This is a genomic window from Pantoea sp. SORGH_AS_0659, assembly GCF_031453915.1.
GTDB lineage: Bacteria > Pseudomonadota > Gammaproteobacteria > Enterobacterales > Enterobacteriaceae > Pantoea > Pantoea leporis.
The window spans coordinates 400,629-631,314 of the sequence record NZ_JAVJAK010000003.1 but is presented as its reverse complement, the minus strand read 5'-3'; the positions used below and the strand labels follow the sequence as shown (position 1 = coordinate 631,314).

215 protein-coding genes and 4 pseudogenes (1 of these 219 running past the window's edge) are annotated in these 230,686 nt (G+C 54.6%); 97 read left to right on the top strand and 122 right to left on the bottom strand.

Annotation, left to right across the window (positions count from 1 at the left end):
* Positions 1–43: 43 nt before the first annotated feature.
* The gene (locus Q3H59_RS24105) at positions 44–1,192 is read right to left on the bottom strand and encodes an acyl-CoA dehydrogenase family protein (protein ID WP_280173057.1); all 1,149 of its coding nucleotides are present in this window, start codon (positions 1,190–1,192) and stop codon (positions 44–46) included.
* 200 nt (positions 1,193–1,392) lie between these two features.
* Here Q3H59_RS24105 and Q3H59_RS24100 point away from each other — a divergent pair, with 200 nt between their 5' ends.
* Entirely contained in the window at positions 1,393–2,451 is a 1,059-nt protein-coding gene (locus tag Q3H59_RS24100) for an ABC transporter substrate-binding protein (RefSeq protein WP_210080245.1), read from the top strand.
* A 66-nt stretch (positions 2,452–2,517) separates the two neighbouring features.
* Here the strand turns inward: Q3H59_RS24100 and Q3H59_RS24095 are convergent, their stop codons facing one another.
* The 3 genes from Q3H59_RS24095 to Q3H59_RS24085 form a co-directional block, all read right to left on the bottom strand.
* A complete protein-coding gene (locus tag Q3H59_RS24095) occupies positions 2,518–3,567 on the bottom strand; it encodes a PLP-dependent cysteine synthase family protein (RefSeq protein ID WP_192412839.1) in 1,050 nt (349 codons plus the stop codon).
* A 111-nt stretch (positions 3,568–3,678) separates the two neighbouring features.
* A complete protein-coding gene (locus tag Q3H59_RS24090) occupies positions 3,679–4,686 on the bottom strand; it encodes an ABC transporter permease (RefSeq protein WP_192412842.1) in 1,008 nt (335 codons plus the stop codon).
* 10 nt (positions 4,687–4,696) lie between these two features.
* Complete coding sequence (locus Q3H59_RS24085) at positions 4,697–5,770, bottom strand: ABC transporter substrate-binding protein (RefSeq protein WP_192412843.1); 1,074 nt, start codon at positions 5,768–5,770, stop codon at positions 4,697–4,699.
* 194 nt (positions 5,771–5,964) lie between these two features.
* Here Q3H59_RS24085 and Q3H59_RS24080 point away from each other — a divergent pair, with 194 nt between their 5' ends.
* On the top strand, positions 5,965–6,741 hold the full coding sequence (locus Q3H59_RS24080) for an ABC transporter ATP-binding protein (RefSeq protein ID WP_309837724.1): 777 nt from the start codon (positions 5,965–5,967) through the stop codon (positions 6,739–6,741).
* Positions 6,742–6,774: 33 nt separating this feature from the next.
* Here the strand turns inward: Q3H59_RS24080 and eptA are convergent, their stop codons facing one another.
* A complete protein-coding gene (gene eptA, locus Q3H59_RS24075; RefSeq protein WP_309837722.1) occupies positions 6,775–8,418 on the bottom strand; it encodes a phosphoethanolamine transferase EptA in 1,644 nt (547 codons plus the stop codon).
* Positions 8,419–8,733: 315 nt separating this feature from the next.
* Between eptA and Q3H59_RS24065 the strand changes: the two genes are divergently transcribed.
* The 5 genes from Q3H59_RS24065 to Q3H59_RS24045 all read left to right on the top strand — a co-directional run bounded on the left by Q3H59_RS24065 (position 8,734) and on the right by Q3H59_RS24045 (position 13,748).
* A complete protein-coding gene (locus tag Q3H59_RS24065; protein ID WP_405042465.1) occupies positions 8,734–8,967 on the top strand; it encodes a hypothetical protein in 234 nt (77 codons plus the stop codon).
* Between the two features lie 226 nt (positions 8,968–9,193).
* Positions 9,194–10,666, top strand: a complete 1,473-nt coding sequence (locus Q3H59_RS24060) for an OmpA family protein (RefSeq protein ID WP_309837721.1) — start codon at positions 9,194–9,196, stop codon at positions 10,664–10,666.
* Positions 10,667–10,681: 15 nt separating this feature from the next.
* On the top strand, positions 10,682–12,256 hold the full coding sequence (locus Q3H59_RS24055) for a hypothetical protein (RefSeq protein WP_309837720.1): 1,575 nt from the start codon (positions 10,682–10,684) through the stop codon (positions 12,254–12,256).
* A 4-nt stretch (positions 12,257–12,260) separates the two neighbouring features.
* On the top strand, positions 12,261–13,097 hold the full coding sequence (locus tag Q3H59_RS24050; RefSeq protein ID WP_309837718.1) for a hypothetical protein: 837 nt from the start codon (positions 12,261–12,263) through the stop codon (positions 13,095–13,097).
* Positions 13,098–13,373: 276 nt separating this feature from the next.
* Positions 13,374–13,748 (top strand): hypothetical protein, encoded by a 375-nt coding sequence (locus Q3H59_RS24045; protein WP_110867228.1) that lies wholly within the window; start codon positions 13,374–13,376, stop codon positions 13,746–13,748.
* 155 nt (positions 13,749–13,903) lie between these two features.
* Here the strand turns inward: Q3H59_RS24045 and Q3H59_RS24040 are convergent, their stop codons facing one another.
* Positions 13,904–14,380: an N-acetyltransferase gene (locus tag Q3H59_RS24040; RefSeq protein WP_271460330.1), complete on the bottom strand. Its 477-nt coding sequence runs from the start codon at positions 14,378–14,380 to the stop codon at positions 13,904–13,906.
* A 200-nt stretch (positions 14,381–14,580) separates the two neighbouring features.
* Between Q3H59_RS24040 and Q3H59_RS24035 the strand changes: the two genes are divergently transcribed.
* Positions 14,581–15,741 (top strand): IS30 family transposase, encoded by a 1,161-nt coding sequence (locus Q3H59_RS24035; RefSeq protein ID WP_280173063.1) that lies wholly within the window; start codon positions 14,581–14,583, stop codon positions 15,739–15,741.
* A 162-nt stretch (positions 15,742–15,903) separates the two neighbouring features.
* Positions 15,904–16,506 carry a LysE family translocator gene (locus Q3H59_RS24030; protein ID WP_309837714.1) on the top strand — a complete coding sequence of 201 codons (603 nt, stop codon included), beginning with the start codon at positions 15,904–15,906 and terminating at the stop codon, positions 16,504–16,506.
* Positions 16,507–16,626: 120 nt separating this feature from the next.
* On the opposite strand, the gene Q3H59_RS24025 is transcribed toward Q3H59_RS24030, so the two are convergent.
* Positions 16,627–16,782 (bottom strand): hypothetical protein, encoded by a 156-nt coding sequence (locus Q3H59_RS24025; RefSeq protein WP_309837712.1) that lies wholly within the window; start codon positions 16,780–16,782, stop codon positions 16,627–16,629.
* Positions 16,783–16,925: 143 nt separating this feature from the next.
* Between Q3H59_RS24025 and Q3H59_RS24020 the strand changes: the two genes are divergently transcribed.
* Together Q3H59_RS24020 and Q3H59_RS24015 are read left to right on the top strand one after the other, a co-directional pair.
* Positions 16,926–17,210 carry a hypothetical protein gene (locus Q3H59_RS24020; protein ID WP_309837710.1) on the top strand — a complete coding sequence of 95 codons (285 nt, stop codon included), beginning with the start codon at positions 16,926–16,928 and terminating at the stop codon, positions 17,208–17,210.
* Between the two features lie 595 nt (positions 17,211–17,805).
* The gene (locus Q3H59_RS24015; RefSeq protein ID WP_309837708.1) at positions 17,806–18,330 is read left to right on the top strand and encodes a phenolic acid decarboxylase; all 525 of its coding nucleotides are present in this window, start codon (positions 17,806–17,808) and stop codon (positions 18,328–18,330) included.
* Between the two features lie 186 nt (positions 18,331–18,516).
* Here Q3H59_RS24015 and Q3H59_RS24010 read toward each other — a convergent pair whose 3' ends face one another.
* Positions 18,517–19,719 carry an MFS transporter gene (locus Q3H59_RS24010; RefSeq protein WP_309837706.1) on the bottom strand — a complete coding sequence of 401 codons (1,203 nt, stop codon included), beginning with the start codon at positions 19,717–19,719 and terminating at the stop codon, positions 18,517–18,519.
* Positions 19,720–19,784: 65 nt separating this feature from the next.
* Here Q3H59_RS24010 and Q3H59_RS24005 point away from each other — a divergent pair, with 65 nt between their 5' ends.
* Both Q3H59_RS24005 and Q3H59_RS24000 read left to right on the top strand, forming a co-directional pair.
* Positions 19,785–20,807, top strand: coding sequence for an AraC family transcriptional regulator (locus Q3H59_RS24005; RefSeq protein ID WP_309837704.1), 1,023 nt, complete (start codon positions 19,785–19,787; stop codon positions 20,805–20,807).
* A gap of 478 nt (positions 20,808–21,285) precedes the next feature.
* Complete coding sequence (locus Q3H59_RS24000) at positions 21,286–21,771, top strand: hypothetical protein (protein ID WP_280173066.1); 486 nt, start codon at positions 21,286–21,288, stop codon at positions 21,769–21,771.
* A 224-nt stretch (positions 21,772–21,995) separates the two neighbouring features.
* On the opposite strand, the pseudogene Q3H59_RS23995 reads toward Q3H59_RS24000, so the two are convergent.
* From Q3H59_RS23995 to Q3H59_RS23935, 13 genes and pseudogenes are all read right to left on the bottom strand, one after another.
* A pseudogene (locus Q3H59_RS23995) lies at positions 21,996–22,305 on the bottom strand (IS30 family transposase); the annotation flags it as partial.
* 70 nt (positions 22,306–22,375) lie between these two features.
* The gene (locus Q3H59_RS23990; protein ID WP_277975300.1) at positions 22,376–22,915 is read right to left on the bottom strand and encodes a GNAT family N-acetyltransferase; all 540 of its coding nucleotides are present in this window, start codon (positions 22,913–22,915) and stop codon (positions 22,376–22,378) included.
* A gap of 152 nt (positions 22,916–23,067) precedes the next feature.
* Positions 23,068–23,916 carry a VOC family protein gene (locus tag Q3H59_RS23985; protein WP_277975301.1) on the bottom strand — a complete coding sequence of 283 codons (849 nt, stop codon included), beginning with the start codon at positions 23,914–23,916 and terminating at the stop codon, positions 23,068–23,070.
* 23 nt (positions 23,917–23,939) lie between these two features.
* On the bottom strand, positions 23,940–25,091 hold the full coding sequence (locus tag Q3H59_RS23980) for an amidohydrolase (RefSeq protein WP_309837701.1): 1,152 nt from the start codon (positions 25,089–25,091) through the stop codon (positions 23,940–23,942).
* Positions 25,092–25,093: 2 nt separating this feature from the next.
* The gene (locus Q3H59_RS23975; protein ID WP_277975303.1) at positions 25,094–26,191 is read right to left on the bottom strand and encodes an alkylhydroperoxidase domain protein; all 1,098 of its coding nucleotides are present in this window, start codon (positions 26,189–26,191) and stop codon (positions 25,094–25,096) included.
* 12 nt (positions 26,192–26,203) lie between these two features.
* Positions 26,204–27,205 carry a putative FMN-dependent luciferase-like monooxygenase gene (locus Q3H59_RS23970; RefSeq protein WP_309837699.1) on the bottom strand — a complete coding sequence of 334 codons (1,002 nt, stop codon included), beginning with the start codon at positions 27,203–27,205 and terminating at the stop codon, positions 26,204–26,206.
* Positions 27,202–28,812: an ABC transporter ATP-binding protein gene (locus Q3H59_RS23965; RefSeq protein ID WP_309837697.1), complete on the bottom strand. Its 1,611-nt coding sequence runs from the start codon at positions 28,810–28,812 to the stop codon at positions 27,202–27,204. The genes Q3H59_RS23970 and Q3H59_RS23965 overlap by 4 nt, the downstream gene beginning before the upstream one ends.
* On the bottom strand, positions 28,809–29,666 hold the full coding sequence (locus Q3H59_RS23960) for an ABC transporter permease (protein WP_110868458.1): 858 nt from the start codon (positions 29,664–29,666) through the stop codon (positions 28,809–28,811). The genes Q3H59_RS23965 and Q3H59_RS23960 overlap by 4 nt, the downstream gene beginning before the upstream one ends.
* A complete protein-coding gene (locus tag Q3H59_RS23955; RefSeq protein ID WP_309837918.1) occupies positions 29,663–30,607 on the bottom strand; it encodes an ABC transporter permease in 945 nt (314 codons plus the stop codon). The genes Q3H59_RS23960 and Q3H59_RS23955 overlap by 4 nt, the downstream gene beginning before the upstream one ends.
* Positions 30,608–30,619: 12 nt before the next feature.
* A complete protein-coding gene (locus tag Q3H59_RS23950) occupies positions 30,620–32,242 on the bottom strand; it encodes a TIGR04028 family ABC transporter substrate-binding protein (RefSeq protein ID WP_309837694.1) in 1,623 nt (540 codons plus the stop codon).
* A 221-nt stretch (positions 32,243–32,463) separates the two neighbouring features.
* Positions 32,464–33,750: a TRAP transporter large permease gene (locus Q3H59_RS23945; protein ID WP_277975306.1), complete on the bottom strand. Its 1,287-nt coding sequence runs from the start codon at positions 33,748–33,750 to the stop codon at positions 32,464–32,466.
* A 12-nt stretch (positions 33,751–33,762) separates the two neighbouring features.
* Positions 33,763–34,269: a TRAP transporter small permease gene (locus Q3H59_RS23940; RefSeq protein ID WP_137386973.1), complete on the bottom strand. Its 507-nt coding sequence runs from the start codon at positions 34,267–34,269 to the stop codon at positions 33,763–33,765.
* Between the two features lie 48 nt (positions 34,270–34,317).
* Positions 34,318–35,295 carry a TRAP transporter substrate-binding protein gene (locus Q3H59_RS23935; protein ID WP_137386972.1) on the bottom strand — a complete coding sequence of 326 codons (978 nt, stop codon included), beginning with the start codon at positions 35,293–35,295 and terminating at the stop codon, positions 34,318–34,320.
* A 368-nt stretch (positions 35,296–35,663) separates the two neighbouring features.
* Between Q3H59_RS23935 and Q3H59_RS23930 the strand changes: the two genes are divergently transcribed.
* From Q3H59_RS23930 to Q3H59_RS23895, 8 genes are all read left to right on the top strand, one after another.
* Positions 35,664–36,659, top strand: a complete 996-nt coding sequence (locus Q3H59_RS23930; RefSeq protein WP_137386971.1) for an MsnO8 family LLM class oxidoreductase — start codon at positions 35,664–35,666, stop codon at positions 36,657–36,659.
* Positions 36,660–36,681: 22 nt separating this feature from the next.
* Complete coding sequence (locus Q3H59_RS23925; protein ID WP_309837688.1) at positions 36,682–37,839, top strand: amidohydrolase; 1,158 nt, start codon at positions 36,682–36,684, stop codon at positions 37,837–37,839.
* 83 nt (positions 37,840–37,922) lie between these two features.
* On the top strand, positions 37,923–39,236 hold the full coding sequence (locus Q3H59_RS23920) for an LLM class flavin-dependent oxidoreductase (RefSeq protein WP_309837686.1): 1,314 nt from the start codon (positions 37,923–37,925) through the stop codon (positions 39,234–39,236).
* A gap of 18 nt (positions 39,237–39,254) precedes the next feature.
* Positions 39,255–40,187 carry an ABC transporter substrate-binding protein gene (locus tag Q3H59_RS23915; protein ID WP_309837684.1) on the top strand — a complete coding sequence of 311 codons (933 nt, stop codon included), beginning with the start codon at positions 39,255–39,257 and terminating at the stop codon, positions 40,185–40,187.
* 9 nt (positions 40,188–40,196) lie between these two features.
* Positions 40,197–40,709, top strand: coding sequence for a GNAT family N-acetyltransferase (locus Q3H59_RS23910; protein ID WP_101761402.1), 513 nt, complete (start codon positions 40,197–40,199; stop codon positions 40,707–40,709).
* Between the two features lie 9 nt (positions 40,710–40,718).
* Complete coding sequence (locus Q3H59_RS23905; protein ID WP_110868467.1) at positions 40,719–41,645, top strand: amino acid ABC transporter permease; 927 nt, start codon at positions 40,719–40,721, stop codon at positions 41,643–41,645.
* On the top strand, positions 41,629–42,423 hold the full coding sequence (locus tag Q3H59_RS23900) for an amino acid ABC transporter ATP-binding protein (RefSeq protein ID WP_110868468.1): 795 nt from the start codon (positions 41,629–41,631) through the stop codon (positions 42,421–42,423). The genes Q3H59_RS23905 and Q3H59_RS23900 overlap by 17 nt, the downstream gene beginning before the upstream one ends.
* Positions 42,423–43,328, top strand: coding sequence for an ABC transporter substrate-binding protein (locus Q3H59_RS23895; protein ID WP_309837681.1), 906 nt, complete (start codon positions 42,423–42,425; stop codon positions 43,326–43,328). The genes Q3H59_RS23900 and Q3H59_RS23895 overlap by 1 nt, the downstream gene beginning before the upstream one ends.
* Positions 43,329–43,857: 529 nt before the next feature.
* Here the strand turns inward: Q3H59_RS23895 and Q3H59_RS23890 are convergent.
* Complete coding sequence (locus Q3H59_RS23890) at positions 43,858–45,018, bottom strand: bifunctional diguanylate cyclase/phosphodiesterase (RefSeq protein WP_225614485.1); 1,161 nt, start codon at positions 45,016–45,018, stop codon at positions 43,858–43,860.
* 399 nt (positions 45,019–45,417) lie between these two features.
* Here Q3H59_RS23890 and Q3H59_RS23885 point away from each other — a divergent pair, with 399 nt between their 5' ends.
* From Q3H59_RS23885 to Q3H59_RS23875, 3 genes are all read left to right on the top strand, one after another.
* Entirely contained in the window at positions 45,418–45,978 is a 561-nt protein-coding gene (locus Q3H59_RS23885) for a non-canonical purine NTP pyrophosphatase (protein ID WP_309837680.1), read from the top strand.
* Positions 45,975–46,769 (top strand): SIR2 family protein, encoded by a 795-nt coding sequence (locus tag Q3H59_RS23880; RefSeq protein WP_008108794.1) that lies wholly within the window; start codon positions 45,975–45,977, stop codon positions 46,767–46,769. Before Q3H59_RS23885 ends, Q3H59_RS23880 begins: the two co-directional genes overlap by 4 nt.
* 73 nt (positions 46,770–46,842) lie before the next feature.
* Positions 46,843–47,190 carry a YebG family protein gene (locus Q3H59_RS23875; protein ID WP_222234002.1) on the top strand — a complete coding sequence of 116 codons (348 nt, stop codon included), beginning with the start codon at positions 46,843–46,845 and terminating at the stop codon, positions 47,188–47,190.
* A 42-nt stretch (positions 47,191–47,232) separates the two neighbouring features.
* Here Q3H59_RS23875 and Q3H59_RS23870 read toward each other — a convergent pair whose 3' ends face one another.
* Entirely contained in the window at positions 47,233–48,342 is a 1,110-nt protein-coding gene (locus Q3H59_RS23870; RefSeq protein ID WP_280173072.1) for a Fic family protein, read from the bottom strand.
* 270 nt (positions 48,343–48,612) lie between these two features.
* Between Q3H59_RS23870 and Q3H59_RS23865 the strand changes: the two genes are divergently transcribed.
* Positions 48,613–50,553 (top strand): methyl-accepting chemotaxis protein, encoded by a 1,941-nt coding sequence (locus Q3H59_RS23865; protein WP_309837676.1) that lies wholly within the window; start codon positions 48,613–48,615, stop codon positions 50,551–50,553.
* A gap of 11 nt (positions 50,554–50,564) precedes the next feature.
* Here Q3H59_RS23865 and Q3H59_RS23860 read toward each other — a convergent pair whose 3' ends face one another.
* Complete coding sequence (locus Q3H59_RS23860; protein ID WP_101761412.1) at positions 50,565–51,782, bottom strand: MFS transporter; 1,218 nt, start codon at positions 51,780–51,782, stop codon at positions 50,565–50,567.
* Between the two features lie 79 nt (positions 51,783–51,861).
* Positions 51,862–52,860: a GlxA family transcriptional regulator gene (locus Q3H59_RS23855; RefSeq protein ID WP_277975311.1), complete on the bottom strand. Its 999-nt coding sequence runs from the start codon at positions 52,858–52,860 to the stop codon at positions 51,862–51,864.
* A gap of 108 nt (positions 52,861–52,968) precedes the next feature.
* On the opposite strand from Q3H59_RS23855, the gene Q3H59_RS23850 reads away from it, so the two are divergent.
* Entirely contained in the window at positions 52,969–53,805 is an 837-nt protein-coding gene (locus Q3H59_RS23850) for an alpha/beta hydrolase (protein ID WP_309837673.1), read from the top strand.
* Positions 53,806–53,879: 74 nt separating this feature from the next.
* Here Q3H59_RS23850 and Q3H59_RS23845 read toward each other — a convergent pair whose 3' ends face one another.
* Positions 53,880–54,845: a GlxA family transcriptional regulator gene (locus tag Q3H59_RS23845; protein WP_101761415.1), complete on the bottom strand. Its 966-nt coding sequence runs from the start codon at positions 54,843–54,845 to the stop codon at positions 53,880–53,882.
* Between the two features lie 113 nt (positions 54,846–54,958).
* On the opposite strand from Q3H59_RS23845, the gene Q3H59_RS23840 reads away from it, so the two are divergent.
* The gene (locus Q3H59_RS23840; protein ID WP_277975312.1) at positions 54,959–55,600 is read left to right on the top strand and encodes an HD domain-containing protein; all 642 of its coding nucleotides are present in this window, start codon (positions 54,959–54,961) and stop codon (positions 55,598–55,600) included.
* Here the strand turns inward: Q3H59_RS23840 and Q3H59_RS23835 are convergent.
* Positions 55,572–56,795: an MFS transporter gene (locus Q3H59_RS23835; protein ID WP_280173077.1), complete on the bottom strand. Its 1,224-nt coding sequence runs from the start codon at positions 56,793–56,795 to the stop codon at positions 55,572–55,574. The two genes, Q3H59_RS23840 and Q3H59_RS23835, sit on opposite strands and share 29 nt — an antisense overlap.
* Positions 56,796–56,932: 137 nt before the next feature.
* Here Q3H59_RS23835 and Q3H59_RS23830 point away from each other — a divergent pair, with 137 nt between their 5' ends.
* The gene (locus Q3H59_RS23830) at positions 56,933–57,556 is read left to right on the top strand and encodes a TetR/AcrR family transcriptional regulator (protein WP_280173311.1); all 624 of its coding nucleotides are present in this window, start codon (positions 56,933–56,935) and stop codon (positions 57,554–57,556) included.
* A gap of 5 nt (positions 57,557–57,561) precedes the next feature.
* On the opposite strand, the gene Q3H59_RS23825 is transcribed toward Q3H59_RS23830, so the two are convergent.
* Entirely contained in the window at positions 57,562–58,677 is a 1,116-nt protein-coding gene (locus Q3H59_RS23825) for a metallophosphoesterase (RefSeq protein WP_280173312.1), read from the bottom strand.
* Positions 58,678–58,765: 88 nt separating this feature from the next.
* Entirely contained in the window at positions 58,766–59,122 is a 357-nt protein-coding gene (locus Q3H59_RS23820) for a MerR family transcriptional regulator (RefSeq protein WP_110866970.1), read from the bottom strand.
* 85 nt (positions 59,123–59,207) lie between these two features.
* On the opposite strand from Q3H59_RS23820, the gene Q3H59_RS23815 reads away from it, so the two are divergent.
* Together Q3H59_RS23815 and Q3H59_RS23810 are read left to right on the top strand one after the other, a co-directional pair.
* Positions 59,208–60,092 (top strand): alpha/beta hydrolase, encoded by an 885-nt coding sequence (locus tag Q3H59_RS23815; protein ID WP_309837669.1) that lies wholly within the window; start codon positions 59,208–59,210, stop codon positions 60,090–60,092.
* Positions 60,093–60,148: 56 nt separating this feature from the next.
* Positions 60,149–60,502 carry an MmcQ/YjbR family DNA-binding protein gene (locus tag Q3H59_RS23810; RefSeq protein ID WP_280173080.1) on the top strand — a complete coding sequence of 118 codons (354 nt, stop codon included), beginning with the start codon at positions 60,149–60,151 and terminating at the stop codon, positions 60,500–60,502.
* On the opposite strand, the gene cybB is transcribed toward Q3H59_RS23810, so the two are convergent.
* Together cybB and Q3H59_RS23800 are read right to left on the bottom strand one after the other, a co-directional pair.
* The gene (cybB, locus tag Q3H59_RS23805; RefSeq protein ID WP_280173081.1) at positions 60,486–61,040 is read right to left on the bottom strand and encodes a cytochrome b561; all 555 of its coding nucleotides are present in this window, start codon (positions 61,038–61,040) and stop codon (positions 60,486–60,488) included. The genes Q3H59_RS23810 and cybB overlap by 17 nt on opposite strands.
* 91 nt (positions 61,041–61,131) lie before the next feature.
* Positions 61,132–61,626: a MarR family winged helix-turn-helix transcriptional regulator gene (locus Q3H59_RS23800; RefSeq protein ID WP_217548100.1), complete on the bottom strand. Its 495-nt coding sequence runs from the start codon at positions 61,624–61,626 to the stop codon at positions 61,132–61,134.
* Positions 61,627–61,830: 204 nt separating this feature from the next.
* Here Q3H59_RS23800 and Q3H59_RS23795 point away from each other — a divergent pair, with 204 nt between their 5' ends.
* Positions 61,831–62,979 (top strand): MFS transporter, encoded by a 1,149-nt coding sequence (locus Q3H59_RS23795; protein ID WP_309837666.1) that lies wholly within the window; start codon positions 61,831–61,833, stop codon positions 62,977–62,979.
* Between the two features lie 87 nt (positions 62,980–63,066).
* Complete coding sequence (locus tag Q3H59_RS23790) at positions 63,067–63,489, top strand: NUDIX hydrolase (protein WP_277975318.1); 423 nt, start codon at positions 63,067–63,069, stop codon at positions 63,487–63,489.
* Here the strand turns inward: Q3H59_RS23790 and Q3H59_RS23785 are convergent.
* The gene (locus Q3H59_RS23785) at positions 63,486–63,947 is read right to left on the bottom strand and encodes a GNAT family N-acetyltransferase (protein WP_309837664.1); all 462 of its coding nucleotides are present in this window, start codon (positions 63,945–63,947) and stop codon (positions 63,486–63,488) included. The two genes, Q3H59_RS23790 and Q3H59_RS23785, sit on opposite strands and share 4 nt — an antisense overlap.
* A 43-nt stretch (positions 63,948–63,990) precedes the next feature.
* The gene (locus Q3H59_RS23780; protein WP_309837662.1) at positions 63,991–64,686 is read right to left on the bottom strand and encodes a B3/4 domain-containing protein; all 696 of its coding nucleotides are present in this window, start codon (positions 64,684–64,686) and stop codon (positions 63,991–63,993) included.
* 43 nt (positions 64,687–64,729) lie between these two features.
* Between Q3H59_RS23780 and Q3H59_RS23775 the strand changes: the two genes are divergently transcribed.
* Entirely contained in the window at positions 64,730–65,332 is a 603-nt protein-coding gene (locus Q3H59_RS23775; protein WP_277975321.1) for a helix-turn-helix domain-containing protein, read from the top strand.
* 33 nt (positions 65,333–65,365) lie between these two features.
* Here the strand turns inward: Q3H59_RS23775 and Q3H59_RS23770 are convergent, their stop codons facing one another.
* Positions 65,366–65,506: a hypothetical protein gene (locus Q3H59_RS23770; RefSeq protein ID WP_225608253.1), complete on the bottom strand. Its 141-nt coding sequence runs from the start codon at positions 65,504–65,506 to the stop codon at positions 65,366–65,368.
* Between Q3H59_RS23770 and Q3H59_RS23765 the strand changes: the two genes are divergently transcribed.
* A complete protein-coding gene (locus Q3H59_RS23765) occupies positions 65,505–65,675 on the top strand; it encodes a cupin domain-containing protein (RefSeq protein ID WP_225608252.1) in 171 nt (56 codons plus the stop codon). The two genes, Q3H59_RS23770 and Q3H59_RS23765, sit on opposite strands and share 2 nt — an antisense overlap.
* Entirely contained in the window at positions 65,651–65,998 is a 348-nt protein-coding gene (locus Q3H59_RS23760) for an AraC family transcriptional regulator (protein WP_309837658.1), read from the top strand. The genes Q3H59_RS23765 and Q3H59_RS23760 overlap by 25 nt, the downstream gene beginning before the upstream one ends.
* On the opposite strand, the gene Q3H59_RS23755 is transcribed toward Q3H59_RS23760, so the two are convergent.
* Positions 65,995–66,324, bottom strand: a complete 330-nt coding sequence (locus Q3H59_RS23755) for a DUF2000 domain-containing protein (RefSeq protein WP_277975322.1) — start codon at positions 66,322–66,324, stop codon at positions 65,995–65,997. The genes Q3H59_RS23760 and Q3H59_RS23755 overlap by 4 nt on opposite strands.
* A gap of 484 nt (positions 66,325–66,808) precedes the next feature.
* On the opposite strand from Q3H59_RS23755, the gene Q3H59_RS23750 reads away from it, so the two are divergent.
* Positions 66,809–72,784, top strand: a complete 5,976-nt coding sequence (locus Q3H59_RS23750) for an autotransporter outer membrane beta-barrel domain-containing protein (RefSeq protein ID WP_309837655.1) — start codon at positions 66,809–66,811, stop codon at positions 72,782–72,784.
* Positions 72,785–72,923: 139 nt separating this feature from the next.
* Here Q3H59_RS23750 and Q3H59_RS23745 read toward each other — a convergent pair whose 3' ends face one another.
* From Q3H59_RS23745 to Q3H59_RS23730, 4 genes are read right to left on the bottom strand one after another with little or no spacing between them, the layout of a single operon-like run.
* Positions 72,924–73,760, bottom strand: coding sequence for a metal ABC transporter permease (locus Q3H59_RS23745; RefSeq protein WP_277975324.1), 837 nt, complete (start codon positions 73,758–73,760; stop codon positions 72,924–72,926).
* On the bottom strand, positions 73,753–74,616 hold the full coding sequence (gene sitC, locus Q3H59_RS23740; RefSeq protein ID WP_101761431.1) for an iron/manganese ABC transporter permease subunit SitC: 864 nt from the start codon (positions 74,614–74,616) through the stop codon (positions 73,753–73,755). The genes Q3H59_RS23745 and sitC overlap by 8 nt, the downstream gene beginning before the upstream one ends.
* Entirely contained in the window at positions 74,600–75,406 is an 807-nt protein-coding gene (locus tag Q3H59_RS23735) for a manganese/iron ABC transporter ATP-binding protein (RefSeq protein ID WP_192234966.1), read from the bottom strand. The genes sitC and Q3H59_RS23735 overlap by 17 nt, the downstream gene beginning before the upstream one ends.
* Positions 75,403–76,305 (bottom strand): metal ABC transporter substrate-binding protein, encoded by a 903-nt coding sequence (locus tag Q3H59_RS23730; protein ID WP_101761433.1) that lies wholly within the window; start codon positions 76,303–76,305, stop codon positions 75,403–75,405. The genes Q3H59_RS23735 and Q3H59_RS23730 overlap by 4 nt, the downstream gene beginning before the upstream one ends.
* 197 nt (positions 76,306–76,502) lie before the next feature.
* Here Q3H59_RS23730 and Q3H59_RS23725 point away from each other — a divergent pair, with 197 nt between their 5' ends.
* Positions 76,503–77,831 carry an FAD-binding oxidoreductase gene (locus tag Q3H59_RS23725; RefSeq protein WP_309837651.1) on the top strand — a complete coding sequence of 443 codons (1,329 nt, stop codon included), beginning with the start codon at positions 76,503–76,505 and terminating at the stop codon, positions 77,829–77,831.
* 38 nt (positions 77,832–77,869) lie between these two features.
* Here Q3H59_RS23725 and Q3H59_RS23720 read toward each other — a convergent pair whose 3' ends face one another.
* Positions 77,870–79,156 (bottom strand): PAS domain-containing methyl-accepting chemotaxis protein, encoded by a 1,287-nt coding sequence (locus Q3H59_RS23720; RefSeq protein ID WP_101761435.1) that lies wholly within the window; start codon positions 79,154–79,156, stop codon positions 77,870–77,872.
* Positions 79,157–79,604: 448 nt separating this feature from the next.
* Here Q3H59_RS23720 and Q3H59_RS23715 point away from each other — a divergent pair, with 448 nt between their 5' ends.
* Both Q3H59_RS23715 and Q3H59_RS23710 read left to right on the top strand, forming a co-directional pair.
* Entirely contained in the window at positions 79,605–81,584 is a 1,980-nt protein-coding gene (locus tag Q3H59_RS23715) for an autotransporter domain-containing protein (RefSeq protein ID WP_309837914.1), read from the top strand.
* 320 nt (positions 81,585–81,904) lie between these two features.
* Positions 81,905–83,761, top strand: a complete 1,857-nt coding sequence (locus Q3H59_RS23710) for a hypothetical protein (protein ID WP_309837648.1) — start codon at positions 81,905–81,907, stop codon at positions 83,759–83,761.
* Positions 83,762–83,816: 55 nt separating this feature from the next.
* Here the strand turns inward: Q3H59_RS23710 and Q3H59_RS23705 are convergent, their stop codons facing one another.
* Genes Q3H59_RS23705 through Q3H59_RS23670 form a run of 8 tightly spaced genes read right to left on the bottom strand, consistent with a single transcriptional unit; the run spans position 83,817 to position 91,349 of the window.
* Positions 83,817–85,205 (bottom strand): FAD-binding oxidoreductase, encoded by a 1,389-nt coding sequence (locus Q3H59_RS23705; RefSeq protein ID WP_280173091.1) that lies wholly within the window; start codon positions 85,203–85,205, stop codon positions 83,817–83,819.
* 54 nt (positions 85,206–85,259) lie between these two features.
* On the bottom strand, positions 85,260–86,060 hold the full coding sequence (locus Q3H59_RS23700) for an ABC transporter permease (protein WP_101761439.1): 801 nt from the start codon (positions 86,058–86,060) through the stop codon (positions 85,260–85,262).
* The gene (locus Q3H59_RS23695; protein WP_280173092.1) at positions 86,057–86,890 is read right to left on the bottom strand and encodes an ABC transporter ATP-binding protein; all 834 of its coding nucleotides are present in this window, start codon (positions 86,888–86,890) and stop codon (positions 86,057–86,059) included. Before Q3H59_RS23695 ends, Q3H59_RS23700 begins: the two co-directional genes overlap by 4 nt.
* Positions 86,887–87,858 carry an ABC transporter substrate-binding protein gene (locus Q3H59_RS23690; RefSeq protein WP_280173093.1) on the bottom strand — a complete coding sequence of 324 codons (972 nt, stop codon included), beginning with the start codon at positions 87,856–87,858 and terminating at the stop codon, positions 86,887–86,889. Before Q3H59_RS23690 ends, Q3H59_RS23695 begins: the two co-directional genes overlap by 4 nt.
* 9 nt (positions 87,859–87,867) lie before the next feature.
* Positions 87,868–88,746, bottom strand: a complete 879-nt coding sequence (locus Q3H59_RS23685) for a creatininase family protein (RefSeq protein ID WP_222183195.1) — start codon at positions 88,744–88,746, stop codon at positions 87,868–87,870.
* Between the two features lie 14 nt (positions 88,747–88,760).
* Positions 88,761–89,216 carry a RidA family protein gene (locus Q3H59_RS23680; RefSeq protein ID WP_192235591.1) on the bottom strand — a complete coding sequence of 152 codons (456 nt, stop codon included), beginning with the start codon at positions 89,214–89,216 and terminating at the stop codon, positions 88,761–88,763.
* Positions 89,206–90,405 (bottom strand): amidohydrolase family protein, encoded by a 1,200-nt coding sequence (locus tag Q3H59_RS23675; protein ID WP_280173094.1) that lies wholly within the window; start codon positions 90,403–90,405, stop codon positions 89,206–89,208. The genes Q3H59_RS23680 and Q3H59_RS23675 overlap by 11 nt, the downstream gene beginning before the upstream one ends.
* Positions 90,402–91,349: a PDR/VanB family oxidoreductase gene (locus Q3H59_RS23670; RefSeq protein ID WP_309837642.1), complete on the bottom strand. Its 948-nt coding sequence runs from the start codon at positions 91,347–91,349 to the stop codon at positions 90,402–90,404. The genes Q3H59_RS23675 and Q3H59_RS23670 overlap by 4 nt, the downstream gene beginning before the upstream one ends.
* 143 nt (positions 91,350–91,492) lie before the next feature.
* On the opposite strand from Q3H59_RS23670, the gene Q3H59_RS23665 reads away from it, so the two are divergent.
* Positions 91,493–92,413, top strand: coding sequence for a LysR family transcriptional regulator (locus Q3H59_RS23665; protein WP_101761445.1), 921 nt, complete (start codon positions 91,493–91,495; stop codon positions 92,411–92,413).
* Between the two features lie 395 nt (positions 92,414–92,808).
* On the opposite strand, the gene Q3H59_RS23660 is transcribed toward Q3H59_RS23665, so the two are convergent.
* A complete protein-coding gene (locus Q3H59_RS23660; protein ID WP_405042518.1) occupies positions 92,809–94,146 on the bottom strand; it encodes a glycoside hydrolase family 10 protein in 1,338 nt (445 codons plus the stop codon).
* A 176-nt stretch (positions 94,147–94,322) separates the two neighbouring features.
* On the opposite strand from Q3H59_RS23660, the gene Q3H59_RS23655 reads away from it, so the two are divergent.
* Positions 94,323–94,649 (top strand): hypothetical protein, encoded by a 327-nt coding sequence (locus tag Q3H59_RS23655; protein ID WP_101761446.1) that lies wholly within the window; start codon positions 94,323–94,325, stop codon positions 94,647–94,649.
* Positions 94,650–94,681: 32 nt separating this feature from the next.
* Here Q3H59_RS23655 and gabP read toward each other — a convergent pair whose 3' ends face one another.
* Together gabP and gabT are read right to left on the bottom strand one after the other, a co-directional pair.
* Positions 94,682–96,076, bottom strand: a complete 1,395-nt coding sequence (gene gabP, locus Q3H59_RS23650) for a GABA permease (RefSeq protein WP_101761447.1) — start codon at positions 96,074–96,076, stop codon at positions 94,682–94,684.
* A gap of 94 nt (positions 96,077–96,170) precedes the next feature.
* Positions 96,171–97,433, bottom strand: coding sequence for a 4-aminobutyrate--2-oxoglutarate transaminase (gene gabT, locus Q3H59_RS23645; RefSeq protein WP_309837639.1), 1,263 nt, complete (start codon positions 97,431–97,433; stop codon positions 96,171–96,173).
* Positions 97,434–97,542: 109 nt separating this feature from the next.
* Between gabT and Q3H59_RS23640 the strand changes: the two genes are divergently transcribed.
* Positions 97,543–99,027, top strand: coding sequence for a PLP-dependent aminotransferase family protein (locus tag Q3H59_RS23640; RefSeq protein WP_309837636.1), 1,485 nt, complete (start codon positions 97,543–97,545; stop codon positions 99,025–99,027).
* Positions 99,028–99,114: 87 nt separating this feature from the next.
* On the opposite strand, the gene Q3H59_RS23635 is transcribed toward Q3H59_RS23640, so the two are convergent.
* Positions 99,115–99,978, bottom strand: coding sequence for an aldo/keto reductase family oxidoreductase (locus Q3H59_RS23635; RefSeq protein ID WP_192412930.1), 864 nt, complete (start codon positions 99,976–99,978; stop codon positions 99,115–99,117).
* Positions 99,979–100,075: 97 nt separating this feature from the next.
* On the opposite strand from Q3H59_RS23635, the gene Q3H59_RS23630 reads away from it, so the two are divergent.
* A complete protein-coding gene (locus Q3H59_RS23630; protein WP_277975333.1) occupies positions 100,076–101,002 on the top strand; it encodes a LysR family transcriptional regulator in 927 nt (308 codons plus the stop codon).
* Between the two features lie 37 nt (positions 101,003–101,039).
* Here Q3H59_RS23630 and Q3H59_RS23625 read toward each other — a convergent pair whose 3' ends face one another.
* The 4 genes from Q3H59_RS23625 to Q3H59_RS23610 all read right to left on the bottom strand — a co-directional run bounded on the left by Q3H59_RS23625 (position 101,040) and on the right by Q3H59_RS23610 (position 105,226).
* Positions 101,040–102,506, bottom strand: a complete 1,467-nt coding sequence (locus Q3H59_RS23625; RefSeq protein WP_277975334.1) for an aspartate aminotransferase family protein — start codon at positions 102,504–102,506, stop codon at positions 101,040–101,042.
* A 12-nt stretch (positions 102,507–102,518) separates the two neighbouring features.
* The gene (locus Q3H59_RS23620; protein WP_110866938.1) at positions 102,519–103,904 is read right to left on the bottom strand and encodes a diaminobutyrate--2-oxoglutarate transaminase; all 1,386 of its coding nucleotides are present in this window, start codon (positions 103,902–103,904) and stop codon (positions 102,519–102,521) included.
* Positions 103,905–104,110: 206 nt separating this feature from the next.
* The gene (locus Q3H59_RS23615; protein ID WP_192412936.1) at positions 104,111–104,878 is read right to left on the bottom strand and encodes an A24 family peptidase; all 768 of its coding nucleotides are present in this window, start codon (positions 104,876–104,878) and stop codon (positions 104,111–104,113) included.
* 138 nt (positions 104,879–105,016) lie between these two features.
* Complete coding sequence (locus Q3H59_RS23610; RefSeq protein ID WP_101761453.1) at positions 105,017–105,226, bottom strand: hypothetical protein; 210 nt, start codon at positions 105,224–105,226, stop codon at positions 105,017–105,019.
* A 243-nt stretch (positions 105,227–105,469) separates the two neighbouring features.
* On the opposite strand from Q3H59_RS23610, the gene arnB reads away from it, so the two are divergent.
* The 11 genes and pseudogenes from arnB to Q3H59_RS23555 all read left to right on the top strand — a co-directional run bounded on the left by arnB (position 105,470) and on the right by Q3H59_RS23555 (position 117,895).
* Positions 105,470–106,606 carry a UDP-4-amino-4-deoxy-L-arabinose aminotransferase gene (gene arnB / locus Q3H59_RS23605; RefSeq protein WP_309837631.1) on the top strand — a complete coding sequence of 379 codons (1,137 nt, stop codon included), beginning with the start codon at positions 105,470–105,472 and terminating at the stop codon, positions 106,604–106,606.
* 1 nt (position 106,607) lies between these two features.
* A complete protein-coding gene (gene arnC, locus Q3H59_RS23600; RefSeq protein ID WP_192412939.1) occupies positions 106,608–107,594 on the top strand; it encodes an undecaprenyl-phosphate 4-deoxy-4-formamido-L-arabinose transferase in 987 nt (328 codons plus the stop codon).
* Positions 107,591–109,570 carry a bifunctional UDP-4-amino-4-deoxy-L-arabinose formyltransferase/UDP-glucuronic acid oxidase ArnA gene (gene arnA / locus Q3H59_RS23595; protein ID WP_309837626.1) on the top strand — a complete coding sequence of 660 codons (1,980 nt, stop codon included), beginning with the start codon at positions 107,591–107,593 and terminating at the stop codon, positions 109,568–109,570. Before arnC ends, arnA begins: the two co-directional genes overlap by 4 nt.
* Positions 109,567–110,451 carry a 4-deoxy-4-formamido-L-arabinose-phosphoundecaprenol deformylase gene (gene arnD, locus Q3H59_RS23590; RefSeq protein WP_280173101.1) on the top strand — a complete coding sequence of 295 codons (885 nt, stop codon included), beginning with the start codon at positions 109,567–109,569 and terminating at the stop codon, positions 110,449–110,451. Before arnA ends, arnD begins: the two co-directional genes overlap by 4 nt.
* Positions 110,452–110,469: 18 nt before the next feature.
* Positions 110,470–112,131, top strand: coding sequence for a lipid IV(A) 4-amino-4-deoxy-L-arabinosyltransferase (arnT, locus tag Q3H59_RS23585; protein ID WP_280173102.1), 1,662 nt, complete (start codon positions 110,470–110,472; stop codon positions 112,129–112,131).
* Entirely contained in the window at positions 112,128–112,448 is a 321-nt protein-coding gene (gene arnE, locus Q3H59_RS23580) for a 4-amino-4-deoxy-L-arabinose-phosphoundecaprenol flippase subunit ArnE (RefSeq protein ID WP_280173103.1), read from the top strand. Before arnT ends, arnE begins: the two co-directional genes overlap by 4 nt.
* Complete coding sequence (gene arnF / locus Q3H59_RS23575) at positions 112,445–112,810, top strand: 4-amino-4-deoxy-L-arabinose-phosphoundecaprenol flippase subunit ArnF (protein ID WP_277974961.1); 366 nt, start codon at positions 112,445–112,447, stop codon at positions 112,808–112,810. The genes arnE and arnF overlap by 4 nt, the downstream gene beginning before the upstream one ends.
* 328 nt (positions 112,811–113,138) lie before the next feature.
* Positions 113,139–114,575 carry a sugar porter family MFS transporter gene (locus Q3H59_RS23570; protein WP_280173104.1) on the top strand — a complete coding sequence of 479 codons (1,437 nt, stop codon included), beginning with the start codon at positions 113,139–113,141 and terminating at the stop codon, positions 114,573–114,575.
* A 131-nt stretch (positions 114,576–114,706) separates the two neighbouring features.
* Positions 114,707–115,528: a TIM barrel protein gene (locus Q3H59_RS23565; RefSeq protein ID WP_280173105.1), complete on the top strand. Its 822-nt coding sequence runs from the start codon at positions 114,707–114,709 to the stop codon at positions 115,526–115,528.
* Positions 115,529–115,539: 11 nt separating this feature from the next.
* Positions 115,540–116,550 (top strand): annotated as a pseudogene (locus tag Q3H59_RS23560) (Gfo/Idh/MocA family protein).
* A 127-nt stretch (positions 116,551–116,677) separates the two neighbouring features.
* Positions 116,678–117,895 (top strand): aromatic amino acid transporter, encoded by a 1,218-nt coding sequence (locus tag Q3H59_RS23555; protein ID WP_309837621.1) that lies wholly within the window; start codon positions 116,678–116,680, stop codon positions 117,893–117,895.
* A gap of 54 nt (positions 117,896–117,949) precedes the next feature.
* Here the strand turns inward: Q3H59_RS23555 and Q3H59_RS23550 are convergent, their stop codons facing one another.
* The 10 genes from Q3H59_RS23550 to Q3H59_RS23505 all read right to left on the bottom strand — a co-directional run bounded on the left by Q3H59_RS23550 (position 117,950) and on the right by Q3H59_RS23505 (position 128,230).
* Entirely contained in the window at positions 117,950–119,053 is a 1,104-nt protein-coding gene (locus Q3H59_RS23550; protein WP_137387412.1) for an NADH:flavin oxidoreductase/NADH oxidase, read from the bottom strand.
* 97 nt (positions 119,054–119,150) lie between these two features.
* Positions 119,151–120,431: a HipA domain-containing protein gene (locus Q3H59_RS23545; RefSeq protein WP_309837618.1), complete on the bottom strand. Its 1,281-nt coding sequence runs from the start codon at positions 120,429–120,431 to the stop codon at positions 119,151–119,153.
* Between the two features lie 9 nt (positions 120,432–120,440).
* A complete protein-coding gene (locus Q3H59_RS23540) occupies positions 120,441–120,890 on the bottom strand; it encodes a helix-turn-helix domain-containing protein (RefSeq protein ID WP_110866917.1) in 450 nt (149 codons plus the stop codon).
* Between the two features lie 153 nt (positions 120,891–121,043).
* Positions 121,044–122,429 carry an amidohydrolase gene (locus Q3H59_RS23535; protein WP_280173109.1) on the bottom strand — a complete coding sequence of 462 codons (1,386 nt, stop codon included), beginning with the start codon at positions 122,427–122,429 and terminating at the stop codon, positions 121,044–121,046.
* Entirely contained in the window at positions 122,426–123,199 is a 774-nt protein-coding gene (locus Q3H59_RS23530; protein WP_192412961.1) for a cysteine hydrolase family protein, read from the bottom strand. The genes Q3H59_RS23535 and Q3H59_RS23530 overlap by 4 nt, the downstream gene beginning before the upstream one ends.
* Before the next feature lies 1 nt (position 123,200).
* Positions 123,201–123,623, bottom strand: coding sequence for a cupin domain-containing protein (locus tag Q3H59_RS23525; RefSeq protein ID WP_280173110.1), 423 nt, complete (start codon positions 123,621–123,623; stop codon positions 123,201–123,203).
* A gap of 3 nt (positions 123,624–123,626) precedes the next feature.
* The gene (locus tag Q3H59_RS23520) at positions 123,627–124,565 is read right to left on the bottom strand and encodes an ABC transporter permease (RefSeq protein ID WP_309837614.1); all 939 of its coding nucleotides are present in this window, start codon (positions 124,563–124,565) and stop codon (positions 123,627–123,629) included.
* The gene (locus Q3H59_RS23515; protein ID WP_192412967.1) at positions 124,562–125,677 is read right to left on the bottom strand and encodes an ABC transporter permease; all 1,116 of its coding nucleotides are present in this window, start codon (positions 125,675–125,677) and stop codon (positions 124,562–124,564) included. Before Q3H59_RS23515 ends, Q3H59_RS23520 begins: the two co-directional genes overlap by 4 nt.
* Positions 125,661–127,214 carry an ABC transporter ATP-binding protein gene (locus tag Q3H59_RS23510; RefSeq protein ID WP_137387405.1) on the bottom strand — a complete coding sequence of 518 codons (1,554 nt, stop codon included), beginning with the start codon at positions 127,212–127,214 and terminating at the stop codon, positions 125,661–125,663. Before Q3H59_RS23510 ends, Q3H59_RS23515 begins: the two co-directional genes overlap by 17 nt.
* Positions 127,215–127,219: 5 nt before the next feature.
* Positions 127,220–128,230, bottom strand: coding sequence for a BMP family protein (locus Q3H59_RS23505; protein ID WP_192412971.1), 1,011 nt, complete (start codon positions 128,228–128,230; stop codon positions 127,220–127,222).
* Between the two features lie 105 nt (positions 128,231–128,335).
* Here Q3H59_RS23505 and Q3H59_RS23500 point away from each other — a divergent pair, with 105 nt between their 5' ends.
* Positions 128,336–129,235, top strand: coding sequence for a LysR family transcriptional regulator (locus Q3H59_RS23500; RefSeq protein WP_101761485.1), 900 nt, complete (start codon positions 128,336–128,338; stop codon positions 129,233–129,235).
* 47 nt (positions 129,236–129,282) lie between these two features.
* Here the strand turns inward: Q3H59_RS23500 and Q3H59_RS23495 are convergent, their stop codons facing one another.
* Both Q3H59_RS23495 and Q3H59_RS23490 read right to left on the bottom strand, forming a co-directional pair.
* Complete coding sequence (locus Q3H59_RS23495) at positions 129,283–130,098, bottom strand: creatininase family protein (RefSeq protein WP_192412973.1); 816 nt, start codon at positions 130,096–130,098, stop codon at positions 129,283–129,285.
* Positions 130,099–130,236: 138 nt separating this feature from the next.
* Positions 130,237–131,160, bottom strand: coding sequence for a substrate-binding domain-containing protein (locus tag Q3H59_RS23490; RefSeq protein WP_309837610.1), 924 nt, complete (start codon positions 131,158–131,160; stop codon positions 130,237–130,239).
* Positions 131,161–131,470: 310 nt separating this feature from the next.
* Here Q3H59_RS23490 and Q3H59_RS23485 point away from each other — a divergent pair, with 310 nt between their 5' ends.
* Entirely contained in the window at positions 131,471–132,475 is a 1,005-nt protein-coding gene (locus Q3H59_RS23485; protein WP_110866908.1) for a LacI family DNA-binding transcriptional regulator, read from the top strand.
* 21 nt (positions 132,476–132,496) lie between these two features.
* Here the strand turns inward: Q3H59_RS23485 and Q3H59_RS23480 are convergent, their stop codons facing one another.
* A complete protein-coding gene (locus Q3H59_RS23480) occupies positions 132,497–133,489 on the bottom strand; it encodes a sugar phosphate isomerase/epimerase (protein ID WP_101761489.1) in 993 nt (330 codons plus the stop codon).
* A gap of 150 nt (positions 133,490–133,639) precedes the next feature.
* A complete protein-coding gene (locus Q3H59_RS23475) occupies positions 133,640–134,245 on the bottom strand; it encodes a response regulator transcription factor (RefSeq protein ID WP_192412977.1) in 606 nt (201 codons plus the stop codon).
* Between the two features lie 396 nt (positions 134,246–134,641).
* On the opposite strand from Q3H59_RS23475, the gene Q3H59_RS23470 reads away from it, so the two are divergent.
* Complete coding sequence (locus Q3H59_RS23470; protein ID WP_192412979.1) at positions 134,642–135,145, top strand: GNAT family N-acetyltransferase; 504 nt, start codon at positions 134,642–134,644, stop codon at positions 135,143–135,145.
* Between the two features lie 70 nt (positions 135,146–135,215).
* The gene (locus tag Q3H59_RS23465) at positions 135,216–135,659 is read left to right on the top strand and encodes a VOC family protein (RefSeq protein WP_101761492.1); all 444 of its coding nucleotides are present in this window, start codon (positions 135,216–135,218) and stop codon (positions 135,657–135,659) included.
* 101 nt (positions 135,660–135,760) lie between these two features.
* Here Q3H59_RS23465 and Q3H59_RS23460 read toward each other — a convergent pair whose 3' ends face one another.
* Complete coding sequence (locus Q3H59_RS23460; RefSeq protein ID WP_192412981.1) at positions 135,761–136,210, bottom strand: NUDIX hydrolase; 450 nt, start codon at positions 136,208–136,210, stop codon at positions 135,761–135,763.
* A gap of 82 nt (positions 136,211–136,292) precedes the next feature.
* Between Q3H59_RS23460 and Q3H59_RS23455 the strand changes: the two are divergent.
* A pseudogene (locus Q3H59_RS23455) lies at positions 136,293–136,625 on the top strand (LysR substrate-binding domain-containing protein); the annotation flags it as partial.
* Positions 136,626–136,651: 26 nt separating this feature from the next.
* On the opposite strand, the gene Q3H59_RS23450 reads toward Q3H59_RS23455, so the two are convergent.
* Positions 136,652–136,915, bottom strand: a complete 264-nt coding sequence (locus Q3H59_RS23450; RefSeq protein ID WP_210080329.1) for a DUF2798 domain-containing protein — start codon at positions 136,913–136,915, stop codon at positions 136,652–136,654.
* Positions 136,916–137,043: 128 nt separating this feature from the next.
* Between Q3H59_RS23450 and Q3H59_RS23445 the strand changes: the two genes are divergently transcribed.
* The 6 genes from Q3H59_RS23445 (at position 137,044) to Q3H59_RS23420 (ending at position 143,310) form a co-directional block, all read left to right on the top strand.
* Positions 137,044–137,961: a LysR family transcriptional regulator gene (locus Q3H59_RS23445; protein WP_309837603.1), complete on the top strand. Its 918-nt coding sequence runs from the start codon at positions 137,044–137,046 to the stop codon at positions 137,959–137,961.
* A gap of 51 nt (positions 137,962–138,012) precedes the next feature.
* A complete protein-coding gene (locus tag Q3H59_RS23440; RefSeq protein ID WP_309837908.1) occupies positions 138,013–138,273 on the top strand; it encodes a helix-turn-helix transcriptional regulator in 261 nt (86 codons plus the stop codon).
* Between the two features lie 398 nt (positions 138,274–138,671).
* A complete protein-coding gene (gene paoA / locus Q3H59_RS23435) occupies positions 138,672–139,220 on the top strand; it encodes an aldehyde dehydrogenase iron-sulfur subunit PaoA (RefSeq protein ID WP_110866898.1) in 549 nt (182 codons plus the stop codon).
* Positions 139,217–140,167, top strand: coding sequence for a xanthine dehydrogenase family protein subunit M (locus Q3H59_RS23430; protein ID WP_309837600.1), 951 nt, complete (start codon positions 139,217–139,219; stop codon positions 140,165–140,167). The genes paoA and Q3H59_RS23430 overlap by 4 nt, the downstream gene beginning before the upstream one ends.
* A 3-nt stretch (positions 140,168–140,170) precedes the next feature.
* Entirely contained in the window at positions 140,171–142,369 is a 2,199-nt protein-coding gene (gene paoC / locus Q3H59_RS23425; RefSeq protein ID WP_192412991.1) for an aldehyde oxidoreductase molybdenum-binding subunit PaoC, read from the top strand.
* A 17-nt stretch (positions 142,370–142,386) separates the two neighbouring features.
* Positions 142,387–143,310: an XdhC family protein gene (locus tag Q3H59_RS23420; protein ID WP_309837598.1), complete on the top strand. Its 924-nt coding sequence runs from the start codon at positions 142,387–142,389 to the stop codon at positions 143,308–143,310.
* On the opposite strand, the gene Q3H59_RS23415 is transcribed toward Q3H59_RS23420, so the two are convergent.
* Positions 143,297–143,872: an NTP transferase domain-containing protein gene (locus Q3H59_RS23415; RefSeq protein WP_192412996.1), complete on the bottom strand. Its 576-nt coding sequence runs from the start codon at positions 143,870–143,872 to the stop codon at positions 143,297–143,299. The two genes, Q3H59_RS23420 and Q3H59_RS23415, sit on opposite strands and share 14 nt — an antisense overlap.
* A 183-nt stretch (positions 143,873–144,055) precedes the next feature.
* On the opposite strand from Q3H59_RS23415, the gene Q3H59_RS23410 reads away from it, so the two are divergent.
* Together Q3H59_RS23410 and Q3H59_RS23405 are read left to right on the top strand one after the other, a co-directional pair.
* Positions 144,056–144,538: a MarR family winged helix-turn-helix transcriptional regulator gene (locus tag Q3H59_RS23410; RefSeq protein WP_101761502.1), complete on the top strand. Its 483-nt coding sequence runs from the start codon at positions 144,056–144,058 to the stop codon at positions 144,536–144,538.
* An 81-nt stretch (positions 144,539–144,619) separates the two neighbouring features.
* The gene (locus Q3H59_RS23405) at positions 144,620–144,826 is read left to right on the top strand and encodes a hypothetical protein (RefSeq protein ID WP_192234868.1); all 207 of its coding nucleotides are present in this window, start codon (positions 144,620–144,622) and stop codon (positions 144,824–144,826) included.
* Here Q3H59_RS23405 and Q3H59_RS23400 read toward each other — a convergent pair whose 3' ends face one another.
* Positions 144,827–145,099, bottom strand: coding sequence for a hypothetical protein (locus Q3H59_RS23400; protein ID WP_110866893.1), 273 nt, complete (start codon positions 145,097–145,099; stop codon positions 144,827–144,829).
* 362 nt (positions 145,100–145,461) lie between these two features.
* Between Q3H59_RS23400 and Q3H59_RS23395 the strand changes: the two genes are divergently transcribed.
* Positions 145,462–145,674, top strand: a complete 213-nt coding sequence (locus tag Q3H59_RS23395; RefSeq protein WP_101761505.1) for a hypothetical protein — start codon at positions 145,462–145,464, stop codon at positions 145,672–145,674.
* 255 nt (positions 145,675–145,929) lie between these two features.
* The gene (locus Q3H59_RS23390; RefSeq protein ID WP_101761506.1) at positions 145,930–146,151 is read left to right on the top strand and encodes a hypothetical protein; all 222 of its coding nucleotides are present in this window, start codon (positions 145,930–145,932) and stop codon (positions 146,149–146,151) included.
* Between the two features lie 41 nt (positions 146,152–146,192).
* Here Q3H59_RS23390 and Q3H59_RS23385 read toward each other — a convergent pair whose 3' ends face one another.
* From Q3H59_RS23385 to Q3H59_RS23325, 13 genes are all read right to left on the bottom strand, one after another.
* Entirely contained in the window at positions 146,193–147,260 is a 1,068-nt protein-coding gene (locus Q3H59_RS23385; RefSeq protein WP_110866891.1) for an ABC transporter ATP-binding protein, read from the bottom strand.
* A 3-nt stretch (positions 147,261–147,263) separates the two neighbouring features.
* Positions 147,264–148,088: a carbohydrate ABC transporter permease gene (locus Q3H59_RS23380; RefSeq protein ID WP_101761508.1), complete on the bottom strand. Its 825-nt coding sequence runs from the start codon at positions 148,086–148,088 to the stop codon at positions 147,264–147,266.
* A 9-nt stretch (positions 148,089–148,097) separates the two neighbouring features.
* On the bottom strand, positions 148,098–149,018 hold the full coding sequence (locus Q3H59_RS23375) for a carbohydrate ABC transporter permease (protein WP_192234862.1): 921 nt from the start codon (positions 149,016–149,018) through the stop codon (positions 148,098–148,100).
* Positions 149,019–149,042: 24 nt separating this feature from the next.
* Positions 149,043–150,314, bottom strand: coding sequence for a sugar ABC transporter substrate-binding protein (locus Q3H59_RS23370; protein ID WP_101761510.1), 1,272 nt, complete (start codon positions 150,312–150,314; stop codon positions 149,043–149,045).
* 20 nt (positions 150,315–150,334) lie between these two features.
* Positions 150,335–151,501: a PLP-dependent transferase gene (locus Q3H59_RS23365; RefSeq protein ID WP_309837592.1), complete on the bottom strand. Its 1,167-nt coding sequence runs from the start codon at positions 151,499–151,501 to the stop codon at positions 150,335–150,337.
* Positions 151,488–152,198: a FadR/GntR family transcriptional regulator gene (locus Q3H59_RS23360; protein ID WP_309837590.1), complete on the bottom strand. Its 711-nt coding sequence runs from the start codon at positions 152,196–152,198 to the stop codon at positions 151,488–151,490. The genes Q3H59_RS23365 and Q3H59_RS23360 overlap by 14 nt, the downstream gene beginning before the upstream one ends.
* Positions 152,199–152,412: 214 nt before the next feature.
* Complete coding sequence (locus Q3H59_RS23355) at positions 152,413–152,877, bottom strand: nucleoside deaminase (protein WP_192413003.1); 465 nt, start codon at positions 152,875–152,877, stop codon at positions 152,413–152,415.
* 209 nt (positions 152,878–153,086) lie between these two features.
* Positions 153,087–153,428, bottom strand: coding sequence for a hypothetical protein (locus Q3H59_RS23350; RefSeq protein WP_309837587.1), 342 nt, complete (start codon positions 153,426–153,428; stop codon positions 153,087–153,089).
* Between the two features lie 158 nt (positions 153,429–153,586).
* A complete protein-coding gene (locus Q3H59_RS23345; RefSeq protein ID WP_101761515.1) occupies positions 153,587–153,847 on the bottom strand; it encodes a biofilm/acid-resistance regulator YmgB/AriR in 261 nt (86 codons plus the stop codon).
* Between the two features lie 442 nt (positions 153,848–154,289).
* A complete protein-coding gene (celB, locus tag Q3H59_RS23340; RefSeq protein ID WP_309837584.1) occupies positions 154,290–155,642 on the bottom strand; it encodes a PTS cellobiose transporter subunit IIC in 1,353 nt (450 codons plus the stop codon).
* A gap of 31 nt (positions 155,643–155,673) precedes the next feature.
* Positions 155,674–156,987, bottom strand: coding sequence for a 6-phospho-beta-glucosidase (locus Q3H59_RS23335; protein WP_280173132.1), 1,314 nt, complete (start codon positions 156,985–156,987; stop codon positions 155,674–155,676).
* Positions 156,980–157,321, bottom strand: coding sequence for a PTS lactose/cellobiose transporter subunit IIA (locus Q3H59_RS23330; RefSeq protein WP_101761518.1), 342 nt, complete (start codon positions 157,319–157,321; stop codon positions 156,980–156,982). The genes Q3H59_RS23335 and Q3H59_RS23330 overlap by 8 nt, the downstream gene beginning before the upstream one ends.
* A gap of 59 nt (positions 157,322–157,380) precedes the next feature.
* Positions 157,381–157,689 (bottom strand): PTS sugar transporter subunit IIB, encoded by a 309-nt coding sequence (locus tag Q3H59_RS23325; protein ID WP_280173318.1) that lies wholly within the window; start codon positions 157,687–157,689, stop codon positions 157,381–157,383.
* A 288-nt stretch (positions 157,690–157,977) separates the two neighbouring features.
* Here Q3H59_RS23325 and Q3H59_RS23320 point away from each other — a divergent pair, with 288 nt between their 5' ends.
* Positions 157,978–158,916, top strand: coding sequence for a hypothetical protein (locus Q3H59_RS23320; protein ID WP_309837581.1), 939 nt, complete (start codon positions 157,978–157,980; stop codon positions 158,914–158,916).
* Between the two features lie 9 nt (positions 158,917–158,925).
* Here the strand turns inward: Q3H59_RS23320 and Q3H59_RS23315 are convergent, their stop codons facing one another.
* On the bottom strand, positions 158,926–159,621 hold the full coding sequence (locus Q3H59_RS23315; RefSeq protein WP_192413008.1) for a response regulator transcription factor: 696 nt from the start codon (positions 159,619–159,621) through the stop codon (positions 158,926–158,928).
* A 268-nt stretch (positions 159,622–159,889) separates the two neighbouring features.
* Here Q3H59_RS23315 and Q3H59_RS23310 point away from each other — a divergent pair, with 268 nt between their 5' ends.
* Positions 159,890–162,730 carry a response regulator gene (locus Q3H59_RS23310; protein WP_192413009.1) on the top strand — a complete coding sequence of 947 codons (2,841 nt, stop codon included), beginning with the start codon at positions 159,890–159,892 and terminating at the stop codon, positions 162,728–162,730.
* Between the two features lie 4 nt (positions 162,731–162,734).
* Here the strand turns inward: Q3H59_RS23310 and Q3H59_RS23305 are convergent, their stop codons facing one another.
* Entirely contained in the window at positions 162,735–166,238 is a 3,504-nt protein-coding gene (locus Q3H59_RS23305; RefSeq protein WP_309837578.1) for a transporter substrate-binding domain-containing protein, read from the bottom strand.
* Between the two features lie 122 nt (positions 166,239–166,360).
* Positions 166,361–166,990, bottom strand: a complete 630-nt coding sequence (locus tag Q3H59_RS23300) for a response regulator transcription factor (RefSeq protein WP_110866877.1) — start codon at positions 166,988–166,990, stop codon at positions 166,361–166,363.
* Positions 166,991–167,489: 499 nt separating this feature from the next.
* Between Q3H59_RS23300 and Q3H59_RS23295 the strand changes: the two genes are divergently transcribed.
* A complete protein-coding gene (locus Q3H59_RS23295) occupies positions 167,490–168,623 on the top strand; it encodes a fimbrial protein (RefSeq protein ID WP_192234840.1) in 1,134 nt (377 codons plus the stop codon).
* A 143-nt stretch (positions 168,624–168,766) separates the two neighbouring features.
* Here the strand turns inward: Q3H59_RS23295 and Q3H59_RS23290 are convergent, their stop codons facing one another.
* From Q3H59_RS23290 to Q3H59_RS23265, 6 genes are all read right to left on the bottom strand, one after another.
* Positions 168,767–169,060, bottom strand: a complete 294-nt coding sequence (locus tag Q3H59_RS23290) for a hypothetical protein (RefSeq protein WP_222183344.1) — start codon at positions 169,058–169,060, stop codon at positions 168,767–168,769.
* Between the two features lie 113 nt (positions 169,061–169,173).
* Positions 169,174–171,717 (bottom strand): fimbria/pilus outer membrane usher protein, encoded by a 2,544-nt coding sequence (locus Q3H59_RS23285; protein WP_309837571.1) that lies wholly within the window; start codon positions 171,715–171,717, stop codon positions 169,174–169,176.
* Between the two features lie 62 nt (positions 171,718–171,779).
* Positions 171,780–172,484, bottom strand: coding sequence for a molecular chaperone (locus Q3H59_RS23280; protein WP_405042417.1), 705 nt, complete (start codon positions 172,482–172,484; stop codon positions 171,780–171,782).
* A 48-nt stretch (positions 172,485–172,532) separates the two neighbouring features.
* Positions 172,533–173,090, bottom strand: coding sequence for a fimbrial protein (locus Q3H59_RS23275; protein ID WP_405042416.1), 558 nt, complete (start codon positions 173,088–173,090; stop codon positions 172,533–172,535).
* A 247-nt stretch (positions 173,091–173,337) separates the two neighbouring features.
* Positions 173,338–173,718 carry an Hpt domain-containing protein gene (locus tag Q3H59_RS23270; protein ID WP_309837569.1) on the bottom strand — a complete coding sequence of 127 codons (381 nt, stop codon included), beginning with the start codon at positions 173,716–173,718 and terminating at the stop codon, positions 173,338–173,340.
* A gap of 29 nt (positions 173,719–173,747) precedes the next feature.
* Complete coding sequence (locus Q3H59_RS23265) at positions 173,748–174,374, bottom strand: response regulator (RefSeq protein ID WP_110866872.1); 627 nt, start codon at positions 174,372–174,374, stop codon at positions 173,748–173,750.
* A 175-nt stretch (positions 174,375–174,549) separates the two neighbouring features.
* Here Q3H59_RS23265 and Q3H59_RS23260 point away from each other — a divergent pair, with 175 nt between their 5' ends.
* Positions 174,550–175,092: a TetR/AcrR family transcriptional regulator gene (locus Q3H59_RS23260; RefSeq protein WP_309837567.1), complete on the top strand. Its 543-nt coding sequence runs from the start codon at positions 174,550–174,552 to the stop codon at positions 175,090–175,092.
* Positions 175,089–176,201 (top strand): MFS transporter, encoded by a 1,113-nt coding sequence (locus Q3H59_RS23255; protein WP_309837565.1) that lies wholly within the window; start codon positions 175,089–175,091, stop codon positions 176,199–176,201. The genes Q3H59_RS23260 and Q3H59_RS23255 overlap by 4 nt, the downstream gene beginning before the upstream one ends.
* On the opposite strand, the gene Q3H59_RS23250 is transcribed toward Q3H59_RS23255, so the two are convergent.
* Together Q3H59_RS23250 and blaPSZ are read right to left on the bottom strand one after the other, a co-directional pair.
* Positions 176,188–176,328 (bottom strand): hypothetical protein, encoded by a 141-nt coding sequence (locus tag Q3H59_RS23250; protein ID WP_167391175.1) that lies wholly within the window; start codon positions 176,326–176,328, stop codon positions 176,188–176,190. The two genes, Q3H59_RS23255 and Q3H59_RS23250, sit on opposite strands and share 14 nt — an antisense overlap.
* Before the next feature lie 65 nt (positions 176,329–176,393).
* The gene (blaPSZ, locus tag Q3H59_RS23245) at positions 176,394–177,527 is read right to left on the bottom strand and encodes a PSZ family class C beta-lactamase (RefSeq protein WP_309837901.1); all 1,134 of its coding nucleotides are present in this window, start codon (positions 177,525–177,527) and stop codon (positions 176,394–176,396) included.
* 116 nt (positions 177,528–177,643) lie between these two features.
* Between blaPSZ and ampR the strand changes: the two genes are divergently transcribed.
* Positions 177,644–178,528 (top strand): LysR family transcriptional regulator AmpR, encoded by an 885-nt coding sequence (gene ampR, locus Q3H59_RS23240; RefSeq protein ID WP_309837562.1) that lies wholly within the window; start codon positions 177,644–177,646, stop codon positions 178,526–178,528.
* 108 nt (positions 178,529–178,636) lie between these two features.
* On the opposite strand, the gene clcA is transcribed toward ampR, so the two are convergent.
* Together clcA and Q3H59_RS23230 are read right to left on the bottom strand one after the other, a co-directional pair.
* A complete protein-coding gene (gene clcA / locus Q3H59_RS23235) occupies positions 178,637–180,019 on the bottom strand; it encodes a H(+)/Cl(-) exchange transporter ClcA (protein WP_309837560.1) in 1,383 nt (460 codons plus the stop codon).
* A 166-nt stretch (positions 180,020–180,185) separates the two neighbouring features.
* A complete protein-coding gene (locus Q3H59_RS23230) occupies positions 180,186–180,662 on the bottom strand; it encodes a ferritin-like domain-containing protein (RefSeq protein ID WP_101761525.1) in 477 nt (158 codons plus the stop codon).
* A 195-nt stretch (positions 180,663–180,857) separates the two neighbouring features.
* Between Q3H59_RS23230 and Q3H59_RS23225 the strand changes: the two genes are divergently transcribed.
* Positions 180,858–181,130 (top strand): hypothetical protein, encoded by a 273-nt coding sequence (locus Q3H59_RS23225; protein WP_192413032.1) that lies wholly within the window; start codon positions 180,858–180,860, stop codon positions 181,128–181,130.
* A 17-nt stretch (positions 181,131–181,147) separates the two neighbouring features.
* On the opposite strand, the gene Q3H59_RS23220 is transcribed toward Q3H59_RS23225, so the two are convergent.
* Both Q3H59_RS23220 and Q3H59_RS23215 read right to left on the bottom strand, forming a co-directional pair.
* Positions 181,148–181,393 carry a hypothetical protein gene (locus Q3H59_RS23220; protein ID WP_101761527.1) on the bottom strand — a complete coding sequence of 82 codons (246 nt, stop codon included), beginning with the start codon at positions 181,391–181,393 and terminating at the stop codon, positions 181,148–181,150.
* A 4-nt stretch (positions 181,394–181,397) separates the two neighbouring features.
* Positions 181,398–181,559, bottom strand: coding sequence for a YnfU family zinc-binding protein (locus tag Q3H59_RS23215; RefSeq protein ID WP_217548267.1), 162 nt, complete (start codon positions 181,557–181,559; stop codon positions 181,398–181,400).
* Positions 181,560–181,831: 272 nt separating this feature from the next.
* Between Q3H59_RS23215 and Q3H59_RS23210 the strand changes: the two genes are divergently transcribed.
* From Q3H59_RS23210 to Q3H59_RS23155, 12 genes are all read left to right on the top strand, one after another.
* Entirely contained in the window at positions 181,832–190,429 is an 8,598-nt protein-coding gene (locus tag Q3H59_RS23210) for a GH36-type glycosyl hydrolase domain-containing protein (RefSeq protein ID WP_405042412.1), read from the top strand.
* Between the two features lie 106 nt (positions 190,430–190,535).
* Positions 190,536–191,906: an amidohydrolase gene (locus Q3H59_RS23205; RefSeq protein WP_309837555.1), complete on the top strand. Its 1,371-nt coding sequence runs from the start codon at positions 190,536–190,538 to the stop codon at positions 191,904–191,906.
* Positions 191,907–192,111: 205 nt separating this feature from the next.
* Positions 192,112–193,026: a LysR family transcriptional regulator gene (locus Q3H59_RS23200; protein WP_309837553.1), complete on the top strand. Its 915-nt coding sequence runs from the start codon at positions 192,112–192,114 to the stop codon at positions 193,024–193,026.
* A 133-nt stretch (positions 193,027–193,159) separates the two neighbouring features.
* Positions 193,160–194,587, top strand: coding sequence for a M20 family metallopeptidase (locus Q3H59_RS23195; protein WP_309837899.1), 1,428 nt, complete (start codon positions 193,160–193,162; stop codon positions 194,585–194,587).
* A 17-nt stretch (positions 194,588–194,604) separates the two neighbouring features.
* Complete coding sequence (locus tag Q3H59_RS23190) at positions 194,605–196,197, top strand: ABC transporter substrate-binding protein (RefSeq protein ID WP_309837551.1); 1,593 nt, start codon at positions 194,605–194,607, stop codon at positions 196,195–196,197.
* Between the two features lie 12 nt (positions 196,198–196,209).
* Complete coding sequence (locus Q3H59_RS23185) at positions 196,210–197,280, top strand: ABC transporter permease (protein WP_309837550.1); 1,071 nt, start codon at positions 196,210–196,212, stop codon at positions 197,278–197,280.
* On the top strand, positions 197,277–198,212 hold the full coding sequence (locus Q3H59_RS23180; protein ID WP_192234811.1) for an ABC transporter permease: 936 nt from the start codon (positions 197,277–197,279) through the stop codon (positions 198,210–198,212). The genes Q3H59_RS23185 and Q3H59_RS23180 overlap by 4 nt, the downstream gene beginning before the upstream one ends.
* Positions 198,205–199,071 carry an ABC transporter ATP-binding protein gene (locus Q3H59_RS23175; RefSeq protein WP_192234809.1) on the top strand — a complete coding sequence of 289 codons (867 nt, stop codon included), beginning with the start codon at positions 198,205–198,207 and terminating at the stop codon, positions 199,069–199,071. Before Q3H59_RS23180 ends, Q3H59_RS23175 begins: the two co-directional genes overlap by 8 nt.
* Positions 199,068–199,832, top strand: a complete 765-nt coding sequence (locus tag Q3H59_RS23170) for an ABC transporter ATP-binding protein (protein WP_309837546.1) — start codon at positions 199,068–199,070, stop codon at positions 199,830–199,832. Before Q3H59_RS23175 ends, Q3H59_RS23170 begins: the two co-directional genes overlap by 4 nt.
* Positions 199,833–199,848: 16 nt before the next feature.
* A complete protein-coding gene (locus Q3H59_RS23165) occupies positions 199,849–201,135 on the top strand; it encodes an MmgE/PrpD family protein (protein ID WP_309837544.1) in 1,287 nt (428 codons plus the stop codon).
* Positions 201,136–201,274: 139 nt separating this feature from the next.
* Positions 201,275–201,985: an SDR family oxidoreductase gene (locus Q3H59_RS23160; protein ID WP_309837542.1), complete on the top strand. Its 711-nt coding sequence runs from the start codon at positions 201,275–201,277 to the stop codon at positions 201,983–201,985.
* A 139-nt stretch (positions 201,986–202,124) separates the two neighbouring features.
* Positions 202,125–202,568, top strand: coding sequence for a hypothetical protein (locus Q3H59_RS23155; RefSeq protein ID WP_309837541.1), 444 nt, complete (start codon positions 202,125–202,127; stop codon positions 202,566–202,568).
* 128 nt (positions 202,569–202,696) lie between these two features.
* On the opposite strand, the gene Q3H59_RS23150 is transcribed toward Q3H59_RS23155, so the two are convergent.
* On the bottom strand, positions 202,697–203,716 hold the full coding sequence (locus tag Q3H59_RS23150) for an MBL fold metallo-hydrolase (protein ID WP_192413045.1): 1,020 nt from the start codon (positions 203,714–203,716) through the stop codon (positions 202,697–202,699).
* Positions 203,717–203,850: 134 nt separating this feature from the next.
* Here Q3H59_RS23150 and Q3H59_RS23145 point away from each other — a divergent pair, with 134 nt between their 5' ends.
* From Q3H59_RS23145 to Q3H59_RS23135, 3 genes are all read left to right on the top strand, one after another.
* Entirely contained in the window at positions 203,851–204,180 is a 330-nt protein-coding gene (locus Q3H59_RS23145; protein WP_192413047.1) for a gamma-glutamylcyclotransferase family protein, read from the top strand.
* 141 nt (positions 204,181–204,321) lie between these two features.
* A complete protein-coding gene (locus tag Q3H59_RS23140; RefSeq protein ID WP_309837897.1) occupies positions 204,322–205,125 on the top strand; it encodes an MBL fold metallo-hydrolase in 804 nt (267 codons plus the stop codon).
* 91 nt (positions 205,126–205,216) lie between these two features.
* Positions 205,217–206,017, top strand: a complete 801-nt coding sequence (locus Q3H59_RS23135; RefSeq protein ID WP_101761535.1) for a MetQ/NlpA family ABC transporter substrate-binding protein — start codon at positions 205,217–205,219, stop codon at positions 206,015–206,017.
* A gap of 41 nt (positions 206,018–206,058) precedes the next feature.
* On the opposite strand, the gene Q3H59_RS23130 is transcribed toward Q3H59_RS23135, so the two are convergent.
* Positions 206,059–207,168 (bottom strand): SDR family oxidoreductase, encoded by a 1,110-nt coding sequence (locus tag Q3H59_RS23130; protein ID WP_192413049.1) that lies wholly within the window; start codon positions 207,166–207,168, stop codon positions 206,059–206,061.
* Positions 207,169–207,516: 348 nt separating this feature from the next.
* Between Q3H59_RS23130 and kup the strand changes: the two genes are divergently transcribed.
* Together kup and Q3H59_RS23120 are read left to right on the top strand one after the other, a co-directional pair.
* Positions 207,517–209,385 carry a low affinity potassium transporter Kup gene (gene kup, locus Q3H59_RS23125; protein WP_309837536.1) on the top strand — a complete coding sequence of 623 codons (1,869 nt, stop codon included), beginning with the start codon at positions 207,517–207,519 and terminating at the stop codon, positions 209,383–209,385.
* 350 nt (positions 209,386–209,735) lie between these two features.
* Positions 209,736–210,041 (top strand): DUF1471 domain-containing protein, encoded by a 306-nt coding sequence (locus tag Q3H59_RS23120; RefSeq protein ID WP_101761538.1) that lies wholly within the window; start codon positions 209,736–209,738, stop codon positions 210,039–210,041.
* Positions 210,042–210,170: 129 nt separating this feature from the next.
* Here Q3H59_RS23120 and Q3H59_RS23115 read toward each other — a convergent pair whose 3' ends face one another.
* The 4 genes from Q3H59_RS23115 to leuC are packed head-to-tail and all read right to left on the bottom strand — an operon-like array spanning position 210,171 to position 214,134.
* Positions 210,171–211,133, bottom strand: coding sequence for a LysR substrate-binding domain-containing protein (locus Q3H59_RS23115; RefSeq protein WP_309837533.1), 963 nt, complete (start codon positions 211,131–211,133; stop codon positions 210,171–210,173).
* Positions 211,134–211,164: 31 nt separating this feature from the next.
* Positions 211,165–212,079 (bottom strand): alpha/beta hydrolase, encoded by a 915-nt coding sequence (locus Q3H59_RS23110; protein ID WP_309837531.1) that lies wholly within the window; start codon positions 212,077–212,079, stop codon positions 211,165–211,167.
* Positions 212,076–212,711 (bottom strand): 3-isopropylmalate dehydratase small subunit, encoded by a 636-nt coding sequence (gene leuD, locus Q3H59_RS23105; protein WP_280173156.1) that lies wholly within the window; start codon positions 212,709–212,711, stop codon positions 212,076–212,078. The genes Q3H59_RS23110 and leuD overlap by 4 nt, the downstream gene beginning before the upstream one ends.
* A 1-nt stretch (position 212,712) precedes the next feature.
* Positions 212,713–214,134: a 3-isopropylmalate dehydratase large subunit gene (leuC, locus tag Q3H59_RS23100; RefSeq protein ID WP_309837529.1), complete on the bottom strand. Its 1,422-nt coding sequence runs from the start codon at positions 214,132–214,134 to the stop codon at positions 212,713–212,715.
* A gap of 456 nt (positions 214,135–214,590) precedes the next feature.
* Between leuC and mqo the strand changes: the two genes are divergently transcribed.
* Complete coding sequence (gene mqo / locus Q3H59_RS23095; RefSeq protein WP_110866851.1) at positions 214,591–216,237, top strand: malate dehydrogenase (quinone); 1,647 nt, start codon at positions 214,591–214,593, stop codon at positions 216,235–216,237.
* Positions 216,238–216,327: 90 nt separating this feature from the next.
* Here mqo and Q3H59_RS23090 read toward each other — a convergent pair whose 3' ends face one another.
* The 5 genes from Q3H59_RS23090 to Q3H59_RS23070 form a co-directional block, all read right to left on the bottom strand.
* Entirely contained in the window at positions 216,328–217,578 is a 1,251-nt protein-coding gene (locus Q3H59_RS23090) for an NAD(P)/FAD-dependent oxidoreductase (RefSeq protein WP_217548293.1), read from the bottom strand.
* 126 nt (positions 217,579–217,704) lie between these two features.
* Positions 217,705–218,523, bottom strand: coding sequence for an ABC transporter permease (locus tag Q3H59_RS23085; protein ID WP_192234783.1), 819 nt, complete (start codon positions 218,521–218,523; stop codon positions 217,705–217,707).
* A gap of 1 nt (position 218,524) precedes the next feature.
* Positions 218,525–219,379, bottom strand: a complete 855-nt coding sequence (locus tag Q3H59_RS23080; protein ID WP_101761544.1) for an ABC transporter permease — start codon at positions 219,377–219,379, stop codon at positions 218,525–218,527.
* Between the two features lie 63 nt (positions 219,380–219,442).
* Entirely contained in the window at positions 219,443–220,474 is a 1,032-nt protein-coding gene (locus Q3H59_RS23075; protein WP_309837523.1) for a polyamine ABC transporter substrate-binding protein, read from the bottom strand.
* Complete coding sequence (locus Q3H59_RS23070; protein WP_277975009.1) at positions 220,464–220,763, bottom strand: hypothetical protein; 300 nt, start codon at positions 220,761–220,763, stop codon at positions 220,464–220,466. Before Q3H59_RS23070 ends, Q3H59_RS23075 begins: the two co-directional genes overlap by 11 nt.
* Positions 220,764–220,842: 79 nt before the next feature.
* Between Q3H59_RS23070 and Q3H59_RS23065 the strand changes: the two genes are divergently transcribed.
* On the top strand, positions 220,843–221,805 hold the full coding sequence (locus Q3H59_RS23065) for a LysR substrate-binding domain-containing protein (RefSeq protein ID WP_101761546.1): 963 nt from the start codon (positions 220,843–220,845) through the stop codon (positions 221,803–221,805).
* A 32-nt stretch (positions 221,806–221,837) separates the two neighbouring features.
* On the opposite strand, the gene Q3H59_RS23060 is transcribed toward Q3H59_RS23065, so the two are convergent.
* The 8 genes from Q3H59_RS23060 to Q3H59_RS23025 form a co-directional block, all read right to left on the bottom strand.
* Positions 221,838–222,767, bottom strand: a complete 930-nt coding sequence (locus Q3H59_RS23060; RefSeq protein WP_280173161.1) for a glyoxylate/hydroxypyruvate reductase A — start codon at positions 222,765–222,767, stop codon at positions 221,838–221,840.
* Positions 222,764–223,213 (bottom strand): type II 3-dehydroquinate dehydratase, encoded by a 450-nt coding sequence (locus Q3H59_RS23055; protein WP_137387340.1) that lies wholly within the window; start codon positions 223,211–223,213, stop codon positions 222,764–222,766. Before Q3H59_RS23055 ends, Q3H59_RS23060 begins: the two co-directional genes overlap by 4 nt.
* Before the next feature lie 64 nt (positions 223,214–223,277).
* Entirely contained in the window at positions 223,278–223,889 is a 612-nt protein-coding gene (locus Q3H59_RS23050; RefSeq protein WP_309837516.1) for a glutathione S-transferase family protein, read from the bottom strand.
* Positions 223,886–224,884 carry an NAD(P)H-quinone oxidoreductase gene (locus Q3H59_RS23045; protein WP_309837514.1) on the bottom strand — a complete coding sequence of 333 codons (999 nt, stop codon included), beginning with the start codon at positions 224,882–224,884 and terminating at the stop codon, positions 223,886–223,888. Before Q3H59_RS23045 ends, Q3H59_RS23050 begins: the two co-directional genes overlap by 4 nt.
* Before the next feature lie 18 nt (positions 224,885–224,902).
* Positions 224,903–226,051 carry an ABC transporter ATP-binding protein gene (locus tag Q3H59_RS23040; protein ID WP_309837512.1) on the bottom strand — a complete coding sequence of 383 codons (1,149 nt, stop codon included), beginning with the start codon at positions 226,049–226,051 and terminating at the stop codon, positions 224,903–224,905.
* Positions 226,052–226,090: 39 nt separating this feature from the next.
* Positions 226,091–227,242: an acetylornithine deacetylase gene (argE, locus tag Q3H59_RS23035; RefSeq protein WP_309837510.1), complete on the bottom strand. Its 1,152-nt coding sequence runs from the start codon at positions 227,240–227,242 to the stop codon at positions 226,091–226,093.
* Positions 227,243–227,250: 8 nt separating this feature from the next.
* On the bottom strand, positions 227,251–227,925 hold the full coding sequence (locus tag Q3H59_RS23030; protein WP_137387335.1) for a DUF1028 domain-containing protein: 675 nt from the start codon (positions 227,923–227,925) through the stop codon (positions 227,251–227,253).
* 13 nt (positions 227,926–227,938) lie between these two features.
* Positions 227,939–228,364, bottom strand: a complete 426-nt coding sequence (locus tag Q3H59_RS23025) for a RidA family protein (RefSeq protein ID WP_008106850.1) — start codon at positions 228,362–228,364, stop codon at positions 227,939–227,941.
* Positions 228,365–228,596: 232 nt separating this feature from the next.
* Here Q3H59_RS23025 and Q3H59_RS23020 point away from each other — a divergent pair.
* Positions 228,597–228,755, top strand: a pseudogene (locus tag Q3H59_RS23020) (acyl-CoA thioesterase); the annotation flags it as partial.
* Positions 228,756–228,878: 123 nt separating this feature from the next.
* Here the strand turns inward: Q3H59_RS23020 and Q3H59_RS23015 are convergent.
* Positions 228,879–229,898: a LacI family DNA-binding transcriptional regulator gene (locus Q3H59_RS23015; protein ID WP_309837508.1), complete on the bottom strand. Its 1,020-nt coding sequence runs from the start codon at positions 229,896–229,898 to the stop codon at positions 228,879–228,881.
* A 249-nt stretch (positions 229,899–230,147) separates the two neighbouring features.
* On the opposite strand from Q3H59_RS23015, the gene ascF reads away from it, so the two are divergent.
* Positions 230,148–230,686 carry the 5' portion of a PTS cellobiose/arbutin/salicin transporter subunit IIBC gene (gene ascF, locus Q3H59_RS23010; RefSeq protein WP_309837506.1) on the top strand. It continues 913 nt past the right edge of the window, so only the first 539 of its 1,452 coding nucleotides appear in the window; the start codon lies at positions 230,148–230,150; the stop codon falls past the right edge of the window.

Sequence of the window (230,686 nt, the reverse complement as noted above, 5' to 3'; positions counted from 1 at the left end):
CCGTATTTCTTCTGATTACCCTCCAGACCAATAAATTCCAGCGTCATGATGTACTCCTCTCAGCAGAAAGGGCGGATTTGCCCACGGAAGTGAAAATGGCGTCGTCCTGCGGCGTATGAATGCGGCCGCACAGCACGTTACGCAGGTGACGTTGTAACGGATGGTGGCGCGTCAGCGCATGATTACCGATGCTTTCCACCATCAGCTGCACGCTGCGAATGGCGTTTTCGGTCACCACCTGTTTGATTTGCGCGGCATGTCCGCTGGCAACGTGGCCTTGGGCAGCGCTGCTCAGCAGAGTTTGACTGGTAAACAGCAGCGTATCGATGCGGCCAACCAGCTCCTGGAAGCGTGGCAATGATGCCAGCGGTGCGCCAAGATTGGCCGGCACGCGCTGCTGCAAAAAGGCGATAAACCAGTCGCGTGCGCTATGCGCAATGGCGTCGTACAACGAACCGAGCAGCACCGCCATCCACAGCGATTCCTCTTCGTTGAGGCCGGGTCGCGGCGTGCTCCACGGCGCGACGTTGACCGCGTGATCGAGCGGGATCAGCACCTCGTCCAGCACCACTCGATGGCTACAGGTGCCGCGCATGCCGAGGTGATCCCACTCATCAATAATGTGGATGCCGGGCGCGTTGGCCGGCACCAGATAGCCGCCGACCAGCGGATCGGCATCGTCGCTGCTGGCCCACACCAGAAACCAACTCAGTCCATAGCTGCCGGTGGAGTAAATCTTCTCGCCGCTGATGCGCCAGCCTTCAGCGGTGCGGCGTGCGCGGGTGGCGGGCAATCCGCCGCGCGCGGGCGTGCCTAATTCGGGTTCGACGCGCAGCGCATTGATCAGCGCACCGTCGCGAATCACGCTCTCCGCCACCCTGCGGCGCACCGCGTCTGGCCAGTTTGAGCTGTCGTCGAGGCGACGCGTGTTGAGATACTGCATGATGAGGATCAGCGCTGCAGAAGGTTCGCCGCGCGCCACGGCCTGGATAATCGCCTGGCTTGCCAGCAGATCGCCGCCGCTGCCGCCCGACGCCGTCGGCAATACAAAATGCAGCAAGCCATGCTGCCGCAACACGCTAAAAGCGGTTTTAGGAAATTCGCCGCTGCGATCAACCTCTTCAGCGTCTTTTTCTAAGGCCTGAATAATCACCGGCAATATTTCAGCCAGAAAGGGCGGGTTATTTGCCATGCGTTATTAATCCCCTTATTAAATCAGGCTTAATTGTTTCCTGTTCTGCCACCGCTGTAAAAGCAATAAACCGGCTATATACATGCGGAATCGGCATAATTATGCCGCCGGTGGAAGTGTTAATTTGCAATGGCTGTTTCTGCGCGAGCCATTAATTAGGGTCAACACCTTCACCTGCATTTATTTTTGGGAGTCATTTAATGCCAAATAATTATTTAGTTTCCCGTCGGCATTTTCTGGGATATTCCGCCGCTGCGGCGATGGCGGCAACGTTACCGGGCCGCGTGTTTGCCGATGATCATATGGCGGGCATGCAGATGCCCGGCGATTTACTGCAAGATGGCCCCGGAAAATGGGCACTGGCGAAGCCAACGCATGTGCGTCTGGCGGTCAATCTCAACGCCATCTGCCTTGCGCCGGTAGTGGTGGCCGATCAGCATAACTTCTTTAAAGCGCACAACCTGGAAGTGGAGTTCGTTAACTTCGGCAACTCCACCGAACTGCTGCTGGAATCCATCGCCACCGGCAAAGCCGAAGCCGCTATTGGCATGGCGCTGCGCTGGCTGAAAGCGCTGGAGCAGGGCTTTGACGTCAAACTCACCGCCGGCACGCATGGCGGCTGTATGCGCCTGCTGGCGCGCGATGGCGGGCCGACCACGCTGGAGCAGCTGAAAGGCAAAACCATCGGTGTCACCGACATGGCGGGCGCGGATAAAAACTTCTTCTCGCTGATGCTGAAAAAGCACGGCGTCGATCCCAATACCGATGTCGACTGGCGCGTGTTCCCGCAGGATTTGCTGCCGATGGTGCTGGAGAAGGGCGAGATTCAGGCCGCCAGCGGTTCCGATCCGGTGATGTGGCGCTTAACCCAGAAGCCGGGCTACCGTGAGATTGGCACCAACTTAATGGACGAGTACGCCAGACTGAGTTGCTGTGTGGTGGGCACGCGCGGCAGTTTGATTCGCGAGCAGCCGGAAGTGGCGGCGGCGATCACCCACGCGATTTTGCAGGCGCATGCTTATGCGGCCAAACACCCGGAAGCAATTGGCAGCGAGTTTAACGGCCAGGCACTCAACACCACGCCGCAGGAGATCGCCAGCGTGCTGAAAACCCATACGCACGGACACTATTCGGTGGGGAACGCGTTTGTGAATGAGATCGACGTGTATGCGCGCGATTTAAAGGCGATCAACGTGTTACGACCGGAAACCGATCCGCTGCTGTTTGCTAAGGGGATTACCAGCAACGTGCTGGTTTAAATTGAAATCGCGCCGCTAAGAATACATGCAGGATTCTGTAGCGGTGCGATTTATCGCGCATTATTTTCAGGCGATTTTCCTGGAGGTTTGCACGGCGCTCGCCAGCTTCAGCGATTCGGCTGGTACCTGATGCGCGAACAGCTGGGTGGTTAAATAACTGCTGCCGCCATCAGCCAGCAACACCACAATGCGCTTGCCACGGTTCTCCGGTCGCGCTGCAACCTGTTGGGCCGCCCACAACACTGCCCCGGACGAATCCCCTACCAGCACACCTTCGCTCAACGCCAGCTGCCGCGCCGCTGTATACGCCTGCCAGGTTTCCACCGCGATCACTTCATCGTAAACGCGGTGATCGAGATTGGCAGGAATACGCTCAGGCGTCTGGTTGCTAAACGCATGCACGCCGGTGATCTCCAGTGGATCCGGACGCAGTTCGCTCGGCTGTGAACCCACGCCCGGCTCCACGGCGATAACCTGTAATCCCGGATGCTGCTGTTTGAGATAGCGTCCGGTGCCGGAGAGCGTGCCGCCGGTGCCGACGGCGGCGATAAAGATATCCAGCTCGCCGCCGCTGTCGCGCCAGATCTCCGGCCCGGTGGTGCGTTCATGCACCGCCGGATTGGCCGGATTATCCAGCTGCAGCAGGAAGTGCACTTCCGGTTCCGCTGCGGTGACCTGCTCGGCCAGCCATTTGGTGGCGGCGACGAAATCGCCGTTGCTGGCATCGTAAAACGCTTTGAACCCTTCAATGGTGCTGAACGGCACCACTTCGGCACCGTACGCCTGAATAATCTGGCTGCGTTCGATGCTAACAAAATCATTGATATAGACGCGGAACTTGTAGCCTTTCGCCGCCGCAATCGCCGCTAACCCAATGCCGGTGTTGCCGCTGGTGGTTTCAACCAGCGTATCGCCGGGCTGAATAATGCCGTTGCGTTCGGCGGCTTCAATCATGCTGAGGGCGATGCGATCTTTCACGCTGTGATTGGGATTAAACAGTTCGAGTTTGGCGACCAAATCGGCCTGAATATCGTGTTGCTGTGCGAAGCGAGACAGGCGCAGCAGCGGCGTGTTACCAATCAGTTCAGTGATAGAAGCAGAAATTTTTGCAGCCATAATCGACCTCATAAATAGATGAGATGAGCCTGAATGATTGCACGATAAATCGCGCCGCTACGGATGGGTGCACATACCGTGGCGGCGCAATTTATTACGCAATGTATGTCGTTACCATTTCACCGCGCTGCGCTGCCATGACAACAGGCGATCGCGCACCAGGAACAGCAGGGAGATCAGCGAAGAGAACAGCAGCGCCATCACAATCAGCGCGGCGTACATATTGGCGTAAGCCGCCCAGCCTTGCGCCCACTGCAGATACCAGCCGAGCCCGGATTTCACGCCCATCATCTCCGCCGCCACCAGCACCGAGAACGACGCGCCCAAACCCATAAACAGGCCAACAAACAAGTGCGGCAGCGCTGCCGGCACCGCCACGCGCAACACGAGGAACAGCGAATTGGCACCGAGCGTGCGCGCCACATCGTAATAACGCGTATCAACGCTGGAAACGCCCGACCAGGTTAGCACCGTCACCGGGAACCAGGTCGCCAGCGCAATCAGAAATACCGCCGCCGAGAAGCTTGACGGGAAGAAGTAGAGCGACAGCGGCAGCAGCGCAGTAGAAGGTACCGGGCCAAGGAAGCGCAGAATCGGATGCACCCAATAACCCAAGCCGCGCGACCAGCCAATCGCCACGCCGGTAATAAAGCCAACCACGCTGCCGTAGATAAAGCCGAAAGCCAGCAGACGCAGCGAATTGAGCACGCTATCCAGCAGGCGCGGCCAGTCGGTGGCGTAGGCTTCGACCAGCGCACGCGGCGGGGCGAAAAACGGCGCGGGCAGCAGCGCCAGTTTGCCGGTGACGGTTTCCCACAGGCCAATCAGCAGCGCCAGCACAATCAGCCACGGACCGCTGCGTTTGAGCGGCGCGAGTAGTGTCAGCCGCGGGAACAGACCCGAGGCAATCGCCAGCGCGGTGAGAAGCAGCGCGATGGCGGCAAACAGCTCGTGCGTTTCATTGACAAAGCGCGGGGCGTTAAAACCCTGCGGCTTATCCGGCACCGCCACCATCAGCGCGACCAGCGCCCACCACAGCATGAGCGCACCCCAAACCGCCGGTTGAAGGCGGCGCGGCACATCACGCTTGCGGGCAATCGTCAGGGTAACACTTGCCATTCTCGTCTCCTTAGCTGGACATGTTGCTCATGTGCGCCATGTTGCTGGCGTGCTGATGGGCCGATTCCGCCGGCAGTAGCTCCGGCACATAGTGTTCAGCGAAGCGCTGCGCATCGGTATCCGGGCGGATCACATTGATTTTCTTCAGCTCATCGATATACACCGCCACCTCTTTGCGCAGCTGCACGCCGGTGGAGTGATGGCTGTGAGTGTGTTCTTTCAGCATCGCGGCGATATCCTCCACCGCGACGGAGCCGGGCACAAACGGCTGGAAGATTTTCGCCGTCTCTTCCGGATGTTCGGCGGTCCACTGCTGCGCATCGACAATCGCCTGGGTGATAGCGCGCGCGGTGGCGGGATCGTCACGCACCAGCGAGCCGCGCAGGCCCAGCACGCAGCAGGTGAGGTTGGCGTATTCGCCTTTCAGGTTGTTATCGACTTCCACCAGATCGTGCTGCTTCTTCAGCAGCCAGCCCTGCGGATCGTCGGTGGCCAGCGCCTGCACTTCGCCTTTGCGCAGCGCTTCGCCGAACAGGTCGGGCGGATATTGCAGCCAGTTGACCTGCTTATCGGGATCGATGCCCTGTTTCGCCAGCTGAATGGCGAAGAAGTTACGAATCGGGCTGGCCTGATCGCTCACCGCCACCGATTTCCCCACCAAATCTTTCACATCGCGGATGCCGCTATTTTGCGGCGCGAGTAAACGCATGCAGCCGCCGTGCGTGCCGACGGTGAGATCCACATCAAAACCCTGCTCCAGCGGCTTCAGCCAGCGCAGCGCCATGCCGATGCCGCCATCGGCCTGGCCGGTGGCAATCGCCTGTAACAGCGCATCGGTGGGGCCGCTGAAGTTCACCGGCTCAACATTCAAGCCGTACTTTTTAAAGAAGCCTTGCTTAAGCGCCACAGATATCGGTGACTGACACACTGCGGTTTGCCCCCAGGCCAGCTTGATGGTTTTCAGGGATTTATCGTCGGCAAACACGTTGCTGCTCAGCAACGGATTCACCGCCACGCCGGCACTAAAGAGACCCAGCCCGCGTAATAACGCGCGGCGGCTCAGAGAGAATTGTTGCAATGTCATCCTGTCTTCCTTGTAGATAAAGTTCACAGGCACTATGGCAAAGGCAATTAGCACGACCAAATAACAATCCCGCATGACATCATGCAGTTTTTCATTATGAATATTTGCGGATAGGTTTGCCGAAATGGCTATTTCAGTGTGGGAAAGGCGCGGCTTATGCTTTATTTCTAAGCAAATCAAGCAGGAGCGAAAATATGGCTACCACTTCGGCGGGCGTTAATATTGCGATTGAGAAGGTGAATCATCACTTCACCCTAGAAGGCGAAGATTTACCGGTGCTGGAGAATATTAATTTGCAGGTAGAGGCCGGTGAATTTGTCGCGCTGCTGGGGCCGTCCGGCTGTGGCAAATCGACGCTGCTGCGTTTGCTGGCAGGCCTCGAACCGCCCGCCAGCGGGTTACTGGCGGAGGAGGGCAAAGCGATAACCGCGCCCGATCCGTCGCGCGTGGTGGTGTTTCAGGATCCCACGCTTTATCCGTGGCGCACCGTCTATGACAACGTCGGTCTCGGTTTGCAGATTCGTGGGGTGAGCCGGCCGGTGCGCGAACAGCGCATTAACGCGATGCTGGATCGCGTCGGCCTCAGGCAGTTTGCTCGCGCGTGGCCACATCAGCTTTCGGGCGGTATGGCGCAGCGTGCAGCGCTGGCTCGCGCGCTGGTTAACGTGCCGCGTTTGCTGATCCTCGATGAACCGCTCGGCAAGCTCGATTCCCTGACGCGGTTGCGGATGCAGCAGGAGATTGTCGACCTGTGGCAGGAGCAGCAGTTCACCACGCTGATGGTGACGCACGACGTAGAAGAAGCGCTGGTGATGGCAAATCGCGTGGTGGTATTCAGCCCAAGACCGGCGAAAGTGGTGGATGTGATTGAGGTGAATCTGCCGTGGCCGCGCCGTCGCGATGATCCGCAGTTGGTGGCGCTGCGCAGCAGGATATTGGATTTGTTGGGGGCGGATCGGGTAGCTGCGTGATGTGGGTCGCCATTCATGGCGACCTTCTGGCATTTAACTCTGCGTACCTCGGCAACCGGCCAAAATATCATCCGCAGGTTGATACTCGCTGGTCTGAATCCCCGTCAATCCCAGCACGGTGGAGAACAGATTATCCTGCGAATAACTCTGATGCGCCGCTTGTTTATCGACACAGCTTTTACTCACGCCATAACGCTGCTGGTAATCTGGTGACAGCCAAATCAGCATCGGCACATGTTTCTGCACATCCGGTGCAATCGCATACGGCATACCGTGCAAATAAGCGCCATTTTCCCCCAACGACTCACCGTGATCCGATAAATACACCAGGCTGGTGGTGTATTGATCCTGATGCGCCTTCAATACATTGATCGCCTTATCGACAATGTAATCGATATACAGAATGCTGTTGTCGTAGGTATTCACCAGCTGCTGTTGCGAACAATCCTGAATTTGATTGGTATCGCAGGTCGGCGTGAATTTTTTAAACTGCGGCGGATAACGGTTGTAATAGGTTGGGCCGTGACTGCCAATGGTATGCAGTACGATCACGCCGTTGCCTTTAAGGTTTTTGATAGAGTCCTCGATGCCGTGAAATAATACCTCGTCATAACACTCCCCGTCGTGACACATATTCGGCAGATTCAGACTGGTCATATCCTGATGCGGGACGCGATCGCAGGCACCTTTACAGCCGCCGTCATTGTCATTCCATAAAACCTGCAGGCCGGCGCGCTGGATAATATCGAGCATGCCTTCCTGATGTTCAGCAAGCTGGTCGTCATAATGCGCGCGCGGCATATTCGAGAACATGCATGGCAACGAGACCGCAGTAGCGGTACCGCAGGATTGCGTATTAGGGAAATAAGAGACGTCATCTTTCGCCAGCAATGGCGTGGTTTCGCGGCCATAACCATTGAGCTGGAAATTCACCGCGCGCGTGGTTTCACCCACCACCAAAATCGTCAGATTGCGCTTTGCACCCGCCAGCATCTGCGGCTTTTGTTTGGCATCTAAGCCAATTTTCACCAGCGGCAAATTGGCGGTGCGGCTGTGGTGATACCAGGAAAGTGTCGCCACAATGGAGTTCGACGGGCTGAGCGACTTGATCAGCTCTTTTTGGTTACGAAACAGCGAGGCGTAATCCTTATAGAAAAGTGTCGCCACCAGGGCGATGCAGATGACCGACACCACAATTGACGCGGCGCGTTTGGCGATGTTTTTCCACAGAGGTTCGTTATGTTTAATCCGAATCCAGAATACCAAAAGGGCAGCGAGCAGGCCGCTGCCACCCAGCGTGATAATTAACTTAGGCGACAATAAAGCAAAGGACTCGGACGGTGTGGTATCCAGAATATTCACGATCATCGAGCGATCAATAACAATGCCGAAGGTCCAGATGAAATATTGCGCAGCCGCCGCCACTAATACGAACAGCGCAAGAATAAGCCGGTCAAGCCAAACAAAAGAGGCGAGCGTGGCGATAATATTGATCACGCTAAATGCCACCAGCGGCATTGAGACGAAGACGAATATCGTGCGCAGCGTATCGAGTGGCATTGCTGCAATCACCTGACGATAAAAGGCAATATTCAGGAACACCGCAATATAAATTGAAAATAGCGAAATAAACGTCAGCCGACTTAGCGTCGGTCTTTTGCGCAGCGAAAACGTCATTGGTCCATCCATAATAGTGAAGATGGCGCCAGATTAAGAAATAAAGGTTAAGTGAACCTTAGGCTGGATTCTGTCAGGCAGATTTATCTTTAGACAGCATCATTGCGGCTGACCGTGGTGAACAATAATTCGCGCAACCAGCGATGCCCGGCATCGCGGTGCGTTCTTTCATGCTACGCCACGGTTTTGGTGAAGCCTGAATCTCCAGCGGCGGCGCGCGCGTCCCATCGCATTCAAAGCCGCATCTGTGACGCCGTGAAAATTCCCGCCGAGATAAGACACCAGCGCGTGATTCTGTGCGCAGAAGTGGTTAACGTGAGATTTCCAGGGTGGGGCAGCGATGATCGTCTGGACGTGCTGCATGCATGGTTGATCGAAGATCTTTCCGATAATCGCGTGCGCCTCCTGACGCAGGAAACTCAAAACGGCAAACCGGCGGTTGAGCCGGCAAAAGCGCAGGCGAACCCGATGATTAACGGCCATCAGGATTGGCGTTTGGTCAAACTTGCTACGCGTGTCCATATTCATCAAACACCTATTGCGCGATAAATCGCGCGATGATTAGATAATATTACTAACGTAATTTCATCACTTCCTCCTGCGTCAATCCGTTTTAATCCCCCTATCTCCTTGAATAGAAGAAATTCTCCACTGAGGTCTAAAGTCATCGGCATTGCTGCCGATAAAAACCTGTGAATTTTTTTTATCAATTAGCCTCAACCATTAATCATTGTTTCCTCCGCACGACAGAGGATTTTTCAATCAAGGATTTGATGTGAATTTACCCTTTTCTAAAAAAGCTGCATCCGTGCTGATCGCCGCTTCTCTGACTTCCAGTTGTGCCTCAATGAATGACTTTGCTCGTGATTACGGTACCGCTGCCGGTTGTATCGGCGGTGCCGCACTGGGTGGCGGCATCACTTATCTGGTGACTCACGACGCCAGGAAAGCCCTGGTGGGTGGACTGGCAGGCGGCGTAGCGGGATGCGTGGTCGGGAACGTTTGGCAGAATCGTGAACAGGCGCTGGCTAAAGTCGCCGAGGAAGAAAAAATTCGCATCAGCACTCAGGCGCTTAAGGCGCAGGAGAACAGCAAGCAGGAGCCGGTTGGGATTGTTGCACAAGTTGAGGACGGTACCATGTTCGCCATCGACAGTGCAGAACTGACCAGCAGCGGCATGCGTCAGGTGCAAAAAATTGCCACAGCGATGAAAGGCGGCCAGCAATCCTCCAGCGATGTTTTGCTGGTGGTGGGACATACGGACGCCACGGGCAAAGCCGAACACAATCAGCAACTTTCTGAAGCGCGTGCCCGCAACGTTGGGCTGGTACTGGAGCAAAGCGGCATTAAAGCCAGCCAACTCTATTTCCAGGGCGTGGGTTCCTCACGTCCACTGGCGGATAACGATTCCCTTTCGGGTCGGGCACAAAACCGCCGGGTTGAAATCGTGGCGTTGGCGAATGAAGCATTGTTACGCCAACGTCTGGCGCTGGAAAGCAATAACCCACTGTATTTGCGCCACAGCTCTGCTGCTGAAAATACGTTGGCGCGTACTTCAACCGCCAGGGCGGCACCACGTATAGCGAGCAAGAAGGCTGCGACAAAAAGCGCTGAAGTAAAAGCGCCGGAAGTGGTGACCCAACCTACTCAAGCCATTGCTGAGAGCAATCCCGTTAACTTTGTCGATTTTGGTGGCAAGCCCACCAGCGCACAGGTTACGGGTCTCGCCAGCAACTTAAAGCCGCTGTTGCAAGGTTTCAGCCTGATTAGTCAGGCGCAGGCCAGCAGTGTCAGCGGTAGCTGTCTCACCGATCTTCCCCGCGTCAGTGGGCTGGCTAAGAATTTAGCCAGCGGTAAGGCGATCGATCAGCATGATACGCGGGAATATCTGCCCAATATGAACGGGCGCGCGTGGGCTGGATTGGTGAATGGCAACCTGGTGACATTGACGCCAGTGTTTGTTCTCAAAGAGGGTGCCGTGGTAACGCAAAACCCACGAGTGCTCATCACGCCAAATTATGCGCAGGGCAACCGCAAGGCGCTACAAGGCATGGCAAGTGTCGCCAACAGTTGGGAAGGTGAAGAAAGCATTCTTTACCGCGTCTACATCGCCGATGCCCAGCAACAACCGATCTCGTGCGTCGACCTCTTGCTGCCGAAATCGGGCAAGCCTGTGCAACAAGGACAGCTCTTTTATAGCAATCATCGTCAGCCGTGGCTGGCCAATTACGCACCTCAGCGTGGATAAACGGATAACTCTCTTATGGAAATTTTAGATACCTTAATGCAGGCGATCGCCACCTATCGCTACATCTTCTGGCCGCTTTTCGGGCTATTGGCGCTAACACTTGGCGTGATCAAATGGTGGGATCAAGTTCGTTACTTCTTTCTCAACCTGTTTTGTTCCCTACCGCTCTTTGGCCACATCACCCGTTTGTCGCGTAGCCATGAATCTCGCCGTGCGGGCACCGGCGGACGCATCTGGCATCCGGCTGAAGAAGCGTTGTGTGGCAAGTTTTATCAATTTCATAGCATTTCAAACCGCGATGCCGATTTTTATCTGCGCTGCGTTAACTATCTGAACAAAGTGGATGAGCGGGGCCGCAAACCGACCAGCGTGGTGTTGTGGTTATGCAGTATCGCCCTCGTCATTCTGGAGGCCTTTATCTTTGCGCTGGTACTTTCGCCATTCATTGCCAACAACATCTCTGCGAACCAGGCGGAGCTGTCGGCGATTGTGGTTTCGGTGCTGATTGGTGTGATTTTAGTGCCCGCAACGCATTTAATGGGCACGCAGTTACACAAAAATACGCTGCTGAGCAAAATCCGCTACTGGCATAAAGAAGCGCGTCTGGAAGGCCATGCGCAGGCGTTGGTCAAAGACAACCGCGTCTCGCTGGAAAGCAGCCGCATTGACGATGATGCACCCAGCTATTTGCAGATGCTCAACCGTGTGAACCACGGTATTGGCGCAAAACCGCAATATGTACAAACGGTTGTGACGCTGCTGCTGATCGTCACCTTTGCGGTAGGTGCCTATTTCATTCGTGCGGCAACCATTAATGCCGCCGAAACCCAGGCCGTCAATGGCACGCCGTTCAGCCAAACCAGCGCGGCGAGCAACGCTTCACCTTTTGAGTTGCCACAGCAAGCGGTGGAAGATAATCAGCAGGCTGATAAGCAAGCGGCGCAAGAGGTCAGTGACAACCGCGTGTTCGCCTCCAAATTGACCTTCATTATTTTGTCGGTGATTTTCATTGGCGTGCAGATTATCGGTATTTTGATTGGTTATTACCGTTCTCTGGTCGGCATCGAATCGCGCCTGGCGGCGAAATATATTGGTAATTTTAGTAGCTCTGAAGAGTTTGCCGCGTGGTACGCCATGCGCCGTGAGCGCGTAGAGCGTGATGCGCAGGATAAACTGGCAAGCTTGCAGAATCGTATGGCGATGCAACGCGCCAGTAGCGCCAGCATTGCACAAACTGATGTTCGGACCTTCGACGATTACGTGCGCGGTAAGCAGCGCGATAAAGCACTGGCCGACGATCAGCATCAGCAATTTAACGCCACACGCGCTACCGTTGCTCCAGAGCGCCCGGTACATCAGCCAGAACCGGCTTTGGTATTTGAACCTACAACGCCAACACCTGCACCGGTGGCACTGGAAACGGCACCTGCTGCTGACGCTGATGAAAAGGCGCGCATCGCGGAGTTGGGCGATTTGACAGCCCTAGATGATGAAGAACTGCGTTTGGTGGCTGAGGATTTGGGTCTGTCAATGGAAGCACTGCTCAGTCGTCGTAAAGTGCAGCGCGTGCTTAATAAGGCCAGAGGATAATCAGGTGAAGATCAGCAAATGGTGTTTGCTGCTGTTAGCCGGGGTGAGTGCCCTGGCGCAGGCTGCGGATCGCAACGATATCCCGAGCTGTTATGACTATGCCAAACTCAGTCAATATCGCCCGGCCAACAGCGGTCGTGAGCTGGTGGTGATTATTGATCAAACGGTTAAAGTGCCGCTGCAGATCAAAAATACCAGTTGGCAGCAGATCATGCGTTTTAGCCAGCCCGGCGATCATGTGGTGCTGTATCAGTTCTCGGCGTTGCTGCAGAACAATTTCATGCAGCGCTTATTTGATGGACGTCTGGAGCCGCTACTCACGGACAAGAAGATCCGCGACAATCAAGGCATGGAGAGTTTGAAGAACCTCGACAAATGCCTGAGTGAGCAAAAGCAATATTTCGCGAGCGCAATGGGTGGGTTGATGGCAAAAAGTTTCGCTGAGAAGGGCGATAACATCGCTAAAAGCGAGATCCTCGATAGCCTGAAACGCATTAGTCACGATCTTGAGCAGGATGAAAACGCCTCACGTACCCTGTTTCTGATCTCCGATATGCTGGAAAACAGCGCTTTCGATAGCTTCTATCGCAATAACGCGCTGCGTTTGCTTTCGCCTGAGAAAGCGTTGCAGAAGGTTAAACAGCAGAATTTGTTAGCGGATTATGCCGGCGCTAAGGTATTTGTCGCAGGTGCAGGATTGATTGATACCGATGCGAAAAACAACTATCGCTCAGGGAAAATCATTCAGCAGCTTGAGATATTCTGGCGCGACTATTTTACTGCGTCTAATGCAGAGTTAGTAAGTTTTGGTGCACCGGCGTTGAATGTAGATTTGCAATAAATTATTCAGAAACGATGTATTCACTGCCTCAACGTCTGGCCAGGGCAGTGAATATGAGTCGCGACTTCGTTACCATAATGGTTTTAGGGTGGATTACCCATGTTCATCTGCTCACCGTTGATCTGGGTAAAGCGCTTTAACATCTCCCGCATCTGGCATTGAAAGAATGTGTGCATATGGCAAGGTCCGCTATGAGTGAGGAGCGGAAGTTCATAATTTTTTCGACAATCTTCTAAGCGGTTATGCTAGAAATAAACAGCTACAAAGGGAATGGACATGACATTGTTTGAAGAATGTAAGGAATTGCTCAAGGCAGATTTTGATGTTGTGGAAGGAGATGATTTGAGCATGGTAATGGATATTTTTCATCAATATCCATGGCATAGCGGTAAAATTATGTGGCATGAAATGGAATTCAGCGATCATGAAATTACTGATGAGATGTTTAATGGGGGCGGCTTAGGTAATGAAACTGTATTTGTCATAGCGGATGATGCTAATGTGCCTGTGTTCAAAACGCATCTACAACTCATTGTCGATAATATCTACGATGTTATCTCCATATCATCTAATGTCTTTATATTTAATGATAATTTAATGATGCAACCATTATTTCCTCACGATTTTATACGGTTTAGTTTGCGAAAGTGATTCGCTGAAGTTCTGGCCAGAACCCCGCATATTAGTACATTCCGATGTTAGCAATGTCTGCTTTTAGCACGTAGCTGACCATCGGACTGAACTGAAGGTCCGCTGCGAACGAAAGCAGGCGTAGTTTTCAATTGCTGATTCTTTTATTTAATATCCTAACGCACGATTGACTTGCTCATATTGATACCCGTTACTCCAAAACCGCTGCTCTCGTATACATGGAAAGCACGAGCATTATCTCCAGCTACGCGTAGTCTAATCTCTTTAAAACCCTTATCCTGAAGATCCTCTTCAAAAGCGCGAAGAGCCTGTTTACCCAATCCCCCTCCCTGAAGTGAATTAAAAATATGAAAATCATAGATAAATACTGTGCGCATTGCCGCGTCTGGTTTGTACCAGAGATAGCCTACGTGCCTCTCAAATACATCTAATTTCGCGAAAATGGACAGTAAAATTTGCCCGTGCGTATTCACTCCTTCCGCAAGCAACTTTGATATTTCCTGCCTGGCCATCGTTAGAGAATCACTTTTAGACATTCTATAATTTGACGCTATCTCAATTGCATAATCAGGAATAAAATATTCCAGATAAGCAGAGTACTCTTCTTCTGTCATTGAGCGAAACGAGACCATCTTTTAATCCTTATTGAGGAAGTCATACAGACAGAAAGGGCCATACTAATAGCGCCAATACCAGTGTAACGTCAAATTATTCGTTTATGGAATAACAACACTTCCGATCGATTACATGAAAGTGATACTCAATGTCCGCTTCTGGCTGTGAGTTCAATGGGTCGATGCAACGCTATCCTTAATCGAAGGGGGACGTTGCCATGAAACGAAGAACGCGTATTAACTACACGCCGGAACAGAAAGCGATTATCTGGGACAGATATAAGCAAGGTGATTCCTTGCATGATATCGCCAGAATGTTCGACAGATATCATTCTTCTATTATGCCCACTATCCACCAGACTGGTGGATACCGCCCCCCTGTCCGAAAGCGTCATCCGTTAGCGCTTTCACTTTATGAAAGAGAGGAAATATCCAGAGCGCTGGTAGCAAAAATCAGCATCAGGGCGATCGCAAACAAACTCTCGAGAGCCCCCTCAACGATTAGCCGGGAGATCAAGAGGCACGGTGGTGCAAAACAATACCGTGCATCAAAAGCGGATACTGCTGCGTGGGAAAATGCTCTGAGACCAAAACCTTGCAAGCTAATTGAAAGACCAACACTGTGTAAAATCATCGCAGAGAAGATGCATCAGGACTGGTCGCCGGAACAAATCACCGGTTGGCTGAAACGCTGTTATCCGGATAATCAGGAAATGCATGTGTCACACGAAACGATATATAAAACGCTTTTTATACAAACCCGAGGTGCATTAAAAAAAGAACTGCAGCAATGCCTCAGAAGCGGAAGAGTCGTGCGTAGATCCAGAACATCATCGCTTAAAGGGAAAGGATTAGGGTCAATCCCGAATACGATCTCTATCAGCGAAAGGCCACCTGAAGCCGCCGACAGAGCCATATCAGGTCACTGGGAAGGTGACCTGATCCAGGGCTCTAAAAACTCCTATATCGTCACCCTCGTAGAACGTCATTCCCGTTTTGTTATGCTGGCCAGGATCAGGGACAACAAGACCATAACGGTTATATCTGCACTCATCAAACAAGCCCGGGAATTACCTGCTGAGCTTTATAAAACATTAACATGGGACCGGGGTGCTGAAATGACTAACCACACCCGGTTTACTGTAGCCACAGATATCCAGGTTTACTTCTGCGATCCCCAATCCCCCTGGCAACGCGGCTCCAATGAAAATACAAACAGATTGCTTAGGCAGTATTTTCCAAAAGGAACTGACCTATCGGTTCACAGCCAAGAAAGACTAAACAGCGTTGCCAGACAGCTCAACGAAAGACCGAGAAAAACGCTAGACTATGAATCACCCGCAGAGCGTTTTAACCAATGTGTTGCATCCATCAGTTGAACTCACAGCACGAAGCGGACAAGCTAACTGAGTCGAGGTCGCTATGAGCGAAGAGCGGACTTTTAGTCAAAAAGATCCCCGTTTTTGCTTAGCTGAACATTGCCTATATGCGAAACGCTTGCACTGGCAATTTCAGAGAGTGCCAATTACTATCCAGAATCTATGGATATGAACATTTTGGGCTTTATGCCAGCCTTACTCCCTGTTGCCCTGTCTCCCGGAGCGAGCTTCACTCTCGTTATGAACAGTGCTCTGACAGGAGGTAACAAAGGTTTATTTAGAACCCTCGCCGGAACCGCTCTGGGCATATATACCCATGCAATTTTTATAGGGTTTGGTATCACGGCAGTGCTCATCTCGTCGTCAGCAGCGTTTGCTGTGCTTAAAGTAACCGGAACTGTCTATCTGCTTTGGTTAGGCGCGATGCTTATCCGGAGAGGGATAACGGTAAATTCAGGCGGGTTTACTGGTGCAAAGCATTCCGTGACTTTAAAAGAGGCTTGGCTGGCTAATGTTTTGAACCCTAAAGCCATCCTTTTTTATTTGACGGTCGTTTCACAGTTCGCAGGCGCGAAGGGTGGCGTTTACAACTACCTTATACTGGCATCAGTTCATATAGTGGTTATGAGTATCTGGCTTTTTGCAATCACTCAAACGCTCATATTCTCAGCCAAAAAAACTAACCCGCGAATGCTGAAAAAGTACGTCAACATTGTCGGCGGGATAATGCTCATTGCTTTTTCTCTGCACAACCTTATCTATTAACTCCATAGAAATACCGTTGTTCCTGATGGTCTCTACGGCCCGCAGGCCAGAGGCCGGCAAAGGCAAATTCCCGGTCAGGGGCTTCCGCGCTTGATACCATCCAAAAGACTTCAGATGTCTTCAGGTCATTTCCGGCCCATCCTCTGCATCCAGCTCTTTTCCCAGCGAGGAGGCAAGGGCAACGATGCCTTTGCGGCGGCCCACAAGTAACAGAATGTGGTTCTCATTTAGCGGCATGTCAGGCGTAACGGCGATGACTTTATCGCCGCGTTTCATGCGTTCAACGGTAACCGGGAAAGTGGGTTAGCTAACGCTCTAATCTGAGTAATGCTCCTGCTCGCGGCCGCTCCTGCCAGAAACACCCGACCTATCAGTTCAGATAAAGCAGGCATCTGTCTTGATGCCGGTATGATTACACCATGCATCAGTTCCTGTTCAGCTTTTATTGCGTCTTCACGAATAGAGCGCCCCATAATTTTGGCAAGAATGTTAACGCAGATAATGATGGCACCCAGGGAGCCGAAGATGTATGTCACCGCATATCCCACCGCGACATTCCCCTGCATCTGCTGGAGCTGTGCTGGATCAAGATTCAGTTTTCGATGGCGGCACTGGCAGTACCGATAATTGCTGACTGGGTTAACGCACCATCGGCGATGCCGGCCGCAATTCCCTTGTCCAGCGCAAATATGCGCCCAGTTTGAATTTACCAATCCACGTGCCTACAGCGAGAGAAAGAAAAAGCGCCAGCTCCGGTGATAATCGAAGAAATCCATGAATCAAATCCATAGAAATATATCCCGCAGAGAAAATTCTTAAGGCTCAGGCATATTTTTCTGCCTGAAGAGTGATTATTCAGTTAGAAGAAACGTCAGCGTTTGATGCTTATCTCAGGGTAGCTTTATAATTTGCTTTCGCAAATTTAAACCCTAAGAACAGGTTTAAGGTAGTGCAAAATACTGATAAATAGTCTGATTTTAATCGTTACATTTTGAAGGCGAACCGGCAATTTATTACATACGGTTAACCTTTTTATTAATTTTGCGACTGAGTCAAACTATTTAGCATTATAAAATGGTTAATCATTATGGAAAATTCATGCAAAGTGGCTATATTATCCCTAAGCAAATGACTTGTATCTGTCATCTAAATGCTAATATTATGTAAATAATTGATATACAAATGCTTGCGCATTGTTTCATAAAGTGCTCACCACGTGACGCTACAGTATTTAGATTACGCGGGTGCAGCAAGTAACATTCCACACTTCGCCACTCTATCGGAAAATATGAGGTCGTTATGTCAAGTGAATCAGTTAATGATATATCAAAAGACTTATCCGCCTTTGTAGGGACGCATTTTGTCTATACCTATGATAATGGATGGAAATATGAATGGTATGCGCGTAATGACAATACGTGTGATTACAGGATTCATCAGGGGTTGGTAGGTGGTCGTTGGGTGACAAATCAAAAAATGAATGCCGTGCAGTTCGCACCTGGCATTTATAAAGTCGACTGGCACGAGCCGACAGGAACCTGTGTGAGCCTGTTATTTGATATTGAAAGAAAGATCATTCATGGCACCATCTTCTTTCCTCAGTGGATTGCAGGTGAAAATCAACATCCTGAAAAAACAATTTGTTATCAAAATGAGTTCATTGAGGATATGCATCGCTTCCGCGATGAAGGACCGGCATATCCCTATGTTGTGATACCCGAATTTGCCAGTGTCACGTATATGAAAAATGAAGGGCCTGATAATGATGCTGTTATTAATATGCCCCCAGGTCAACTTCCGGACAATTTCTTCGATGGGAAATAATTAATTCCGGACATTACTGCTTTATTACACTGACACCTCAAAGCCAATTCATTTGGACGCTGAGGTGCCGAACAGAGTAGTAGAGATTTTAAGTGAGCGGAAGAGCCAGGAAACCTCGCTACTTTTTTCAGGCCAGCCAAATGGTTCAGCTGGCCTTTATTTAAACGTCTTTAATAAGGGAAGTGGTCAGCTCAGCGCGACCCTCACTTTTAGTGCAATCACCAGCGCGGCAAAACACATTATGCAACCCGCGGTAATGAAAACACCGGTTACGCCGCTGAGACCAAAAAGTAATCCTCCCAACGCAGCACCCGCAGCAATTGAGGATTGAACTGCTGCGACTACCATGCCGCCAGCGGTTTCAGCCTGATCGGGAACGGAACGCGCTACCCAGTTTGACCACGCAACGGGTACGCCACCAAATGCCATCCCCCACAATGCGACGAACAACATCAATCCTGCTTCCTCAAGTGGCAGCAAAATCATGCTTAATGCCGCTAAACCAACAAGTGCTGGCATCAGTATCAGGGTAAGACGCAGGCTTTTCTCCATCAGCCACCCGGCCAGCAGCGTACCGATAAAATTAGCGACGCCAAATCCAAGCAGTATCAAAGACAAACGATCCACATCAAGTTGAACAATATTTTCAAGAGCCGGACGAATATAGGTAAAGAGCGCATATTGACCCGTATGGGCAATCACACAACCCGTCATTCCCACCGCAATGCCTGGGCGGCGGAGTAAATCCATGACAGATGCCGTAATCATCATTTTACGCGAAGCCATCCCAGGAAGCGTAAACAGCTGGAAAAGCAGTGTCAGCAGGCCAACTGCGGTTGCAGCGATAAAAGCACTACGCCAGCCATAAAGCCCACCTAAATAGCTTCCCAACGGGATCGAAACCACGGTACCGACAGCAATACCGCTAAAAATAATGGAGAGAGCACGTGGGACGCTTTTTGCAGGGACCAGCCGCATAGCTACGGCAGCAGCCATACTCCAGAAGCCTCCCAACGCGATGCCCAGCAAAATGCGCATGACCAGCAGAACAGCCAGACTGGAGGAGAGTGCGACAAGCAGGTTGGAGGCGATCATCAGCACGGTAAAACCCAGCAAAACAGCTCGGCGATCATAATTACGCGTCAGGCGAGGAACCATCAGACCCGCAAACAGGGCCACCACAGCTGTCACCGTCACAGCCTGACCAGCAAGCGCTTCGGTTACACCAAGATCCGCGGCCATGGGTGTTAACAGGCTGGCAGGAAGATATTCTGCAGTCAGCAAGCCAAACACGCCCATCGTCAGTGAAATAACGGCCATCCATGCGGATTCTTTGGGTTCCGAACTGTTCAAACTAACGGATACAGCTTCAGTTGCTTCATTTCTCATAACACACTCTTTTTTTGGAGAAAAAATGATAACTCCAAGTCTAGAGTTGAGCGGCTGGACGATCTATGATGCCACATCCTGATTTTTTACCCGAAACTCCGGTTATGCCAGTGAATAAACACTTTGCCCTGTCATCCGAACTCATCAGTGAATTGCTGCTGGAAATGCGTCTGCGTGGCGTGCAGTATCGCCGTTTACAGACGGGCTCTGAGTTTGGCGTCGGTTTCAGCAGCAGACCCGGACATGCCTATTTTCATTACATCGCAGTGGGTACTGCTGTGCTGCGCACACACGATGGTACGTTGCACGAACTAAAAGCCGGGTGCATGGTATTCATGCCGCAGGGCGAGGAGCATCAGCTTTTATCGGATGTCAGCTGTTCATTTCAACATATCGACACGTTCGGCTCTGCTCCTTTAGGCGAGGCCGTCAGCGGAATTAATACCTGCCCGAGTTCGCATCCGACGCCCAGCACGGTTCTGTTTTATGGCTGTATGGAGTTCGATCTTGGTGGAATGCAGGGCCTGGATAAACTGATGCCGCAAGCCATCGTGGTTGAGGCAAATGAACAGATTTATCCGGGGCTGGTTCCCGTTCTGGGCGCGATGAAATCTGAAATCTGTTCCGGACGCGCGGGCTTCGCGGGCATTCTGGCACGCCTCGCAGAAGTGGCGGCGGCCATGATTGTGCGTGGATGGATCGAAAACGGCAGCGAGAACGCCGCTGGTCTGATCGCTGCGTTACGTGATCCACGACTTGCCCGTGCCATTCTGGCCATTCATCGTGATACAAGCCGGGAGTGGTCTGTTGCCGAGCTTGCTGCCCAGTCGCATGTATCCCGTTCTGTTTTTGCTGAACGCTTCAAATCAATCATCGGCATACCTCCGCAGCGCTATGCAAGGGAGGTGCGAATGCGCATCGCGGGTCACTGGATTACTCACGATAAGATCTCAATTGACACCGTAGCGCTTCGCCTCGGCTATGCCTCGCAGGCAGCCTTTAGCAGAGCGTTCAAGCGTATTAATGGGTATCCACCGGGCGCTATGCGTCAGCGAACAGCGAGAGGCGTTAATACAGTAAGTGAGTGAATGCTATTATTGTCATTTGCTGGATTGAATGTAGAAGACCTTAAAAACTGAGCGGAAACGACTTTTCATCATTCTACGTATCGCAAATTTCTCCGGTGTCCGCTTCTGGCACAGAGTTACTTGTTGTAAGAAGCGGATGTCTGTAATGAGCAAAGAACTGACATATCATTTACAGATGCTGGTGGTTTTGAATTTACGCAATCAAGCAAGATGATTAATTCTGATCTGACTGACTTTGTCACTAAACATTCTTTCCGAATATGCTTTTTCGTCCATGTAGGAAAGCACGATTTGTACGATGCGATATCGAATATTAAAATCAGGAGCCTGGGATTCTAAATTGAAGTCAAACGAATCTACGTTTAAAGGAATAATGAATATGTCGTGCTTAAAAAAATATGTATAGTGGGTCTTCCCCAGTAATGGGGATATAATCGAATGTTCTACATTTTACGTTACTTTACTCATGCTTCTAGTCGTGTCAGGAACCTGGGCTTCTAAATTGAAGTTAAACGAATTTACGTTTAAAGGAATAACGAATATGTCATGCTTAAAAAAATATGCATATGCCCCATTTATATCACTACTTTATGGTGTTTCAGCAACGGCCTCACCAGATTTGATGTATGACATTGATAAGAGGGACTATTCGGTGTCAACAGAGGTAACGCCACAATTTTCCTGGGATAAAAGTGAGTCTCAAGGTGATAAAACCCAATATTGTCTTACTCCTCGCGATCCAGGATGCAGCAAAATGTGGCATGAGGAAAAAGCGAAGGATTATTCCTGGTCCACAGAGGTAACGCCAAAACTATCTTGGGAGAAAAGTGAGTCTCAAGATGATAAAACTCACTATTGTCTTACCCCTAGCGATCCAGGATGCAGCAATATGTGGCATAAGGAAAAAGCGAAGGAGTATGACGAGCGGAGGCAGCGTTCCCAACAAAAAAGGCTTTATAATTAACATAAATGATCGTTCAAAAGCTCATATTCAGTTTTCCATAGTGGGATATTACGCCTGGCTTGTAACGTTCTTAATAGTTAGGCTGATAATATTTGACGATTCATTTCTTGAGAATTTTTTGCAGCTTATTTAGAATGCATCTAAAAATCGCACCAAACCGCCTCGTATTCATTTACTGATTCGCGAAATATTATGAATTGGACAGAATAACTTGAGCGTCCAAAGTCAGTTCCTTTTGGGAATATTGTCTGACCAGCTTGTTCGTATTTTCATTTGAGCCACGCTGTCAGGGAGATTGAGGACCACAGAAATAAATCCAAATGTCTGTCGCTACCGTAAATCGAGCGTGGCTGGTCGTTTGGCGCCTCGATCCCATGTTAGTGTTTTATAAAAGCTCAGCTGGTAATTCCGCGCTTGTTTGATGAGTGCAGATACAACAGTTATGGTTTTGTTGTCGCTGATTTTGGACAGCATAACAAAGCGGGAATGGCGTTCAACGTGGGTGACGATATAGGAGTTAGTAGACATCTCTATGTTTGGTCGGGTTAAATATGGCTAATTCGTTAAATAACCTTGATCCCGAGCTGAGTTGATCACACCTGCACTACAACCCATATTCCTCGCGCAACAACCCAAACAGCCAATCGTTATGCCACGCATTTCTCAGCCAGTAACTTTCTCGCAGTTCACCTTCTAATACAAAACCGACTTTTTCCAGCAGTCGCCGTGAGGGCGTATTGCCTGCGGTGACGGTAGCGCTTAGGCGTCGAATGCCGCCGTCGCTGAATGCATAGTCACAAATCGCGCGGAGCGACTCGTGCGCATAGCCTTTGCCATGCGCTTCAGGTGCGAACAGAAAGCCGACTTCGGCGCAGTCATTTTCCCTACGAATATAACCGCTGACGCCGAGGCGATTGCCTGACTGTTTTTCCCGCACCACCAGACACAGCCAATGCGCGCTGAATGGCGACCAGCGCGGCAATCTTGCTGTAAAATCGGCGTGAATTTTTTCATCGGATTTTGCATCGGCGACGTAATGCATGACGTGAGGCGAGAGCTGGAGCTGACGGAAGAAGTCCCAGTCGTCTTCCGCGATCTGCGAGCAAGTGAGTCTGGGCGTGTCGAGATGCAGGTTAGCGGTCACTTTTCACCTTTAGAATTCAGATTACTCCACAACGATATTTTACAACGCTCATAACGTAGCGGCGCAATTTATTGCGCAATATCAGGCTAGTTGCGCAATCGCCATCACATTGCGCGATAAATCGCGCCGCTACGGATACATGCAAAACGTGATTATTGCTGGAACCGCAACGCCACACCAAACGCCTGCTCGGCACCAACAATAATCGCCGACTCTTCTTCGCGGAACGGCACATCACCGAGCAGAAGGCTGGCTTTCACTTTGCGCAGATCCGAGGTGCGCAAACTCAATCCGGCCATGCGCGCGCTGCCGTCGTAATCAATCGGCAATCCGGCGAAGCGCTGCGTAACGTATTCCGCGGCGGCAAAGCGTACCGTTGCCACGCCCGCTTTGAGCACAAACGCGCCTTCCTGACAGGCGGTGAGTTTATCTGCACCGAATAAACGGCTGTAGGGCTGCGCAGCGGCGGCGGGATCCTGCGCCACCACCACGAACTCGACGATATCGCTCACGCCATTCGGATGGACGCGCCACGCGTCCTGCCACACCGAATCCGGTGTGTCGTGCTGACAAAAGAAGCTGCGGCCGTTCGCAACCAGCGACGGGCGCAACCGCACGGTGCGGAAGCGTGCTTCCTGCTCGGTGCCGTCCGGCAAAGTAACGGGACGGAAAAAGCTCGCAGGCAGATCGCCGTCGATATCCTGGCTCTCAAGATAGCGCCACACCGCATCGGCATCCTCGGTTTTCCACACTAATCCGCTGAGGCCAATCGGCGACTGCCACAAATCCTGGCGCAGATTGCCGCGCCCAGGCTCAAACCCCAACAGCTCCAGATAGTTATCTCCAAAAATCGCCAGATGATTACTGGAGCCGAGCGAATGATGGCCGCGCTCGGTCAGCTGAAATCCCAGGCGACGAAACAGCGCGCTGGCGTCATCCAACTGGCTGGTAACGTTGATCACCACATGGTCGAGACGTGGAACAGGTACAGAAATCGCCATCGCTTTTCTCCTTGCTCTCATGGTCACGATGCCAGCGCCTGTTGTTGGCGCAGCGTCAGCAGCGCGCGCTGGGCCAGCTCGGTAAAGTAATGCACCGCCGGTTCCAGCATCGCTTCATCCGGATCGAATCCGGCGTGATGCAGGCCAAATTCACTGGCGCTGCCGATGCTGACGAACGCGCCCGGCAGCTGCTGCAGGTAGAAGGCGAAGTCTTCGCCACCCATCTGCGGCGTGCCGACCTGTGTTTGATAGCCTTGCTCTGCGGCCAGATCCAGCGCGAAATCGGCCCATTGCGGGGTGTTGAACAGCGAAGGCGGACCTTCCTGCCACACCAGCTCCGCCTGTGCGCCAAATCCGGCGGCGATCCCGTTTATCAGCGCATCAATTTTCTGCGGGATTTGTGCGCGAATCGCCGCATTATGGGTGCGCACCGTGCCTTCCACCTCCACCGTTTGTGGCAGCACGTTCCAGCTGTTGCCTGCGGTAAAGCGCGTCACGCTGACCACCACCGACTCCAGCGAACTGAACACGCGGCTCGGCAGCGTTTGCAGCGCGGTGACGATGTGGCTGCCAATCACGATGCTATCAATGCCTTCATGCGGACGCGCGGCGTGCGCACCTTTGCCGTTGATAGTGATCTGGAAACGATCGACGTTGGCATAATAGGCACCGCCGCGCGTCCGCAGCGTGCCGGTTGGCAGATCCGGCGCATTATGCAGGCCGAAAATCGCCTGCACCTCTTTCAGCGCGCCCGCCGCCAGCAGCTGTTTCGCGCCGGTAAAAATCTCTTCGGCTGGCTGGAACAGAATGCGCACGCGGCCAGGCAGCTGGGATTCGATGCGTTGCAACTGCTGTGCGACGCCCAGCATCACGCTGCTATGCAGATCGTGGCCGCAGGCGTGCATCACGCCCGGCTGTTGGGAGCGCCATACTTGATCGGTTTGCTCGTCGATGGGCAGGGCGTCGATGTCGGCACGCAGCGCAATCAGCGGTTCACCGTGACCGATTTCTGCCACGACACCGGTTTTCAAATCCAGCGGCAGCAGCTTGACGTTGAGTTCCTGCAACCAGCGGGTAAGGCGCTCGGTGGTGGCAAATTCCTGATCCGACAGTTCAGGATGCTGATGCAGCTCGCGTCGCCAGCGCACCAGCTGTTGATGTGAAAGATCCGTCATGGTCATCCTTGTGTGTGTTCAGGTAAGAAAGGTTCGCCGAGCGTCAGCATCAGGCGATTTGCCCAGGCAAAGAAGGCGGCGGATTGAATCAGGTCCAGCAGCTCCAGCGTGCTGAATCCCTGAGCGCGCAGCGCCTGCAGCTGTTTCAGGCTGGTGGCGGCAGGCGTAATCGATAAGGTAGCAACCAGATCGATCTGCGCCGCCCAGCGCGCCGATTGTCCGTGCGACAGCTCAGCGCCCGGCGCGACATTCAGCAGCTTCTGCACCGCCGGTTCATCTTTCGACAGCTGGCTGGCTTTGCGCGCATGCACCGAGGCGCAGTAGATGCAGCCGTTGACCTTGCTCACCACCGTGGCGGCGAGTTCTCGCTCGGCGCGCGAGAGTCCGCCTGCGGTGTAGAAGATGCCTTTATCGGTTAGCGTGCGCTGCTCAAGCAGCGGCTGATTGCGGCCCAGCAGGCGGAAGTAATCAGAGTCGCTATGGCCGAATTTCGCCAGCGTTGCCTGCTCTTCAGCGCTAAATTCATGCAGCGGTTTTGCTGCCAGCCACGGTTCCCAGCCGAGTTCCTGTTGGGTAAAGGCGGTGAGGGCGGTTTTCCCGCTGACGGTGAGCGGCGCATCGTGCCATTTACCGGCCACCGCATGCGGCTGCGACGCCGTCTCTTCACCGTTGAGCAAACGCAAACCCGCAAGCAAGCGGCTCTGGAAGCTGACAAAGGCAATCAGCTGCGCCAGCGTGACGATGCCACGTGGCGACCATCCGGCAGTTTGCAGCGTCTCGATGTGCTGCGGCGCAGCATCGACCGGATGCAGGCTCAGCAGTTCCGCAAACGCCAGACCCGCAGCGAAGCGTGCGTTGTTAGGCTGATCCGGCTGGCGGTAATGCGCTTCGAGACTCGACGCGCCATGCCAGGCCGCGACCTGCGCGGCGAGGGCGAAACGTTCTGCTAACGGCAAATCCTCATCATCCTGTGAAAACAGCACGTCATAGCTGCCTTGCGTGTGCTGGGTGGCGGCGTGACGCTCGGCGCGGGCTTGCGCCAGTTCAGACGCGGGATCGATATCCGCCAGCGCGGCCAGTAAATCAAACGTTTGAGACATGAAATTCTCCTGTTAAGCGTGGCTTAGCGCACGCAGCGCGGGAGCAATATGCTCGGCAATCAATTCGATAGAACGCAGAATGTCGGCGTGTGGCGGATCGATGGAGTGCACCTGGAAGCTGATATCGGTGACGCGTTGCAGCGACGTATCGGCCAGCAGCGATTGCCGCACCGTGTCGGCATCGCCGAAGTGCGCATCCAACTGACGCGCCTGTTCGTCCAGCGTGTTGCCAATCTCGTGTCCCGATTCACGGAAATGCTGCGCCTGGCGCTGTAAGCCCGGCTCGGCAAGACGGCGCGCGTAGTCGTTGGAATCGGCCACAAAAGCGGTGCGCGATGCCAGAATGCGCGGCGCAATGCCTGCTGGTAAAGCCGCCAGATAGGCATCAATCATCGGGTTTTGTATCTGGTCGAGCGGCAAATCAGGCTGGCCCGTCGGACGCGGCTGGGTGCGCGACAGCATCAAACCGTGCCCGGCTTGTCCCGCGCGCGCCGCGCCTTCCACCGAGAAGGTGGCGATCCACACGCGCTGCGCCAGCGTCGGCGCAGCGGGATAAAGATGATTCTCCGGATGGCCCAACGTATCGCCGCGCCAGGCGCTCAGCAGTTGATGCAGATGATCGGCAAACACGCTGGCGCGCTGGTCGATAGTGATACCGAACGGCAGAAACGAGGTCGCGGTGCCGCCCGAACCTAAACCGACTTCGAGGCGACCGTTGCTCAGCAAATCCAGCACCGCGGCATCTTCGGCGACGCGCAGCGCGTTCTCCATCGCCAGCGTGATGATGCCGGTGCCAAGCCGAATAGTGCGGGTGTGCGCAGCAACGTGGGCCAGAAACAGCAGCGGTGACGGCAAGCCGCCTTCTTTCTCGTGAAAGTGGTGCTGAGCAATCCACGCGCTGTCAAAACCGGTGCGCTCGGCGTGCTGAATCTGTTCAGTTGCCAGGCGATAGCGCTGCTGTGCGGAAGTGTCGTCCAGCAGGCGAGTGAAAAAACCAATGCGTTTGCGCGTCATGCAGACTCCTTAATCAGCGGACGGAAAGCGGGAATCGCGTCAATCAGCGATCGGGTATACGGATGCTGCGGCGCGTTAAATAGCGTGACAGTGTCACCTTGCTCCACCACTTCACCAGCGCGCAGCACGGTGACGCTGTGCGCAACGCGGCGCACGGTGGCGAGGTCGTGGGTGATAAACAGATAAGTAAGGCCGAGCTCGCGTTGCAGTTGTTGCAACAGTTGCAGAATCTGCGCCTGCACCGTGACATCCAGCGCCGAGGTCGCTTCATCCAGCACCAGAATAGCCGGTTGCAGAATCAGGGCGCGGGCGATGGCTACGCGCTGACGCTGGCCGCCGGACAACTCGCGCGGTTTGCGCGTCAGCAGCTCCAGCGGTAACGCCACGCGCTGCGCCACGGCTGCGACGCGTTGCCGGCGCTCGTCGCTGCTGAGTTTCTCAAAGTTACGCAGTGGCTCTTCAATGATGGCGAACAGCGTCTGGCGCGGATCCAGTGAGGCAAACGGGTTTTGATACACAAACTGAATCTTGCGGCGCAGCTGACGTTGCGCTTCGCCGCGCAGCGCGGTGGCATCGATGCCATCGATCACCACGCGGCCGCTATCGGCCTGCTCAAAGCCTAAAAGAATGCGCGCCAGCGTGGTTTTCCCCGAGCCGGATTCGCCTACCAGCGCGTGCGTGGTGCCGCGCGCTACGGTCACGCATACCTCTTTCGCTACCTGAAGCTGCTGCTGGCGACCGAGGGAAAACTGTTTATTGATACCGGAGAGCTGAATCGCTGGCGACGAGAAGTTGGCCTGTGTCGGCACGGACAGCGCGCTGTCGCCCGGATCGGCGTCCTGCAACAGCTGCCGCGTGTAAGCATGCTTAGGCGCGTTGATCACCTGCGGAGCCGGGCCTTGTTCCTGAACTTCGCCATGACGAAATACCAGCAGGCGATCGGCGCGTTCTGCCGCCAGCGCCAAATCGTGCGTGACAAACAGCACCGCCGTACCGGATTCGCGGCGCAGCACATCCAGCAGATCGAGAATGCGTTTTTGCACCGTGACATCCAGCGCGCTGGTGGGTTCATCGGCAATGATAATCTGCGGACGCAGGGCGAGGGCGATAGCAATCAGCACGCGCTGTTTCATGCCGCCGGAAAGCTGATGCGGATACTGCGTCAGACGCTGTTCCGGATGGCTCAGCCCCACTTTTTGCAGCAGCTCCAGTACGCGCTGCTGACGTTCGGTTTTGCTGATTTTCAGGTGCAGCTGCAACATTTCACCGACCTGATCGCCAATGGTTTTCACCGGATTGAGCGAGTTGCCCGGATCCTGCGGCACTAAGCTGATGCTGACGCCGCGCAAGCTATCAAGACGTTTAGAAGACCAGCCGGCGATATCGGTGCCGTTCAGCACAATTTTGCCGCTGTCACGACGGCCATTTTCCGCCATCAAACCAATAATGGCCTGCGCGGTGGTGGTTTTGCCGGATCCGGATTCACCGACCAGCGCCACCATTTCACCCGGCTGCAACTCAAAGCTGACGTTGTGAACCACCGCGCGCCACTCGCCGCGCTGGCGATAGCTGAGGGTTAAATTTTCAATGGCTAATAACGCGCTCATGCGTCACCTCCGGCCAGTTGACGACTGATGCGGTTGGCGGCCAGCACCACGGCGACTACCACAATGCCGGGGAAGGTGGTGAGCCACCACGCGGTCGCCAGATAGTTACGTCCTTCGGCGATCAATAAACCCCATTCAGGCGTCGGCGGCGGCGTGCCGTAGCCGAGGAAGCTGAGCGTGGATAACGCCAGAATCGCCTGGCCAAACTGCAAGGCGGCGAAGGCGATCACCGCCGTTAGCGAGTTGGGTAAAATGTGACGCCACAACACGCGCCCGAAACTGCCGCCGCTGCCGTAAGCCGCTTCGACGAACTCGCTGCGGCGTACGCGGACCACTTCGCCACGCGCCAGGCGGGCAAAGCTGGCAATCGAGGCGATGCCCACCGCCAGCGCGGCGTGCACGGTGCCAAAACCCAGCAGAATCAGAATGCTGAGCGACAGCAGCAGCGAAGGAATCGACAGCAGCACATCCACTAAGCGCATCAGCCAGTTCTCAGTGCGACCGCCCATCGCGCCCGCCAGCACGCCGAGCGTGGTGCCGCCAATCAGCCCCATCGCCACCGCTGCGACCGCCGCCGACAGCGACTGTGACGCACCATAAATAATGCGCGCGTAGAGATCGCGGCCCAGCTGATCGGTGCCGAGCCAGTAAGCGGCCTGCGGCGGCAGACGTTGCGCGCCAGGCACGCCTTCCGTCGGGCTGAAATGGGTAAACAGACCCGGCGCAAATGCCGCCAGCAGCGCCAACAGCATCACGCCCCACGCCAGCCACAAACCTGGCTGGATGTTGAGCACGCGGGACGCACGTGCGTTGCCGTTGCTTTGACGCGCAGTTGAGTAATCGACCAGACTCATCGGTTGCCTCCGGCAATGGATTGCAGACGCGGATCGAACAGCGGCATCAGCGCATCGACCAGCAGGTTAATCAGCACAAACGCCAGCGCCGAGATCATCACCACCGCCTGTAACACCGCGACGTCCTGATTATTCACCGCCTGCTGCGTCAGCTGACCGACGCCGCTTAGGCCAAACACGGTTTCGGTAATCAGCGCACCGGCGATCAGTTCCCCGAGCAGCAAACCGGCAACGTTCAGCACCGGCAGCAGCGCATTGCGCATCACGTGATGCCACAGCACATGGCTTTCGCTGGCGCCTTTAGCGCGCGCGACCGCCACGAACGGCTGGGTAGAAACCTGATCGATGCTGCGCAACAGAATCTGCGCCAGCGGCGCGGAGATTGGGATCGCCACGGTAATCACCGGCAGAATCAAACCCTGTAGCGCCGACGGATTGATCACCGGGATCCAGCGCAGCTGGAAGGAGAACAGCTGAATCAGCGCGATGCCGAGCCAGAAGGTCGGTAGGGAGATAAACAGCGCCGGAATTGATTGCAGCACCGAACGCAGGAAGCGCAGCGCTGGCAAGCGCGATAACGCCGCCAGCGCGAACGCGATAAGGGTTGCCAGCACAAAACCGAGCAGCGCCAGTTGCAGCGTGGCGGGCAGGTTGCTGATCAGCTGTTCGCTGACCGGCACGCCCGCCTGCACCGAGTAACCAAAATCGCCGCGCACCATCGCCAGCAGCGTGTGCACGTACTGCTGCCAGAGCGGATTATCCGCGCCGTAAGCCAGTCGCATTTCGGCAATTTGATCCGGGCTAAGGCCCAGATCCGGGTTCTGAAACTTGATCAGCACCGCATCGCCGGGCAGCACCTGCAGCAGAAAGAACGACAGGGTAAACGCGGCCCACAGCACCAAAACGCTTTGGCCCACTCTTCGCAGCAGTGAACGTTGCATCATTAACCTGCCTTAGTGTTTTTCCAGCCACGCGCCGTAGAACGACGGACGACCCACGGCTTCAAAATTCACGCCTTTCAGCCACGGCGCACCGGCAAACACCTGCGGTTCTTCAAAGATCGGAATCACATAGGCCTGATCGAGCAGATAGCGCTGCGCCTCGCCGGTCACAGCCAGGCGTTTTGCCGGATCGACTTCCGAGGAGATCCCCAGCAACAGCGTGTTCAGCTTGTCGTCGCGGAAGTTCTGCACCTTGTCGCTGGAGCCGCCTTTTTGCAGCAGCGCATCACGGTTAGTCGGATAGAACTGGCTCTTCACCACGTCAGGATCGGCGCGGCCCACTTCGGACACCACCAGCGGGGTTTTCAGCGGATCGAGGTTATCCAGCACGCGGCTGCCGGCATCACCGGCTTTCACCGCCAGCGCGGCGCCAACCTGACGCCACTGCTGTGCCACCAGCTGCAGCACCTCTTTGTTCTGCGGTTGCGGCAGCGATTCATAAATGGTCAGCGCCAGTTTCTTGCCATCCTTTTCGCGGATGCCGTCGCTGCCCGGTTTCCAGCCCGCTTCATCCAGCAGCTTTTTCGATAACGCCGGATCGAATTTCAGCTTGTCGGCCAGATTGACGTAACCGGCCGCCGAGGTGGCGATCACCGAGGTGGCCTGCGGATAGTTCGGTGAGAACAGGGTTTGCACCACTTGCTGAGCGTTGGTGGCGTGCAGCAGCGCCTGACGGACTTTCACATCGCTGACCAGCGGGTTATCCGGGCGGAAGCTGATGCTGTCGTTAACGCCACGTGTGGGTGCAGCGTAAATCGGGAAGTTTTGCTGCTGCGCCTGTTTTTCGTCGTAGGCTTGCACCTGACGAATAAAGTCTGCCTGGCCGGCCAGCAGCGCGCCAATACGCACGCTGTCTTCCGGCGTGACGATGAATTTAATGCCGTCGAGATTGGCGGGACCTTGCTGGGCGAGGTTTTTCGGGCCCCATTGATAATCTTTGCGCGCGGTTAAATCGACCTCGCGGCCGAGTTTCTCATCGCTGACCACAAATGGACCGGAACCAATAATATGACGCGCATCGCCGAGTTGGTCGAAGCTACGCTGCAGCGTACTGAGGGAAACCAGGCCCGAACCGATGGTAGCGGTGCCCTGTAAAAAACCGGGAGATGGCTTTTTGAAATAGAATTTCACCGTCTGAGGATCAATAACTTCACTGCGGTCGTAATTATTGATCACTTCGGAAACCGGCAGGCGCTGGGCTTTATTTCCCAGACCGTAAGTATCAAAGTTTTTGGCTACCGCATTGGCATCTAATGGCGTGCCATCGGAGAAAGTGACGCCGGGACGAATTTTAAAGGTATATTCGGTTTTATCGGCGTTACTGCTCCAGCTTTCGGCAATCCACGGTTCCACTTTTAAGGTTTCAGGATTCTGCCACGTCAGCTTATCGGTAATTTGATTCAGAATACCGCCATTGGGATAAAAGCCACCGGCGGGTGGATAAAGGTTGGTATGTGCCTGTTGTTCGAGGTAAACCAGCGTGCCGCCTTTAACGGGCGTGTCTGCCGCGTGGGCGCTAAAAATCCCTGATAGCAGGGCCAAACTCAACGCCTGCAAGTGAAAATGCTTAGTCATGGTGTTTCCCTTTTTAATCAATAGCCCGACGGGCGGTTTTCATCATTGAATGCCGCACACGGGAGTTGAACCAAGGAATTGCACTAAGCTTTGCCGAAAAAAATAAATAGCGAGACATACCGATTTTCGTAGCGGTGCGATTTATCGCGCGTCTTTTAATTCTGCACGGCAATATCACGCGCAATAAATTGCGCCGCTACGTGGTGGTTAACGTTGGTTGGTTACATCACGCCCATTAAACGCGGTAGCCACAGCGATATTGCCGGAATATAGGTAATCAACATCAGCACAATAAACAACACGCCATAGAAAGGCAGCATGGCGGTGACCACTTGCTCAATCTTTTGCTTACTCACTGCGCTGGCGACAAATAGTACCGTGCCGACCGGTGGCGTAATTAAACCAATGCCTAAGTTGGTTAGCATTATCATGCCGAAATGCACCGGATCGACGCCGAGTGCGGTGGCTACCGGTAATAGTACCGGCGTCAGAATCAGGATCAGCGGTGCCATATCCATTAGCGTCCCCACCACCAGTAGCAGCAGATTAATGCACATCAAAATCACATACTTGTTACTGGAAAATTGGGTAAAGGCTTCGGTAATAATGGTGGGTAATTGCATAAAGGTCATTACCGCACCAAAACCGGCGGCGAAGGCGATCAACACCATCACAATGGTTACCGTTTTGATGGTACGAAACACCAGAATATGCAATTGCGTCCATTTGAAATCACGATAAATAAACATGGTGACAAAGAACGCCCAGATGCAGGCAATGGCTGCCGATTCCGAGGCGGTGAACACGCCGGACAGAATTCCGCCGAGAATGATGAAAATGGTGAACAATCCCCAAAACGCATCGAAGAAGATTTTCAACGCCTGCTTGTAAGGGATGCGCTCACCTTTGGGATAGCCGCGTTTACGCGCAAATCCCAGGCACATTACCATTAAGCAAAAACCCAGTAACAGGCCAGGAATGATGCCGGCGACAAACAGCGATGAGATGGTGACAACACCGCCGGTGGCGAGCGAATAAATCACCGAATTGTGGCTGGGCGGGGTTAACACCGCTTGTACCGAGCCGCTGGCCGTTACCGCCGCTGCGAAATCACGCGGATAGCCTTTCTCCTCCATCTGCGGAATCATCACGGAACCAATCGAGGCGGTATCCGCCACCGAAGAACCCGAAATTGCACCAAAAAAGGTTGAGGCGACAATATTCACCAGCGACAAACCGCCGCGAATAAAACCAACGAAAATATAGGCAAAGTTGACCAGCCGACGGGCAATGCCGCCTTCCGCCATAATCGCACCAGCCAAAATGAAGAACGGAATGGTTAACAGTGAAAACTTATTAATGCCGTTGGTAATCTGAATCACCACCGCTTCCAGTGGTAAATCGATCCACCATGCCCCGATAAACGCGCTCAATCCAACGGCAAATGCCACCGGGAAACCCACCAGCAGTAATACCACCAAACTGCCTATCAAAATCAGTGCGTCCATTTTCTTCTCCGCTTAGTGGGTGCCGCCAAGAGTCACGATGGCGCGTTGGCTTTGATCGCCATTAACCAATCTTTCAATGACAAACAGCAGGGTGAAAATCGCGCCGATTGGGATCGGCAGATACATTTCGCCGTAGGTCACCACCGGTAGTGAGGCCAGCGTTTGCACCCACATCGCTTCGCACAGGTTGTAACTGGCGCGGAAAATCACCAGACAGGTGATGATCATCAGCGCGTCAGACAACTTGAGCAGCCAGCGCTGATTCACCGGCGAGAGCCGGTCGGTCATCATCGAGACGCAAATATGCGTACCGGCGCGGAACCCGACTGGCGCACCAATAAAGGTAAAGATGACCATGCAAATGATGGCGACCGGTTCTGGCCAGGATAACGCGTCGTTCAGCACATAGCGGGTGAAAATCCCGATGGGAATCACCGTCACCATGATCAACAAGGCAACAGCGGCGATCGCCATGCACAGCAAATAAAGCCCATCCATCAGACGAGAGTATGCAGTCATAATGTTTACCTGATTAAAACGCCACGCAGGCACGTGGCGTGGGGAGGATTACTTCACATCAGCAATTTGTTTCATCAAATCCTGATATTTGCCGCCAAACTGATCGCGCACTGGCTGGGTGGCTTTCATGAAGGTTTCACGATCGGTTTCCTGGAAGGTCACGCCACCGGCTTTCATCTTCTCAATGGATTGTTGAGTGTAAGTTGCCCAGAGCTGACGCTCTTCCTCCTGTGCCTCTTTGCCTAATTTCTTCAGCAACGCCTGGTCGTCAGCCGAGAGGCGATTCCACAACGGTTTAGAGTAGAGAATCATTTCAGGCTGAATGAAGTGACCGGTGAGGGTGTAGTACTTAGCGACGGGCATATAGTTGTGGGCAACAAAGGTTGGCGGGTTGTTTTCAGTGCCATCCACCACGCCGGTTTGCATGGCGCTAAACACTTCGCTCACGCCCATTGCCACCGGGTTTGCGCCCATGGCTTTTAAGGTCGCCAACGAAATCGCACTGTTTTGCACGCGGATTTTCATACCTTTAAGATCGTCGGGTTTGGCGATTGGCTTTTTAGTGATCATGTTGCGCACACCGGCGTCGGTCCAGCCGAGGAATATCATGCGGGCGTTAGGATCGTTATCGAATTTCTCGACGATATTTTTCCCGATATCACCATCAAGCACCTTGTGCATATGATCCTCATCGCGAAAAACATACGGCAAGGTTAATACGCTGGTTTCTGGCGCGATGGTGGTGACCGGTGCCAGCGAAACACGGATCATGTCAATGGCGCCCAGTTGCACCTGCTGCAGCGTTTGGTCTTCATCGCCTAGTACGCCACCGGCGTAAACCTTCATTTCTAATCGGCCATCAGTGGCTTTTTTTAGCTTCTCGCCCATGTGTTCAAGCGCCACCACGGTGGGATAACCCGCCGGTTGAACTTCGGCCACTTTAATGACCTTGGCGGAAGCCACTGCCGGGCAAAACGCTGCTGCAGAGGATAACGAAACGACCAGAAGTAATTTTTTAAACGTCATGCTTTTTCTCCAGCTAAGGGGAGGCAGGAAGGTGCGGCGCATTAATTTGTCGAAGGATGCCGCGTGGTGTCAGCATAGAGAAAATAGTGGCTGGAAAAATAAGGGAATGGCGATTGGATGAATTGCGTCACATTTTGAAACGATGTTTTAATAATTTTATATTGAGTGTCACATTTTCAAAACATCACCACAACAATCCATATCCTGTGGGGATAATTGTGTGTTTTCAAAGGAGTTTAAACCACATGGTCCAATCTATCTCCCTGATATGCATAAAGTAAATATAGATACGACAATATCATGTTTTACGAATCCGCCTTCTCCGCCACAAACTACTCGCCATATTCATGACGAAAAGGATAAGGCGCATGTCATACCGACTGAGTTTGCTGGATAAATCGCCGATTGCCGACGGAGAGACAGCCAGCCACGCGCTTCACCGCACGTTACAGCTGGCGCAGCAGGCGGAAGCCTGGGGCTATCACCGTTTCTGGTTAGCGGAACACCACAATACCGATCGCCTGGCGAGTCCGTCGCCGGAACTGCTGATCGCCTGGATCATCGGCCAGACGCAACATATTCGCGTCGGCTCCGGCGGCGTGATGCTGCAACACTACAGCCCGTACAAAGTGGCGGAAAACTTCAACTTGCTGGCGTCCTTAGCGCCGGGCCGCATTGACGTTGGGGTCGGCAAAGCGCCAGGCGGCTTGCCACTCTCAACGCGTGCGTTGCAACTCGGCGTGCATCTGCAGGAGAAAGGCAGCTTCGCCGAGCAATTGACGCTGCTGGATAGCTGGTTGCAAGTGCCGCCAGTGGGCGATGAAGAGATTCTGCGCGCCACGCCGCAGCCGCCGCGTCCGGCCAATCGCTTCCTGCTGGGTGCCAGCGAAGAGAGCGCTAAACTGGCGGCAGAACTCGGCTGGCAGCTGGTGTTTGCGGCGCATCACAACGGCGATCCGCAACTGATGGAAAAAGTCCTCAACAGCTATCGCCAACACAGCAACGGCCAGCGCGCGCTGGTGGCGGTGCAAGTGGTGGTGGCGGATTCGCCGGCGGAAGCCGATCTGCTGGTGGATAACCTGCGCGTTTACCACGTCAGCGTGAAAGATGGCCCCAGCGTTAACGTCGGCAGCGTCGAGCAGGCCGAACGCTACGTGCGTCAGGGCGGTTATACCGATTACGTGATTGAACCGCGCACGCCATCGCTGCTGAAAGGCACCGCCGCGCAGGTGCATGCCAAGCTGGATGCGCTGCATCAGAATTTTGGCATTGAAGAGTTCGTGATTGATACGCCGGTGGCTGAAGAGCAGGCGCGCGTGAAATCACTCGAACTGTTGGCCACTCACCGTTTAGTCACCGCATGATTCGCTGCTTCCGGAGGCAGGTATGACGCAATTTAGCGAACATCAGCTGATTGACTGGCGACGTGAGCTGCACAGCTGGCCGGAGTTATCCGGTCGCGAAGTCGAAACCACCGCGCGCCTGCGCCGCTGGTTACAGGACGCCGGTTTGCGTCTGCTGGATTATCCGCTGGAAACCGGCGTAATCGTAGAAGTGGGGCACGGCGACACGTTGATTGCGCTGCGCGCCGATATCGATGCGCTACCGATTCACGAAGCCACCGGACTCACTTACCGCTCGCGCAACAGCGGCGTAATGCACGCCTGCGGCCACGATGTTCACAGCGCGGTGATGCTGGGCGCGGCCTTGCAGCTGAAAGCCGTTGAAGATCACTTGCCGGGGCGCATCCGTATTCTGTTCCAACCGGCGGAAGAGAACGCCACCGGCGCACGCCAGTTGATCAATGCGGGCGTGCTGGACGGTGTGCAGGCGATTTTCGGCATGCACAATGAACCCGGTTTGTCGACCGGCACCTTCGCCACCCGTGGCGGCGCGTTTTACGCCAATGCGGATAAATTTATCGTGCGCGTTTCCGGCAAAGGCGCGCATGCCGCGCATCCGGAAGAGGGCGTGGACAGCATTGTGGTCGCCAGCCAGATTATTCAGGCGCTGCAATCGCTCACCAGCCGCAGCTTCAATACGCTGGACAGCTTAGTGCTCAGCGTCACGCGTATCGACGCTGGCAAAACCTGGAACGTACTGCCCGGCGAGGCCGAATTTGGCGGCACGGTGCGCACCCATGACAAACAGGTGCGCGCGGAGCTGGAGCAGCGCGCCCGCACGCTGGTGGAGAATATCGCCGCCGCCAACGGTGCCAGCGCCACCTTCAGCTGGCATCCGGGTCCGCCGGTGCTGGAGAACGATGCGCGCTGGGCGCAGTTTGCCAGCAACGTGGCGCAGCAGGCGGGATACCGCGTGCAGACCGCTGAGTTACATCTCGGCGGCGAAGATTTTGCCTACTACTTACAGCAGATCCCCGGCGCGTTTGTCAGCATTGGCAGCGCGAGCGAATTTGGTCTGCATCATGGCGGCTTCAATCCTGATGAAGCGCTGATTGCCCCCGCTGCTCACTATTTTACGCAACTGGCTCAGCAAGCGTTGCAGCACCTCAACGCGCGATGTCGTGACGCCATTCTGAACTAACGCGATTCACCCGTTTAATTCCGGTTCTGCACGGCGACAGGCATGTCGCCGTCAGGCTGCGCCTTGGCAAAAGAGAGAACATTATGACTGCAAGACAACTGCGATTGGGCACCATTCTGCATGGCGCGTCCGGCAATATGTCCGCGTGGCGTCATCCGGCGGCGCTGGCCGATGCCAGCATCAATTTTGATTACGCCAAACACATTGCGCGCAAGGCGGAAGCGGGCAAGCTGGATTTCCTGTTTGTTGCCGATGGCCTGTTTATTAACGAAAAATCGATTCCCCACTTCCTCAATCGCTTCGAGCCGCTGACCTTGCTGTCGGCGCTGGCGGGCGTAACCGAGCATCTTGGTTTGGTCGGCACGGTTTCCACCTCATACAGTGAGCCGTTCACCGTGGCGCGGCAGTTTGCCAGCCTCGATCATCTGAGCGGCGGTCGTGCGGGCTGGAACGTGGTGACCTCGCCGCTGGAAGGTTCGGCGAAGAACTTCTCGCGCCAACAGCATCCGGAACACGCGCTGCGCTACCGCATCGCTGATGAGTATCTGCAAGTCGTGAAAGGGCTGTGGGATTCGTGGGAAGGCGACGCTTTCGTGCGTAATAAAGAGAGCGGCCAGTTCTTTGATCCTGAGAAGCTGCACACGCTGAATCACCACGGCGATTTCTTCCAGGTGCAAGGGCCGCTGAATATCGAACGCACGCCGCAAGGACGTCCGGTGGTGTTCCAGGCAGGCGCATCGGAAGATGGCCGCAAGCTGGCCGCTAAACACGCCGACGCAATCTTCACCCATCAGCCAACGCGCGAAGAGGCGCAGGCGTTCTACCGCGATGTGAAAAAACAGCTGGTGGCGAATGGCCGCGAGCCGGGCGATCTGCACATTTTCCAGGGCGTCGGTGTGATTGTTGGCGACAGTGCGGAAGATGTGGAGCAGCAGTATCAAACCACCGCTGCGCTGGTTTCCATCAAAGATGCGCTCAACTATCTCGGTCGCTTCTTCGATCATCACGACTTCTCACAATATTCGCTGGATGAGCCGTTCCCGGAACTCGGCGATATCGGGCAAAACAGCTTCCGCAGCACCACCGACGAAATCAAACGCAAGGCGCGCGAGCATGGCCACACGCTGCGCCAGGCGGCGCTGGAAGCCGCGACGCCGCGTCCGCTGTTCCACGGCACGCCAGAGCAGGTGGCCGACGGTTTGCAGCTGTGGTTTGAGAGCGAAGTGACCGATGGCTTCATCATTCAGGGCGGCACGCCAGATACCTTCGAACGCTTTGTCGATCGCGTGGTACCGATTCTGCAAGCGCGCGGTTTAACCCGCAGCAAATACCCCGGAACCACGCTGCGCGCCAGCTTTGGTCTGAAAGATCCGGTTAACCAATACACACAAAAATAAAACTTGAGAATAGACGCTATGCAGAAAAAATCCCTTATTGCGCTGTTGTTGCTGGGCATGAGCAGCGCCGTATACGCCGAAGATGTGGCGGTTAACGGTCAGAACATCAGTGTTGAAGCCAACAAAACGCCGATCAATACCGCGAAAAATGACGCCGCAGTGGCGCAGATCCCGGCTGGACATCGCTTTGCCGTGCCGGGTTCGTTCACCGTAGCGGTCGCCGCGCTGAATTCGCCGCCATTAACTGTATTCAGTGATGACAACAAAACCCTGCTCGGCAGCGAAGTGGATATCGCCCGCTTAGTCGCCGACAGCCTGGGTCTGAAACTCAACGTGGTGCCAACTTCATGGGAAGACTGGCCGCTGGGCGTGGCATCGGGCAAATACGATGCGGCGATCAGTAACGTGACCGTCACTAAAGAGCGCAAAGAGCGCTTTGATTTCGCCACCTATCGCAAAGATTCACTCGGTTTTTACGTCAAATCCAGCAGTCCAATTAAGTCGCTGACCAAAGCCGAAGATATTGCCGGACTGCGTATTATCGTCGGCTCTGGCACCAATCAGGAATCGATCCTGCTGGCCTGGGATAAAGAGAATCAGGCTAAAGGATTGAAGCCGTTTACGCCGGTGTATACCAAAGACGATGCGGCCCAAACGCTGGCGCTGCAGTCAGGCCGCGCCGATGCCTACTTTGGTCCGAACGTAATTGGCGCCTGGAAAGCGGCGCTGACCAAGCAGACGCGTTTGGTTGGCAGCGTCGATGGCGGCTGGCCTAAAGCGGCGCACATCGCGGTGACGGTGAAGAAAGATGGCGGTTTAGTGAAGCCGATCAACACCGCGCTGAATGGCGTGATCAAGAACGGCGATTACGACAAGGTGCTGAAGCGCTGGGGTGAAGGCGTGGAGCGTATCGACAGTTCAGAGATCAATCCGGCCGGATTGGGCGATTAAGGAGGCAGCATGAGCGAGCAACTGTTCCGCGAAGTATCACCGGAAGCGCCTGAGCTGCAACCGATTTTGACCGGACTGTTTGGTGAATATACCGCGCGCTACGGCGCGTTCTTCACCAGCCAAAAAGAGGTGGAGCTGACCGAATGGTATTTGCCGCCGCGCGGGCTGTTTATTGTGCTGGAGCGTGACGGCGAGATCATCGCGATGGGCGCATATAAACCCTACGACGAGGTGACCGCTGAGTTTAAACGCATCTGGACGCGCAGCGATCTGCGTCGTCAGGGATTGGCGCTGCTGATCCTGCAGGAACTGGAGCGCCGTGCGCTGCGTGCGGGCTATCAGCGCGTGTTTCTCACCACCGGTTTCCGCCAGCCAGAAGCGGTGAAGTTGTATATCGGCCACGGTTATCAGCCGCAGTTTGAGCTGCTGGAGGATATGGAAGTCTACAGCCAGCCGCCACACGATGGACGCTTGCGCTTCCTGAAAGTGATTGATGTACATAGCGTGGCGCAGGCCAGCTAAGGAGTTGTAATGCGTAATGAACCACAACGTTTAACCGTGGTGCCGGCGCGCTATCCGGCACGTACCGTCGGCGCGATTGTCGCGTTGTTTATTCTGGCCAGCGTGATTGATTCGGTTGCGTTCAATCCGCGCTGGGAATGGGGCGTGTTCGCCAAATGGTTTTTTGATCCGGTGATCCTCAGCGGTTTGGGGCAAACGTTGCTGCTGACGCTGTTTGGCACCATACTCAGCCTGATTTTTGGCGGTTTGCTGGCGCTGGCGCGCCTCTCGTCATCCTGGCTGCTGAGTACGCTGGCGTTTGGCTATATCTGGCTGTTTCGCTCGCTGCCGCTGATCGTGGTGCTGATCATCCTCTACAACTTCTCCTATCTGTACGACACTTTGTCGCTCGGCATTCCGTTTACCGCGCTGTCGTGGGGCCATTTCCAGACCATCAATGTGCTCGGCCAGTTCCCGGCGGCGGTGATTGGTTTGACGCTGGTGCAGAGCGCTTATAGTGCTGAGATCATTCGCGGCGGCTTTTTGGGTGTCGATCACGGCCAGTTTGAAGCGGCTTCGGCGCTGGGATTATCCTCCACGCGCCGTACCTTCCGCATCATTCTGCCCCAGGCGCTGCGCGCGATTATTCCTACCACTTTTAATGAAATCATCAGCCTCGCCAAAGGCACCTCAATGGTTTACGTGCTGGCGATGCCGGAACTGTTCTACACCATTCAGATGATCTATAACCGCACGCAGCAGGTGATTCCGCTGCTGATGGTCGGCGCGGCCTGGTATCTGATCATCACCACCGTTTTGTCACTGCTGCAGCACAGCGTTGAGCGCTGGCTGGCGCGCAGTGTCACCCGTGAACCGCAGCCGTCGCGCTGGCGTCAATGGCGTAACCGCAGCGCCAAACCTGCAACCGAGGAGCTTTCCCATGTCCGAAGCCATTGATTACCGCAATCTGCATACCGCTGGCGCCATTAGCATTACCGGCGTGAGCAAGTCGTTCGGCAAACTGAAAGCGCTGGATGATGTGTCACTGGAGCTGGAACCGGGATCGGTGACGGTGATTCTCGGGCCGTCTGGCTCGGGCAAATCGACGCTGCTGCGCACCATTAACCATCTGGAGCGCGTTGATGAAGGCTATATCCAGATCGATGGCGATTACATCGGTTATCAGCGTCGCGGCGACAAGCTGTATGAGCTGAAAGAGCAGGCAATTCTGCGTCAGCGCATCAACGTTGGCTACGTGTTCCAGAACTTCAATCTGTTCCCGCATCTGACGGTGCTGGAGAATCTGATTGAAGCGCCGATTGCGCATCGTCAACTGTCTCGCCGTGAAGCGATTGATCGTGCCGGTGAGCTGCTGGATGTGGTCGGTTTGCGCCACAAAGCCGATGCCTGGCCGCGCCATTTGTCGGGCGGCCAGCAGCAGCGCATCGCGATTGCGCGCGCCTTGATGCTCAATCCGCGCGTGATGCTGTTTGATGAACCGACGTCAGCGCTTGATCCCGAGCTGGTGGGTGAAGTGCTGGATGTGATCAAAAAACTGGCGCGTTCCGGCACCACGCTGGTGATTGTCACGCACGAAGTCGGTTTTGCGCGTGAAGTGGCGGACAACGTGGTGTTTATGGTCGATGGACGCATTGTTGAGCAGGGCAGCAGTAATCAGGTGCTGAATCAGCCGCGCCACGAGCGCACCAAACGTTTTCTGGCGCGGGTACTTTAATGGAACGAGTGATTATTGCGGCGTTGCTGACAGTGATGTCAGGCGCGCCAGCCATCGCAGCAGAAACGCTGGATGCCAAAAACAACGAAACGCCGATCAATATAGCCGCAAATCCCCAGGCTATCGCGAAGATTCCGGCGGGTTTTCACTTTGTGAATCCGGGTTACTTGACCGTCGCCACTACGGCGATGAACTCGCCGCCGATCGGTTTATGGGCGTCGGATAATAAAACGCTGATCGGCAGCGATCCGGATATTGCGCGTCTGCTGGCGGACAGTTTGGACTTAAAGCTGAAGCTGGTGCCAGCCGCCTGGGAAGATTGGCCGCTGGGTATTACCGCTGGACGGTATGACGTGGCGATGTTCAATATTGCCGTCACCGAAGAGCGCAAAAAGAAGTTCGATTTCGCCACCTACCGCGCGGATAACCACGCCTTTGCGGTGAAAACCAACAGCGCGATAACTGCGATTAAGGGCCGCGAAGATGTGGCGGGTAAGCGCATCATTGTGGGTTCGGGCACCAATCAGGAGCGGATTTTACTCAGCTGGGATGAGAAGAACCGCGCGCAGGGCTTAGCGCCGGTGCAGCCGATCTATCTCAACGATGATGCGGCGGCCACGCTGGCGCTGCTTTCGGGACGTGCGGATGCAACGTTTGGCCCTCAATCATTGGCAGCATGGAAAGTCGCTTCGCGCGGGCAGACCAAAATCGTCGGTCACGGCCCGTTCCGGGCTTGGGTGGCGGTGACCACTAAAAAAGGTAATGGATTGGATGTGGCACTGCAGCAGGCGATCAATGGCGCGATTGCCAGCGGCGAGTACAAACAAGTATTGGCACGCTGGGGCGAACAGGAAGAGGCGGTGGAAACCTCGCAGGTGAATCCGCCGGGGATTGTTTATCAGTAATTTTCTGTTCTGCTTAATTTTGCGAGAAAGCTCACGATGTGAAAGTTGTGGGCTTTTTTTATTTCATTGGGTTTTAGGTCGGCTCACATTAAATTTTCTATTGTTAGTTATGGCTTCCACTAATTAGACCAATGATCTCCCTAAAACATCATTCTGTTATTCGAAACGCTAATGTTTTAAAAATATTTTAGTGCCAGGATGCTTACGGTTTTGTGTGATGTGCATTCATTCAACGGAGGTAAGGGAATGCAGGAAAGAGGCAGCAGACTTGAAAGTCAGGTTAATGTACTTTTCACCGATGTGCCAGCGAACAAATCTAATGATGCGACTAAGCAAGATGTCGAGTCCAGAGGAGTTAAGGTGGAGTCGATAAACAGCGATTTGTATGAGGCGATAATGATACAAACTAAATGGCTGGTAGCAATGCAATTCATGACACTTGGGTTAGGACTTTTCCTCGCGAAACTGCTGTTTTAGTTAATATTTCGTGTGCCGGTCGCCATAAATGGCGACCCTGCAAAACAGCAGATTATATTTTGGCTTTTTTGATCCATACCTGCGCATCTGCGGGCGGCAGCGGGCGGGCGAAATGGTAGCCCTGAAACAGATGACAGCCTTTATCGCGCAGGTAGGTGAAATACTCCTCACTCTCGATGCCTTCAGCCAGCACATTCAGACCCATTTCACGCGATAACTCGATGGTTTTCTGCACCACAATCGCCGATGACTCATTTTTAAAAATCTGCATGATTAATGATTTATCAATCTTAATATCATCAATGGCAAAATCACTGATCGATTTAAGCGATGAATAGCCGACGCCAAAGTCATCAATCGCCCATTTAACACCTAATTGGCTAAAATGGCTGATTACGTCGCCAATACGCTTCTGGTCGTAGACAAAGGTGGTTTCAGTAATTTCAAACTTGAGGCGTTCGGGGCGGATTTTATAATGCGACAGCGATAACAAGGTATCCTGGGTGAAATCGCGGTGTATTAACTGCAGCGGACTGATGTTAACAGAAAACACCAAATCACTAAGGTGCTGACCGCGATCCCATTCGGCGATTTGCTGTAAGGTGTGTTCCATCACCCACTTGCCAATGTCGATAATCAAGCCACTTTTTTCGGCCACTGGAATAAACACTTCGGGTGAGATAAAGCCTTTAACAGGATGCTTCCAGCGCAGCAGGGCTTCAAATCCAATCAGCTTTTTATTGCTGTCGACTTGTGGCTGGTAATAGAGCTCCAGCTGATTCTTTTCGATGGCTTGTGAAAGTTCACGTTTGATCAAATCGGTTTCGGAGTAGTTGCCGCGCAGCGTGAATGCCGTTAACAACAGCGCGATCATCGGCACTGCACAGTTGACGATATAAAAGCCGGATTCATGCGGAATATTGAGCTGAAACGCGCTATGTTGCCAGGTTAATCCGGTCGAGATAAAAAACAGATAAACCACCAGGCAGATTAACGGGAATATTTTACTTAAGTAAGGTGTTTGCTGGCGTAATACCAATGCTGAGCCAACGGTTAACGCCACCAGATAATTGTACTCAGAGTGTTTTTCTACTCTGTGGTCATTATCCAGCAGAAACAACAGCATTATGATCAGTAACAAAGCATGCACGATGATGTAGAGATGTTTGTTCAGCTTGTCACGGAATGCCGCAATGACAATATAAAATCCCATCGCGGTGCTCAGGCAATATAAGGCGGAAACACCATTTTCTCCCTTAATGAAATTCGTCGCTACCATATAAAAACCCGCCAGGATGCTGGAAAATCCAGCAATGAGCAGAGTTAAGCGCAATTTTTTTTCTGGGTTATCACCCTGCAAAATGAAGGGTAAATCTTTTAGCATGGAATATCTGGAGCTAAAATAAGAAATCATCTGAGGTTCTCATTTTTACTGTCATATTTATTAAATTTAATCGCATAATTATTCTAGATTCTTGCATCGATAAAGTCATAATTTTGTTTTCTCCTATCAGAGATTGTTCCTACCCAGTGCCCGGTAGGCGCGCTAGAATCAACGACCAACGGAAAGGCTTTCACAAAGCTTAAACTCACCTTCAACATACTGATTGCAATGAAAATACGATTCCTGTCTGCCAATGAACTAAAGCTGGCCGAGGTGCGTACCATCCTTGAGCCGGTCGGTGTCGAAGTGCTGCCCATCGCACGCCGTATTGAAGAGATTCAGACTGAAAATGAGGTTGAACTGGTGCGCGACAAGCTCACCAAAGCGTTCTCTATTATTGGTCGTCCACTGTTTGTCGAACACACCGGGCTCTATCTGGATGGCCTGAACGGCTTACCGGCCGGATTGACGCGCATCTTCTGGAGCCGCCTGAATGCCGAGCGCTTCACCAAACTGGTGAACGGTTTAGATAGCGCCTGCGTCACGGCAAAAACCGTGCTTGGCTATTGCGATGGGCAAAAAATGTATCAGTTCGAAGGCGAACTGCGCGGCACCATCGCCACCGAGCCTGCTGGTCCACGCGAATTTCAATGGGACTGCGTGTTTATCCCGGAAGGGCACACGCAAACTTTCGCCGAAATGGGCGAGCTGAAAAATGAGATTTCGATGCGTCGCCTGGCGCTGGATCGCTTCGCAACCTTTTTGAAAACATCGCGGGGATTGGTATGAAACCCGAGCTAAAACGCGCCTACGACGCCGGTAAACTGATCCTGTTCGCCGGTGCAGGCATTTCACGCAATCTTGGACTGCCGGAATGGCATGAGCTGATTGCGCACCTGGCTAAAGAGCTGGGCTACGACCCGAAAATCTTCAATACCTACGGCACGCATCTGTCGCTGGCGGAGTATTACAAGCAGCGTAAAGGCTCGCTGGGACCGCTGCGCAGCTGGATGGATCGCGAATGGCATCGCCCGGATATTGACGTGCGCAGTTCTGAAATCCATACCATGATCACCCAAGGCAATTTCTCACGCATCTACACCACCAATTACGATCGCTGGCTTGAAATGGCGCATGAGGCGCACAACGTGCCTTACAGTAAAGTAGCGAACGCGGCAGATTTGGTGTCGTTGACTGAAGATAAGCGCCACATCATCAAACTGCATGGTGATTTCGACGACGATACGTCAATTGTGCTGGATGAAAGCAGCTACTTTGAACGCCTCTATTTTGATTCGCCGCTGGATATCAAACTCACGCACGACGTCATGGGCAACTCGGTATTGTTTGTGGGCTACAGCATCAGCGATTTCAATATTCGTCTGTTATTCTACCGCCTGACAAAAATGTGGGGCCGAACCGGCTTGGCCACCGCGCGTCCTAAATCGTACCTGTTCACCAACCGCAATAACCCGGTGGCAAAAGAGGTATTAGGGCAGTGGGGCATTGAGATGATCGTCTCGGAAGAGGACGATCCGCGCAAAGCGTTGGCGCTATTCCTGGAAGAATTACTGGCTTAACAGCAGAAAGTCATTGCCTGGAAAAGTTTGATCAGAATATACTGTATATAAATACAGTTAATCGAGGTGCATCATGGCAGTCGAAACCAAATATGTTGTAGTCAGAAAGGGTGAAGAAAAGATGACGTTTGCCAATAAAAAAGACGCGGATGCCTGGGACAAAATGCTCGATATGGCAGACGCCTTTACCGATTGGCTACAGCAACATCAGCCAGAGTTGGGTGAAGCGCAGGCCGAAGCATTGGGTCTGCTGTTGGCTGAACAGAAAGACGCGGTGCAGCATATCCTGCGCACCAGCAAGCTGCCGGATATTGTAAAGGCAGAAGAGGTTGCGCAAGTGCCAGAAGCCGCTGCGGAAACCGAGAGCGAAGCGGAAGCGGTAGCGCCGGAAAAGAAAGTCCGCGCGGTTAAAGCGGCGTAAGCCGTTTTGTCAGGTGCGCATTGATGCGCACCTGGTTACTCATCAATGTTTAATCTGGTAGCGCGTGCTGCGCCCGCCGCCGGGTAATTTCTCCAGACAACCTTTCGCCAGCAGTTCTGTCAGATGTCGCGTCGCCGTGGCTTTACTCACTTTCGCTACTTTCTGATACTGACCTGCGCTGATGCCTGCGTTAAATCCCTGTTCACCGCCATCCAGTAAGCGATTCAGCACGCGGGTTTGCTCCGCACTTAGCTCAGCAGCATTGTGCATTAACCAGAAGCGCGCTTTATTTTGCGTGCGCGTGACGGTTTCCAGCGCGCGCTCAAGGCTGTCATTCAGCACATCACAAAACCACAGCAGCCAATCGGTGACGTCCATGGCGCCGCGCTGCGTCTGCTGCAGGATGCGGTAATAATCGGCACGTTGCGCCAGAATCGATGCGGACATGGCATACAAGCGGATGCTCTGGCTATCCGCCTGCGCCAGCGCCAAATCGGTCAGGGCGCGGGTGATGCGTCCATTACCGTCATCAAACGGGTGCAGCGTAACGAACCACAGATGGCACAGCGCGGCGCGCAACAGCGGGTCGAGCAGCGGATCCGCGCGGCTGTGATTAAACCACGCGATAAATTCTTCAAGCTGTGCCTCCAGCCCGGCGCGCGGCGGCGCTTCGAAATGTACCGTTGGCCGATCGATACGCCCCGAAACGACCTGCATCGGTTCATCGCCGCGCAGCGTGCCGACATTCAGTCGCTTGATGGTCCATTCGCTTGCGGGGAATAACCAGCGATGCCACTGGCATAAACGCGCCAACGTGAGTTCCTGATCGCGTTGCGTGATGGCATCCATCATCATGGTTGCCAAACCTTCGGAACGTTCGGAAACCGGGTAAGGCTGATCGAGCGAAACACCTAAACGGCGGGCAAGGGACGATCGTACCGACTGCGCGTTGACGCGCTCATCTTCAATCGCTGAGGAAGAGAGGATATTGCTGAGCAGCGTATCCAGCGTTTGTTGATCGCTGTTATCTTGCACGCTGGCGCGGCCCAGCAAGACGCCGCGCTGCTGCTGCAATTGGCGCAGGCGCGGCAGTAATTTCTCATCCTGCCAGCGAAACTGCGGCCAATCGGGCTGCTGCCAAATCCACATCATAAAGTCACTCCTGAATCGCATGAGCTGAATAGAACGGCTATTCGGCTCATATGGTGAGCTGAATAATAGTCTGTAATCGGCTCATTGACCAGTAGAGCAGGCAGGCATCTGGCGCTGACCTGATGTCGGTGACCATCAATGGCAATCCACCGGAGTTTGGTACCTTGCCATCAAGTTCTACCGACGCGCGCCGATAGAGTGTTCAAAGGGATGCACGCGCACAGGGAGTGGTTCTGAATACCGAAAAGTGTCAACTCCAGGAGCGCCATAATGGCCAAACACGCATCACCTAAGAAAACAATGAGCACCCGCACGCAGATGCTGCTGACGGGCGCCTTAACCATCACACTCGGCTTTGCCGTAACCATCGGCGTGCTGAGCTGGCAATCCAGTAACGAACAAAAGTCACTGGCCGAAAGCTATCTGCAGCAGATTGCACAAAGCCAGGCGCTGCAAATTCAGCATGAACTTAGCTACGCGCGCGATGTGGCGCATAACCTCGGCCACAGCTTGATCGCATTGCCAGCGGCGGGCATTCAGGACCGTAAAGTTGCTGATAAGCTGATGGAATCGGCGCTGCGCGATAATCCCGATTACCTGTCGATCTCGGTGATCTTCGAAGAGAACGCCTTCGACGGACGTGACGCGGAGTTCGCCACCCAAGCCAATGCGGCACCGAAAGGTCGCTACGCCTTCTTCGTCGATCGCGATCAAACCGGCAATTTTAACCTGCATCCGCTGACCTCGATCTTCACGCCAGGTCAGGGCGATTACTATCTGCTGCCGCAAAAAAGTCAGAAAGATATGCTGATTGAGCCTTACAGCTACGCCTACAACGGCGTGCCGACGCTGCTGACTTCGGTAGCGGCGCCGATTGTGAGCCAGGGCAAACTGTGGGGCGTGGTGACGTCCGATATTTCGCTGGCGTCGCTGCAGGAGAAGGTCAACAAAATCAAACCGTGGGATGGCAGCGGCTATGCGATGCTGCTCTCCAGCGCGGGTAATGTGGTCTCTTATCCGGATAAAAGCCAGACCAGCAAGCCGTGGAAAGGTGATACCCATAACTTCAGCAGCAGCGTGATGGAACATCATGATGCGTTGCTGGGTGAAGATGCGCTGGTGACATGGCAGCCGGTGGTGATTGGTAACAGCGATCAGAAATGGTATCTCGGCGTGGTTGCGCCGGTCAGCCAGGTGATGGCGGCGGCGCATCGTCAACTGATTAACGCAGTGATCCTGATGATCATCAGTATTCTGGTGGTGTGTACGCTGCTTGGCATGCTGTTCAGTCGCAAAGTGCTGAAGCCGATTGGTGGCGAACCGCTGGAAGCCGCGACCATCGCGCTGGCCGTCGCCGATGGCAAACTCGATAACGTCATCACGTTGAAAGGGCGCGATAACAGCAGCTTGTTCTATGCGCTGCATACCATGCAAAACCAGCTGCGCGATATCGTGGGACAGATTCAGGATGCCAGTTCGTCGGTGCGTCAGGGCGCGGGTGAAATCGCCAGCGGCAACCTCAATCTCGCCTCGCGTACCGAGCAGCAAGCTGCCGCGCTGGAGCAAACGGCCGCCAGCATGGAGCAGATCACTGCTACGGTGAAACACAACGCCACCAACGCGCATCAGGCGACAACGCTCACCGACAACGCCACGCACATTGCCAGCCGTGGTGAAACGCTGGTGGGCGAAGTGGTGCAAACCATGGCGCAAATTGACGACAGCGCGAAGAAAATTGGCGACATCACCGCCATCATCAATAGCATCGCCTTCCAGACCAATATTCTGGCGCTGAACGCCGCAGTAGAAGCGGCGCGTGCCGGAGAACAAGGACGCGGCTTTGCCGTGGTGGCGTCGGAAGTCCGTAATCTGGCCCAACGCAGCGCCAATGCGGTGAAAGATATCGGCGCGCTGATTGAAGAATCCACGCAGCGCGTCGGCAGCGGCGTGAAGCTGGTGCAGGATGCGGGCAAGACCATGCAGGAGATGACGCAGGCGGTGAATTCGGTGCGCACCATTATCGGTGAAATCGTGATCGCTTCCGATGAGCAGGCGCGCGGCATCAGTCAGGTGACCATCGCGGTGAACGAGATGGACAGCACCACGCAGCAGAACGCCGCGCTGGTGCAAGAGATGTCTGCCGCCGCCAGTTCGCTGGAAGATCAGGCCTCGCAGCTGGCGAACACCGTTGGGCGTTTCCAGCTGAGTTAATTGAGCCTTAGCTAAGAACGCGCTGAGCGTGGCACGCCGTTTTTCTCTGAATAACGGCTGCCTATCCACCAGGTGATCAGCGCCGCCAGGGCGATCGCGCCCAGCACGGCAAACGCACTGCGATAGGAATAGGCTGCGGCAATGTTTCCCGCTAACGCGGGACTCATTGCCGCGCCGACGCCCTGCATGAGCATGATAAAACCCTGACCCGCATTGGTATGTCCACTGCCCTCAAGCACCTTCACGATATAACCCGGCACCGCCACGCCCAGCAGACCCGCCGCTACGCCATCCAGAATCTGTACCGGAATCATGAAATAAGCGCCGTCAAAAGCGGAGGCAATCAACGCACGTAATGGCAGCACCAGCAGCGCCGCCGTGATCAGCACGGGGTAGCCAAAACGCGGTGCGTGACGTGCAGCATACAGCGCCATGGGAATCATCACACATTGTGAAATAACCACCGTGGCGGCAGCATAAAGTCCAGGGCTGATGGCTGCGTTGTGCGCTGCCGCCACCCGCAGGCTCAGCATAGGTAACAGCGCGGCATTGCCAAGATGGAAGAGTAACAGCGTAACTCCCGTAATAATGACGGCAGGATTACGGGCAATCTGATAAAGACGCGGGACGTTGCTGGCCGATTCGCTGCCAGAAAGCCCGCGCGCGGCAAGGTTATCGATGTCGTTATGGCGAATAGCCAGCACGGCTGCACCTGCGCACAGCGCCATCGTCGTCATGAGTACAAACACCGCACCCGTGCCCCACAACCACACTGAAGCCCCCGCAATAATGGCGGCTGTCATATTTCCGCCGTGGTTGAAGGCTTCATTTCTCCCCATTTGATGGCTGAATCCTTGCGGACCGGCCAGGCCAAGGGTAATACCCGTCAACATCGGCGCGATGAGCGCGGCGGAAAGGCCAGTCACAATCTGCGATAAAACCACGATCCATCCCTGATGGAAATACCACAGCAGCAAGGTGGATAGGGTGATCAGGAGTGAACCGATGAGCAGCAACGATCGTTTATGGCGAGTAGCGTCTGTGGCTAAACCCGCCGGCAGGGTGGCAACCAGACCTGCAAGGCCACCGGCGGTCATCACCCAGCCAATATCTCCTGCATTCCAGTGGCGTTCTGTCAGAAATATGCCGAGAAAAGGCCCAAGACCATCTCGTACGTCAGCCATAAAAAAGTTAACCAGACACAGAGCCTGAAGCGAACGCAGTGGCATAGGAATCCTTAGCAAGTAATCGGAACGGGACGAACGTAATCATGGCAGGAAAACGGCAATTTTCCTGCCGTGATGGGCGTTAATTATGTTGCCGGGTACCAAACCGCTGCCGATACTGGCCGGGCGTGACGCCGGTGAGCTTGCGGAAAATTTTGCGGAAAGCGGAAGGGTCGCTGTAGCCGATCTCCCAGGCGATCTGATCGACCGAACGATTACTCAGCTCCAGCGCGTCGCGCGCTTTCATAATGCGTACCTGCTGCAAATAATCCGTTGGCCGCAGGCCGGTCGCTTTCTGGAAATGGCGCAGAAAAGTACGTGGCGTCATGCTTGCCAGCGCCGACATGCTCTCAATGCTGTGATGCTCGGCAACATGGGCATGAAGATGATGCTGCGCGCGCAGAATCTGGCTATCGCCGTGATCGAAATTGGGGATAAATGCCGAATAGGTGCTTTGCTCGCGTCGCGGCGGGTCGATCAGTAAAAAGCGTGAGGTCGCCAGCATGGTGCCGGTGCCGAGCACTTTTTCGATCAGCGTTAAACCCAAATCGGTCCACGCCAAAATCCCACCGGCGGTAATAATGTCGCCATCGTCAATCACCATATTTTCCACCGCGACGTCTACCGCAGGAAAACGCTCCGACAGCGTCTGCGCAAAGGCCCAGTGCGTGGTGGCGCGACGGTGATCGATTAGTCCGGTTTCGGCCAGCACAAAGGCACCGGCGCACACCGAACAGAGCGTTACGCCTGCGTCATAAAGCTCACTCATCCAGTCGGCGGGTACCTTCATTGGCACCATTTTCGCTGGCACCACCAGACTTGGCGGCGCAATCACGTGGCTCAGGCGATGTGCTGTATCGGGATGGCTATCCCAGACGCAAACCATGTGATCGCTGTGCGCATCAATCTGCCAATGTGAGACACGAATCGTCCGCTTGCGCTCTTCACCCGATATATTCTCGGCCCATTCCGCAGCAATCCTGAACATATCGGTTAAGCCATATATCGCCGCGAGTTGGCAATCGGGATAGATCACCAAGCCAATCTCCGCGACAACGCTGCTTTCGTCAGTTTTTATCATTTGTCAGTTACGGCCCTTAATGCGTCATATTTGACAATATTAGCCGCTGCCGCTTTCCATAACAATAAGCCCATCGAACGCAGACAATCACATACAGAGGACTTACTCATGAGCAACGGCATCATCACCACCCAAGACGGCTCCAAAATCTTTTACAAAGACTGGGGCCCAAAAAACGCCCAACCGGTAGTGTTTCATCACGGCTGGCCGTTAAGCGCCGATGACTGGGATAACCAAATGTTGTTCTTCCTGGCACAAGGTTATCGCGTTATCGCCCACGACCGTCGCGGCCACGGACGTTCCGACCAAACCGCTAGCGGCAATGATATGACCACATACGCCGCTGACGTGGCAGAACTGGCCAAAGCGCTGGACCTGCGCAATGCCATCCATATCGGTCACTCTACCGGTGGCGGCGAAGTGGCGCGTTATGTGGCGCATGCCGAAAAAGGTCGCGTGGCGAAAGCAGTGTTGATGGGCGCCGTGCCACCAATCATGTTGCAAACCGCCGCCAATCCTGAAGGTTTGCCAAAAGAAGTGTTTGACGGTTTCCGCTCGGCGCTAACCGCTAACCGCGCGCAGTTCTTTATCGATGTGCCAGCGGGGCCGTTCTACGGCTTTAACCGTCCGGGTGCGAAAGTGAGCCAAGGCTTGATCGATAACTGGTGGCGTCAGGGCATGGCGGGCGGCGCTAAGGCGCAGTACGACTGTATCGGTGCGTTCTCGGAAACCGATTTTACCGAAGATTTAAAAGCGATCACCGTGCCAGTATTGGTGCTGCATGGGGAAGACGATCAGGTGGTGCCGATTAATGATTCGGCGCATAAGGCGATTAAGCTGCTGAAACAGGGCACGCTGAAAACCTACCCAGGCTTGTCGCACGGTATGTTCGCGACGCATCCTGAGCAGATTAATCCTGATTTGTTGGCGTTTGCGAAAGCGTAAATTACTGAGTTCACGAATCGTAGCGGCGCAATTATTTGCGCGATAAATCGCGCAGCTACGAAATATTCAATATTTTATTCGTTATTTTCCGTCATTTTGCGGTAAGCGGCGGGTGTAATGCCTGTCACCCGGCTGAACGCCCGCCGCATCACGTCAGCGCCGGAAAATCCGCACTGCAATGCCAGCGTTTTAGCGGGCAGCGATTTTTGTTCCAGCAGCTGTTTTGCTTTCGCCACGCGCTCGCGCTCCAGCCATTGTCCCGGCGTCATCCCCAATTCATTGCGGAACAATCGCGTCAGATGCCTTTCACTGATCGCCATATGTTCGGCCATCATCACCACGGTTTTAACTTCCGCCAGATGCGAAATCACCCAACGCTGTAACTCCTGCAACGCCGAACGGCCGCTCAACGACGCGCTGTCGCTGCGCATAAAATGCGTCTGATTGACCGGACGACGGAAAAACATCACCAAATGCGCGGCAATCTCAATCGCGACTTCACGCCCAAGATCCTCTTCCACCAGGCGCAGCGCCAGATCCAGCCCAGACGTGACCCCCGCGGCGGTACGCACTCGCCCATCTGCAACGCACAACGCATCGGCATCTACGGTGATCTCCGGATAGCGTGAAGCCAGCAAAGCGGCGCTTTCCCAGTGCGTGGTGACGCGTTTTCCGGCCAGCAATCCGGTGCGCGCCAGCAGCAACGCGCCGCTGCACACCGAGCCGAAACGCTGGCTGCGCTGGCATAAACCGCTCAGCGCATGCAGCAGGTTGTCATCGGCAGCAAAATTTTCTATGCCCGGCGCGCCGGCGATCAGAAAGGTGTGCGGCGCATAGTTCTGCGTTTCAGCCAGCTGCATATCGGCGCTCAGCCGCACGCCGGATGATGCGTGAATCTCACCGCCCTCAACCGCGATAATGCGTGGCGTGTAAATCTGGCGCTGCAGCAGACGGTTGGCTTCGGCAAACACATCCAGCGGGCCGGAAACGTCGAGTAACTGCACGCCCGGCACCGCCAGAATCGCTATTTCATGACGCATTCATTTCCTCATGTCGCAAAACATCACAATGTCTTTAATCGTCTGTATTGGGTGCTTTAAGACTTTTAGCCTGCGCTCTATGGTTGAAAAAGACAACCAACAGGAGAGAAAAAATGAGCGTGAACATTACCGGCATCCGCATCCCGGACAGCAAAATGGCCCGTGAAGCGACAGAGTTTGTGCGCGATACCGAATCAGAGTTGCTGTTTAACCACTCCAGCCGCGTCTTTTACTGGGGCGCGCTAGCGGGGCAGCAGCGTGGAGTTAACGTCGATCGCGAGCTGCTGTATATCGGCTGCATGTTCCATGACATCGGCCTGACGCACGAACACTGCAGCTGCGATAAGCGTTTTGAAGTAGATAGCGCCAATGCCGCGCGGGCATTTTTGCAGGGCTACGGCATCGCCAGCAGCGATATCGACAAAGTGTGGACCGCGATTGCACTGCACACCACGCCGGGAATCCCGGAGTTTATGGCACCAGAAATAGCGCTGGTTACCGTTGGCGTGGAGATGGACGTGCTGGGCATCGGTTATGAAAAGTTCGCGGAAGAGGAGATTGTCGCCGTGACGGCGAACTATCCGCGCCCGGCGGCGTTCAAGGAGGCGATCATTCAGGCCTTTTACGATGGCATCCGGCATAAACCGGATACCACCTTTGGCAATGTAAAAGGTGATGTGATTAAGGATAAAGAGCCGGATTTCTCACCGCTCAATTTCTGTCGCGTTATCCGTCAGTCTCGCTGGCCGGGCTGAGTGAGGTTTTCGCCCGGCTGTTCGCAGCCGGGAAACCCTGCTTAGCACGCAGCGCAATTCCCAACGCGACCAACAGCAATAGCAGAATCGCCCACGGAAAAGATTGGGAGCCGACATGTTCCAGCAACATTCCGCCGGTCAAACCGCCGAGGGCGATAGCGCTGTTCCAGGTGACGACATTCATGGAGAGCGCGACATCGGCATATTCGCCGGCGGCATCTGCCAGAGCCGTTTGCAGCAGCGTCGCGGCACCGCCGAAGGTGAGTCCCCAAACGGCTATGCCCGCATAGATCACGGCGGGTGTTGGCGTACTCAGACCAAAAATCACCGACACCGCAGCAAAGATGGAGAGTGACAGCAGCACCGCTTTGCGCAGATGCGTATCAATGATCTTACCGGTGATGAATATTCCCCCCAATGCCGCCATACCAAAGATCAGCAGCACCACATCCACGCGATGCGCCAGACCGGCTGAAGCAAGGAACGGTGCAATGTAGGTATAGAGAATGTTATGCGCCAGCATCCAGGTCAGCACCACACCCAGCACGGCACCTACGCCGGGGAGGCGTAACACTGCGCCGAGCGGCATTTTTTGCGTAGCAGATTGGCCGGGATAGTTCGGCACGGCCAGCAAAATCCAGCCGATAAGAATGAGAGAGAGACCCGACATGGCGGCAAATGTCAGACGCCATCCCAGCAACGAACCCATCCATGTGCCTGCCGGAACACCGAGTGAAAGAGCGATGGGCGTGCCCACCATGGCGAGCGCCAATGCGCGTCCCTGCAGCGATGGAACCACCATTCTTCGCGCATAGCTCGCAATCAGACTCCACGCCAAACCGGCTGACGCACCAGCAAAAAATCGCGCTATTAAGATGATGACAACGTCAGAAGAGACGGCGGTAAGAGTGTTAAATAGCAGAAATCCACACACTGTGCTCAGCAGCACAACCCGGCGCGACCAGCTTCGGGTCAGCAATGTGAGCGGAATCGCGGCCAGTAGCGAACCGGCTGCATAGGCGGTAACCCATTGACCGGCCAGCGAGGGGGAAATATTAAGCCCCTGACTGATTTGTGGCAGCAATCCGGCGGGTATGGTTTCAGTCAGGATGCAGATAAAACCTGCCATTGCGAGCGCCAAAAGCGCCAGGATTGGCAGCCGTTGGGCTTCTTCGTGCTTAAACGTTGAATTCATTATTTAGCCTGCTCTTGATTTGCAACAGCGCCGCGAAGCGCCATGGATATATGTATCGATCGGTATTTATATTGCGGAGGCAAGCTGTGCGTTGTCAATGAATTCTGTATCGATTAGTATAAATGGCGGAGGATGTGATGATGAGAACAGGCAGACCAAGACAATTTGACCGGGATGAAGCGGTGATCAAAGCGATGCACCTTTTCTGGCAAAACGGCTATGAATCAACCTCGCTGACGCAGCTCAAAGCCTCGATAGGCAAAGGCATCACCGCGCCAAGCTTCTACGCCGCGTTTGGATCGAAAGAGGCACTCTTTGCTGAAGCCGTGAACTGTTATTTGCAAACCCATGCTCAGGTCACGGAAGCTTTGTGGGATACCCGCGTGCCCGCTCGGCAGGCGCTGGAAACCGCGCTGCTCAACTCCGCCAGAATGCAGTACGATCCTGCGCATCCGCGTGGATGCATGGTTGCGCTAAGCGTGATGTCTTCCTGTTCTGAGGAAAATCGCCACGTGCTTAAACCGCTTGAAGCATCGCGCATGCGCACCCGTGAAGGGATAAAGCATTGCGTTGAAAGAGGGATTGGCAGCGGTGAGTTGCGGGATGAGGAGGAGACGCTTTCGCTGGCGGTCAGCTTCAACAGTTTTATGCTGGGGATCTCAACCCTGGCGCGCGATGACGTTCCTCTCCACGAGGTTGAGCGCGGAATCGCGCAGATGATGAGATTGTGGGATGCCTCGCGGGCAATCCCACAATCTTAAGGGCGTCACGGTTTACGCTGCAGCGTAATGCGGGTCAACTCTGAGGGGCGGCCCAAACGCACCGCCATGCCAGGCCAGAGCGCGGTACCATTGTTGACGTAGAGCTGCATGCCGTCGACCTGATACAAACCCGACACGAAGCCCGCGTTGGGTTTGGCAAACAGGCGATCAAAGCCAATAATTAGCCCGCCGTGCGTGTGGCCGGACAGCTGCAAATCGATTTTTTTCAGCGCATTTTGCCGGGCGTTGCGCGGCTGGTGGTCGAGCAAGATCACCGGAGCGTTTTCCGGCGCACCGGCCAGCGCTAGTTCCAAATCGGGGCCAACTGCGCCACGTCGTGCTGCTGACGTATCCGGCATGCCGGCGATCACCAGCTCGGCGTTATCGCGCTTAATCACCGTATGGCGATTGAGTAACGGCTCCAGACCTAGCGACGCCAGATGTGCGGTCCAGCGCTCCTGCTCAAAGAAATATTCGTGATTGCCGGTGATGGCGAAAACGCCATCGCGGGCGTGTAATCCGCGCAGCGGTTCGACGTCCGCACGACGGTTCTGCAGCGTGCCGTCAATCACATCGCCGGTGACCAGAATCAAGTCAACGTCCAGCGTCATGGCTTTTTGCACCAGCGCGCGCGTCCATTTCTCATTAAAAAGTTTGGTGATGTGCATGTCCGTTAACTGCAACAGTTGATAGCCTTCGAATTCGCGCGGAAGGTTGTCGATCTCAATGGTCACATCTTTGATGGGCGGAACGCGGATAGCCTGATAAACGCCAACCGTGGCAAGAATCAAGGCAAACGCCGCCGCCACATAACGCACCGCGGGCACGATTTCGAACGGATGGCGGAACAACAGTGAAACCAGCGCCACTATATCAATCACAAACTGCGTCAGCGCGAGGAATAAAACGGCGCTGAAACCCCAGTTGAACAGGATGACGATGGCGCGCGGCATTTCCGGCGAAAACATGCTGCCAGAGGTAAAACGGCTCACCAGCAGATATTGCGAAGCCAGCAACACCAGCAGAGAAAGGATGATTTTTAACAGCAAGGGCATGGCTAACGGGAACAAAAATCGGGCGATCACATACCAGCTGGGTATGCTGAAAATCAGATGGAACATCATTCACTTCCCTGGTCTAAGAGCGCTGATTTAGCGCAAAAATTTATCCGCAAAGAACATTACTGACCGCCCTGTTGATAAAACCGCATCATCGAGTGATGCCTTCAGCCAGCGTGGCCATCAGCAATGCCCGACGAGATTCGAGTTCACTAATTTGGCGTTCAATATCCGCCAGTCGCTTATATTGCACAGCCTGAGTTTCCGGGCAAAATGCTGCCCCTTCGATCATGCGCATACAATCCGGAAAAGAGCAGATTTCGGCAATGCTGAAACCGGTATTGATGAGCCGTTGAATCTGGCGCACCTGGGTTATCGCCTGTGGCGGGAAAAAACGGTATCCATTGCAGGCACGTGTTGAAGTTAGCAGATGATGGCGATCGTAATGACGAATGGCGCGCACGCTCACGCCTGTCTCTCTTGCCAGCTCTCCAATTGATAACTGCATAAGTGACTCCCCATAAAGCGGCTTGACTCTGACATAAGTGTCAGGGTTCAGGATAGCCGGGAATCATTCATTTAAGGAGATTTTTATGCTGTTACTTTTTAAACGCACACTGTTTAGCGTCGTTCTCATGCTCTTTTCTGCCACGCTGTTTGCCGCTGAGAAGCAATACACCATTACCGCGCCAGATGGCGTGAAGCTGGCAGTACAGGAATCAGGTAATCCTGATGGTTTACCTATTGTGTTTATTCATGGTTTGCTTGGCAGCCACTTAAACTGGGAAAAACAGATCAGTGATGCGCAGTTACAGCAACGCTATCGGCTGATTACATTCGATATGCGTGGTCACGGTTTATCCGACAAGCCTGAACAAGAATCAGCTTACCGCGATGGGAAACGCTGGGCCGACGATCTCCGTGCAGTAATTAATCAAAGCCATGCAAATAAGCCGTTATTAGTCGGATGGTCATTGGGCGGGGCGGTGATCACCAACTATCTGGCGGCCTATGGTGACGGTAATATCAGTGGCGCTATCTACGTCGACGGCGTGGTAGAGCTCAATCCCACGTTGATTCCGGCGCATGACGTATATGGCGCAATGACGGCAAGTGATTTGAAAACACATCTGGATGGCGAGCGGGCCTTTCTGCAGCTGTGTTTTTACCAGCAACCGGACCGCACCACCTTTGAACGCCTGCTGGCCAACGCCGCGCTGGCTGCGTGGCCCATGCAAAGAGCGGTGCCCACCATGACCATTGCATTAGAAAAAGGAGTAAAAAATGTGCGTGTGCCGCTGCTGTTCATCTACGGTGAGCATGATGCATTGGTGAACCCTGCTGCATCTCTCGCCAGAGTAAAGCGTATCAATTCGCGCATTCAGACACAGATGTTTGCCGATTCTGGCCATGCGCCATTTATCGAAGAACCTGCGCGTTTTAATCGAACACTGGCAACTTTTGCTTCAGCTTTATAAAGTCTCAGGGCCGCCATCTTCGGCGGCCCTTATCCCGCGTTCACCACGGAGGATGCATGCAACGCCAGCAGCTGTTCGACTACATCAATCAGCACTATCAGGTAGAACCCGATTATCCGTGGAAAAAGCACAGTGAGTATGCAGTGCTGCGTCATCCGCGGCACCGCAAATGGTTTGCGCTGGTGTTCCCGCTGGAGAGTCACAAACTCGGTTTACCGGATAGGCCGGTAATTGATGTGATGAACATCAAAGCGCGACCTGAACTGATTGGGTCGCTGCGCCAGTTGCCCGGCGTTTATCCGGCTTACCACATGAACAAAGAGCATTGGCTGAGCATCACGCTGGAGAACGGCTTGCCGGATAGCGAGATTCTGGCGCTGCTGGATGACAGCTTCAGTCTGACGTTTTAGCGCCCGAGCGGCGCGCAGGCATCATGCGCATTAACGTATTGTCTTTGAACAGATAATGGTGCGCCAGCGCGGCCACGGCATGAATGCCGATCAGCCAGTATCCGTAAGGCGCGAGGGTTTCATGCCAGTCCGCAATCATGTCGGCGAAATCCGGATCCGGATCGCCACTCACCGGCATCGGAATGCCAAAAATCCACCAGGTGCGGCCCATATAGAAGCGCGACAAAATGCCCAGCGTGGGTAAGACAATGAAAAACACATAGATCGCCAGATGCATCAGATGCGCCAGGCCGGTTTGCCAGTGCGGCGGCCTAGGCAAAATCGCCGGGCTGCGATGGCGAAAACGCAGCAGGATGCGTGACAGCATAATCACCAGCACACAACTTCCTGCGCTGAAGTGACCAATAATCATGGCAAAGCCTTGCCACGAACCGCGCGTCGCCAGTCCACGAAATTCCATGGTGCAATACGCAGTGACGACCAACAGGAAGGTCAACCAGTGAAGAAAAATCTGCGATGGGGCGTATTTATTGCTCATTTTTAATCCGTAAAAAGGCCTGGCGGGACGGTTACTTTAATGGAAAATGCGCTGAATGAATTCATTATTTGACACATCAGCAACAGCGTTTTTACCTTTCCGCTTCTGTTGCCACCAACAATTGACTCAGCAAGGTTTTCAGCTGCGCTTGCTGCGCTGCATCCAGCGTTTCCAGCAGGCTATTTTGCGTTTGCGTGTGTACCAGCAGGGCTTGCTCGATCTTCGCTAATCCTTCTTCAGTCAGCGCCACCAGCATGCTGCGCTTATCGTCGGGATCGGCAACGCGCACAATCGACCCCACATCTTCCAGCCGATTGAGGCGATTGGTCATCGCGCCCGATGTCACCAGCAATGACTTATACAGCTGGGTCGGCGACAAGCGATAGGGCGCACCCGCGCGCCGCAGCGTCGCCAGCACATCAAATTCGCCATCGCGAAATCCGAACGGTGCCAGCGCTTCAGCGCGCGTTTTCGCCAGATGTTTCATGATGCGCAGCATGCGACCAAATACCGCCATCGACGATGCATCCAGCTCCGGCATCGCGCTGGCCCACTGTTCAACTACAAAATCGACGTGATCGGTCAAATTGATTTCTCCTGATGCTGTTGTTGCCTGTTTGCACAATCCGTAGCGGCGCGATTCATCGCGCAATAAATTGCGCCGCTACGGATTGTGCGGTGATTAATATTCGCCATCTCATCCCCATTTGTTGCTTTGTGCGCATGGGCTGTTGCTGCTGCGAAAAGTATCTTAACGTTAAGGTACTTTTAATGAGCATGGAGATGCAAAGTGAATCGTACTTTACCTGCGGTTGGGATGTTTGCCTTACTGGTTTTTGTTATCGCACTGAATTTGCGGCCGATGATGGCGGCGATGGGACCGCTCTTTCCACTGCTGCAGCGCGACGCGCAGCTCAGCGCCACGCAGCTTAGCCTGCTGACCACGTTGCCGGTCATCATGATGGGATTGGCGGCGCTGGCCGGGCCGCTGCTGTTGCGCCGGCTTGGCGAAGTGCGCGGTATCGTTGCCGGATTGCTGTTGCTGGCGCTGGCGAGCGTCGCGCGTGGGTTCGACCAATCTGCCACAGCGTTGATTACCAGCGCGCTGGTGGCGGGTTGCGGTATCGGATTGATTCAGGCCTTAATGCCAGCGCAGATCAAACGTCACTTTGGTGCAAAAGCAGGCACGCTGATGGCGCTGTTCACCACCGGGATTATGGCGGGCGCAGCGATTGCTGCCGCCAGCGCCGCACCATTGGCGAAATCGCAAGGTTTAGCGTTAACGCTGGCAATTCCTGTTGTCCCCGCAATCATCGCGCTGTTGCTGTGGTTGACGTTTTCACGCGGCGTAACGCCAATGCAAAGCAGCCAGGCTCCACGCACTGCACGCTCACCGCGTGCCTGGTTGTTGATGATCTTCTTTGGCATTGGCACCGGCGCGTACACGTTGGTGCTGGCGTGGCTGCCGCCATTTTACATGCAGCACGGCTGGCAACCTGAACAAAGTGGCTATGTGCTGGGCGCGCTCACGCTGACGGAAGTTGCCGCGGGTTTTGTGCTGTCGGCGTTGATCCATCGCTTCCGCAATCGTCGCCGTCCGTTGCTGGTGGTGTTAACTTTGATTCTGCTGGGCTTGATCAGTCTGCTGTGGCTTGGCGGGGCGCAGGCGTGGCTGCCTACATTGCTGCTCGGATTAGGCATTGGCGCGCTGTTCCCGCTCTCGCTGATCGTCACGCTTGATCATGCGCACACGCCGGAAGAAGCGGGCGCATTGCTGTCCTTCGTGCAGGGCGGCGGTTATTTGCTGGCGGCGTTGATGCCGCTGGTCGCTGGCATCGTGCGTGACCGCGCCGCCTCGCTCGATAGTGCGTGGATAATCATGAGCGTGGGCATTGTGTTGCTGATGGTGATGGCGCTGCGGTTTAAAACGCAGCGATAAACGCACGGCACAGAATGTGATAAAACGTGGGACAATTTTTTCACGCAGGTTCGTCATTTATGACAGCCTGCAAACCAAGGAGCAACCATGTCGCCACAAGTGGGAATCGGCGTTTTAGTTTTCCGCGATGGAAAACTGTTATTAGGGCAACGCAAAGGCAGCCACGGCGCGGGCGACTGGTCTGCGCCGGGCGGGCATCTGGAGTTTGGCGAATCGCCGGAAGCCTGCGCGCGTCGCGAAGTGCTGGAAGAAACTGGCTTACAGCTTGGTAAACTGCAAAACGGCGCGTTCGTTAGCGATGTGTTTCCCGAGGTCAACAAGCACTACATTACGCTACTGATGGTGGCGCAGGACGCAATCGATGAACCACAACTGATGGAGCCTGAAAAGTGCCACGGCTGGCAATGGTTCGCACCAGAGAATCTGCCGCAACCGCTGTTTGCGCCGCTGCGCACATGGATAGCACGCGATGGATTGGCGGCGTTACAGGCGTTGGCAAAATCCACTTAGAGCACCAGCTTCATCACCGTAACATCTTCATCAGCAATCACGCGCTGCTCTACATCCTGCCAGCCGAAGCGGCGATAGAGCGCTTGTTGATCCGGCGTATACAGCCACAACGCGGTGATCCCACGCTGACGCGCTTCGGTAATTAAGCGCGTCACCAGGCCACTCGCCAACCCTTTTCCACGGTGTGCTGCGGCAGTAATGACTTCGCCGAGCCAAAACTCGCGCTCGGCGATATCGTGCAGTTCGTAATGGATAATGCTGGCGGTCGCCATCAATTCGCCATCGCTTGTGGTGGCCACCAGCGTCAGCGTTTTGGCCTCGGCGGCATTGCGCGCCTGTAATCGCTGCTCAATCACTGCCGCATCGCGCCAGTTGGGGAAATCTGACCATTCTTGATGCAGCATTTGCGTCACCGCATCCAAAAACTGTGGCTGTTGTGCCAGCAGGCTGATGTGCATTCCGATTCCTAAAAGGTGGCAGGCGAGAGTGACAACATAGCGATTAGTGATTGATATTGCCAAGTATACTGCGTTCGATAATAGCGCCGGGCATCATCTGCTGAATACCTTGCTCCAGCATATCGCCCGCATGTTGCAATGCTTCGAGTGGCATCGCCGGTAATCGCTCCAGCACAAACCACATCTGCGTTTGCTCAATACTGAGACGCGTGCGCACACCTTGTCGCCAGTTCCAGCGACGACAGGTTACGCCTGCGTCATCCCGCCACACCACTTCGCCAGGTTCGGGAAATTCATGGCTCAAGACGCCTTCTTTATAGACATCAAAGAGTTCGCTGCCATCGGCGCGCGTCAGCCGCGGGTTGCCCACGTAAGCGGCCACATTCTCACCACCAACCGGAATGGCGAAACGAATGCTCACCGCATTGTAGAGATCCACGATTGGATCGATGGCTGCCATTGATCCGTCGCGCTGCACGCGCTTGCGCAAGGCATCTGCCGAACAGGGCGTACGTTTCGGTTTGGCACCAAAATGTTTGAACATTTCCGTCCATTGCGTCAGATGTGCTTCAGCCCACGGAAAATCATCCTGCAGCATATCGCGACAAGCTTGTACGAGGGCTTCTTTACCAACTTGCGGACGCAACACTGGCGCAGCCTGAACTAAAATGCTGAGCGCGGTAAAGTCAGGCGCTAAGGCAGAAACGGAAGGATCGATTGACGGGCTTAAGGCGAACATAACATAATCCTGTAATGACTAATTTATTCCATGATAGTGACCGATGAAAACAAAAGTCAATAAATTGACCGAAGCAGGTTCTGATATCGACTATGTCAGCGCCGCCGTTTCAGCCAGCATCAAAAGTTTCCGCCAACAGCAAAAACTGTCGCTGGATGAGCTCTCGCGCCGCGCGGGCGTCAGTAAAGGCATGTTAGTTGAGATTGAAAAACGCAGCGCGAATCCCAGCATCGCCATTTTGTGCAAAGTGGCGGCAGCGCTAGGAATATCGGTGGCCGATATTGTGAATGTCACCGCCGATCCGCTGGCGCATCTGGTTGCTGAAGAGGACATTCCAATACTTTGGCAAGGGGACAAGGGCGGTACGGCGCGTTTGCTGGCGGGCACGCAAGGCCCGGATATGATCGAGCTATGGCGTTGGGAGATGTTCCCCGGCGAACAGTTCGCCTCGCCGGGCCATCCGCAGCGCACTTACGAACTGCTGCATGTCGAGCAAGGTGAACTTACGTTGACGGTTGATGAACAGCGGTTGCAGGTGCCGCGCGGCAGTTCAGCGGTGGCGAAAACCGCCGCACCGCACAGTTATGCGAACCTCGGCGAACTGCCGCTGGTTTTCACCATGGCAGTCGCCGAAATTCACGGTTAACCCACTTCGTTCGCCAGCGCCACCGCATCTTCGTCAGCTGGAATGCGCATCGGTCGCCGCACGCCACACCGCTTCCGCCACATCCAGCGCCTTGGTGGTGGGTTGTGGCTGCTGCATCGTGCTGAAAACGCCATCTAACAGCGGCTGATACGGCTCAAGCTGCGTGTTCTCCATGCGCGGCGAATCGCGCCTGACCACGCTTGTGCAGTTAGTGATGGATGAGTGCCGCGCACAGCGTCCGGCGCGTCATGTGGTACTGGAACGCTTGCTAGAGCTGCTGTTAATCGAAGCGCTGCGATCAATGCCGATCTGCAATGCGTGTCCGGGCGTGATGAGCGGTTAGCTGACGAACGGCTGGCGGCGGCAATCCGCGCCATCCATGCAAACCCTGCGCACAGCTGGACGGTGGCCGAACTGGCGAAAACCGCCGCGCTGTCACGTTCCTCTTTCTTTGTGCGTTTCCGCGAAGCGGTTGGCGTGGCGCCGATGGTCTACCTGCTGACGTGGCGCGTGGCGCTGGCGAAAAATCTGCTGCGCGGTAAAAGCATGGCGGTAGCCGAAGTGGCAGAGCGCGTTGGCTATCGCTCCGCCAGCGCCTTCAGCGTGGCATTCAGTCGCTATGTCGGCCAGCCGCCTGCGTGGTTCGCCGCCGAAGAGGATGTTTAGCGATACGGCTTCAAATTGCCGGTTAAAAGGGTAATTTTTTTCTTTGGACCGATCAAACCGATCGCCACCAACTCAATCTGATCGCTGTGCGCGTCAGCAATACGATCGCCATACTCTTCGTACGTTTTGCAGGATTGCGCTAGCGGCGCGTAGATGACGCCGGGATAATCAACGCCATCCTGGATTTGCTGATTCGGCCCCACCAAATTTCCTGGTAATTCGCCAAAACTAATGCCGATAATGCTGGCAGCGTTCATTGCCAATCCGGCGGGCAGTTGCTGATCAATCAAGATGGTGCAGCGATGGGTGTTTGCGTCGAAATCCATGTTGAGTATTTCACCTTGAGTGGGAATGCAAAAGTAAGCGATCGCTGGAGTATAAATTCCGCACATTTTGTAGCGGCGCGATTTATCGCGCAGTTGGAGATGCAGAGTATGTTTGTACTGCAGGAATTAAAGGGATTAGCGGCCTGGCCTTTGGCTGAATAAAAGATTCGAATAAATCACAATGAATTCATGAGAGTTTTATTAAATCCCATATAGTTTACTTGATGTTTCAATATCATCATCTTTACGACTATTAGATCCGGGTAATTATAAAATCACCCTGGCTTAATTCCTAAATCCTTTCTCCCACCTCACAAATCCTTAACTCAAACTGGACGCTTGCCAGCTAAAGCGTAGATACTCATTTCACCCGATTTCAAACATTAAAAAGCTGAAACAAAATAATTCGATTAGTTAAACAAACCTAAAGCGTAGCGGTAATAATCCGTGCGCGTATTGTCTTTTCTCTGTTGAGGAAAACATTGTGTTTAAATTAAATCCGGTGTTACTAAGCCTTATGGCTGCGCAAGGCGTGATGTTCCCTGTGTTGCCGACAACGGCAGCGATATTAAAGCCTTATACGCCTGAAATTAATGACAATAAGGTTGGTGCTTACTGTTTATGTAATGGCAGCACGCAAACGCTGAGCGGATTGCCGCAGTTCGTGCCGGGTGAAAACGGTACGGGCAGCGTAACGATTGGTGAGTTGCGCAATATTGGGCGAATTATCAATGACAACGTGATTGGCGCGGCGCGGCTGCAAATCGGTGCGCAGAATTACGCTATTGGCATCCCCAATTACGAAGAAAATACCTACACCACCTATCAGGTATTTAATACTGCAGAACTGGTCGATTTACCTGCAGTAGGTCTGGATACCGTGGTGCCAGATTATTTTGATGTAAACGACAAACAATATATCAACGCGCGTGTCGCTTCCGTCAGTAATGGCACGCTGAATATCGATATTGGCAAGCATAACGCGGCGTCGACTTCCTCCAGTAATAGCTGGTCGATGGCGGCGAAGCAAAGCCAGTTATTTACCGCCAGCAAAAAAGGCAATTTGAACTGGAATTCCAATAACCGTATCGCCTTCATCGCCGGCACCACGCCGTACGGTGGCGATCGCCTGGCTTACGATGTCGGCAACGTGGTGCAATACGCGGGTGTATTCACCGTCAATACACTGGATGGCGGCACTAACACGTTCAACGTCACTAATCTCAATGAACTGCGCAATTACAACGACTGGCTGATCGATCAGCTCTCCAACGCCAACCTCAGCACCGAAAGTTACAACACAGAATTCAATAAGGCCTACGCGCTGCGCGAAGGACGCGTGGTGTATCGCATGAGCACCAACAACTTCGATGATGAAGTGGCGCTACCGATATTCGATCAGGTGGTGCTTAGCGCCGATGGTCCGAAGGCAACAGTGAAAATCAATCGCGGCAAAACGCTGGAAGTGGTGAACAGCAACAGCGCGGTGATGCGTGCCAGCAACGGGGCTAAGGCGATAGTCGATGGCAAACTCGCCAGCACCGGTTCTGGCCTCGAGTTGCTTAGCGGCGCGCGCGGCTTCAACAACGGCGTTATTAACGCCGGTTTTCTTAATAACGCCAATGGCAAAGGCGTCGATAGCAGCACGGTTGGCGCGGGCGGCAGCGCGGTCGACGTCAGTTATGAAAGTCGGTTTATCAATCGTGGCGTGATCAACCTGCAACCCGGCGCGGGCTTCAGTACCGGCATCAATGCCTACAACAGCAAAGTGGTTAACCACGGCAACATCAACGTTGGCGTAAGCGATGTCAGCAGCGGCGGCACGGCGGCGGGCGTATTGCTGAGCAGCGATGGCAAAGGCGGTTTCGTTAACGCCAAAGACGGCACCATCTACATCGGGCGCACGCCGCAAAATCGCAAAAATGATCCCACCGACGATGTCGCCGTCAATCTGGATGGCGGCGCCAGCGGCATCTATCAATTCCTTGATTCAAAAGCCGTGAATAATGGCCACATCGTGATTGGATCCAAAGTGCAAAACGCGGCAGGGATGAAGGTGGAACTCGCGCCTCACGCGGTCACGCTGAACAATGGCGTCATCGACGTTAACGGCAAGGCGCAAGTTCAACCCGCCGAGAACGTTGGCATGTTGGTGCTGGATTCCGGCAGCCTTGGCAAGGTTGGCAATATCGGCACCATCAATGTCAACGGCTACAACAGCACTGGCCTAAAAGTCATCGCGCGCGATGGCAATGACTCCGTGGCATTTTCCAGCGGCGCGATCAACGTGCCTGGCGATGGCGATCGTTTTATTAACTCCTTTAACACGGCGGTATGGGTGAACGGCGATCCCGGCGGCACAGCTTACGCGAAACTGACCGGACCGATCCGGCTCGGCGGAAACTCGAATATTGGTATTCGTGCCGAAGGGCTTGCGGTGGTTGATGTCAGCGCTAATGCGGTGCCGCTATCCGTGCCTGATCCCAACGTGTATACCGCACGGCATATCAGTTTTTACACCCTTGGCCCCAACGCCAGAATCAACTTGCCCGCCAACGGCAGCTACAGCGCAACCGTGCCGTACGGCAATATTTTCCGTGTTGCAGATGGGGCAGATTTTGACGGCACCGGCCGCACGCTTTCCATGAACAACTCGTTCTCCACGGGCGTGTACGGCAGCGGTGAGTTCACCGACGTCAACACCAATGGCGCGACCTTCAACGTTGCCGGCAATTACGCGCGTGCTATTGAGATCAGTGATGGCGCGCACGCCACCATTGATGCGGCGACCCGCATCAGGCTGCTCAGCAACGGCGCGACCGGCGCGGTGGCGGATGGCAATAAATTCACCCTGACAGGCGACCCGATCAATCCGCAAACCCAGTTCAATCCCGATACGCTGCTGGTCAACCATGCGGCGCTCAGCGGCGTTGCTGATAATCAACAGGCGCTGGTTGTCATGAATCACGCCCAGTTGATCAATACCGGCGACATTACCTTAGGCGGTCAGAGCACCAACGGTATTTATGCGCAGAATGGTGCCTTTGCCTTCAACCGTGGCGATGTCACCGTGACGCGCAGCAGCACCGGTCTGTATGCGTATGGCAATCCCGAATACACCGATGGCGTAACGCCGACTGAAGTTATCAATATCGGCTTGCTCAATGTGTATAACGTGGATGCCGAGAGTTTCTCACCCAGCAGAGGATTGATCTCCTATCATGAGCTGGCGCGCTTCTATCAAAACGGCACCATCAATTTGTTTGGCTCAAACGCGCTGGCGGGCGCGGTGTTTGCCGGTGGACTACTTGATTTAGGTGATGGCAATCGCGTGGTGTTCCACGACAGGAACCAATACGGTTTTCGCGCAGCGGATCCCGGCACGCGTTTGATCAGCCACGGCGGCAGCGTTGATGTCAGCACTGAAAACTCAAGGCTATACGAGATTGTCAACGGCGCGTGGCTGTATGCCGAAACGCCAGGCAATGTAACGCTCAGCGGGGAAAACAGCACTGGCATGGAGGTGAGCGGATACGACGCGATGGTTTCCCGCACCGACAATTACACCGTGACCGGCAAAAATGCCACCGTGATGCGCGTCAGCGGCAGCGCCGAGGGCGTGATCACCAGCGGCATTGCCCTGAATGGCGAAAACGGCACCGCGGCGGTGGTCGGCGGCGATGAGTCGGAAATCTACGCCGCCTCGCGAATCACCGGTAACGGCAGCAATAGCACCGCTTTTGATGTGAGCGGTGGCGCACGGTTGTTTAATCAGTATCAAGGCGTCGTCGATCTCACCGGACCAAACAGCACCGGCGCGCGCGTGCATGACGGCGGTAACTTCATTAACCGTGGCAGCATGCGTATCGCGTCGGGCATCGGCGTGGATGTCAGCAGCGGCTACGGCCAATACGTACCGGTGGACAGTTCCCTGCGCGTTGATGACGGTACCGCAGCGTTACGCGTTGGCAACGGCGGCTGGCTGAAAATCTACGGCGACGGGCAGGGCGCGAGCAATATTTATGCGATGGGCAAAGCCGATGGCTTGTTGCTGGATCATGGCGCGCAGGGCTTTGAAGCCAACGACATCATGCTCGGCGCTTATGGCAGCGGCAGCGTAATCAACAACCGCGCGGAAACCAGCAATATCTCGCTGGATAACGTGATGCTCGATGTGAGCGGCGGCAACGGCGTGCGTTCGGCGACCTCGTTTGATCCCAATGGTCGCGCGTTGATCAACGTCAGCGGTGGTGCTACCGGTTATCGCTTCGAAAATGCCGATGGCTCAACCACCAGCAACGATCTGGTGATCGGCAAGGATTACGCCATTCTGGTTTCCGGCCAGGGTACCGGCGTTCGCGCTAACACCAGCGGCAAAGTGATTTCGCAGGGCTCAATTGGAATTCGCGATTTCAACGGCGGTTCGGCGATCGTCACCAGCACCGCCAGCCAGGTGATCAATCAGGGTTCGATTGCCTCACTCAGCCGCGTCTCTCCGCTGATCGATTTGCGCGGTGGCGATACGGTATTTATCAACCAGGGCACCATCTCCGCGCCGTTCCCGGATCAGGTCGTCGTAGCCGGAGGCGCAGGCAATGATGTGATCGCGCTGCTCGATGGTGCGGTGGTCGGCGATGTGAATACCGGCAGCGGCAACGATGAACTGGTGGTGACTGGCGGCACGCTGAACGGCAGCCTGACGATGGGCAATGGTGCGGCGAATCAGGCGACGGTGCAGAGAGTCAGCCTGGCCGATACCCGTCACATCACCACCGAAAACGGCGCTGGCAGCACGCTCAATCTCAGCGAGCTTACGGCGCGCGGCGGCTCGTTTACCCGCGATGATGTCAGCAAAGGCACCAACCTCGGCGCGGGCTGGAGTACGCTCAACTTCTTCGCCACCCAATGGACGCTAACCGACAACATCAAACTCGCGCACAGCACCATCTATATCGACGCCGGCAGTACGCTGTTTGCCGGTGATAACGTCAATCCGCTGCTGCAAGGCGCGACCGATGATTCGCTGGTGGTAAATAACGCCGGTACGCTGGATCTCACTAACGGCGGCAACGCGGCGGCGAATGTTTTAACCATTGATGGCCAACTGGCATCGGCGGGCGGCAGCCTGAAACTCAACTCTACCGCCACGCAGAGCGACAACCTGCGCGTAAACGGCAATGTGTCGGGCACCACCTTGATCGACGATACGCTGATCGGCGGACCGCAGCTGGATAGCAATCGCGATGGCGTGATTGCCGCCAGCGAAGGTGTGTCGCTGGCGCAGGTAACCGGCAGCGCCAGCGCAACCAGTTTTGCGCTCAAGAGCGGCTATGTGGCGTCCGGGCCGTGGCAATATGGTTTAGCCAGCTTCGCGCCGGGCAGTTCAACATCCGGTGCGTGGGATTATCGACTCGCTAACACCTTTGTCTGTAAAGACGGTTCGCTGTGCCAGCCACAAGCGGGCAGCAATCAGCGTGCCGTGCGGCTGGCTGTTACGCCGCAGGTGCCGTCCTACATCTCCGCGCCGGTGGGTTTGGCGTATTACTCGCTGGCGGTGACCGACGATCTGCATAAACGTCTCGGCGAACTGCGTCAGCAGCAAACCGCGTCCGATGCCGTGGGCGGCGAGATGTTTATCCGCTATCTCGGCTCCAACCTGAAATATCAAAGCAATCGCGGTTTGGCCGATTACGGCTACGACTTCGACCTGGATTACAGCGCGGTACAGCTGGGCGGCAACGTACTGCGCGCCGACGGCCCACAAGACAGCTTGCGCGGCGGCGTGGCCTACACGCGTGGTAACACGCGCATTCGTCCTCACGCATACGACGGTTACAGCTCCACCAGTTTCGACAGCGACAGCATTTCGCTGTACGGCACCTGGCTGCGCGACAGCGGATTCTACCTCGATGGCTCGCTGAGTTGGGGTTGGTATCGCGGTGAAACCGACATCGCCCGGCAGAAAGAGGTGGCAACGCCGAAAGGCAAAGGCTGGACGGCGTCGGTGGAATCGGGCTATCCGTTCACCTTCGCCAACGGCGTGCGCCTTGAACCGCAGGCGCAAATCACCTGGCTGCAGATGAAGATGGACAGCTTCACCGATCAGGATCGCACGCGCGTGTCGTACAACGATTACGATCAAACCATCGGACGACTCGGCGCGCGCCTCGATCGCACCTGGCTGGATACCAGCCAGAACGCCTATACGCCGTACGTTCGCGCCAACTACTACAAAGGCTGGGGCGGCACCGCGAAAACCAAAATCGGTGCGGCGGATACTGAAGGCAGTCAAATCTTCGAAAGTGGCAAGTTTGGGCAGATGTGGGACGTTGGTTTAGGCGGCAGCGCCACGCTGAATAACGACGTTGCGCTGTATGCCGAAGCCGATTACCGCAAAGAGATCGACGGCAACGGCGCCAAAGGCTGGCGCTATAACGCGGGCGTGAGGTGGTCGTTTTAAAATTCAGCCTGTCCATCGCGCATGCTGAACTCTTCAGCATGCGCGATACGCCTTATGCTGGTGTGCGTCAAGATAAGTTGTTTTCAATCCCTCAAGGATGAGGGGTTAGAGGCGACTTAATGCCTGGGGACCAAAATCATTAGCCGTGCACTTGCTGCGTGCGCCGATCTCTTACCGTGACATACAAAAACGCCAGCACGAACAGCGCCGCGTAGATCACCACAATGGTTGGGCCCGGCGCGCTGTCGAGGAAGAACGAGGCGTACACGCCGCTGAAACCTGTCACCACCGCAATGCCAATCGCCAGCAACATCACCTGCACGAAACGACGTGCCAGCAGTAAAGCGATAGCGCCAGGCGCGATCAGCATGGAAATTGACAAAATCACGCCCACCGATTTCAGCGCAGCGACGATGGTTAACGAGATTAAACACAACAAGCCGTAATGCATCAGTTTGCCGTTGATGCCGCAGGCGCGCGCCTGATTGGGATCGAACGCGTGCAGCAGTAAATCTCGCCATTTGATGCCAATCAACAGGCTAACAATCAGCGCGATAGCCGATGTCTGGATAATATCCGCCAGGCTGATGCCCAACATATCGCCGAACAAGATGTGGTCGAGATGCACTTCGGGCTGCAATTTCAGATACAGCACCAAACCGGCGCCAAACATGCCGGAGAAGACGATGCCCATTACCGTATCGGGTTTGATGCGGCTGTTCTCACTGATGTAGCCGGTAGCGACGGCGCACACCATGCCTGCGACAAACGCGCCGATGGCGTACGGCAAACCAATCAGCCAGGCGATCACCACGCCAGGAAATACCGCGTGGCTCATCGCATCACCGAGCAATGACCAACCTTTCAGCACCAGAAACGCCGACAGCATCGCGCACGGCAGCGACAGTACCAAGGTGGTGATCAGCGCCATGTTCATAAATTCGAACTGGAACGGACTCAACAATAATTCAGCCATTTACGCCGTCCTCCATGGTCTGACGCGCACGGCGTCGCGAAGCCAGCACGCCATGTTTTGGCGCGAAGACAAAGGCCACTAAAAAGACCAGCGTTTGCGCGACCACAATCACGCCGCCGGTCGCGCCATCGAGGAAGTAGCTGCTCCATGCGCCGAGGAAACTGGTGACGCTGCCGATGGTCACGGCGATCAGCAACAGGCGCGGAAAACGATCGGTCAACAGATAGGCGGTGGCGCCGGGCGTCACCACCAGACAAATCACCATAAAGGCACCGACGGTTTGCAGCGCGGCGACGGTGGACGCCGAGAGCAGGGCAAAGAACAGGATCTTCAGTCGCAGCGTATTCAAACCGAGCGAGCGCGCGTGGCTCTCGTCGAAGAAGGTCACCATCAGGTCTTTCCACTTCAGCAGCAGAATGGTCAGGGTGATAAAGCCAATCGCACCGAGCTGCCAGATATCGGCGGGCGCGACCGACAAAATATTGCCCAGCACGATGGTTTGAATATTCACCGACGTGGGATTGAGTGAAACCAGAAACAGGCCGATGCCGAAAAACGACGAGAAGATCAGGCCGATAATGGCATCTTCTTTTAAGCGTGTGCGCTGATTGAGAAACAGCATGCTGCCCGCCGCCAGCCCGCCGGAGAGAAACGCGCCGAGGGAAAAGGGCAGTCCGAGCATGTACGCGCCCGCCACGCCGGGCACAATTGAGTGCGACAGCGCATCACCGATCAGTGACCAGCCTTTCAGCATCAGGAAGCAGGAGAGAAAGGCGCAAATCGCGCCGACCAGCGCTGCGATCCACATCGCATTCAGCATGTATTGATAGCCAAACGGTTCAATAATCCACGACATGGTTCGCTCCCCGGTCAGGATTTTTGTCTTTCATCAGCTGCATTAACACCGCGTTACGCTCATGCAGCGCGCCATCAAAGGTCTGCGCCAGATTATCGGCGGTGAAGGTGTCATGCAGCAGGCCGCTCGCCAGCACGGTATTTTTTACCAGCACGCAGCGATCGCAGAAATCAGGGATGGCGTTGAGATCGTGAGTGGAAACCAGCATGGTGCGGCCTTCGTCGCGCAGCTCTTTTAGCAGGGCGATGATCGCGGCTTCGGTTTTGACGTCCACGCCGGTAAACGGCTCATCCAGCAGGATAATCTGACCACTTTGTGCCAGCGCGCGTGCCAGAAAAACGCGTTTTTTCTGCCCCCCCGACAGCTCGCCAATCTGACGGTGGCGATAAGCGCTCATGCCCACGCGCTCCAGCGCTTGATCAACGCTGAGTTTATCGGCGGCACGCGGAATACGCAGCATGCCCATATAGCCGTAACGGCCCATCATCACCACATCTTCCACCAGCACCGGGAAGCTCCAGTCCACTTCCTCGGACTGCGGAACATAGGAAACGATGTTGTGTTTGAGGGCCTTATTGGCCGGTAAACCCGCTAGCGTTACCGCGCCCGAGGAGAGCGGCACAAATCCCATGATCGCTTTGAACAGTGTGGATTTGCCGGAGCCGTTAACGCCAATCAACGCGGTAATGCTGCCTGCGGGCACGCTGAAAGAGGCTTTACGCAGCGCCGTGTGGCCGTTGCGGTAGGTAACACCCACATTCTCGACGATTAATCCTGCGGCTGGGTTCATTTCTGACTTCCTTCTGTGATGCCTTTCACCACGGTTTCGGTGGTGACGCGCAGCAGATCCAGATAGGTCGGCACCGGGCCATCGCTGTTGCTCAGCGAATCGACGTACAACACGCCACCGTAATGAATGCCGGCTTCACGCGCCACTTGCTGAGCGGGTTTGGCAGAGATGGTGCTTTCACTAAAGATGGCAGGAATTTGATGATCGCGCACCGCATCGATCACCTTACGCACCTGCTGCGGGGTGCCTTGCTGATCGGCGTTAATCGGCCATAAATAGAGCTCTTTCAGACCGAAATCGCGCGCCAGATAAGAGAAGGCACCTTCACTGGTCACCAGCCAGCGTTTATCGGCGGGAAGCTTGTCGACAGCGGCACGCATCGGCGCGATGGTTTGCTGAATCTGCGCTTTGTAACGCTCAGCGTTGGCCTGATAAATTGCGGCATTGGCGGGATCGTATTTCTGCAGCGCGTTGCGTATGTTATCGACGTAGATCAGCGCGTTATCCGGCGACATCCACGCATGCGGATTCGGTTTACCGTTGTACGGACCTTCAGTAATGCCCATCGGCTCAATGCCTTGCGTCACGGTGACCTGCGGCACATCGTTAAGACGCTGGTAAAACCGGCTGAACCACAGTTCCAGATTAAAGCCGTTTACCAAAATCAGATTGGCACCCTGCGCGCGACGAATATCGCCTGGCGTGGGTTGGTATTCGTGGATTTCTGCGCCGGTTTTGGTAATCGACGTCACGTCCGCCGCATCGCCCGCGACGTTTTTCGCCATATCGGCGATCACCGTAAAGGTGGTGACCACTTTGAGTTTTTCAGCCGCTGACGCGGTAAATGCGCTGAGTGACAACAGAACGGCAATCGCAGGCAAAAGGCGTTGAGTGAACATGATCATCTCCAGAGTAATATAGCCAATGCTATAATATATAGCTGATGCTATCTATATGAGTCATTTTTGTTCACAACGCCAGTGTAAAGACAAAAATTTACGAAAGGGGCAAGTGTCATAAAGACGGAATTAAACGGCATTTCCCCTGAAACACTAAATATGGTTACATCAACAAAAAGCGGACAGGATTTAAGACGATGCGCATCAAAATCAATGCAGTAGCAGACAGTGAACGCTTTCCCGAATCCGTTGATGTGATTGTGATTGGCGGCGGCATCATTGGCACGTCAGTGAGTTACGAACTGGCAAAGCAGGGCGTTTCCGTGGCGCTGTTTGAGAAGGGCGTGATCGGCGGCGAGCAATCCGGCCGCAACTGGGGCTGGGTTCGCCAGCAAAACCGCGACCTGTACGAACTGCCGATGGCGATGCGCAGTTTGCAGCGCTGGGACGAGTTGAGCAGTGAAATTGGCCTCGATCTCGGCTTCTCGCGGCAGGGCATTACTTACGGCACGCAGAGTGAAAGCGATCTGGCGCGCTGGGAAGCGTGGGGCAAGCAGGCGCAGCAACTGGGTTTCGTCAGCCATTTGATGACCGCAAAAGAGACGCGCGAGCGCATCGGCAACAATGCGCCGTGGATTGGCGGCGTGTGGTCGCCCAGCGATGGTCGCGCAGAGCCGTCGCTGGCAGCGCCGGCGATGGCGACTGGCGCGAAAAATCTCGGCGCATCCATCCAGCAAAACTGCGCGGTGCGCGGCCTCGATGTATCTGGCGGACGCGTCACCGGCGTCTGGACCGAGCGCGGCCTGGTGAAAGCTAACCGTGTAATCTGCTGCGGCGGCGCGTGGAGTTCGCGCTTCTGCAAGCAATATGGCATCGAACTGCCGAGCGCCAATATTCTGGGCACCGCGTTCAAAACCACGGCGGCGCCTGAAGTGATCAAAGGCTGTCTCAGCACCGGCGGGTTGTGTATTCGCCGTCGTCAGGATGGCAGCTACACCGTGGCGCTCGCCGGACGCGGGCAGATTGATCTCGCGCCGCAAAATATCCGTTACGCCACCAGGTTCTATGCGATGTATCGCAGCAAGATCGCTAAGAAGCTCAAGGTGCGCATCAACGGCTCGTTCTTCAACGGCCCGGAAGCCGCCGGTTCGTGGTCCAATCAAAGCGAGTCGCCGTTCGAGAAGATCCGCACCCTCGATCCGGCAGCGGATAACGGCATTGTGCAGGAAGCGATGCAGGCGCTGGTGCAGCTCTATCCGGAGTTGAACGGCATTAAGGTGGATTACGCGTGGGGCGGGTGGATCGATACCACGCCGGATTTGGTGCCGGTGATTGATAAGATGACGAGCATACCGGGTTTGTTTATCGCCTCCGGCTTCAGCGGCCACGGTTTTGGTATTGGGCCAGGCGCAGGCTTGTTGTGCGCGCAGATGGTCAATAACAAACCGCTGTTCACTGATGTGAAGCCGTACAGCCTGGCGCGGTTCGCCAAAGGTCAGGCGATCCGTGAACCGCAGATGATGTGAGGGTGGGCCGGTGCGCGTTGTTGCACACCGGCCGAACATTACACATCCAACCGATGAATCACGTTCACAAACTCATGTACGCCACTGTTAATTTCTCGCAGGCTGCGTGACAACACGCTGATTTTATCCTGCTCGGTCACCACAAACTGCTTGACCTCATTAAGCTGCTGCTCCATTTGCGCAATCAGGCTGGCGTTGTGTTCCACCACTTGCGTGATCTGCTTCGTCGCGCTGGAGGTGGATGCCGCCAAACGTCGTACTTCGCCCGCCACCACGCTGAATCCGCGTCCCGCTTCACCGGCGCGCGCAGACTCAATTGCCGCATTCAGCGCCAGAATATTGGTTTGTGAGGCAATCAGGTTGATGGTCTCGACCACTTCGCTAATGCTTTTCGCCGAGGCGTTAAGCTCGCCCCCGATCGCCGTTGCTGCATTAACCTGCAGCGCCACCAACCCTGAATTGCGGATGGTTTCGTCCAGTACCTCGTTGGCGTTGTCGGTAATTTGTGACGTTTCTTCAGAGGTCGTCAGCGCGATGTCGGCCACGCGCTTGGCGGCTTCCACGCGCGCGGTGATATCTGAGGCGATTTTGATCACCTTGTACACCTTGCCATCGGCGTCATAAACCGGGTTGTAGCTGGCCTCAAGCCAGATGCGTTCGCCGCCGGCGGTTTTGCGTTCGAAGCGGCCGACAAAGTGCTGGCCTTTGGCCATCTTGCGCCAGAAGTCGGGATTTTCACTATAGAAGTTATCGAAGCAGAACATGCGATGATGCTGCCCCACAACCGCAGCCAGCTCATATCCCATGTGCTTGAGGAAGTTATTGTTGGCCGTGAGGATTTGTCCGTCCGGCGTGAACTCAATCACCGCCATGGAGAGATCCAGCGCGGTGATCACCGCTTCTTTATGCTCCAGCTCCTGATGACGTTCTGTGATATCCGATGCCACCTTGATCACTTTGTAAACCTGGCCTTTGTCATCGCTCACCGGGAAGTAGGTGGCGCTGAGATAGAAACGCTGACCTAGCTTATTGAAGCGCTCAAAAATGCCGGTCACCGATTCGCCAGACGCCAGCGTTTGCCAGAAGGCGAGATAGCGCGAGGATTGGCTGTGTTGCGGGCTGCAGAAGAGGCGGTGATGCTTCCCCTGAATCTCATTTAACTGATAGCCGGTGGTGGCAAGGAAGAGGTGATTGGCGGTGAGAATCTCGCCGTTAGGCGTAAATTCAATCCATGCCACATGCTGTTTGATCGCATTGATATCTTTAGCCACATCGCCACTTTTATAAAACGGCAAAGAAAGACTCGACTTTTTCACACCAAACATGGGAAGCCTCAGGTGATTATTGTGCTGTTGAACGTAATGCGTGCAGTGCAAAATTGGTCACGCTCAACATGCGTCACCTGAGCTGCCCGCAGATTCCCCTTCGCCGTACACTTAAGTGTCTCTGTGCGCCGCAGCGCCGCACGGGGTATGTAATTAACCTACCTGATGTTTTCGAAATGTACCGCTCAGAGCGTATTCGCACTCCGCAATACGAGTTATCGGCGGCCTTATTTAAAGGTTTAATTTAAATGCATGTAAAGGGCTGTTAATAAACTTAAATTTATTTGCCGTTGCAAACTGGCATAACGCCCCCTTCCTGACTAAATAGTTAAATGTCCTTGATATTTTCTTTACGCATTCCTGATGCGATGTTGCGGGTTCGCTTGATGCGCGGACCTTACCTTTTGCCGGTCAGACGCTGCATCTCTGGCCCATCACGGAGTTGATGATGAACAACCACAAATCTGCGCTTTCTGCCGTCGCCATTGCCACACTCTCTGCGTTATTGACGCCCGCACCTGCGCTGGCATGGGACAGCCTGACCGTGTTTGGCGATAGCCTGAGTGATAGCGGTAACGTGGGCCGCTTTACCTTCGACGGTGCACAACATCCTTTATATGATGAGATTCTTGCCGCGCATTTGGGGGAGGATTTACAGCGCTCAACGTTAGGCGGCAGCAATTATGCGCAGGGTGGCGCGGTATCGGTACCCAAGCTCGATCCTGATTTAAACACCCAGGATCAGCTGGCGGGTTATCTCGCTTCAACCGGCGGTCGCGCGGATAGCAACGGTTTGTATATTCACTGGGTCGGTGCCAATGACATCGCCGTTGCCGTCACCAATCCCTTAACCGCCAGTGAAACCATCAGCAACAGCGCCAATCAATCGGTTGCGCAAATTAAAACCCTGCTGGATGCCGGCGCGGGCGCGGTGATTGTGCCCACCGTGCCGCAGCTCGGCTCAACGCCCTATATGATTCAAACCGTGCTGCGCGTGCTGGGAAGTGAAGCCACACCGGCGATGGTGGCGGCGTTTCAGTCACTGGATGGCGTGACCACACCAAATAAAGCCGCGCGACAGCAAGCGGTGCAGGATGCCTTCACGCAAGCGGCAGGCGAAGTTTCGTCGGTTCCAGCGGTGCGTGACGCACTAGCGCAACAGCTTTATAACGCATGGCAGGAGCTGAGCGAGCAGGTCACGGCGCTCTCCGACGGTTATAACCAGCAGGAAGAAGCGGGGCTGGCGACCTTGAATGGCAATATTGTGCGCGTGGATATCGCCGGGCTGTTCGATGAAGTGATCGCCAATCCAACCCAATATGGCTTAACCAACACCATCGGCATCGCTTGTCCGATTGGCACCTCAGCGGATGAGTGTCAATCCAGCACGCCGGGCTTCTCCACGGCGCAGGATTATCTGTTTGCCGATCGTCTGCACCCGAGCCCAGCGGTGCATGCGATGATCGCCGATTACATCCAGTCGATTCTTGATGCGCCAGCGCAGGTGGCGGCGTTATCACAATCGCCACTGATGATGGCGCGTGATACGCAAAACACGCTGGATGGACATTTGCAGCAGCAGCGTCAACAGCCCGCCAGCGCCGGAAAGTTCACGGTATTTGGCGGCTATGCCGGGCAACATGTCGATTATCAGGGCGACAGCTGGAGCGACGGAAATGCCAACACCACCAACTTAACGCTGGGTATCGGCTATCAGATCACCGACAACTGGCAAACGGGTGTGCTGTTCTCCAACACCAATCAGCGCCAGGAACCTTCGTCGAACTACGACTACAAACTGCGCGGCAATCTGGTGGCGCTTTACAGCCAGCTGACGGTGTTCGATCAGGGCTGGATTAACGCCGATCTGCATTATGCCGATCTCGATTTCGACAGCATCGAGCGTGATATCCACATCGGCCCGGCCAAACGTACCGAGCAGGGTAGCACCAGCGGTAAATTGCTCGGCATGCGCGTGCAGACTGGTTGGACGCTGCCAATTACTGAAAATCTCAGCACTGGGCCGGTCGCCAGTTACGCGCTGGATTACGGTCGCGTCGGCGGCTACAGCGAGAACAGTGATAGTAGCACCGCGATGCGCTACTCCGATCAAACCACCCATTCACAGATTGGCTCAGTGGGTTGGCGCATCGACAGCAAACAGTGGGTGGTTAATCCCTGGGCACAGGTGAGCTACAACCATCAGTTTGGCGATACCGATTCCACGGTGCGTGCCGGGTTGAAATCGACGCGTACTTCGTTTGAACGCAGCGTTGAAGCGCGCGATAAAAACTGGCTGGATCTGTCGCTGGGTGCCAACGTGCCGCTCGGCGAAACGGTGAATGCGTTTGCCGGGGTTTCAACCGTCGGTGGGAATAGCGATTACCATCAGGTGACCTGGAATGTCGGTGTGAACGCCACGTTCTAAGCATGCAGGCCAGTAACTATTAGTTGCTGGCCTGTTAATTTATAACGATCACAAATGCTTTCTCTGCTTAGCAATCAACCTTGTATTTCCGCGTTTTCTCTTCTATTTCGTGCCATGTAAATAAAGAAGTTGTCTGCGATTAATCTGTAAATCGCCTCGCTGCCGCTACGCTTTTTTCCAATAATCATATTGTTGTCTGGCCATGCAAAAATCACATAAGTCAAATGCCCCAGTTAGCGTGGTACGCATCAACACATTAATTTTCAGTTACTTATACTCGATGGTGCAGTTACTTTCTCTTAATAATTAAGGGGTACACCATGGCGAATGCGTCTAGCAATACGAATACCACACCACAAAATAGTGTCACGGCGGCGGCACCGGTTATTCAGGTCATCGATGTCGAACAGCTTAAAGCCACCGAACCCACCACCGGCGGTGAACTCGCTACGGTGCTGGAGTATAAGCGCGGAACAAAAGCTGGCGGCGGCGTATTTGTTTATGACGCAACAGATACCACATCGCCAGACGATGGTGGGTTGGTGATTGTGACAGCGGGAAAGAAACGCTGGAAAAGGGTGATACTGGATTATAACTCGGTCACCGTGCTGGATTTTGGCGCGGTGCCTGACGGGAAAACCGACTGCATCGAGGCGGTAAAACGCATGTTTGACTGGTCGCAGCGCGTGTTGCCATCAGCAGGGATACGTTTTACTGCGGGCGAATTTAGTATGTCGACGTTTGATATCTCGGATAAAGAAATTAACCGTTTTAAGGTGACCGGTGCGGCGGTCAATTTCGGTTATTTCCCAACGACGACGTTGTTTTTTAACTGGGATACCAAACCTCGTGGTCAGCATTTCTTTAAAGTGCAGGCACGCTATGCCGAAATTTCTGGGCTGGTTGTGAAAGGCAAGAGTTCGGACAGCGGTGGTGATGGCGGCACGGCGTTCAATAATGTCGGTTTCTATGCCAACACCATTATCGGCGGCCAGTTCTTGCGCGTCAGCAGTATGGAATTCCGCTATTTGGGCGGACGTGCGCTTGATCTTATCGATACGCTGGATTGTAAAATCGACCAGTTCTATTCCCGTGGTTGTCAGGACAGCATTGTTTATGCTCGTTGGTCCGGTCGGGTAGAAGGCGCCTGGGATCACTCTACGGCAATTGAACTCTCCAATTTTAATTTGCAGGGCGGCACTAAAAAGCCGGTGCTGGATTTACCGCGTTGTACCCAATCCTTTATTCGCAACGGCTGGATTGAACACTCCGAATTTGCCGGTGATCTCTCCAATGGCCAGTGGGTGATTGAGGGATTAGCGATTGAATCCACCGATAACCCATTAAAACTGGGTTATTGCCGCGCCACTATTATTCAAAAAAGTATTCATAACCAAAGTGCCGGATTCGATTACAGTACCGAAGGTATTGAGCCGTGGACGCTTATCGGTGAAGGCGATCGTGGCGTACTGGAGATGTCGGATTGGGGAATCGTTGCGCAAGGTTCATTGAGCTATGACTATATCTCCTCGCAGTATCACATGGATAATCAGGGGAAGGAGGCTGAACAGTGGTTTTATGTCGGGGAATTCGCCTTCTCTAATGCCAACTCGCAAATACATGTGCGAATTATTGGCACCGCACAATTCCTCTCACAAAGTGCAACCCAAACTGACTTTAGTAGCCGTACGCCGGAAGGCGTGGCAAATATCTATCTGCAGGCAAGAAATGGTGCAGATTCTATTGGCAGCTGGTACGGCGAGGGTTCCAGTCCGGTGACCAAAGTGCATATTTCGGGTAATGGTGCCCGAACCAAACTCTATGTGAAAATTGCGGGCTTTACCGCCTATTCCATTGCGCTAGTCGATACCAATGGCAAAGACCGATACCAGGCTGGAAATTGCTTTATTTTCCGTAAAAGCTTCACGGCCTGTAGCGCCGAAGAGAGCACCAGACTGGATGCGGAGAAAGTTGTTGCCTTTGAACAGCACTGGATTGGTAATAAACAAGTTGGCTTTGGGTACAACGACAACAAAGAGTTGTTATTGCATGGTCCGGTGTTCGAAAAGAGCGTGCAAAATCCCGATGGAACATGGAGAACGCGTCGGTTCTTAAAAGTTCGAGTCAATGGAGCGGAGCGCAGTATTGAATTGCACAGTGCTACCGATCCCTATTAATTTTATAGAGCCAGCAATCGAGGTTGCTGGCTCGACAATAATAAAATCTACGTGGTTAATTCACGCCAGGGATATGCACATCCGGTAACGTATCGCGTACTTCCCAGCCGCGCAATTTGCCGGGATTTAATAAATTGTGGGGATCACAGGCGCGTTTCATCGCCACCACATCAGCACGCACCATGCCCTGTTTGCCATCTTCAATATGAATCACATGTGGATTATTAATTTTCACGCCATTCGTGCGGTAAATAGCCATAATCGCGTTGAGGCGATCTTCGTCCTGATAACGCACCAGCGGTAAACCGCTACAGGTAATGCTGCCGTTCATATCGCGTAAGAATTCAATGTGCGACATCACCTCATCGGATAATTGTGCTTCCAGCGTTAGCGCCTGCTGCAAATAATTATCCGTCGCGTAAGCAGTTTGCAGGTAAGTTAGCGTCTTATCGATTTTCAGCGCCTGCAGCGTGGTGTGATTCCAGCAATATTCAATCAGCGAATGCCCGCTATTTTCCCCTGCGGCAAAATGCAGCGCATTGCGGCCCGTATGCTGGCTCAGCAGCGCAGGTAACAGCCCGTCGCTTTCGCTGCCCACCACGGAAATCACCCCATGTTTGCGCGCCACATCGGCATCGGCCAGATCGCTGAAGTAATCAAGCACCGGCGCCGCGAACACCGCAATTTGGCGCTTCACCATGCCTGGCGAACGCGCCAGCGCATCGGCAAAGGCCATCGCCGTAGGGAAGTCGTTGAAAGTGTCGAGACGTTCGATCCAGTCGTGGCGCGGTGCCAGCGCCAGTTCAATCTCCAGCACGATGCCATTGCTGCCGTACGCGTGATGCAGCAGCAGCGCATCCGGCGCTTGCAGGGTGATAATGCGCGGCGTCTCTTCCATGGTCATCAGGCGCACCGACAACACATTGCCTGGCGCGGCCAGCGGACCGTAATTAATCGAACCTACGCCGCCAAATCCGCCGCCAAACAGGCCGCCGAGCGTCGCCAGTTTCCAGGTGGAGGGCATGCAGCGCAGCTCCCAGCCAAGTGGACGCGTATGCGCTTCGAGGTCGCCGAGCCGAATGCCCGCCTGCGCGCGCACCGTGCCGTGGCCGACGGCGGTCACCGCGTTGAGACGCGTCATATCAACCATCAAGCCGCCATGCAGCGGAATCAGCTGACCGTAATTACCGGTGCCGCCACCGCGCAAATTGAGTGGCACGCGCTGTTTGGCGCAGGCGGCCACGATCAGGGCCAGCTCATGCTCATCACGCGGACGTACCGCCAGTTCGGCAAACTTCGCTTCCAGCTGCGGTTTCAAGACCGGGCTGAACCAGTGGAAATCGCGCGACAGTCGTTTGACCTTCGGCGCTTCTTTGATCCAGTCGAGATCAGGCAACGCCGCGACCAGCGCCGCCAGTGCAGACTGGCGATCGGAATCAGACATGTGTATTTCCTGTGTGAAAAGGGGTATTGCGCCACTACGGCGCATGCGTGTTTCTTAACTGGGGCTCAATTCACTCTCATGCCATGCCGCCAGCACGCGGCGCGTTAGCCACGACATCAGCGCGAACAGCAGGAAGCCTGCCAGTGAAATCAGCAGCAGCGCGGCAAACATCAGCGGGATATTGAGCTGGTAACCGGCCTGCAAAATCTGGTACGCCAGCCCGGTATCGGTGCCGCCGGTGCCAGCGACAAACTCTGCCACCACCGCGCCAATCAGCGACAAGCCGCTGGAGATGCGCAGCGCGCCGAAGAAGTACGGCAGCGCCGAAGGAATACGCAGGCGCAGCAGAATCTGCATGCGTGATGCATGATTAAGGCGGAAATAGCTCAGCAATCCTGGCGACACGCTACGCAGACCTTGCGTGGTATTGGAAATTATTGGAAACACCGCCATCAAGGTGGCGCACACCACCAACGACAGCGTGGTGTCTTTCACCCAGATGATGATCAGCGGCGCGATCGCGACAATCGGCGTCACCTGCAAGAACACGATGTAGGGAAAAAGGGCGGTCTCAATAAAACGATTTTGCACCAGCAGAAACGCCACAATCGAACCAATCACAATCGCCACCGCAAAAGAGATAACGGTGATTTTCAGGGTGTAGAGCAATGACATAAATAGCGTCGGGAAGTTCTGCACCAGACTTTGCGCCACCACTAGCGGCGACGGCACCAGAAATACCGGCACTTTGAAGGTGGTGACCAGAAACTGCCACAACAGCAGCATGGCGACCGCGACGATGGCGGGGAACAGCCACTGCTGAAATTGCCGATGGCTTGCTAACGGTTTCATCATTGACTCTCCTTGCTCGCCGCCAGCAGGCCGCGTTGCAGCTGTTGCGCATAATGCGTGAAATCCTGGCTGACGCGGAACTCATCGTCGCGCGGCAACGTGGTTTCAATGCGGATGTCATCTACCACGCGTCCGGGGCGCGCCGCCATCATAATCACCCGCTGCGACAGAAATACCGCTTCCTGAATTGAGTGGGTGACAAACACCACCGTCAGCTTCTGCTCCTGCCACAAATCCAGCAGATCGCTGTCCAGCTTGTTGCGGGTGATTTCGTCCAGCGCGCCAAACGGCTCATCCATCAGCAGCACCTTCGGGCGCGTGACCAGACCGCGCGCTATCGACACACGCATCTGCATGCCGCCGGAAAGCTCGCGCGGCAATACGTGACCAAACTGGCCGAGGCCGACCAGTTCGAGGATTTCGCGCACGCGGGTGTCCGCTTCGGCACGCGGCACGCCCGCCAAATCGAGCGGCAGACGCACGTTTTTGTGCACGTTGCTCCACGGCATCAGCGTCGCTTCCTGAAACACAAACGACAGCGGCAGATCGCGCTGATTTTCCCGCCGATCGCGGCGAAACAGCATTAACTTGCCATCGGTGGGCTCAATCAGCCCGGCGATCATCTTTAGCAAGGTGCTTTTGCCGCAGCCGGACGGGCCGAGCAGCGAGACAAATTCGCCCTGACGAATGGTGAGATCGACCGGCAGCAGTGCGCGCGTACCGTTGGGATAAATTTTCTCCGCTGACAGCACCTCAATCGCCGGTGGCGCCGCAGAACGCGGCACCGCTTGCGCATCGGGATGCAGCAGCGTCAAATGGTTGGCGCTATTCATGGCAGAACCTTGACGTCTTGGATGAATTTCAGCGTGTAGCTGCCGTCAAACTGTACTTTAGCCGCATCGATCAGCTTGGTATCGACCAGTAGCTGCCAGGTTTGCTTGAGACGCGCTTCGGTCATGATGCCGATGCCGCCGGTTTGCGCATCGCCGCCGGTCAGCATTTGGTATTTCTTCATCTGCGCAATGCCGAAAGCGATCTGTTCATCGCTCATCTGCGGGTTCTCTTTCTTGATCAGCACGTTACCGGCGCTTGGATCTTGCAGATAGTTTTTCCAGCCCTGCATCGACGCTTTCACAAACGCCGCCACCGCAGCCGGCCGTTTCTCAATGGTCGATTTCATGCACACAATGCTGTTGCCGTACGGCGGATAACCCCAATCGCTGATCGGGTAAACATTGGCCTGCGCATTGGCTTTTTGCACCGCAAACGGTTCGGAGGTGATATAGCCTTGCTGCACCAGATTTTTATCGGCGAGGAACGGCTGAATGCTGAAGGTGTAAGGACGCACGCGGGCATTTTTCAGCTTCAGCGCGCTCTGCGCCCACGGCCAATATGAGGTATAGGCTTCCGCCGCCAGCAGGAAGGTTTTGCCCTGCAAATCGGCCTGGTTTTTCACATCCGGATGGGTGAGAAAGGCAATCGCCGAGTGCTGGAAGGTGGTGGCAACCGGCATCGCCTGCACGCCTTGCTGCCAGATTTCCAGCGCCTGCATGTTATCGCTGATAATGCAGTCGGCCTGACCGGCCGCCATCAGCTGCATGGTATGCACCTGCGGACCGCCCATCTTGATGGTGACGTCGAGGCCGGCATCGCGATACAGATTCTGCGCCTGCGCCTGGTAGAAGCCGCCGTGTTCGGCCTGCGCATACCAGTTGGTCATAAAGGTGAATTTCTCTGCCGCCATGCTCGGGGCCGAGAGTGCCAGCGCAAGCGCGGCAACAGTGCTCAATGTTTTTTTCATCGTTATTCCCTAGCGAGGTGTTAAAAAGGCGGCTGCGTCATGGTGATCTAATACTTTGCCTTGCCACTGGCCGGTGCCCCACGCCGGTTCGGCGCGGGTTACCCATGTCATCTGGTGCACTTCGGTAATCACCTGCGCCCAGCTTTCTGCCAGCGAATCGAGGATGGCCGCGCCTTGCTCCGGTGTGGAGGGCAAAGGATCGCCAATCACGCCGCTTGGGCCGAAATCGTAGGAGGCCCACGCCGCCATCGGTTTGTTGGTCGAAAGCGTCGGGCAGGGGAATGCCGGCGGATAATTAGCCACCGCTTTATCCATCTGCACGGTATCGGGCGCCAGCGCCAGCATCAGCGCGGTTTCGGCATGTCCCGCGTGCATCGCCATCTGCCGCTCTTTGTCGTCCATAAAGCTTTCCGCGCAGTTCGGCACTTTAAAGGTGTCTTGCATGATGATGATCATGTCGCCGTGGCGCAGACGCAGTTCGCGCGCCGCCATCTGTAACGGCTGTGGCTGGCCGCCGTGGCCGTTAACCATCAGGAACTTGCGGAAACCGGCGCGATAGAGTGATTCGCCAATCTCCAGAATGGTGTGCAGCAGGGTTTCGCCGGTCAGCGTTAGCGTGCCGGGAAAATGCAGATGCTCATCCGATTTGCCGTAGGTGATCGGCGGAATGGCGTAAGCCGGGATTTCCGCGGGTAAGCGCGCCAGCGCATGGCCGACCACGCCGGAGGCGATCACGCTATCCACCGCGCACGGCAAATGCGGGCCGTGCTGCTCAATCGCGCCGGTCGGCAACACGATCACGGTGTTGGCTTTATTTTCCAGCGTGGCGATGTCGGTCCAGCTCAGGTACGGCAAAAAGCGGTTTGCCGGAATATAACCATGCAACATTTGAACTCCTCGTGTTATTGCGGCAACCACGCCGTGGCTTCAACTTCAATTAAGACGTCCGGACTCGGCAGCATCTCGCTCACCTGCACCACGGTAGAAACCGGCGGCGCATCGGGAAAAAATTGCTTACGTACTCGGCTGTAGTGGGGAAAATGGTCGAGATTGCGGAAGTACTGCACCAGTTTGAAGACATCACTCATCTGGCCGCCGGCGCTTTCGATGGTGGCGCGGATGCTCTCCAGCACGTACCAGCTCTGCGCCAGAATCGGCCCCTCTTTAATGTCGGTGGAGAATTCGCCGGTGCGGCCAAGCAGCTGTTGCGCCGCTGCGGGAATGTCGTCGTAGCCGCGCACAATGGTGGCAGTTTGTGGGTTCACCGGAATAATGCCGGAGAGGAAAATGAAGTCACCCGCGCGTCGCCACGCGGCATATTTCGCCAGCGGTTTTCCCGCTCCTGCATCAAGCGCCATCTGTTGTTTCTCCATAACGCACACCCCTTTTCAGCCGATAGCGCTGACGTTGACGCAACGGCCAGCTCGCCACATCGGCATGCGGAAAAATCACCAAATCATTGGCCAGCAGCGCGCGGCGTTGGCAGATCAGCGCGGAGACCTGATCAAACGCCGCGCCGAGTTGCAGGCTCAGCAAACCGCTAAACAGCGTATCGAGCGGATCGTAACTGCCAAACGGACAGAACGCGTCCTGCACGTTGTCAGCGCCGAGCAGCAGCGGAATGCCCAGCGCCTGCGCCTCTTTCACCAGCGTTAAACCGCGCAAACGCGGCGTGCGGCCGGGCACCGCGTCCTGCAACAGCAGATTGGTGAGCGGCAGCGCAATCAATGTCACATTGTGTTGCGCCAGCACGGCAAGAATCTGTTGCGCATCGTCCTGCTGCGACAGCGCGCAGCTGTGGCTGCAGGTGATCGCGCCGCTAAACGGATGCTGCTGCAAATAGTGCGCCAGCCAGCGCAATCCCTGCGCCTCGACGTTAAGTTCTTCATCAATATGTAGATCGATATCCAGCTGCCACAGTTCGGCGGCCTGCATCAGATGCTGAAACGCCTGCGCATCCCAGTTGCTGCTGTGAATAAAACCGCCCAACAGCGCGCCCGGACCGCTGGTCGCGACCTGCGCGGCAATATGCTGCGCATCGCTGGCGTCGGCAAAGAAGGTGAGTGGCGCGAGGGCCACGCGCTCGATGCTGCACAGCGGATGGTGCAGATCGCCAATCACTTGCCACGCTAATGGTGCATCAACGGAGAACCAGTCGATGTGGGTGCGCAGCAAACCGACGCCAGCTTCTACCGCCCAGCGCAGCGCCTGCGTAGCGCGCTGCTGCAGATCTGCTGTGTTCCAGTGCACGCGGTCCTGATGCATGGCAGCAATCGCGGCCAGCAAACCGGGCTGTTGCGCCGGGCTGCGTTGAATAGTGAAGGTTTTATCCAGATGCGCGTGCGGTTCGATAAACGCGGGCAGCACCAGCGCGCCGTGAAGCGGCAGATAATCAGCGGGTGCTGCTGCATGGTCGGGTTCGAATTGCAGGCCCGCGGCGTGGAAATGTAAGGTCGCCAGCTGCGGTTGATTGTTGGCTTCAGGCCAGTTTTCTGGCAGCAGCCAGCGGGGTAAACGTGCGCCGGTCGCACCCGGATAGCCGCTCATAGATCCAGTACCAATAAAGGTGAACGCGCACGTGAACAGCACAGCACGATGCAATCGTTGGCCGCACGCTCTTGCTGGCTCAGCACATCATCACGGTGATCCGGCTCGCCCGCCAACACGCCGGTGATGCAGGCGCCGCACATGCCTTGTTCGCAGGAGAGTTCAATCTCAATCCCTGCTTCTTCAAGTACTTCAGCGATGGTTTGTTGCTCGCCCACGGCAAAGCGTGCGCCGGAGGAGGCGAGCTGCACTTCGAAGGCAGCGCCAGCCATCAGCGAAGATGTGGATTGGAAGCGCTCGCTGTGCAGCTGTGCTTCGTCCCAGCCATGTTGCAACGCCAGCTGCTGCAGATGATGCATAAAACCCGCCGGGCCGCAGAACACCAGCGCAGCGTTGTCTGGCTGGGTGAGAGCTTCGGGAATGCGCTGGCGCAGGCTGTCGCCTTCGCTGCTGTAGTGAATGACGGCGCGCGCGCCGAGTTTGCTCAGACGTTGGCTGAAAGCCAGTTGGTCGGCGCGTTTCAGGTAAAGGTGCAGGGTGAAATCCGCCTGACGCGCCGCCAGTGCTTCGGCCATCACCAACAGCGGCGTCAGGCCGATGCCGGCGGCAAACAGCAGCGTGCGCGACGCGTGCGGCAGCGGAAAGTGGTTACGTGGCGCGGATATCTCTAGCTTATCGCCGGTGGTTAACTGCTGATGCAGCCAGCGCGATCCGCCGGTTGAACAATCATCCAGACTTACGCAGATTTCATAATGCTCGGCTGGCGCAGAGCAGAGTGAATACTGGCGTTTACCGCAGTCAGGAATAATGACATCGATGTGCGCGCCGGGCGTGAAAGCCGGCAGCGGCTGCCCGCTGCGATTCGCCAGCGTCAGTAACACATTGCCTGCACCGTTGAACTGCTTTGCGATGACGGTGACGGCGAGAGGAGTGGATTTCATCATCTTTCTGCCTGAATAGGGATGTCATCAGCTGCGAGGCCGCGCAAACCCTTGTTTTTATCATGGCAGCGATTATTATTTTGCCCATGTGTAAGCGTCCATCTGTTTAATTCGCATGATGCGTTGCAAAAAAGAGAGCACCCTTTATGTTCGCCTTCTCCCGATTTCTGCTCTATTTCACTGAGGTGGCCCGCCAGGGTTCGCTGCGCAAGGCTTCTGAGGTGCTGCACGTCTCGGCATCCTCAATTGATCGGCAGATCCTGCGCGTGGAGGAACAGCTGGATATGCCGCTGTTTGAGCGTCATCCATCAGGATTACGTATGACCGCAGCGGGTGAGATCCTGCTGAATGCGGCGAAAAACTGGCAGCGGGATTTTGGCCGCGTCTGCACGCAGCTGGATGATTTGCGCGGATTACGTCACGGCCATGTACATATCGCCACCATTGATGCGATTAATCGCGGCTTTTTTTCATCGATTTTGCAGCGCATTCGCAGTGACTATCCCGGCATCTCCTTCACGCTGACCACCATGAGCAACATCCACATCGCCAATGCGCTGACCTCGGGCGATGCGGATTTCGGCATCATGCTTAATCCGCAAAGTTCGCGCGAGTTGCTGGTGAAGTCGTTTGCCGATTTACGTCTGGGTATTGTGGTGAGCAGTCAACATCCGCTGGCCAATCTGGAATCGATCCGTTTCAGCCACTGCGAATCCTGGCCATTTATCGTGCCCGCCGCGCCGCTGATGCTGGCCGATCCGCTGGAAGCGCTGATCAACAGTTCGGGCATTAAGATCAACGAAGTGGCGCGCACCAATAACATTCATATGCTGCGTTCACTGGTGCGTGATGATGTGGGGATAAGCCTGATGTGCTGGCTGGATATCGTTGATGAGTATCGGCGCGGTGAACTGAAGTTTATTCCGCTGATCGATACGGTGCTGAAGCCATTTACCTTGTCGCTGTGTGTTGCGCCGCAGCGCCAGCTTTCGATTGCCGCTTCGATGATGTTGCGCGAGCTGGAGTCGTTTTTTGCACTGATGCAGAGTGAGGAGTTGCTGGCGTAATCGGTCGCCATGAATGGCGTAATGCTCGTCAGTTAAGCCGACGACGAGTGCGCAGACCGGTACCATTTTTGGTCCGGCGGTCCTCGCGCCGCTAGCGCGGTACCTTCACTTTGCTCGTCTGCCTGACGGACCGGCGGAGACGGGACGTCCTGTCCCGGCTCCGCCTTTCGCCCGCGTCCTGCGGGCTCTCCTGGCTTCCTCGCTGCGTTCAGCGCTGCGGATTGCCTGCCCAAAAGTGGCCCCGGCCTGCTTAAACTTCTGTGCGTGTTTTTGAAAAGGACACATTTGCTAAAGGCGCGTGACGCAGCAGATGTGTCAGCGCCCGCTACCTGTTCAAAGCAAATGCTTGCTTAACTGACAAGCATTACGCCATGGATGGCGACCTTACGATAATGTTAATCGCCCCAACGGCTGCGCAAATAATTCACCGCATCCTGGGTTTGTGGCTGATTAAGGTAATTTTCGCGGAACAAAATGGTGCCGTTAATTTGCGGTAGCGACTCGTTGAGATCGAGTTGTTTTTTCAACTCCGGCACGCCGCCATTCACCGTCCAGTCAGGTTCGCTTTTCGACGCTTCGCCGATTTTGTACAGCGCCACACCGATATAGAGCCGCGTATGCGTTGGCTTCACCACGTCCGCCCACCAGTGGGCTAACACGTCGTAACGGGCGGCCTGGCGCGCAAACGGCCAGTAAAGCTGCGGCGCGATGTAATCCAGCAGTCCCATTTGCACCCAGCGACGCGTATCGGCGTAGGCTTCGTCGTAGGCGGCCGCGCCACGCGTGTCGGAGCCCGCCGCATCATGCGACAGATTGCGCCACACGCCTGCCGGGCTGACGCCAAATTCTACGTTCGGGTTCAGTTGCTTGATGGTGCGCGACACCTGCTCAATTAACAGCAGCGTATTGTTGCGCCGCCAGTCAGCTTTCGATGCAAAACCCTGACCATACTGGCGGAACGTGGCGCTGTCGTTGAGGGTTGAACCGGACGTTTCAGTATAGAAATAGTCATCGAACTGCACGCCGTCGATCGGATAGTGCGACACCACTTCCGCAACGATGCTGGTGATCCAGTCGCGTGCGGCGGGAATGCCGGGATCGAGCACGAAGCGGTCGCTGGCGGTGCGGATCCAGTCGCGATGCAGCACAAATACGCTGGCCGGTTGCAGCGCAAGCGTATTATTCAGCGCGTTAACCGTGGAAGGTTTGACGTTGGTCGAGACGCGATATGGGTTGAACCACGCGTGCACCTTCATGCCGCGTTTGTGCGCCTCATCCAGCATAAATTTCAGCGGATCGTAGCCGGGATCTTCACCAATCCTGCCGGTGAGCATATCTGACCACGGCAAGATGCTGGAGCGCCACAGCGCGGTGCCATCCGGCTTTACCTGGAAAAATACCGTATTGATGCCGAGGCTTTTCAGTTTATCTAGCTTATCGGTCAACGCCTGTTGCTGCTGGTGGATGCGGTTGGCCGGGCTGACATTCACGGAATTGATTGGCGGCCAGTCGAGGCGTGAAACGGTGGTGAGCCACACGCCGCGTACCGGTTCTTTGCTCAGCGCTGGTTTAGTCGGCATTGGCGGTTTGGTGACCGTCGGCAACGGCGTGACCAGTGATTTCGGTGGTGGCGAGGAGCAACTGGCCAGTGAGAGGGCGACAGCAATGGCGACCAGCGCAGCAGATTTTTTATAGGTGTTAACCCAGGGAAAACGATGTGAACAGGCTATGATAAACTCCCTTTTTTGCAACTTTCTGTTCGAAGAGCCTCATTCTCTTATCATGCGAACTAAAGTCAATAATGGTGTCATGGTTTGCACGATGAATCGCGCCGCTACTGATAAGTACGGGATTTTGTAGCGTCGCAATGAGTTGCACGCAGTAAATTTATTTGAGGAACCCAAAACCTATGCAATACGAAGACCTTTATCGCCGTATCGGCCAGATCATCTTTAGCTGTGGCCCGCAAGGTGCGCGGGAATTGATCGTTCAGGCTGAACTGTTTGCGGACGATGATGGCGGGCAGTTTCAGTTCGATTACATCGATGAAAACGGTGAACCGGATTGGTTTGAACCCGATGCGCGCGCGATAGGCGATCTCTCGGAGGCGCTGAAAGATTTTCAGCAGTACTTCGTGGATAACAATATGACCAACGGTCTGCCGGTGTGGCGTAAATGCGCGATAAACCTCAACGTGCAGGAAGAAGCCATCAGCATCGACGTGCAGTACGACTAAGTTCCGCGGCATCCTTGCCTGGAAGTCATGCGTTACGAACGTAACGCCACCATCTCCTCGTTTTTCCGCGCCACGCGTTTGCGATGCACAATACGGCTGGCGGCGACGACACCCAGCGTCAACAGGCCGGTGGCGATAATCTCTGGACGGTGTTGTTGGTTGAAAAGCATGGCAACCAACACGCCAACGATGAACACCATCGTCGCCCACGTCAGGCCAGGGAATAGCCACATGCGATAGCTGAGGATTTCACCGCGCGCTTCGCGCTTTTTACGCAGCACCAGATGAGACGCGGCGATCACCAGATACACCAGCAACGCGATGGCGCCGGAACTGGCGAGCAGGAACTCAAATACTGCGCTCGGCGCCAGATAGTTAGCGATCACCGCGAGGAAGGCCGCCGCCGTGGAGAGCAACACCGCTACCCACGGCGTGCCGCTGCGTGTAGTGCGCGACGCGACGGCAGGCGCATCTTCACGACGTGAAAGCGAATAGATCATGCGCGATGCGGTATACAGCGCAGAATTGAGACAGCTACACACCGCAATCAATACCACCACATCAACGATCTGCTTAGCGTAAGGCACGTTCATCATCTGCATCGCTGTCTGGTAAGAACCGGCTTTCATCAGCGACGGCGTATTCCACGGCACCAGCGCTACCACGATGAAGATCGACAGCAGATAGAACAGCGCGATGCGCCAGATCACCGAGTTGGTGGCTTGGGTGATTTGTTTCTTCGGCTCGCGCGATTCGGCGGCGGCAATGGTGACAATCTCGGTGCCCATAAATGAGAACATAGTGGTCAGAATGGCCGCCAGCACCGCGCCGATGCCGTTAGGCATAAAGCCTTGCGTGTCATAGAGATGTGAAATTCCCTGCGTGCTGCTGCCCGGCATCAAACCGAATACCGCTAAACTTCCCGCGCAGAGGAATGCCACAATCGCCACCACTTTCAGCAGGGCGAACCAGAATTCAAACTCGCCATAGTTTTTGACGCTGAATAGGTTGCTGATGGTCAGGAACGTGGTGATCGCCAGCGTGTATTCCCACACCGGAACCTGCGGAAACCACGAATGCAGAATGGTGCCAGCGGCGTTGGCTTCCAGCGGGATCACTAACACCCAGAACCACCAATAAAGCCAACCGATGGTGAAGCCGGCCCAGCGGCCCAGCGATTTGTCGGCGTAGGTGGAGAAAGAGCCGGAATCCGGTGACGCCACCGCCATTTCTGCCAGCATGCGCATAATCAGCACCACCAACGCGCCCGCGGCGATGTAGGCCAGCAGTACCGCCGGACCGGCTTCGGCGATCGCATGGCCAGAGCCAACAAACAATCCGGCACCAATTACGCCGCCAATCGATAACATCCGTACATGGCGCGGCTTCAGGCCTTGCGCCAGTACATCGGCATTCTGTGAACTCATCAATGTTTCTCCAAAGCGTCTCTCAGGCCGCGCGACGCGCAGCCGGGTTACAACAGGTGAGAAGCCCAGCCCGCCGCGCGAGCTGGGTAGATTGTTACGAATCGGCGTGTTGACTCAGCACACTGCTGAGGATCTCCAGCGCCTGGCCGAACTGCGCATCAGGAATGGTGAGCGGATAGAGGAAGCGGATGACATTGCCCTGCGGGCCACAAGTAAGCAGCAGCAGCCCACGCGCCATCGCGTGTTGCTGGATGGTTTGCGCGGTTTGCGCGCTGGCGAACTCCACCGCAATCATCGAGCCAAGGCCGCGAATGTCGGTGATGGAGGAACACTGGCTGCGTGCGCTGTGCAGGAAATCGGTTAACTGAGTACCGAGTTGTTGCGCACGTTCGCACAGCTTCTCGTCGGCGATCACGTCCAGCACCGCATGCGCCGAGGCAATCGCCAGCGGATTGCCAGCGTAGGTGCCGCCCAGGCCGCCTGGACCCGGCGCATCCATAATCTCGGCCCGGCCGCTGACCGCCGATAACGGCATGCCGCCCGCGAGGCTTTTCGCCATGGTGATGAGATCCGGTTTCACCGTATAGTGATCCATCGCGAACAATTTGCCGGTGCGGGCAAAGCCGGTTTGTACTTCATCGGCAATCAGCAGAATGCCGTGCTCATCGGCCAGCGACCGCAGGCGGTTGAAGAATTCAGGCGGCGCGACGTGGAAGCCGCCTTCGCCCTGAATTGGCTCCAGCACGATGGCCGCAACATCCTGTGGCGCGATGTCCTGCGTGAAAATATCCTGCAAGCTGGCCAGCGCATCATCAACGCTGATGCCGGTGACGCCGTTGGGATAGCGCGCGTGCCACACCGACGCGGGCATCGGACCGAAGTCGCGTTTGTAAGGGGCCACTTTGCCGGTCATCGCCATGGTCATAAAAGTACGACCGTGGAAGGCGTTACCGAAGGTGATGATGCCGTGGCGACGCGTAGCCGCACGCGCTACTTTTACCGCGTTTTCTACCGCTTCAGCGCCGGTGGAGAAGAACGCGGTCTTGGCTTTACCGGCAATCGGCACCACGCGATTGAGGCGTTCCGCCAGCGCCACATAGCTCTCATACGGCGTCACCTGGAATGCGGTATGGGTAAATTTCTCTAACTGATCGGCAATCGCCTGCACGATGCGCGGATGGCGATGCCCGGTGTTCAGCACCGCGATGCCGCCAGCGAAGTCGATCCAGCTGTTGCCTTCACCATCGCGCAGCGTGGCGTTCTCCGCGTGCTCTACATACCACTGACAAAGATTGCCGGTGCCGCGTGGCAGGGCATCATCTTTACGTTGCTGCAACTGGCTGTTTTTACCTTCCATAACCTTTCCTTAGCGATAAGCGTCTTTACAAATCACGACAAACACGCTTATTTATGCCTGCGCTGAGTTATCTTGCCAGAGCCACTTTCAGTGAAAAGAGGGGAGCCAATTGCGAAGTTTGTACGCCGATCATGTATTAGAGCGCATGCAGTTTATGCCGGAAGGGACGTTGCAGCAGCGTTTGCTGAGTTGTATGCAAGCCGCTATTGCAGAAGGCATTTTTCCGCGCGCCACGCGCCTGCCCGCCACGCGCGATTTGGCGCGCGAGCTGTCGGTGTCGCGCAACACGGTGTTGAACGTGTATGAGAATTTGATGGCACAAGGCTACGTCACGGCGCGTACCGGCAGCGGAACATGGATTGCAGAAAATTTGCCGGAGGGATCGCTGAACACGCCGCGCAACGTGGCGCCGATCGAAACGTTAAGCGCGAAACCGGCGGCGATTTCCAAACGCGGCGCTTCGCTGCTCGGCCATGCCAATGCCTCGCCGTATCAGTGGGGCGCTTTTGTGCCCGGCGCGCCGGATGTCACGCAGTTCCCGCATAAACTCTTCAGCCAGATTCAGGCGCGTCTGAACCGTGAACCGGATATTGAACGGCTGATTTACAGCAGCAATGGCGGCTGCGCACAGCTGCGTGCTGCGCTGGCGGAGTACCTGAGCGTGGCGCGTTCGGTACGCGCCGATGCCGACCAAATCATCATCACTGAAGGGATTCATCAGGCGGTGGATTTGGTTTCGCGCGTGTTGTGCGATCCCGGCGATCTGGTGTGGATCGAAGAGCCTGGTTATTGGGGGACGCGCAATCTGCTACGCATCAACGGACTGAAAATCAATGCCATTGCGGTGGATGAGCAGGGATTGATCCCCGATTTGCCGCCGCGCAGTCGCGCACCGAAGATGATTTTCGTGACACCGTCACATCAATATCCGCTGGGCGTGCATCTCAGCCTGGAGCGGCGCAAGCAGCTGCTCGATCTGGCGCGCAAACACAAAACCTGGCTGGTGGAAGATGATTACGACAGCGAGTTTCGCTTCTCCGGCCAGCCGTTCCCGTCGTTGCAAGGCTTTGAGCCGGATGCGCCGGTGATTTATATGGGCACTTTTAGCAAGACGCTCTATCAGGCGCTGCGTCTCGGTTATCTGGTGGTGCCAAAAGCGCTGGCGCAGCCGCTGCGTGTGGCGGCGGCGGAACTCTATCGCGGCGGGCATTTGCTGGTGCAGCGCGCGCTGGCAGAGTTCATCCAAAAAGGGCATTACATGTCGCACATTCGCCGCATGCGCAAGCTCTACAGCCAGCGGCGGCGCTTTATGGTGAGCCTGATTGAGCGTTATTTGGGCGCCGATTTTCTGCCGGTAGTGAATCATGAGGCGGGATTGCACCTGGTAATGAATCTGCCAACCGGCTGCGACGATGTGGCGGTCGCCGCGCTGGCGCTACGGCGCGGCGTTAAGGTGCGGCCGTTGTCGCAATATTATATGCATCCGCAGGAGCGGCGCGGCTTGCTGTTGGGTTTTGCCTGCGTCGATGAGCGGCAGTGTCAGGATGCGTTTGGTATTCTCAAAGGTTGTCTGGCCGAGGCAAAAATCATTTAAACAGTGAATAATCCGTAGCGGCGCAATTTGTTGCGCAATGTATATGGCAAAACACGCGCAATAAATGGCGCCGCTACGAAGGGTGCTCTATCGCTGGCCGATGGTGTTTAGCCGCTGCACAATTTCTGGCGTAAGTGTCACTTCGCTACTCGCCAGGTTTTGCTTCAGGTGCTCCGGCGATGACGTTCCCGGAATCAGCAGAATATTAGGCGAACGCTGCAGCAGCCACGCCAGCGCCACCTGAAGCGGCGTAGCATTGAGCTCAATCGCTACCTCGCTCAGCTGATCCGATTGCAGCGGTGAAAATCCGCCGAGGGGGAAAAACGGCACATAAGGAATGCCTTGCGCTGCCAGTTGGTCGAGCAGCGCCTCATCCTGACGATTGGCCAGATTATAGAGATTTTGCACGCAGGCGATCGGCGTCATCGCCTGGGCATCGGCCACCTGTTTAGCCGTCACGTTGCTCAGACCAATGTGTCGAACCAGCCCGCGCTCTTTTAGCTTGATCATCGCTTCAACCTGCGGCTCCAGCGAACCCTCTTTCGGTCCGTGCACGTCCAGCATCGAACGCAGATTAACCACTTCCATCACATCAAGCCCAAGATTGCGCAGGTTATCTTCCACCGCTTGCGTTAGCGCTTCTGGCGTGAATGCCGGTAACCAGCCGCCTTTATCGTTGCGGCGCGCGCCTACTTTGGTGACGATAACCAGATCGTCGGCGTAAGGGTGTAACGCTTTTTTGATCAGCTGATTGGTGATATGCGGACCGTAGAAGTCGCTGGTATCAATGTGATTCACGCCTGCTGCGACCGCATCGCGCAGCACCTGTAAAGCACGCGCTTCATCTTTCGGCGGACCAAACACGCCGGGACCGGCTAACTGCATGGCACCGTAACCGAGTCGTGCAACCTGGCGGTCGCCAAGGGTGTAAGTCAATGCTGGATGAGACATGGAAAGCTCCTTCGTCAGTGTGTGGTTAGATTGTAATCGCCAAAACGCTGTGCGACTATCCGTACAAATCAGGACACAGTGTACGAGGTAGCGAACAATGGCATTAGATATTGCCTTGCTGCACGCGGTGGTGGCAGTGGCCAAAGCAGGCGGGTTTCGCGAGGCGGCGCGCATAACCGGCAGTAATCCGTCGCGCTTAAGTGATGCGGTGCGGCGTGCCGAAGAGCAACTTGGCGTACGGTTGTTTAATCGCACCACGCGCACTGTGGCGTTAACAGAAGCCGGCAGGGCGCTGATGTCGCGCCTGCTTCCGGCGATGAACGAAATGGATGCGGCGCTGGATGCGTTGAACACGTTCCGCGATACGCCGGGCGGCACCTTGCGCTTAAATGTGCCGGTGAGCGCCGCGCGCATTGTGTTACCGGCGATTGTGCCGGGATTTCTAAAGCGCTATCCCGATATCCAGCTGGAAGTGGTGGCGGAAAGTAATGTGCAGGATGTGTTCCGCGATAGTTGTGATGCCGGCATTCGTTACGACGATCATCTGGAGCAAGACATGGTGGCACTGCCAATCGGTCCGCGCACCCAGCGCTTTGCCCTGGCGGCATCTCCCGCGTATCTGGCGCAGTTCGGTAAACCACAGCATCCGCGCGACTTAGTGCAGCATCGCTGTTTACACGGACGCTATGCGACTGGCGTGATTGCCGAATGGGAATTTACCTGCGGCGAGGAAACCGTGCGCTTGCAGCCGAAAGGTCCGCTGATTTGCAGTATCGGCGCGGCGATGGACTTGACGGTAGAAGCGGCAATCGCTGGCTGCGGCATGGTCTACTTATTTGAGGATTGGATCAGACCGGCGCTGAATGATGGCAGCCTGCAGCCGATTCTGCCGGATTGGTGGCAAAGCTTCTCTGGCCTTTGGCTCTATTACAACGATCGCCGGTTGATTCCGGCGCCGCTACAGGCGTTTCTGGATTATGTGCGCGAACTGAATTCAGGTGCAGAAGCGAAAAAAAGCCGATAACCGTTGCCAGTTATCGGCTTTTTCGCAACACAGGTGATTACGCGTTCAGCAGCTGATTTGCGGTTTTCTCAACCAGCGCCAGCAGGACTTTAACATCCTCCAGCGTTACGGTTGGGTTCAGCAAGGTCAACTTCAGGCAAGTTATGCCCTGGTTCTCGGTCACACCCACGTTGGCGCGGCCTGAATCCAGCAGCGCATCGCCGATACGCTGGTTGAACAGCGCAATCTGAGCGGTATCGGTCAGTTGCTCTGGACGATAGCGGAACAGCACGCTAGCCAGCTGAGGCTGCATTACCAGCTCGAGGCGTGGTGCAGAGGTAACAAACTTCGCCACTTCCTGCGCCAGCGTCACACCGTGATCGATGATCGCCGCATACTGTTTCTGACCCAGCGCTTCCAGGCCCATCCACAGTTTCAGCGCATCGAAACGACGCGTGGTCTGCAGGGATTTGGATACCAGATTCGGCACGCCGGCCTCTTCATCAAACTCAGAGTTCAGGTAAGCCGCCTGATAGCGCATCAGCTCGTAATGACGCTCATCTTTCAGCAGAAACGCACCGCAGCTGATGGTCTGGAAGTACTGTTTGTGGAAGTCCAAAGTGACAGAATCCACCCGCTCCAGGCCATCGAGGTAGTCGCGATACTTCTCGGACAGCAGCAGCGCGCCGCCCCATGCTGCATCAACGTGTACCCAAATGTTGCGATCGGCAGCAATGCCGGCAATTTCACGCAGCGGATCGATCGCACCGGCATCGGTGGTACCGGCAGTCGCCACGATCGCCAGGATCTGTTCGCAGTTAGCGTCGGCCTGCGCCAGTTTGGCTTTCAGGTCTGACACATCCATACGGGCGAACTCATCAGACTTCACCTGCACCACAGATTGGTAGCCATGGCCAAGCAGCGCCATGTTCTTCTGTACGGAGAAGTGCGCGTTTTCAGAACACAGCACTTTGATCTTACGCAGATCACCAGTGATACCGTGCTGCTGCACCGAGTGGCCCTGGCGCTGATAGAAGGCGTCGCGCGCCAGCATCAGGCCCATAAGGTTGCTCTGGGTGCCGCCGCTGGTGAACACACCTGCGTCGCCAGCCGGATAACCCACTTGCGCACGCAGCCATTCGATCAGTTTGATCTCAATGATGGTGGCAGAAGGGCTCTGATCCCACGAATCCATACTCTGATTGGTGGCGTTGATCAGGACTTCTGCCGCCTGACTTACCACCAGACTCGGGCAGTGCAGATGCGCTACACATTGTGGGTGATGCACTGAAAGACTGTCTTTCAGGAAATATTCAATCGCGCGTTCAATCGCGGCCTGGTTACCCAGGCCGTTTGGATTGAAGTCGAGCGTGATACGCTCGCGCAGTTCGGCAACGCTTTTGCCTTGATACATCTCAGGCTGTTGCAGCCACTGCACAACCGCGGCGCTGCTCTGGGCAATCGCCTGCTGGTACGCCTCAATGCTCTGTGCAGAGGCGGCCAGAATCGGGTTTACTTCAGACATTTACTCTTCCAATCAAACAGGTTTGACGCCAGCGCCAATCAGCGCCTGCTCAAATTTATCCAGGAAAATCGCCAGCTCATCGTTGGTGATCAGCAGTGAAGGCAGCAGACGCAGAACTGCGCCATGACGGCCACCGCGCTCCAGAATCAGACCTGCTTCGAAGCACTTCTTCTGCAGCAGCGCAGAGAGTTCGCCGTCAGCCGGGAAGCTGCCCATGTGATCGGCCGCTTCGTTCGGTTTAACGATCTCAATACCGATCATCATGCCGAGACCACGAACGTGACCAATCACCGGGAAGCGTTTCTGCATCGCGGCCAGCTGCTGTTTCAGCCATTCACCTTGCGCAGCCACTTTGCCTGCAATATCCTGCTCTTTGAGGATTTTCAGCGTGGTCAGGCCGGTAGCCATCGCCAGCTGGTTGCCACGGAAGGTGCCGGTGTGATGACCCGGTGACCAAACGTCGAACTGCTTTTTGATGCCCAGCACAGCCAGTGGCAGACCGCCGCCAACAGCTTTAGACATCACGATGATGTCTGGCTCGATGCCGGCGTGTTCGAAGGCGAAGAATTTGCCGGTACGGGCAAAGCCAGCCTGAACTTCGTCGAGGATCAACAGAATGCCGTGTTCCTGCGTCACTTTACGGATGCGCTGCAGCCACTCAGCGGGTGCTGGGTTCACGCCGCCTTCGCCCTGAACGGCTTCGAGGATTACTGCTGCAGGCTTACGCACGCCGCTTTCCACGTCGTTGATCAGGTTGTCGAAATAATAGGTCAGCGCTTTCACGCCAGCTTCACCACCGATACCCAGCGGGCAACGATACTGATGCGGATAAGGCATGAACTGCACTTCTGGCATCATGCCATCAACCGCTTCTTTCGGTGCCAGGTTACCGGTGACGGACAGCGCGCCGTGCGTCATACCGTGATAACCGCCAGAGAAGCTGATCACGCCGCTACGGCCAGTGGCTTTCTTCGCCAGTTTCAGCGCGGCTTCAACCGCATCGGCACCAGAAGGGCCGGTGAACTGCAGGCAATAATCTTTACCCTGGCCTGGCAGCAGCGAGAGCAGAGACTCAGAGAACTGATCTTTCAGTGGAGTAGTCAGATCAAGAGTATGTAACGGCAAGCCGCTGGTAATGACATTTTGAATGCTCTGGAGAACATCAGGATGGTTGTGACCCAGTGCCAGCGTCCCTGCGCCAGCCAGACAGTCAAGATATTGTTTATTCTCAACATCTGTGATCCACACGCCATGGGCTTTAGCGATAGCTAAAGGCAGTTTGCGCGGGTAACTCCTGACGTTAGATTCAAACTCAGCCTGACGGGCTAAGAATGCGTCGTTATTTCCGTTGAATGCATTGGCACCAAAACTATCAATACGGACTTTATCCGTCATCATATCTCTCCTTCAACCGGGGCACGTAAGGCTCGCCAATTGACTAATTGAACAAAAAAGTAACAGCTGTGAAAAAACGCGGCCAATATAGAGCCTTTTGACCTACATCACAATGATTAATTTTGTTTAGATTTGTTTACTCTTTCCATATATGAATCAGAGCGTTGGCCAGAAATTGGCCACTTAATTTCGCACCGCAGTTGGGGTGGTTAAAAAATAATCGAATGAATAAAGAGACTTATAGCCGCTAAGGCGATCCACGGACCAAAGGCGATGACGTAATTGAGCTCGCGCTGCCCGCTAACTCTGGAAATCAAAACACATAAAATAGCGCCGCCCGAAGCCAATAAAAGCACCCAGGGTAAAAGCGACCAGCCCAACCAGGCGCCGATTGCCGCCAGCAGTTTTGCATCGCCCATCCCTAATCCCTCAATCCCTCTAATCCATTGATATAAAATTGATAGCGCCCACAACAAGCAATATCCCGCTATGGATCCCCATACCGCTTCTTGTAATGAGCCGGGTAGCCATCCCATCGCTTTAAACAGCAGCGCAATCCACAGCAAGGGCAGCGTAATCACATCCGGTAAAAGCAGATGTTCGAGGTCAATAAAGGCTAATACCGTTAACGCCCAGAACAATATGAGCGCGCCCAGCAATTGCATATTGACTGGCATCAGCCAGATAAGCAGCAGCGTCAGAAGCGCGGTAATTATCTCCACCTGTGGATAACGCCCGCTGATTTTACAATGGCAATAACGGCATTTACCGCGTAACAGTAACCAACTTATGAGCGGAATGTTGTCGCGCCAGCGCAGCGCGGTGGTGCATTGGTGGCAGTGAGAGGGCGGACAACACACATTTAGCGGAGTGTTCGGGTGCACTATTTGCAATGGCAACCGCGAGATCACCACGTTAAGAAAGCTGCCTACGGCCAATCCTAATAGGCCACTAATTAAGCCATATACGTATTCCATTACTCATACCTCGCGCCATCCAGGCTTGTCGTTGCCAGGACTTTACGCCGAAGCGAGGATAGGTGCGAGAGGTAAAAGGGCGTTACAGCGGCATACATCGGGATTGCAGAGCGGGCTCCAGAAATGGAGAGGAGAAGATTAAGCTTGCTGCTTGAACAGCTGAATCGCTTCCTGCACATTGCTGGTATTCAATGACATTACGCGGTCGTTATTAAGGAACACATCGTAGTGGCCGGCGTTATAGCGGAACACATATAGATCGCCGCGATAGCGCAATCCTTTGGTTTTCACCCCAATATGGTGGCGGCGCAGCGCTGCCTGAGAAAGTCTGTCAGTAGCCGTACTCATCGCATTATCCTCCAGACGTTATAAGACATATCCTGACTTAGTATAGGGTCAAAACCTTAATTTAACCTTAAGAAGCGTGCTGGTTCATGATGATAAACCGGCAAATTTGTCCCTTCCTCTACCAATCCTCAACGTGTCAGAAAAAGCCGACTTAGTACCCTTCTCATTTAATGTTGCGTTAAGTTAACCCGCGTATTTTGGAATAAATGGCCGTTAAATAGTGCTTAATTCCAAGGTAACATAATGAATTTTCTACCATTCTCACGGCCCTCGTTGGGTGAAGAAGAGTTAGCCGCCGTTAAATCGGTGTTTGAGTCGGGTTGGATCACCACCGGCCCGAAAAATGCCGAACTGGAAGAGGCTTTTTGCCAGCTCACTGGCAATCAGCATGCGATTGCTGTCAGCTCCGCCACGGCGGGGATGCACGTCACGCTGCTGGCGCTGGGCATCCAGCCTGGCGATGAGGTGATCACGCCTTCGCTGACCTGGGTTTCCACCATCAACATCATCACGCTACTGGGTGCGACGCCGGTGATGATCGATATCGACCGCGACACCTTGATGGTAACGCCGGAGCTGATTGAAGCGGCGATCACGCCGCGTACGCGCGCCATCATTCCGGTGCATTACGCTGGCGCGCCCGCTGATGTAGATGCTATTCGCGCCATCGGTGAGCGCCATGGCATTCCGGTGATTGAAGATGCGGCGCACGCCGCAGGCTGTTATTACAAAGGAAAGCACGTTGGTCAGCAGGGCACGGCGATCTTCTCCTTCCACGCCATCAAAAACATGACCTGCGCCGAAGGTGGCTTGATTGTCACCGATGATGCGGCGTTGGCCGACCGCATGCGCAGCCTGAAATTCCACGGACTTGGCGTCGATGCGTACGATCGCCACACGCACGGCCGCAAGCCGCAGGCCGAAGTGATTATGCCGGGTTTCAAATACAACCTGCCAGATATCAGCGCAGCGATTGCTTTGGTGCAGCTGAAAAAGCTGCCCGCCATCAATCAGCGCCGCGCGGCGATTGCGCAGCGCTATCTCACTGAACTGGCGAATACGCCGTTTCTGCCGCTGGCGCAGCCAGAATGGTCACATCAACACGCGTGGCATCTGTTCATTATTCGCGTTGATGAGGCGCAGTGCGGCATCAGTCGTGATGCGCTTATGGAAACCTTGAAAGCACAGGATATCGGCACCGGGCTGCATTTCCGTGCCGCGCACACCCACAAATATTATCGCGAACGCTATCCGCAACTCTCGTTGCCGCACACCGAATGGAATAGCGATCGCATCTGCTCAATCCCGTTATTCCCTGATATGCGAGATGAAGATGTCACGCGCGTGATTAGCGCATTACGTCAGATCGCTGGAGTTTGACATGCTGGAAGAAAAAACCATTCGCAAAGTTTCCGTGGTAATCCCGGTGTACAACGAAGAGGAGAGCCTGCCGGAACTGGTGCGTCGTACTAATGCGGCCTGTGCGGGATTAAATCTGGCGTACGAGATTCTGCTGGTCGATGACGGCAGCAGCGATCGCTCGGGCGAGATGATTGCCGATGCCGCCGATATGCCGGGCAGCCATGTGGTTGGCGTATTGCTGAACCGTAATTACGGCCAGCACTCAGCGATCATGGCGGGCTTTAGCCACGTCAGCGGCGATTTAATCATCACGCTGGATGCCGACCTGCAAAACCCGCCGGAAGAGATCCCCAATCTGGTGAAAGCCGCGCAGCAGGGTTATGACGTGGTGGGCACCGTACGTCAAAACCGTCAGGACAGCTGGTTCCGCCGCCGCGCCTCACGCACCATTAATCACCTGATTCAGCGCGTCACCGGCAAAGCGATGGGTGATTACGGCTGCATGCTGCGCGCTTATCGCCGCCATATCGTCGATGCGATGCTGAACTGCCACGAACGCAGCACCTTTATTCCCATCCTCGCCAACACCTTTGCGCGCCGCACCATTGAGCTGCCGGTGGCGCACGCCGAGCGCGAATTTGGCGATTCAAAGTACAGCTTTATGCGGCTGATTAACCTGATGTATGACCTGGTCACTTGCCTGACCACCACGCCGCTGCGCTTGCTGAGCATCGTCGGCAGTTTGATTGCGCTGGCCGGTTTTGCCTTCTCGCTGATTCTGATTGTGCTGCGTCTGTTCCTCGGCGCGGCATGGGCCGGTGATGGCGTGTTCCTGCTGTTCGCGGTGCTGTTTATTTTTATCGGCGCGCAGTTCATCGGTATGGGATTACTCGGCGAATACATCGGCCGCATTTACAACGACGTACGCGCCCGTCCGCGCTACTTCATCCAACGTGTGATTCACCCACAGCAAAACGCCTCATCTGTACAGGAAATTGAGCAATGAAAACTGTCGTCTTCGCCTACGCCGAAATGGGCTGTGCGGGTATTTCTGCACTTCTGAACGCTGGCTATGAAATCAGCGCTATTTTCACCCACTCAGACACAGGAACTGAGAGCCACTTTTTCGACTCCGTTGCGCGTTTAGCCGCTGAGCAGGGCATTCCGGTCTATGCGCCGGAGGATGTCAATCATCCGCTGTGGGTCGATCGCATTAAAACCATGGCACCGGATTACATCTTCTCCTTCTATTATCGCGCTTTGTTGAACGACAGCATTCTCAGCAGTGCGCGTTTGGGGGCCTTTAACCTGCACGGTTCGCTGCTGCCCAAATACCGTGGCCGCGCACCGCTGAACTGGGTGCTGGTCAATGGCGAAACCGAAACCGGCGTAACGCTGCACCGCATGGTGAAGCGCGCCGATGCCGGTGACATCGTGGCGCAACAGCGCGTGGCGATTGACGAGCAGGACAACGCGTTAACGCTGCATCGCAAGCTGGTTGCCTGTGCAACGCAGGTGCTGGAAGGCGCATTACCGGCGGTGAAACGCGGCGATATTGTTACCACACCACAAAATGAGCGCGAAGCCACGGTTGTGGGGCGCCGCACGCCAGAAGATGGCCGCATAAAATGGGAACAACCGGCGCAGACAGTCAATAATCTGGTGCGCGCGGTGACCTATCCGTGGCCCGGCGCATTCGCCTATGCCGGAACGGTGAAATTCGTGGTATGGAAAAGTCGTGTACACAGCACTGAACATCAGGCCAAACCGGGTACCGTGCTTTCTGTTGAGCCATTCCTGATCGCCTGCGCTGAAGGCGCGCTGGAAGTGGTGACCGGTCAAAGCGATAACGGCGTGTTTATGAACGGCAGCCAGCTGGCGCAAAACCTCGGTATGGTGAAGGGCGCCTTGCTCTATTCTCAGCCAGTGGCGGCGGTGAAACGACGCACGCGCGTGCTGATTCTCGGCGTGAACGGTTTTATCGGTAACCACCTCACCGAGCGTCTGCTGCAGGATGATAACTTCGAAGTCTACGGTTTAGACATCGGTTCTGACGCCATCAGCCGTTTCCTCGATCAGCCACGCTTCCACTTTGTCGAAGGCGACATCAGCATTCACTCAGAATGGATCGAGTATCACATTAAGAAGTGCGACGTGGTGTTGCCATTGGTGGCCATCGCCACGCCGATTGAGTACACACGCAATCCGTTGCGCGTGTTTGAGCTCGACTTTGAAGAGAACCTCAAAATCATTCGTGACTGCGTGAAGTACAAAAAGCGCATCATTTTCCCATCGACTTCCGAAGTGTACGGCATGTGTACCGATCAGCATTTCGATGAGGATCACTCTAATCTGGTGGTTGGGCCGATCAATAAACAGCGCTGGATATATTCGGTGTCTAAGCAGCTGCTGGACCGCGTGATTTGGGCTTACGGTGAGAAAGAAGGGCTGCGCTTTACGCTGTTCCGTCCATTTAACTGGATGGGGCCGCGCCTCGATAATCTGAATGCCGCGCGTATCGGCAGTTCTCGTGCTATCACGCAGCTGATCCTCAATCTGGTGGAAGGCTCACCAATTAAGCTGATTGATGGCGGTGCACAGAAGCGCTGCTTCACCGATATCCGCGACGGCATTGAAGCGCTGTTCCGTATCATCGAAAACAAACAGAACAACTGCGACGGCCAGATCGTCAACATCGGTAACCCGGATAACGAAGCCAGCATCAAAGAGTTGGCCGAGCGTCTGCTGGCGAGTTTCGAACGTCACCCGCTGCGCAGCAACTTCCCGCCGTTTGCCGGCTTCCGTGAAGTGGAGAGCAGCAGCTATTACGGCAAAGGTTATCAGGACGTGGAACACCGTAAGCCGTCGATCAAAAACGCGCGTCGTCTGCTGGACTGGACGCCAACCGTAGAGATGGATACCACCATCGATAACACGCTGGACTTCTTCCTGCGCACCGTTGAGCTACAGGACAAACCATGAAGAAAGTCGGTTTGCGTGTTGATGTCGATACCTGGCGCGGCACCCAACTTGGCGTGCCGGCGTTACTGGAGCAATTCAGTTTGCATCAGCTGCAGGCCAGTTTTTTCTTCAGCGTTGGGCCGGACAATATGGGGCGCCACTTGTGGCGCCTGTTAAAACCGCGTTTCCTGTGGAAAATGCTGCGGTCGCGCGCCGCATCACTCTACGGCTGGGATATTTTGCTGGCCGGCACCGCCTGGCCGGGACGTGAGATTGGTCGCGGTCTGGAGGAGATCATCAGCGCCACCGCCGATCATCATGAAGTCGGTTTGCATGCGTGGGATCACTTTGCCTGGCAAACCTGGGCGGGCGTGTGGCCGCAAGAGAAACTGGTTGAGCAAATTGCGCGCGGTAAACAGGTGCTGGAAGCGATCATCGGTGACAATGTCACCTGTTCAGCGGTGGCGGGCTGGCGCGCCGATGGCCGCGTGGTGGCTGCCAAGCAGCAGTTTGGTTTCAGCTACAACAGTGATTGTCGCGGCAGCGGTCCATTTATACCGATTCTCAGTGATGGCAGCCCCGGCACGGTACAAATCCCGGTGACCTTGCCGACCTGGGATGAAGTGGTTGGGCAATCGGTGAGCGCGGAAGGTTTTAATGACTTCATCCTCGAGCAGATCCATACCGCAAGCGGTTCGCCGGTTTACACCATTCATGCCGAAGTGGAAGGGATTGTCGGGCTTGAGGCGTTCGCCGATCTGCTGAGACGTGCGGAGCAGCAAGACATTCAGTTCTGTCCGCTCAGCGCCTTGTTACCCGACGATCTCACTACGCTGCCACAGGGCAATATCGTACGCGGGCATATTCCCGGACGTGAAGGCTGGCTAGGCTGCCAGCGCTAATTTTTACAGGAACCACGGATGCGTACAGTCACTAAAACCGCGTTACCCCTCGCGCTCTTCGCGCTGTTTTACCTGATCCCGATTGAGTTCCGCGCCTTGTGGCAGCCGGACGAAACCCGCTATGCCGAAATCAGCCGGGAAATGCTATTTAGCGGCAATTGGGTAGTGCCGCACTTCTTCGATCTGCGCTACTTCGAGAAACCGATCGCCGGTTATTGGGTCAATAACCTCGGCCAGTTGCTGTTTGGTCACACTAACTTTGGCGTGCGCGCCGGATCGATTTTCAGCACCACGTTGAGCGCGGTATTGGTGTATTGGCTCGGCACGCAGATGTTCGCCAGCCGTAAAATCGCGCTTAGCGGCAGCATGATTTTTCTCACCTCGTTGCTGGTGTACGGCGTCGGCACCTACGCGGTGCTCGATCCGATCCTGATGCTGTGGCTGGTCGCGGCGATGTGCAGTTACTGGCTGGCGTCGCAGGCCAGTAGCACGCGGCAACGATTGATCGGATATGTGTTGCTGGGTGCGGCCTGCGCCATGGGCTTTATGACCAAAGGTTTTCTCGCGCTGGCGGTACCGGTGCTGGCGATTCTGCCTTGGGCCATTTGGCAACGTCGTTTTGGCGAATTGCTGCGTTGGGGACCGCTGACGATGGTGGTCGCCGCCTTGCTTAGTTCGCCGTGGGCGCTGGCGATCAATCAGCAGGAAGGCGATTTCTGGCACTATTTCTTCTGGGTCGAGCATATACAGCGTTTCGCCGAGTCGGACGCACAGCACAAAGCGCCATTCTGGTACTACATTCCGGTGTTGCTGGCGGGCACTTTGCCGTGGCTGGCGCTGCTGCCGGGATCGCTGATTGGCGCGTGGCGTCAGCGCAGCCAGCAAGCCGGGCCGATCTATTTATTGAGCTGGGTGCTGCTGCCGCTGCTGTTTTTCAGCATCGCCAAAGGCAAGTTGCTGACCTATATTCTGCCGTGTTTCGCACCGCTTGCGCTGCTGATGGCGCATTACGCACACAGCGGTTCGGCGCAGGTGATTAAAGCGTTAAAGGTAAACGGTTGGATCAATCTGCTGTTCGGTTTGATCACCACCATAGTGGTTTTAGTGGTGCTGGCACCCTGGGGCGTTGCGCATCGTCCGGTTTATAGCGGCGATGAAGGGATGGGCGTGCTCTGTGCGGCGCTCTCCTTTATAGGTTGGGCCGTGATGGGCTGGTTGAGCCGCAAGCCGGAGAAGGGTCGCTGGCAGTTAGCCGCGCTCTGTCCGCTGGCGCTGGCGTTACTGGTGGGATTTGCCATTCCTGACAAGGTGCGCGATGCCAAGCAGCCACAGAGTTTTGTTAGCGCGGTACACGATCAACTGGCGGATAGCCGTTATCTGCTGGCAAACAATCCCGGCGTGGCATCAGCGGTGGCTTGGGAACTGCAGCGCAGCGACATCAATTTCTACGATGCCAAAGGTGAGTTGCAATATGGCCTGAGCTACCCGGATGCACAGTCACACTATATTGATGCGGATAACTTTGCCGACTGGCTGCGTATCCATCGTCGTCTGGGCAAGGTTTCGCTGGTGTTGATGCTGAATGCCAGCGATAGCACGCCGGATAAAAACCTGCCGGAACCGGATGATGTCTATCGTCAGGGCCGCCTGATTTACTACGGCTACGATGCGAAACCATGAATCTGCTGCTGATTTTACTGGTGAGCGTGCTGAGCTGTGCCGCCCAACTGTGTCAGAAGCAGGCGGCCCATCACGGTATCAAAAAAGGAATTTTCTGGCTGGCGCTCAGCATCCTGCTGCTCGGTATCGGCATGCTGCTGTGGCTGGCGGTATTGCGCGTGGTGCCGGTGAGCGTGGCGTATCCGATGCTGAGTCTTAACTTTGTGTTGGTGGCGATCGCCGCGCGTCTGATCTGGCGCGAAACCTACAGCGTGCAGCAGTGGATCGGTACGTTGGCGATTGTTGCTGGCGTGGCGCTGATGGGAAGTCATCTATGAAAGGCGTGATGCTGGCGCTGTGCAGCGTGTTGCTGGTATCGCTGGCGCAGCTGGTGCTGCGGTTGGCGATGCTGGATTTCCCGCCATTAAGCGAATTGCTGAGTGTGCAGCACTGGAAACCGCTGCTGCTGTTGGCGATGGGCCTCGGGGCGTATGCGCTGTCGATGCTGTGCTGGATGCTGGCGCTGCGCCAGCTGCCGCTTAACCGGCTCTATCCGCTGCTCAGTTTGAGTTATGTATTGGTGTGGCTGGCCGCGATTTCCTTGCCGATTTTGGGCGAAAACTTCCGCTGGAGCAGCTTTGCTGGCGTGGTGCTGATCGTGTTTGGCTTGATGCTGGTTTCGCTGCCGCGCCGTAAGTGATGGTGTTTATTTATGCACATACCGTAGCGGCGCAATTTATTGCGCAATAAATTGCGCCGCTTCGGAAGGTGCAGTGATGTGACACGGCGCTTAATTGAAAGCCATTACGCCACTCATGGCGATCTTTTTTATTTATCCCCTCAAAGGCATCCCTAAATAAATACATCATCCTGATGTAAATCCATCAAAATAAAAATCCCAAAATGCTTGAACTCACAATTCGGAAAGCAAATTCCAAATAAAAATTAACATGAAATAAAAACACCGCTAGCGTGAGTGCTCTGTTTGTTCTGCCGTATTTCCTTAATTTTTTTCACCAGGAGGTATTATGGAAAGAGAACTTTATATATCCACTAACACCGCTTCCGGCCCCAATAGCACCACGCGCACCGAGCCATTTGTTAAAATTATTGCGCTGGTCGCCACGCTGGGTGGATTGCTGTTCGGCTACGATACCGGTGTAGTATCGGGCGCTTTACTCTTTATGCGTGACGATCTGCAGCTCACGCCTTTTACCACCGGGTTAGTCACCAGTTCACTGCTGTTTGGCGCCGCTTTTGGCGCGCTGCTCGCCGGTCATTTCGCGGACGCGCTGGGACGCCGCAAGATCATCATTTCTCTGGCCTTTATTTTTGCCCTTGGCGCCATCGGTTCGGCCTTCGCGCCGGATGTCATCTCAATGATCGCTTCACGTCTGTTCCTCGGTATCGCCGTCGGTGGCGCAGCGGCTACGGTGCCGGTGTATATCGCGGAAATTGCCCCGGCGAACAAGCGCGGTCAACTGGTGACCTTGCAGGAGCTGATGATTGTTTCAGGTCAGCTGCTGGCGTACGTGTCCAACGCCACTTTCAATGAAATCTGGGGTGGAGAACACACGTGGCGCTGGATGATCGCTATCTCAACTGTGCCCGCAGTATTGCTGTGGTTGGGCATGATCTTTATGCCGGAAAGCCCGCGCTGGCATGTAATGCGCGGTAATAGCCAGCAAGCACGCAAAGTACTGGAGAAAACCCGCGCGGCCGATGACGTCGAATGGGAGCTGGAAGAGATCGAAGAAACCATCGAAGAGAACCGGCAACAGGGCAAAGGCCGCCTGCGCGATTTGCGTACGCCGTGGCTGCGCAAAGTGTTCCTGCTTGGTATCGGCATCGCGGCGATTCAGCAGCTGACCGGCGTCAACACCATCATGTATTACGCGCCTACCATGCTGACGGCAACCGGCTTGAGCAACGATGCCGCGCTGTTCGCCACCATCGCCAACGGCGTGATTTCGGTGCTGATGACGCTGATCGGTATCTGGATGATCGGCAAAATCGGCCGTCGTCCGCTGGTGCTGATTGGTCAGATGGGTTGCACCGCGTGCCTGTTTTTTATCGCCGCGGTGTGCTTCTTCATGCCGGAATATCACCCGGCGGGTGACGTCAATCTGCTGCGCGCCTATCTGGTGCTGGCGGGCATGCTGATGTTTCTGTGCTTTCAGCAAGGCGCGTTGTCGCCGGTTACCTGGCTATTACTTTCCGAGATCTTTCCAGCGCGGATGCGCGGTATTTGCATGGGCGGCGCGGTATTTGCGTTGTGGATGGCCAACTTCGCCATTTCCATGGCGTTCCCGTTGCTGTTGGCGGCATTTGGTCTGGCCGGTGCCTTCTTAACCTTTGCCGTGATTGGTATTGGGGGATCGATGTTCGTGTTGCGCACTATCCCGGAAACCAAAGGACGCAGCCTGGAACAGGTCGAGCACTATTTCCATGAGTTGTACAAATGATGTTGCATTGATGTAAATCAATCAAGGTTCTGGCAGAGCAGCAAAACAACATCGCTTACTATAGCAAGATATCGACGCGACATAACAAAACAGAAGCTAATAAATATTACTCTTTCAGGATAGAACACACCATGACCTACAAAATAAGCCATGACCGACTCTGCGTTAATCGTAAAATCGCGCCTAATCTTAGTCTCGAGCGTTTTTTCTCGCTGGTTGAAAAGCTGGGGTTAAATAAAGTCGAAATCCGCAATGATATGAAAAGTGGTAGCGTGACCGATAATTTAACAGGCGAAGAATTTCGCCATCTCGCGACTCAGCATGCTTTTACTATTGAAACTATTAATGCGGTTTATCCGTTTAACCAATTAAGCGATGAGGTGCTGGAGAAAACGCGCGCTTTATTAAAAGACGCGCGTGCCACCGGTGCGAAAGCGTTAGTCCTTTGCCCACTGAATGACGGCACCGTTATTTCCCAGCAGCAAACCGTCGATGCGTTAAAAACGCTGGCGCCACTGTTTGCCGAATATGGCATTGCCGGTCTGGTGGAACCGCTCGGTTTCCCGCAAAGCTCGCTGCGTTCAGCGGCGCTGGCACAGCAGCTGATCAAACAAGCCGGCGCGCCGTTCAAAATCGTACTGGATACCTTTCACCATCATTTGTACGAAGGGGCTGAACAAGACTTTGCTGGCGGCATCGACGTCAACAATATCGGGCTGGTGCATTTGTCCGGCGTGACCGACGCGCGCCCAACGCATCAGTTAACCGACGAAGAGCGCATCATGTTAAGCGCCGACGATATGCTGAAATCGAAACAACAAGTGCAGCGTCTGGAAGAGATGGGCTATCGCGGTATTTACGCTTTCGAACCGTTTTCGTCGGTGATGGATAACTGGAGCGAAGAACAAATTGCTCGTGAAATCCACTCCAGCATTGCTTACCTGAATAACTAAGGAACACTTCCATGACGCTCAATATCGGTGTAATTGGCACGGGCGCGATCGGTCGCGAACACATTCGTCGTTGCAGCCAGGTGCTGCAACATTCGCGTGTTGTGGCGCTGAATGACATCAACCGCAGCAACTGCGAGCAGATCATCCACGATTTCGGCATTCAGGCGGAGATTTACGACAACGCACATGATCTGATTAACGCGCCAGAGGTGCAGGCGATTCTGGTCACCTCGTGGGGCCCAACCCATGAAGAGTTTGTGCTGGCAGCGATCAAAGCCGGCAAGGCGGTGTTCTGCGAAAAGCCGCTGGCGGTCACCGCGCAGGGTTGTATGAACATCGTGGAAGCGGAAATCGCCGCCGGTAAGAAGCTAGTGCAGGTCGGCTTTATGCGTCCTTACGACGCGGGCTACCGCGCGCTGAAGGCGGTGATTGATAACGGTGACATCGGCGAACCGCTGATGCTGCACTGCGCGCATCGCAATCCCGAAGTCGGCGATTCCTACACTACTGATATGGCGATCACCGATACGCTGATTCATGAGCTCGATGTGCTGCGCTGGTTGCTGAAAGATGATTACGTCAGTGCACAGGTGATCTACCCGCGCTCAACCAGTAAAGCCGCCTCGCATCTAAAAGATCCGCAAATCGTGCTGCTGGAAACCGCCAAAGGCGTACGCATCGACGTCGAAATCTTCGTTAACTGCACATAAGGCTACGATATTCAGTGTGAAGTGGTCGGCGAAAGCGGTATTGCACGCCTGCCTGAACCGATGTCGGTACAGACGCGCAGCGCGGCCAAACTCTCCACCAGCATTCTTACCGACTGGAAAAAGCGTTTCATCGATGCCTATGACGTGGAGTTGCAGGACTTCATCAATAATGTGTTGTCGGGTGAGATGACCGGCCCGTCTGCTTGGGATGGCTTCGCTGCGGCGGTTGCTGCCGATGCCTGTGTTGCGGCGCAAAAATCCGGAGACATCGTACCGGTCACTATGCCAGCGAAACCGGCGTTTTATAACTAAGTTGCTTTCCCTTCCTTAAACGCGCGTCAGGTTGAACTGGCGCGCGTATTATCGCGTATCACACTCTCTTCTCAGCGTTTTCCCGTGTATCATCGCCGCCTTTAAGATGTTTTGTAGGGAATAAGTGATGACGGAGATGACATTGTCCCGCCGCCAGCCTTCCGTATGGTGGGGCGCGATGATTATTTGCGGCACCGTGGTGGGCGCAGGGATGTTTACGCTGCCGGTGGTGATGGCGGGCGCGTGGTTTGGCTGGGCGATGATGTTACTGCTGATCAGCTGGGGCGGCATGTTGCTGTCCGGCTTGTTGTTTATGCGCATCAGCCTCACGTATCCGCCGGGCGCTGGATACGACACTTTAACCAAAGATTTGCTTGGACGCGACTGGGCGGCGCTGAACGGCCTCAGCATCTTATTCGTCCTTGGCATCCTGACATACGCCTACATTTCAGCCAGCGGCCCGGTCTATCAGCACTCAATCAGTCAGTTGGGATTACCGATCTCAACCGCAGAAGCCAAGGTGTTGCTAACGCTGTGCGTCGCCGCCGTTGTTTGGCTCGGTACGACCGGCGTCAGTCGCCTCATGACCTTCTGTGTGCTGGCGAAAATTCTGCTGTTGATCGTGCTGTTTGGCGGCCTTCTGACGCAGGTGAACGTGCCGTCGTTACTGAGCGGACCCGCTGCCGGTGAACGTTACTGGCCTTATGCACTCGGCGTGCTGCCGTTTTGTCTCGCTTCGTTTGGTTACCACGGCAACATCACCGGTCTGGTGAGCTATTACGGCGGCAATAAGCAGAACATCACGCGGGCTTTGGTGTTGGGAACGTCGCTGTCGCTGGCGCTGTATCTGTTTTGGCTAACCAGCACCATGGGAAATCTACCGCGCGCCGCGTTTCCTGAGATTGTGAAGCAGGGCGGCGATATCGCTGCGCTGATGGCGGCGCTGCGTGCGCATCTGCACGTCAATGCGCTGGCGCTGATGATGTCGATCTTCTCGCATTTCGCCGTGATTGCCTCATTCCTTGGCGTCACCGCCGGTCTGTTTGATTTCATCGCCGATGGTCTGGGATTCGCGAATTCACCCGTCTCACGCCTGAAAACCGCCAGCCTGACTTTCCTGCCGCCGTTACTCGCCTCGATTTGGTGGCCAAATGGCTTTGTCGCCGCGATTGGTTTTGCCGGACTGTTTGCCACCTTGTGGGCGGTGATCATCCCCGCGCTGCTGGCATGGAAATCTCAGCAACGCTGTTCGCTGGCAGTGGTTTTTCTGTTGGTGTTTGGCGCGATGAATATCCTTGCCTGGCTGTTGAGCTGGTTTGGGGTGTTACCGGAATTTGGTGGATGAGATGAGTCGCCAGAAATGGCGACTCGACTTTCAACCGGTACCTGATTAAAACAATTACTCTTTGTTGGATACCAACGTGCCTTTCAGGCCGTGCGGCTCGGAGCGCAGATACTGCGGTGGCGCTTTGGCCTGCGCACCCAATTCAGCGGCGGCATGCCACGGCCAGCGCGGGTCGTAAAGTACTGCGCGCGCCAGCGCGATCAAATCTGCGTCACCTACCTGCAATGCTTGTTCTGCCTGCTTTGGTTCCGTAATCAAGCCTACGCCAATCACCGGAATCTTTACCTGTTTGCGGATGTCGCGTGCAAAAGGCAATTGATAACCGGGACCGACCGTGATTTTCTGCTGCGGTGACAAGCCGCCGCTGGAGACGTGCACGTAATCGCTGCCCGCCGCTTCGAGTTGCTGGCTGAAGACAATCGACTGCTCCACATCCCAGCCGCCGTCAACCCAATCGGTTGCCGAGAGGCGCACACCCACCGCCACTGAATCTGGCACGGCGCTGCGCACCGCATGGAACACTTCCAGAGGGAAACGCAGACGATTTTCCAGCGAGCCGCCGTACTCATCCTCACGCTGGTTACTCAGTGGCGACAGGAACTGATGCAGCAAATAGCCGTGCGCAGCATGCAGTTCAATCAACTGGATACCGAGTTTCGCCGCACGCTGCGCGCTGTCAACGAAGGCCAGTTTCAGGCGCTCAAGATCCTGTTTACTTAGCGCAACCGGTGCGCGATCTTCAGGATTAAAGGCTTGCGCGGATGGTGCAACGGTTTGCCAGCCACCTTGCTCCAGCGACAGCTGATTGCCACCCAGCCACGGCGCGGCGCAGGACGCTTTGCGTCCGGCGTGACCGAGTTGAATACCAATGGGAGTGTCAGAATAGTGACGGATATCTTGCAGTACGCTGGCTAAAGCCGCTTCCGTTGCATCATCCCACAAGCCTAAATCGCCCGGAGAAATACGTCCGGCGGCTTCCACTGCTGTCGCCTCAATGATCAGCAAACCGGCGCCGGAAAGTGCCAGTTGCCCCAGATGAATGCGGTGCCAGGCGCTGGCTTTGCCATCCTCCGCAGAGTATTGGCACATCGGCGCGATGACGATGCGATTATCGAGCGTTAACTTACCCAGTTGTGTTGTACTAAACAGTAAACTCATTGAAACCTCATCTTCAGTGGCTGAATGGCTTTAAGCTTAGGGCGAAAAGCGCATTTTGCAGAGGGCTATGAGTTTGAATGTTGTAGCAAAAAGTAAGTTAAGCGGAATGTGCCGCCGCAAGTCGAAACGCATCAGACATTTTTTCCTGCTCACGTTGTGATAACCCCAAATGTCTGGCGACTATGCGCCATTGCGCAACAATGCTGCTGAATTTTTCAATGATAGTTTCGGCTTCAGGTGCCTTCAGCCGGAAATAGGGCGCAACTTCCCGCGCCAAATCGAGATCAAGCGCATTATCAGCTGCCGTCACATTTAATTTTAGGCCATCAGCATAGGGCACTGGATTGAGATCGAAGGCGGCAGATAACCGCCAGCCCTTGTCTGGAACCAGAATAAATCCATGATTACGCAGATGATCATCGCTGTTAGAAACCAGCATATTAAAGACTATCCGCGACCACAGCTCGCGTAAATCAGCATTGGTTTGGGAGCCATGACGAATCAATACTTCTGCCAGTTCGAGATAACTCACTCCGGTGGACGCATCTTCGCCATCAATATGGCCAGTCATGGTCATCGCGGAGGCAAAGTGCAGACGCTTTCCTTCGGGCGTGCGATCGAAACGGCGCACCATGAAACAGTGATAATCGCTGGCAAATTTTTTCGCCATCGCAGCGGCAACGTCAAGTTCACAAGCCGTGGCGAGAGCATTGACGACCATTTCCCATCCACCCACATCATATTCATCGCGGATGCTGGGGAACTTGGCGATAAATAGCTGACCTTCCTCATCAACTACACTGGCTTTGGGCCGTGCGCCACCCAGAGAACCGCCTGGAGCGATCAACATCCTGAGCCATTCATGTCCCTGAACAGCACGGTTATCCGGATCGCTTTCCAGCGCGCGGCTTGCACGTTCAAGTGCTGCGATTTCAGTAAATGGGGGAGCCGCAATTTCCAATCTGTTATCAAGAAATTCCCCCTGATCCTCCAGCCGGTAACGCAAAGCACCCACGCGATACAGGTCATGAACCCCCAGTAAAAAATCGGATTCAAACATGCGCGTGCCGGAAGGCAATAATCCGCCACGGATGTCGCGTTCCAGGCGACGCTCCATCAATAAGCGTCCCCATCTATCGGGGCTGGAATCGCCAAACACACCAAATCCAGCACGATTGTTGGCAGGATATTGTGGCCCTTCGAATAAGTGGATGCCGGGATCTAACTGGATCAACATCAAATCGGGATCGCTAAGCGCTTGCGGATCATACTGAAATTCAATAGATTCACGCGCCCGGCTGCGGCGAATATGCAGATAACCGAGACGTTTTGGTTGCTTGAGTCCGTTCCAGTCGGCGTAGACGCTAATCATGGTCATTGTCGGGTCCTATTTTTTCTTCCCTGAAATTAGCAGTGAGGCGAGGCCGGCAGAGGTGACTGTCTGAGCGTTTTTTTGCTCAACTCCGCGCTCATTCGCCTCAGCTACCTGCGTGCTGTTCTCACCCTCATCAACCTTATACGCTGATTTAGCAGCAAATAATTTAGTCGTTGAGGTAAGACGTGCATCCTGTAGTTGGCGACCCAAAGTATCCTCAGCAGCCAGCAGATTGAGATCCTGTTCGAGTCCTAACACCTGCATCACAGCCAGATAGGCTCCGATAGTCACACCCGCGCTACCCGCTTCAAGCGAACGCAACGTCATCGGGGTCATTCCCGCGCGTTCCGCCACCTGTTTAGCCGTAAGTTTTCTTCTTTTACGAGCGAGTTTTAATCGCTCTCCAAAAGCGGCAAGCATTTCGTTCGTTTGAGGAAGAAGCAGAGAAGTTCGCTGTGCCATTGTGTCACTATTTTATCTTTAAATGGGGTTAATGGATAAAATATTAGCACTTTGTCGATCTGCATTCCATTTTTAATGATTAAAATAAAAACGAAAAAGTGCTAATAAATTATCACTTAATGAACCTAAAAGATAAAATATTAGCACTTCAATTTAAAACGCCGCCGATCGCCAGCCGCGCACTTTATCATTGCCGGTGCGCACCGCCAGTGAATGCGCTGCACGTTGCGAACGCGCCATCACCTCTTTTTGATTGAGCTGGGTAAACTCACCATTCCGCAGCAGATAAGCGCCATCAACAAACACATCGCTGACCTCGTGGCCGAGCGCCGAGTAGACCAACGATGAAACCGGATGATGGATTGGCGTCATCGCCGGATGCGAAGTATCAACGATCACCACATCGGCGCGTTTGCCGACTTCCAGCGAACCCACCAGATGTTCAAGTCCAATTGCCCGCGCACCGTCGATAGTGGCCATCTCCAGCACTTTTTCCGCCGTCATAATGGTGGGATCGCGGTGCACGCCTTTTTGCAGCAGCGCCGCCACTTTCATCGCCTGAAAAAGATTGTGATTGTTGCTACTGGCGGGGCCGTCTGAACCCAAACCAACGGTTAGGCCGGCAGCCAGCATCTCGGGAATAGGCGGCACGCCGGAAGCGAGGTAGAGATTGCTGCAGGGATTGTGCGACACGCGCGTGTCATGGTGTTTGAGTGCGCGGATGTCGCGCGAATTGCACTGCACGCAATGCACCGCCAGCACATCCGGGCCAAGAAAGCCGATATCGCTGAGGAATTCGGTATCGCTGGCCTGAAAACGCAGCTTCGCCTGCTCGATCTCAAAATCGGTTTCCGCCACATGCGTAGTGATCAGCACGCCGGTTTCATCCGCCAGCTGGCGCGTGCCGCGCAGCACTTTCTCATCCAGCGCCCAAATCATGCTTGGTGCCAGACCGACTTTTACCCGGCCATCGACCTGGTGATAACGATCGATCACCGCGCGCGCATCGGCCAGCGCCTGTTCAGGCGTTTCGATCAGTTCAGCAGGAATGCCGTGCTCAGCGCCGCTGGTGAGAAAACCGCGACACACATGACCGCGAATGCCGCTGACTTCAAAGGCCTCGATCACTTTGTCGGTTAATCCTGGGCGCGGATGCGCGTACATAAAATCGACCAGCGACGTGACGCCCGAACGCAGTGATTCCATGCAGCCGTGCAGCGCGGCGGCGTAAACATCTTCTTCTGTCAACGCCACGGCGCTGGGTCCGGTCATGCAGGTGAACCACTTTTTCAGCACCATGTCATCGCCGAGACCTTTCAGCAGCGTCTGAAACAGATGCGTATGCGTGTTCACCATGCCCGGCATAATAATGCGTTCGCGGCAGTCGATAATTTCCGCTTCAGGATAGCGCTGCTGCAAAGCGTCGCGCGTGCCGATGGCGCGAATGGTCTTATCTTCAATCAGCAAACTGGCCTGTTCCAGAATCTCGCGTTGCGGATTCATAGTGATCATCCAGCCGTCAGCCAGCAGATAACTCATGAGGCGTTCTCCAGTTGCTGCTGTAATTCAGCGGCATTAACCACAAAACCAAAGCATTGCTGAACGTTATACAGCGTGGCATCGCGGCAATAAGCCGGCGAGGTGGTGGCGCTGCAATCTTCCAGCAGCAGGCAGTCGTAACCGCGAAAGTTGGCATCCTGTAAGGTGCAAAGCACGCACTGATCGACATTAACACCGGCAAACAGCAGCGTGGTGACGTTGAGATTGCGTAGAATGCTGTCGAGTTCGCTGTCCTGAAATCCGGACATGCGGTATTTGTTGACGCGAATGTCATTGGCATCCGGCGTCAGTTCGTCCACCACTTCCGCCGCCCAACTGCCGGCCTGCAACACCGGCGCGCCGGAAACCGGCAGCGGATCGCCTAATCCCACGCCATCACCATTCGGGTTATAGACGTGCAGCAGCGCGGGGCTGAGATTGAGTTTATCAGCGCGATTGCCCCAGTTGAGCCAAATCACCGGCACCTGTGCAGCGCGCAGCGTCGGCAGCAAGGCTTGCAGCGGCGCAATTGGCGCGCGCGCGGGCGTGACATCGACGCCGATATGCCCGAGCCAGCCTTCGGCATGACAGAAATCGTTCTGCATATCAATCACCAGGATAGCCGTGCGCTGCAGATCAAAAATCACTGAACGTTCACGCGATGTAAGCTGCACGCTGCGCGACGCCTGCGCTGGACGCCGCGTATCAACCACTTGCGCTGAAACGCGCCATTGATTGTGTCGGCTGCTGCCTAAAACGTTCTCCGGCATATCAGGCTCCCGTTAATACGCGAATATCTTCTGCATCGAGCGTGACAGGGTCACCGCTACGAATCAGTTCAGAGAAGCCTTCATTCGGCGTCATCACCGTCAGCGTATAGAGTTTGCTGTTGCCGGTATTACGAATGGCGTGATCGTTGCCCGGATGCAGCAGCAGGGAATCGCCTTTCCTTATCTCAAGTTCATCATCGTTACAGCGCGCCACGCCTTCGCCGTGTAGTACATAAAAGAACTCGTGCGCGGTGGCGTGTTCATTCGGTGGCGTAGCACCGCCGACGTTGAAAATCTCCAACACGAAAATGTTCTCAATGCCGTCTAACGGCTTGTCGAACAAGATGGCGAAATAGTTGCTGCTGTCCGCACTGATACGGAACGCCTTAACATCCGCAAGATTGTTGAAACGAAACGATTTCATAAATTATTCCTTTCGATAAGGCTGCGTTAATGAGCCGGGTTGCAATGTGCGTCCCACCACGCCGGACATCGCCAGAATGGTGAGCAAGTAAGGCAGCGCCAGCAGCACCTGCGGCGGCAGCATGTTTTCAAACAGCTGTAGCGAGAGTTGCAGGGCATCTGCAGCGCCAAAGATAAAAGCGGCGACCAGCGCTTTAAGCGGGCTCCAGCGTCCAAAGATGACAATCGCCAGCGCGATAAAACCTTGTCCACTGACGATGTTGTCGCGGAACAGGCCGATCTGCGCCGTGACCAGATAGCTGCCCGCCAATCCGGCGCCCACGCAGGAGAACAGCACGCCCCACGTGCGGATCTTCAACACGTTGAGCCCGGCGGCATGTGCCGCGCGCGGGTTTTCGCCCACCGCACGCAGCGACAGGCCAAAGCGGGTGTGAAACAGACCAAAGTGCGCCAACACCGCCAGCAGCAAAGTGAGATAGAGCGGCAGCGGCTGCTGGAACAGAATCGGGCCAATAAAAGGCAGCGAAGAGAGCAGCGGCACATGCCAGGGTTCGAGCATTGGGATGGTGGGCGAGGATGCATTGCCCATTACCAGCGCGTAAATCCAGGTGGCTAATCCCGCTGACAGAATATTGAAGACGATGCCCACCACAATCTGGCTGGCATGGGCGCGCAGGTAGAGCGCCGCCAGCACGCAGCCAACCAGCAGTCCGCCGACGCCACCGGCGATAAAGCCCAGCGCGGTCGATCCGCTCTCAACCGCCGTCATGTAGCTGGAAAGCGCGCCCAGCAGAATAGTGCCTTCAATACCGATATTCAGTACGCCGGAGCGTTCGGCATAGATCTCGCCCAGCGCCGCCAGTAATACCGGACCGGCAAGGCGCACTGCGGCGGCCAGCCAACTGACGAAAAAAGCGGTATCGAGATTCATCCACAGATTCATGAGTGTTCCTCCGCCAGATGGCTGCGCGATTTACGCCCGCCGGGCAGGTTGATGCGGTAATAGCGCAGCAGATCGCCCGCCAGAATCAGTAGCACCACAAGACTTTGCAGAATCAGCACCACCGATGTGGGCAAGCCGGTTTGGCGCTGCATGGCGCTACCGCCCACTTCCAGCCCGCCGTAGAGAATGGCGGTCGGGATCACCAGCAGCGGATTGAGGCGTGCCAGCAAAGCCACCACCACGCCGATAAAGCCGACGCCGCCGGAAATGCCTTCCATCAGGCGATGTTGCACGCCTAATACCGCGCACAATCCCGCCAGCGCCGCCAATCCTCCGCCGAGCAGCACCGCGCCCATTTGGCGGCGATTGACATCCACGCCGCTGTAGCGCGCCGCGCGCGGATTCAGCCCGGCAATTTTGATTTCGAAACCGGCGGGTGTGGCACGCATCAGCCAGAAGACAAACAGCGTGGCGACTAGCGCGATGGCGATGCCCCAATGTGCGCGCATGCCGTTCATCACAAACGGCAGCCAGCTCTCCACCGGCAAACGTGGCGTCTGCGGCAGATCGCCCGGCGCGCGCATTGGGCCGGAAACCAGATACTGCACCATGAACAGCGCCACATAGTTGGCCATCAGCGAAATCAGCACATCGTTGCCGCCAAATTTTACCCGTAACGCGCCAACCCAACCGGCCCAAAGCGCGCCCGCAAGGAAGGCGGCAATCAGCACCATCGGCCAGTAGAGCAGCGCGGGAATCGCCCACGGAAAGCCCTGTGGCGTACCCGACAGCGCGATCCAACTGGCCGCAGCGGCACCCAGCAGAAAACAGCCTTCGAAGCCGATATAACCCAGCCCGGCGCGCCACACCACGATGGTTGCCAGCGCGATCAGCATCAGCGGCGTGGATTGCACCAGGCTGAGACCGAAGCTGCGCAGCGAGCCAAAAGCGGCATCAAACAGGAAGCCATAAGCCGAGAGCGGATTGCCGCCAAACGGGATAAACAGCAAGCCGGCAATGATGAAAGCGGCAAGGATGCCGCAAAAACTGGTTAACATCATTGCGCCGCTGGATTCGGCGGGCGCCAGACGTCGCTCAAGCAGCTTCTTCATGATTGCCTCCGGTTTTTTTCAGGTGCGCGCCCGCCATCAGTTCGCCGAGGCGTTCTGGCGTGGCGTCGGCGGCGTCCATTTCTCCTGCAATCTGGCCGCTGTACATCACCGCGATGCGATCGGAGAGATTGATGATCTCCTCCAGCTCGGCGGAGATCATCAGAATGGCGCAGCCGCGATCGCGCGCCGCCATCAAACCTTGCCACACGCTCTCAATCGCGCCGACATCCAGCCCGCGCGTGGGCTGTTCAACCACTAATAAGCAGGGATTGCTGGCGACTTCGCGCCCGAGAATCAACTTTTGCAGGTTACCGCCGGAGAGTTTTCCGGCTTCGAAATCGGCATCCGGCGTGCGTACCGCAAAGCGGGCGATGATGTCGCGCGCATGCTGACTAATGCGCTGGCGATCCAGCAGCCAGCCGCCCGCGCGGGTAAAGGTGCGCTGGCGGCCAAGCATGGCGTTATCAGTAATCGATAAATCGGTCACCGAACCGACGCCACGCCGATCTGCCGGAATAAAACTGATGCCTTTATGGCGGCGCGTAGCGGGGGAATCGTCGCTGATGTCTTCGCCATTCAGCAGAATGCGGCCTGCTTCCAGTTCACGCAGGTTAAGGAGCGCTTCCGCCAGCTCCGATTGACCGTTGCCTTCCACACCGGCAATGCCGAGGATTTCGCCAGCGGCGACGTTGAGCGACACGCGCCAGATTTTCTGCTGGCCGCTGGCATCACGCACCGCAATGCTATCCACCTGCAACACGGTTTTGCCCGGCTGGCACGGCGTTTTTTCGACGCGCAGCACCACATCGCGCCCAACCATGCGGCGTGCCAGATCGCGCTCCGAAGTGTCTTTAATATCCACTGAATCCACCATTTTGCCGCCGCGCATCACCGAAACGTGATGGGCAATCGCCATGATTTCATACAGTTTGTGAGTGACAATCACTACCGAACGGCCTTCTGCGCACAGTGATTTCAGGGTAGCGAATAGGCCGGCTTTCTCCTGCGGCGTCAGCACCGCCGTCGGTTCGTCGAGAATCAGCACCTGCGCATCACGGTATAACAGCTTGAGGATCTCCACACGCTGCTGCACGCCAATCGGCAAATGCTGCACTTTCGCCCAGGGATCGATCGCCAGCCCGTGTTTATCCGACAGCGCCTGCAAACGCGCCGCCGCCGCGCGCAGATTAAGTACGCCGCTAGCGCCTTCTTTCAATCCCAGCACCACGTTTTCCACCACGCTCATCGGCTGCACCAGCATGAATTCCTGATGCACCATGCCAATGCCGCAGGCGATAGCATCGCTGGGATCGCGAAAACGCTGCGCCTGGCCATCCACCTCAATGCTGCCTTCATCGGCCTGATACAGGCCGTAAAGGATTTGCATCAGCGTGCTTTTTCCCGCGCCGTTTTCCCCTAGCAGCGCGTGGATTTCGCCGGCTTTAATGCTGAGCGATACGTCATCATTGGCCACCACGCGCGCAAAGCGTTTGGTGATGTTTTTCAGCGCGACGCGGATATTTGCTGTTGCTGTCATGATGGTTAAACCGTTGGCTTCAGCGCGCCGCTGTCGAGCTGCTGCCAAATCTGCTGGAAGCTCGCCCACGCGCTGACGCTCACCAGTTTGGCGTTGTAATGTTCGCTGCCATTGACCACCGACCAGGCTTTGCCGACGGTGGGATGCCATTCGTCGCCGCCTTTAAAGGTTTTATTCGCCACCGATTCGCCAACCTGTTCCACCATCCAGTCGAGGTTCTGGCGGAAGCTGCAGGCAACGTAATTGGGCGCGACATCACGCTGATCGACATAGCAGCCGATAGCTTTGACTTTCGCCGCCGCCGCGCCTTGCATCGCGCCGAGGCCGGTGACGTCCGCTGCATGCCAAATCACATCCGCGCCGTTACCGATCATGGTGGTGGCGGCTTCACGGCCTTTGGCGGCGTTGTCGTAATCGCCGGTCACCACGCCCATGCCTTTGATGCCCGGACGGGTTTTCTCAGCGGCCTGAATAAAGGCGCGCATCATTGCCTGCTGCGTGGGATTATCGCCGCCGCCCACAAAGCCGACCGCTTTGCCTTTTTCGGAGATCAGCGCCGCCAGCGCACCGGCGGCATAGGCGCCTTGCAGATAGGCGAGGTTGACGTATTCCACGTTGTCCGGTGATTTTTCGCCTGGCTTGAAGGTGGACGCGAAGAAATAGGTATCAGGATATTCCGGCGCGATTTCGGCAAACGCCGAGCCGTATTCAAAGCTGTGACCAATGATCAGCGTGTAACCGTCATCGGCGTAGCCACGTATGGTTTGATCCATCTGCGCCTGCGACACGCTTTCGCTGTGCGCCACGCTGAAACCGGCTTTTTGCAGGCTCTGCAATCCGGCATACGCCAGCGAACTCCAGCCGCCATCGGCAACCGAGCCGGGCAACAGCAGGGCGATTTTTATGGTGTTATTCGCCGCCATCGCTTTGCGCGACAACATCGGTGCCAGCGCGGGTAACAACAGTGCGCCAGCCACTAACTTCGCAAACTTTCTGCGGGATACGTCTGCCATCATGTGTTCTCCTGGTGTGGTTTTGATGTATTAATCACCGGAAGAGCATTATCTTAAAAGCATCATTTTTAGTACTTACCGATGCCTAAAAGGCAACGCAGGCGGAATATGCTGCAACATCGTTTGTTTGTGTATATCGATCAGGTGGCGCGCAGCGGTTCGATTCGCAAAGCGGCTGAACGGCTACACATTTCGGCGTCGGCGATTAACCGCCAGCTGATTGCGCTGGAAGAGGAGCTGGGCACGCCGCTGTTTCAGCGTTTGCCGCGTAAAATGATTCTTACCGCCGCCGGTGAAGCGCTGATTCATCATGTGCGGCAGAGCTTTAAAGAGATTGAAATCGCGCAGATGAAAATCGAAGAGCTGAAAGGGCTGCGGCGCGGCGAAGTGACGGTGGCGATGATGAGTGGATTAGCGGCGAACCTGATTCCGCGCGTGGCAGCGGAGTTTCGCCGCGCCAATCCGCGGGTGAAATTGCTGCTGCAACAACTCACCACCGGCGAGAACATCACTAACGCGGTGGCAAGTGGCGAGGCCGATTTGGGGATTGGATTTGATTTCGACTTGCAGCCGGTGCATCGCAATATTGCCAGCGTACCGGTGCGATTAGGCGCGGTAGTGGGCGCGGGGCATCCGCTGGCGGAGAAATCCAGTTTGCGTTTGAGTGATTGCTTGCCGTATCCGGTGGTGATTGCCGACAAATCGATGGTGATTCGGCCTTACCTAAATGAAGTGTTCGCGCGTGCCTCGATCAATATGCAGCCAGTTATTGAAACCAATTCGATCGAGGTGATGCGCCAGTCGGCGATGATGGATCAAACCCTCACGTTTCTCACGCCGATTGACATTGAATCTGACCAGCGCAGCGGCCGGTTGATCTATATTCCGGTGCGCGAACTGGCGCAGCACACGCAAACGCTGATGTTGATCGGCCACGATCGCGGTACCAGCGCGATTGGTAGCGTGTTCGCCGAAACCATTAAAGGGATGATGTCGGAATTGCGTTAATCGTAGGGTGCGCATTAATGCGCACTTGGTCACCTTACATGGCGACCCTACGAGAATGCGGTGCGATCGGTCAGGAAATGAATATCGAAATCGTTCACTTCGCGTGCCAGCTTCAGCAGCGCATGTGCAGCACGATCGGTGGCAATCGCACCGCGCTCAGCATCCGCCGCTGCGGCGTTGCCGGTAGCACCAGACAGATGCAGATCCTGCGCCATCCAGCCAAAACCAATGCCGCCTTCCGGCGTTAAAATACCGCCGGTCGCTTCAAGCGCCACCGAAGTGGAAACGAAATGAGCGGCGTGCTGCATCTGCACCAGTTCAGGGTGCAAATGCAGCATCATGCTGGTTTCTGATTCACCGCCGTGAATGCCGTGATTAAGTTCATGCGCGCTGTAGAGATCCGATGCATCAATGGTACGGAACCAGCTGGCGCTGACGGCAAACATGCCCAGTTCGATGCGCAGCTGGCGACAGACGATCTCCATCAGCTGCGGCTGTCCGCCGTGCGAGTTCCAGAAAATCAGCTTGCGAATTCCGGCGCGCCAGGCGCTTTTTGCGACTTCGAACCACACTTTGCCTAACACGTCATACGGCAGCGAAAGGGTGCCGGGATAGGCAAGATGTTCATCCGATTTACCCATCGGCAGCGCGGGCAGCACCAGCAAAGGAAGATCGTCGGGCAATAATTCCACCGCGCGTTGAATAATGCCGGCGTTGATCGCCGCATCCACACGCACCGGCAGATGCGGGCCATGTTGTTCAACTGCGCCAATCGGCAGCACGGCGACGATATTCGCCATATCAAGTTCACTGAATTCCCGGGTTGAGAGATCCCACCACCAGGGCGAAGACGGTTTGAGCATGTTGACCTCCATTTTTTAACCCCAAAATAGCGGGTTAATAGTGCAATGGAAGCAACAAAATTCGCACTTAGCGTTGCTTTAAAGGCAATGGTCATAAGCAGGTCGCCATGAATGATCGGCGACCCAACAAGAGCGGCGTTACTTCTGATTTTTACTGGTGAATTCCTGATAATTTTCTGTGGTCACCGTCTGGTATGGCACCCAGTTGTAGGCTTCGGTCTTTTTACCGCTCAGCATGTCGTAAGCCACATCGACTGCACCGGTCGCCTGGCCTTTCGCATCCTGGAAGATCGTCACCGCCATTTTGCCGTTCATAATAAACTGCAAACCATCCGGCGTACCGTCGATGCCGGCGACTAACACATTGCTTTTCTTCAACTGATCGAGCGCCATAATCGCCCCGATCGCCATTTCATCGTTGTTCGCAATAATGGCATTGATGTCATTACCATCCTGCAACCATGACAGGGTTTTATCGACCGCTTCGTTGCGCTGCCAGTTGGCGCTCTGTTTCTGGATCACTTTCAGGCCGGGATGATCCTTCACATAATCTTCAACCGCTTTGGTGCGCTGACGTGCTTCTTCGGTGGAGAGGGCGCCCATCAGAATGGCGATATTTCCTTTGTTATCCAGACGTTTGGCTAAGGCTTCGATCTCCATTTTGCCGCTTAACGCTGAGTCGGAACCGACATAGGCCATTTTACCGGTCAGTTTCACTTCGGGTTTACGGTTCACGAAGATCAACGGGATATTGGCTTTTTGCGCGGCGGCGATCACCGGCATTACGCCTTGCGTATCCACCGGGTTGATGATGATCGCGTCTGCGCCCTGATTGATGAAATCATCCACCTGCTGGATTTGCAGAGATACATCGCCTTTGGCATCGGCAAATTGGCTGTTAAGCCCTTTATCTTTAAGCTGCTTTTCCATCTGGCTTCGTAAGATGGAAACAAAATTGAGATCGAGATTAGCCAGAGCGACGCCAACCATGTAGGTTTTCGCCTGGGCAGTGAACACACTGAGCAAACCGCAGATAAGCATTAGTACTTTGAATAATTTCATTTTTTTATCTCTGTAGGGGAGGTTTCAATTATTTTGCATCCGGGTGCAAAATCAACGGGATGAGTCCCGCTGATTGACATCATGTTCAGACGGACAACGCGATGTGCTGCATTCACTCTCTGGCACGGTTGAAAAATAGTCAACGCAGCAAAAAGCGATTTCATCACCACGATCACAAAATCATCACGATTTGCACCCGAGTGCATTACAAAAATGCAACCGGGTGCAAAGTTTGCAAAAATCGCCTCTTGCTTACATGAGGAATCGCTTTATGCTCGCTTTTTGTCAGGTAATTTGCGGAAGGGAGCCGATGACCAGAACAGTAAAAAAAGCCACGGCCAGCGATGTAGCACTTCTTGCCGGCGTATCGAAATGGACGGTATCGCGCGCGTTTATGCCCGGCGCTTCAATCTCTGAGAAGGCGCGCGAGAAGGTGATGCGCATCGCTAAAGAGCTGGGATATCGGCCCAATTTGCTGGCGCGCAGTCTGGTAAAAAAGAAGACGCATATTATTGGCGTGGTGATCGACGAGCTGAAAAATCCGCATACGCTGATGATTCTCAATGAAGCTACGCAGCAGCTACAACGTCGCGGCTATATGGCGTTGATCCTCAACATCACCGACGGCGAGCCGTATCGATCGGTAATGACGCAGGCGGATCAATTGCAGATCGACGGCATTTTGTTTCTCGGTACGGTGTTATCGGCGCAGCTGATTACGCTGGTGGAGGATATGTACAACATTCCCCTGGTGCAGCTGTGCCGCAATACGCATGCGCAGGGGATTGATGTGGTGGCGATTGATGGTTATGCCGCCGGCAAGCAGATCGCCGAGCTGTTGCTGGCGCAGGGCGCGCAACGGTTTGGTTTTATGCAAGGTCCGGATACACCAACGTCACATCTGCTGCGCAAAGAGGGATTTGAAGCGACGCTGCAACAAGCGGGCTGTCAGATTGATGTGCTGCTTAAAGCCGGCAGCTACGATCGTGCACGCAGCTGGCAAGCGATGAGCGATTATCTGCATCAGCCGGATGCGCCCGCAATTGATGCGCTGTTCTGTGAAAACGATGTACTGGCGCTCGGCGCGATGGAAGCGATGCGCGCCGCCCCGACCAGGCCAAGGATTGCGGTGGTGGGATTCGATGATATTGAAGAAGCCAGCGCGCCAGGCTGCCAACTCACCACCTTTAGCCAACGTATTGATCTGCTGATCGCCGAAGCGTTAAACCGATTGATTGATGGTCGCGAGAGTGCGGATGAGCATTGGCGGCGGGGTGAAATGCGAGTACGGCGTTCGCATTTGAGGTCGCCATAAATGACGACCCACGACGTAAAATCACTGTTCTATGCTGGTCAGTAACGCATTTTGAATAATTCTTTGCGCTTTCAGCGGGTTTTGCTCACGCTGCGCTTCCTGCAACGCGGCGATATCCAGCTTATCCAGCGCGCGATAGATATGTTTGAGGAAGCGAATCGACAGATTGGCGGCTTCAACATGATCTTCACGGAACGGGAATTGATCAAGCTGCCACACGCCGTCCCAGTTATTGATCTTCAGAACATAGAAGAACTCAAAAATCTCGGTCATGTGCACGGTACCGACCACCAAATCGTCATCCCAGCCGCGCAGGTTGTCGTTGACGTCCATACCAAACAGACGACCACGATCGATAATCAGCTGGGCGGAATCCGCTGGGGATTCACCGGCAAACAGTGCATGACCAAAATCGAGCAGCACGCCAACGTTATCCAGTCCAATATCCTCAATGCCAAGCAGCGTACGCGCAGCTGAATCCCAGGTCATTTTCACGCGTGGTTCGCGCGGTTTGTACTCGATAGCAAATTTGACGTCTGGATTGGCGCTCGCCAGTTCGCGCATACCCTCTACGGCCATCTTCCACAGGTTTTTATGATCGACCTGGAACGGATAATCCCAGCCATCCTGACCCGGCCAGACTTTCACGTAGTTAGCCCCCAGCTCACGCACTACGGTGGCGGCTTCGTGCATTAAATCAAACGCCTGTTGGCGAATGGCGGCGTCGGGATTGGTGAAAGCACCGCGTGAAAAGCGGCGCAGATAGATTTCTGGCGTCACGCCAATGGCTTTCAATCCGGCATCGGCGAGCGCTTGTTTAACCTGCGCTACGGTTACGCCTTCGGTGAAGGGATAGGGCACATCAACATAGGATAGGTCCTCGACGCTGCCAGCGAGTTTAATCTGATCGAGGGTACTAAGCGCTGGCCCGTAACCATCTACGGCGTAGCGATCGATATAGTTGGCGAAGTGCCACAATCCGGCACCGAATTTCGGATACGTGTAGGAACTCATTTGACCTTCTCCTCAGATGATTGCGTCATTGAATATATATTCATATATGGTTATATATTCCATTCTGCGCCTCGGCGTGCGCAGTTAACCAGCAATCATTGACGGAAATGCAACCGTAATCACACAATATTCGATGCCATGCCCCTTTGTTCAAACCTGTTTGCTGTGATATCCCATCCGGCTTAACCGGCTGAATAACTCTTTATTGTTGGCGCAGTTGAGCTTGCGAATAATACTCTGCCGATGATGGCTGATGGTTTTGCAACTGAGATGCAGTTTGTAGCCAATATCGGTGAGATTGCTGGTTTGCCCCAGCATGCGCAATAAGCCGAACTCCCGCGCTGAAAGGGTTTGCTTGGTGCGGCGAACATCCGCCTCAAATTCTGTAGCCAACGGTAAACCTAATACAGCATCAGAAAGCGCTTTCAGACTGCACTTTTTAGAGAGAAAAGTAACACCTGGCAGCAAACTGACCACATAGCTTATGACCGCTTTCTCATGCAAATCGGTTAGCACGATAATCCGCGTGTCTGGCGAAGTCCGTTGGACTTTCAGCAATAATTCGGTAAAGAATTGCACATCGCGGCCATAAGCGGTTAATTCACTGATGAGCAAATCCGTTCCTGCGATCTTACTCAGCGCTGAGTCAATATCGTCACTATCTATATTTTTTACATGAATAAATTTCCCGGAAAAATAACGCGAAATCCCTTCAGTAATCCATTTGTTATTGTCTATCAGCGTCAATGACAACATAGTTATCCCCATCTTTATTATGCCGGCATTAAAGCGCGATCCCGACGCTATGAATATCGGACTGGGGAAGGAAGGTTTGTACGAAATTTCCCAAATTCACGATTACATATTTAAAGGCATGTCAGTGTTGTTGAGATATAACCGCTGGGTGAACGTATGGACGCGCTGGGCGTTAGCCTTGCATCGGGCCTGCCGCTGGAAAAAATGTGCAACGAAAATAAGAACATAAAGCGATTCACAGCCAGGAAAGGTAGCGGGTGGTGTATCAGCCTGGCGCCTTTCATTTGCTGTTGAGGAAAATAGCCGACATAGTTAACTGGAGCAGCAGCTGGATATTTCTGAAGCGTCACCGTATGCGATGACGCTGGTGTAGGCTCTTGATAAAGTGGAGGAATAATGAAATTAGAAACAACCCGACTGCGGCTGGAACCCTTTGAGCTCGCGCATTTTGACGGACTGCGAGCGATGGAAAGCGATCCGGAAATTATGCGTTACATCAGCAATGGCATAGTTAAAACGCCAGAAGAGACCCTGACGAGTATCGAACGCGTTCAATCGCGCTGGCAGCAATATGGTTTTTCCTGGTGGGCGATGCGGGAAAAAGAGTCTGGCGAAATCGTCGGTGCTTGCTGTCTGCAGCATTTAGCCAATCAGGATGGTGCACCATTGGAAATTGGCTGGCGTCTCAATGCCAATTATCACGGCAAAGGTTTTGCCACCGAAGCCGCGCAGGCGATAGTTAAGTTTGCGGTAGAAAAAGTTGGCGTTAAATATTTGGTCGCGGTGGCCGATCCTGAAAATAACGCTTCGCAAAAGGTGATGCAGCGGCTGGGCATGACCTACAAAGCGATTGAGCAACACTACGATGTGCCTTGCGTGGTGTATGAGCTTCATCTTTAGGCATTCGTGAACAAGTGCCATTAACATTTTATGTCATATTCCAATTCTTCTTATTTTACAGGATTGGAATATGAAAGAGCACGATATTGGTTTTAGCCACATAGCGCTGCAAGTGAGAGATATAGAACGCAGCATCGATTTCTATCAACGTTACGCAGGGATGCAGGTGATCCATGAGCGGGCACCAGGCATTGCAGAAGCGCAAAAAGTCGCATGGCTTTCTGATTTAACGCGTCCATTTGCGTTGGTGTTGGTGCAATCTCAAACCACAGTGGATACGCCTCTGGGTCCGTTTGGTCATATAGGCGTTGCGTGTGACAGTAAAGAAGAGATTGATGCCAGGGTTGCTCAGGCTGAATGCGAAGGTGTGTTACGCCGCCCAGCGCAACAATCAGCCGCTCCCGTCGGTTATTGGGCATTCTTCGCCGATCCCGATGGCAACACGCTTGAACTTTCATATGGCCAACAGATTGGCCTTGAGATTATTACCAGCCGCCTTAACGCGGGTGTTTAACCTAAAACGTCACTTGAAAGGGTGACGGTTGATATCGGGTTTAGACGTGGCTAGAGTGCGTGATGAGACACCTCATTTAACATAATCATGATTATGCGCACTTAGATTGATGAGGCAATTGAGCAGATATCAGGAATATTTGAGGGATAAACAACGTCGTCTGTATTTCGGAGTTCATTAAGATCCCACCAATGATAACTATTGATGACTGATTTTTCATTTTCAGTCCATCCGCTGGTACTGATATCTTCATCGCCTATTTTAATAAAATTAAATCGCTCATGTGCCAGAACCACCTCACCGCTGGGCAGAGTCATTTCAAAGGTTCTCTCCGTTAACACCTGTCCTACATCATTAACATAAATGCCTGTTTCTTCTCTAAGTTCCCGAATGGCTGCCTGCTCAAAAGTCTCTTCTGATTCCACGCCTCCAACGGGAGTTGCCCAGTATACTTTACCTGCCAGCGCATCCTTCTCATGCCTGAACTTGAATAATAAGACCTGATTGAGGGAGTTCATAATAAGCAAACGCGCAGAATCACGGGTACGCAATGGATAATTCCTTTTTCATTTTCAATGCAGGTCAGCATAACTGATTTTGAGGATAAAAATAAAATAGAGCCAAAGTTAAATCATATGTTATTACAGAATATTGGACATCTCAGGTTTGCAAGTTTCAACACCCGAAGGTGAGAGCGTAGTTTTCAACGTACATAGTCCTGCCATGATCATGGCTGACAACGCTGCTTCGCTCTTGGCTTTTGCTCTTGGAGGGGCTGGCGTTGCCCTCTTACCTGCCTGGCTTGTGCAGGAAGAGTTGCGCCTGGGGAATTTGATCCAACTACTGCCAGATCATCATTTTCCCCGTCAAGGAATTTATGCGCTTTACCCCAACACGCGCCATGTACCTGAAAAAGTACGAGCGTTCATCGATTTTTTACAGAGCAGAGTTGGAAGCCCCCAATAAAACTGATGCGAGGAGCATCAAACGACTCAATGACCATGCACTGTCAACCCCACCAACCGAACCACAATCGGGCGCACTACCAGTATGCAAACAAAAGCAGCGGGCATCGCAACTTGATATGCATTCATCACATTTTCCATATAATGCGGCCCGATGCCAAATTCGGCGAAGGTAATGACCAGGCTCATCAGAAACGCCATGATAGTCGCCATATACAGCGCGAAGATGTAAGGTGAAACGTGCTTTGGCAGGCGTAGACGAGCACTACTTTTCTCGGTTGCTGTTGTCATAGCGTGATCCTTTTCAGTAAGTTTAAGCAAAACAGCCGCTAACCTATCAAGTTAATCAGGATGCGAGTAGAACGCTTCTGCTTTAATCATTATTAAGTAAAAGTAACGAATCACGCATTGAGGGATCTATGGATTTACTGGGGTTGATCAACACTTTTATTAGCGTAGTTGAGAACGGCAGCATTGCCGCCGCCGCGCGGGCGAAAGGAATGAGTCCAGCAGCGGTAAGCCAAAGTGTCGCGCGTCTGGAGACACATTTGGGTGTGCGGCTGCTTTCACGCACTACCCGCAGCATGACGTTAACCGAAAGCGGTAAACGCTATTTCGAAAAAGTCCGACACATTCCCCATGATATTGACCTTGCCTCGCAGGCCGCTGCGATTGAAACCAAACCGCAGGGTTCGCTTTGCATCGCCACCACGGCGGCCTTTGGCAGACACGTTCTCGCTCCACTGATGCCTGCCTTTAAACAAACTTACCCCGATATTGATATCGAACTGATCAGTACCGATCGCAATGTTGACCACCGCCTGGAAGGCGTTGACGTCAGTATTCGTATTGAGGCGCAACTGAACGATCAATTGATCGCCCGCAAAATTGCCTCATTACCCTTTATCTTCTGCGCGGCACCCTCTTATCTGGCGCGTGCGGGCATCCCTAAAACGCCTGAAAATCTGAGCCAGCACGCCTGTTTGGTTTTCCGCTATCCAACCGACGGACGCTTTCTTCCGTGGACGTTTATGGTCAATGGCCAGCCGGTGAATGCAAAGCTCAACCCAGAATTCATCAGCGATGATATTGATATCATCGCGAAAATTGCCGAAAACGGCGGTGGAATTGCCCGGCTGGCGAGTTTTATTGCTCAGCCGTTGCTCGAGAGTGGCCAACTCATACCTTTGTTCCACTCAGATCAAGGTGAGAAAAGCGACATTGTGGCTTCACCGATGAATATTTATGCCTGCGTCAACGAGCGTTCGGCGCTGAATGCAAAGGTAAGAGCGTTTATTGGGTTTCTGGAACAACAACTCGCCGATTGCGTTGATTAACTCTATAATATTGGGTGTTAAAGTCATTTTTGGATGATAAGCCACAATATGTTGGATTTAACTCTCAGGAAACCCGAAGAAATCGTCAAGCTGTTATGTGGGCGCTTGCGTAAAGAGCGTCTGGCACAGCGGATGACGCAGGCGGATGTCGCGGCCAGAGCGGGAATTGGCGTAAATACGGTTTCCAATCTGGAAGCGGGTCGTAACGTCGGCTTTGAAAACCTGGTGAAAGTGGCCATGGTGCTCGGTCGGGTTAACGAGCTGGAAGCGCTGTTTGCCCCTCTGAAAGGTCCCCGGTTGCGGAGAGATTAAACGCGCTCACCTGTTAGCGCTCGGGCAACAGGAAACTGAACTCACGCCAGCGCAGGCAGGCGATATCATCGATAATTACTGTTCGGTTGCAACTGGCTTTGCCCGCAAAGCGGCCGATATGTTCCCAGAGCAAATCACTGCGGAAACGCTGCGCTTTCTCCAGGCGCGCATTGACGAAAACATCAAAAACCTGGCGAAATAGATAGCCGCTGCGGCCCCGGAAAAGCGCCGTTTTCTCGGGCCATTCAGCGCCCTAACCTGCTTTTATTACTCCCGCTCATAAACCCATTTAGTGATTACGGATAATGCTTTCGCAGATGCCGACTATGCTTACCCTTCTAAAACCATACAAAAATAAGTTGTACCCCAACATTTAACCCTTTTACTGGAGGTTTGGCATGAGCAGCCAACACTTAACAACACCTGTGCCGTCAATGGTGCCGATCAGCTTCAAAGTCAACGGTATACAGCAGCAATTAAACGTTGATACCCGCACCACGCTGCTGGATGCATTGCGTGAGCATCTGCATTTGACCGGCACCAAAAAAGGCTGCGATCACGGCCAATGTGGTGCCTGTACGGTGATGGTCAACGGACGTCGCATCAACGCGTGCCTGACCTTAGCGGTAATGCAGCAGGATGCAGAAATCACCACCATTGAAGGTTTGGGAAATCCGGATGAGCTTCATCCCTTGCAGGCGGCGTTCATCAAACATGATGGTTACCAGTGCGGCTACTGCACGCCTGGGCAAATATGTTCATCGATGGCGGTGCTGGAAGAGATCAAAGCGGGCATTCCCAGCCACGTCACACACGATCTGGTTTCCGCGCCCAACGTGACTGCGGATGAAATCCGTGAGCGTATGAGTGGCAATATTTGTCGCTGCGGTGCCTATTCCAACATTCTTGCGGCGATTGAAGAGTACGCGGAGGGCCTGGAATCATGAAAGCCTTCACTTACCAGCGGGTCAAAACCCCGGCTGAAGCCGCTACCAGCGCCCAGCAACATACCAATGCCAAATTCATCGCCGGCGGCACCAATCTGCTCGATCTGATGAAGCTGGAGATTGAGACGCCCGCGCATCTTATTGATGTGAATGGGCTTGAGCTGGACAAAATCGAGGCCACAGCCGATGGCGGATTACGCATCGGCGCGTTGGTGCGTAACACCGATCTGGCGGCCGATGCGCGTATTCGCCGCGATTATGGCGTGCTGTCGCGCGCGTTAGTGGCTGGCGCTTCCGGCCAGCTACGTAATCAGGCAACCACCGCAGGGAATCTGCTGCAGCGCACGCGTTGCCCCTACTTCTATGACACCAACCAACCGTGCAACAAGCGCTTACCCGGCAGCGGCTGCGCGGCGCTGGATGGCTTCAGTCGCCAGCATGCGGTGGTCGGAACCAGCCAGGCCTGTATCGCCACCCATCCGAGCGATATGGCAGTGGCGATGCGTTTGCTGGATGCGGTAGTGGAAACGGTCAGCCCGGATGGCCGTGAGCGCAAAATCCCGATTGCTGAATTTTATCGTGCGCCTGGCAATACGCCGCATCTGGAAACCGTGCTCACTCCTGGCGAGCTGATTGTGGCCGTTTCACTGCCGGCTCCGCTGGGCGGCACACACATTTACCGCAAGGTGCGCGACCGCGCGTCCTACGCTTTTGCGTTGGTCTCTGTTGCCGCCATCATTCAGCCGGATAAATCTGGTCGTGTGGCGCTCGGTGGCGTAGCACATCAGCCGTGGCGGTTGGAAGAGGCGGATAAGGCGGTGATTCAGGGCGCGCAGGCGGTGAGCGATCGGCTGTTCGCCACGGCGCAACCTACCGCTGAAAACGAGTTCAAGATCATTCTGGCGCAGCGAACGCTCGCTTCCGTATTGGCCGAAGCGAGGGGATAACTGATGAAATTCGAAAAATCCGCAGGCAATAACCCAATTGATCAGCTCAAGGTAGTTGGTCAGCCACTCAATCGCATCGACGGACCGCTGAAAACCTCCGGCCTGGCGCATTACGCCTACGAATGGCATCACGAAGCGCCCGATGCGGCGTACGGCTATGTGGTCGGCGCGCCAATCGCCAAAGGAAAAATCACCGCCATTGATGTGCAGGCAGCGCAAAATGCGCCGGGCGTGTTAGCGGTGGTGACGGCTAATAACGCGGGAAAACTGGGCAAAGGCGATAAAAATACCGCTCGCCTGTTGGCCGGCGACACCATCGAACACTATCACCAGGCCGTGGCACTGGTCGTGGCGGAGACGTTTGAGCAGGCGCGTGCTGCGGCCAGTTTAGTGAAGGTGGATTATCAGCGTGAGCGCGGCGCTTATGATCTCGCGCAGCAAAAGCCGGGCGTTACCTCCGCGCCCGAAGATACGCCAGATAAGTCCGTGGGTGATTTCGCCGGTGCGTTTGCTGCAGCTGACGTTAAGCTGGATGCGCACTACACCACGCCGGACCAAAGCCACACCGCGATGGAACCGCACGCCTCGATGGCGACGTGGCAAGGCGATAAACTCACCGTCTGGACCTCGAATCAGATGATTGACTGGTGCCGCACCGATCTGGCCGCCACGCTCAACATGCCGATGGAGAAGATCCGCATCGTGTCGCCTTATATTGGCGGCGGCTTTGGCGGCAAGCTGTTCCTGCGCAGCGATGCAGTGTTAGCTGCGCTGGGTGCGCGCGCGGTTAAGCGTCCGGTCAAAGTGATGCTGCCTCGGCCATTGATCGCCAATAACACCACACATCGACCGGCCACCATTCAGCACATTCGCATTGGCACCGATAAAGCCGGCAAGATTCAGGCCATCGCGCATGAAAGCTGGTCGGGGAACCTGCCGGGAGGCACACCTGAAACCGCCGTGCAGCAAACGGAACTGCTTTACGCCGGTGCTAACCGCTTTACCGGATTACGACTGGCGACGCTGGATCTGCCCGAAGGTAACGCCATGCGCGCACCGGGTGAAGCGCCTGGACTCATGGCGCTTGAAATTGCCATTGATGAAATAGCGGAAAAAGTGGGCATTGATCCGATCGCCTTCCGCATCCTCAATGACACGCAGGTCGATCCGGCCAAACCCGAGCGCCCTTTCTCACGCCGCCAGCTGGTTGAGTGCCTGAATACCGGCGCCGAGCGCTTTGGCTGGTCACGACGCAACGCCAAACCGGCAATGGTCAAAGAGGGACGCTGGCTGGTCGGCATGGGTGTTGCGGCCGGTTTTCGTAACAACATGGTGGCGCCTTCCGGTGCGCGTGTGCATCTCGACAATAAAGGCATCATCACCGTTGAAACCGACATGACCGACATCGGCACCGGCAGCTATACCATCCTCGCGCAAACGGCGGCGGAGATGATGGGCGTGCCGATTGAGCGTGTGGCGGTTCGTTTAGGCGATTCAGACTTCCCGGTTTCTGCCGGTTCCGGCGGCCAATGGGGCGCGAACACCTCAACATCCGGCGTTTACGCCGCCTGCGTGAAATTGCGTGAAGCGGTCGCCAGCAAACTGGGCTTTGATGCGCAACGCGCTACCTTCAGCGACGGTCAGGTGCATGACGGAAACCAGAGCGTGCCGCTCGCCCAGGCCGCCGCTGAAGCGACTATCACCGTGGAAGACACCATTGAGTTTGGCGATCTTGACGAGCAATATCAGCAATCCACTTTCGCCGGACACTTCATTGAAGTCGGCGTGGACGTCGCTACCGGTGAAGTGCGCGTGCGGCGCATGCTGGCGGTTTGTGCCGCCGGACGCATTCTCAATCCCAAAACGGCGCGCAGTCAGGTGATTGGTGCCATGACGATGGGACTTGGCGGCGCGTTGATGGAGGAACTGTTCGTCGATGAACGCCTCGGTTATTTCGTCAACCACGATATGGCGGGCTATGAAGTGCCGGTTCACGCCGATATCCCGCAGCAGGAGGTGATTTTCCTTGATGACACCGATCCCATCTCCTCACCGATGAAAGCAAAGGGCGTGGGTGAACTGGGCTTGTGCGGCGTCAGCGCGGCAATCGTCAATGCCATTTACAACGCCACCGGCGTACGCGTGCGTGACTATCCGGTGACGCTGGATAAGTTACTCAAAGGCTTGCCTGCCCTTGTCTAAAGCTAAGGAGAAGCGTATTGCAGCAGCTACTGATTGATGACGATCTGCAACCGCAGATCAAGCCGCAGCAGGCTTTGCAGACCGATGACAGTGAAAGCATCCTGCGCTTCGCGCTTGAAGCAATGGAGGCAGATTCCGCTGCCGTGCTGGTCACGCTGGTTGAGATTCGCGGTGGCGCGGCGCGGGCATTGGGTGCGCAGATGGTGGTGCGGGAAGATGGCCGCTATTGCGGCTATGTTTCCGGCGGCTGCGTGGAAGCGGCGGCGGCTTATGAAGCGTTGCAAGTCATCGCCACTGGTAAAGATCGCTTTGTGAGATATGGCGAAGGATCGCCTTATCTGGATATTGTGCTGCCCTGTGGCGGCGGCATCACGCTGGCTTTCCATCAGCTACGTGACGCGCAACCGCTGAGAAACGTGCTGGATTTGCTGGCAACGCGTCAACCCGCAGCGCTGCGCTATCTGCCGACGTTTCAGCGGCTGGCGAGCGCTGCTTGCACTGAGATAACCGGCTGGCAGGAGGATGCCTTTATCACCGGCTATCTGCCAAAAACACGCGTGGCGGTATATGGACGTTCAGTCGAAGCGTTGGCGACGGCGTCGATTGCGCAGGCCGCTGGTTACGAGGTGCTTTCTGGCGAGGATGTGCAGGCGCAGGCCGTTGATCCCCTTACGGCGGTGATTTTGCTGTATCACGATCTCGATCGCGAACTCCCAGTACTTCTGGCAGCGCTGCGTTCTGCACCCTTCTATATCGGAGCATTGGGAAGTCGGCGCACGCATGCAACGCGCGTTAAGAAACTGCTGTCGCTAGGGTTTAGTGAGGAAGAGATTGCGCGCATCAAAGCGCCGATTGGCATTTTTGCCCAGGCGCGCGATGCGCGCACGCTAGCGCTATCAATTGTTGCGGATGTCGCGGCGGCTCGGCTCAACGTGGTTTAGCCACCACATCGAGATCGCGCTGTACAGCAGCGTCCGCTTCAAGGGTGACCAGTAAGCGCGGGTCCAGCAGCGCTCTGGCACCTTCATCGCCCTGCAAATTGCGTAACGCCTCAGCGTAGCATCCAGCAAACCCGACCGGATGGCCGGGTTTGCCTTTATAAGTAAGACGCACCTGCGCCGCGCCCTTTTCTAACGCCTCTTTTACGTGCCGATAATGATCCACCGTTAGCCACGGCATATCTCCCAGCGTAATGATCCATCCGTTCCAGTGAGCGGTCATCGCCACACCCGCCGCAATGGATTCGCCGCTGCCGCCACTTTCACACAGCACAAGCTGCACGCCTGCCTTTAATGCATGCTGACGCACCGCCAGATAGTCGGGACGCGTCACCAGCGCCACCGGCAAGCCACTCAGCTTTGCCTGTTCAATCACCGTTTCAATTACCTTCGGCGCATCGTCGTTTATGCTGGCCAGCAACTTATTGCCGCTGCCGCCGCTGGCGATATAACGCGAGCCTTTACCTGCCGCGAGGATGAGAATGCCGGGCGTTGCTGAATCCATAGAAGTTTTAAACCTTGCGTTACCATCGATTGTTAATGAAATTATAGCTAATCCTATGATTTATAATAGATATTAATAAAAAATAGCCAATCCAAATTAGATTGACTTCAATCTAATTTATGTCAATATATTCACGTTTTTCAGTCTCAATGACTGCAACTCTGCCTTAAAAATAGTGGTGATATGAAAGAGTTAAACGATGAAGTTTGCTGTGTAGGTCCTGAGAGTGAAGCGCCGGTGACTGTCGACCAGTTTCTCTGCTTCGCGCTCTATTCCGCGTCCCTTGCGATGACCAAACTTTATCAGTCGCGACTGAAACCACTGGGTTTGACCTATCCGCAGTATCTGGTGCTGCTGGCGCTGTGGGAAAAAGACCATGTCACCGTTTCTGAATTGGGCGCGCGCGTGCAGCTGGATTCAGGCACGCTCAGCCAGCTTTTAAAACGACTGGAGCAGGCTGGCATTATCAGTAGAAAACGCGATGTCGGTGGCGATGAGCGCAGAGTGTTGATCTCCGTCACTGAGCAGGGACAAGAATTAAAGATCGCGGCGGCCGGCGTTCCGGCTGACATGGTGTCAGTGATGGATACGCCTTATGAAGAACTGGCCGATCTCACTGCACGTGTTACCACGCTGCGCCAGAAACTGATCAATGCCCTGCCCTGAGGGCGCGAAATAATACATTCCTATGAATGCTTTGGAGCAAGCTGAAAAATGTTAATTAGCAAAGGAATTAAGGAGAAGGTGATGTCAGACGAGAAAGCGGAAAATATGGATGACATTCATGCTGTCATTGGTCACGCCGTGTCATGCCTGCTTAAATCCGATCAACCTTTGCAACTTGACCACATTACTGCGCTATTGAAGCAGCATGAAGAAGCCGCGCCCGTTCAGCTCAAGCAGGATTATGTCAACGCGATGAGTAAGATTGCGGAAAAGTGTTTAGCATCGTAATCAGTGCTTTTTCTGATTCGGGATATTAGCATGCTTCTCACTACTGAAATCTTGTCCGTCGCGTTGCGTGCTGGTCCTGACGCTATGATTTCTGACATCCGCCAGTGCGCGTTGGCAGGCAACTCGCCTGTAGCTTTCCTCTTCTGTTTCCGCCATCTCTTCAAGTTTGGCTATCAGCGCCGCAGAGGATACCGCAACCTGGTCTTCTAAAAGAGCAAGCAGCGCCTCACCAATCATTCGGTCCTTCATCTGTTCATCGTAACTGCTAGTCATTTAATTCTCTGTGTAGTCATATTTACTCAAGCTTAAGAGTTATTTACCAATGGCGTTGTTATCTTGAGAAAATCAACGTGCGTCAGTCAGGTTAAGAGAAAACAATTGTTTTGTAAAATCCAATCTAATTCATCAGCGCTATCAGCAAGTCCTGCCGCATAAAAAATGATCGCCTCGGCGCGATGACATTCCCCGATAAAAACAAGCTCATCCAACTTGATTAAAGATAAGAAAAGTCTTAGTGGCCTCGCGTACGTTTTCATGGCGAAAAATCACCACGGGAAATAATTAGTATGAAAGCCGCAAACCCTGCTTTTCTCACCTCACTTTGCTTTACTGTTATCGGTTAGGATGCAGCGAAATTGAAAATCTATCAGTTCAGAAAATTCACTTTTAATGTGAAGAATCATGAAGTCACCTGCGACGGCAAGATGATGGCGGAGATAGCCACCACCGACTCTGCGCGTGTTATGCAAGGCGATGGATTAACCGTTATTTTCTATCACTATTTTCCGGAAAAAGCTGCGGTGATGAAGGATGGCCAGTTTGTCGATTGGGCCAGACTGAAACGTTAACGATAATGCGGGCAGCAAGGAGGCTGCACTTTCTTCTACAGGCGTGATGAACACTCGCCAGCACATTCCATTCGTCTGTGACTTTTATCAATGATTAATAACGTTAAATAAGCCGATTAAAAAGCGTTCACTAAACCGCTTTAGGGTATTTCGCTAAAATATCTTTGTTTACAGTTTATAACGGTAGGATTTATTCCACTTACTACACTGGAAGCGTGTATTTACACGCTATTAACTTTATAAGGAATAAATCCAGTGCGTAAATTTTCTCTGATTGTATTAACTGCGGGCGTGCTGCTGTCGGTCACTTCTCAGGTCGAAGCGAAGGGCTGCATCAAAGGAGCGGTTGTCGGCGGCGTGGCGGGCCACGTGGCGCATCACGGCGTTGCGGGTGCAGCAGCGGGTTGTGCGGTTGGTCACCATATGGCGAACAAAAAGCAGAAAGAAGCGGACAGCAAACAGCAGCAGTCTAAGTAATTCCCTGAGCTGCCTGTGCAAACAGGCAGCTGTAACACGCGTTATAAACGTTTTTGCGAATCCGCATCAAACAGCATCGCGCGATCCGCATCAATGGTCACAGGCAGAATATCCCCCGCCTGTGCGCCAGAACGTTGCGTGGTGAATAGCATGATGTCATGCCCTAACAGCGATCCATGAATCAGCTCGGATAATCCCGTCGGCTCCACCAGCGACACTTCTAACGGCAGCGCATTCATCGCGCCCGCTTCGGCAATCGCCACATTCTCTGGTCGGATACCGTAAATTACCGCTCGCCCAGCCTGATGCTGCGACCAATGCTGATTCAACGGCAGCTGTGCGCTATCGCCAATACGCACGCCCTGCGCGGTCATCATGCCATTGATGAAGTTCATTGATGGCGAGCCAATAAAGCTGGCGACAAACTTGTTCGCCGGTGTGTCATACAGCTCGAGCGGCGTACCGACCTGCTGAATCACACCGTTGTTCAGCACCACAATACGATCCGCCAGCGTCATGGCTTCAACCTGATCGTGCGTCACGTACACAATGGTGTTGTTCATCTGCTGATGCAGCTTCTTGATTTCGACGCGCATCTGACCGCGCAGCTGCGCATCCAGGTTCGACAGCGGTTCATCAAACAGAAACACCTGCGGTTGACGCACGATGGCGCGTCCCATGGCCACACGCTGCCGCTGACCGCCGGATAACTCTTTGGGTCGGCGATCAAGCAGATGCGTCAGGCTGAGAATTTCCGCCGCACGCCTCACCTTCTCTTCAATTTCCGCGCGCGGACGCTTCTGAATTTCCAGGCTGAAGCCCATATTGCGCGCCACCGTTAGATGCGGATAGAGCGCGTAACTTTGAAACACCATCGAGATATCGCGATCTTTGGGCGCCACATCGTTCATCAGCTGGTTGCCGATACGAATATCGCCGCCGGTCGCCAGCTCCAGTCCGGCGATGGTGCGCAGCAGCGTCGATTTGCCACAGCCGGAAGGTCCCACCAGTACCACGAATTCGCCGTCTTTGATGGTGAGGTTAATATCGCGCAGCACCTCAACGTTGCCATAGCGCTTGTCGATCTGTTTGAGCGTGATTTCAGCCATGATTTACCCCTTAACCGCACCGGCGGTGAGTCCCTGAACCAAATAGCGTTGAATGAAGGCGAAGAACAGACAGGCCGGGATCAGCGCTAGCACCACCGCTGCCATCATCTCGCCCCAGGAAACGGCAAATTTCGACACAAAGCTGAGCAGTCCAACCGGGAACGTCATCACTTCGTTTTTGTTGATCAGCATCAGCGAGAACAGCAGCTCGCTCCACGCTGCGGTAAACACAAAGCCCAATGTGGCCGCCATGCCCGGCAAGGTCAGCGGCACCAGCACGCGATACAGCGCCTGAAAACGCGTGCAGCCTTCCAGCATCGCCGACTCCTCCAAATCTTTGGGAATCGCATCAAAGAAGGATTGCATCAGGAAGGTGGCAAACGGCACGTTAAACGCGGTGTAGATCAGAATCAGCCCCAGCAAGCTGTTGGTCAGGCCCAGCGGCGCCATCACCTTGTAAATCGGCGCGATGATCATCACCAGCGGAAACATCTGCGTGAACAGCAGCAGTCCGGCGATTAGCACTTTGCCGCGAAACTGAAAGCGCGAAAAGGCATAGCCGGCCGCAGCGGCAATCAGCGTGGTAAGAAACGCGGTGCTAAACGAGACAATCAGGCTGTTGGTAAAAAAGGTCGGGAAATCACTGTCGGTCAGCACTTTTTTGAAATGACCAAAGGTCACGCCGCTCGGCAATAACCTTACGCCCTGACTAAACAGCAGTTGGTCCGGCGTCAGCGAGATTTTGATGATCCAATACAGCGGAAACAGCGCGAACAGCAGATACGCCGCAATACTCAGGCGATGGCCAATCAGCGGTAAGAGTCGCATCGTCGCCTCCTATTTCAGCAGCTGATGACGGATGCGCAGCAACACCAGCGCATAACAGGTCATCAGCAGTAACAGAAACACCGCCATCGCTGAGGCATAGCCAAAGTCGAGCTTGCGATAGGCGGTGGTGAAGATGTAGCTGGAGAGAATCGAGGTCGATCCCGCCGGACCGCCATCGGTCATCACCACAATGAGATCGGCAAAATTGGCGATCCAGATGGTGCGCAGCATCACGGTGATAGCGATCATCGGTGCCAGAAACGGGAGCGTGACGCGACGAAACTGCTGCCAGCCGCTGGCACCATCAATCGAGGCCGCTTCGTACAGGTCTTTGGGGATCGACTGCAGCGCCGCCAGCAGCGTGATGGCAAAGAATGGAATGCCAAACCAGACGTTGGCGATCACCGGTCCCCACATTGCCAGCTGCGGATCGGACAGGATGTTGTACGGCTCACTCAGCACGCCCAAATCGCTCAGCCACTGCGGCAACGGGCCGACTACCGGATTGAACAACCATGACCAGGTCAAGCCAGAGAGAAACGCCGGAACCGCCCACGGCAAGAACACCAGCGCCTGCACCCAACGGCGAAAACGGAATTCACGATTGAGCAGCAGCGCCAGCGCCAAACCGAAAAAGAACTGCAGCAGCAGCGAGCTGAGCGTCCAGTTCAGAGTGTGGCCCAGCGCTTTGAAAAAGCGCCGGTCATCAAACATCTCGCTGAAGTTATCCCAGCCGACCCAACCGGTCTCCAGCGGATTCAGCAGGTTAATGCTCTGAAACGCATAGGAGATACCGATCGCCATCGGCACAAAGATGAACAAAGCGATCAGCAACAGGCCAGGCGAGAGATACCACCACGGCTCAGCCAGCCGACTCCAGCGGAGGCGGCGGCGCGCCGGACTGTTGGGCAGAGAAGCATCAAGCATCATAATCACACTCCGCGTGGTTAGAGGTTACTGCGTGGCAAGCCAGGCTTTCTGCTCTTTGCTGAGATAGTTCGCCCAATCCTTCACCATGCTTTCGGTATCGTTCTCACCCAGCAAGGTTTCCTGGCTGCTCTCTTTCACAATCACCGAGTTGAAATAGCCCCAGCCTTTGAGATGGGTTGGCATGGTTAGCGGCACATAGTTAGGATCGTTCAGCTCTTTGAACCAGCCGGCGAACTGCGGCGTTTGGTAGAACGGATCCTGCTCGGCGCCTTTGTAAATCGGCAGCGTGCCGACGAATTTTGACCATGCAAGGTTGTTGGTTTTGTCACTGAGGAAGGTAATCAGCGGCCAGGCGAGATCCTTCTGTTTACCCTGCTTGAACATCGACCAGCCGGTATAGCCAATAGTCGGGAAGGCTTTGCCTGACGGGCCAACGGGCATCGGAGCCACAGCGAAATCATCGGCCGCCATGCTGTTTTTAATGGCGATCAACGCGTCGGGATCCTGATCGAGCATTGCGCATTTACCTGAATAGAAGCCCGAAACGATCTCATTGAAGCCCCAGTTAACGCTGTCTTTCGAGGCGCCACCCTTTTGATACATATCCACCAGCAGCTGCGCGCCTTTCATCGCACCCGGCTCGGTCAGCGTGCTGTTACCTTGTTTATCGAAGAACTCCGGTGAACCGTTCATCGCCGCCATAAACATCATCCAGGCGTTGGTGCCGCCCACGCCACCACGCATGCAGTAGCCGCTGATGCCATTCCCCAATTTGCTGATGCGCTGGGCATCGCTGGCGAATTGCTCCATGGTTTTGGGCGGTTCGCTTAATCCTGCCTGCTGGAACAGCTTTTTATTCCAGAACAGCGCGCGCAGATAAAAGCCGTACGGCACCATGGTGGCTTTGCCGTTGGCGGCGCGCGCCATGGCCAGCGTTTTATCGGTGAGCTGCGGCGTGGCATCCCAGCTTTTCAGGCGCGGCTCGAGGTCTTCCAGCATATTGTTACTGGCATACAATCCTTGCCAGGTATCCGGCATCTCCACCACATCCGGCACCTGACCGCTCTGCAGCATGGTGCCGAGCTTTTCAAACGCCTGGCCCCACGGCAGAGAAATCAGTTCAATCTCCGTGCCGGGATGCTGGGTTTTATACTCATCGAGCATTTTTTGCAGCAGCGCGGTGCGCGGCGGGCTGGTAATCACTTCCACTACGGTAAGCTTGGCGGCGAGGCTGCTCATCGCTGCACTCAAACCCACGGCTAACACTAATGCTTTCACGGCAAAACGTTGCGTCATGACTTTTCTCCAGTGAGTGATTACGCGCGATTCGCGCTGGCAAGGGCTTGCTGCAAATCGGCCCACAAATCGTTGGTCTCTTCAAGGCCGACCGAGATGCGGATCAGGCGTGGCGAGACGCCGAAATCCACCGCCGAGTTAAATTCACTGGCCTGGTTGATCACCGAAATCGCCGGCATCACCAGACTCTCAAATCCGCCCCAGCTCACGCCCATGTGGAACAGTTCCAGCGCGTTGCACAACTGCGGAATATCCACCTGCTCCGCCACTTCAAAGGCAAACAGACCGCTGTAGCCGCGCAAGGTGGACCACGACTGCGGTTTCAGCCCCGGATGGCAGACGTCGGTCACTAGCGGATGCTCCGCCAGTTTCTCAGCAATAGTCAGCGCGCTCTGGTGGTGGTGTTTCATGCGCAGCGGCAGCGTGCGCAGGCCGCGCATCAGCAGTGACGCTTCATGCGCCGAAAGTTTGCCGCCGAGGTAAGGACTGATGTGACGCGTAATGTGGTTGATGTGCTGCTGGCTGGCGATCACCAGACCAGCCACCACATCGCTGTGGCCGCTGATATATTTCGACGCCGAGTGCACCACGATATCGATGCCGCACAGCAGCGGCTGCTGGAAAATCGGTGAAGCCCAGCTGTTATCGATCATGCTGACCACGCCCGCTTCGCGCGCCATCGCGCCGAGCTTATTCAGATTCTGTTCACTCATCACCCAGCTTGAGGGACTTTCCAGATACAGCAGGCTGGCATCCGATAAGGCCGCACCAATTGCAGCTTCGTCATCGCCATCGACAAACTCGGTAACGATGCCAAAGCGCTGGCAGAAGCCACGCAGAAAGCGATAGGTATCGGGATAAACGTGATTAACGCACACCACTTTTTTACCCGGCGCCACCACGCTGAGAATCGCATTGCTGATCGCCGCCATGCCGCTGCCAAAAGCCAGACAGGCTTCGCCGCCCTCCAGCGCCGCCATCTTATCCTGCAGCGCTTTTACCGTCGGGTTATCGACGCGCGAATAGAGCGGCTGATCGCTCTCGCCGCGAAAGCGCGCGATCATGCTGTCGTAATCACTGAAGGTGAACAGCGAAGACTGGTAAATCGGCGTAGTGACCGCGCCCATTTCATGGCGTTGATCGTGAGTGAGCAGCGTTTGTTGCGGAATCAACTTATCGTTTGGCATTCATTACATCCTTCATGTCGCGTTCGGTGATATCGAGAATTTGATGGCAGATCGCGCGCGATGCCGTGCAATCGCGCTGGTGGATAGCGTTAAAGAGTTCACGGTGCAGCGGGAAAGAGTCTGAAAACAGCGCCTGTTCCGGTGGTGATTCGAAAAATGCATGAAATGAGTCGTAAATGCCGTTGAGCATTTGTAGCAGCAATGGATTTCCGGCAGCCCGATAGATGCTGGCGTGAAATGCCCAGTCTTCCGCACCGGCAGAACCGATCGCCAGATGCACTTTTTCCATCTCATTAAGACGTTGCTCGATTTCGATCAGATCGGCAGCCGAGGCACGTTGAGCCGCCAACGCGCAAGATTCCGACTCGATAATGCGGCGCACTTCCAGCGCGTGCAGCATGTTGGCCGAGTCGTTTTTAAAGCGCAGCGATAAGAAGCTGTCGTTGACGCCCACTTCCGCCTGCAAAAAAGTCCCGCTGCCCTTTTTACGCAGAATAATGCCTAGCGCTTCCCAGCGTTTGAGTGCTTCACGCACCGTATTGCGGCTGACGCCAAGCTTCTCCGCCAGCACGCGTTCCGGCGGCAAGCGGCTGCCGGGCTGCGCACCCGACTGCGCCATATAGCGCGTTAGCGCGTCGAGAATCAGCGTATCGCTGCGCGGCGTGGAAATAGGATGAAGCTCAGCCGGTATCTGCATGGCAATGCCTTAATTGGTCCAACATCTCTACCAATCGAATAGCAACGCGCGTGCCAGAATATTAATATGCTGAATTGAATGAATTTTGTGCGGAGTAATAAGTGGACATTATGCATTTTGCTGGTGCAAATCTAGGGGATTTGCACCAGTTGGGTACGTGGTAAGGGTGATGATCATCCTGGGAGGGATGGAGCCGCGAGCAGCTAACACGCGTTTATTTATTTAAAACCTGCCAGCGTTTATAAACGTCGAGCGCTTGCGGTCGAGGCTGATATTTCATCGGCAAGCGACGTTGTTCAATTGGCTTGCTGTATTCAGCGTAAAAGGTGTCCAGTTCAAAGTATTTACGATCGTCACGGTAATACGTCGAGTATTCTTCGCGTTTGGTGATGTATATCACCTGCTTTGGACTGCAATAATAGAGTGCACCCAGACACATTGGACAAGGGCTGGCGAGAATGTAAATGTCGCAGTCAGTGAGGTTTTCGCTGCCTGATTCACGGCAGGCTTCGCGGATGGCCAGTATTTCAGCATGAGCCGTGGGATCATTCGTCTGTGCGACCTGGTTTGCGCGCTCAGCGATTACCTTGCCATCGCGAACAATGACTGTTGCAAATGGGCGACCGCCCTCTTCAACGTTTTTCATTGCTAAATCAATCGTGCGTTGTACAAAATCCATTCGTTCCTCGCTTGTATACATAATTAACCATGACATGTTGAGCTTGGTTCAGTTTTGTATAATGCGAAAGCGATGAGCAGGCTAAACGTATACGATTTAACCGTTGAATGAGTAAAAGTTTATTTCTGATGGCGGTGATGGGCAGCACCGCCTTTAGAAGAGTAATAATCTTAATCGCAAGCTCGCATTTTAAGACTAATTACTGAGGACTACCATTGATGAGGGTTACGCAAAAATTCTGCCTGGCTCGGCAAAATTTCAAGATCCCGTTTTCTACAAAAAACCTGCGACGGCATATTTCCTGTTAACGGCGCAATGTCACGCAGTTTCATTTCACGATTAACTTTAGGTAACCACTCTTCGAACTGTTTCGCGTAGGAATCCGCCAGATTTTTATCATGGGTGCGCCCGACAAAAAGCTTACTTTTAGCGAGACGGGAAATGTCCGTCGCATATATTTCGTAGAGCTCGCCACACTGTACAATTTCAATTGCGGTGAAATGCATATTGGGCCAGAAACTCACTTTTGCTGAAAAATTGCTGTAATTCATAAAATATCACTTATTGTTGGATTTATCTGTGTGCCAGATTATTCTGGTCGGGCCAGTAATTATAACGCCATTTTCATGGCCTGATACTGTCAGATAAATCCTGAACTTTTAAAATTGAATCGCTTTAAAACCCACGTTCTTAATTGTGGGAGATTATCTTAACTAAAAAAGCCGTCATCATCCGGCGTCTTTCCTACCACAATTTGCAGCGTATTCCGCAGACAATCCTGGAAAATCACATCATTGGTGCTCTCAAGCTCTGCCAGCAGATAGGCAATAATGCTCTTATTGGTAACAGTTTTTTTGTCTTTTATGATAGCGGTGATAATTGAGCCCAATATTTCGGCCTCAGATTTCAGCTTTACAGAACCACAATTGAAATAAGCGATAAAATCGGTACTGATATTCATTTTTTGCATGCGTTTCCCCTGGCGACGTTAGTGCCAGCACTTTATTGAGTAATAAAAAATTAATGGAATAGTCTGAAAAATGAGATCGCAAATGATCTCGTTAAGTTGATTGAATTTAATAAAAGGGGAATGTTGTTAATTTTAGAGAAAATGTCTATCAAGAGAGCCTGCTGAAGTTTACATTGAGTAGCGTGGGTTTCGGGGTGAAAGAAGTTATGTCACCACTTGATCACAAAAATATACAAACACGGAATAAGAGTACAGAATTTTCTTTTAATAAAACCGCTGTTATTTTAAGCAGTTGGAATAAAATCAGCGATAACAGTCAGTTGAGTGATAGTTAGAGTCCAAAGAGAATTGTAAATTAGTCCTGTTAGGTGATTAATGCGCATTGTTGTTTATCGGATTATAGATTGCAGAAGCGCACTTTGATGCGCTTCTGCCCCGGTGTTCAAGGCGTTACCGCTTCGCCGCTCACTACTTTTGCTTGCTGCAGGCTGGCCTCTTCCTCGCGGAACTTCAGACGATCCCAGACCCGGAAGAACGGATAGTAAATCACCAGTGAAATTGTCAGATTCACCACCTGCAAAACGGTGCCGGAAATATGCCCGCCGGTGGCCAGATAGCCGCTGACAAAAATCGGTGTGGTAAACGGCAGCGCAATCCCCGCCGGAGGCGCCACCAAACCGGTGCTCATCGCCGCCCACGACACAATCACCAGCACCACCGGCGTCAGGATAAAGGGCAGGAACAGATACGGGTTCATCACCAGCGGAATACCGAACACTAATGGCTCACTAATGTTAAACAGCGCCGCCGGTGCGGCAATTTTACCAAGCTGTTTCATCTGGCGACTGCGCGAACGAATCAGCATGAAAATCACCAATCCCAGCAGCGCGCCGGTGCCGCCGGGCGCAATCCACAAATCATAAAACTGCTGGGTAAAGATGTGCGGGATCGGTTGGTTTTGCTGAAACGCCTCGAGGTTTTCACTCATATTCGACAGCCAAACCGGCTGAATGAATACCAGCACAATCGCATCGCCGTGCAGTCCAAGCGTCCAGAGAATCCCAATCAGCAGCACCGAGAAAATCATACCAGGCAAGGTGCCGCCCACGTGATGCATCGGCAAACCAATCACAGTGGCAATCAGGTTATTGATATCGCCGAACGGCGATGCTTCCACCGCCAGACGAATCACCAACACCACCGCCAGCACGCAAAAACCGGGCACCAGCGCGAGGAAGGATTTCGCCACCGCAGGCGGCACGCCCTCCGGCATCTTGATTACCAAATTACGGTTGTGCACAAAGCGGTAGATCTCGGTCGAGAGCAGCGCAACCACGATAGCCACGAACAAACCCTGGCTGCCAATCAGTGAAATCGGCAACACGCCGGTGACCAACTGCGTCGGCGCGCCTTCCACCGGGGCAAACAGCGTCTGCTGCGGAATGGTCATCACAAATGCCACTAACGCCATCGCGCCGCTGGTGAGCGGATCGAGCGTGCGATACTTCTCCGCCAGGCGGTAAGCGATGCCGAAGCTGGAGATCAGCGCCATGATGTCGTAGGTGGCGCGCACCGGATAAAGCAGTTTGTTGCGCCACGTCTCGCCAAACAGATCCGCCATTAAATGGCCCCACGCCGGAATCGGCAGATAGGCAAAGATCAGGAAGAAGCTGCCAATCAGCATAAACGGCATGTTGAGAATGATGCCGTCGCGCACGGAGAGGACATGCTTCTGACCGGCGATTTTCAGTGCGACGGGCAAGACATAACGGTCTATAAAAGTACGGTTAGACATAGGTGTTCCTCTGGCTCAGTGGCGCAACGGATTATGGCGTGGCGAACTGCGGCAGCCACGGCTTGTTTAGGGTCAGCACTTCGTCAAGCAAGGCTTCGGCGGTCGCGACATCACCGACTAACGGATTGCCGAGCAGCGCCATCAGCGCTTGCTCACGATCGCCATGCACCGCGGCTTCGATAGTCAGGCGTTCAAACGCTTTGATCTGCTGCGTCAGGCCATTCATCAGCGGCGGCAACTCACCAAACGCCAACGGATGCGCGCCTTGCGCATCAACCAGACAGTTCACCTCCACCACCGCGTCATCCGGCAGGCCATGAATCGCGCCATTGTTGCGACAGTTCACCACCAGATTTTTGCCGCTGTTATTGTGAATCGCACTGATCAGCTCAACCGCCACTTCGGAGTAATACGCGCCGCCACGGAAACTCAGCTGCTCGGGTTTGTGCGCCAGATGCGGGTCGGCATACAGCGCGAACAGTTCCGCTTCCACTTTCATCACCTGCTCCGCGCGCGTGCCTTCATGACCGTTTTGCGCTTTCTCCTGCTCTTCGGCCAGCATCTGCGGCGTTTGCCAGTAATAACGGTGATACGGGCACGGAATCGCTTTGAGCGCGCGCAAGAACTGCGGCGACCACGGCATATCTTTGATGTTGTTCATGGTGAGCGATTGGCCATCGCACAGTTGCTCGATCACCTGCGCGGTCACATCCTCGCCGCGACAGGTCACCTGATGCACCCACACCAGATGATTGAGCCCGGCGAAGCGCAGCTGCACGTCATCCCAGGGCGCGTCGAGCATGCCAGCAATCATGTGATGCATATTCACCGGCACATTGCACAGCCCGATGATTTTCGCCTTGCTATAGCGCGACACCGCCTCCGTCACAATTCCCGCCGGATTAGTGAAGTTGATGATGAAGGCGTCCGGCGCCAGCTCCTCGACTTTGCGCGCTACTTTGAGCATCACCGGAATGGTGCGCAATGCTTTGGCAAAGCCGCCAACGCCAGTGGTTTCCTGGCCGAGCCGACCATATTTCAGCCCGAGGCGCTCATCCGCCGCGCGCGCGGCCAACAGTCCCACACGCAGCTGCGTCAGAACAAAACGAGCACCGCGAATCGCGTCATCCAGCTCAAAATGGACGCTCACTTTTACCTGCTCCAGCCCGTTTTGCTGCAGCATGCGACGAGTAAGATCGGCGATGACATTAACCTTTTCGCGCCCTTGCTCAATATCCACCAGCGCCAGTTCCGTCACCGGCAGCTGCGCATAGCGATTGATGATCCCTTCCACCAGCTCCGGTGAATAGCTGCTGCCACCACCAATAATTGCGATCTTAAGCATCTGTGCCTCCTGCCGCTGTGCGGCGGTAGAGTTCAATGATTTCGCCAGCCAGATCCTGAATCAGCATGGCGTTCATCAGATGATCCTGGGCGTGCACCAGAATCAGCGTGACCGGCAACTTACCGCTGCCTTCATCCAGACCAATCAGCGCGGTCTGCTGCTGGTGCGCAGCGCTGATGCTTTCGCCTGCCGCCGCCAGCTGTTGCTGCGCCTCGCTAAAGCGCCCTTCTCGCGCCAGTCGCAGCGCGCTGATGGCCGCGCTGCGGGCTGCGCCGGCCTGCACCAGCAACAGCATAATTTCCTCTTCAAACTCGATAGCCACGATTTCAGACATGCAGAATCCCCCACAGCACAACGCCGTGTAATGTCAGTTGGATGGGTTAAAAAGGACGTTTAAGAAGCGTGTAAGGCCAGCGCTTTATCGAGCACCTGTTCGCCACGCATCATGCCGTAATCCATCATGTCAATGACGGCGACAGATTTGCCTTGCGGCGCGGCAATGGCGCTAAGTCGGGCTGCTTCGAACTGCACCTGCGGGCCAAGCAGAACCACATCGGCATCTGGCAGAATGCGTTCGAATTCCGCCACCGGCACGGCTTTAATGTCAATCTCCATACCGCGACCTGCAGCGGCGTGCTGCATTTTGCTCACCAGCATGCTGGTTGACATGCCAGCAGCACAGCAAAGTACGATGCGCATAATTTCTTCTCCTGTGATTTGTCCCGGTCATTTAAGACCTGTCTCAGAGACGCTGTAAAGTGGCTGTGGGCAGAGGATTTTCTGATGGATGGATAATTTATTGATACAAGTCAGATGGATACGATTAAAATCGTAATGAAAATATTTTTCATGAGTGTGATATTAACCGTAATTTAACAGTAAAAAGCCCAACAAACGGCGCTAACACCCCGCGATGAGATGAAAAAAAACTCAACATGAAAAATAATTTCATGCATGATGGACCTTCGCTACTGAGGATGTGATGAGCTAATGGATATTGTCTGGCAATTACGACAGCAGTCGGAGCGCGCGGATGCGCAGGAATCGAGGCTGGCGCGTTTTATTCTGGCGAACCTGAACGCCAATGTACACGTCACCATGGAGAGTCTGGCTACACAGGCTGGTGTGAGTCCGGATGTGCTAAGACGCTTTGCCACTTCGGCGGGCTGTCAGGATCTTGATGATTTTCTCCATCAGGTGCGGAAAGCCGGTCAGCAGCAGGATGTTGAATTTATCGATGTCATCCGCCAGAGGCAATCGTCGCTGAGTCAGCAGGAGAAACGTGTTGCCGAAGCGATTCTCAGCGACACTGCTTTTGCCGCTTCCGCCACCATCGAGCAACTTGCCGGCCGCGCAGAAGTAAGCGCCGCCACCATCACCCGCTTTGCGCGTTCGCTGGGTTGCGAAGATATCCGTGATTTGCGTATGCGACTGGCGCGCGCGCCACAGAGACAACCCCCTCACGCGATTGCGCCGATTGAGGCTATTACTCAAGCGTTAACCCAGCAATATGGTCAAGCGGAAGCGGCGACCTGGCAACGTGCCGCAGAGATGTTGCGTAAAGCCCGAAGCGTACTGCTGATTGGCGCATCGGGGCTGCAAACTACGCTGGTGGCGGACGTCCATCAGCGCCTGCAAAACGCCGGACTGGCCAGCGCGTGGATTCAGGATGACAACCTGCTGAGCATGACGCTGAGCCGTTTGCAACCGGACGATCTGTTGATGATTCTCGCGCCTGATACGGTTAACAGCCACGTGCTTAGCGCAGTACACCATGCGCACATTCAAAAAACGCCGGTGATTGCGCTTTGTGCGAAGACATTAGATCTCGCCAATCAGGCCGATATTTGGCTGCCGCTGCCGGAAGCGCAACACGCGCGCCGTTACGGCATTTTGTTTGCGCTGGATCGGCTGGAAGCGGCGCTTTAAGCACAGCGGTTACTGAAACAGATCGCCACGATATTTAAACAGCTCCAAATCCGACGCGATGCCGAGTTTTTTCATGCCAGTCTGCTTATGAGCGCTGATGGTTTTGCGGCTGCGATTGAGTTTTGCAGCGATTTCGAACACTTGCATGCCATCAATAAAACAGCGAATCACTTCCGCTTCACGCGCCGTGAGCAATTTACTCAGCTGTGAAACACGCGAAACCTCGTTCGAATCTTCCTGCAAAATAGGACGATCCCGCTTACGGCCTGGCAATTGGCTTAGCAGGCTGGCGATGTCATCCGGCAGCGAGCGCTTGCCAGCAGCAATATTACGGATTGCCGCAAAGTAAGCCGGGGTCTCTTCACGTTTAGTGATATAGCCTTTAATGCCCAGATGCAGAGCCGCACGAATTACCGCAACACTTTCCATCGACGTTGAGAGCAAAATTTTCAACTGCGGATGATGCATCCGGATGTGTTTAATTAGCGATAAGCCATCTAACTGGTCGTTACCCAGAATGTAATCCAGCACCAATACGTCAGCACTGTTCTGCCCAAGCCAGGCCAACAGCGCTTTGCTGGTGCCAAATGTCGCCAGCATGTTGATATCGGGTTCACGTGTGGCAGCAACTTCGAATGAGAAGCGCATCATGGGATGATCATCCAGCATCACCACCTTAATTTTGTTCGCGTGAAACACGGCCATCTGCCACCTCGGTAACCTGAAACTCATATTGATACGGTTTGGCCCAGCATAGGCATTACCGGGACTTTTCTGAAGCGCTGAATGCTTAGGCGCGCGTAGGAAAATACTTATATTATTTTTCATACACTTACTACTAAAAACCAAGACCTGGCCTGGCTGATTCCAGGCAGTATTACGTCAAAATCAAGGTAGAAAAATTACCGATTATTTGACGATGAAAAACGGACTGCTTTTTTACCTCTTGCTTGCTCTCCTGACGCTGGTTTTTATGCCAGGGCTGCCACATGCGCAAGGAAACGTGCTGACGCTGGCCCCGCGCATTGAAGTCAATCCGCCGCCGGTGACCTTTGCCGCGAATGTTCGCGCGTGGCTGCTAACGCATCCCGTGGTGCGCGTCGGCGTCTGGGGCGCGTCACAACCGCCGGTTAGCTTGGGCATGGAGCGTGGACAGTTGGCGGGCATTGACGCAGATTACCTGGCGCTGCTCGAATCGACGCTACAGGTACATTTTGAGCTGACTCACTATCGCAGCCGTGAAGAGGCGATTCGCGCGATGAATCATAAAAAAGTCGACATGCTGGCGATCTGGACACCCGATCTCTCGCCGCACATGTCGGTGCATGCTTCATTGCCATGGCTAAACGACCGAGCGGTGATCGTCACGCGCGCCGGACAGCAAGCGCCGCGCGGTAAGCTGCCGTTACTTATGCTGGATAGTCAAACGCTGCCAGATATCAGTCCTTCGCCGGAAGCGTTTGAAGATTACTATCAGGCGATCAATTCCATCGCCTTTGGTCAATCCGCTGCCGCCGGTTTTAGCCATGCTACCGCCAGCTATCTTCAGCGTAATAATCAACTCGATAATCTGTGGCTACTGCCGCATCCTTCACTCGGCGAGTTCCGGCTCACTTTTGGCGTGCCGGCCGCCGAACCGCAATTGCTGAGCGCCATCAATAATGTGCTCACTCATCTGCCGCTGGTAAGCCGTTTGCGCATTGCACAAGGCTGGGGCATGGATCGTGAAGCGGTGATCGGTCATCCCGCGTTATCACTCTCGCCGGAAGAGCTGACATGGAGCCAGCAAAATCCGGCCATCACTGTATTGCTGGATGGTCGTCGCGAACCTATCAGTTATATCAGCCAGCAAGGTGAACCCTCTGGACTGGCGGTCGATGTGCTGCGGCACATCAGCGAGCGCTTCGGCTTACAGTTCAACTATCAAATAGCTGAAGACGATGCACAGCTGACCGCGCTGTGGGTGAAATATCCGCAGGCGGTGCTGGCCAGCAGCCTAACGATACCGGGGGAACCGGAAGCCGCCGATCTGTCGATGACGCAAAGTGAGCCCTGGCTGGTGACGCCAGCAGTGCTGGTGATGCAACGCAACACCATTCAGCCTGCTTCACTGCACGAGCTGGAGGGCGAGAGAATTACGATCCAGCAGAATAATCCGCTGATTCCGTGGCTGGAAACCTGGTATCCCACGTTGCAACTGATCGTCACCGACACGCTGCAGCAGGCGCTGGTGCTGGTCAACAACGGCGAGGCGCACGGCGCGATTGGATCGCAATTCTCGGTACAGTATCAGCTGAAGCGCAACCCATTCCACCGTCTAAACCAGTCGCTTTCGCTGCCGGTAAAACCTTACAGTGTGGGCTTTGCCGCCCAACGCGCAGACTCACCTGCTCTCAGTATTCTCAACAAAGCGCTACAACAAACGCCTCCCGATAGGCTGATGAGTATGGCCAGTTCCTGGCGTGACACACTCCTGGCGCCGGATCAGAAATCAGCACGCGCGTTTTCCCCCACCTTAATCGCGATCACCCTGTTGCTGGGGTTGCTGCTGTTCCTGTTGGTAGGCTGGTGGATTGGTCGATTGTGCCAGTCGCTAAAGGCCCTGCGTGAACGTCTCAACAGTAATCAAACTTTGATTCGTCAACTGCAGGAAGCCAAAGCAGAAAATGACCGGGTGCTCGCGGCGCGTAACGCGTTTATGAAGAGCATGGGCCACGAAATTCGCACCCCGCTCAACGCCATTACCGGCCTGCTGGAGTTAGAGCTGGAGCGATTACACAGCCAGCATCAGCACAATGAAAATTTGCAAACGGTGTATGAATCCGCCTGCTCGCTGCTCTCCATCACCGGCGATGTGTTTGATATTTTCCGCGCCGAAGCGCGTGATGAACAGAGCCGCATCCGCGTGGTAAACCTGCCTTCATTACTGAGCAGTACGGTGGCGCTATTTCAGCAGCAAGCTGAGGAGAAAGGTTTGCGCCTGCATGTCACACTCGATCCCCATGCGCCGCGCGTGGAGTTCGATCCGCTGCTGATCATTCGGATCACCTCCAGCCTGTTACGTAATGCCATTCAACACACTCAGCAAGGCGATATCACGGTGACGCTGTGCTGTGAAACGCAGGAACCTAATGGCTATTTACCGCTGGCGATCGCGGTTAGCAATCAGAGCGACGGCTTGCTGGCCGAGCGCTGGGAAAGCTTGCAAGGCGCTGACGATACGCGCGCCTGGGCGGAAACCGGCTTTAGCCTGGCCGCCTGCCAGCGTATGGCGCAGGACGCCGGTGCGCAGCTCAAAGTCAACAGCGTTGCCGGTGAAAGCAACAGCGTGAGCTTGCACTTCTCTGCGGCGCCGGTAAACGCATCGCCAGCTGCACCGCGCGCTCCGGCACAGCCCACCCCGAAAGTGCTAATTGTTGACGATTATCCCCCCGCTCGTCTGTTACTGAGCCAGCAGTTGCAAAAGGCAGGTTGCGAGGTACTGAGCGCGTTAGATGGCCAACAAGGTCTGACGCTTTGGCAGCAACATCGGCATGAGATTGGATTAGTCATTACCGACTGCACCATGCCGCAGATGGACGGTTTTGCCATGAGCCTTGCGATTCGGCAACAGGAGAAAAACCAGCAGCTGGCAGCAACACCCATCTACGCTTTAACAGCGATGAGCAGTTTTGATGCCGCCGAAGATTGCCGCAGCGCAGGCATTGATGGCTGCCTGACCAAGCCGATTACGCCAACAGAGTTACGTGAAATTCTGTCGAATTGTCTGCGCACAAAGGAAACCACAGATTCCGCCCAGCGCGCCGGCTTTTAACTATTTACTCCTCTTCGGCGATATCACTCAGAACCGCTGCACTCTCCAGCTGCGCCTGATAAGCTGCCAACCGCGTGACCAGCTCACTCAAGCGTGGCTGCAATGCGTCGCTTTGCTGTTGTGGATCGCGGCAGGCAATCTCCAGTTGCAGACAGGCATCAGCCAACCGATGCTGGCGGGCGATACGCACGCTGCCCGCGATGCGATGTACCAGATCGGCAATTTCAGCACGATGATGGTCGAGGTTGAAATCGTCTAACTGCGCCAAATCTTCCGCCAGCGTGGCAACCATTAAATCGCGCATGGCCGCTTCCATCTGGCGATCAACATCGCTACTCTCTGGCGCTGCAGGCACGGTGACGTCCGCTGGAGATTGTTCTGCACCAATCGCGCGCAGTGCGGCCGCCAGGCTGCTGATCGAGCAGGGTTTAAACAGACAGCTGTTCATGCCGGCTTCCAGGCAGCGTTTGATTACCACATGCATGGCATTCGCGGTAAAGCCCATGATCCAAATCGGTTCACGCCCTAAATCTTCTTCCGATTCACGAATAATCTCGGTTAGTTGATAACCATTTAAACCCGGCATATTGCAGTCGGTGATCACCACATCGTAATTGCCACGCTGCCACATCTGTAATGCTTCATGACCATCAGCGGCCAAATCCGCATGTTGCCCCAACCAACTCAACTGTTTCGCCAGCAGCATACGGTTAGCTGCGTTATCATCCACCACCAGCACCGAACGGAGCGGCAGTTTTTCACCCTCTTCCGCTTTCTCTTCCAGCTCGAGGCTCTGACTTTCCGCCATCGGCAACATCAACGTAGCGCGGGCGCAGGTTCCCACACCTTTTTCACTGCTCAGCGTTAAGGTTCCGCCCATCTTTTCACAAATGGTACGGCTGATATAAAGACCAAGCCCGGTTCCGGCGCGGCGGTTATCGGCCTGGCTGAAGGGTTTAAACAGCGCGGCCTGCTGTTTTTCATCAATACCAATGCCGCTGTCCTGCACTTCAATCACCAGATACACGTGGCCGGCAGCGACATCTTTCCGTTGGGTGAGTGTCAGTGAGACGCCGCCCTGATCGGTGAATTTGATCGCGTTGCTTAACAGATTGGACAGCACCTGCTTGATGCGCAACGGATCGGCGAGCACCTGCTCCAACCCATCTTCGGGAATGTGCCTGGTCAGCGTGATATTTTTGTCAATCGCTAGCCCCTGAAACACCTTCATCAGGTTATCGATCAGCTTGCCGGGATGCACCGCTTCCGGATGATATTCCAGCTGGCCGCCTTCAATGCGCGAGATGTCGAGGATATCGCCAATCAGCCCCACCAGACTTTCCGCCGAATCGTATGCCACTTCTAATGCCTGCAAATCCTGCTCGCCGCTGCGCCCTTTTTTCAGCGCCATATCCAGCATGCCGATAATCGCATTCATAGGTGTACGGATTTCATGGCTCATGGTCGAGAGAAATACTGATTTAGCGCGGCTGGAATCTTCTGCCCGCTCTTTGGCCTCGCGCAGTTCGGCAAACAGCGCTTCACGCTCGGAGATGTCCATCCAACCGGCGATAACACCGACCACGTTGCCATCGCTGTCGTTAAACGGCTGGATCCACTGATAAACGGTGACGCCAATCGAAGAATCCGGGTTGTCCCACAGGTCATAACGGCGATCTTCAACGATCGGAACGCCAGTTTTTACCACATCAATCAGCTGATTGTGATAAAACGCCGCCTGCTCTGGCGTGCGTAAGCCGGGATGTTCGGGCATGGTTTTGCCCAAAGCCTCTTCATAAATCACACCGGTTTCCACTAAATAGCGTTGGTTACAGTAGGTTAAACGACCATCTTTGTCGCGCAGTGAAACCGGGAACGGCATGCTGGTCACCAACGCTTGTAACTGTGCCAGCTGCACATTCAGTTCACGCCGCAGCTCGGCTTTTCGGCGGATGATTTGTCGCTGATACAGCGCCCAGCCAATCACCATCAACATGAGCAATATAAAGAAGATGATGCTGGCGATCAGCACCGCCTGATAGCGCTGCCAGAAGCTGTCGTAAACAATCAGGTCGCTGGGCCGCCAGCGGTTGGCCAGCTCCTCAATCTCCACCGGCGGAATGCTCAGCAGCACTTTATCGAGAATGCTGCGCAGTTCGGGATCGGCGCGTCCAACGCCAAACGAAACCCACGCGGGCGAACTGCCAATGGCGCTGACCATCTTTAACTTATTCTGGAAGTGAGTTTTGATCTGATAATCCACCATCACCAGAATATCGACGCCCGCATCGGCCTGGCCTTTTTCCACCTTCGCCATCATTTCTGTGATGTTCTGTACCGGCACAATCTCGATTTCCGGATAACGCGCATGCACCATATTTTCGACGCTGGTGTTGGCGACCATCGCCAGCCGCTTGCCGCGCAGATCGGGCAGCGAATGAATATCGTTGTTACCCACGCGCGTGGTCAGGGCAAAGGTGCTGCGCAGATAAGGTCGGGTAAACAGAATTTGCTGTTCGCGCTGAGCGCTGGGTGTCAGCGAGGCGAACATATCAAAATCGGCGCTGTTGACGCGGTTTACCAACTCTTGGGAGGTATCCACGGTTTCAAAACTGAAGCGCAAGCCGGTTTTTAATGTCACCAGCGTAATGAGGTCGCTCACCATGCCACGCAGCGCGCCACTCTGATCGATAATGGTCATGGGCGCGGCTTTGTCCTGGCTGAACATCACCATTTTTATCACCGGATGCGCCATCATCCATTTACGTTCCTCAGCGGTGAAAGGTGGGGTATTCAGCGACTGGTTCATCCCCACCATGTCGGGCTGCCAAATACGCAACAGTTCGTTTTTCTCTTCCTGCGGCACGTTACTGATTGCACGATTCACCAGCGTTTGAAGTTCTGTCGCCTGCTCGGAAAACGCAAAACTGATCATCTTCTGCGGCAGCTGGCTAAAGCGGACCATGCGCAAATTATTTAAAAAGTTACGGCTGAGGGAAAAACTGTTGCCCAGATAGACACGCGCGGTTCCAAAGGAGACGGCGCTCAGCGCATCCTGATAATTTTCATACATGCGGAAATTAGCGTGCGGATAAGCCTGACGCAGCAGGCTTAAAGGCAGATAGGTCTTCACCACGGCAACATCAATATTGTGGAGATCGCCGGGCAAAGGGTCGTTATCGTTGGCGCGCATGCCGAGAACCGGTTGTTCACTGGCATAAGGATCAGAAAAAAGCAGCGGGCTCTCATCCTGCCGCGCAGTGAGCGACGGCACCAAATCGATCTTGCCACTTTTCAACGCATTGAGTGCTTGCTCCAGCGACGCATATTGCTCAATGTGCAGCGTTAAGCCGAGCTGTTTAGCTACCAGTCCAGCATAGTCGGCGCTCAATCCTTCATATTCGTCCCGCATGTTAGTCATGCCATAAGGCGGTGACTCGCTGGGAAAAATGCCCATTACTAACTGCTTTTTATCCTGCAGCAGATGACGGTCTTCCGTCGAAAGCACTAGCGGTTTGAGCCCCTCAAATGAGGCGCGAGTCAGTAAATGAAACTCTTTCGCCTGCACAGGAACCCGCGCGGCACAGAGCAATATCAGGAAAATGCAGCAAAGCGTACGCATAGCACCGGCTATTTGATCAGGTTGTTACGACGGGCAAAATCGATTAGATCGATCAGCGACTGCGCATTGAGCTTCTGCTTTAGACGATGTTTATAAGTGCTGATCGTTTTTTCACTCAGCAGCAATTGTTCGCCAATCTGTTTATTACCCATGCCCTTACCGATGCTAACTAACACGCTCAATTCACGATCGGAAAGTTGCTCTAACAAGCCGTCGTCATCATGATAGCTGTCAGTTTGCTCATACGATTGATAGGTTGATTGCGGAAAAAAACTGTACCCGCGCATCACCATTTTGATGGCATCTAATAATTCGCTCATATCATCAGATTTGGTGACGAAGCCGTCTGCACCGGCTTGTTTACAGCGCTGGGCAAAATGGCTGCTGGACTGCGATGTCAGCACTAAGATCTTTAGCGACAAATTCAGGGTGCGCAGCCGCTCCAGCACCTGGAAACCATCAATTTTTGGCAGCCCAATATCCAGCAGCACTAAATCTGGCAAACATTCCCGTGTTTTCTGAATAGCGTCGACACCGTTATTGGTTTCGGCCACCACTTCCATCTCATTGCGTTCCAGCAACATTTTTACGGCAAATCGGATAACCGGATGGTCATCAACAATGATTACTTTTTTCATAGAAATGAGATCCTGATGACTACGCTGAGCGGGTTATCAATGAGTTCCCAGGGCGGATTACACTATCCGGTTTTAACAGAATGGTCTGTAGGAAATTACTTATGCTTCCTATTCCTGACCCTGAGCTTTTCAACAGTTTTGCGCCAATCCGATCCTACTCGTCCTGCTGTAACAATATAACTTAACAACACATTTTACCAAATTGTAGGACTCAGAGAATTTTTACCCAGCGGGAAGATGGATGTGAGTCGTGGCATAGCTTTTTTCTGATACGCCCGTTGCAGAACGGTGCATAAGGATGAGAGGCGTGACCTGTGAATAAGCAGAACACTATTTTTTCAAAGTAGATAAAAATCTCGCTAACGCTATTTGTACGAAATGCCTTACATAATTGCGATTCCACTCTGATGGAGTGCCGGTAAAACAATTATTAAAATGACGTCCAATCCCTAACTTTGCCTTTAGCACATTCCACTAAACGCGTGAATTCGAGTTTGTCATGAAGAAAATTATCGTCGCTATATTATTTTTACTGATTAATACCACAAGCCTATTGGCTTGGGCAGATCGCTGTGATTATGATCCCGGTTCTGGCCCGGTAAATTTAACTGTTCCGCTTTCAGTTGCGAATATTTCCGTTGGCGCTGACGTTCCGGTTGGCTCGACAGTGCATACTCTTAAGGTGATAGGCAGTACAGGTAAACAACCTTGGTTAGTTTGTCGTCCTGAAGGAACATCAAATGGGTTCAGTATTGACCAGTATCTTAGCCTGACCAATGCACCGGCATTAGTTCCGGGCTGGACTGGAAATTATGCGGGCGCAGTATTTCAAACAGGTGTTCCCGGTCTTGGTGTCGCCATTGTCAATAATGACGGTACTACCGCCAATCAAGCCATTACCACTTCAGCGGTAAAAAAGTGGACGACGCCTGTGGGAAATACAGCCTATCATTTTTATTATGGTAACTCATTTACTCTTCATTTTATTAAGACCGGCCCAATGAGTGCAGGTACAGTTAATGGTGCACAGTTGCCAACCGTTTTATTGACCACCGGATCTGTTACGCCTGTAGTAAATATTCCTGATACGCCCTATCGACTTAACTTCTCCGGCAGTCTGAATGTGATCGCCGCCAGTTGCACCACACCCGATGTCAACGTCAACATGGGCAAATGGGAAATCAATAGCTGGTTTGGTACAGGCAAAGCCAATGCCACCTCATGGGTGCCATTTGATATTCGATTGACTAACTGCCCAGCATTTCAGGGTAATTATTCCAATCCCAGCGCACCGCCTACGTATCATACTGGCAGTGGATTTGCCGCAGGAACCTGGGTGACGAACAGTATCAAGATTAGATTCACACCGAGTAATGGGGTCATTGACGCCGCTCAGGGCATTATGAGCCTAGACAACAGTGCTGATTCCGCACAAGGGATAGGTATTCAAATTGCCGACGGAAAGGTTTCACCTGCACCGGTAAATCTCAACCAGACGCTCGATAAAAATATGGCCAGTAACGCGGTGGGGACGGTTTTACTGCCTTTCTCCGCGCGCTATATTAAAACAGGCGGCACCGTTTCACCTGGTGTTGCAAATGGTAAAGTGATTTTCAATATAAGCTATTACTGATTAAGCATTGTTAAATGAGCGGGAATAAGGTTGTATACCTTATTCCCTTTTTTATATCTGAATCCCATCATGTTAGTACGAAACGTGCAAACCAACCGTTTTGGTTAGGTCGCAGTCAATCGCGTTCCATTCACCTGCAATACTCAACGATAGGTCGTCGTAATAATTCCTTTCTGCTTTGTATTATCAATCCACACTAACTTCATACTGCCTTGATGACTAGGCAAAGCCTTGAATCGGACATCAGAGTGAATTGCTGAAATACGCGGTTGAGTGGTTCTGGGACAATGGGTCTTAACGTTTTTTTGCTGCAAGGTTATCTCGCACGTCTCTTCTTTTAAATAACCCTGAAAATGAAGCGTGCTGCCCGAAGCTGGCACATTGGCTGAATATAAGCTGGTGAGAAAGGCAAACAGGATGGCGTTGCGGGGAGTCATGTTGTGGCCTCTTATCAAGAATGACACCTTAATAATCGGCCAGATTGGGTAAAACTAAAGTTTTTAGAGATGTTTAATTGCCCGGCGGAGTTGCTCCATCAGGCACTTGACATTTAGCGACCACAAACTGCATTAAAGGATTGCAGTGCAGGTTTGCTGTTTTTTGCTTCAGGCATGCGTTTATAAGGTAACTGACACGATTGATTTGCATCATTACCCCAGCGCACCGTCAATGTGCCCTGCTCTTGTTCTACCAAGGCGTATGCCTGTCCTGCCTGACCCACGGAACCCACCTGCTTGCCTTTGCTGTCCAGCACATCGGCGCCAAACGGTAAGGGTTTGCCTTGCCAAGTCGCGGAAATCAGTATTGGCAGACCACGGTGCGCCTTGTATTTCACTTTCACCACCGCACCTGAATAAGGTGCGACGCGTGAAGAGGTGTTCTCAAGCTCCACGCCCGCTGACGTGCCTTTGGGATCCACCACGATCTCATTCATCTGATAGGGATTGAGATAAGGTACCAGCGCATATCCGCTGTTATCGACAAACACGCCCGGATAGGACGATACGCTCGCGCCCTGCGCACCTTTGGCTTCCACCAGTGCATAGGTATCGCCGGTGTACGGGCTCAAGGTTACACCACCGCTGTGTGCCACGATCGTACCATTAAGTCCCACAGAACCGCTCTGGTAACCTTTACCCGTACTCAATGAACCGCTGAGGTTAGTAGCACTGGCGCGATATTGTCCATTGAGCGAGCCGCTGCTGCCATCACCTGCCGCAGCATGACGCGCCGTTGCGCCATAGCTGAACTGGTTATCATCTCCCGCCGTACCGGCGATCGAGGCGAGTTGCCCCCAACGCCCATCATTGTCATGTGAAAGTTCAGTGCGTAATAGCGGCGTATGGCGTTGATTATCACTACCCAACGGCATACTGAAACTCAGCAAGTAACTGTTTTGCGAGCTGCCATAGCTGCTGTAGCTACGGTTGACGGAAATGCCCCATGACACGGAACCAGTGCGATTGTTATAGCCAAGCTGGAACTGTTTCTGGTTGCCTTCACGATTCCAGTAATCCTGCATCGAGCCACTGAGGTAGACATTTCCCCATATATCCGGCAGCGTTTGTCCGGCGGTGACCGAGAAACGATTTTTGGCACGATATACGGAATCCAGGCTAGCGCCACGCTGTAGCACATCACGGCTTTGCATCGCTGTCATAAAATCCATATAGCCGGACGTTGAGAAGCGGTAAGCAGCGATTGACAGATTACTGCCGCTTTCCGGCACCGCTTTGCTGTAGCTAATACGGTAACTTTGCCCGGTCATGCTGGCATCTTGCTGCTCATCAACACTGCGCAGATGGGTGCGCGCCTGCGTAATATCAAAAGCAAAAGCACCCAGCGGTGTACCTAACGCCGTTCCGCCTTGCAGCGCATAATAATTCTGGCTCGCCTGCAATCCTGCGTAACCGGTAACATTGTTAGTTAAGCCATATTGCCAGGTGCCCTGATAGAGCGCGACGTCATCACGAATGTAGTTGGCACGCAATTTACCCGCCGTCACGTCATAGCGGGATGTTCCTGGGCGCAGCAATTGCGCTACCGCTGCATAAGGCACGCGGAAACTGCTTTTGCTGCCATCCGCTTCAATCACCGTTACCTCGAGATCGCCACCGTAGCCGGTAGGATAAAGATCGTTAATTAGGAACTCGCCCGGCGACACGGTGGTTTCATAAATCACCTGACCTTGCTGACTAACCGTTACGCGTGCGTTGGTGCGCGCGATACCGCGAATTTCCGGCGCATAGCCGCGCTGAGATTCCGGCAACATGCGCTCGTCGCTGGCCAGTTGAACGCCACTGAACGGCAGCGTATCGAAAATCACACCGCTGGTATTTGATTGCCCGACGACAACGCGTCCACGCAATGGCACTACATCATGCTGCACATAGGTATTAAGCGACTGATAACCGCTGCCGCCTTGTTGCTGCCAGTTGTAGTTGCCGTTGTGACGCAGGTACCAACCGCCGATGTTCAACCCTGCGTTCACGCCGCCAAAGAAGGATTTATACACCTGTCCCGCCGAGCGGCTGGTGTAGGCATTGGTCGAGTATCCCAACATGAAGGCCGGGATCCCTTCATCCCATAACGCTGGATCAACGTAATCCTGTGGCACCTTATTCAGATAGATTTGCGGAATGGAGATGTCGAGACGCAACTGGTTGCTGTCGTAGCTCACGCTGGCGTCCGGCAATACAGACGTTAAATCGCTGCAATCCTTTTCACTCGTGAGCAGATCCGCAGCCGACGCGGGCAGCGCCGAGGCATTAAACGGGATCTTTTTCAGCAATGATGAAGGTATGCAGGCGCGAACTTGCTTATTTGCCATCTCGCGGAAGTTGATATCCTGATTGGCAATCAAGTGTTCATTAACGTACACCAACGTGCGATAGGTGCCCGGTGTAGCCGATGCGCCCTGGTTAAAGCGCGCCAGATCAATGGCTCCCCCTTTGCTGACCTGTAAAAAACTGGCGTCAAACTCCGCCTCTTCAGCGGCAAAGGCTTGATTTGCGCCACTTAATAACGCGGTAAACACCGCGCTCGCTAATAAGGTGTAACGCAGTGGCATTGAAGATTCTCTGGTAAAAGTCATAAGCGTGCCTTCCGGCACGTCCTGACATGCCGGCTATAGGAGATAGAGATTCAAGAGAGAAGTTATTTAATGGCAGCGGTAAAAGGCTGAACGGCCCCGAAATCGTTAACGTAGTCGCCGCTTACGTTGGCACCTGCGCTGGCGCTGATTTTGAAAGTCAACGAGGAGAGTGGCGGCACCATTTCACCGTCAATCGTGCGTCCATTCACCGTAACCGTCACTAGCGAGACGTTGTAAGGCGTTGGATTGCTGGCTTTCAGCTGGCCATTACTCACAGACCAATTCAGCGATTTCACCGCTTCATTCGCATCGCCCTTCAGTCCTGCTGGACGATAAAACAGTTTGATACGGGTGCGGAACGCCATCTGTAAGGTATTAAGTTCCGCCTTGTCTTTGGTTTTAGCCGGAATCTCCAGCACGTTTAGCCATGACACTGATTCACGATCCTGAGCAAATAGTGCTGGATTAGTCATTGAGAGACGTAGTGTTTGGCCCTTACCAGCATCAACCCGATTAACAGGCGGCGTGATGATGTAAGGCGTTTGAATGTTCTCAGGCGTCGCATTGGCATCTCCGTTATCAACCCAGCTTTGGACCAAGACGGGTGAGGTCCCCACATTCTTAAGTTGTACTGAAACCTCTCTGTCATCCTGATGATAGATAACGCGCGTACCGGTAATGACGATGCTGGCTAATGCCTGGCCACTCATTAAGGTTGCCCAAAGCAAAGCAAAAAAAGGCAGGGTTTTGTTACGGGAGATGTTCATGTTGAAATCCTGAGAAAGAAAGGTGGGATTTCTCCCACCTGACGATGACTACTTATACATAATTGAGTAAACGACGTTGCTTGATACCAAACCCGGGGTGGTGGCATTTTCGGCGAAATACTCCACCGCATAGGACAGCGTTCCACTTCCGGAGGCTACGTCGACGAAGGAATTGTTTGTGATTTGATTCTGGTTGCCCGCCTGAATCACGTTCGAGTTGTCCCCATCCAGCAATTGCAGGCTAACGTTGGTTGCACCACCGTTAGGGGCCGTGACCATGTTTTTCAGACGACCGGTTACGGTGTCAACCGTTGCACCCGCTTCGAAGAAGGCTGATGCCGTTTTCAACGTGCCACTACAGTTATTCAGCGCCATGTTGAAGCCAGTACGACCCGCAACATCAGACGGGTTTGCCAGCTTGACAGTTGATACCGTTGGCAGCACGACCGTGGCATCTGCCCCCTGGCCGGCAACGATAACGTCACAGGTACTGGCAGTCAGTTCACCATTAAAGGTGATGGTACCGTCTGATGCCTGAGACGACGCGCTCATCACCAGCAGAGCCAAAGCGGAAGCAGCGAAAATAGATTGAGTAGTTTTGCTCACGAGAATGATTCCCTGTTTGTCGTTTTTACGTGGAGGCTAATCGCTCCGGTCCTCAGACTGAGTACCCTTAAGAAGACCTGGTGTTGCTTAAGGGAAGGTGTCCGTCTGATGGCGTGAAGATTACGGTTTACAGGGGATGTCAGGTATCAGAGCGGAGGCCTACATTTGTCAAGATAGGCTGTAATTTTTGTAGTCCATTTTGTAGGCCGCTGTAGTCCATTGTAAGCATTGATGCGGGCGTCAGGATTTATTGAGCAGAATGCTGCTCGAGGTAATCAGCAATACTGGCATTGATCTCTTCAACTGTTGAAGAGACTTCCGACCACAGATTGGCTAAGAGGATGTTGTCAGGGAGAGATTGCAGGCAGGCTGTTTCTAACTGGCGACAGGCATGTTCAGCGCGACGAGCGCCGGTGATCTGCGCGGCTCCGGCAATACGGTGCACGCTTTTGGCGAGTTCACCCCAATCCGCGCGGGCATAAAGCGCTGCAGCTACGTTTAAATCCGTGGAATTACTTTTTAGTGTCATGGCAAGCATGGCGTAAAGCAGGGATTCATCGTGGCCAGTTAACGTGCGCAGGCGCTCCAGGCTAAGTAGTGAATCTAAGGATTTTGCAGATTTAGCCAAGAGAGCCTCTTTCTGTGCAACGCAGCACACTAATCGAGATGATGACGACGCGCGAAATCGATTAATTCGAGTGTAGAACTCAGCGCCAGTTTGGTCAGGATGCGGGTTTTGTAAGTACTGACAGTTTTATTGCTGATGTGCATGATCTCAGAGATATCGATCACTTTCATACCGCGCGCCAGATGCTGCAGAACCTGAAATTCGCGGCTTGAGAGATTTTTAATCGCATCCACTTCCGCTTCGGGCATTTTATTGGTGCCCTTATTATCGCGGCGCTTCAGTGGGAAGTAGCCGTAACCGCGCATCACGGCGCGCACCGCATCACCCAGCTCTTCCAGATTATTACGCTTACCGACAAAACCATCGGCCCCGGTGCTCATACAGCGACTCAAATAGTGGTCATCATCGCGAGCGGTTAACACCAGAATGCCACCGCGATATTCCGCTGCGCGCAATTTCACGATCAGCTCAATGCCGCTTAGTCCAGGAATATCGAGGTCAAGCACGATGAGATCGGGATGATGTTCGTTGATCATTTTCAACGCCTGGTGGCCCTCTTCCGCTTCGGCTACCACCGTATGCCCATCTTTTTCCAGTAAAAAACGAACCGCAAGACGTGCGACTGGATGATCATCAATTATCAAAATACTCGCCATCTTCACCTCTTCTACGACGACAGGAGTTGTTCCATGTAGTTTAAAATAACTTACCAATAAAACAATCAGATAAGCGGTGCGATATTCCCAATTCCGGGGAAATGTCCTACAAAATGGGCGAAATGGATGACAAGCCAAATTTGCAAAAGTAAAACGATCGGTTTACTTTTTAAGGATGAAAAAGAAACTCGATATCATCAATGCCGCTGAGCGGCTGTTCTATCTCAACGGCTTTCACGCCATCAGCACCGATCGCATTTGCAGCGAGGCGAATGTCTCGACGCGCACCTTGTATCGCTATTTCCCCTCGCGTGAAGCGCTAACGGCCGCGGTGCTGGAGGCGCGACAAGATCGTTTCTTCGCCGCGTTGCAATCGCCGGACCATCCGCAAGCGGTCAGCCATATGTTCGATGCGATGGCCGACTGGATGCAGCAATACGGCAATAATGGCTGCTTGTTTCTCAAGGCATGGGGCGAATACGCCGGAGAAGATGCCGCGCTAGCTGAACAGGCGCTGGCTTACCGCCACAAGATGCGCGATTACATTGCACGCGCCATTCAGCAGGCGCTCGGCAAGCAGCATGTCGCGCTAGCGGATGCGGTTTGGCTGCTGTTTGAAGGTGTGCTGACTTCCGCGCTGATCATCGGCGCTGCGCAGGCGTGCGAAGCCGGTAAAAACGCCGCGCTGCAGCTTATCGCGTTCAGTGAAAAGACATGAAGGGTACGGCGCTCGGCATCACCGGATTTGCACTTATCGCGGTGACCTACGGTATGGCGCGTTTCGCCTGGGGCTTGATGATGCCCGAGGTGATGCACGACATCCCCTTTACCCGGCGCGTTTCTGGCGTGCTTTCGGCCTGTAGCTTTGCCGCTTACTGTGTGGCGGTGTTGATCGCGCCGATGATGACCGCCCGCGCCGGGCCGCGATTTCCTGCTGCGGTTGCCGCGCTGTGTGCCGCGTTGGGTTTGTTGATCATCGCGAGCGCGGTATCGCCGTGGATGCTCGGCGTGGGATTGTTTATCGCCGGTATGAGCGCCGGTCTCGCCTCGCCTGCGTTAGCGAGCGCCGTCAGCCAGCGTATTGAGGCTGAGCAACAGCCGCAGATGAACACGGTTATCAATGCCGGAACCAGCATGGGCATTATGTTGTCAGTGCCAATTTTGTACTGGCTGCCCGGCGGCTGTCGCATCGCCTGTGCGGTTTTTGCCGCGCTGGCGATGATCTGCCTGGTGCCGATTTGGCGCCAGCTACCCAATCACAATGAAAACGCTCAACGTGAATCCTGGTTAAGCCACCTGCGGCAGCGTTCGCTGCAGCGCCTTATCTTCATTGCACTGTTCAGCGGCGTCGCCAGCGCGGCTTGGTGGAGCTTCGGCCCGGATCTGCTGCATCACATTCACGTCAGCGACCGCATGGTTAGCCTGTTGTGGCTCATCGCTGGCGCAGCAGGCATTATCGGCGCGATCACCGGCCCGATGGCGAAATGGATGGGGATGAAGCGGGTTTATTGGCTGTCGCAATGCTGCCTTGCCGTGCCCTTATTGCTACTGGCGTTCAGCCATCACTATTCAGCCTGGCTGTTTCCCGCCGTGGCGCTGGGTGGCGCGGCGTATGTTACGCTCTCGGGCGTGTTGCTGGTGTGGGGCGCAGAAGCAACCAACAATGCCCCCGCCGTTGGCGTAGGCATCTTGTTCTTTATGTTGGCTGCGGGTCAGGTGATGGGATCACTGCTGTTTGGACAACTCTTTATGCTGGCAGGCGCGCCAACCGCATTAACGCTGTTTGCCGCGCTGCCGTTGCTAATGATGTTTGTTATTCGTCGTTAAACGGATCTTTTTTGTCGTCTTCACTGTCATCGCGCGTTCTGGGGATCTCACCGTGTTCGCTGGGATTGTCCTTGGCGGGATGCTTTTCATCATTCACGTCGCGTTTATCTTTAGGGTGATTGCTCATCTGAAGCTCCTTTGTTGATCACCCATTAAGTGTAGTTGATGGGGCGAGGCGTTCGCCCCATACGCTTACTGCAACGCTTTCAGAATCTGCATCGCGACTTTAACCCGCTCGGTATTGGGATAATTTTTGTTCGCCAATATCACAATGCCGACCTGCTTCTCCGGGATGAAGGCGACATAAGCACCGAACCCACCGGTTGCGCCGGTCTTATGCACCCACGACGCGCTGACACGCGGATGTGATTCGGCATCCCGCACCGGCTGCGGCCCAAGCGCCACCTTGTTATCCGCGCCCTTCACCGCCATCTCCGCCTGAGCGGGCCAATCCAGCATCTCCCACCCCAAACCTTGATAGAGCGCATCGGTGCGATAGAAACGCGTTTGCGCGAAATCCAGCGCCTGCTGCAGCGGCTTATCGTTAACCTGCTGCGGATCCATATTGGCCTGCATCCAGCGCGCCATATCTTTAATCGACGACTTCACGCCATAGGCTTCAGCATCCAGCATGCCCGGCGACACGCGCACCGGTTTGCCTTCGCGGTAGCCCCATGCGTAAGCATTTTTCGCGGCGTCAGGCACGGTGATAAAGGTGTGCTTGAGCTGCAATGGCGTGAATACGCGCTGCTGCATTGCCTGTTCAAAAGTCAGCCCGCTGGGTTTCGTCGCCAGCCAGCCAAATAAGCCGATGCTGCTGTTGGCATATTGACGCGTGTTGCCCGGCGCCCACTGCGGTTGCCACTGTTGATAGAAGTTCGCCAGCGCCTTTTCTTCGGTCACGGCATCGGGCACCTGCAGCGGCAAGCCGCCAGCGGTGTAAGTCGCCAGCTGCAGCAGCGTGATGTCGCGCCACTGCGGCGTGTTCAGTGCCGGCCAATATTTGCTGGCAGCATCGCTCAGCGCGATCTCTCCTTTATTCACCGCAACGCCACTCAGCACGCCGGTGAAGGTTTTACTCACCGAACCCAGCTCAAACAGCGTGTCTTGGGTGACCGGGCGCTGCTGTTTGACATCCGCCATGCCCCAGGTGAAATAGTGAGGCTGGCCTTTAACCACCACCGCCACCGCCATGCCGGGAATCGATTGCTGCTGCATTAGCGGTTTGATCGCCTGATCAACGGTTGCCTGCACATCCGCCTTCGCGGCGAACGCCATGGAGCACGCCGAGGTCAGCGCTGTTGCTATCAATGTTTGAGAAATCAATTTCACTGTAGTTAACCTTCCGGGTTGTTGTTCCGCAGGCAGTTTGCCCAATTTGACAGGGTGCAACAAACTGTTAATTTTAGCGTCAGACAATAGAAAATCTTACAGGTTGGCGCATGACACGACCCTATATTCCCCTAAACGCGCTCAGAGCCTTTGAAGCCGCTGCACGTCATCTAAGTTTTACTAATGCGGCGATTGAGCTGCACGTAACCCATGCAGCCGTGAGCCAGCAGGTAAAATCGCTGGAGCAGCAGCTCGGTTGCCAGCTGTTTGTGCGGGTGTCGCGCGGATTGATGCTAACCACAGAAGGCGAAAGCCTGTTGCCGGTGCTCAACGACTCTTTCGATCGGATTGCCGATACGCTGGATCGTTTCTCATCCGGTCAAATGCGCGAAAAATTGAAAGTTGGTGTGGTGGGAAGCTTTGCCACCGGCTTGCTGTTGCCGCGCTTAGAGGATTTTAACCGCCGTTATCCGCACATTGAGCTGCAACTCTCCACCCACAACAATCGCGTCGATCCGGCTGCCGAAGGCCACGATTACACCATTCGCTTTGGTAGCGGCTCCTGGCACGGCACCGAGGCGCAGTGTATTTGTCCTGCGCCGTTATCACCGCTGTGTAATCCGGCCATTGCCCGGCAGTTGCAACAGCCTGCAGACGTGCACAAATTTACCCTGCTGCGCTCATTCCGCCGTGATGAGTGGAGCCAATGGCTGCAAAGCATTAACGAACATGCGCCATCGCCTGCGCATCCGGTGATGATTTTTGACTCGTCGCTGACGATGATTGAAGCGGCATTGTTAGGTGCGGGGATTGCGCTGGCACCGGTGAGGATTTTCAATCACCTGCTGCAAAGTGAGAAGCTGGTGCGCCCTTTCGCCGCTGAAATCGATCTCGGCGGCTACTGGTTAACGCGTTTGCAATCGCGGCACGAAAGCGCCGCGATGACCGCGTTTTCTGGCTGGTTGATGAATACCTTTTTGCCCGGTGCGCACTAATTAAACGAACACGTGATTTATAGCGCGAATGCGCAGGCCGGAGTCACTTTTGGTCCGGTGGTCCTCGCGCCGCAGCAGATGTGTCAGCGCCCGCACGTAAGCCAGGCCTTACGCTATCTGTTTCGCCTTCGCCAGCGTGCGTGCAAGAAGTGCGGAGTACAGCGGTTTGCCGCCGAAGAATTGCGCGGCCAGCGTTGCGCCGAGACAGGTAATGATCATCGGCAAAATCAGCTGATAATTGTTGGTCATCTCCAGCACCAGCACAATGCCGGTCAGCGGCGCGCGCACCGACGCCGCAAACAGCGCGCCCATTCCGGCCACGGCAAAGGTTGCCGGCTCCAGATGTAAACCCGGCAGCCACTGCATGCAGAGCTGGCCGAAGCAGGTGCCGAGCAGCGTGCCTAGCGTCAGCATCGGGGCGAAAATACCGCCTGGCGCGCCGGAGGAGAAACAGCAGACAGTGATGAGCGTGCGCAGTGCGAAGAGCAGAAACAAGGCCAGCGCGCTATAGCTACCGCTGGAGAAATCGGGGATCAGGGCAATCCCGCCGTTGATGGCTTGTGGCAGCACCAGGCCAATCACGCCGCACGCGCCAGCCAGTAAACTTCCCCATATTACCCAAGGTGCCACGCGACCTTGATGCAAACGCTGAAACTGATCCTGCGCGAGGAAAATGAAGCGATTAAATGCCACGCCGCAGCCACCGAATAACACACCTAATACCAGATAAAGCCACAGCGTATTGGTTGGCGCATCCTGCAACTGACCAATATTGATGATCGCCTCATTACCATTACACACGCGGAAAACAATGCTTGAGACGATAACGCCGACAAACACCGCTTTGATGGAAATCAGGCTGTAACGAAATTGCGGACGCATCTCTTCAATAATAAACAGGATGCCCGCCAGCGGCGCATTGAAGGCGGCCGATAAACCCGCGGCAGCGCCGGTTGCCAGCAGCGTGTGGCGAGATTCAGAAGATTTAACGCGGAACAGATCGACACACATGCCGCCGATATTGCCACCCAGTTGCACGGTTGGCCCTTCGCGACCCAACACCATGCCTGAACCTAACGCGCCCATGCCACCAATGAATTTCACTGGTAGTACGCGCCACCAGCGCACCGGTCGGAGCTCCTCCAGCGCGCCTTCGATTTCAGGAATACCCGATCCGCCCGCTTCTGGCGCGTAACGTCGCACCAGGAAATAGCCAATAGCGCCTAATAATGCCGAAAGGAAAAACGCACCGATTATTTTCACCAGCAGATTGTCACCGGCATCCGCCAGCCAGCTCAATCGCGTCTGCACCACAAAATTCACCGCTTTATCAAAGGCTACGCCAACCAAACCGGTTAGCACACCGACCAGCGCAGCCAGCAGTAATAGTGCAACGGGCGTTTTGTCGCGGCGTAATAGTTTCTGCATCAATAAGAAGCGCCCAGCACGTAAAATCGTTTTGGGCTCTGCGGAGTGATGATGAGCAGACATGCAAATCCCTCTGTATTCAGAACAGTGTTCAAACGTTAGTTTGAAAAAAGAGGGATTAGCATACTGAGAATGAAGTGATTTTTAACCCAGGAATTCGCAAGCGGATTTTTCAGGATCGAAGAGGTTGGGCATTTTTAGCCGATGCATCAACCTCCTCTACGGGGAATTAATCCTGCTCTTCAGCAATCAGCGTCAGTTTTTCATCAGTGGCTTTTTCTTCTTCCAGCGTTTCACCCAGTAACCTGGCGGCATCCTGATAATCCAGCTTCAGAGCTAAGGCGCGCAAGGTGCCGTAGGTGGCGATCTCATAGTGCTCAACTTTCTGTGCGGCACCGATCAGTCCAGCATCGCAAACCGGCCCTTTTTCTACTTCATCGATAATTTCCTGCGCCTCTTCGGCCAGACCTTCCAGCGCATGGCATTTCATTCGTTTGATCTGCACGCCATCCGTGAGCTCAACCAGTTGATCAATACGTTCAATTTGTCCGCGCGTTTCTTCGAGGTGCTGTTTAAAAGCCGCAACCAGATTAGGATCAGAGGCGGCGCGAATCATTTTTGGTAACGCTTTGGTGATCTGTTTTTCTGCGCTGTAAATATCAGAAAGATCATGCACAAACAGATCTTGCAGTGTTTTAATCGTCATAATATGGCCTTTTAGTAGAATAGAATATCAGGTAGGTAAAAACGTGGGCGAGAGTGAATAAGGAATTACGCCGGCACATAAGCCTGACTTAATCCTGGCGGACAATAAATAATTCACAAGCGAAGCCTGAAAATAAACTCACCGCATTGTTTAAATCATTGCCAGACTTAAACCAGGTCAATCGGAGAGAACATAATGAAAAAGCCAGACCCGCCAGAGCTCAACGGCGAAATTATTCACGAACGCAGATTAATGCCGCTCGGATTAATTTCTCTGTATGAAGTTACCTTCAACAATGGCAAATATGCCGTTATGCGTCTGGATAAAGTTCAAACCTTTCATCAGGGTGACGTTTTTAAACGTGTTAATGACTGCTGGTATTGTGATGAACAACTGATACATCCTTACGCTTTTCAGTTTGTCGATCAGGCTGAAGCGCAACGGTCATTTATAGAATATGAGCGATAATATTATCTTGTGCTCTTTCATATCGGCGAGTGAAACGCAGCGAGTTGGTCCGGTTGCGCTGGCGGCAATGACATCCAGAAATTCACCTCCATGCTGGTTTCATATTCCGCATGCGCTTCAAGGAAAATATGCTCGCCGCTGCGCGATTGCCCGCCATAAAGCCAGCCGCCCTGCACCTCACCATTTTCAAATTGCACGATGCACTCCTGCTTGTAGCCGGGCGCTTGTTCATTTACATCAATCCATTCAAGAATATGGCGCATTGGCTTACTCCTCGGCAATAAACAGTGATTTACAGTGCGGGCACAACATAGCCTGTCCGCGCGCTTGCTTTAAGGAAGATTGTGGGCAAAACTTTTTACAGACTGGACACTGAGTTTTGACTTCCCGGCGTGATAAGCTTTCTAAAAATTGATTTAACCAGCTCATAATTTATTTCCTTTTTCCGTTAACTGATTCTAACACACCTGATTTTTTTCATTGCCACTCACACTTGACAGCAACGTTAAAGATCCTCAACCCCATCATTACGTTCAGTTAAATGTTTTAAATTAACTTTTATTTTATAAACCAACCGTAAGATCGATTTGGCACTATACTCAAATAAGACAAATATTTTCCCTCGCCCTCTCTTATACCGTCGACTTTCCTGTTGATAGTGCTGACTTTTATAATCCATTGGATTTTTTTGCGACGCCATTATGAAAAATAAACTTCCCACCGGGTCATTCATTAGCAGTAGTGCGCTTCCGGCAACGGCACGCAGTAGTTTTGAGTTTTTACATCACAGCGGTGTTTACCAGGCGAACCGGCCAGATGTTTTTTCCGAGCGGCAAATGGAAATATATGGCGAGCGTCTGGCAAAAACGCATCATCTTTCCGACGCCAAAAAAAGCTATAAATTATTGCAGCGGCTGACGGAAAACGAACAGGCGCTGATAAAAAGCGCTGAAATATTAAGTACCGGTGAGAAGCGTAATTTGACACCGGCTGGCGAATGGTTGCTGGATAATTTTTATATTATTGAAGAGCAAATTCGGATGGTGCGCCATCTGTTGCCCACCAAATTTGGTCAGGGTTTACCTGCGCTGAAAGACCCCGCGCACTCTTTGCGCATTCAGGCGATCGCGGATGAGATGATCAGCCACAGTGATGGCCGCTTAGAGTCAGCAGTGTTGGCGACCTTTATTCATGCTTATCAACGCGTGACGCCGCTGCTGATGGGTGAACTCTGGGCGCTTCCCGCCATGCTGCGCTTTGCGCTGCTCGATAACCTCGCACGTATTGCGCAAGGCGTTGCTGAGATTCATCAGGAGCGCAGCCAGGCCGAAGCGTGGATTAATGAGATCGTTCATCACTCCGCCAGGGACGCCACTCGCGTGATTCAGGTGATCGCCGATATGGCGCACAAAAACGATCAGCTTTCCGGAGCGTTTGTCGCCGAACTGGCGCGCAAACTGAATGGGCAGAATCACTCGCTGGCGTTGACCTGGGTGGAGCAACACCTGCTGAACACCGGGCGTAATACTGCGGATGTGATTGAACAATTCAACCGCCAGCTGGCACTAAGTCAGCTCTCGGTCAGCAACAGCATTGCCGGATTGCGCCAGCTTGGCGAAATCAACTGGCAGGATTTGGTGGAGTCGCTGAGCCTGGTCGAGCAGGTGTTGGCGCAGGATCCCGCCGGGATTTATCCCCAGATGCATTTTGACAGCCGCGATCAATATCGGCATGTGGTTGAAGAGCTGGCTCGCCAGAGCGAATTCGACGAGCTAAACGTGGCCAATCAGGTTTTGGCGCTGAGTCGTCAGGCCGCATTGCCAGCGCGCCAACAGCATATTGGTTACTTCCTGCTGGATAAAGGGCGTGCGCAGCTTGAGCAACAGCTAAAGCCGCGCCGTTCCTGGCTGAATCAGGCGCGCCATCATCTCAGCCAAACGCCGCTGCTCTCCTGGCTGGGCAGCCTGACGTTATTGACCACCGCTTTCAGCGCCGAAGCGCTGTTTTTCACTCATCAATCCGCGATGTCGGTGGTGCTGTGGCTGTTACTGGTGCCGGCGGTGATCTTAATCAGCAGCCAGCTCGCCCTGCAGCTGCTCAGCGAAGTGACAACCCGCACCCGCCATCCGGTACCGCTTCCGCGACTTGATTACGAGCGGGCGGTACCGGATGGCGATCGCACGCTGGTGGTGATCCCCTGTTTAATCAGCAGCAAACATGGCACCGATGCGCTGTTGCGGTCGCTTGAAACCAGCTATCTCGGTAATGCGCTCAACAACATCAGCTTTATGCTGCTGGCCGATTTCACCGACAGCGCGGCCGAACACGATGACGATGATGCCGAAATCATCGGTTACGCAGTGCTGAAAATTCAGGCGCTCAACCGCCGTTACAGCAGCAAGTCGCACAGTGATGGGCTTTTTTCTCTGCTACATCGCAACCGTGTGCTAAACCCTTCGCAGGGCGTGTGGATGGGTTATGAGCGTAAGCGCGGCAAACTGCATGCGCTCAATCGCTTGCTGCAGGGCGAAGCAGAGACATTTAACGTCATCGTCGGTGCCAGCCAGGCGCAAATGCGCACGGTGAAATACGTCATTACCCTCGATAGCGACACCATTCTGCCGCGAGAAACCGCGCATAAGCTGATTGGCATTATGGCGCATCCGCTCAATGCGCCGGTGTTTGATGACAGCCTGAATCGCGTGGTGGAAGGTTATGCCATTCTGCAGCCCCGTCTGGCGGAGGAGATTCCGCCCTTTGGCCAGGGCCGTTACGCGCGTCTCTCCAGCAGCGTGCCGGGCAACGATGCGTATTCATCCATGTCTTCCGATATCTATCAGGATCTGTTTGGCGAAGGTTCGTTTGTCGGCAAAGGCATTTACGATGTGGCGGCCTTTACCCGCGCGACGCGTAATACCTGCCCGGAAAATCTGGTGCTCAGCCATGATTTGCTGGAAGGCTGTTATGCGCGCTCCGGTGTGGTCAGTAATGTGGTGCTTTACGAACACTACCCGGATAACTATCTCAGCGATGTCGCGCGGCGTTTCCGCTGGGTGCGCGGTGACTGGCAACTGCTGAACTGGCTGAAACTGCGCGTGCGTCTGGAGGATGGCGGCTATCAGGCCAATCCGCTCAGTGCACTGTCGCGCTGGAAATTGTTCGACAACCTGCGTCGCAGCCTGATTGCGCCCGCCTTGCTGCTGCTGATGTTTCTGGCATTTAGTTGGGTAGCGAATCCGCCGTTTTGGCTCGGCTGCATTGCGCTGTTCCTGCTGTTGCCCAGCGCCTTAGCGTTGAGCATGGAAGGCATGCGCAAAAGCAAGACGCGCGCCTGGCAGCATCATCTCTCTATCCTGTCTTCGGATGCGTTAATGCGCCTGAGCCGCGCGGGACTGACGCTGGCGACACTACCGCATGAAAGCTACTGGTCGCTGAAGGCGATTATCGTCACGCTGTGGCGACTCAACGTGAGCGGGCAGTTTCTCCATGAATGGAAAAGCGCCTCGGCGGGCAGTTCATCGCCCACGCCGTCACTGCGCCATTTTTATCAGGCGATGTGGTTTAACCCAGCGGCGGGCGTTGCACTGTCACTTTTAACCGCGCTGGTTAATCCTGAATTGATTGCGCTGGCGCTGCCGATCTCGCTGCTGTGGCTGATCACACCGTGGCTGTTGTGGCAGTTGAGTAAACCGGCCCATTCGCGCCAGAAAAAGCTCTCCACCGAGCAGCAACAGTTTTTGCGCCACACCGCGCGTCACACCTGGGCTTGGTTTGAAGATTTCGTCACCGCCGAACATAACCACTTGCCGCCGGATAATTTTCAGGAAGTGTTGCAGCCGGTGGTGGCGCATCGCACCTCGCCAACCAATATCGGCCTGTCGCTGCTGGCCAATTTAACCGCATGGGATTTTGGCTACATTACGCAGAAACCGGTGATAGCCCGTTCGCTCGCCGCGCTGGATAGCCTCGATCGCATGGAGCATTTTCGTGGACATCTCTACAACTGGTATGACACTTACACGCTGAAGCCATTAAATCCGCGCTACGTCTCCACCGTCGATAGTGGCAACCTCGCCGCGCACCTCGCCACCCTGCAGGCCGGGCTTGCGCAGTGGAAGCATCTGCCGGTGCTCGCCTTGCCAGTGATCATGGCCGGTCTGCATGACACCTTGCTGCTGGCGAAAGCGCAAATGGGCACAGAGCGTAACGATCGCTGGGATGAGTTAACCGCGCAGTTTGCTGCGCTGCAACAGGCCGCGCCCGTTGCGATTGCCAACCATCTCTCGTCGCTGATCGCGCAGAGTGAAATTCTGCTGGCGCAGATGCAGCTGCCGCTGTTGCAGGTGAAATGGTTCGAACGGTTTATCCACCAGCTCAGCGATTTGCAGCAGGAGTGGACGCTGTTTTTCAGCTGGCTCACGCCGGATGATGATCTGCCTGCCGCCTTACCTTCTCTGCTGTGGCTGAGTGAGTTAGAGCGTCATCGCCCCGGCCTCCATTCTCAGCTCGCGGCGTCTGTGATGTGGGCCGCACGTGAACGCATGGCGACCTTGCTGGAGCTGGAAGGACGGCTGGAAGATCATGCAAAAATGGATTTCCGCTTTCTCTATGTTGATAAAACCGCGCTGCTCAGCGTGGGTTACAATCTCGACAGCGGCGCGCTCGATAAAGGCCATTACGATCTCTTCCCGTCCGAAGTGCGCCTGACGCACTACTACGCCATCTCTGCTAATCAGCTGCCGGTAAAAAGCTGGTTCGTGCTGGGCCGTTTGTTCACCCAACTGGATAACAAACCGGCGGTGATGTCGTGGAGCGGCTCGATGTTTGAGTACCTGATGCCGCATCTGGTGATGCCGGTTTACCCGGATACGCTGCTGGAAAAAATGGCACTGTCGGCGGTGAAGCAGCAGATCGCGTCCGGTGATGCCGCGCAGATTCCGTGGGGCGTCTCCGAGTCGGCTTACGCCGCGTTCGATGACAGCCAAAACTATCAATACAAAGCCTTTGGTACGCCAGAGTTAGGGCTGAAGCGTGGCCTCAACGATGATCATGTGGTTGCGCCCTACGCCTCGCTGTTGGCGCTGATGGTGCTGCCGCATCAGGCCACCGACAACCTGATGCGACTGAAGAAAATGGGTGCCTGCGGCAAATACGGTTTTTACGAGGCGCTCGATTTCACCGCGCAGCGCCTGGCGCGCGGCCAGCAATTTGTCGCGGTGAAAACTTACATGGCGCATCACCAGGGCATGGGTTTTCTGGCGATTTCGCACCTGCTGCATGAAGCGCCGATGGTGGCGCGGTTTATGTCGAGTGCGCGCTTCCAGTCTTCCTACTTGCTGCTGCAGGAGCGCGTGCCGGATGACATTGAGCTGTATACCCCGCGTCGGCAGTTCGTTGACACCAGCGAGATTAAGCCGCGTTCAGATACGCCCGAACTGCGCGAGTTCAGCGGCTCGGCGGCGCATCTGCCGCAAATCCAGCTGCTGTCGAACGCCAATTATCATGTGATGGTGACGCAATCCGGCACCGGTTACAGCCAGTGGAAAGGATTGGCGTTAACCCGCTGGCGCGCCGATGGCACCAGCAATCAGCACGGTATCTTCTGCTACATCCGCGATCGCCAATCCGGCGAGCTGATTAGCCCGACGTTCCAGCCCAGCGGTGATGCGCGCCCGCAGCACATTGCGCGCTTTACCGACGCCGGCGCGGAGTTTGAATCGCGCATGGAAACGCTCAGCACCCGCACCCAGGTGGTGGTGTCGCCAGAAGATGATGTGGAAATCCGCCGCATCGTCCTGACCAACCATTCACGCCAGCTGCGTGAAATAGATATCACCAGCTACGCGGAAGTGGTGCTGGCTTCTGCCGCCAGCGATATGGCGCATCCGGCGTTCAGCAACCTGTTTTTGCAAACTGAAATCGTCACTGAACTGGAAGCGATTCTGGCGCATCGCCGCCCGCGCGATGAGAAAACCGAGCCGCTGTGGATGTTCCACGCCCTGCTGATTCATGGCACCAGCGAGCGCGATACGCATTATGAAACTGACCGCGCACAGTTTATTGGTCGCGGCAGAACTGCCGCCGATCCGCAGGCGATGGCAGCCGATGGCGTACTCAGCGGCAGCGCAGGTGCGGTGCTCGATCCATTTCTGTCGATTCGCCAGAAAATCGCCATCAAAGCGGGTAAATCCGTCACCCTCGATCTGGTGTATGGCGTCACCACGCAGCGTGATGCCTGCCTTGGCTTGATTGAGAAGTATCGCAACAATGTCTACGCCAATCGGGTATTTGAAATGGCGGCTTCTCACAGTCAGGTGGCGCTGCGCCAGCTGAATATCCTCGCTGAAGATGCCAGTTTGTATAACCAGCTCGCCAGCGCGGTGATTTTTGCCAGCCCTGAAATGCGCGGCGACAGCCAGCGTCTGCAGCAGAATCGCCTGGGACAATCGTCGCTGTGGCGACACTCGCTGTCTGGCGACTTACCGATCGTGCTGGTGCGCATCGAAAACGGTACCCAACTCAGCCTGGTGAGCAATCTGATTAAAGCGCATCAATACTGGCGCCAGAAAGGATTGACGGTAGATTTGGTGATCCTCAACGGCGAGCAAATCGGCTATCAGCAGCTGTTGCAAAATCAGCTGATCAAAATGATTTCATCAGGCGAGATGCAGATGCTGACCGACAAGCCTGGCGGCATCTTCCTGCGCCAAAGCGAGCACTTTGCGCCCGAAGATGTCACGCTGCTACTCAGCGTAGCTGCCGTGGTGCTGGAAGGCCGCAACGGCAGTTTGGCCGACCAGCTGACGGTGCTGTTAAAACCGCAGCCGGTGGCGCCGCCTTGCCGCTTCCTGGCGCATAAACAGGCCTTTCCCGCGCCCGCCCGCCTCGCTGCGCCGGAAAGCGTGCAGTTGTTTAATGGCACCGGCGGCTACAGCGCCGATGGCAGTGAATATCACATTTTGTTGTCCCCACATCAGCAGACGCCCGCGCCCTGGTGCAATGTGCTGGCAAATAAACAGTTTGGTAGCGTGATTTCAGAAAGTGGTCAGGCCTACACATGGTATGAAAATGCGCATGAATACCGCCTGACGCCGTGGCACAACGATCCGGTCAGCGATACGTCGGGCGAAGCCTTTTATTTGCGCGATGAGGAGAGCGGCGATGTCTGGTCACCTATGCCGCTGCCGATGCGCGGCGCCGGAGATTATTTGACGCAGCACGGCATGGGTTACAGCCGCTTTATGCATCAGGAGCAAGGCATTAGCAGCACGCTCACCACCTTCGTAGCTGGCGAGCAGGCGGCGAAAATCACCCTGATTCAGCTCAGTAATCTGTCTGGCAAAACCCGTCATTTGTCGATCACCGGCTACGTCGAATGGGTTCTGGGTGAGCTGATGAGCCAATCTGCCCGCCATGTACAAACTTCTGCGGCGATAGTGGCAGATGGCAGCGCCATTCTGGCGGTAAATCCCTATACCAGCAGCGGATCGATGCGCACCGCCTTCTTCGCCGCATCCGGCAATCAGATTGCTTTCAGCGGTAATCGCCTTGAGTGTCTGGGCCGCAATGGTTCGACGCGCAAGCCAGCGATAATGCAAGCGCGAGGCTTGTCGGGTAACACCGGCGCGGGACTCGATCCCTGCGCCACTCTGCAAACTCTGACCACCTTGATTGACGGCGATACGCGCACGCTGGTGTTCGTGTTAGGCGCGGCGGAAGATACCGCAGCGGCGTTGACGCTGATGCAGCAATTTCTTCCCAGCGAACAGGCGGAAGCCGAACTGGCGAAAGTGCAGCAGCAATGGCGCAATCTGTTAAACAAAGTCGAGGTGCAAACGCCCGATACGGCGGTGAATCTGCTGGCGAATAACTGGCTGCTGTACCAAACGCTGGCCAGTCGTTTGCTGGCGCGCAGCGGTTATTATCAGTCCGGTGGCGCGTTTGGCTTCCGCGATCAACTGCAGGATACGTTGTCGCTCACCCATGCCGCGCCCAACTTACTGCGCGATCAGCTGGTGCTGTGCGCTTCCCGCCAGTTCCTCGAGGGCGATGTGCAGCATTGGTGGCATCCGCCTGCCGGACGCGGCGTGCGCACCCGCTGCTCAGATGATTATCTCTGGCTGCCCTTTGCACTCTGCCACTACATCACCGCTACGGAGGATCTTGCGCTGTTAGAACAGCCGATTAGCTATCTTGAAGCGCCACTGCTCACCGCCGAAGAAGAGTCAGTTTACAGCCTGCCGAACGTCAGTCAGCTGCAGGAAAACCTGTGGCAGCATGGCTTGCGTGCCATCCAGCATGGTCTGAGGTTTGGTGAGCATGGTTTGCCGCTGATGGGTTCCGGCGACTGGAATGACGGCATGAGCGAAGTGGGTATTGCCGGTAAAGGTGAAAGCGTCTGGCTCGGCTTTTTCCTCTACAGCGTGCTCACGCGCTTTGCCGCGCTCTCCACACGTATCGATCAGCCGGAAGCCGCCAGCTTGTGCGAACAGCAGGCGGAGAAGCTGAAAACGGCGCTCAATCAGCTCGCCTGGGATGGTGAATGGTTCCTGCGTGGCTACTTCGATAACGGTGAAACCCTGGGTTCACAGCGCAACGCCGAATGTCGCATTGATGCCATCGCGCAGAGTTGGTCGGTGCTGACTGCGGCTGGCGATCACGAAAAATGCGCCTCGGCAATGCAGGCGCTCGATCAGCAATTGGTGGATAGCGATAACGGCCTGATTAAACTGCTGACGCCGCCGTTCAATGGCGCAGGCCCCAATCCGGGATACATTCGCGGTTATCTGCCTGGCATCCGTGAAAACGGTGGGCAATACACGCACGGCGCGCTGTGGGCAATTATGGCGTTCGCCGAGATGGGCCAGGTCGAGCGCGCATGGGCGTTGCTGGCGCTGATCAATCCGATCAATCACAGCCTTGATGCTGCCGCTGTTGCAACTTACAAAGTCGAACCTTATGTGATGGCGGCGGATGTCTACAGCGCCGAGAACCATGAAGGTCGCGGCGGCTGGACGTGGTACACCGGATCGGCGGGCTGGACTTATCAGCTGATCATCGAAAGCCTGCTCGGCATCACGCGCCACGGCGATAAATTGCGGCTGCGTCCGCGTCTGCCCAAAGCATGGCCGGGCGCGAAGGTGATTTATCATGAAGGGTCCGCGCGCTATGAGATTGAGATGCGGCGCACGCCCGGCGCTTATCAGCTGTGGCTGGATGATGTGCTGAGTGCCGATGATGCCATCACACTCAGCTGCGACGTCGGAAATCATCAGGTACGAATTCATCTCGCTGAGTAGCAATCACTAAGGTCATTAGTTTTCACCATAGCCAGCAGTGGAAAATATCGCAGCGCCCTGCCAGCGGCTATTTTAGGGTTATTCTCCCCTACAAGGAGAATAATTCATGAGCCTCTTATCACCCGGCAATCGCCGGGATTTTCTCTCCGCCGGCATGAAACTCACCGCCGCAGGCACCTTGCTCAGCGTGGGCATGAGCCGCAGCATTCAGGCGGTAGAAACCTGCCAACCGGCGCCTGCCGGCCGCGTTGATGTCACGCACTTTCTGCTGCGTAATGTGCGCCTGGAAGAAGCCTTTATCCGCAAACAGGATGTCATCACCGCCACGCAAACCGGTTTTTATGATGTTGAGGTGAATGCTGGCAAGATTGCCGCCGTTCATCCTGCGGGCGTCAGCATTAATCTGCCAACGTGGGACGCCGCAGGTTATCTGCTGCTGCCCGCCACGCGCGACATGCATATTCATCTCGATAAAACCTTTTACGGCGAAAGCTGGCGCGCCCCGCTGCCGCGCCACAGCGTGATCGATATGATCCATCAGGAAGAACAGATCCTGCCCGAACTGCTGCCGACTTCTGAAATCCGTGCCGGGAAACTGATTGGCCTGCTGCAATCCAAAGGCAGCAGTTCTGCACGAAGCCATTGCAACATCGATCCGGTCAGCAAATTACACGGTCTGGAGCATCTTCAGCAGGCGATTGCCAACCATCGCGATGATTTTCATGCCGACATTGTCGCCTTCCCACAGCACGGATTATTGCGTTCGCACGTTGAAAGCATGATGCGCGAAGCGATGAAGATGGGCGCGCACTACGTCGGCGGACTGGACCCAACCAACGTTGACGGCGCGATGGAGAAGTCGCTGGATACGATGTTTAGCATCGCGCTCGATTTCGCTGCACCGATCGATATTCACTTGCACGAAACCGAGCCGCACGGCGTGGCGGCGATTCGCTACATGCTGAAAACGGTGCGCGACAATCCGCAGCTGAAAGGCAAAGTCACCCTCAGCCACGCCTTTGCCCTGGGGACGTTACAGGGTAACGAACTGGCGGCGATGATTGAGGAACTGAAAGAGCAGCAGTTTAGTATCGCCACCACCGTACCGATTGGTCGCGTAATCATGCCGCTGCCGCAATTGCGCGCCGCTGGCGTGCCGGTGTGGTCGGGCACCGACACCATCGCCGATCACTGGCAGCCCTTTGGCAGCGGCAGCATGCTGGAGAAAGCCAACGTCTATTCGCAGCTCTATCGTGGGCCGGATGAGTATTCTCTGAGCCGCGCGTTAGGTATCGCCACCAACGAGGTGTTGCCGCTGAATAGCCACGGCGAACAGCAATGGCCGAAAGCACAGGACCACGCCACCATGATGCTGGTTAACGCCAGTTGCTCTGCGGAAGCTGTTGCGCACATCGCGCCGGTGATGGCGACGTTCTTTAACGGCAAACAGACGTTTGGCAGCCTGAAAAAGGTGTAAATTTCGACCTGGTGCGCATCAATGCGCACCCTACGGGGAAAATCCGCACTTGCACCTGCGGGGTGCAGTTGCTGCTCCAACAGCGGCAGTTTATTCATCTCATCAAGCTGATACGCGAACTATCAGGCCATCCGCAGACTGGCGCGTTTCTTGCGTGTAACAAATTGTGACTTATCGTTCCCTTTCGTCCAAAGAGGTCTGCGCTATGGAATTGAAATGGTTTGAAGATTTTCTCAGTGTCGCCCGCTGTTACAGTTTTACCCGCGCCGCCAATGAGCGGCATATCACGCAATCGGCGCTTAGTCGGCGCATCCGCCAGCTAGAAGAGTGGCTGGGCGTGCCGCTGTTTGACCGCAAAACCTATCCCGTCACCCTAACGCCGGAAGGCCAAACCTTTCTCGCCACCGCCAGCGAAACGGTATTCTCCATGACGCATCTGCGAAACGATCTGCATCAGCGTTATAGTTCACGCACCGCCGTGCTGCGCTTTGCGATGCTGAATACCCTTTCGCTGACCTTCTTTCCCGACTGGATCCAGCGGCTAAATTTGCAGCCGCACCTCAGCTATATCCGCTTATGCAATCAGAAGCCGAGCTTCGTCGAACACATTTCTACTCTGCACAGCGGTGAAACCGATTTCCTGCTGACCTACGCCAACGATGCTGTTTCCTTAATTCATCAGCTGGCGGCATACCCGATGATTCAACTGGGCCGCGAGCGCGCTATCGCCGTGTGTCGCCCCGACAGCAGCGGCAAACCGCTCTATCCGGTACGCGCTGACGGCGTTCCAATTCCGTGGCTGAGTTACGGCCAGCACACCTTCTTCGCCCACGCGCTGGCGCAGATGCTAAGTAAACGGCCGCTGCCGCTGGAAGCCGTGTATGAAAACGGCATGTCGGTGAACCTCAAAGCGATGGTGTTGGCCGGCGCGGGTGTGGCCTGGCTGCCGCTGAGTTTGATCCACGAAGAGCTGACCAGCGGCAACCTGGTACGTGCCGATGAAAGCAGTTGGGATATCTCGCTGGCAATTCGGCTTTATCGTCAGCCGGTGCTGCAAAACCCGCAGGCAGAACAGCTGTGGTTGCGCGCTTGCGCCAGCGATACGGCAGACGCCGCCTGACGGCAAACTATGCAATTTTGGAATGGGGAGTGTGAATTGCTCATTGGCCTAACGCTGTTGTTTTCCTCCATGCTGCGAGTTCAGAGAGGCTGCCGCCTCTGGCGATACCTGACCAACCAAGCTGAGGACCATGATGGAAAACAAAGCGTTAGTGTGGAAATGGGTGGAAACGCATCAAGCGGACTTTTGTGATCTGAGCGATCGCGTGTGGGGCATGCCGGAAATCTGTTATACGGAATATCGCTCGGTGGCGGAGCATACCGCGATGCTGAAACAGCAAGGCTTTCGCGTCACGGAGAACGTGGCGGAGATTCCCACCGCCGTGATGGGCGAAGCCGGTGAAGGTGGGCCGATCATCGCGTTTCTTGGCGAATACGATGCGCTGCCGGGCCTGAGCCAGGCAGCCGGTGTTGCGCACTATTCGCCGCTGCCGGGCAACGGTCATGGCCACGGTTGCGGGCATAACCTACTGGGTTCAGCCGCTATGCTGGCAGCAACGGCGTTGAAAGCCTGGCTGGAAGAAACTGGCATGCCGGGTCGCGTACGCTATTACGGCTGTCCGGCAGAAGAAGGCGGTGCAGCAAAATCCTTTATGGCCCGCGCCGGTGCCTTTGATGGCGTCGATGTTGCTATTACCTGGCATCCAAGCGCGCACCATGAAGTCGCCAAACCGCTGTCATTAGCCAACACGCGTATGGATTTTGCCTTCAGTGGCCGATCGTCACACGCTGCCGCCTCGCCGCATCTCGGGCGCAGCGCGTTGGATGCCGCTGAACTGATGAATGTCGGCGTGCAGTTTTTACGTGAACACGTGCCGCAGGATTCGCGCATTCACTACGCTTTTCTTGATGCCGGCGGCGTCGCGCCCAATGTGGTGCAGGCTAAATCCACCGTGCGCTACGCGATTCGTTCGCGCGATGTGCACGCCATGTTTGATCTCAATGAGCGCGTCAAGCGCGTGGCCGCTGGTGCGGCAATGATGACCGATACTCAGGTCGATATCAGCATCATGAGCGCCGTCTCCAATCTGCTCGGCAATCGCCCGCTGGAACAGGCGATGCAGTTCAATCTCGAAGCGCTGGGTCCAGTGCCGTTTGACCAGGCCGACCTCGCCTTTGCCGCTGAAATTCAGGCTACTTTAACCCCCGAAGAGATCGAAAACTGTTACCGCAAAACCGGCGTAAAGCCCGCCAACCCAAAACCACTCAGCGACTACATCATCCCGTTGGATACTCACGGCGAAGTGATGATCGGCTCCACCGATGTCGGCGATGTCAGCTGGGTGATCCCCACCGTGCAGGCACACGTGCCGACCATGGCGATAGGTACGCCCGGCCACTCATGGCAGCTTACCGCGCAGGGCAAAATGCCCGCGGCGCACAAAGCGCTGTCGCATGTCGCCAAAGTGATGGCAGCGACGGCGGTGGATGTGCTGACCGACAAAGTGCTACTGGCGCAGGTGAAAAAAGCACACTTCGAACAGGTGAGCGAGAAACCGTACCACTGCCCGATCCCTGCGGAGGTTAAGCCGCCGATTCAGCCACGTCCGGACAATCTGTAACCACTCAGGAGAGAAGCATGACGATGAAAACACTCACTGCCGCCATCGCGCTGGCAGCAGGTTGCTGCGCCGCTTCGCAGGCCGCCACGCCGCCCGACTCGCTGGTGATGGCATGGAACATTGACGCCATCAGCACCTGGGATCCGGCACAAATTGGTGAAGTGGTCACTAGCGAGATCTACTCCAATACCTGTGACACGCTGGTGGATTTTCGCGTCAGCGATGAAACCCAGCTCGATCCCGGCATGGCGAAAAGCTGGGACGTTTCAGCCGATCGTAAAACCATCACCTTTCATCTGCAGGACAACCTGAAGTTTGCCGACGGCTCACCGGCGACGGCAGGCGATTTAGCCTGGTCGATGCAGCGCGTGGTGAAACTCGGATACGGCAACGCCGCCGCCATCAAGGAGTATGGCTTCAGCAAAGAGAATGTTGATAACCGCATCACCGCGCCCGATGATAAAACGCTGGTGATGAGTTTCGACAAAGCCTATCCCACCAATCTGGTACTGCAGGCAATCGCCGCCAATAACGTCTCATCGCTGCTGGATCGCAAACTGCTTGAGAAGCAAGCGGTGGACAGCGATCTGGGCCATAAATATCTCTCCACCCACACGGCGTGCGTCGGTCCGTATCAATTGGTGCGCTGGAACGCCGGTGAAGGCGTGGTGCTACAAGCCTCACCCAACTACTGGGGCAAAGCGCCGCTGCTGAAGCGCATTCTGATCCGTCACGTCGCCGAAACCGGCACACAGCGTTTGCTGGTGACGCAAGGTGATGTGGATATCGCACGCGATCTGTCGGCAGATGATCTGAAAACGCTGGATGAAGGCGGCAAGGTCAAAGTGGAGAAGGTGCTGAAGCCGCAGCTGTTCTTCTGGACCTACAACAACGAAGACCCGATTTTCAAAAATGAAAAAGTGCGTCTGGCGATGCGTTATCTGATCGATTACGACGGCCTCGGCAACAGCGTGATGCCTTATCTCGGCGTGCCGCGCGCCAGCTTTGTACAGCAAGGTGCCTTTGGCGCGCTGGATGCCAAACAAGGACAGCCCTTCCATCTCGATTTAGACAAAGCCAAACAGCTGCTGACCGAAGCGGGCTATCCCAACGGCTTTAGCGCCTCGGTGCTGTTTGGCACGCTGCCACACTCAGCGCCTATCGCGCAAAGCATCCAGCAAAACGCCGCTAAAGTTGGCGTGAAACTCAATCTTGAACGCATGGCGAATGCGCAGCTGTTTAGCCGCGTGCGCGGCCGCGAGTTCCAGAGCGCGATGATGGCGTGGCAAACCTCGGTGCCGGATGCCTACGGCAACGCTTCGCGTCTGGTTTATAACCCGGATAACAGCAAAGAGGCGCGCGCCACGCAGTATCCGAGCTGGCGAGCCGCCTATTTCGACCCGCAGATGAACCAGAAAGTGGAGACCGCGCTGCTGGAGCCGGATGACAGCAAACGCAGCGCGCTGTACGCCGATTTGCAGCAAGAGCAGATGCAGAAAGGCCCGATGGCGATCATGTTCCAGATGTACAACAGCGCGGGCATTAACGCCGTGGTGAAGAACTGGACATGGAACGGTTTCCGCGTTTGGTACTGTGACGCAAGTAAATAATGGAGGTGGCTGATGTCTCAGGTGATCTCACCGCTAGCACAGAACACACCTTCCGCTGGCTGGCGTCTGTTGCGACGCCTTTCTAAGGGCGTTATTTCGATCGGTTGCACGCTGTTGGGGCTGGCCGCACTCACCTTCTTTATTGGCCGTTTGCTGCCGATCGATCCGGTGGTGGCGATCATCGGGGATAACGCCAGCCAGGAAGCGTACGACAAGATGTTCCAGCAGCTCGGCCTCGATCAGCCGCTGTGGCAGCAGTTTGTCGCTTACGTCTGGCAACTGCTGCATCTTGATTTTGGTATCGCGCTCACCACCAGCCATCCGGTGGCACAGGACATCGCCCGTGTGTTTCCCGCCACGCTGGAGCTGGCAACGGTGGCGGCGATTATCGGCGTGGGATTGGGCGTACCGGCGGGCGTGCTCTCCGCCATGTATCGCAACACCTGGTTCGATCATCTGATGCGCTTTGTCGGTTTGCTCAGCTACTCCACGCCGCACTTCTGGCTGGGACTAATGGGATTGCTACTGTTTTACGCCACGCTGGGCTGGATTGGCGGTCCAGGACGCATTGATTTCATCTACGAGTTCGATCTGCAAGCGGTGACCGGCTTTTGGTTGATTGATAGCGCACTGAGCGGCAAATGGGAGGTGTTACGCAACGTGTTGGGTCACATCATTCTGCCCGCCTCGATTTTGGGTCTCAGCGCACTCGCCTATATCAGCCGCATGGTGCGCAGCTTCATGCTGGAGCAGCTTTCGCAGGAGTACATCATTACCGCGCGGGTGAAAGGTTTGTCGTGGGCGCGCTGCGTTTGGGTGCATGCGCTGCGCAACATCGCGGTGCCCACCTTGACCGTGGTTGCGCTGTCGTGGGCCTGGCTGCTGGAAGGCGCGGTGCTAACTGAAACGGTGTTCGCCTGGCCCGGTTTTGGCCGCTACCTCACCAATGCGCTGCTGGCCGGCGACATGAATGCGGTGGTTGGCTGCACCTTGCTGATTGGTGCCATCTTCGTTGCCCTCAACCTGCTGTGCGATCTGCTCTATCGCCTGTTTGACCCCCGCACGCGTCAGGAGGAACCATGACCGATTCCGTGAACAAATCCCCGACGCTGCCCGCCTCGCGGAGCTTACGCGCCTGGCTGCGCGATCCGGCACCGCAATCGCCGTTGCAGGCGCAAGTGCAGCTGATGTGGATTCAGTGGCGCCGCTTTTGCGCCAATCACTCCGCGCTGTTTGGTCTGCTGGTGTTGCTGGTGATTATTGCTGCCGCGCTGTTGGCACCGTGGATCGTCAGCCACGATATCTACGCACAAAATCTGGCGCTGCGCCTGCAACCCGCCAACGCTGAGCATTGGCTCGGCACGGATGAGCTGGGCCGCGATATCTACAGTCGCCTGCTGTATGGCGCACGCATTACGCTGTATATCGCCGGGTTGACCGCCTTGATTATTACGCCGCTCGGGCTGCTGGTCGGCACCACCGCCGGTTATCTCGGCGGTTGGGTCGATACCGTTCTGATGCGGCTGGTGGATATTTTTCTCGCCTTTCCCAGCCTGATTCTAGCGCTGGCGTTCGTCGCCGCGCTTGGTCCCGGCATCGAGAATGCCATCATCGCGATTTCACTCTCATCGTGGCCGCCGATTGCGCGTCTGGCGCGCGCCGAAACGCTGGCCATCCGCAAAATGGATTACATCGCTGCCGTGCGCTTACAAGGCGCATCGTCGTGGCACATCATCGTGCGCCACATTGTGCCGATGTGTCTGCCTTCCGTGGTGGTGCGCGTCACGCTCAATATGGCGGCGATTATCCTCACTGCCGCCGGACTTGGCTTTCTTGGCCTCGGCGCACAAGCGCCGAGCCCGGAATGGGGCGCGATGCTGGCTTCCGGGCGTGAATTCATGCTTAACAACGGCTGGGTTGCCGCCATTCCCGGTTTAGCCATCCTGTTCACCAGCCTCGCCTTCAACCTGTTGGGTGATGGCCTGCGCGACGTAATGGATATCCGCCATGACTAATTCCCTGCTTCAGGTCAAGAACCTGAATATCGTATTCCGCAGCGCGCATGGCGAGCAGCATGCGGTGCGCGACGTCAGTTTTCAGGTCGGTCGTGAAAAAGTGGCGATCGTCGGCGAATCAGGCTCGGGCAAGTCACAAACCTGCCGCGCGTTGCTGAAGCTGACGCCGAAAATCGGCCACGTCAGCGCCGATCAGATGCAGTTTGGCGATATCGACCTGCTCAGCTGCAGCGAAAAACAGATGCGCGCTATTCGCGGCAATCGCATCTCAATGATCCTGCAGGATCCCCGCTTCTCACTGAACCCGCTGATGCGCATCGGCGATCAGGTGGCGGAAGCCTGGCGGCTGCATCGTCGTGTCAGCAAAGGCGAAGCACGACTGCGGGCGCTGGCGATGCTGGAATCGGTGCATATTCGCGATGTCGAAAGCGTCGCGCAGCGCTATCCGCATGAAATCTCCGGCGGCATGGGACAGCGCGTGATGATTGCTATGATGCTAATCCCGGAGCCTGATTTGATCATTGCCGATGAACCGACGTCGGCGCTGGATGTGACGGTGCGCCAGCAGGTGTTGAGCATTCTCAACGAGCAACTGGCGCGCCGCCAAACCGGGCTGCTGTTTATCAGCCACGACCTCAATCTTGTGTCGCGCTTCTGTGACCGCGTGTTGGTGATGTACGCCGGGCGCATCGTCGAAGAGATCCGCGCCGACCGCCTTGAACAGGCGCAACATCCCTATACGCAAGCGCTATTAGCCAGCCAGCCGCGTCTGCATCAGCCGGTTGAGATGCTGCGCGTGCCGCTGCGTGAAGCCAACTGGCTTCACGGTCCCTGCTACCGCGATGGAGTGGCGCTATGAATATGATCCCAACGTCAGAACGCAGCATCGAACTGGTCGATCTCACCATCGCTTTCGGTAGCGGAACGCGTCGTCGTCAGGTGGTGGATAGCGTGAGTTTTACGCTGGCGTACGGCGAAAGTTACGGCCTGATTGGTGAATCCGGCTGCGGCAAATCGACAATTTTGCGCGCTCTGGCTGGCCTTAATCACGATTATCACGGCCATATTCTGTTCAATAACCGCGAACAGCAGCCACAGCGCGATAAAGCTTTTTATCGCCAGGTGCAGATGGTGTTTCAGGATCCGTATGCCTCACTGCATCCGCGCAAAATGGTATGGGCCAGCCTGCGTGAACCGCTCAAGCTGCACGGATTGGATCGCCATGAGGCGCGCATCAGCGAGGTATTACACGCGGTGGGACTTTCCGATGCCTTCCGTTATCGCTATCCGCATCAGCTCTCTGGCGGACAGCGACAACGCGTGGCGATTGCGCGCGCGTTGATTCTTGAACCCTCGGTGCTGCTGCTGGATGAACCGACGTCGGCGCTGGATGTGTCGGTGCAAGCGGAGATCCTCAACTTACTCAGCAACATGCGCCGCCAGCGAGGGCTGACCTATCTGATGGTAACGCACGATTTAGCCGTAGTTACGCATCTGTGCAGCCGTGTTGGCATCATGCATCACGGCAAACTGCTGGAAGAGCTGAACGCCGACAACGTGCGGCAAGGGCTGACGCAGGAAAACTACACGCGTGAGTTTCTCGCGGCCAGCGAGGCCTGACTATGAGGATTCGTTCATGACACTTATTGAAAAGCTGGCGCAGTGGTGCTTCACGCCGCCCGCCTTCTCGCCTCATGCTCGCCAGCTAGCCTGCGATGCCATTGCCGATACGCTCGGCTGCATGGTCGCGGGGCGCAATGATTTCTCAACCCGCGCGGTGCTGCAAACCTGGCCCGAACACCCACGCACCCGCTCACTGGATGCGCTGTTTAACGCCACCGCCGCGCACGCCATCGATTATGACGACAACTTTGCGCCTGGCATGAGTCACGCCTCGGCGGTGCTGGTGCCCGCACTGCTAGCGGTGGCGCAACAATGCGATGGTGCGCAGCTTGTCCGTGCTTACCTGATTGGCCTGCAGGCACAAGCCTTTGTGGGCGAGTCGATTGGCTATCAGCACTACACCGCCGGCTGGCACGGCACATCCACTGTCGGCTGCATCGGCAGCGCGGCGGGCGTTGCGGCGCTGCTGGGCATGGATACGGCGGGCATTGCGCGCGCACTCAGCATCGCGGTGAGTCTCGCCAGCGGTGTGAAAGGACAGTTCGGCACGCCGCTCAAACCCTTTCATGCCGGAATGGCCGCACGTAGCGCCGTCGATGCCGCGCTGCTGGCGCAAACTGGCATGCAAGGCCGCACTGATATCATTGAATGCGCGCAGGGTTTTGCTGAGTTGTACGCGGGGAAACTCAGTGTGTCCGCGTTGCCTTGTGAGAATGAACACGTTATCGAGCGCATCGGCGTGATGCCGAAAAAGCATCCGTGCTGCGGTTCAACGCATCGCATTCTCGACGCCATTGCCGATTTGCAGCAGCGCCAGACGCTATCACTGGACGAGATCAAAAGCGTGCATTGTCAGGTGGGCATCGCCAACTGGCGCAACCTCGCCTATGCACAGCCGCAGGATGAAATGCAGGCGCGCTTCTCGATGCAATATTGTGTGGCGATGATGCTGGAAAAAGGGGCGCTGAGCGTCACGGACTTTACCGCGCAAAGCGTGCGGGCGCAGACGGATAACGCGCTGATGGCAAGTATCAGCATGTCGCCGTGGACGGCAGAACAGGAAGCGGAAAGCCGCGATTTACCCCACATTCTCACATTGCGCTTTAAAGATGGCCGCGAAATGGTGCATTCACGTCGCCATGCGCGCGGCGCGCACGATGAACCTTTTAGCGCAGCGGAGCGCGAGGCGAAATTTCATGACTGCTGTGCGGATTTGCCCAACGCTGGGAATATCTATCAGCAACTGCTGCAGCTCGAACAACAGCATGATTTGGGGTTTATGCGTGAGTTGATGGTATGAGTTTTTGATATTGGCCGCCATGAATGGCGCCGCTACAACGAGTGCGCATTCATGCGCACCAGGTAAACATAGTCAATTTAGGCATTTGCCTGCGGCCGTCCTTTTCCATAGCTTGAAATCATCAACAGGAGAGGAACCTATGACAGCATCAGCACTACCGGTCGCGATTGTCACCGGCGGCAACAGCGGCATTGGCCTGGAAACCGTGAAGTTATTGGCGGCCGACCATCAGGTTTACGCGATTGGGCGCAATCAGCAAACGTTGCAGGCTTTAGAACAGGTCACCAATGTAATTCCGGTTGCACTGGATATCACAGATTTTGCCGCCGTGGCCGCGTTCACCGCCACATTAAATCGGGTTGATGTACTGGTGCATTCGGCGGCGATCTCGATTCTCAGCACTACCTTCTCCGCCACGCCAGAACTGTGGCAACAGCACCTGAACATTAATGTCATTGCGCCTGCAGAACTCACGCGCTTAACCTTGCCCGCCCTGCGCGCCTCACAGGGCAAAGTGGTGTTTATCAACTCCGGCTCCGGGACGCTGGCGTTAGCGGGACACGTCATTTACTCCGCCTCCAAATTTGCCCTTACCGCGCTGGCGCATGCGCTGCGTAGCGAAGAGAGCGAACATGGCGTGCGGGTCGCGACAGTCGCGCCCGGCCCAACCGATACGCCGATGAATCAAGCCTCGCGTGCCCGCGCGGGTAACCATGCGCCGATCAATCCGCAGGAGTATCTCGATGCGAGTTCGGTGGCGCGCGCCGTGCGGTTTATTGTGGATAGTCCGGAAGATACGCAGATTGCAGATATTGTGATTCGTCCACGCCGCGATAAAGCCAGGCGCTGATTCAGCAGTGAAAAATCCATAACGCGAGGCTGCCTTACGGCGGCCTTTTTCTTTTTTACGTTTTTTTAGCAATATTCTCACTGCTCATTCGTCTACCTCATCACCAGCAGTTATCCGTTAATGTCATGAGGACAAAACAATGAGAGATTTTGATATGCACAGACACGGTCATCGGGAGCATTTTGGCGGTCATCGCCTGGCGAAACCGCTGCTGATGGGCGCGGTGATTATCGCCGCGCTGGGCTTGTTGGTGATGTCGCTGTGGAATGCGTTGCTGCCGGGCATCATCGGTGTGAAAAGCATCGGTTTCTGGCAGGCGCTGGGCTTGCTGGCGTTGTGCCGCATCTTGTTTGGCGGTTTGGGATTCCGTCCGGGCATGTTCGGCATGGCGCGTCGCCGCATGCACGAACGTTGGATGCAGATGACGCCAGAACAGCGCGAAGAGTTTATGCAGCATCGCCGCAATCGCTTTGGTCATCGTGGTCATCACGATCGCTGCGACTGGCATGGTCGTTATGATGAGCGAGGTGAAACGCGTCCGCAGCCAGAGAATAATCCGCCCAAATCCAGCGACGCCGGGTAAGCGTGATGGCGCAGGATTCACTGCTGATGTCGGCAATCACCGCCTGCCGCACTAAGTTAAATGCGTTCATTCGCGGGCGAACTGACGAAATAACCGGATGACCCGATTGCCTGGCAATCGGGCATCATTTACCACCACTTTTTCTCTTGCTGCGGCTGCAAAAATTGCACGCCCTGCCCGAGTTGGGGCATCGACACATTAATCTGCTGTTCCTGTGCCAGCGTCACGATTTGATTAAGCGGATCATTCCATGCATGAAACGCTAAATCGAAAGCGGCATTGTGAATCGGAAACAGCCATTTCGCGTTGAGGTCGATAAAGGCTTTGATGGTGTCTTGTGGCAGCATATGAATATCGGCCCAGCGACGGTCATAAGCGCCGTTTTCCAGAAAGGCCATATCGAACGGACCGAATTTATTACCGATCTGTTTGAAACCATCGAAATAACCGGAATCCCCGCCATAGAACAGGCGGAAATCATCGCTGATAATGCTCCATGAGCACCACAGCCGCTTATTACTGTCGAACATGCCACGGCCAGAAAAATGCTGCGATGGCGTGGCGACAAAATGAATACCGCCGATATTCTTTGATTCCCACCAATCCAGCTGGGTGATTTTTTCCGGCGCAACGCCCCAGGATATCAGTAAATCACCGACACCCAGCGGCGTCAGGAAATAGCACACGCGATCTTTGAGCTGCAAAATGGTGTGATAATCCAGATGATCGTAATGATCATGCGAAAGAATGACCCCTTCGATGGGCGGCAAATCTTCAAGCGCAATCGGCGCAGGCTGGAAGCGTTTCGGGCCAAACCACTTAAAGGGTGAGGCGCGCTGCGTAAATACCGGATCGGTCAGCCAGTATTTGCCCTGCATTTTAAATAGCAATGATGAGTGGCCAAGGCGAAATACGCTGTTATCCGCCGCAGCCGCAAGTTGCTGCGCGTCGAGTTTGATGAGCGGCAGCGCAGATTCAGGTGCGGTATTTTTCGGTTTGTTAAAGGCAAAATCCCAGAATAGTTTGGCGAACTCAGTTAATCCTAACTGCTGGCGTGGGATCTTATTGTTAAACCTTTTGCCATCAAACTGAGCGGATTGCGGATAGCGTTTTATATTGCAGCGACAAATGCTCGAACTATTCAACATTGATCTTTTACCTCTCATCCCGGGTCCTTCAGAATAGTCACTTTTACGGCAACGCACATCGCATATTGGGCGGTTGATGACTTCGCTAACGCCGAGAGTTAAAGTAACGCTTTTGCTTGATTTTATGAGGGAAAATGAAACGTTTATTTGTTTACGGTACGCTCCAGCCCGGCCATTCAAATGCGCATGTTCTGGAAAACATCGGTGGCGAATGGCTGGCGGGAACGGTTTCTGGCACCTTTTATGAGCGCGGCTGGGGCGCAGCAGCAGATTTCCCCGGCATTGTGTTGCAGGAAAACGGCCCACGCGTGCCGGGTTATCTGTTTATCTCAGAGAAACTTGAACCGCATTGGCCGATGCTCGATGAGTTTGAAGATGGCTACGATCGCGTGGAAGTTGATGTCACCACCAGCAATGGCGAGCTGATCACGGCGTGGATTTATCAGTTGCAGCCGCAACTTTAACTTCACAATGCCAGTATTTACGCCCACTTTCCTCTTCCACCCCAAATGCGGTGCAACGTCCTCAATACAATCTGTAATGATCTGCGCACGCCCTGATTTCGGCTTCTAGAATGAATCTCAAATAGACGAGAGGAATTCATGATGATCAAAGTCTGCACCGCCTGCGGCACATCTTACGATGAGCAACAGAGTCAAATCGAACACTGCAAAATATGTGAAGACGAACGACAGTTTGTGCCGGCCAGCGGGCAAAAATGGACTCCACTGCATAGCCTGCAAGCCACACACTGCAATAAATGGCAGCAGCATGCTGCCAACGTGTTCAGTCTGCAAACCGTGCCCAGCTTTGCTATTAATCAACGCGCGTTTCTGCTGCAAACGCCGCACGGCAATATTTTGTGGGATTGCATCGCTAATTTCGATGATGCCACCAAAGCGATTGTTACCGCGCTCGGTGGTATTCACGCCATCGCTATATCGCATCCGCACTATTACAGCACCATGCAGGATTGGGCAGCGGCATTCGACGCGCCGATCTATCTGCATGCTAACGATAGTCAATGGATTATGCGCGACAGCCCGCATATTCATCTTTGGCAAAATGACGAGCTGGAAATTGTGCCGGAAGTGAAACTGATTCGTCTTGGCGGACATTTTGCTGGCGGATGCGTATTGCATTGGACGCACGATGACGGCGTGCTGTTGAGTGGCGATATCGTGCAAGTCACGCCTGGCGCGGATGCGGTGTCATTTATGTGGAGCTATCCAAATATGCTGCCGTTACCGGCGGCGACGGTAAGCGATATTATGCGTCGGCTGGCGGCGCTAAAATTTTCGCGCTTATACGGCGCATTCGAGCATCGCCAAATTCTCACTGACGCGCAGCGGATCGTGATGCAGTCGGGCGAGAAATATATTGCCTGCTTGCAGAAGTCTCTCTCCTGAACGAATTGTAAGCAAACGCGCCGTGGATGGATGTACAGACGTCTAAACATCCATTATAGTCCGTTCCCTACGTTTAAAGGGAATCCGCGTAATGAAGAAAATTTTACTCACGACGCTGCTGGCTGCATCCGTGGCGCTGCTTAGTGGCTGCAACAAAGACGATGAAAATCAAATCAAAGTGGCCATTAATACCGGACCAGACCAGGCGCTGTGGGATACCGTGAAGCAAGTGGCGCACGACAAATATCAGCTGGATGTCGATGTGGTGGCCTTCAATGATTATGTGCAGCCGAATGAAGCGCTGTTCAACAAAGATGTCGATGCCAACGCCTTCCAGAGCCTGCCTTATCTGGAGATGCAATCCAAAGAGCGCGGCTACCACTTCGCCGTGGTCACCAACACCTTCGTGTTCCCGATTGCAGGCTACTCGCGCAAGATTAAATCGCTGAAAGCGTTGCCTGACGGCGCCACCGTGACCCTCTCCAACGAAGCCACCACGCTCGGCCGCAGCCTGCTGCTGTTGCAGGCGCAGGGCTTGATCAAAGTGAAACCCGAAGCGGGCTTGCTGCCAACCACGCTGGATATCACCGATAATCCGAAGAAGCTGAAAATTGTTGAGGTGGATACACCGCAGCTGGCGCGTACGCTGGACGATCCGCAGGTTTATCTTTCGATCATCAACAACAACTTCGCCGCGCTGGTTAATCTCTCTGCCTCGCGTGACGGCATGTTTATGGAAGGCAAAGCCTCGCCTTATGTGAATGCGATTGTGGCGCGTGAAGATAATAAAGACAGCGCCAACGTGCAGAAGCTGAAACAAGCCTTCCAGTCACAAGAAGTGCTGGATAAAGCCAACGAGATCTACAAAGGCGATATTATTAAAGGCTGGTAATTTGGCGAAAACTGCGCAGATATTAACTGCGCAGTTTCAGCTTATTTAAAATCGACCTCCATCAACTCCGCAATAGTTGCATTACGCGTTGAAGCGACACAATGATGCAAATAGTCAGTAAACTTTGACGATGGCGGCATACCCAGCTCCAGCAATTTCTCATTGCTGAACACCACATTCAGTTTTGAAAAATGTCCATACAGATTCATGGCGCGTAATAAGATGCGTTCATTACAGGGACCAAACAGCGAAGAGAATGAGCTCCTGCTCGCTGCCAGTTCACGGTAATTCACTTTCTGATACGTTTCGGCCACCGCAACGTGTCCCGAGGCTTGTGCCATCGCCTGATCAATCTCAGCAAACGTGACGCTGCTATTTTCACCCGCTGAAATATGAATAATCGTCTTCTCCACGTTGGGAGCCGTCAATAACAACTCCAGCGCATCGGCACAGTAATCGACCGGCACCACATCAATACGGTCATTCAGCTCACACATAAATTTGCCTAACGTGAGCACCATGCGAAATACCCAAAAAATGCTTGGGGACGGCGCACAGCCACAGTCCGAATGCCCCACCACAATGGATGGTCGCGCGATGACTAAGGGCAGATTAGGTAACATCTCGCTCATCATTCTTTCAACTGTTGCTTTACTCCACGTATATTCCACAACGTGTTGTTCGCGCAGCGTATTCAACTCACTTTCTACCACCAGCGAATTGGCTTCGGGTGCACACGACATCGCGGTACCGACATGCACAAAGCGCTTGAGCCCTTTCACCCGCGCCATACGACTGGCAAATGCGAAGGTGCCTTCTACATTGACTTTCCAGATCAGGGGATTCGCGCCAAACGAGGCGACAGCGGCGCAGTTAAGCACATGCGTAACCTTGGTCAAGCGCGCATCGTCAATAAACCGTTCCGGCTCAGCAAGATCGCCTATTAAGATGTTCTCGTGGGTGAGCCTGTTTAATTGACCAGCTTCAACGCCAAATTTAATCAGGTTTTCCTTAATTCGGTCTAATCCTGCAGCTTGACTATTAGCCCGCACTAATAAAAGTAGTCGGTAATGATCACTTTTCTTGAGCAGATTAACCGCGACCGCACCGCCCAAAAATCCAGTTGCACCCGTTATGAGTACTGTATTCATATTTTTTAACCCACCGGTTCGTTACAGGAAAAACTGTGCATTTAGCTGGCTCGAATCTATGCTCGCGTGGGTAAATGATGAATAAATGCCCTGTGCTTTCCTGCGGGTAAAACCGCTCCAGTGAGCATTGGTTTATATATGTTTAAATGTGATATTTGGGCCTCAGTGCGCAGTCAAATATTCCTCTACGCTCAGCGTGAAAAATGAGCGCGATATAAAAATGGTGTAAAAATATCGGCGTTACGCGTAAAAATGCTGTACGTAAATTCGCCTGCCACTGTTCGCTTCGATCGCAAACAGGTATGTTCGCCCTCATTAGCCTCAACCCTGATAAAACACAGGAAATCTATGAGTCAAAGTGAAAAACAGTCTTTGCCTGCTGGCATGCTGGCGGCCGCAGGGATCGTGTTTGGGGATATCGGCACCAGCCCGCTTTATACCCTTAAAGAGTGCCTCTCCATTTTGCCTAATGGCGCCGTCTCCACCACCGCAGTGATGGGATTTTTGTCGCTGATTTTCTGGGCGCTGACGCTGATCGTGTCGCTGAAATACGTCTGCTTTGTGATGCGCGCCGATCATGATGGCGAAGGCGGCGTATTAACGCTGATGTCGCTGGCACGCCAGCATGTTGGGCCGAAAGCCTCGCACATCATTGTGTTAGCGGGCTTAATTGGCGGCGCGTTCTTCTACGGCGATGGCGTGATCACGCCGGCGATTTCGGTGCTGTCGGCGATCGAAGGTATCGAAGTGGTGTCACCTGAGCTGGATAAATATGTGGTGCCGCTGGCAGTGGCGATTCTCACGCTGCTGTTTATGATTCAAAAACACGGCACCGAAAAGGTCAGTAAAGTGTTCGGCCCGGTGATGTTTGTCTGGTTTGTGTCGATTGCCCTATTAGGCATTCGCGGCATCCTGCTTAATCCTGAAGTGCTTTACGCGCTGAATCCCTCCTATGCGCTGACGTTCCTGCTTAGCCACAAAGCGCTTTCGTTTGCCGCGCTGGGCATGGTGGTGCTGGCGGTGACCGGCGCGGAGGCGCTGTACGCCGATATGGGACATCTGGGCAAAGCGCCGATTCGCATGGCCTGGCTGGTGATCGCCATGCCCGCGCTGGTGCTTAACTACTTTGGGCAGGGCGCGCTGGTCATTGCCGATGCGCAGGCCCTCAATAACCCGTTCTTTAATCTCGCGCCGGGTTGGGGACAGATCCCGCTGATTGTGCTGTCAACGCTGGCCACGGTGATCGCCGCGCAGTCGGTGATTACCGGCGTGTATACGCTGACGCATCAGGCGATCCGTCAGGGATTTCTGCCGCCGATGCGCATCATCTTCACCTCGCACACGGAATCCGGTCAGATCTATATTCCGGTGGTGAACTGGCTGCTGTTTGTCGCGGTGACGGTGATTGTGCTGGCGTTCCGACAATCTTCGGCGCTCTCTTCGGCGTACGGCATTGTGGTGACCGGCACAATGGTGATCACCGCTTGTCTGGCGGGCGTGGTAGCGCTGCGTAACTGGAAGTGGCCGCTGCCGGTGGCGCTGGTTTTCCTGCTGTGTATGTTAAGCATAGATGTGCCGCTGTTCAGCGCCAACCTGATGAAACTGCTTTCTGGAGGTTGGGTGCCGGTGCTGCTGGCGCTGAGCATGATGGGATTGATGCTCATTTGGAGCAGCGAGCGTAATCGCCTAATCCGCAAGTTGAATAACGATCCTGAGAGCCTGCAGGCGCTGGTGCGATCGCTGGAAACCCATCCGCCCAGTCGTGTGCCGGGCACCGCAATCTTCCTCTCACGTAAAGAGCATGAGATTCCGCAGGCGCTGTTACATAACCTTAAACACAACCGCGTGCTGCATAAACGTGTGGTGCTGCTGCATATTCGCACCACCGATATCCCGCGCGTCTACAACCAGAAGCGTCTGAGCATCACTCAATTGTCGCCAACGTTCTGGCAGGTGACCGCCGCTTACGGCTGGCGCGAGACGCCATCGATGGCCGAGATCCTGCATTTGTGTGGGTTGGAAGGATTGGGTTGTACCGTCAATGAAGCCTCGTTCTTCACCTCGCACGACACGCTGGTGATGAAGAAGAGAAAAGGTTTGATGCGCATTAAAGGCGGTATTTTCCACTTCTGCCAGCGCAATGCGCAGCGCGCACATGAGCAATTTAATATCCCACCGAATCGGGTCATTGAATTGGGCGGGCAGCGCGAATTTTAATCTGCCGATGACATAAAGCGCAGGGATTGTAGCGGCGCAGTTCATTGCGCGATAAATCGCGCCGCTACTGTTCAGGCGTTATATTCAACCTCCTGTCGACTGTTAGGGTTAACACACCAAATGTAACCAGATGCAAAAATAGTCGCGTAAGGTTGAATGAGTTGTGGCTGAATCTTTCTTAACATCTAATTAGCAATTAAAGCTAAAACGCTTAACTTGAAAAGGTGTTTATTAACTTCACCGGCAATCATCACTCGCCGTAAACATTTAGGGTGTCAGCACATTACCAACAATTGAAAGATTCGTAGCTGCGGCCATTGGCTCAGTTATTATTTGCGAGGAGTATCGCCATGAAACAATTAATTAATGACGTAATATCTATTTTCACACCGCAATCTGTTAAACCGGTTTTAATTCGCGGCGATTTAACCCATCGCGAACTTTCATCGATTCATCCGGTAGGCTTTACTTCGGTGAGCTGGGCGACTTCAATGGAAGAGCTGAATGACGCCTTTGTGCAGAAAGCCGTTGCTGCCGGTGCGGTGGGTTATCACATCACCGAAGTGGAATCCCACGAACCGGCGCACGATGGTCAGCACGTCATGGCCGCCACTGCCACCCTTTATCACATCAATAGCAAAGTGGCTTATGGCTAATGTTAATACCCGTCATACTTCAAGTTGCAGGAGCGTTGGCCGCGCATGTTCACCCCAGTCACTTACTAATGTAAGCTCCTGGGATTCACATACTTGCCGCCTTCCTGCAACTCGAATTATTTAGGGTATTTATAATTTACCCTTCATCATCGGCAGGCTTTTTTCTGCAAAATAGTCGACAAGAAAATCAATAAACACTTTAATGCGCGGCGATTCAGACGCACGCTGGGTGTAAACCGCCCAGACATTCGCTTCCTGATACCATTGCGGTAATACATGCACCAATTGGTTTTCGCTTAAATACGGCGCCACATCCCACACAGAACGCAACGCAATCCCGTGCGATTTTAATGCCCAATTCAGAATCACTTTTCCGCTATTAGATGAGTAATGGCTATTCAGGCGACAAACGATTTTATTTTCGCCGTCCGTTAACGTCCAATGCCCAAAGGTATTATTATTTTCATTAATAATAAGACAGCTGTGATCGATTAAATCATCCAGCGTCTCCAGCGGACGTGACCGGGCTAAGTAATCTGCAGTAGCACAAAGAATGCGCCGATTGGCGGCTAATTTTCGTGCAATGTAAGAGTGATTCACATCATCACCCACCCGAATATCGACGTCAGTGCCTGACTGCAATAAATCAATATCGCGATCGCTGAGCATCAATTTGATGTTCAGTGACGGATGACGCGTCATAAATTCGGCAATCGCATCGGACAAATAATCCTGGCCAAAGCCAAATGAACAGGCCACAGTCAGATCGCCGGTTAATTCGCCGCGCCACTGCTGAAAGTTATTCAGGAAGGAATCCATTTCGTGCACCACGTGCAACGCACCTTCCAGCGCCTTTTCACCTTCTGGCGTCAGCCGCATCACGCGGTTGGTGCGAAAAAATAGCCGGGTTTCCAGCTGCTTTTCGAGGATGGCAATCCGCTTGCTGATGTAGGATGGCGACTGGCCAAGCTCAATCGCAGCGCGGCCAAAACCTTCATAGCGCGCTACGCTGATAAAGACATACAGATCTTCGACCGACGGCCAACCCTGAAGCGGCTTCTGATAACTTTTTCCGGCAAGCAGTATTTTCATCACCATCACGGCGTTAGCGAAATTTAGCCGGTTATAACACAGAATCCAGAAAGGGCTGAAGCTGACTTAAAAACAGTTCAGGCACTTCCTCATGCGGTGAATGACCGCAAGGTAATGCGTTGCCCTGAATATTGCGCGCTTTATCCCGCCAGGTTTCCACCACGTTATATAACTGGCCAACCGTGCCCTTTTCTCCCCATAACAACAGAAGCGGCGCTTCAATGCGTTTAGCGCTGTCCTGCGCATCATCGTCTAAATCAATCGTCGCCGCGGCGCGATAATCTTCGCATACCGCGTGAATCATCTCTTTATTTTGATAACAGCGCAGGTAATCGTTGAAGATGACCTCCTCGGTGGCGCCCGGCGTTTTTAATTGCCCATCAATGTGTTTACGCAGGAATAATGCCGGATCGTGGCCGATCAGGGTTTCAGGTAATGGATAAGGTTGAATCAGGAAGAACCACCAGAAATAGCGCGTGGCAAAGGCTTTGTTGGTTAAGGCGTACATGGTCGCGGTCGGCGCAATATCAACAAACACGCAGCAGGAAAGTTTTTCCGGATGATCAAGCGCCAGCCGATGGCCCACGCGCGCACCGCGATCGTGCCCGACAAATGCCACGCGCTCTAATCCCAACCCCTCGATTAACAGGCTGATATCCTGCGCCATCACCCGTTTCGAGTAAGCGCGATGCGTCTCATCACTCGGCGGCTTGTCGCTGTCGCCGTAACCGCGCAGATCCGGCAGGATTACGCGATACTGCTGCGCCAGCTGCGGCGCAATTTTGCGCCACGCCAGATGATTTTGCGGATGTCCGTGCAGCATCAGCAGTGGCGGACCTTCGCCACCCATCGCAACGCGCAGCGTCACGCCGTTCGCCAGACGCACATCACTCAGCGTAAAGCCGTCAATAAAGGGTGAATCACCGCGTGGCGTAATCTCACTCATGCTGGTGCATCCTGTTGGATTTGATCGCGCTTCAGCCACGGACGCTGGGAAAAATGCTGCGCTTCAAACTGGGTGATGTCAGATTCGTACTGTAACGTCCAGTCCACCGCGCTGCCGCCGCCCAATAACATCTCGCGTTTCAACGCACTGACCGAAAAGGCAATGCGTTGATTATCGAAGAGGATCGCCTGTTGTTCCAGCGACACGGTAATGCGATTACTGGCGGCATTGTTCGCAACCTCGCTCAGGCGCTGATAATCCTCTTCGCTTAACGTCAGCGTCAAAACGCCATTGCGCTGGCAGTTATCGTCGAAGATGCCGGCAAAACTGGTGCCGATAATGGCGCGGATGCCGAGCTGATTAAGTCCCCAAACCGCATGTTCGCGGCTGGATCCACAGCCGAAATTGGCGCCCACCAGTAAGAAGGTGGCGTTTTCCCAACCGGCTTGATTAAGAATGAAAGCGGGATTTGTACGGCCGTCGGGCAGGAAGCGCAGGTCGAAGAACACACCGCGATCCAAATTCTTACGATCGATGCCTTTGAGAAACTGCTTTGGCATGATCACATCGGTATCAATATTGGCCGCCGGTAGTGGCGCCAGCGTGCCCGTCATGTTGTTAAATGCTTCCATCTCAAACCTCTGCAGTCATGAATTTGCGGACATCAACCAGATGGCCGGCAATCGCGGCGGCGGCGACCATCGCCGGGCTCATTAAGTGCGTGCGCGCACCCGCGCCCTGGCGGCCAGGGAAATTGCGATTGGTGCCGGACGCACAGCGATCGCCGGGCGCTAACACATCTTCGTTCATCGCCAGGCACATTGAGCAGCCCGATTGACGCCATTCAAAACCGGCGTTGACGAAAATCGCGGCTAACCCTTCCGCTTCTGCTTGCTGACGCACCTGCGTCGATCCCGGCACGATAATGCCACGCACGTGCGGGGCGATTTTGTGTCCGTCGATAATCGCGGCGGCAGCGCGCAGATCTTCAATGCGCCCGTTGGTGCAGGAACCAATAAAGGCATGCGTGATGGCGATCTCCGCCAACGGCGTGCCGGGTTCCAGCCCCATATATAGCAGCGCGCTCCGCAGCGTCCGCTGTTTCACCGCATCTGTTTCCTGCGCCGGGTCGGGCACGTGGCCGGTAATGGCACTGGCTTGATCCGGGCTGATTCCCCATGTCACTTTGGGTTCAAGATCGCTGCAGTTTATGGCGATGCGGCTATCGAACCGCGCGTCCGCATCGCTGCGTAAATCGCGCCACTCCGCAACGGCCTGCTGCCACAACTCGCCGGTCGGCATTTGCGGTTTGCCGGCGATATAGGCAAACACTTTTTCATCCGGCGCGATAATCGCACCGCGCGCACCGGCTTCCACTGCCATGTTGCACAGTGTCATGCGCCCTTCCATGCTCAGCGCTTCGATGGCAACACCGGCAAATTCAATGGCAAATCCGGTCGCGCCTGATGCGCCAATCTGCTCGATCAGCGCCATGATGATGTCCTTCGCCGAACACCCAAACGGCAGCTCACCGCTCACCGTCACCAGCATGGTTTTTAGGGTGCGATAAATCAGGGTTTGCGTCGCCAGCAGGTGCTCGATTTCCGAGGTGCCGATGCCAAAACCGAGCGCGCCAAACGCGCCGTAAGTGGTGGTATGGCTGTCGCCTGCGGCAATCACCATACCGGGCATTACCAGGCCTTGCTCGTGCGCCACAACGTGTTCGATGCCCTGACGCGGGTCAAGCACATCGAACAGTTCGATGCCAAAATGCGCGGCGTTCTGGCGGAAGTAATCGACTTGTAACTGTCCGCCCGCGTCGGTCATCGCCTCATCACGCTCGGGGCGCGTCGGGTTAACGTGATCGACGTTCAGCAAAATGGTGCCCGGATTGCGCACAAGACGCTGGTGATCGCGCAGGCCGCTAAACGCCTGCGGGCTGGTGTACTCATTGAGAATCGAGCGATCGATGTAGAGCAGCACATGCCCTTCGTCATCTAACTTACGAACCAAATGCTGATCGATCAGTTTTTCATACAGTGTTTTGTTAGCCATGCCGTTGCCCACGCGAAAAGTAAAACAAGTCATTAGAGACGTTAGGGTAAATCAGTTTGTGCGCGGGGAACGAACACGCTTCGTGAAGTGATGTTTTATGAAATGTGCAGTGGGTAAGTTGGTCGCCATGAATGGCAAAACATCGCGCACGCATTGTAGCGGCGCAATTTATTGCGCGATGAATCGCGCCGCTACGCAATGTGCGTAAAATAGCAGGAGTTTTATTTGACCTAAGTCGCGTCTACCGATATAAAGAATAACCGCGCAGCTTAAGCGGTTTATCTCCGATTAATTCCCCCTTCTGCTTATATTTCACGCTATTTTCTTTTTTGTAAGTTAATTAATTAACACCAATACTTTATTAACTAAAAACAAGTTAATCATTCCGTAACAATCTCTTAATGTGCAAACCGAATTTTTAACGTTCACCTGCATTGCATAATAAGTAGGACTGGAATGACTCACACCAAAAAGATCGTGTCTGCCCTATCGCTGGCAGCGCTGCTTGTCTCATCAGCGGTTCGCGCTGAAGACGCACCAGAAAAAACTGACGTTCTGCTGATTGGCGGCGGCATCATGAGCGCCTCGCTCGGCACCTGGCTGCAAGAGCTGCAACCGGGCTGGAAACAGCTGATGGTTGAGAAGCTGGACGGCGTCGCGCTGGAATCGTCCAACGGCTGGAACAATGCCGGTACGGGTCACTCTGCTAACATGGAGCTGAACTACACGCCTGAGCGTGCAGACGGTTCAATCGACGTTAGCAAAGCGCTGGAAATTAACGAATCCTTCATGATTTCGCGCCAGTTCTGGACATCGCAGGTGCAGCGCGGTGTGTTGCACGATCCGCACTCCTTCATTAACTCTACGCCGCACATGAGCTTCGTCTGGGGCGACAAAAACGTCGAGTACCTGACGAAGCGTTACGATGCGCTGCAGAAAACCACCCTGTTCCAGGGCATGAAATTCTCTACCGATCATCAGCAGATCCAGCAATGGGCGCCGCTGGTGATGGAAGGTCGTGACCCGAACCAGAAAGTTGCGGCAACCTGGACGCCAGTCGGCACCGATGTTAACTACGGTGAAATCACCCGTCAGCTGATCGGTAGCCTGAAGAAAGATCAGAACTTCAAGCTGGAAACCTCGTCAGAAGTCACTGATTTCAAGCGTAACGGCGATAACTCGTGGCACGTCACTATTAAAGATGTGAAGAGCGGCGATAAGCGTTCAGTTGATGCGAAATACGTGTTCATCGGTGCTGGCGGCGGCGCGATTAAGCTGCTGCAGAAAACCGGCATTCCGGAAGCAGATAACTACGGCGGCTTCCCGGTCGGCGGTTCGTTCCTGATGACCGAGAACCCAGAGATCGCTAATCGTCACCTGGAAAAAGTATACGGTCAGGCTTCTGTGGGTGCGCCACCGATGTCGGTTCCACACATCGATTCACGTACCCTCGACGGTAAGAAAGTGGTGCTGTTTGGACCTTTCGCCACCTTCTCCACCAAGTACCTGAAAAACGGTTCGCTGTTCGATCTGCTGAGCGCGACCACCACCAGCAACATTATGCCGATGACGCATGTTGGCATCGACAACTTCGACCTGGTGAAATACCTGATTGGTCAGGTGATGCTGAATGACGACGACCGTTTTGCCGCGCTGAAAGAGTACTATCCGAACGCGCGTAAAGAGGACTGGAAACTGATTCAGGCGGGTCAACGTGTGCAGATCATCAAGAAAGATGCCGAAAAAGGTGGCTTGCTGAAACTGGGTACCGAAATCGTGACCGATCAGCAGAAAACCCTGGCGGCACTGTTGGGCGCGTCACCGGGCGCATCGACTGCTGCACCAATCACCCTCGACGTGATGAAAAAGCTGTTCCCAGAGCAGTTCGCTTCGCCAGAGTGGCAGCAGAAGATCCGCGCTATCGTGCCAAGCTTCGGTCAGAAGCTGAACGGCAACACCGCGCTGACGCAGCAAGTTTGGGACAACACCGCAGCGACGCTGCTGTTGACCAAGCCGCCGGTCATCAACATGGGTGATCAGACGGTTGCGCCAACGCAGGCTAAGCCGCGTACTGAATCAGGCAAACAGGATATGGCGCTGTAATTCCCGCAAGAAGTGAATCAAGCCGGACACTGTCCGGCTTTTTTATTGTCTTTTATAGGGGCGCCATTAACGGCGATCTCACGGAGATTTTTACGACTTTTTATAATCGGTGTAGGCGTTTTGTAAAACCACATGGTCGGCAATATATTTGGCATCGTGCCATACGCCATAAATAAACGATGATGCGCGATTTACCAGATTGGGCAAGCCAAGGAAGTAAATACCCCGTTCGGCGGAAATACCGCGTTTATGGAATGGCGCACCATTAGCATCAAAGGCATCCACTTTCAGCCAACTAAAATCAAATTTAAAACCGGTGGCCCAGATAATGCTGGTAATACCTGCGGCCTGTAGATCCAGTTCTGATAATGGATTAATTAAACATTCTGGATCTGGCAATAATTCCCATGCTTGCGGCTCGGGCGGTAAATCCAGGCCATTACGTTCAATATAGGCATCGGCATCACGCAGTACGTCGAAATACGCTTTGTCGCCTTCCGCAATATTGTCCATTATACCCTCAGCAAAGCTCAGCACGCCGTTATCCCAGGTTTTGGTGATCCCCACCAACGTAATGCCCATGTGCGCCAGTCGGCGAAAATCGACCGTTTTGCCACCTTCATAACCACTCACGGCAAAAGCAACGTGCTGTTTCTTCGGCTTGATTTTGACTTCATCCCACAAGCCCAGCGCGCCCAGCCACCAGCAATAATCGCGGTCACGATAGGAACGTGGCGGACGGTAATGTTCGCCGATGGAGAGCGTCACTTCACGGCCAGATTTACGCAACTCTTCCGCAATTTGTGAGCCTGAAGCACCAGCGCCCACCACCAGCACGCCGCCCTGCGGCAGCTGCTGCGGATTTTTATACGCCGATGAATGGATTTGATGCAGCGCAGCGCTTTCCGGCACGATCTGCGGGAAAGCGGGTTTCTGGAAAGGACCGGTTGCCGCCACCACATTGTCAGCTTCAAATTCACCGGCCGACGTCAGTATCTTAAAACCGCTACGTTCTGGTAGACGCTCAACCGAATGGACTTCCACGCCGGTTCGCACCGGCGCATCGAGCATTTTTACGTAGTCTTCGAAATATTGCGCCATTCGCTCTTTCGGTGGGAACGCTTCCTGGGAAATATTATCGAATTTCATTGAAGGAAAACGATCGTGCCAGGCTGGGCCATTGGCCACCAATGAATCCCAACGTTCTGAACGCCAGCGTTCAGCAATACGGCTACGCTCTAACACCACATGTGGCACACCCATTAACGACAGATGTTCACTCATCGCAATACCTGCCTGACCCGCTCCGACCACCACGGTATTAATTTTTTCTACTGACATGTGAGATCCCTAAAGATGATCGACCCCGATCTTTTCATGGAAAAGAGTAATCAGGTGCCGGATGACTACTATTCAGATTAATAAATGCTGTGCTATTCAATAAGCACAGCATTCCGTGCGAATACATTAATGCCCTGCTTCGACGTTCAATATTCTCCCCAAGCCTAAAAACTTATTCGCGATAATTAACATCGTCGCAGTTACGGCAATATAAATAACCGACAGTGCAGCCAGCGTTGGGTCGGCAAATTCACGCACATAGTTGTACATTGCCACCGGCAAGGTCTGCGTCGCTTGCGTGGTGATAAACAGCGAAGCGGTAAATTCGTTGAAGGAGAGAATTGCGGCAAATAACCAACCGCCAAACAAGCCCGGCAAAATCAACGGCACGGTTATGGTCCATACCACACGCAACGGCGAAGCGCCGAGGCTTGCAGCCGCCATTTCAATACGTTGCTCAAGGTTTTTCAGCGACACATACACGCTGCGCAGCACAAACGGCAGCACCAGCACAACATGGCAGAAGATCACCAGTGAATAACCGCGTCCAATGCCCAACTGCGAGACCAGCATCAGTAAGCCGAGGCCAATGGTGAAGTGCGGAATAAACAGCGGTGACAACAGCACGCCTTCCAGCACCTGTTTACAGGGGAAAGTGTAACGTTCAATGGCAATCGCCAGCGTGGCGCCAATAATTACCGCCAGCGTTGAGGCCCATGCCGTCACAATCAAACCTGAATAGAAGCCGTGGCGGAAGTCATCGTAGTTAACCGCACGCTCAAACCAACGCAGCGACCAGCCTTTCGGTGGGAAGAACAGCACCGAGGTGCTGCTGAAGGAAGAGATCAACACCACAATGGTTGGCAGCAACACGAACAACAAAATCGCAATCACCAGCGAGCGTCCCGCCAGGGTAATCAGTTTGTCGTTGAGGGATCGGGTCATTTCAGTGGTCTCCCATCGCATGGAGGAAGCGGCTCATACGTTTCAGCGCCATCAGCAGCAGAATGGTCAGAATCAAACCCGCTATGCTGAGCGCAGCGGCAAACGGAAAATTCATCGATGAGAAACCCAGCTGATACACCATGGTAGCCACGGTGCTGACGCGTCCACCACCAATGAGCTGCGGCGTAGCGAAGGCGCTGAACGTCCAGGCAAACGCGGTGGTCAGGCTGGAAACGATGCCGGGAATCGATAGCGGAATGGTCACCGTCAGCAAGGTGCGAATCGGCCCCGCCCCCAGACTGGTCGCGGCTTTCTCATAATCAGGATTGATGTGCGACAGCGCAGTTGCCAGCATCATCACCATGATTGGCATGGTCACATGCACCAGCGCAACTACCACGCCGGTTTGGGTAAACATAAACTGGATCGGCTTGTTTATCAGACCCATCGCCAGCAGCAAGCTATTGAGGAAGCCGCTATTACCCAGCACGATGATCCACGAATATGTCCGTACCACTTCGCCGAGAAACAGCGGCGTAATGGCGATAATCAAGATGGTGGATTTGATCCAGGTGGTGCGCGTTCTCACCAGCGCATACGCCAGCGGATAACTCATCAGCAGCCCAAAAATCGCCGTTTTCGCACTGAGCATCACCGTGTTGATAAACGCATCGGCATAGATTTTCTTGAATAGACCGTTAAAGTTCGCCAGCGTGAATCCGCCTACATCTAGCGATCCTGGAATATAGGCCCGCACGCTAAACTGCATCACGGCAAACATGGCCACCACCAGCCCAAGCGCCGTGAACGTAGCGGGGATAATGAACCAGGGTAAGAATGTCGGTTTTTTCGTCATAGACGTTGCTGCCTGAATAAAGTGTTGCGACTCACCGGGCGGCCAATCGGCCGCCGCTATTTATCAATGTGACATGATGTTTTCAGAGAACCACTGACGCCACTCGGCGGTTTTCTCCGCACGCAGTTGCGGATCGGTGTTGATGGTGGCATTCCACTGCTCAGGCGTGGTCAGCATGCCAGGCAGCTTCGCCAGTTCTGGATCGATATGCGCATTGGTCACCGTTGGGCTGCCGCGATAAATTTTCGCCACTTCCTGCTGGATTTCCGGTTTCAGCGCAATATTTATGAACTTGTAGGCCAGTTCCGCATGTTTGCTGCCTTTATTGATACCGACGGTATCGACGCCCAAAATCGCGCCCTCTTTTGGCACTGCCAGCTTAATGTTGACGCCTTCTGCAATCATGCTGTAGGCGTTCATCGACAGCATCACCTGTACCGGCGTTTCGCCCGTGGAGATCAGCTGCTGGCTGTTGGCATCATCGGTATAGAAGGATTTGATGTTCGGGATCAGCGCTTTCAGCCTGGACTGGCCTTGTTCCCAATGCGCTGCATCCGAGCCAGAAAGTTTGGCGGACACCGCGATGATATGGCTCGGATCCCAATCTGGCAGCGCAATCGAGCTCTTCAGTTCCGGACGCCACAGATCGTTCCAGCTGGTAAATTCTTCACCCTTCGGCACTAAATCTGGCCGGTAGCCGATGGTGTAAACGTAGCCCCACACGCCAAGGTGATACGGGCTGACTTTGGCCTGCTGTACCAGATTCACCGCGTTAGGGATTTTGCTCATGTCGAGCTTTTCAAACAGGCCGCTGTTGGCATACAGGTAACCGGCATGCGCGGTGGTAAAGGTGACGTCAGTTTCCGGCGAACCGCCCGCCAGCTTGGCTTTGTTCAAACGATCGATGGTGCCACCGGTGACGAACTGCACTTCTACGCCGGTTTCTTTGGTGAACTCTTTGGCGATAGTTTGATCGATCAGATCCTTAAAGCTGCCGCCCCAGGTGCTGACAATCAGCTTATCTGCGGCCACTGCATTACCTGCGCTCAATACACACGTGGTCAATAACGTTAAGGCACCCATCTTACGCAACATATTCTTGTCCCCAATGAATGAAATGGCTGTTGTCGCTGCTTTGCACCACCGTCTGGTCCATCGCGTCGCAATGCTCTAAAACAGTGCGAAGGCGGCTCTCGGGTGTTGAAGCGATAATGCCGTTGCGGTGAGATTGGGTAAAACAGCATTTCCCTCGCTGTTGCATCAGGATTTCTGAGGCTAAAAAAGTGGCCTGCTTAACAAGGATTTTCTGAAGCAGGAGTGAGGCAGACGCGAATGGTCGCTGGCGCATGGACAGGTGATTATGCTGTAAGTCGGAATTTGGCATGAGAAATGCTTGAGTTGAATCGACCTTATTAGAATGACTGACGCGACATGAGCGTGTCAGCGATCTCAGGAGAACCTGCATGCTCAGTCGCATCACCCAGCGTCAGCTGGAATATTTTGTCGCTTCCGGTGAAGCGGGCAGCATTATTGGCGCCTCGGAGCGTATTCACGTCTCCTCTCCGTCGATTTCCGCCGCCATCACCCACATTGAGTCTGAGCTTGGCGTGCAGCTGTTTGTGCGTCACCATGCCCAGGGCGTTTCACTCACCGCAATCGGCCACCAGGTATTAAAAGAGGCCAAACTGATCCTCGAACAGATGTCGAACCTTTACACCATTGCATCGGAATCAATGAACAACGTGCGCGGCCCGCTGCGTGTCGGTTGCCTCGATACGTTAGCGCCAATGTTGACGCCGGAATTGGTGTTTGGCTTTGGCCGCGCCTTTCCCGGCGTGCGTATCTCGCTGGTGGAAGGCAATCATGAGTTGCTGCTAAAACAGCTGCGCTCAGCGGATATCGATATCGCCCTCACCTATGATTTGGTGCCCGCCAGCGATGTGACTTTCCAGTCGCTGGCGCAACTGCCGCCCTACGTGATGGTGGGTGAGCATCATCCGTTCGCCACACAATCCGCGGTTTCGATGCAGGATCTGGCTGCAGCGCCTATGGTGCTGCTGGATATGCCGTGGAGTCGTGAATATTTTCTTGGCTTGTTCAGCGAAGCCGGGGTGACGCCAAATGTGGTGATGCGATCCAGTAGTATGGAAACGGTGCGCGCGATGGTGGCCAACGGTGTCGGCTTCGGTATCGCTAACGTACGACCTAAAGCGCATTTGTCGCAGGATGGTAAACGCTTGATTCGCGTGCGGTTGGCGGGGGTTAACAAGGCGATGCAGTTGGGTTATGCCACCATGGCGCAGGTACAGCAATCCAGGGTGGTGAGCGCTTTTGCCGAGCGTTGCCGCATGTTTATTTCCGACCAATATATTCCCGGCATGGCGGCACCGAGTTATTTCGATCCGCAAGTGGTGCGAGTGGCGTGAGATGTTTGGTCGCCATGAATGGCGACCAGAGGTTAATACCCCTGCTGCGGGAAGACCTGATGCAATACCGCTTCGCCGCGTGCGGCGCGCTGGATATTCGCGGCGACCTGCGGTGCCGCGCTGGCCGGAATGGCAACCGAAGCCAGATGCGGCGTGATCAATACATTATCCATACCCCACAGCGCATCTTCGGGCGGCAACGGTTCGCGGTCAAACACATCCAGCGTCGCCTCGGCGATCTGTCCACGCTGCAACGCCTGCGTTAACGCCGCCTGATCAACAATCGCTCCGCGCGACACATTGATAAACGCGCAGCCGTGCGGTAACCGTGCCAGTCGTTCAGCACTTAGTAAGCCCTGGGTTTGCGGCGTGAGCGGCAGCATCACTACCAAAATATCGCTGCTGGCGAGGAAAGCATCCAACGCGTCTATTCCGCTGCTACAGGTAATGCCATCGATGGTTTTCTGCGATCGTGACCAGCCGCGCACATTCAATCCCTGGCGCGCCAGCTCCTGCGCGGCGTGCGCGCCCAATTCACCCAATCCCAGCACGCCAACGCGCACGGTTTCCGGCGAACGCGGATGCAGGTAATGCCAGCGTCGTTCACGTTGTGCCCGCTCAAAAGCCGGAATGTCACGCACATAACGCAGCACGGCAAACAGCACGAAGCTGGCCATCATCCGCGCCATATGCGGATCAGACAAACGAACAATGGGAATATCCGGCAAATCATCGCGCCCGACCAGCGAATCAACGCCCGCACCCAGATTTATAAGCAGTTTCAGGTTGCGATAAGGGGCGAAAAAACCTTGCGGCGGCTTCCACACCAACGCGAAATGCACCTCATCATCGTTTTGCACCTCTTCCGCCCGACAAAGCGTTACGCCCGGCAGATGCGGTGCGAGCAACGCTGACCACTGTTCAAAACTGTCGAACTCGCTGTAAAAGACCAAAATACTCATGCCGCATTCGCCTTGATCAACTCAACTACCGCATCTATTGCCAGTTCGTAACCAATCACGCCCAAGCCTGCAATCACGCCAGTGGCGGCTTTTGATACCAGCGAATGATGGCGGAACGGCTCGCGTTTCCAGATGTTACTCATGTGCGCTTCGATGATCGGGCCATCAAACATCAGCAATGCATCGAGAATCGGCACCGAACTGTAGGTTAAACCGGCGGCGTTAATGATCAATCCGGCAGCCTGCTGACGCGCTTCCTGAATCCAGTCAACCAGCACGCCTTCGTGATTGCTTTGGCGAAATTGCAGTGTGATGTTGTGTGATGCTGCCCGGCGCTGGCAGCGTTCATCAATGCTGGCAAAGCTTTCGCTGCCGTAAGTGCCGTTCTTGTCCATGCCGTACAGATTAGCGTTCGGGCCGTTAAGAAAAAAAATCTGCTGTGTCATCTGAGCTCCTGAGTCACTGTGCAGTTGTCGCCCGAAAGGGTGACCGAATGACGATTAATGGCGATCAATGCGGGCGCGTGGCGGCCATCGCCGGATGGGCATCGAACAGGGCGAACCACGCGGCAGTCCGCGGATGGTTTGCCCGCCAGTTAAGAGCATCGAAGCGGAAATCGAGATAACCGAGCGCGCAGCCGATGGCAATCAAACCCACGTCATTAGGCTGCGTACTAAAACCCGCAACCTGACACTCAATTTCCCGTAGCGCCGCAAAGACTTTTTTCAGCTGAGCATCGGCCCAGCCATGCCACTGCTTTTCCAATGGGCGGGCACTGAACTCGTAACGCGCCAGCAAGGCGGCATCGATCAAACCGTCGCCTAACGCCTGGCGCGACAAACTCAACCAGCGCGCATCACCCTGTGACGGGATTAAACCGCCTTGCGCGCGGGCATTGAGGTATTCGCAAATCACGCGGCTGTCGTACAGACATGCCCCTTGTTCGGTTCGCAGTGCGGGCACTTTGGCTAACGGATTAACGATGGCGATGCGCTCATCACGTTCAACCGGATGCGCCGCCGAATCCAGAAGCTCAATCTCATTCGTGAGCCCAAGACAATGCGCAGTCACCATCACTTTGCGCACATAGGCAGAGGTGGTGGCGTAAAACAGTTGCATCATGCCAACGCTCCTTGCTGATCCACGCTCAGCAACACTTTGCCAATGTTGGCGTTGGCCTCTAGGATTCGATGTGCATCCGCCGCCTGCGCCAGCGGCAAAATTTGATGCAGCGTGGGTTTGATTTTGCCTGCTACGATCAGCGGCAGCAGATGTTTACGGATGCACGTCGCCAGGCGCGCCTTTTCAGCAGCGCTTTTGGGGCGCAGCGTGGAAGAGGTCAAACTCAGTCCTTTACTCATCACCAATTGCAGATCGAGCTCGATCTTCGCGCCCTGCATAAATGACAAGCTCACATGACGTCCGCCTTGCGCTAATACGCTAAGATTGCGCGCCACGTAATCACCACCCACGTTATCCAGCACCACATCCACGCCTTGCCCTGCGGTTTCCGCTGCAATCACCGCGACAAAATCCTCTTTATGACGATCAATGGCGCGCCAGACGCCAAGCTGTTGCAGCGCCGCAATTTTGTCGGCACCGCCTGCGGTGGCCACCACACGTGCACCACAGGCGTGCGCACATTGGATGGCAAAGGTGCCAACGCCGCTGGCGGCACCGTGAATCAGTACGGTTTCACCGGGGGCTAAACGGCCTAGCTCAAACAGGTTGTGCCACACAGTAAACGCCGCTTCGGGGATGCCCGCTACATGCGCCAAAGGCAGATTATCGGGCACCGGCAAACACAACTCAGCGCGCGCCACGCAATAGTCGGCATAACCGCCACCGTTCAGCAGCGCCATTACTGCGTCGCCGATGGCGAAACCACTAACCCCTGCACCTAACGCCACCACGTTACCTGCTACCTCCAGACCGAATACATCTGAGCTGCCCGGTGGGATTGGCATGCCGTTACGCTGCATAATGTCAGGACGATTAACGCCCGCGCTGGCGACGCGAATCAATACCTCACCCGCCGCAGGTTGTGGCACGGTACGTTCTACCACCGTTAACACCTCTGCGCCGCCCGGCTGGCGAGCAATTATCGCGTTCATCATTTCAGGCACCATCGGATCTTATCCTTGCTTAGCGGCGGTAAAGGCGCACACGCCTTCATCATCAAAGGTGATGCCCACTACGCTACCCACTGGCCAGCGGGTTAGGGATTCCAGACCCGACTGGCGCGCAAACAGCGAGGCGCTGCCGAGCGCTGGCACATCAAGATGCACATCAACGTGATCGCCCTGAAACACATGGGTGATCACCGTGGCGCTCAGGAAACAGTGCGAAGAGAGCGGCCCCAATTGAATGTTTTCCGGACGCACATACACATCGAGTCGCTCGCCAACGCTCGCCTGCACGCGCTCTGCTGGCAGACGCAGCACATTGCCGCCCAGCTCAAGCACCGCAGCGTGATCGCGCCCGGCATAACGTCCAGGCAAGATGTTGACGTCACCGACAAAGCCCGCCACAAACGGATCGCGCGGCTGGCGATAGATTTCATCCGGTGTACCGATTTGGCGCACATGCCCCGCCGACATCACCACCACGCGATCGCTCATGCTAAGCGCTTCGCCCTGATCGTGGGTGACAAACACCGTGGTGACGCCTAACTTGCGCTGGATGGCTTTCAGTTCGACCTGCATCGATAAACGCAGATTCTTGTCCAGCGCGGAAAATGGTTCATCCAGCAACAAGACTTTTGGACGGATCACCAGCGCACGCGCCAGTGCCACACGCTGCTGTTGTCCGCCGGAGAGTTCACGCGGTTTGCGATGGCCGTAACCCGCCAGTTTGACCAACGCTAATGCTTGCTCAACGCGCTCCGCGATTTCGGCCTTTGGCACCCCGCGCATACGCAGGCCATAACCCACATTTTTCTCCACCGTCATATGCGGAAACAGCGCGTAGTTCTGGAACACAATGCCGATTTCACGCTGGTAAGGGGGGATTTCCGTGACCAATTCGCCATCAATAAAAATCTCGCCGCCATCAGCTTCAGCAAAACCGGCCATCAAATTGAGCAACGTGGTTTTGCCGCAGCCCGAGGGGCCGAGCAGGGTAATAAATTCCCCTTCCTCAATAGTCAGGGAAATTTTGTGCAGCGCGATAGCGTCGCCAAACTTTTTCAGCACGCCATCTAATTGTACGGCGATGTTGCTGCTTTTCACTGCGGCGCGCGGCATATCGGGCTGTGGGAATCGGGTGATTTCTGCACTAACCATGAACTCTCCAAAGCAATTGGTGTGACGTTGTCACAGTAATTATTGACTCATCCATGCGGCTAAGCGCTGCAACATGGCGTCACAGGCATCCAACTGAGCGATGCTGATGAATTCGTCGGGTTTATGACCTTGCGCCATGCTGCCAGGCCCACAAATCACGCTGGGAATACCGGCCTGGTGGAACAAGCCGCCTTCGGTGCCAAAGGCTACCGTACTGAAGTCGCTGGATTGAGTGAGATAGGCGATCAATCGCGCAGCGTCACTTTGGGCATCGGTTAATAACCCGGGATAGCCACTGATAGGATAAAAACGGATCGCGCTGTCCACTGCGACTGCCTGCATACGCGGCACCAGCTCTGATTGCGCGAAGGTCTCGATCTCAGCGGCAACGGCTTGCGCGTCATGCTGGGGCAAGGTGCGCACTTCAAAATCAAAGACGCATTCAGCGGGCACGATGTTCAATACAGTGCCGCCACGAATAATGCCGGTTTGCACCGTCGTAAAAGGGGGATCAAAACGTGTGTCATGTTGTGCAGTCTGCGCCAGGCGCTCGCCGATCGCCGTTAATTGGTGAACTAGCTGCGCAGCATATTCGATGGCATTGACACCCTGCGGCGCATAGGCAGAATGGCAAGCCGCGCCCTTCACTTCGCAGCGCACACCCAGTTTTCCCTTATGACCGAGCACCGGTTGCAATTCGGTGGGTTCACCAATCAGGCAGATTGACGGCTTTTCCGGGCGCTGCGACAGCGCCTCCAGCAAGGTGCGCACGCCCAGGCAGCCGACCTCTTCGTCATAGGAGATTGCCAGATGCAGCGGTTGCTTTAGCGGCTGTGCCAGAAAATGGGGCACTGCCGCCAGCATGCAGGCGATGTAACCTTTCATATCAGCGGTGCCGCGCCCGTATAACTTGCCGTCACGTTCGGTGAGCGCGAACGGTGGCACGCTCCAGTTTTGTCCCTCCACCGGCACCACATCGCTGTGGCCGGAGAGCATTACGCCGCCATCGCCAGCGGGTCCAAGACGTGCATACAAATTGGCTTTACTGCGTTCCGCGTTGTGAATTAGCTCACCGTTTACTCCCAAATCATTCAGGTAACGCCAGACGAAATCGATCAATGCCAGGTTGGATTCACGGCTGGTGGTGTCAAACGCCACCAGCTTTTCAAGCAGTTGTCGGCTGGTAAACATGGAAACTCCTACTCGTCGCCCGGCACGCCATAACGGGGTGCCTGCGTTGGATCAATGGCGCGCGTCACGTAATCGTTCATTTGCGGTTGATAAGCCAGCCACAACTGGTCGAGTTCGCTAATTGGATCGCCATCCGTCCAGTCAACACGCAGATCGACAATCGGCCACACCTGATCATCAACGATCGACAAGGCAGAGGAGTGCACCGGCCCCGCTTCCCCGCCTGCCTGCATGCCCGCTTGCAGCGCTGCCATTAAGCGCTCGGCTAAGTGACCGGAATGCTGTTCGAAGGCGCTTACCATCGCCGGAATCACCTCAGGATTAGCCAGCAGATTGCCCGCCGCAACACAGTGATGACCGGTTTGCGCGTTATGAATGCCCAGCGTTTTGTCGCCGCTAAAGCAGGCCGTTTGGCCATCGGCGGCTAACACCGTCACCTGGCGATAAGAGGAAGAGTCGTCGCTGGCGAGTCCGGCTTTGAGCGCGGCTTCTGCGCTGTCGCCTTGTTGCAGGCGATCAAGAATGCGCGGGCCTAGCGCGGGTAAGGTAATGTTCTGAGTTGATACTGCGCCCACTGCCGCGCGAAGCCATGGGCAACGTGCGCCTACCGCAATGCTGGATGAGCTAATGGCAATGCCGATTTGACCGGTTGCGTCGCAGCGTCCCACAATGGATAACGTCATCGTTTCGCGCCTCTTATTCCGCTTGCCAGTCGTCAGGAATAACCGCGATCACATCGATTTCCATCAACCATTGCGGTTGACCTAAACCGGAAATCACCAAACCGGTGGAGATCGGGAACACACCTTTCAGCCACTTGCCGACCACCTGATACACCGGCTCGCGATAGCGGGGATCAATGATGTAAGTGGTGGTTTTGACGATGTGCGATAAATCGCTGCCCGCTTCTTCCAGTAGCTGTTTAACGTTTTTCATCGCCTGTTCGGCTTGCGCGGCGGGATCGCCTAATCCTACCAGGTTGCCCGCGAAGTCGGTGCCAATCTGCCCACGGACATACACGGTATTGCCTGCGCGCACCGCCTGACAGAGATCGTTATCCAGTGCCTGATTGGGATAGGTTTCTTTGGTGTTGAATTTACGGATGCGAGTATGTGTGGTCATGCTGGCCTGCTCTGCGAAAAAAGGGTTTCGCAAGGTATACCCTCCTACGCCTGGCAGCGAAAACAGCATTAACCGAGGTGTTGCTTTGAAAAATCCGAAGGAGCTAACGGTGATGATTTTTAGCATTAAATTGTGAACATCATCACCTGCCGACTAACCGGCGTTTACCGGACGTGCGTTCTGAGGTATACCACCCTGCTTATTCCCCTAACTCTCAGATAAGGATATAAAAATGTTTGCAAAGCAGTATGAGGTGGATGAAAAGCATATCGATTTTCAGGGCGTGGTCGATGGCCTTTATTATCCGTTTTATATGGAGTGGACGCGCCACGCTTATATGCGTGAAGCTTTAGGTATCGATATTGAAGAAGAGTTTAAACAGGGCAAAATTACGCTCCCGCACCGGATGGCGGTGCGGGGGGAACCCGTTTTCCCCTCAGCCTGTTAATAGAGAAATAAATTTCCACATAACATCAGTGGCTAAATGACTGGAATAAGAAACCCCAATTTTTCATCACTGATGGTGATGCGGTCCCGGCCCAACTGATTCACGCATAATTAATTCACCGGCAAAGGTTTTGTCATTGCGCATTTCGCCGCCATCCAGCATGGAAATCAGGCGATCAATGGTTTCCTGAATCATCTCGGTTACCGGCATTTTCACGCTGGATAACGCCGGAATGGTAAACGGCGCTAGCGGGATGTCATCGAAACCGATCACTGCCACTTGTGCAGGCACCGCAATCTGCGCGGCCGCCAGCGCTTTGAGCGCGCCCACCGCCATATCATCGTTACTGGCCACCAGCGCCGTGAAATTTCTGCCCTGCTTCAGTAACTGTTGCACCGCTGTCATGCCGTTTTGCGCCTGCCATTTTCCTTCGACCACCAGCGCATCTTCAACGGCAATGCCATGTTTGGTCAGCGCCGCGTGGTAGCCCGCCAGACGTTCGCGGCCGGTCGGCGAATCCAGTGAACCGGTGATAAAGGCGATGTCGCGATGGCCCAGCGCAATCAGCTGCTCCACCGCGACGCTGCTGCTGCGCTGTTGATCCGAGTAAATGCAGTAACTGTCGTGCTGACGCAGACGGCGGTTGATCACCAATATCGGGTGTTTATGCTGCGCAATGATGCTGTCCATTTCATCGGTGGTGAGAAAACGCGGATAGATGATCACGCCATCGCAGCGCAAATCGAGCAGGAACTGAATGGCCGCACGCTCCTCTTCGGCGCTGTGTTTACCATCCACCAGCAACAACTGACGTCCCTGCTGTTCCATCAGGCGCGCAGAGTGCTGCATCAACTCGCTGAAGTAGCTGCCGGTGTAAAGGGTATTGGTGATCACTAGCCCAATCGTCTGGCTGGATTTGGTCGCCAGATTGCGCGCCAGCAAGTTAGGACGGAAATCAGTAGCGGCAATCGCCTGATACACCTTCTCGCGTTTTTCCTGGCTGACATAGCCGTTGCCAGACAGCACACGCGATACGGTCGCTTTGGATACGCCTGCTACTTTTGCCACCTCGATTATCGTCGCCATGTTTCACTCTTTTTCCATGCTCATTGCAGCAGTGTACCTAAGCCACGAAATAGGCGGCAATTTTTCTGCCATCACCGCATAGCCGTCCAGTTAGTCAAAGCGATCAACTTCACACTTTCAACTATCGAATTTTAAATTTCTTGCCTGGATTACATTGCATCTTCATGATTTTGTGAAACCGGTTTCTCATGATGAAAAATCACGCAGAAACTGTTGTACCCCTACCAAATAATCAGAGATTAAAAATCCATGGCTAAAAATTATGCGGATGTCTCGCGCGCCATCGTGGCTGCGCTCGGCGGCCTGAACAATATCGAAGCGGTGACGCACTGCATGACGCGCCTGCGTTTCGTGGTGAAAGACAGCGCCAGCATTGATAACGCCACACTGAAAGCCATTCCCGGCGTGATGGGCGTGGTGCACACCGACACGCAGTGTCAGGTGATCATTGGTAACAATGTGAACCTCGCTTATCAGGAAGTGTTGAAGCTCGGCACGCCGAACAGCGAAGGCGCCGCGCCAGTGAAACGCAAAATCACCCTACGCAGCATCGGTGCCGGTATTCTTGATGCGCTGGTGGGCACCATGTCACCGTTGATCCCGGCGATTATTGGTGGCTCGATGGTAAAGCTGTTGGCGATGGTACTGGAGATGAGCGGCGTGCTGGAGAAAGACTCTTCCAAACTGATCATCCTCAACGTGATAGGTGACGGCGCGTTCTTCTTCCTGCCGATTATGGTGGCCGCCTCCGCCGCGCTGAAATTCAAAACCAACATGTCGCTGGCGAT

Bases quoted from the DNA above. Each gene is read 5' to 3' on its own strand.
- Q3H59_RS24105 (WP_280173057.1), bottom strand. From the start codon at position 1,192: ATGGCAAATAACCCGCCCTTTCTGGCTGAAATATTGCCGGTGATTATT.
- Q3H59_RS24100 (WP_210080245.1), top strand. From the start codon at position 1,393: ATGCCAAATAATTATTTAGTTTCCCGTCGGCATTTTCTGGGATATTCC.
- Q3H59_RS24095 (WP_192412839.1), bottom strand. From the start codon at position 3,567: ATGGCTGCAAAAATTTCTGCTTCTATCACTGAACTGATTGGTAACACG.
- Q3H59_RS24090 (WP_192412842.1), bottom strand. From the start codon at position 4,686: ATGGCAAGTGTTACCCTGACGATTGCCCGCAAGCGTGATGTGCCGCGC.
- Q3H59_RS24085 (WP_192412843.1), bottom strand. From the start codon at position 5,770: ATGACATTGCAACAATTCTCTCTGAGCCGCCGCGCGTTATTACGCGGG.
- Q3H59_RS24080 (WP_309837724.1), top strand. From the start codon at position 5,965: ATGGCTACCACTTCGGCGGGCGTTAATATTGCGATTGAGAAGGTGAAT.
- eptA (WP_309837722.1), bottom strand. From the start codon at position 8,418: ATGACGTTTTCGCTGCGCAAAAGACCGACGCTAAGTCGGCTGACGTTT.
- Q3H59_RS24055 (WP_309837720.1), top strand. From the start codon at position 10,682: ATGGAAATTTTAGATACCTTAATGCAGGCGATCGCCACCTATCGCTAC.
- Q3H59_RS24045 (WP_110867228.1), top strand. From the start codon at position 13,374: ATGACATTGTTTGAAGAATGTAAGGAATTGCTCAAGGCAGATTTTGAT.
- Q3H59_RS24040 (WP_271460330.1), bottom strand. From the start codon at position 14,380: ATGGTCTCGTTTCGCTCAATGACAGAAGAAGAGTACTCTGCTTATCTG.
- Q3H59_RS24035 (WP_280173063.1), top strand. From the start codon at position 14,581: ATGAAACGAAGAACGCGTATTAACTACACGCCGGAACAGAAAGCGATT.
- Q3H59_RS24030 (WP_309837714.1), top strand. From the start codon at position 15,904: ATGGATATGAACATTTTGGGCTTTATGCCAGCCTTACTCCCTGTTGCC.
- Q3H59_RS24025 (WP_309837712.1), bottom strand. From the start codon at position 16,782: ATGAAACGCGGCGATAAAGTCATCGCCGTTACGCCTGACATGCCGCTA.
- Q3H59_RS24020 (WP_309837710.1), top strand. From the start codon at position 16,926: ATGCATCAGTTCCTGTTCAGCTTTTATTGCGTCTTCACGAATAGAGCG.
- Q3H59_RS24015 (WP_309837708.1), top strand. From the start codon at position 17,806: ATGTCAAGTGAATCAGTTAATGATATATCAAAAGACTTATCCGCCTTT.
- Q3H59_RS24010 (WP_309837706.1), bottom strand. From the start codon at position 19,719: ATGAGAAATGAAGCAACTGAAGCTGTATCCGTTAGTTTGAACAGTTCG.
- Q3H59_RS24005 (WP_309837704.1), top strand. From the start codon at position 19,785: ATGATGCCACATCCTGATTTTTTACCCGAAACTCCGGTTATGCCAGTG.
- Q3H59_RS23985 (WP_277975301.1), bottom strand. From the start codon at position 23,916: ATGGCGATTTCTGTACCTGTTCCACGTCTCGACCATGTGGTGATCAAC.
- Q3H59_RS23980 (WP_309837701.1), bottom strand. From the start codon at position 25,091: ATGACGGATCTTTCACATCAACAGCTGGTGCGCTGGCGACGCGAGCTG.
- Q3H59_RS23975 (WP_277975303.1), bottom strand. From the start codon at position 26,191: ATGTCTCAAACGTTTGATTTACTGGCCGCGCTGGCGGATATCGATCCC.
- Q3H59_RS23970 (WP_309837699.1), bottom strand. From the start codon at position 27,205: ATGACGCGCAAACGCATTGGTTTTTTCACTCGCCTGCTGGACGACACT.
- Q3H59_RS23965 (WP_309837697.1), bottom strand. From the start codon at position 28,812: ATGAGCGCGTTATTAGCCATTGAAAATTTAACCCTCAGCTATCGCCAG.
- Q3H59_RS23960 (WP_110868458.1), bottom strand. From the start codon at position 29,666: ATGAGTCTGGTCGATTACTCAACTGCGCGTCAAAGCAACGGCAACGCA.
- Q3H59_RS23955 (WP_309837918.1), bottom strand. From the start codon at position 30,607: ATGCAACGTTCACTGCTGCGAAGAGTGGGCCAAAGCGTTTTGGTGCTG.
- Q3H59_RS23950 (WP_309837694.1), bottom strand. From the start codon at position 32,242: ATGACTAAGCATTTTCACTTGCAGGCGTTGAGTTTGGCCCTGCTATCA.
- Q3H59_RS23945 (WP_277975306.1), bottom strand. From the start codon at position 33,750: ATGGACGCACTGATTTTGATAGGCAGTTTGGTGGTATTACTGCTGGTG.
- Q3H59_RS23940 (WP_137386973.1), bottom strand. From the start codon at position 34,269: ATGACTGCATACTCTCGTCTGATGGATGGGCTTTATTTGCTGTGCATG.
- Q3H59_RS23935 (WP_137386972.1), bottom strand. From the start codon at position 35,295: ATGACGTTTAAAAAATTACTTCTGGTCGTTTCGTTATCCTCTGCAGCA.
- Q3H59_RS23930 (WP_137386971.1), top strand. From the start codon at position 35,664: ATGTCATACCGACTGAGTTTGCTGGATAAATCGCCGATTGCCGACGGA.
- Q3H59_RS23925 (WP_309837688.1), top strand. From the start codon at position 36,682: ATGACGCAATTTAGCGAACATCAGCTGATTGACTGGCGACGTGAGCTG.
- Q3H59_RS23920 (WP_309837686.1), top strand. From the start codon at position 37,923: ATGACTGCAAGACAACTGCGATTGGGCACCATTCTGCATGGCGCGTCC.
- Q3H59_RS23915 (WP_309837684.1), top strand. From the start codon at position 39,255: ATGCAGAAAAAATCCCTTATTGCGCTGTTGTTGCTGGGCATGAGCAGC.
- Q3H59_RS23910 (WP_101761402.1), top strand. From the start codon at position 40,197: ATGAGCGAGCAACTGTTCCGCGAAGTATCACCGGAAGCGCCTGAGCTG.
- Q3H59_RS23905 (WP_110868467.1), top strand. From the start codon at position 40,719: ATGCGTAATGAACCACAACGTTTAACCGTGGTGCCGGCGCGCTATCCG.
- Q3H59_RS23900 (WP_110868468.1), top strand. From the start codon at position 41,629: ATGTCCGAAGCCATTGATTACCGCAATCTGCATACCGCTGGCGCCATT.
- Q3H59_RS23895 (WP_309837681.1), top strand. From the start codon at position 42,423: ATGGAACGAGTGATTATTGCGGCGTTGCTGACAGTGATGTCAGGCGCG.
- Q3H59_RS23890 (WP_225614485.1), bottom strand. From the start codon at position 45,018: ATGGGATTTTATATTGTCATTGCGGCATTCCGTGACAAGCTGAACAAA.
- Q3H59_RS23885 (WP_309837680.1), top strand. From the start codon at position 45,418: ATGAAAATACGATTCCTGTCTGCCAATGAACTAAAGCTGGCCGAGGTG.
- Q3H59_RS23880 (WP_008108794.1), top strand. From the start codon at position 45,975: ATGAAACCCGAGCTAAAACGCGCCTACGACGCCGGTAAACTGATCCTG.
- Q3H59_RS23875 (WP_222234002.1), top strand. From the start codon at position 46,843: ATGGCAGTCGAAACCAAATATGTTGTAGTCAGAAAGGGTGAAGAAAAG.
- Q3H59_RS23870 (WP_280173072.1), bottom strand. From the start codon at position 48,342: ATGATGTGGATTTGGCAGCAGCCCGATTGGCCGCAGTTTCGCTGGCAG.
- Q3H59_RS23865 (WP_309837676.1), top strand. From the start codon at position 48,613: ATGGCCAAACACGCATCACCTAAGAAAACAATGAGCACCCGCACGCAG.
- Q3H59_RS23860 (WP_101761412.1), bottom strand. From the start codon at position 51,782: ATGCCACTGCGTTCGCTTCAGGCTCTGTGTCTGGTTAACTTTTTTATG.
- Q3H59_RS23855 (WP_277975311.1), bottom strand. From the start codon at position 52,860: ATGATAAAAACTGACGAAAGCAGCGTTGTCGCGGAGATTGGCTTGGTG.
- Q3H59_RS23850 (WP_309837673.1), top strand. From the start codon at position 52,969: ATGAGCAACGGCATCATCACCACCCAAGACGGCTCCAAAATCTTTTAC.
- Q3H59_RS23845 (WP_101761415.1), bottom strand. From the start codon at position 54,845: ATGCGTCATGAAATAGCGATTCTGGCGGTGCCGGGCGTGCAGTTACTC.
- Q3H59_RS23840 (WP_277975312.1), top strand. From the start codon at position 54,959: ATGAGCGTGAACATTACCGGCATCCGCATCCCGGACAGCAAAATGGCC.
- Q3H59_RS23835 (WP_280173077.1), bottom strand. From the start codon at position 56,795: ATGAATTCAACGTTTAAGCACGAAGAAGCCCAACGGCTGCCAATCCTG.
- Q3H59_RS23830 (WP_280173311.1), top strand. From the start codon at position 56,933: ATGATGAGAACAGGCAGACCAAGACAATTTGACCGGGATGAAGCGGTG.
- Q3H59_RS23825 (WP_280173312.1), bottom strand. From the start codon at position 58,677: ATGTTCCATCTGATTTTCAGCATACCCAGCTGGTATGTGATCGCCCGA.
- Q3H59_RS23820 (WP_110866970.1), bottom strand. From the start codon at position 59,122: ATGCAGTTATCAATTGGAGAGCTGGCAAGAGAGACAGGCGTGAGCGTG.
- Q3H59_RS23815 (WP_309837669.1), top strand. From the start codon at position 59,208: ATGCTGTTACTTTTTAAACGCACACTGTTTAGCGTCGTTCTCATGCTC.
- Q3H59_RS23810 (WP_280173080.1), top strand. From the start codon at position 60,149: ATGCAACGCCAGCAGCTGTTCGACTACATCAATCAGCACTATCAGGTA.
- cybB (WP_280173081.1), bottom strand. From the start codon at position 61,040: ATGAGCAATAAATACGCCCCATCGCAGATTTTTCTTCACTGGTTGACC.
- Q3H59_RS23790 (WP_277975318.1), top strand. From the start codon at position 63,067: ATGTCGCCACAAGTGGGAATCGGCGTTTTAGTTTTCCGCGATGGAAAA.
- Q3H59_RS23785 (WP_309837664.1), bottom strand. From the start codon at position 63,947: ATGCACATCAGCCTGCTGGCACAACAGCCACAGTTTTTGGATGCGGTG.
- Q3H59_RS23780 (WP_309837662.1), bottom strand. From the start codon at position 64,686: ATGTTCGCCTTAAGCCCGTCAATCGATCCTTCCGTTTCTGCCTTAGCG.
- Q3H59_RS23775 (WP_277975321.1), top strand. From the start codon at position 64,730: ATGAAAACAAAAGTCAATAAATTGACCGAAGCAGGTTCTGATATCGAC.
- Q3H59_RS23765 (WP_225608252.1), top strand. From the start codon at position 65,505: ATGCGCGGCGAATCGCGCCTGACCACGCTTGTGCAGTTAGTGATGGAT.
- Q3H59_RS23770 (WP_225608253.1), bottom strand. From the start codon at position 65,506: ATGGAGAACACGCAGCTTGAGCCGTATCAGCCGCTGTTAGATGGCGTT.
- Q3H59_RS23755 (WP_277975322.1), bottom strand. From the start codon at position 66,324: ATGGATTTCGACGCAAACACCCATCGCTGCACCATCTTGATTGATCAG.
- Q3H59_RS23745 (WP_277975324.1), bottom strand. From the start codon at position 73,760: ATGGCTGAATTATTGTTGAGTCCGTTCCAGTTCGAATTTATGAACATG.
- sitC (WP_101761431.1), bottom strand. From the start codon at position 74,616: ATGTCGTGGATTATTGAACCGTTTGGCTATCAATACATGCTGAATGCG.
- Q3H59_RS23735 (WP_192234966.1), bottom strand. From the start codon at position 75,406: ATGAACCCAGCCGCAGGATTAATCGTCGAGAATGTGGGTGTTACCTAC.
- Q3H59_RS23730 (WP_101761433.1), bottom strand. From the start codon at position 76,305: ATGTTCACTCAACGCCTTTTGCCTGCGATTGCCGTTCTGTTGTCACTC.
- Q3H59_RS23725 (WP_309837651.1), top strand. From the start codon at position 76,503: ATGCGCATCAAAATCAATGCAGTAGCAGACAGTGAACGCTTTCCCGAA.
- Q3H59_RS23720 (WP_101761435.1), bottom strand. From the start codon at position 79,156: ATGTTTGGTGTGAAAAAGTCGAGTCTTTCTTTGCCGTTTTATAAAAGT.
- Q3H59_RS23715 (WP_309837914.1), top strand. From the start codon at position 79,605: ATGAACAACCACAAATCTGCGCTTTCTGCCGTCGCCATTGCCACACTC.
- Q3H59_RS23710 (WP_309837648.1), top strand. From the start codon at position 81,905: ATGGCGAATGCGTCTAGCAATACGAATACCACACCACAAAATAGTGTC.
- Q3H59_RS23705 (WP_280173091.1), bottom strand. From the start codon at position 85,205: ATGTCTGATTCCGATCGCCAGTCTGCACTGGCGGCGCTGGTCGCGGCG.
- Q3H59_RS23700 (WP_101761439.1), bottom strand. From the start codon at position 86,060: ATGATGAAACCGTTAGCAAGCCATCGGCAATTTCAGCAGTGGCTGTTC.
- Q3H59_RS23695 (WP_280173092.1), bottom strand. From the start codon at position 86,890: ATGAATAGCGCCAACCATTTGACGCTGCTGCATCCCGATGCGCAAGCG.
- Q3H59_RS23690 (WP_280173093.1), bottom strand. From the start codon at position 87,858: ATGAAAAAAACATTGAGCACTGTTGCCGCGCTTGCGCTGGCACTCTCG.
- Q3H59_RS23685 (WP_222183195.1), bottom strand. From the start codon at position 88,746: ATGTTGCATGGTTATATTCCGGCAAACCGCTTTTTGCCGTACCTGAGC.
- Q3H59_RS23680 (WP_192235591.1), bottom strand. From the start codon at position 89,216: ATGGCGCTTGATGCAGGAGCGGGAAAACCGCTGGCGAAATATGCCGCG.
- Q3H59_RS23675 (WP_280173094.1), bottom strand. From the start codon at position 90,405: ATGAGCGGCTATCCGGGTGCGACCGGCGCACGTTTACCCCGCTGGCTG.
- Q3H59_RS23670 (WP_309837642.1), bottom strand. From the start codon at position 91,349: ATGATGAAATCCACTCCTCTCGCCGTCACCGTCATCGCAAAGCAGTTC.
- Q3H59_RS23665 (WP_101761445.1), top strand. From the start codon at position 91,493: ATGTTCGCCTTCTCCCGATTTCTGCTCTATTTCACTGAGGTGGCCCGC.
- Q3H59_RS23655 (WP_101761446.1), top strand. From the start codon at position 94,323: ATGCAATACGAAGACCTTTATCGCCGTATCGGCCAGATCATCTTTAGC.
- gabP (WP_101761447.1), bottom strand. From the start codon at position 96,076: ATGAGTTCACAGAATGCCGATGTACTGGCGCAAGGCCTGAAGCCGCGC.
- gabT (WP_309837639.1), bottom strand. From the start codon at position 97,433: ATGGAAGGTAAAAACAGCCAGTTGCAGCAACGTAAAGATGATGCCCTG.
- Q3H59_RS23635 (WP_192412930.1), bottom strand. From the start codon at position 99,978: ATGTCTCATCCAGCATTGACTTACACCCTTGGCGACCGCCAGGTTGCA.
- Q3H59_RS23630 (WP_277975333.1), top strand. From the start codon at position 100,076: ATGGCATTAGATATTGCCTTGCTGCACGCGGTGGTGGCAGTGGCCAAA.
- Q3H59_RS23625 (WP_277975334.1), bottom strand. From the start codon at position 102,506: ATGTCTGAAGTAAACCCGATTCTGGCCGCCTCTGCACAGAGCATTGAG.
- Q3H59_RS23620 (WP_110866938.1), bottom strand. From the start codon at position 103,904: ATGATGACGGATAAAGTCCGTATTGATAGTTTTGGTGCCAATGCATTC.
- Q3H59_RS23615 (WP_192412936.1), bottom strand. From the start codon at position 104,878: ATGGAATACGTATATGGCTTAATTAGTGGCCTATTAGGATTGGCCGTA.
- Q3H59_RS23610 (WP_101761453.1), bottom strand. From the start codon at position 105,226: ATGAGTACGGCTACTGACAGACTTTCTCAGGCAGCGCTGCGCCGCCAC.
- arnB (WP_309837631.1), top strand. From the start codon at position 105,470: ATGAATTTTCTACCATTCTCACGGCCCTCGTTGGGTGAAGAAGAGTTA.
- arnC (WP_192412939.1), top strand. From the start codon at position 106,608: ATGCTGGAAGAAAAAACCATTCGCAAAGTTTCCGTGGTAATCCCGGTG.
- arnA (WP_309837626.1), top strand. From the start codon at position 107,591: ATGAAAACTGTCGTCTTCGCCTACGCCGAAATGGGCTGTGCGGGTATT.
- arnD (WP_280173101.1), top strand. From the start codon at position 109,567: ATGAAGAAAGTCGGTTTGCGTGTTGATGTCGATACCTGGCGCGGCACC.
- arnT (WP_280173102.1), top strand. From the start codon at position 110,470: ATGCGTACAGTCACTAAAACCGCGTTACCCCTCGCGCTCTTCGCGCTG.
- arnE (WP_280173103.1), top strand. From the start codon at position 112,128: ATGAATCTGCTGCTGATTTTACTGGTGAGCGTGCTGAGCTGTGCCGCC.
- arnF (WP_277974961.1), top strand. From the start codon at position 112,445: ATGAAAGGCGTGATGCTGGCGCTGTGCAGCGTGTTGCTGGTATCGCTG.
- Q3H59_RS23570 (WP_280173104.1), top strand. From the start codon at position 113,139: ATGGAAAGAGAACTTTATATATCCACTAACACCGCTTCCGGCCCCAAT.
- Q3H59_RS23565 (WP_280173105.1), top strand. From the start codon at position 114,707: ATGACCTACAAAATAAGCCATGACCGACTCTGCGTTAATCGTAAAATC.
- Q3H59_RS23555 (WP_309837621.1), top strand. From the start codon at position 116,678: ATGACGGAGATGACATTGTCCCGCCGCCAGCCTTCCGTATGGTGGGGC.
- Q3H59_RS23550 (WP_137387412.1), bottom strand. From the start codon at position 119,053: ATGAGTTTACTGTTTAGTACAACACAACTGGGTAAGTTAACGCTCGAT.
- Q3H59_RS23545 (WP_309837618.1), bottom strand. From the start codon at position 120,431: ATGACCATGATTAGCGTCTACGCCGACTGGAACGGACTCAAGCAACCA.
- Q3H59_RS23540 (WP_110866917.1), bottom strand. From the start codon at position 120,890: ATGGCACAGCGAACTTCTCTGCTTCTTCCTCAAACGAACGAAATGCTT.
- Q3H59_RS23535 (WP_280173109.1), bottom strand. From the start codon at position 122,429: ATGAGTTATCTGCTGGCTGACGGCTGGATGATCACTATGAATCCGCAA.
- Q3H59_RS23530 (WP_192412961.1), bottom strand. From the start codon at position 123,199: ATGCCGGAGAACGTTTTAGGCAGCAGCCGACACAATCAATGGCGCGTT.
- Q3H59_RS23525 (WP_280173110.1), bottom strand. From the start codon at position 123,623: ATGAAATCGTTTCGTTTCAACAATCTTGCGGATGTTAAGGCGTTCCGT.
- Q3H59_RS23520 (WP_309837614.1), bottom strand. From the start codon at position 124,565: ATGAATCTGTGGATGAATCTCGATACCGCTTTTTTCGTCAGTTGGCTG.
- Q3H59_RS23515 (WP_192412967.1), bottom strand. From the start codon at position 125,677: ATGAAGAAGCTGCTTGAGCGACGTCTGGCGCCCGCCGAATCCAGCGGC.
- Q3H59_RS23510 (WP_137387405.1), bottom strand. From the start codon at position 127,214: ATGACAGCAACAGCAAATATCCGCGTCGCGCTGAAAAACATCACCAAA.
- Q3H59_RS23505 (WP_192412971.1), bottom strand. From the start codon at position 128,230: ATGATGGCAGACGTATCCCGCAGAAAGTTTGCGAAGTTAGTGGCTGGC.
- Q3H59_RS23500 (WP_101761485.1), top strand. From the start codon at position 128,336: ATGCTGCAACATCGTTTGTTTGTGTATATCGATCAGGTGGCGCGCAGC.
- Q3H59_RS23495 (WP_192412973.1), bottom strand. From the start codon at position 130,098: ATGCTCAAACCGTCTTCGCCCTGGTGGTGGGATCTCTCAACCCGGGAA.
- Q3H59_RS23490 (WP_309837610.1), bottom strand. From the start codon at position 131,160: ATGAAATTATTCAAAGTACTAATGCTTATCTGCGGTTTGCTCAGTGTG.
- Q3H59_RS23485 (WP_110866908.1), top strand. From the start codon at position 131,471: ATGACCAGAACAGTAAAAAAAGCCACGGCCAGCGATGTAGCACTTCTT.
- Q3H59_RS23480 (WP_101761489.1), bottom strand. From the start codon at position 133,489: ATGAGTTCCTACACGTATCCGAAATTCGGTGCCGGATTGTGGCACTTC.
- Q3H59_RS23475 (WP_192412977.1), bottom strand. From the start codon at position 134,245: ATGTTGTCATTGACGCTGATAGACAATAACAAATGGATTACTGAAGGG.
- Q3H59_RS23470 (WP_192412979.1), top strand. From the start codon at position 134,642: ATGAAATTAGAAACAACCCGACTGCGGCTGGAACCCTTTGAGCTCGCG.
- Q3H59_RS23465 (WP_101761492.1), top strand. From the start codon at position 135,216: ATGAAAGAGCACGATATTGGTTTTAGCCACATAGCGCTGCAAGTGAGA.
- Q3H59_RS23450 (WP_210080329.1), bottom strand. From the start codon at position 136,915: ATGACAACAGCAACCGAGAAAAGTAGTGCTCGTCTACGCCTGCCAAAG.
- Q3H59_RS23445 (WP_309837603.1), top strand. From the start codon at position 137,044: ATGGATTTACTGGGGTTGATCAACACTTTTATTAGCGTAGTTGAGAAC.
- paoA (WP_110866898.1), top strand. From the start codon at position 138,672: ATGAGCAGCCAACACTTAACAACACCTGTGCCGTCAATGGTGCCGATC.
- Q3H59_RS23430 (WP_309837600.1), top strand. From the start codon at position 139,217: ATGAAAGCCTTCACTTACCAGCGGGTCAAAACCCCGGCTGAAGCCGCT.
- paoC (WP_192412991.1), top strand. From the start codon at position 140,171: ATGAAATTCGAAAAATCCGCAGGCAATAACCCAATTGATCAGCTCAAG.
- Q3H59_RS23415 (WP_192412996.1), bottom strand. From the start codon at position 143,872: ATGGATTCAGCAACGCCCGGCATTCTCATCCTCGCGGCAGGTAAAGGC.
- Q3H59_RS23410 (WP_101761502.1), top strand. From the start codon at position 144,056: ATGAAAGAGTTAAACGATGAAGTTTGCTGTGTAGGTCCTGAGAGTGAA.
- Q3H59_RS23405 (WP_192234868.1), top strand. From the start codon at position 144,620: ATGTCAGACGAGAAAGCGGAAAATATGGATGACATTCATGCTGTCATT.
- Q3H59_RS23400 (WP_110866893.1), bottom strand. From the start codon at position 145,099: ATGACTAGCAGTTACGATGAACAGATGAAGGACCGAATGATTGGTGAG.
- Q3H59_RS23385 (WP_110866891.1), bottom strand. From the start codon at position 147,260: ATGGCTGAAATCACGCTCAAACAGATCGACAAGCGCTATGGCAACGTT.
- Q3H59_RS23380 (WP_101761508.1), bottom strand. From the start codon at position 148,088: ATGCGACTCTTACCGCTGATTGGCCATCGCCTGAGTATTGCGGCGTAT.
- Q3H59_RS23375 (WP_192234862.1), bottom strand. From the start codon at position 149,018: ATGATGCTTGATGCTTCTCTGCCCAACAGTCCGGCGCGCCGCCGCCTC.
- Q3H59_RS23370 (WP_101761510.1), bottom strand. From the start codon at position 150,314: ATGACGCAACGTTTTGCCGTGAAAGCATTAGTGTTAGCCGTGGGTTTG.
- Q3H59_RS23365 (WP_309837592.1), bottom strand. From the start codon at position 151,501: ATGCCAAACGATAAGTTGATTCCGCAACAAACGCTGCTCACTCACGAT.
- Q3H59_RS23360 (WP_309837590.1), bottom strand. From the start codon at position 152,198: ATGCAGATACCGGCTGAGCTTCATCCTATTTCCACGCCGCGCAGCGAT.
- Q3H59_RS23355 (WP_192413003.1), bottom strand. From the start codon at position 152,877: ATGGATTTTGTACAACGCACGATTGATTTAGCAATGAAAAACGTTGAA.
- Q3H59_RS23350 (WP_309837587.1), bottom strand. From the start codon at position 153,428: ATGAATTACAGCAATTTTTCAGCAAAAGTGAGTTTCTGGCCCAATATG.
- Q3H59_RS23345 (WP_101761515.1), bottom strand. From the start codon at position 153,847: ATGCAAAAAATGAATATCAGTACCGATTTTATCGCTTATTTCAATTGT.
- celB (WP_309837584.1), bottom strand. From the start codon at position 155,642: ATGTCTAACCGTACTTTTATAGACCGTTATGTCTTGCCCGTCGCACTG.
- Q3H59_RS23335 (WP_280173132.1), bottom strand. From the start codon at position 156,987: ATGCTTAAGATCGCAATTATTGGTGGTGGCAGCAGCTATTCACCGGAG.
- Q3H59_RS23330 (WP_101761518.1), bottom strand. From the start codon at position 157,321: ATGTCTGAAATCGTGGCTATCGAGTTTGAAGAGGAAATTATGCTGTTG.
- Q3H59_RS23320 (WP_309837581.1), top strand. From the start codon at position 157,978: ATGGATATTGTCTGGCAATTACGACAGCAGTCGGAGCGCGCGGATGCG.
- Q3H59_RS23315 (WP_192413008.1), bottom strand. From the start codon at position 159,621: ATGGCCGTGTTTCACGCGAACAAAATTAAGGTGGTGATGCTGGATGAT.
- Q3H59_RS23310 (WP_192413009.1), top strand. From the start codon at position 159,890: ATGCCAGGGCTGCCACATGCGCAAGGAAACGTGCTGACGCTGGCCCCG.
- Q3H59_RS23300 (WP_110866877.1), bottom strand. From the start codon at position 166,990: ATGAAAAAAGTAATCATTGTTGATGACCATCCGGTTATCCGATTTGCC.
- Q3H59_RS23295 (WP_192234840.1), top strand. From the start codon at position 167,490: ATGAAGAAAATTATCGTCGCTATATTATTTTTACTGATTAATACCACA.
- Q3H59_RS23290 (WP_222183344.1), bottom strand. From the start codon at position 169,060: ATGACTCCCCGCAACGCCATCCTGTTTGCCTTTCTCACCAGCTTATAT.
- Q3H59_RS23285 (WP_309837571.1), bottom strand. From the start codon at position 171,717: ATGACTTTTACCAGAGAATCTTCAATGCCACTGCGTTACACCTTATTA.
- Q3H59_RS23280 (WP_405042417.1), bottom strand. From the start codon at position 172,484: ATGAACATCTCCCGTAACAAAACCCTGCCTTTTTTTGCTTTGCTTTGG.
- Q3H59_RS23265 (WP_110866872.1), bottom strand. From the start codon at position 174,374: ATGGCGAGTATTTTGATAATTGATGATCATCCAGTCGCACGTCTTGCG.
- Q3H59_RS23260 (WP_309837567.1), top strand. From the start codon at position 174,550: ATGAAAAAGAAACTCGATATCATCAATGCCGCTGAGCGGCTGTTCTAT.
- Q3H59_RS23255 (WP_309837565.1), top strand. From the start codon at position 175,089: ATGAAGGGTACGGCGCTCGGCATCACCGGATTTGCACTTATCGCGGTG.
- Q3H59_RS23250 (WP_167391175.1), bottom strand. From the start codon at position 176,328: ATGAGCAATCACCCTAAAGATAAACGCGACGTGAATGATGAAAAGCAT.
- ampR (WP_309837562.1), top strand. From the start codon at position 177,644: ATGACACGACCCTATATTCCCCTAAACGCGCTCAGAGCCTTTGAAGCC.
- clcA (WP_309837560.1), bottom strand. From the start codon at position 180,019: ATGTCTGCTCATCATCACTCCGCAGAGCCCAAAACGATTTTACGTGCT.
- Q3H59_RS23230 (WP_101761525.1), bottom strand. From the start codon at position 180,662: ATGACGATTAAAACACTGCAAGATCTGTTTGTGCATGATCTTTCTGAT.
- Q3H59_RS23225 (WP_192413032.1), top strand. From the start codon at position 180,858: ATGAAAAAGCCAGACCCGCCAGAGCTCAACGGCGAAATTATTCACGAA.
- Q3H59_RS23220 (WP_101761527.1), bottom strand. From the start codon at position 181,393: ATGCGCCATATTCTTGAATGGATTGATGTAAATGAACAAGCGCCCGGC.
- Q3H59_RS23215 (WP_217548267.1), bottom strand. From the start codon at position 181,559: ATGAGCTGGTTAAATCAATTTTTAGAAAGCTTATCACGCCGGGAAGTC.
- Q3H59_RS23210 (WP_405042412.1), top strand. From the start codon at position 181,832: ATGAAAAATAAACTTCCCACCGGGTCATTCATTAGCAGTAGTGCGCTT.
- Q3H59_RS23205 (WP_309837555.1), top strand. From the start codon at position 190,536: ATGAGCCTCTTATCACCCGGCAATCGCCGGGATTTTCTCTCCGCCGGC.
- Q3H59_RS23200 (WP_309837553.1), top strand. From the start codon at position 192,112: ATGGAATTGAAATGGTTTGAAGATTTTCTCAGTGTCGCCCGCTGTTAC.
- Q3H59_RS23195 (WP_309837899.1), top strand. From the start codon at position 193,160: ATGGAAAACAAAGCGTTAGTGTGGAAATGGGTGGAAACGCATCAAGCG.
- Q3H59_RS23190 (WP_309837551.1), top strand. From the start codon at position 194,605: ATGACGATGAAAACACTCACTGCCGCCATCGCGCTGGCAGCAGGTTGC.
- Q3H59_RS23185 (WP_309837550.1), top strand. From the start codon at position 196,210: ATGTCTCAGGTGATCTCACCGCTAGCACAGAACACACCTTCCGCTGGC.
- Q3H59_RS23180 (WP_192234811.1), top strand. From the start codon at position 197,277: ATGACCGATTCCGTGAACAAATCCCCGACGCTGCCCGCCTCGCGGAGC.
- Q3H59_RS23175 (WP_192234809.1), top strand. From the start codon at position 198,205: ATGACTAATTCCCTGCTTCAGGTCAAGAACCTGAATATCGTATTCCGC.
- Q3H59_RS23170 (WP_309837546.1), top strand. From the start codon at position 199,068: ATGAATATGATCCCAACGTCAGAACGCAGCATCGAACTGGTCGATCTC.
- Q3H59_RS23165 (WP_309837544.1), top strand. From the start codon at position 199,849: ATGACACTTATTGAAAAGCTGGCGCAGTGGTGCTTCACGCCGCCCGCC.
- Q3H59_RS23160 (WP_309837542.1), top strand. From the start codon at position 201,275: ATGACAGCATCAGCACTACCGGTCGCGATTGTCACCGGCGGCAACAGC.
- Q3H59_RS23155 (WP_309837541.1), top strand. From the start codon at position 202,125: ATGAGAGATTTTGATATGCACAGACACGGTCATCGGGAGCATTTTGGC.
- Q3H59_RS23150 (WP_192413045.1), bottom strand. From the start codon at position 203,716: ATGTTGAATAGTTCGAGCATTTGTCGCTGCAATATAAAACGCTATCCG.
- Q3H59_RS23145 (WP_192413047.1), top strand. From the start codon at position 203,851: ATGAAACGTTTATTTGTTTACGGTACGCTCCAGCCCGGCCATTCAAAT.
- Q3H59_RS23140 (WP_309837897.1), top strand. From the start codon at position 204,322: ATGATCAAAGTCTGCACCGCCTGCGGCACATCTTACGATGAGCAACAG.
- Q3H59_RS23135 (WP_101761535.1), top strand. From the start codon at position 205,217: ATGAAGAAAATTTTACTCACGACGCTGCTGGCTGCATCCGTGGCGCTG.
- Q3H59_RS23130 (WP_192413049.1), bottom strand. From the start codon at position 207,168: ATGAATACAGTACTCATAACGGGTGCAACTGGATTTTTGGGCGGTGCG.
- kup (WP_309837536.1), top strand. From the start codon at position 207,517: ATGAGTCAAAGTGAAAAACAGTCTTTGCCTGCTGGCATGCTGGCGGCC.
- Q3H59_RS23120 (WP_101761538.1), top strand. From the start codon at position 209,736: ATGAAACAATTAATTAATGACGTAATATCTATTTTCACACCGCAATCT.
- Q3H59_RS23115 (WP_309837533.1), bottom strand. From the start codon at position 211,133: ATGAAAATACTGCTTGCCGGAAAAAGTTATCAGAAGCCGCTTCAGGGT.
- Q3H59_RS23110 (WP_309837531.1), bottom strand. From the start codon at position 212,079: ATGAGTGAGATTACGCCACGCGGTGATTCACCCTTTATTGACGGCTTT.
- leuD (WP_280173156.1), bottom strand. From the start codon at position 212,711: ATGGAAGCATTTAACAACATGACGGGCACGCTGGCGCCACTACCGGCG.
- leuC (WP_309837529.1), bottom strand. From the start codon at position 214,134: ATGGCTAACAAAACACTGTATGAAAAACTGATCGATCAGCATTTGGTT.
- mqo (WP_110866851.1), top strand. From the start codon at position 214,591: ATGACTCACACCAAAAAGATCGTGTCTGCCCTATCGCTGGCAGCGCTG.
- Q3H59_RS23090 (WP_217548293.1), bottom strand. From the start codon at position 217,578: ATGTCAGTAGAAAAAATTAATACCGTGGTGGTCGGAGCGGGTCAGGCA.
- Q3H59_RS23085 (WP_192234783.1), bottom strand. From the start codon at position 218,523: ATGACCCGATCCCTCAACGACAAACTGATTACCCTGGCGGGACGCTCG.
- Q3H59_RS23080 (WP_101761544.1), bottom strand. From the start codon at position 219,379: ATGACGAAAAAACCGACATTCTTACCCTGGTTCATTATCCCCGCTACG.
- Q3H59_RS23075 (WP_309837523.1), bottom strand. From the start codon at position 220,474: ATGTTGCGTAAGATGGGTGCCTTAACGTTATTGACCACGTGTGTATTG.
- Q3H59_RS23070 (WP_277975009.1), bottom strand. From the start codon at position 220,763: ATGCCAAATTCCGACTTACAGCATAATCACCTGTCCATGCGCCAGCGA.
- Q3H59_RS23065 (WP_101761546.1), top strand. From the start codon at position 220,843: ATGCTCAGTCGCATCACCCAGCGTCAGCTGGAATATTTTGTCGCTTCC.
- Q3H59_RS23060 (WP_280173161.1), bottom strand. From the start codon at position 222,767: ATGAGTATTTTGGTCTTTTACAGCGAGTTCGACAGTTTTGAACAGTGG.
- Q3H59_RS23055 (WP_137387340.1), bottom strand. From the start codon at position 223,213: ATGACACAGCAGATTTTTTTTCTTAACGGCCCGAACGCTAATCTGTAC.
- Q3H59_RS23050 (WP_309837516.1), bottom strand. From the start codon at position 223,889: ATGATGCAACTGTTTTACGCCACCACCTCTGCCTATGTGCGCAAAGTG.
- Q3H59_RS23045 (WP_309837514.1), bottom strand. From the start codon at position 224,884: ATGATGAACGCGATAATTGCTCGCCAGCCGGGCGGCGCAGAGGTGTTA.
- Q3H59_RS23040 (WP_309837512.1), bottom strand. From the start codon at position 226,051: ATGGTTAGTGCAGAAATCACCCGATTCCCACAGCCCGATATGCCGCGC.
- argE (WP_309837510.1), bottom strand. From the start codon at position 227,242: ATGTTTACCAGCCGACAACTGCTTGAAAAGCTGGTGGCGTTTGACACC.
- Q3H59_RS23030 (WP_137387335.1), bottom strand. From the start codon at position 227,925: ATGACGTTATCCATTGTGGGACGCTGCGACGCAACCGGTCAAATCGGC.
- Q3H59_RS23025 (WP_008106850.1), bottom strand. From the start codon at position 228,364: ATGACCACACATACTCGCATCCGTAAATTCAACACCAAAGAAACCTAT.
- Q3H59_RS23015 (WP_309837508.1), bottom strand. From the start codon at position 229,898: ATGGCGACGATAATCGAGGTGGCAAAAGTAGCAGGCGTATCCAAAGCG.